The following is a 228,491-nucleotide window of genomic DNA, read 5'->3' as shown; positions in this document are numbered from 1 at the left end:
CGGCTGAGCATCCCGCTGGGGACGGCGAAGACGCGCATCAGGGACGGCCTGCTGGCCCTGCGGCGGATCATGAGCACGGAGCACACGAGGGAGGAGGAGAGATGAGCGAGACCGGCGCAGCACCGCGCGCGGGCGGACACGAGGAGCTCGAGTCGCTCGTGGCCTCCTACGCGCTCGACGCCCTCGACCCCTCCCGGAGCGCGGAGGTCGAGGCCCACCTGGCCACGTGCCCGCAGTGCCGTGAGCTCGCGGACTCGCTGCGCGAGACGACTGTCGGCCTCTCCGAGGGGCTCGAGACGCCTCCTCCCGCCGCGCTGCGCGACCGGATCCTGGAGGCCGTGAGCGCCGAGTCGGATGCGGCGCCCACGACGCCCACGACCCTCGAGGAGCCCACCGCGCCCGAGGAGTCCGAGGAGCACCGGCTCCCGCGCCGGCCGAGGCGCCGCGCCGTCCTCGCCGGAGGGTTCGCCCTCGCCGCGAGCGCGCTGGTCGCGACCGGCCTCGTCGTCGCACGCCCCTGGCGCTCGCAGGAGGAGAAGGATATCGACGAGGTGCTCGCGGCGGACGATGCCCGTGAGTACACGACGACGTGGCGCTCGGCGCGGATCACGGCGGTGCGCTCGCCCTCCCTGGGCTCCGCGGTGCTGGAGGTCCAGGACCTCCCCGCCGCTCCGTCGGGCAAGGACTACCAGGCATGGACCATGGAGTCCGAGGGCCCCGTGAGCGCCGGACTGGTCCGTCCCGACGACGACGGCGACTCCCGCACGCTGCTGTCTGCGGGGTCGGCCGAGGGAGCCGCCATCAGCCTCGAGCCCGCCGGGGGTTCGGAGCAGCCGACGAACGTCCTGGCTGAGCTCGACTACTCCTGAGACGGACTGCCCGTGAGGTGCGGGGCGAGGGTCATCCCTCGTCGACGAGCCTCGCGAAGACGATCACGTTGTCCGCATGACGCCCTGCCGCGTCGACCGTGCCGCCGCAGGTGATCATGCGCAGCTCGGCGCTCGACGTGTTCTCGTACACGGCCCAGGTGGGGAAGGAGTCCTTGGGGAAGCGGCCGACGTCGTAGACCTCGAAGGTCGCGGTGCTCCCGTCCGCACGCTCCACGTCGACGCGGTCGCCCTTGCGCACCGCGCCGAGCTCGAAGAACACCGAGGGCTTCCCGCTGTAGGTCACGTGGCCCTCGATCACCGCGGGGCCCTGCTCACCGGGGGTCGGTGAGCCGTCGAACCAGGCGGCGTCGTCCTTGCGGGCCCCGCTGGGGGCCGGGAGCGTGCCGTCATCGGCGAGCGGGATCCCGAACACCGCGCCGTCGATGTCGCGGTCCGGCACCCGGACGCGGACCGGCTTCGATGCCGGCAGCGCCGCGGGCGTGCTGGGGGCCGCGGAGGTCGAAGGGGTCTGCTCCGCGTCGCTCGACGGCGGCGTCGTCGCGCCGGAGCTGCTGGAGCTGCTGGAGCTGCTGGAGGCGGTCTGCGCCGCAGGGGCCTGGGGCGGGGGCGGCTCCTGGTCGACCAGGAAGACGATCAGGAGCACGAGCCCCGCCACGCACAGCGCACCGCTCGCGGCGGCCGCCCAGAGGCGGCCGCCGCGGCGGTGCTGCGTCGTCGTGCTGCTCATCGAGGGACGACGATCCTCACTTCTCCGTGCGAGCACTGCGACGGCGGCTCACGACGGCTCCGACGACGCCCGCGGTGACGAGCGCGCCGCCGGCTGCGAGCAGCCCGGCGTCCTCGATGCCGGCGGTGGTGCCGTCACCGGTCTCGACGCCGCCCTGCGGCATGTCGGACATCTGGCTCACGGTGACCGCACCGCAGGCCGCTGGATCCGTGGCCTCGCTGGGCAGCGACGGGTCGAGATCGGACTTGGTGTCCCCGTCGTACTTGCCGCTGCCGTTGTGGTCCACACCGTGCACGACCACGACCGCCTTGCCGTCCTTGAGGGACGAGGCGACGTCGTCGCTCACCGTGATGGTGCGCTCGTAGTGGCCGTCACCCGTGGGGAAGTTCGCGACATCCAGACCGTTGTCGGGACCGGTCCCGCCCTTCGTGGTGAGCGAGGTGCCGATCATGCCGTAGTCGTCCATGGCATCGCTGACCTGGATGGCTCCGTTCTCGCCCGAGCCCTCCATGTTCGGGTCGGGGCACTTGCCCTTGCCCCCGATGTGGATGTGCTGGGCGTGCGGCGAGCCCTCGAGCAGCCCCTTGGTATCCATCTTCACGGTGAGCTGGTCGCCGTCGAGGGTGAGCCAGGCCGTGCCCGAGGCGCCGGAATCGTTGAGCTCGCTGAGGTCTGCCTGGTAGCTGTGCGCGTCACTGCCCTCCGCGAGAGCCGGTGCGGTCGCGCCGAAGCCGACCGCCGCCATCGTGGCGGCCATGAGGGAGATGGACTTCATCGTCTTGCGCATGATGCCTCCGTTCGGGGTCACCGTGCGGCCGACGGACCGCAGGGGACGGTGACGAAGGGTGTTCGGAGCGTCGGGCGGACCGGATTGGTCGAGTTCCGTTCCGGAATCGGCCGGGATCCGACCGGGCCGGGATGTCACGGGAAGGTCACGGATGGGTCTCGGTGTCCGCCGACGCGCTCCGCGCGCGGTCAGGGCATGGTGTCATGCGTCACGTCGGGGTCCTCTCCTCCGGAGCCCGGCCCGGCGCCGCCGGCCATCCCTCTCCCCTCCCCGAGGCAGCCCATGAGACATCTCCCTGCGCATCGCCGCGCTCTCCTCTCCCCCCGATCCCTCCTCACCGCCGGCGCCGCGGCAGCCCTCGCCGCAGCCATGCTCGGCCCCCTCCCCGCCCGGGCCGACGGCCAGGGCGACGATCTCGGGACGGCCTCCTCCCATGGAGTCGAGGCCCCCGCGAAGGGCTCCCCGTCCCTCGACGACGCGAAGGGGTCCGTGCCCGACCGCTACCTGGTCCAGGTCGAGGGCGCCCCGCAGGCGCAGGGCACCCCCCAGCGCACGCTGAAGACGAAGCAGACCGGCGTCGTGGACGAGGCGGAGAAGGACGGGCTGGACGTCACCGTCGACCAGTCGTACACGCACGCCTGGAACGGCATGGCGGTCTCGATGACGAAGGCCGACGCCGAGGCCCTCCAGGACGTCGACGGCGTCACCGCCGTCTACCCGGTGATGCAGGTGGCGCTGCCGCCGAACGAGGACGACGCCTCCCCCGAGGACGAGTACGCCAACGCCATGACCGGCGTGGACACCGTGCAGAAGGTCGACGGCCTGGACGGCGAGGGCGTCACCGTGGGCGTCATCGACTCGGGCGTGGACTACAACAACCCCGACCTCGGCGGCTCCGGGACGAACGACCAGACGAAGGACTTCCCGGGCTCCCGCGTCACCATGGGCTTCGACTTCGTGGGCGACGACTACAACTCGAAGATCCCGGGCAGCGTCCCGAAGCCCGACGAGCACCCGGACGACTGCGGCGGCCACGGCACCCACGTCGCGGGCATCATCGGGGCCGACGGCGAGGTGACCGGCGTGGCCCCGAAGGCGGACATCGCGTCCTACCGCGTCTTCGGCTGCGAGGGCACGACCTCGACCGACATCATCCTCGCCGCGATGGACCGGGCCTTCGCCGACGGCGTCGACGTCATCAACATGTCGCTCGGCGCGTCGTTCATGACCTGGGACCAGTACCCGACCGCGCAGGCCTCGAACGAGATCACCGCCAAGGGCGTCGTGGTCGTCGCCTCGGGCGGCAACGAGGGCGAGGCCGGAACGTTCTCGGGCGGCGCGCCCGGCGTCGGCAGCGACGTGATCACCGTCGGCTCCGTCGAGAACACCGACGTGCACCTGCCCTACTTCGCCGTCGGCACGCAGAAGGTCGGCTACATCAACGCCCAGGACGGCGGCGCCGCCCCGACCACGGGCAAGGTCTCGCTCGCGACCGCGGGCGAAGACTCGGACGAGGCCGACGCGGCGGTCCTGGCCTGCGACCCGGCCTCCCTCACGAAGCCGACGAAGAAGAAGCAGGCGCTGCTCATCAAGCGCGGCACCTGCTCCTTCCACGACAAGGCCGCGAACGCGCAGAAGGCCGGGTACACCGCCGTCGTGCTCTACAACAACAGCGGCGGGCTCATCAATCCGGACGTGTCGGGGGACCCGGAGATCACGATCCCCGTGGTCTCGATCGCCGAGTCCGACGGCATCGCCCTGCAGAAGACCCTCGCGAGCACGAGCCCGAAGCTCGCCTGGAAGGACGGCACAGCCGTCTTCCCGAACTTCGGCGCCGGCCTCATGTCGTCCTTCTCCTCGTACGGGCTCACGGCAGAGCTGGGCCTGAAGCCCGACCTGTCGGCACCCGGCGGACAGATCTATTCGACCGTGCCGCTCGAGCAGGGCGGGCACGGCACGAAGTCCGGCACCTCGATGGCCTCCCCGCATGTCGCGGGCGCGGCCGCGCTGATGCTGCAGGAGCATTCGGGCTGGACGCCGAAGCAGGTGAAGTCGGCCCTCGTGAACACGGCAGACCCGCTGGACTGGTCGCTCGAGCCCGGCAAGGGCTACCTCGAGCCGGTGCACCGTCAGGGCGCGGGCATGCTCGACATGGTCGAGGCCGCCCACACCTCCACCTCGATCGGCGAGCCGACGATCTCGCTCGGGGACAGCTCGCAGGGCGCCCACTCGGTCACGGTGAACGTGCGCAACGACGGCGACACGGCGAAGACCTACGCGGTCTCGACCCGCACCGGCGTCGCCACCGGCGGCTCGCCGTCGGACCCGGCCTTCCAGGTCGCGGACCCCTCCGTGAGGCTCTCGAGCCGCTCGGTGACCATCCAGCCGCACCGCTCGGCGCTGGTGACCGCGCGGATCAGCGAGGACTTCGGCGAGGACGGCATCATCTATGGCGGCTGGGTCCAGCTGGCCAGCGATGACGAGGACCTCTCGGTGCCCTTCGCGGGCATGTCCGGCGACTACCAGAACGTCGAGGTGCTCGGCGCCCACGACGCCCTGCCGGTCCTCGGCAGGGCGCAAGGCGAGAACATCGTGCCGGTCTCCGGCAAGGACGCGACGTACTCGATGTCCGGGGACGACGTCCCCTACGTCCTCTTCTATCTGGACTACCCGGTCGAGCGCCTGGACGTGGCCGTGTACCACGCGAAGGCCGACGGCTCGAAGGGCAGGCTCGTGAACCCCAAGGTGGGCACGGTCAGCTCCGAGAGCAAGTGGGGCCGCTCCTCCGAGACCGAGGCGCTGCCCTGGGACGGCACCTACCAGACCGCGAAGGGCAAGACGGTCACCGCGAAGGACGGGAAGTACATCATCGAGGTCCGCGTGCTCAAGGCCCTCGGCGATCCCGACACGGCCTCCGACTGGGAGAGCTGGGACTCCGAGGTGCTGACGCTCGCGCACCAGAAGCCCTGAGCTCGGTGAGGGGTGCGTCGTCGCCGCTGAGGCGCTGACGGCCCTGCGCCCTCCCCACCGCCGCCCCCGATCCGCAGCCGCGGGTCGGGGGCGGCGTGCGCTCGACCACCAGTGCGCGAGCACGCGTTCCGTGCGCCCCGGCCGCGTGCTTTGATGGGGCGCACCCGCGCGCGGGAGGCAGCGGCCCGACCCGCCCGTCGGCCCGTCCGCCGGCCCCGCGCGCACCGGAGTCCAGGGGGAGGTCGCGATGGGACGCGAGATCGGCTCGACCCAGTACACCCGCAGCGAGCGCACGCACTACCGCCGGGAGCTGAGGCGCAACCTCGACCTGTTCGAGACGTTCCTGGACACCGCCGAGTTCCGCACCGAGGGCACCATCGGCGTCGAGCTCGAGATGAACCTCGCCGTCGAGTCCGGCGACGGGGACCCGATGGCGCCGGCCCTGCTGGCCGACGAGGTCATCCCCGCGATCGACGACCCCGACTTCGTGCACGAGCTGGGACGCTTCAACGTCGAGGCGAACCTGCCGGTCACCCACCCGCGCGACAGCGGGCTGCGGGACCTCGAGCAGCAGCTGCACGAGCGCATCGAGAAGGCCGACGCCACGGCGCGCCGGCACGGCGCGCGCGTGGTGCCCGTCGGGCACCTGCCCACCCTCACCTCCGAGATGTTCCAAGACGACTCCTGGCGCTCCCCCGGCGCCCGCTACGAGGCGCTCGAGAACACGGTGATGGAGGCGCGCGGCGAGGAGATCCACCTGCGCATCAGCGGCGAGGGCCGCGGGCTGGACGTCGAGTTCGACTCGATCGGGCCCGAGGCCGCATGCACCTCCATGCAGCTGCACCTGCAGGTCTCCCCCGAGCAGTTCGCCGACGTCTGGAACGCCGCGCAGGCGATCGCCGGCCCGCAGGCGGCGCTGGGCGCGAACTCGCCGTTCCTGTTCGGGCGTCGGCTCTGGCACGAGAACCGGATCCCGGCGTTCACGCAGGCCCTGGACACGCGCCCGCCGGAGTACGCGACCCAGGGCGTGCGTCCGCGGGTGTGGTTCGGCGAGCGCTGGATCACCTCGATGTTCGACCTCTTCGAGGAGAACGTGCGGCTGTTCCCCGCGCTCATCCCCGAGTCCCGCACCATGGCCGAGGAGCCGCTGCTCGCCGAGAGTGCGTCCCCGCGCCTGCACGAGCTGATGCTGCACAACGGCACCGTGTGGCGCTGGAACCGGCCGATCTACGATCCCGGCGAGGACATGCCGCACCTGCGCCTGGAGAACCGTCTGCTGCCGGCCGGGCCGTCGGCGATCGACATGGCCGCGAACGCCGCGTTCCTCTACGGGATCCTCGAGTCGCTCGTGAAGGAGCGGCGCCCGCTGTGGTCGCGCATGAGCTTCGAGCAGGCCGCCGAGCACTTCGAGCTGTGCGCGCGGTGGGGCCTGGAGGCCCGCATCACCTGGCCGCGCCTGGGCAAGGTGCGCGTCGCGGACCTGCTGGTGGAGCACCTCATCCCCCAGGCCATGCAGGGCCTGCGGGATCTGGGGACCGATGAGGACGTGATCGAGCGCTACGAGTCGGTGCTGCTGGGGCGCGCCCGCTCGGGCCGCAACGGCGCCCGCTGGCAGATCGACACCGTCACCTCCCTCGAGCTGCGCGGCGCGAGCCGCCAGGACGCCCTCGCCCGGATGACCGCGATGTACATCGAGGGCGTCCACTCCGGGCGCCCCGTGCACGAGTGGCCGATGCCCGCGCGGGGCCAGGCCGACGCCTGAGGGAACCGATCGGCGCCCGATCGGCGCCCGGTCAGCGCCCGGCCGGCGCCGCCCCGCCCCGTCGGCCCGCATACCGAGAGCGCGTCTCAGATCCTGGATGCCCGGTTTAGAGTGAGCGCATGAGCCAGAATCCCTCCTCCCCCGCCTCCGCTCCGCCCACGCCCCCGTCGGACCCCGCCGGATCCACGAGCGAGGACCGCTCCGCACGCGTCGCGGTGACCGTGTTCCCCGTGCTGATCCTCGCCGCCGCCGCGCTCGGCTTCTTCGTGCCGGCCACCGGCCAGGCGATCTCCGGGTACACGAACCTGTTCCTGGGCATCATCATGTTCGCGATGGGGCTGACGCTGACGATCCCCGACTTCACGCTCGTGCTGAAGCGGCCGCTGCCGGTGCTGATCGGCGTGCTCGCGCAGTACGTGGTGATGCCTCTGGTCGGCTTCGCCATCGCCTGGGCGCTGCAGCTGCCGCCGGAGCTCGCGGCGGGCGTGATCCTCGTGGGCTGCGCCCCCGGCGGCACCAGCTCGAACGTCATCAACTACCTCTCGAAGGCGGACACCGCGCTCTCGGTGACGATGACCTCGATCTCCACGCTCATCGCCCCGATCCTCACCCCTGTGCTGACCCTCTGGCTCGCCGGCGCCTACATGCCCCTCGATGCCGGGGAGATGGCCCTGAGCATCGTGAAGATGGTGCTGATCCCCGTGATCGCCGGTCTCGTCATCCGCCTCGTGCTCTCGCGCCTGGTGGACCGCATCCTGCCGGCCCTGCCGTGGGTGAGCGTCGCCGGCATCTCCCTGGTGGTCATCGCGGTGGTCTCCGGCAGCGCCGACCAGATCGTCTCCGCGGGCGCGCTCGTGCTGCTCGCGGTGGTGCTGCACAACGCCTTCGGCTACCTGCTGGGGTACTGGTTCGCGCGCGTGCTGCGCCAGCCGATCCGCACCGCCCGCACCACCTCGATCGAGGTGGGCATGCAGAACTCGGGACTCGCCGCCACGCTCGCCGCCCAGTACTTCAGCCCCGCCGCGGCACTGCCCGGCGCCGTGTTCTCGATCTGGCACAACCTCTCCGGCGCGGTGCTCGCCATGTACTACCGGCGCACCGCGCAGCGTCAGGACGCGGCCTCGCAGGACCGGCGTGCGCAGGCCGCCTCGCGGTGACGCGGATCACCCCCTGTCCGACGGTGCAGGGAACGTGCTCTCGCGACCCAGCCCTCGCGGCGCTGACCTGCGGCGATGCGAGGAGCGCACAGGATCTGCACACCCTGGGGCGCCCTTCCCAGGAAACCCGTAGGGACGCTCCAGCGAATCTTGCAGACAGGCTGGTTATCTGTACTCAACGCGTTACCGGCGGCCGGGCCTTCTGAGGAGGTGGCCCCGCCACAGAAGCCGGAACGCGGGGGAAAGGGATGGCCCCGGCTCGTGGGGACGAGCCGGGGCGCTTTCTTTGTCGGGGGCCTTCCGGGCCTCACTCCACGGCGAGAGGCCTGCGCGCATCGCGGCGCGTGCCGCGCACGCGGACCACCATCCCGGCCCACGCCGCGGCGAGCGCGACCACACCCGCGAAGAAGACCAGGGTCAGCACAGGATCCGAGCGCAGAAGATGCGGGATCAGCCGCCCGGGCGAGAGGATCGCGAAGACGAACGCGATGCAGGTTCCCAGGTAGGAGCCGATCATCCACACCCGGTGCGTCGCGACGCTGCCGCGCCGGATGTTGATGACGCCCATCGTGATGGAGAACAGGGTCCACACCGCGAGCGCGTGCAGCCAGCTGAGCCCCTGCGGGTGGATGAAGAAGCTCGAGACGCACGTGAGGACCATGGCGATCGCCCACGTGCGACCCAGCCAGCGGTGCGCACGGTCGCGGTGGCGCCGGAACATCTGGATCGGCCCCAGCGTGAGGACGATCAGCGCGCCGAGCGCGTGGAGGACGATGACGACGACGGGTGTGCCCATGCGCCGACGGTAATGTGACGGGCGACACGGCGCCATCAAGATAGCTGCTGGTCCTCGCACTATCCGAGTGTCCCGGAGCATCCGCACGGCGGCGCCGGCGAGGTCCGAGGGGGATCCCATGCTGCTGAACGAGCTGGCCCGCGCGAGCGGCACGAGCACGGCGAGCATCAAGTACTACCGGCGCCAGGGGCTGCTCCCGCCCGGCCGTCGGCTCACCGCGACGCGCTTCGACTACGGACGCGAGCACCTCGAGCGCCTCGCGCTGATCCGCGCGCTGCGCGAGCTCGCCCGTGCCCCGATCGAGGACATCCGGGTGCTCACCACCGTGATCGACGAGGGTCGGCCCCTCGTGAAGGCCCTCGAGATCGCGCAGGCCATCGCGACGGGACTGCCCGCCCGTCTGCACGAGGAGCCGCCGCCGGAGGGGGAGGACCCGCGCGTGGCGGCACTGATCGGAGCGATGGGCTGGGCGGACGTCGGCAGCGGTTCCCGGGTCGCCCTCGACCGGCTACTCGGGACGATGGGGGCCGAGGGCGTCGCCTCGGACCTGCCGACCCTGCTGCGCTACGCCCGTCCGCTCGAGGAGATCGCGCGGGAGGACCTGGCGGGGATCCGCAGCGCTCCGCAGGGCCCGCGGGGTGCGTCGTCCAGTGCGTCGAGCGGCCCGAGCACCGATGCGATCGTGCGCCGAGCGCTCATCGGCTCCCTCGCCTTCACCCAGCTGACAGTCGTGCTGCGAGCGCTCGCCCACGCCTCCGTGAGCCTCGAGGTCGGGGCCGACGAGGGGCAGACTGGTCCCCATGGCGCCCACCCCTGATCCCACATCCACACTCCTGCAGTACCTGCGCGAGGCGCGGGAGTCCCTGCTCTGGAAGCTCGACGGCCTGAGCGAGCGGGACCTGCGCCTTCCCCGCACACCCACCGGCACCAACCTGCTGGGCCTGGTCAAGCACGTCGCGAACGTCGAGGCCGGCTACTTCTCCCTCGTCGCCCCCGAGCCCTACCCCCACCCGGAGGACCTGGTGCCGATGGCCGCGGAGGAGACCGACCCGCTGGTCGACATGTACGCCGCGGCCGACGAGAGCGCGCAGCTCGTGGTCGCCCGCTACCGGCGCGTGCAGACCTTCGTCGATGAGGTCGTCGGGGCCCTGCCGCTCGAGACCACGGCCGAGGTCCCCTGGTGGCCGCGCAGTCGCCGCACGATCTCCCTGCACCGGATCCTCGTGCACGTCACGGCCGAGGTCTCCCGGCACGCGGGCCACGCGGACATCCTGCGCGAGGGGATCGACGGCGCCGCCGGCCTGCGCCGCGACAACTCGAACCTGCCGGCCGGCGAGGACTGGCCCGACTACAGGGCGCGGCTGGAGGCCATCGCCGATCGCTTCTGAGCACCCTGGCGCTGCGCGTCCGGCCGCTCGGCGAGCGCCCGCTCGTAGGCGGAGCAGAGGCGGTCCAGCGCGGCCTCGAGCACGGGCGTCGGGGTCGCGATCACGAGCCGGGCGAAGCCCTCCCCCTCGGGACCGAAGACGGCGCCCTCGTCGCAGTAGAGCATCGCCTCGCACGCGTGCAGACGCGTCAGGTCCTCGTGATGGAGCCCGAGCGGGCGCAGGTCGATCCACTGCAGGTACGTGCCCTCGAGATCGCACACGCGCACCGAGGGCAGGCGCTCGGCGAAGATCTCCCGGACCCGGCGGTGGTTGCGGGCGACCAGGTCGTTCACCGCGTCCAGCCACGGCTCGGCGCGCGTGTACGCGGCCTCGCAGGCGACGGCCCCCAGCACGTTGGGATTGTCGAAGCCGAGGTCGTCGCGAGCCTCGGTGAGCCGTGCGCGCAGCCCCGGGTCGGGGATGATCGCGTTGGCGATGCCGAGACCGGCGAGGTTGAAGGACTTGCTGGGCGAGGTGAGGACGAGGGTCCGCTCGGCCAGCCGCGGGTCGAGCGTCGGCGCGACCAGATGCTCGTGGCCCGCCTGCACCAGATCGGCGTGGATCTCGTCGCTGACCAGCAGCAGGTCGTTCTCCAGGACGATCCGGGAGATCTCCTCGAGCTCCCAGCGCTCCCACACGCGGCCGGTCGGGTTGTGCGGGCTGCACAGCAGCAGCATCGTCGTCGTGGGGTCCTTCGCGAGCTGCTCGAGCTCGTCGAGGTCGAGGCGGAAGCGGCCCCCGTGCTCGACGAGCGGGTTGCGCACGATGCGTCGGCCGCTCGAGGTGATCGACCGGTACATCGGGTAGTAGGCGGGGGTCTGCACGATGATGCCGTCCCCGGGTGCGGTGAGCTCGCGGATGGCCCAGGTGAAGGCGGGGATGACGCCCGGTGTCACGCGGATCCAGTCGGGGTCGACGTCCCAGCCGTGGCGTCGGCGCATCCAGCCGGTGACGGCGCCCAGATAGTGGTCGGTGGGGACGGTGTAGCCGAGGACGAGGCCGCGGGCGAGGGCGCCCTGGAGGGCGTCGATGATCTCGGGGGCGTTGGCGAGGTCGAGGTCGGCGACGGAGAACGGCGCGATGGGGGCGCCCGCCGTGTCGCGACATCGCTCGAGGTCGACGTCCGCCGTGCGCGCCGCCTCGCTCATCGCCGTCCACTTGGAGGACCCCATGGACGTGCGGTCGACGAGGGTGTCGAGGTCGTACGCGGTCATGATTCCTCCTGGGTCGTGGGCGGGTGGGGTTGCTGGACGAAGCGGCCGCCGCGGGCCGGTCAGGCGGCGGCGACCACGGTGACCTCGATGAGCGCGCCCTTGGGCAGGGCGGCGACGGCGTAGGCCATCCGCGAGGGGTAGGGCTCGGCGAAGAAGGTCCCGTACTCCTCGTTGACGACCGCGAAGTCATCGATGGAATCGAGCAGCACGGTGACCTGCAGGGCCTTCTCGAGGCCGGAGCCGGCGGCCTCGAGGATCGCGCCGGCGTTGGTGAGCGCGCGGCGCGTCTGCTCACGGATGCCGCCCTCGACGATCGCGCCGGTGGCGGGGTCCAGCGGGATCTGCCCGGAGACGAAGATCGTGTCGCCGTGGCGCACGGCCTGCGAGTAGGGGCCGATCGCGGCGGGGGCCTGATCGGTGCTGATGGGCTGGGTCATGATGCTCTCCTCTGTACGGGTGCGGGGCGGGTGTGTGTGCGTGGCGGGTGCGTGCGGTCGTTCAGTGCCGCAGATCGATGCCGAAGACGCGCCGGATCTGGGCGACGGCGTGTCGGGTGAAGCGGACGTCGGACGGGGTGCTCGCGAAGGGCACGAACAGCCCCGGGTGATCGGGGTGGGCGACCCGGCCGTGGCCGGCGCCGGGGGTGACGACGAACCCGGCCCTCTCCATCCGCGCGAGGAGCTCGCGGCGGGTCGTCGGGTGACGGGTGCCGCGGCCGCCGCGCGCCGACTTCCCGGAGGCCTCGATCGCGACGTCCAACGCGTCCTCGTACTCCTCGGGACGCACGGAGAGGGCGTAGCGGGCGGTGAACAGGCCGATCACGGCGTTCTCGGCGCGATGCACCTGCACCACCAGATCACCGCGCAGGAAGTGGTCGCTGGTGCCGGCGTCGGCGCTCCAGGACTCCTCCGGGTCGGCCACGGCGAGCACGATCTGCTCGGTGGAGACGTCGGCGACGCCGACGCTGCGGATCGCGCCCTCGTCGATCGCGAGCGGCCGCAGGTTCGGCCGAGGGTCCTCGGGGACCAAGGAGTGGACCGCCGCGGCGGGCGGCGCCTGCGCGGGGCGCGGGAGCTCCACGGTGCGGGCGCGCCGGCGCTCGGCGTGGTGGGCGGGGAGACGGTCTCCGGCCGACGGTGGCTGCTGCGGCGAGCGGCCCGGGTCCGTGTCCGGTCGCTGCCCTGTTCTCTGCTCCTGGTCCGACGTGCGGCGCCCGGTGGCGGTCCAGGCGGTCCAGTCCACGCGCCGCACGCGCGCCGCGGGAGAGGGGCGTCCGCGCAGGACGGCCGGCGAGGGCGCGGCCGAGGAGGGGTTCGCCGGCGAGGGCGCGGCGGGCGAGGGGGCGGCGGTCGAAGGGGCGGCTGGGCCCGAAGGCGTCGCGGCCGACCGGGGTGCGCGGGGCTTCTGCCTGCTCATCTCTCCTCCTTCCGCCTGATGCGACCAGCTCGTGCGTGCTGGTCTCGCGCGATGCTCGCGCGCGTCGCCTGAGCCGACCGCGCCAGTCTCTCGCACGACCGGCTCCGACGCTCCCCATGTGTCCTCGTGAGTCGGACACGGCTCCGGTAGCGTGGACTCGGCCGTCGGCCGTCTCGGTCCCTCGGCTCCTCCGATCCCACCCCCGCCGATCCCACCCCCACCGGGCCCACCGGCATCGTCGGCCCGACCGGCCTCGTCGACCCAGCCCGCCTCGAACGCCCCGCCTCGAAGGAGACCGCAGTGCAGCGCTTCCGCCCCCGCCCCGCCGCCGTCCGCCGTCCCCTGTCTCTCGTGTGCGCGCTCGGCGCGACCCTGGTTCTCGCAGCGGGCTGCGGCGGCGGGGATCATGCAGCCGGCGGCGCAGGCTCCGACGGCGCGAGCTCCGGCGCCGCGCCGTCGGATGGCGGCGGCGCATCCGGCGGCGGATCCTCCGCCTCCGACGGCGGGGCCGCCGGCGCGGACTCCCCGTCGTCCGCCGAGCCGATCGCCGTCACGCCGCCGGAGCAGAAGCCCGAGCTCACCGACGCCTGCACCGGCGAGGGTGCCTTCCTCGTCAAGGGCGAGAAGCCCAACGATCCGGCGCTGCCGAAGCGCGATGACCTCACGCTGGAGGTCTCGCTCGAGGACCTCACCGACGACGACGGCGCGGACCTCGTCGCGGACATCGACGGCACGAAGCGGCCGATCGAGACCGCGCACGTGGGCGACACGATCTCCGTGGACCAGTGGACGCTGTCGGTGACGAGCGTGTGCAAGGACTCCGTCGAGTTCGACCTCATCGACTGAGGCCGCGGCTCCGCAGAAGCATGCGACGCGCATCGATGATCCTCCTCCCATGACAGCACCCCGCCCCTTCGACCTCGCTGCGATCGGCGCCGGCCTGCCCGTCGCCGGCGCGCGCGAGGAGCTCGCCGATGCCGCGCGCACCGGGGCGCTCGTGGTCACGGCGCCTCCCGGCACCGGCAAGACCACCTTCATGCCGCCGCTCGTGGCGGACCTCGTGCCCGGCCGCACCCTGATCACCCAGCCGCGACGCGTCGCCGTGCGCGCGGCCGCGCGGCGCATCGCCCAGCTCGACGGCTCGCGCCTCGGCGAGCGTGTGGGCCTCACCGTGCGCGGGGAGAGGCACGTCGGCCCGCAGACGCGTCTTGAGGTCCTCACCCCGGGCGTCCTGCTCCGCCGACTGCTCTCGGACCCCGAGCTCGAGGGCGTGGACGCGGTGATCCTCGACGAGGTGCACGAGCGCTCCCTCGACGGCGACCTGCTGCTGGGCATGCTCACCGAGGTGCGGGCGCTGCGCGATGACCTCTTGGTGGTCGCGATGTCGGCGACGCTCGATGCCGCGCAGGTCGCGGACCTGCTGGGCGGGGCGCGCGTGGTCGACGTCCCCGCTCCCCTGCACCCGCTGCGGATCGAGCACGAGCCCGGCAGCGCCCCGCGGCTCGATGCCCGCGGCGTGACCCGGGACTACCTGGACCATCTCGCGCGCACCACCGTCGACCACCAGGCGCGAGAGCACTGCGACGCGCTCGTGTTCGTCCCCGGCGCCCGCGAGGTCGACGAGCTCGTGCGCAGGATCCGCTCGCGCGCCCCCGACCTGGAGGTGCTGCCCCTGCACGGCCGTCTGCCCGCGCGCGAGCAGGACCGGGCCACGCGCGGCCGCGCCGATGCGGAGGCGGCGCCGGCCCGCGTCGTCGTCTCCACCGCTCTCGCCGAGAGCTCCCTGACGGTGCCGGGCGTGCGCCTGGTGATCGATGCGGGGCTGTCCCGGGAGGTTCGACGGGACCGAGCCCGCGACATGACGGGCCTGGTCACCGTGAGCGCATCACGCGCGAGCGCGGACCAGCGGGCGGGCCGCGCGGCCCGCCAGGGTCCGGGGCTCACGGTGCGCGCATATTCGCCGACGGACGATGCGCGGATGCCTGCGATCTCCCCGCCGGAGATCGCCTCGGCGGACCTCACGGACGCGGCGCTGCTGGTCGCGGCGTGGGGGTCCCCGTGGGCGGCGCCGCACGACGCGCGGGACGGGGCCGGCGGCGATGACTCCGCGCGCATCGGCGCAGCCGACGCTCCCTCACTCCTCCCCGGCCTCCTCCTGCTCACTCCCCCGCCCGCGGCGTCCGCGCGGCGGGCGGTCGAGGTGCTCGCCGGACTGGGGCTCGTCGACGCGGACGGCAGGGCGAACGCCCTGGGCAGGAGAGTCGCTCGGCTGCCCGTCGGGGTGCGCGAGGCACGGGCCCTGCTCGAGGGCGCCGAGCGGCTGCGGGCGCCGGAGGCGGTTGCGGAGGTGATCGCGGCGGTCTCCGACGACCATCGCGCGCCCGAGGCGGACCTGCCCCGTCTGCTGCGCGAGCTGCGCGCTGGCCGTGCGCCCGGAGCGGACCGCTGGCGGCGCGAGACCTCCCGGCTGCGTCGGATCGCCGAGGGGGCGATGAGCAGCCGCGGCTCCGGCGCACATGCCGATGGCGTGGATCTCCCCCACGACCTCCCGGGCCGGGTCCTCGGTCTCGCGCGGCCCGAGCGGATCGCCCGCCTCGCCGCGCCCGGCGGGCGCAGCTACCTGCTCGCAGGCGGCACGCGCGCCGCCCTGCCCGAGGGCTCCGGCCTCACCGGCAGCACCTGGCTCGCGATCGGCGAGGTGCAGCGGGCCGAGGGGCGCGCCGCGGACGGGACGGGGGCCGTCATCCGCACCGCAGCCCCGCTCGAGGAGGACTCGGCCCTCGAGCTCGCCGGGCCGCTGCTGCGGGCGACGCGCAGGGCGCGGCTCGAGGGCGGGAAGGTCACGGTGCGCGAGGAGCGCTCGCTGGGCGCGATCGTGCTGCGCGCGACCCCGGTGGCCGCGACTGCGGAGGACGTCGGCCCCGCCCGCGCCGCGCATCTCCGGGAGCACGGTCTCGATGCGCTGACCTGGAGCGACTCTGCCCGGAGCCTGCGCTCGCGGCTGGCTCTGCTCCATCGCGAGCTCGGTGCTCCGTGGCCCGGGACGGACGATGACTCGCTGCTCGCAGCCCTCGAGGACTGGCTGCTGCCGGACCTGCTGCAGCTGCGTCCCGACGCGCCGCTCTCGCGCCTCGATCTGACCTCCGCGCTGCGGCGCCTGCTGCCCTGGCCCGAGGCCGCGCGGCTGGACCAGCTCGCGCCGGAGCGGCTCGCGGTGCCCTCCGGCTCGAGCGCACGGATCGACTATCCCGACCCGTCGGCCGCGGCGGGATCATCGGAGTCCTCCGCGGCCGACGGATCGGGCAGGCCCGTCGTCGCGGTGAAGCTCCAGGAGCTCTTCGGCCTCGCGGAGACCCCGCTCCTGGTGGACGGCCGCGTGCCCGTGCTCTTCCACCTGCTCTCCCCCGCGCGCAGGCCGCTCGCCGTGACCGACGACCTGCGCTCCTTCTGGGACGGGCCGTACCGGGAGGTCCGCAAGGAGATGCGCGGGCGCTACCCCAAGCACCCGTGGCCCGAGGACCCGTGGACCGCACCCGCGACCGCCCGCACCACGCGCCGCGGGAACGCGAAGCACTGAAGACTGCACGCTGACGACGATCCGATGAGCGCGAAGAGCTCGTGGACCCGGAGAACCGAGCACAGGAGGACACGATGAGCGAAACGGGGCCGAGCACCGAGCGCTGCGTGTTCCACGCGCGCACGTCCCAGAACGCTCAGGCACGTGAACTGATCCCGCTCAGCGCCCTGCGGGAGCGCGACCCTGGCGCCTATGCGCGAGCGATCGCGAAGTACGACGGCACCCCGGAGCGGCGGCGCCTGCCCGGCACACGCATTCCGCACATGGACGTGACCTGGATCGACGTGGTCTTCCTGACTCCGATCCGACCCCACGCCATCTGGCAGGCATGGCTCGAGGAGACCGGCACGGCCTTGGCCACCCAGGAGTTCTGGGCGATCCCCATCCACGACGTCCCCGACCCCTATCTCTTCGACCGCTCGCTCAGCAGCACCGGCGACCCGATCGACGAGCGCGAGGTGTCCCGGGTGCTGGCGGAGCAGTACACGTCCTCACCGATCACCACGGCCGGGAACCGAGCCTGGCTCCACGATCTCGCAGGTTCTGGACGCCGCGGTGCATGGTTCCATCGCACCCCGCACGTGCTGTCCCGCGGGCCCGTGCCGTTGACCCGAGCGCACATCGTGAGCTGGGACGACGACTGACCCCGGAGCGGCCGACTCTAGAACGGCTCCCCTGCGCCGTAGAGGTCCTCGAGGGCGTCGATCTCGATGGTCTCGCCGGTGCGCAGAGTGATCCGGGGGATCTGGGCCAGCGAGAGCGCGAGCGGGAGAGGCACCTCGACGGGGCGGCCGCGGCCGTCGTCCGAGCGCCCGCGACCATGGCAGACGCCGCAGCCCAGCAGGCCGACGGCGAGCGAGCGCCGTGCGTCGAAGGCGAGGCGTGCACGGATGTCCTCATCGCCGTCGGGTCCGCCCTCGGCGCGGCAGGGAGAGAACTCGTCGATGCCGGTGAGCGGACACATCCCCGGCCACACGGAGGTGCGCGCGGGCTGGTCCCGCAGATGCGGGACGCGCGGGTCCAGCCCCGTGGGGATCACGTCGAGGACGCCGTCGTGCACGTGCACGACGGCCACCTGGCCGCGGTCGCGCGCGACCTCGAGGCCGAGCTCGAGCAGGTCGATCTCGGTGCCCGGAGCACGCCCCCGGGTGGCATCGCTCGCCCGCATCACGGCGACGGCCGGCTCCAACCAGGTGCGGTCCTCGCCGATCAGGGCGCCGGACCCGGTGACCACGCCCTCGCGCCAGACGCGATCGAGCACCTGCTGGGAACGCAGCCATTTCCGATCGTCGCGGTGCACGGGAGACGGGACCGGCTCCTCGGGATCCGGCGCCGCGACGTCGGAGGGGTCCGGGAGATCCGGCGAATCGATCGCGAGGATCGACCCGTCCTCGCGCTCCTCGAGAGTCGGCACCACGGGCGTCTCGGTCGGTATCACCGGACCGAGTGCGGGGATCACGATGACCTCTCCGGGCAGCTCGACCGCGTCGCGGGAGCGCTCGTTCGCGATCATGCCGGCCACGTCGGCCCCGATACCCCTGCCCGGCTCCGGCGGGACGGGGACGCCGGAGTCCGCCCCCACGTCCCGGGGCGAGGCCGAGCGGGGATCCGCGGTGACGGAGAAGCGGCCCAGCCCCGCGATCTCGAAGGAGATCCGCTGGGTGCGCCAGGTGCGCGCCACGTCCGGCGCGACGTCCGGCGCGGACTGCGCCCGGCTCTCCTGCATCGATGCCCCCTCTGCATCCGTGATGACGGCGTGGATGATGTTCCGCAACGTAGCAAGGGGGATCCGCGACGGGGGTCCGATCGGAGGGAGCCGACGCCGCGGAGCCGTAGACTTCACACCGTGCAGTGCCACCACTTCGACGCCGGCACCTGCCGCTCCTGCACCCTGATCCCCGTCCCGCACGACGAGCAGATCGCGCGCGCCCGGGCCCGGTATCAGGAGCTGCTGGGACCGTTCGCCGTCGACCCCGCGGACCCCGCAGCGATCTGGCTGCCGCCCGTGCGCAGCGCCGATTCCGGCTTCCGTACGACCGCGAAGATGGTCGCGACCGGCACCGCCGCCGATCCGGTGCTGGGCCTGCTGGCCGCCCCGGGCGGGAGTCCCGGAGGCCCCGGCGTGGACCTCGTGGACTGCCCGCTGTATCCCGAGGGCGTCGAGCAGCTGCTCGAGGACGTCCGCACCCTGGTGCGGCGCGCCCAGATCCCTCCCTACGACGTGCCCCGGCGCCGCGGAGAGCTCAAGAACGTGCTGGTCACCGTCTCGCCCGACGGTGAGTTCATGCTGCGGCTCGTGCTGCGCAGCGAGAAGCCGCTGCCCAGGATCCGCGAGCACCTCCCCCGGCTGCTCGAGAGCCAGCCGCTGCTGCGGGTGGTCAGCGCGAACATCCACCCCGAGCACAAAGCGGTCCTCGACGGCGCCACCGAGATCCACCTCGCCGGCGACGCCGCGCTGCGGATGCGCATGGCGGTGCCGACGAGCGGACCCGCGGCGGCGCCCGAGCCGGGCCGCGAGATCACGCTGCAGGTGCGGCCGCGCTCGTTCGTGCAGACCAACTCCTCGGTCGCCGCGCAGCTCTATGCGCAGGTGGGCGCCTGGATCGACGCGATCGACCCCACGAGCGTGTGGGACCTGTACTGCGGTGTCGGGGGCTTCGCCCTGCACTGCGCGCAGGATGCTGCGGACCCCGCCGCGCGGGAGGTGACCGGTGTGGAGATCTCCTCCGAGGCGATCGACTCCGCCCGGGCGGCCGCCGCCGAGGCGCAGCTTGCCGCGACCTTCCATGCGGACGATGCGACGGCCTGGGCGATCCGGGAGGCAGAGGCCGTCGGGCCCCCGCAGGCGGTCATCGTGAATCCGCCCCGCCGCGGCATCGGTGAGCGCCTCGCCGGCTTCCTCGAGCACTCGGGCGTCCTCGACGTCGTGTACTCCAGCTGCAGCCCGCGCACCCTCGCGACGGACCTCGCGGCCATGCCCTCCTACCGGATCGCCGCCGCGCGGCTGGTGGACATGTTCCCCCACACCGCGCACGACGAGGTGCTCGTGCGGCTGCGCCGGGTCGGCTGAGCGCAGGTCGCACCCGGCGCCTCGGGGAGGGGTGCGCGCGTCCGCGCCGCGTGGAACAGTGGGCGGTGGGCACAGACAGCACCGCGATGCCCGTCGAGGAGGTCGAGCGCCATGGATACAGCAGCCGCATCAGGACCCGAGGACCCGCAGGGACCGGGCGATCCGGTGGAAGCATCGAACCCGCGCACCGTCGCCGGGGTCGAGGCCTCGCCCCCGCCGCAGGACGGCCCGCTCCCCCTGCTCGCAGCACTCTTCGCCGAGCAGATGGCGCGCCAGCGGATCGCCGACGACGGAGGGGTCCACCACGGCGCCATGCCCGACGTCCTCCTCGACCCCGCCCACGTGCAGGGTCCCCTGATGGCCGAGCTGGACCGCGTGTCGATCGAGGTTCCGCGCGTGGAGGCATGGGGGACGTTCCACGGCATCGAGGCGGTCGACGGCGGCTTCGCCGTGCTGCTCGACGACGACAGGGTCGAGATCCCCGCCGACATGCGCCTCCACGTCACCGAGCGCGCCTATCGCCAGGCGGGCGGCGCCGATGTCCACCAGTACCCGCCCGAGGAGATCGAGCGCCGGCGCACCGAGGCGGACCCCATGGTCGTCCTCTTCGAGGCGAGGGACGACGCGGCCCCGGATCGCGACGACTCCGAGGGCCCCGGTGACGAGGCGCCTGCCCCGTAGGATCGCCGGGTGAGCATCCTCGACGGCCTCCCCGCTCCCGACGCCTCCGCGCGCATCCACGTGCTGTCGCTGGGCGGGACGATCTTCATGACCGGCGCGGACGGCGAGGGGGCCGCACCGGGCTCGGGAGGCGAGGATGTCGTCGCGGCGGGTCTGCCCGCAGGCGTCGAGGTCACGCACGAAGAGGTCGCGAACATCGGTTCGCCGTCCGTGCGGCCCGATCATCTGCGCGCCGTGCTCGACCGGGCCCGGTCCGCCGTCGACGCGGGCGCACGCGGGGCGGTCCTCACGCACGGCACCGACACCCTCGAGGAGTCAGCCTTCGTGCTCGACGCCCTCTGGGACCGCGACTCCCCGCTCGTGCTCACCGGTGCCATGCGCCCGTCGGACGCGCCGGGGGCCGACGGCCCCGCGAACGTGCGCGACGCGATCCGTGCGGCGGCCGCGCCCGAGCTGCGCGGCCTCGGTGTGCTCGCGGTCTTCGACGGCGCCGTCCATCTGGGCGCGCGCGTGCGCAAGCTGTCCTCCCGATCCGTGAGCGCCTTCGGCTCCGTGCCGGCCGGCGCGCTCGCGATCGTCGACGACGCGGCGCGACTGCTGCAGCGACCCGCGGCGGGAGAGATGCACGCCGCCGATCGGCCGCTCGTGCGCCTGCTCGGAGAGGCGCCGGCGGGCTCGTCGCCGGATACCGCGCCGGGCGCGTCGGCCGATCCGACCGCCACCTGCCGCCCCGAGCTCCCGGACCCGCTGCCCCGCGTCCCCGTGATCTCCCTGGGCATCGGCGACGAGGGCGAGATCCTCGACGACCTGCCGGGCGGCTCGATCGCCGGCCTCGTCGTGGACGGCGCGGGCATGGGGCACGTGCCCGCGGGCGCGATGCCCCGGCTGCGGAGGCTCGTCGAGCTGGGCGTCCCGGTGGTCGTCGCGACCCGGATCCCCGACGGCGGGACCTCGACCCATCACTACTCCTACCCGGGCAGCGAGGTCGATCTGCTCGCGAGCGGCTGCCTGATGGCGGGCGTGCTCCCGGCCCACAAGGCGCGCCTGCTGCTGCAGCTGGCGCTCGCCCGCGGTCTGTCCGCAGGCGGCATCGGCGGGGCGTTCGCTCTGTTCGCCTCCTGACGCCTCCGCGCTCCGGGGCGCCACCGTCGGCGTCCACCTGCGGAGCCGTGTCCCGCGTGTCTCGTCCGCCGTTCCCCGGCTCACCCCGCCCTGCCGCTCGTCGCGCGAGGGTGGGAGACTGGCTCCATACGCCACACCTGGGTGGGCCATTCGATGCGGTATCGGCCCGACGCCGCCCCGCCCGGGACGCGATCTGGAGGAGGCACCCCATGGCACTGCCCGCCGACCCGGCACCGGAGCTGCAGGAGTACGCGCATCCCGAGAAGCTCGTGACCACCTCGTGGCTCGCCGATCACCTGGGCGAGGACGGCCTGGTGGTCGTCGAGTCCGATGAGGACGTCCTGCTGTACGACACCGGGCACATCCCCGGCGCCGTGAAGATCGACTGGCACCTGGACCTCAACGACCCGGTGACCCGCGACTACGTGGACGGCGAGGGGTTCGCCGCGCTCATGAGCCGCGCCGGCATCACCCCGGACACGACCGTGGTCGTCTACGGCGACAAGTCGAACTGGTGGGCCGCCTACGCGCTGTGGGTCTTCGAGCTGTTCGGCCACGCCGATGTGCGCCTGCTCGACGGCGGCCGCGCCCTCTGGCAGTCCGAGGGCCGCGAGATCACCCGCGAGGTCCCGCAGCCCGCGGCGACCGAGTACCCGGTGCTCGAGCGCCGCGACGAGGCCTCCCGCGCCTTTCGCGACGACGTGCTCGCCTTCCTGGGCGGCCAGCTCGTGGACGTGCGCTCCCCGCAGGAGTACACGGGCGAGCGCCTGCACATGCCCGATTTCCCCCAGGAGGGCGCCGTGCGCGGCGGCCACATCCCCGGCGCGAGCTCCGTGCCGTGGTCGAAGGCCGCCCGCGAGGACGGCCGCTTCAGGCCGCGCGCCGAGCTCGAGTCCGTCTATCTGCAGGAGCAGGGCCTGGATCCTGCCGCGCCCGTCATCGCCTACTGTCGCATCGGCGAGCGCGCGAGCCACTCGTGGTTCGCGCTGAAGTACCTGCTGGGCTTCTCCGACGTGAAGAACTACGACGGCTCGTGGACCGAGTGGGGCAACAGCGTGCGCGTCCCGATCGCCACCGGCTCCGAGGCGGGCGAGGTGCCCGCCCGATGACGGCCGCCTCCGGCGGCATGCCCGCAGCCGACAGCCCCGCCGACCGGGGCGCGAGCGCGCCCCTCCCGGAGGCGTTCGCGGAGATCGTCGACGACTTCCACGCGGTCTCCGGCAATGATCGTGTGCAGATGCTGCTCGAGTTCGCCGACGGCCTCCCCGAGCTGCCCGAGCGCTACCGCGACCATCCCGAGCTGCTCGAGCCGGTGCCCGAGTGCCAGTCACCGATCTTCGTCATCACGGAGGTCGACGGACAGGGCGAGGATGCCCCGGCGCGCCTGTTCTTCTCGGCCCCGCCCGAGGCCCCGACGACGCGCGGCTTCGCGGGCATCCTCGCCGCGGGCCTCGAGGGGCTCACCGTGGGCCAGATCAGGGCGGTCCCGGCCGACGTCACCGAGAACCTGGGGCTCGCCGAGGTCGTGAGCCCGCTGCGCCTGCGCGGCATGGCCGGGATGCTGGGCCGCATCAAGCGCCAGCTCGGCGAGAAGGCCGGCCTGCAGTAGGCGCTTCTTGTCCGGACACAGCGAGCGGCCCGCGTCGATGTCAGTCGACGCGGGCCGCTGCACAACGACACCTCGGACCCCCACCCGAGGCGCCTGGTACCAGGCCGTGCCTGTACAACTGGGAACTATAGGTTTCCGGACAGTCATTTCCCAGTGGCACGGACCACCCTGCGGGCGATGCCGCAGGTCACCCCACGTTCATAACTTTTGAGTACGGGCCGCGGGAGGTCCGACGGGGCGCGTCCGGGCGTTCGCCGGTGCGTGCGTCCGCGTTCCTCCTGGTCGTCCCGGCGACTCGCGAGGACCGCCGGCGCCGCTCGCGGTCCAGCCCGCGACGACCCTGCCCCCGTCGGCCGAGACCCTGCCAGACTCGCACCATGTCCGATCACCTCTCCCCCGCCCGCCGATCCGCGCCGGAGCCCGCTGGAGCGTCGCGGCCCGTGCCGTCGTCCGCACCGGCGCCCGCGGGCCCGTGGTCCCGTGCGGTGAGCGCCGCAGGCCTGCTGCGCGACGGCGAGGTGCGGCCGACGATCTTCGCGCACATGTCGGCCCTCGCCGCGGCGCACGGCGCGATGAACCTGGGCCAGGGCTTCCCCGACACCGATCCCCCGGAGGTCGTCGCCGAGTCCGCGGTGGCGGCGATCCGGGAGGGGCGCAACCAGTACCCGCCGGGCGCCGGGGTTCCCGCCCTGCGGGAGGCGATCGCCGCGCACCAGGAGCGCTTCTACGGGCTGCGCTGGGACCCGGAGAGCGAGGTGCTCGTGACGGCCGGCGCGACCGAGGCGCTCGCGGCGTCGCTCCTGGCGCTCGTGCGGCCGGGCGACGAGGTGCTCACGCTCGCGCCGTTCTACGACGCCTATGCGGCGGTGATCGCCCTGGCCGGCGGCGTGCACCGGACGGTGCCGATCCGCCGCGAGAGCGTCGGGGCCGGAGGGACGGGCGGCCAGGAGGCTGATCGCGGCGCGCGGGCGCGCCTGCGCGTGGACCCGGACGAGCTGCGCGCGGCGATCACCGAGCGCACGCGCGTGGTGCTCGTGAACTCCCCGCACAATCCCACGGGCCTGGTCCTGGACGTGGAGACGCTGCAGGTCATCGTCGATGCGGCCGCCGAGCACGACGCGTTCGTGCTCACCGACGAGGTCTACGAGCACCTCGTCTTCGAGGGCGAGCACGTGCCCGTCGCGACCCTGCCCGGAGCGCGCGAGCGCACGATCTCCGTGGGCTCGGCCGGCAAGACGCTCTCGGTGACGGGCTGGAAGATCGGCTGGGTGACGGCGCCCGCGCCGATCCTCGTGGCGGTCACCGGGGTCAAGCAGTGGCTCACGTACGCCTCGGGCACGCCCTTCCAGGGTGCCGTGGCACGCGGTCTCGCCATGGCCGACGAGGACTTCACGGCGATCGCCGACGACCTGCGCGAGCGCCGCGACCTGCTGGTCGGGGCGCTCGACGACATCGGGCTGCCGCTGATCGTCGCGGAGTCCGGCTACTTCGTCCTCGCCGACCTCGCTCCCCTGGGCACCGAGGACGCGGCGGAGCTCTGCGACCGCCTGCCCGCGGAGGCCGGCGTCGCCGCGATCCCCGTCAGCGCATTCCTGCCCGAGGGCGAGGCCGGGAGCTGGAGGAGCTGGGCGCGCCTGGCGTTCTGCAAGGACCGCGCCACCCTCGAGGAGGCCGGGCGGCGCCTGGCCGCTTGGGCCGAGGGCGTCCGCGCGGGCTGAGCAGGCACCGCGCGGACCACCCCGCGCCCCGACGTCACTTGCCGGCGACGAACGCCGGATCGGTGTCGAAGTCGACGAGTCCGGACACCTTGAAGGCGCCGTCGCCCTTGTCGGAATCGGGGACCAGGAACGGCATGTCGTACGTGACCGAGGCGCCGTCGTAGATCTGCTCGGCGTCGAGGTAGTCGTGCTCGGTCATGGCGTACGTGTACTCGTAGCCCTTGCCGTCCGCGCTCACGTAGGAGACGGCGGCGTCGAAGTTCGCGGCCGCGCTGCCGTCGCCGTGGTACGTGATCGTCACGGGGACCAGGATGTACTTCTGGCCGTTCGGCGCCTTCTCGTTGTACTGGTCGGCCTTCGCGATGGCCTCGTCGGCGTCGAAGTTCGCCTTCCCGAGCTTCACGTCGACCTGCCCGCCGTCGATCGCCTCCACCGTGACCGTGCTGCCCGCGGGCAGGGGGTCGGTGCGGGTGCCGCGCTCGGAGGAGGAGCCGCCGCCGGCCCCGTCGGACGCGGTCGCGTCCTCGCTGGACTCGTCGGACTCGCTGGGCTCCTCGGAGGCGGTGGTCTCCTCGGGCTCGGTCGTCTGCTCCTGCGTGGCGGGGCCCGACGTCGGCTCCGGATCGTCGCCGCCCGCCAGGGCGAACACCGCGATGATCGCGATGACGGCGAGCAGCGCGAGGATCGCGCAGCCGCCGCACCCGATGAACCACCACTTCTTCGAGCCGCTTCCGCTTCCCTGCTGCTGGATGCTCGAGAAGCCGTCGCCGCCCCCGCCGTATGCGGGCGCGCTCGAGGCGCCCGTGGCCGCGCCGTAGGGATTCGCGGAGGCCGATGAGCCGGGGCTCGTGGGCGGCGCCGGATATCCTCCGCCTGCCGCGCCGTAGTCGGGGTTCGCCGAGCCGTAACCGCCAAAGCCGGAGTTCTGGGCGCCGTAGCCGGAGTTCGCATCGCCATAGTTCGAGCCCTGGCCGGCGTAGCCCGAGTTCTGAGCGTCGTAGCCGGAGTTCGGTTCGCCATAGCCCGTGCCCTGGCCGCCGTAGCCGGTATTCGCCGAGCCGTACGCGCCATCGGCCGGACCATAGGCACCGTCGGCCGAGCCGAAGTCCTGTCCATAGCCCTGATGCCCGTCGGGCGGGCCCGCGGCGCCGTCGGCCGAGCCGTCGCCCTGCGGGGCGGAGCCCCATCCGTTCTGACCGGGATTCTGCGGTGGTTGCGTCATCGTGTCGCGCGGCGCCGTACGGCCCCGCCCCTCCTCTCAGCACCTGTGCCGACGAGGTCCACGGCACTCTGAGAGGCCATTGTGCCCCAGCGCACACAGGGGCGGGAGCCCGATACGCCGCTCGGCGCCGCCCCGTGCGGAGCGGCGCCGAGCGACATCGGCTCCCGGGACCGCCAGCTCCCGGAACGGCCGCCGGCGGCCGGGTGCCCTCAGCGGGTGAAGCGGTCCCCGTGGAAGGGCTGGCCGACCACCTCGCGGCTCACGCCGGCCTGGTCGAGGTACGGGGTGAGCCCGCCGCGGTGACGCGGATAGCCTGCACCGAGGATCAGCGCCAGATCGATCTGCTCGGGATGCTCGACGACGCCCTCCTCGAGCATCAGCCCGGTCTCCTCGGCGAGCCCGCGCAGGACCCGGTCCAGGAGAGCATCGCCGACGGGGGCGGAGTCGCCCGCCGCGGTCCCGTCGGAGAAGGCGGCGCGCAGCGCGTCGGAGACCTGCGGGTGGACCTGGGAGCGGTCGCGCACGGTGCCCGCCTCGCCGGAATCCAGGAGACGCGTGAGTCCGGTGGAGATCGGGAAGCGCTCGGTGCCCAGCTGCTCGCCGAGGACCTTGCCGACGTGGTCCGCGACGCCGATGCCCACGAGGTCGAGCAGCTCGAAGGGCCGCATCGGCAGGCCGAAGGGGTCGAGCGAGGCGTCGACGGCGGCGAGGTCCGCACCCTGGTCCGCGGAGCGCAGCACCTCGCTGAGCACCCGGAACAGCAGACGGTTGACGATGAACCCGGGGGCGTCGGCGCTCTCGACGGCGAACTTGCCGCAGCGTCGCACGACCTCGTGGCCGGTCGCGAGGACCTCCGGAGCGGTGCGCTCGGTGCGCACGACCTCCACGAGCGGCATCTTCGCGACGGGGTTGAAGAAGTGCAGGCCGACGACGCGCTCGGGGTGGTCGAGATCCTCGCTCATGGCGGTCACCGAGAGCGAGGAGGTGTTCGTGACCAGCAGGGCCGAGGGGTCGAGGACGCCCTCGAGCTCCCCGAGCACGCTCTTCTTGATCGCGAGGACCTCGGGGACGGCCTCGAGGACGAGGTCGCAGTCGGCGAGGTCGGCGACATCGGCCGTCGCGCTCAGCAGCTCGGAGACGGAGCGGGCGGACTGCTCGTCGAGCTTCCCGCGCGAGGCGGCCTGGGCGATCACCTCGCGGGCGTGCGCGAGGCCCGTGGCGGCGATGTCCTCGTCGAGGTCGCGCAGGGTGACGGGGACCTGCAGACCGAGGGCGAGCTGCGCGGCGATCTGGGAGGCCATGAGGCCTGCCCCGGCCACGCCCACGCGGCGGATCTCTCGGGCGCCCTCGACCGGGCGGCGGCCGGGCTTGCCGCGGCGCAGCAGCTCCGCCGAGTACAGCGACCCGGCGGCGGCATCGGAGGCGGCGAGGCCGACGATGGCCCCGCGTTCCGCCGCCAGGGAGTCCTCGAGGCTCGAGCCGGGGAGGGCCTCGAGGATGCCGAGCGTGCGCGTGAGCGACGGGGCGCCCGCAGCCTCCATCCGATCGGCCCACTCGCGGCGGGTCTCGGCGGGGCTGTGCGGGGCATCGAGCGCGGCGAGCAGCGTCCGGGCGCGCTCGGAGCCGGCTGCGGGGATCGGGTCCGGGCGGGCCGACGGGTCGATGCCGCCGTCGGCGATGCGGCCGGCGAGGTGGTCGATCGCCGCGTCGAGGTCCTCGACCAGCGCCTCGACGATGCCGAGCTCGTGGGCGGCCGCGGCGGTGAGCTGCTTGTCGCGGGCGGGGTCCTCGAGGATCACGCGGACGGCGTCCGCCGGGTCGATGACGGACTGCAGGAGGGTGGTGCCGCCCCAGCCGGGCAGGATCCCCAGGCTGGTCTCGGGCAGTCCGATGCCGCGGACCGTGGGGCCGGCGGTGCGGATGTCGGCCATCAGCGCGACCTCGAGGCCGCCGCCGAGGGCCGCGCCGTTGAGGTGGGCGAGCACCGGGACCGCGGCGCGGCGCATGCGGACCTGCAGGTCGTGGGCGCGACGGGTCATGGGGTCGATGGCCTCGCGGCCGGCGGGATCGGCGAACATCGAGAGGTCGGCGCCGGCGAGGAAGACGCGGCCCGTACCGGTGAGCGCGATCGCCTGGATCTCCCCGGCCTCGGCGCGGTCGAGGGCGCGGGTGAGTGCGGCATCGACGTTCTCGAGGGACTGCGGCCCGAGCGTCGCGGGGCGGGTCTCCCCCTCCGGCGGGGCGAAGGTGAGCACGGTGATCGTGCCGATCCCCTCGTGCTCGCGGTCCTCGGCGAGGACGCGGGTGACGTGCTCGGTGTACGCGGGAACGCTGCCGGGGTGCGCGGTGGTGGGGGCCATGGCCAGCCTTTCGGGGTCTTCTCGTCGTCGAGGCGCCGGTCGTCATCGAGGCGCTGATTCCTGATACCGACGGTTTCAGGTACAGCATGCCGCAGGCGGGGCGCGGGTGTCCAACGGGTGCAGGCGATGGGCCGTGGGCCCGCACGTCCGACGAACCGCGGGGCCGACGATCCCGAGCGGACGCCTCGCGACGACGACGGGGAGCGCCGCATGTGCGGCGCTCCCCGTCGGACCGGCAGGCGGGCGTTCACGCCGTGACGGTGACCTCCAGGTCCCCGCGCAGGGAGAACGACCCGGCGCTGATCGTCACGTCGCCCGTGACCGCGCCCGCCGCGGCGTCGGCCGGAGCGGTGACGCGCAGGCGGACCGTGCGGCTGCGGCCCGGAGGGATGGCCGGGACGTGCACGCTCTCGGCGCTCCACCCGTCGGGCAGGTCCGCCGAGACGCGGGAGGAGGGCAGAGCGCGCTTCTCGTCGTTGCGCAGCCGCACCGCGACCCGGGCGTCCTCGCCCGGGGCGACCTCGGCGGAGGTGTCCGGCACGTGCAGGCGGAAGGGGTTCAGCCAGTCGCAGTCGAAGCGTCCGAAGACGATGGTGTCGGCATCCTCGCCCTCGAAGAGCACCCCGAAGGTCCCGTCCTCGAGCGCGGCGAGCTGCGAGTAGGCGTGGTCACCCGCCTGGTAGGTCTTCTTGACCGGCCAGGTCTCGCCGTCGTCGTAGGAATAGCGCACGGTGCCGTTGACGCGGTCGGTCGCGCTGTCCGAGTTCGAGAACAGCAGCTCCTTCGCGGCGGCGGACCCTGTCTTCGCGCCCGGGTTCATCGCGATGATCGAGGCGTTGTTGCGCGGGTCGGTGAGGGTCGCGTCGAGAACGGGCTCGGACCAGGTCTCGCCGCCGTCATGGGAGAGGGCGACGTAGCGCGCAGCGGCACCGCTGTGGACGCGGGAATTGAGCATGAGCGTGCCGTCGCCGAGCTCGACGACCTTGTTCTCGTCCATGTTCACGCCCGTCGGCTCGCCCATGCGCCAGGTCTCGCCGTGGTCGTCCGAGAACACCGAGTACGCGCGGAAGGATTCGTCGCGCCACTGCCCGATGTACTGCTGGACGAGGCGCCCGCGGTGCTTCCCGCGGGTGATCTGGATGCCTGCGCCGCTGGTGGCGAACATGCCGCGGACGTCCTCGGGCTTGGTGACCTCCGTCAGCCGCCGTGAGGTCCAGGTGCGCCCGTCGTCCTCCGAGACCGAGACGGTGGCGCTGAGCACCGCGCGGTCGGCGTCGTCGTTGCCATAGGCGCTGCCGAAGAACCCCTGGTCCTTGGAGAACACATGGAAGTTGAACAGCGTGCCGGTGATGCGGTCGCAGACGTAGCTGGGGTCGGAGAACCCGATCTTGTCGTCGCCGTCGCGGCCCTGCTCGATGACCGTCTGCTCCTCCCACGTGCGACCCCCGTCGCGCGATCGGCGCTGGAGGATCGAGTTCGGGCCAGGGGCGTCGATGCCGGTGGGGCGGCCGTCGTAGGCGGCGAGGACGTCACCGTTCTCGAGCTGCACGAGCGCGGTGATCCGGTAGTTCGGGAACTCGCCGTCGCCGCCGGTCGCGAGGGTCGCCGTGAGGAACCGCCCGCCGGTGCTGCCATCTCGCCCGTGGCCATGCCCGTGGCCGTGCCCTCGTCCGCCCGTGTTCCCGCCGTCGCGGCCGTGGCCTGCGGGTGCCGCGTGGGCTGCCGCGGGCACGGCGAGGAGGGCGGCGAGAGCGCCGGTGCCCGCACCGAGGACGGTGCGGCGATGGGGCGCGGCTTTGCGGGGAGAAGACGTCACGGGAGCTCCTTCGTTCCTGTCCACCGGCGGCGGGGGCGGTCGCCTCGCGGGGACTCGCCGGGGGACGTCTGATGTCTGACCTTAGGGGAGCGAGCGAGTCGCCACAAGGGTGGGAGCACCCGGCGGAACACCCTCCGACGCTGCCGGATCGCGCGCTCGCGCCGCGCGTACGCTGGCAGGAGGACCTCGCGCAGGAGGTGCGCCATGTCTTCCGGCTACAGCCCCGTCGTCCCCCATCCGCGCCCCGTGCCCTGGGGGTGGACTCTCGCGGAGGCGGTGCTCGGCGGCGCCGCCGCGGCGACCATGCTCGGCCTGGTTCCGCTGGACCTGCTCGCCCGCACCATCGTGTGCGGTGGGCTCGTCGTCGCGCTCGTGCTCATCGACGGCTTCGCGCGGATGCTCTGCGCCGGGTCCGGCCTCGAGCGCTCGATGCGCCAGCTCGTGGTCGGCGGTCTGACCCTGCTGGCCATCGTGCTCGTCGTGATGGGGGCGTCGTCCGCCGCCCCGGAGCCCGCGCGCTGGCTGCTCGTCGTCGCGATCGGCGTCGGCCTGTTCATCGAGCTGCGCTGGGACAAGCGCGTGCAGGTGGGACGGGCGCAGGAGATCGCCGAACGCCAGGAGTGAGCGCAGGGGAGGTCGGACCGGAGGGGAGGAGCAGGGTGCGTGGAGCGGGAGGCGAGGAGCAGCCCCTCAGTCAGACTCCTCCGAGGCGCTCTCCGTCTCGCCGCGGAACTCGTGGCGGCAGATCACGGTCGTGCACTCCGCATGGTGGACCACGGCGTGCGCGGTCGACCCGAAGAGCCGACCGTGGCGGCCCCGGTATCCCAGCACGAGCATGCCGACCTCGGTCGAGGCCTGCAGGAGACCGTCGGGCACGCTGCTCCCCTCCGTCGCCTGCGCAGTGACGGCCAGATCGGGGGCCGACGCGTGCGCGCGGGCGGTCGCCTCGTCGAGGATGCGCTCGGCGCCGTCGCCCTCGACGACGTGCCCGTCGACCGTGCCGCGCACGTGCAGGAGGGCGAGGCCCTCGCCGAGAGCGCGAGAGAGGCGCACGCCGGCGTCGACCGCCTCGAGGCTCGCCTCCGAGCCGTCGACGCCGACGAGGACGGGCCCGTGCGGTGCCTCGTCCTCGCGCACCACGATCACGGGGCAGCCGGGGTGGGTGATCAGGCCCAGGCTCACCGAGCCCAGCAGCATGCCGAGGAAGCCGCCGAGGCCGCGACTGCCGACGGCCATCAGCAGCGCGGTGCGCGAGGCCGTCTCGAGGACAGCGCGCGGGTTGCCGGTGATCAGCTCGGTGCGCACCTCCACCCCCGGTGCCGCCTCCTCGGCGATGCCCGCGGCCTCCCTCAGCAGCTGCTCGGCGACGTTGCGGTGGCCGGAGCCGGAGACGCCCTTCACCGGTCCCAGGTCCTTGGTGACCAGCGGGAAGATCCAGGCGTGGATGATCGCGAGCGGCTTCTTCCCGGACCTCGCCAGCCGCGCCGCCCAGCGCAGGGCCATCGCCGACTGATCCGAGCCGTCGTACCCGACGATGATGGTGTCGCTGAAGTCCATGGCGTCCCTCCTGAGGGGTGCGATCGGCGATCCCGGTCGGCGGTGATCCGGGCGTGCATCGAGCCTAGCGGCGGGGATCCCGGGACGGGAGGGGTGCAGGGGCAGGCCCGGTGGGGAGCGCGGTGGCCGAGGGCCGCACGGGCCGCGGGCGGGCCGGCAGCGCGACGCTGCGGAGCCCGCCCCTGCCGCGGGCTGCTCGCCGCATGTGTTCTCCCTTCGTCACACCCGCGCTCCGCGCCTGTCGCCGCCGACCCTCGTGGATCTACCGTGAAGGCCCGTCCCGCCTGCTTCTGGAGATCGTCCGACCATGGTCACGCTCGCCGACACCGCCTCCGCTCCCACGGACGAGTCCGTGCTGGATGCCCCCGCCTGGTCCGCGCTCACGGGCGCCCACGCGCACTTCGCGATCGGCAACGACCTGGTGCTGCGCTACCCGGAGGACGTCTCGCCGTTCGTCGGCGTGAAGGACTGGGAGGACCCGGGCGTGTGGGACGCGATCGTGGACGTGTTCGGCCACGACGCCGTCGTCAGCGTCTCCCACGCCGACCCGACGCTGCCCGACGGCTGGAGCTGGGAGCACAGGATCGACGGCGTGCAGCTCACGCAGACCCCGGCCCTGCACACCCGGCCCGACGAGGAGGCCGTCGTCCTCGGCGCCGACGACGCCTCCGAGATGCTCGCCCTGGTCGAGCGCAACAAGCCGGGCCCGTTCCTCCCCCGCACCCATGAGCTGGGCCGCTATGTCGGCATCCGCCGCGAGGGCCGCCTGGTCGCGATGGCCGGTGAGCGTCTCCACCCCGACGGCTGGACCGAGATCAGCGCCGTGGCGGTCGACCCCGATCAGCGCCGGCAGGGTCTGGCCTCGCGCCTCGTGCTCGACGTCGCCCACGGCATCCAGCAGCGCGGCGACCGCGCCCTGCTGCACACGGGAGCCGAGAACACCGGGGCGATCGCGGCCTACGAGAAGCTCGGCTTCGCCCTGCGCCGCACGCTGATCTTCGGCGCCGTGCGCACGCCCTGAGTCGGCGCGACCGGGGGTCTCCTCGTCGGCCACGGACTCGCTCCCGTTGGCACTGATCTCTCGACCAGCACCTCACCGAAGCCCGTTCACCCGGTCAGCGGGCACCAAGAGAAATCCGAGGCAACGTTAAAAACTGTCACGAGAATATCCCGATGACCCGAATGCGACGCTGGCCGTACACGTTCGCCGTGGCGCTCTCTCTGCTCATCGGAGCAGCCGCCGTGGTCTCGTCCCTCTACCTCGGTCTCCCCCTGCGGGACCCCGACGGTTTCCTCGGACCCTCGTACATCCGCCTGCCTCTGCTGGCTCTCGGGTTCATCGGCGGCGGGCTCATCGTAGAGGCAGTGAGACGGAACGGGGTGCGGCGCCTTCCCACCGCGGTCATCGACGTCGCCAAGAAGGAATGGACCGCCCACCGCCTGCTGTGCATCGGCACGGGCCTGCTGAGCTTCTACGTCTGCTACGTCGCCTACCGCAACCTCAAGAGCATGCTGCCGGTGTACCGTCGCGGCACTCTCTTCGACCGGCAGCTGCTCCACATCGACTCCTCGCTCACCGAGGGCCACAACCCGGCAGTGATGCTGCACCATCTGCTCGGGACCGACATCGCTGCGACCCTTCTCTCGGTCGCCTACCTGGCCTATCTTCCGCTGGTCCCGATCAGCCTCGGCGCGTTCCTCGTGCTCAGTCGCACGCCTTCCATCGGCGCCTGGTATGCCACGACCCTGTGCCTCAATTGGGCTCTCGGCACCGTCAGCTATTACATCCTGCCGTCGGTCGGCCCGGCGTTCAGCGATCCCGAGGCCTACCGGACACTGCCCGACACCGGAGTCAGCCGACTCCAGGACTCCCTCCTCACCACGCGCCTCGACTTTCTCAGCAACCCTGTCGGCAGCGACTCCATCCAGGGTGTCGCCGCGTTCGCGTCGCTCCACGTCTCCGTCACCTTCGCCGCAGCGCTGTTCATGAGGCGCACCCATCAGAAGGCAGCCCTCCGGGTGACCGCCTGGATCTTCTTCGGCGTGACGACGGTCGCCACCATCTACTTCGGCTGGCACTACATCCTCGACGACATCTTCGGCATGGGCATCGGCTGGGCCTCCGTGGCGCTTGCCGGGTGGGCCACCGGTCAGCACCGGGCACGACGGCGCCCGGTCGGCCTCCCCGCCGACGCCGACCTCGGCGCCGGCGGCTCTGCCCCCGGTGGCTCACGTCCAGGTCTCGGCACCGTGCACCCGCGCTCGTCCGAGCAGCAGCTCCGCCATCGACCCGTTCGACGTCGGCCGTCCGAACGGCCCGACACCACCCGCCCCTCACGACGACCGGCCTCGGCCTTCGAGGCCGTGCGCACGCCCTGAGCACCCGGACGGTTGTCTCGTCCGCGACGGTTCCGTACGGTCGAGGAGCGGTCCTGTTCCGCGGCGCAGGGCCCGCACGACGGGGAACATGGCGCGGCGATCGAGGGGGAGCACGATGCCGGCGACGCCGACGACACCGACACCCGAAGGCGTCCGGACAGCGCGCACGGCGCAGGATCTCACGGGCGCATCGGCCGAGCGGAGCACGCCTCGGCCCATCCCGCTGGCGCTCACGCAGCTCCAGGCCGTGATGCTCTGCGGCGCCCTCGCGGTGATGATGGTGCTCACCACTGTGACCACGAGCTGGTGGCCGTGGCTGGTCTATGCGGTCCTCATGTACGGAGGGCTCCTCCTCGGAGGACTCGTCCGACGCCGTCATCTCGGAGGGCGCGTGACCCGCAGCGGCAGGGTCGTCGCGGTGAGTGCGATCGCGGCGGTCCCGCTGGTGGTGCTCGTGCTCCTCGCGGAGAGCCTCGGATTCACCGCATGGGGGATCCTCGCCATGCTCGTCGTCTTCCTCGGCTTCACCGCGCTGCTGCGCTTCGACGACGTCGCGTCGCTGCAGCGCGCCCGGGAGGGGCACTTCGTCCAGCCCACCGCGTCGGGTCCGCAGGACGTCGTCGGCCCCTCACCCGCCTCCCCGCGCTGAGCGGTTCGCCGCGCCGAGCGGGCACGTCCGTTGCGGATCGGATCGGTCCGACGGATCTCATCGGCCCTGATCAGAGCAGCGCGCGGATCTCGTCGGCCGTGGGATTGCGCAGCACCTGGTCGCCGATGATCACCGTAGGCGTGAGTTCGTCGCCGCCGTTCAGCTCGCGCACACGTGCGTTCGCCTGCTCGTCCTGCCACACGTTCACCCAGGTCACGCACGGGTCGCGCCCCAGACTCAGCAGCAGACGCTCGCAGTAGACGCAGCCGGGCTTCCACAGCACCAGGGCGCGGCCCGGGGCGATCTTCGCCGACGCCTCGGCCCACGCGATGTGGCGTCCGCGCCGGCCCGACCACCAGCCGATCGAGAGCACCACGAGGCAGCCGAGCACGCCGACGATAGCGCCCGCCGTGAGACTCTCGACCCCGATCACGATCGCGAGGACGAGCACGGCGAGGAACCCCAGGAGGATGCTCAGCCGCGTGCGCTGGTCCATGGCGCTCTCCCCTCTCGTCGTCGTACCTGCGGAGGCAGCGGCAGCGGCGATCGCAGCGGCCTCATGGTCGCAGCTCCTGCCAGCCCTCCGGAAACGTCACGAGTCCCGCGTCGGCCGGAGGGACGAAGGCGCCCCAGTCGGCGCCGACCAGACCCTCGCGGCGCTCGAAGATCCCCCGCACCGTCGCTCCCACCTCGGTGATGCGCTCGGCGATCTCGCGGGTCGCGGTGCCGTTGTCCACGAACCATGCCAGCTCGTCCTCGTCCTTCATCGCGACGCGCCAGTCGTCGGTCGCGGGATCGCCCTCGGCGACCACGTCGAGCGCCCAGTCCTGCATGTCGTAGCCGAGCGGGGTGCGCCGCCACGGCGCCTCGAGGTTCCCGTACCAGCGGGGCGTCCAGTCCGTGCCGTCGTGCCAGCGCCAGATCGACCAGGGCTCGCCCGGTCGGTGCGCGCGCACCACCGTGCTGCCGCGCCACGCGGACAGCTCGTAGGAGCCGTCCCAGTCCCCCGGTGCGACGAGCCGGCCGTTCGGGCCCGAGCGGGGGCCGCCGCGCCCCGCCATCTCCGAGCCGGGGACGGTCATCATCACGATGAGGTCCTCGGAGTCGTGCAGGACCGTGCCGGCGACGGCGAAGCCCACGGCCGGGCCCGTCTCGGGGAAGTCGCGGACGCTGCGCTGGACGACGTCCGTGCCGGGGGCGTGCGGCGGCACGGGCGGGTCGTAGGGCGCGGTGGGGAGGTCGCCGAAGGGGCCGGTGGTCAGTGTCGCCATGGCCTCACCGTACGCAGGGGTCCGACGGCCGGTCCCATCGGCCGCATAGAGTCGGACGGGACCCGGCCGCAGCAGGAAGAAGGAACCGCGTGAGCGCACCCACGATCGCCGACGTGCGCGAGGCCGCGTGCCTCCTGGACGGCGTCGCCCATCGCACGCCCGTGCTCACCTCCCGCACGCTCGACGCTCTGACCGGCTGCGAGATGCTGCTGAAGGCGGAGAACCTGCAGCGCGTGGGGGCGTTCAAGTTCCGCGGCGCCTTCACGGCGCTGAGCGCCCTCGCCCCCGGGACGCCCGTGGTCGCGTTCTCCTCCGGCAACCATGCGCAGGCGGTCGCGCTCGCGGCGCGCGAGCAGGGGCGCCGCGCCACCATCGTCATGCCGGAGGACTCCCCGGCGGCGAAGCTCGCCGCGACCCGCGGCTACGGCGCCGAAGTGGTCCTCTACGACCGCTACCGCGAGGACCGCACCGCGATCGCGCGCAGCATCGCCCACGAGCAGGGCGCGGAGGTCATCCCGCCCTTCGACCATCCGGCGATCATCGCCGGCCAGGGCACCGCGGCCCTCGAGCTCCTCGAGGACGTGGGCGATCTCGACCTGCTGTTCGTGCCCTGCGGAGGCGGGGGCCTGCTCTCGGGCAGTCTGCTCGCCGCGGGAACCCTCTCCCCCGCCTGTCGCGTGTTCGGCGTGGAGCCGGAGGCCGGGGACGACGTGTGCCGCTCCCTCGAGGCGGGCGAGCCGGTGTCCATCGACGTGCCGCGCACCATCGCCGACGGCGCGCAGACCACGCGCGTCGGCGACACGACCTTCGCGATCATCCGAGAGCGCGCGAGCGGCATCCTCACTGCGAGCGACGACGAGCTCGTCGCCCAGATGCGGTTCCTCGCAGCGCGGATGAAGACCGTGGTGGAGCCGACGGGCTGCCTGGGCCTCGCCGCCGCCGTCGCACAGGCGCGGGAGCTGGCCGGCGACCTCGGCAGACGGCCCCGCGTGGGCGTGATCCTCTCGGGCGGGAACGTGGACCTCGCCCGGTTCGCCGAGCTCGTGGGCGGCGCCGAGGATGCGGAGGACCGGGCATGAGCGCGGACCGTGGACGGGTCGCATCCGGCCGACCGCTCTGGCCCGGGCAGGCGCTGTCCTCGCTGCTGATGGCGGGCGGCGTGCTCATGCCCTACGCCCCGTGGCTGATTTCGAACGGGCTGGCGCGGCTGCTGGTGATGCTCGCGCTGCTGGTGGCGGGTGTGCTGCTCTACGGGATTGCGATCAGGCGATCCGATCTGCCGCGCACGGGCGCGCCGACCACGCCCGTCGCCTCGCGGATGATCTTCCTGGGCGTCATCGGGCTGACGCTGCTGTCCTCGCTCGTCATCGAGAGCATCCACGCGCCCCTGTGGGTCCCGCTGCTGGTCGTCGTGGCGGCGCTGCTGTTCCTGGCCTTCCACCTCGACGCGAGGTCGCGGACGCAGCGATAGGAGCGGGTGCAGAGGAGGCGCTTCCAGGGGTGGGCGCTGACGTCTGGCGCTGGGCGCTGAGCACGCCTCACCGCTCCCGCAGCACCTGCTCCACCGCCGCGGCCGCGGCCTCGAGGGTCTGCGCATCCGCGCTGCGGGGGAAGCTGAAGCGCACGGCCGTCTGCGCGACCTCGCGCGGGACGCCCAAGGCCGTGAGCACGTGCGAGGGCTCGTCGCTTCCGGCCGCGCAGGCCGAGCCGCTCGAGGCGATGATGCCGTGCTCCTCGAGATCCAGCAGGACCGATTCGCCGCTGGTGCCGGGGAAGCAGAAGGAGGCGTGGCCCAGCAGGCGGCGGACCGGCGGAGCGGCGGTCGTGACCGGGTCCGCGTCTGCGCCCGCGCCCGCGCCCGCGCCCGCCGAACGATCCTCACCCGCAGAAGCGACCGTCGGCCCCGTGATCAGCGCACCCTCGAAGGAGGCGAGGACGCGGGCGATGAAGGCATCGCGCAGAGCCGTGAGCCGGGCGGTCGTCTCCTCGCGCTCGGACTCGGCGAGCTCGAGCGCGGTCGCGAGCGCGACCGCGAAGGCGACGTTCTCGGTGCCCGAGCGTCGGCCGGCCTCCTGCCCGCCGCCGTGGACGAGCGGTTCGAGGGGCAGACGGCCGCGGATGATCGCGGCACCGATCCCCTTGGGCGCACCGAGCTTGTGCCCCGAGATCGTCAGCGCGTCCGCGCCGAGGTCGCGCAGGTCGAGCCAGCCCGCCGCCTGGACGGCGTCGGTGTGCAGGAGCGCGCCGACGCGGTGGGCCTCCGCGGCGAGCGCGGGCACGTCGGAGATCGCTCCCACCTCGTTGTTCGCGTACGCGAGGGACACCAGGGTCGTGTCCTCCCTCAGCACCTCGCGCAGGGCCTCCGGTGCGATCGTCCCGTCGGCCGAGGGGGTCACGAAGGAGACCTCGAAGCCGTGCAGGCGGCGCAGGTGATCGATGCTGCCGAGCACCGCCTCGTGCTCGATCGGCGAGGTGACCAGGTGCTTTCCGCGCGGGGTCGCGAGCGCGAGGCCCTTGATCGCGAGGTTCGCGGCCTCGCTGCCGCCGCTGGTGAAGGTGACGTCGCTGCGGCGAACACCCAGCACGGCCGCGACCCGGGAGCGGGCGTCGGCGAGTCCCGCGGCGGCGGCCTCTCCCGCGCTGTGGTGGCTCGAGGGATTGCCGAACACGCCGGTCAGATAGGGCCACGCGGCCTCGAGGGCCTCGCGCCGCACCGCGTCGGTCGCGGCGGCGTCGAGATACAGCATCACCGGGCGGCGCTCACCGTCGCGTCGAGCCCCAGGTCGAGGCTGCGCACCGAATGGGTGAGGGCGCCGGAGGAGATCACGTCGACCCCGGTGTGGGCGATGTCCCCGACGGTCTCGAGGGTGACGTTGCCGCTGGCCTCGACGATCGCGCGGCCGCCGACGATCTCCACGCCGCGCGCGAGGTCGGCAAGCGAGAAGTTGTCGAGCATGATGACGTCGACGCCGCCGTCGAGCACGGGCTCGATCTGGTCGATGCGATCCACCTCGACCTCCAGGCGCGTCATGTGCCCGAGGCGCTCGCGGGCGGCGCGGATCGCCTCGGTGAGGTCGAGGCCCTGGCTGCGCAGCACCGCGAGGTGGTTGTCCTTGGCCATCACGCCGTCGGAGAGGGAGAAGCGGTGGTTCACGCCGCCGCCGCAGCGCACCGCATGGCGCTCGAGGGCGCGCAGTCCGGGCGTGGTCTTCCGGGTGTCGGTGATGCGCGCGCCGGTCCCCTCGACCGCGTCGACGAAGGCGCGGGTGAGGGTCGCGATGCCGGACATGCGCTGGGCGAAGTTCAGGGCGATCCGCTCGGCCTGGAGCACGGCGCGCGCGGGCCCCTCGATCTCGGCGAGGACCTGGCCTGCCGCGAAGGAGTCGCCGTCGGCGGCATGCGCCGTGACCTGGACCGACGTGTCCGTGAGCCGGAAGGCGGCGCTCACCACGTCGATGCCGGCGAGCACCCCGGCCTCCCGGGCGGTGAGGGCGGCCTCGGCGCGGGCGTCCGCGGGCAGGAAGGCCTCGCAGGTGGCGTCGCCCCAGGGCGCGTCCTCGGCGAGCGCAGCGGCGACGACGCGGTCGATGTGGGCGGTGGTCAGCATGCGTGGACCTCCTGGAGGGCGGGGGCGGGAAGGGGTGGGGCCGGCGGGGCGGGGATCGGCGAATTCTGGGCCATCGCCTCTGCGGCCGACGGGTCGTCGAGCCGGTGGTGGGCGCCCGCGGAGGCGGTGCGGGCACGGGCCGCGGCGACCGTGAGGCGGGCGAGATGCAGGAGGTTGCGATCCTCGACCGCGGCCACGGTGCGGGGCGTCGGGGCGGACCAGCCGTCCAGGACATGGGCGGCGTGCGCGAGCTGGTCGCCCGTGCGCAGCAGCCCCACGTGCTCCCACATGAGCTCCTGCAGGTCGCGGCGCGTCCATGCGGGCGGGGCGGTGGGCGCCGCGGAGGCTGCGGCGGGTGCTGCGCGGGAGTCAGCGCCCGACCCAGCAGTCGACCCAGCGGCCTCGACAGCCGCGATCTCTCCGGCGCGTGCGCCGTAGACGGCGCCTTCGAGCAGCGAGTTCGAGGCCAGGCGGTTCGCGCCGTGCACGCCGGTGCAGGCGCACTCCCCCGCGGCGAACAGCCCGGGAAGGCTCGTCCGGCCCTCGAGGTCGGTGCGGATCCCGCCCATCGCGTAGTGGGCGGCCGGGGTCACCGGGATCGGCGCGGACGCCCAGTCGAGCCCCGCGGCGCGCACGGCGGCGTCGATCGTCGGGAAACGTCGTGCGAGCTCGGCGCGACCGATGCCCGTGGCGTCCAGCAGCACCGGTCGCCCCTGCTGGGCGGCCATGACGCGGGCGATGGCCCGGGCGACCACGTCGCGGGGCGCGAGCTCGGCGCGCGGGTCGATATCGGGCATGAAGCGCCGGCCCTCCGCATCGCGCAGGACGGCGCCCTCTCCGCGCACGGCCTCGGAGACGAGGAAGGCGCTGCCGGTGAGGGCCGTCGGGTGGAACTGCACGAACTCGAGGTCGTCGACGCGCGCCCCCGCGCGCCGGGCGGCGGCGACGCCGTCGCCCGTGGCGACCTCGGGGTTCGTGGTGTGGGCGTAGAGCTGCCCGGCGCCGCCGGTCGCGAGGACCACCGCGCCGGCCCGGACCTCGCACGCCGACCCGTCGGCCGCGAGGAGGGCCGCACCGACGACCCGTCGGGCCACCGGATCCTGCTGTGCGCCCGGAGCCACGAGCAGATCGACGAGGGCGACATGCTCGATGATCTCGATCCCGGCACGCCGGACGGCGCTGACCAGGGCATCCTCGATCGCGCGGCCGGTGGCGTCGCCGCCGGCGTGCAGGATCCGGGGTCGCGAATGCGCGCCCTCGAGGCCCATCGCATAGGGCCGGTCCTCGGACCCGGCCGGCCCGTCCTCGCGGTCGAAGGCGACCCCGAGGTCGATGAGCTCGCGGATCCGGTCCGGCCCCTCCTCGCAGAGCACGCGCACGGCGTCCTCGAGGCACAGCCCGGCGCCCGCGACGTGCGTGTCGGCGGCGTGCTGGGCGGGCGAGTCCGCGGGGTCGAGGGCACCTGCGATCCCGCCCTGGGCGCGGGCCGTGGCGGAGGCGTCGATCTCGCCCTTGGTCACGAGCAGCACGCGGCAGGTGCGGCCGGCGCGCAGGGCGGCGGTGAGACCGGCGATGCCGGAGCCGACCACGAGCACGTCGGTGCGCAGGGTGCGGGTCATGCGCGCGCCGCGCCGGCCACGCTCCCGACAGCCGCGTCCGTCGCGCTCCCCGTGCCCGCCGTCGGTCCGTCGGCCGATCCGCCGCCGACCGCCCCGGGCTTCGCGGCGAGCATGCGCTCGAGGGCGAGGCGGGCGGGATCGGCGACGTCGGGGCCGACGGTGATGCGGTTGATGACCTCGCCCTCGAGCAGCGACTCGAGCGCCCAGGCGAGGTAGCCGGGGTGGATGCGGTACATCGTCGAGCAGGGGCAGACCACGGGGTCAAGGCAGAAGATCGTGTGCTGCGGGTGCTGCGCGGCGAGGCGCTGGACGAGGTTGATCTCGGTGCCGATCGCGAAGGTCGTGGGCTCGTCGGCCGCCTCGATGGCCTTGCGGATGTAGTCGGTGGAGCCGGACTCGTCGGCCGCGTCGACCACGGGCATGGGGCACTCGGGGTGGACGATCACGCGCACGCCGGGGTGCTCGGCGCGGGCCTTGTCGATCTGCGCGGTCGTGAAGCGCTTGTGGACCGAGCAGAAACCGTGCCAGAGCACCACCTTCGCCTCGCGCAGGGTCTGCTGGTCGTTCCCGCCGAGCGGGCTGCGCGGGTTCCACATCGGCATCTGCTCGAGCGGGATGCCCATGGCCTTCGCGGTGTTGCGGCCCAGGTGCTGGTCGGGGAAGAAGAGCACCCGCCGGCCGCGGGCGAAGGCCCACTCGAGCACGGTCGCGGCGTTCGAGGAGGTGCACACGATCCCGCCGTGGCGGCCCACGAAGCCCTTGATCGCCGCGGAGGAGTTCATGTACGTCACGGGGATGACCGGGGCGAGGGCGTCGTCCCCGTCGGCCGCACTCGCTCCATCGGCATCGCCCCGCGCGTCGGCCGCGCCGAGCTCGTCGGCATAGACCTCCATGAGCTGCTCCCAGCACTCCTCGACCTGGTCGATGTCGGCCATGTCGGCCATCGAGCAGCCCGCGGCGAGGTTCGGCAGGATGACCGCCTGCTCGGGGCCGGAGAGGAGATCGGCGGTCTCGGCCATGAAGTGCACGCCGCAGAAGATGATCGCCTCGGCCTCGCGACGGGCCTTCGCTGCGGTCGCGAGCTGGAAGGAATCGCCCACGTAGTCGGCGTACTGCACGACCTCGTCGCGCTGGTAGAAGTGGCCGAGGACCACGACCCTGTCCCCCAGCTCGGCCTTCGCGGCGCGGATGCGCCGGTCGAGCTCCTCGCGGCTGGCCTGCCGGTAGCCCTCGGGGATGCCGCCCTGGCGGGGCGCGGCGCCCGGGATCAGGTCGGCCTGGGAGGCGCCGGGGCCGTACGTGGAGGGCCCGGCGTCCACGTCCCACGGCGCGTCCAGCAGCGCGGTCGAGCAGGTGCTGCCGCGGGCGGCGCCCGTCGAGATGTCGCGGATGGTGAGGTCGACCGAGGCGGTGGTGGTCATCGGGTTCTCCAGGGTGTGGGGCGGGGCGATGGGGCTGCGGGACCGGTCAGAGGCCGGTGAGCGGGCCGTTGTCGGCCAGGTGGATGGACTCGTCGTGGCGGAAGAGCTGGGCGGGGCGGTGCCTGCCGCCGGCGCGGTACTCGCCCGTGGGGACGAGGCGTCCGCTCGCCTCGATCTGGCGGCGGAAGTTCGCGGGGTCCAGGCGCTTCTGCAGGACCGCCTCGTGGACGGCGCGCAGTTCGGCGAGGGTGAAGGTCTCCCCGAGGAAGGCGGCGGCGATGCGGGAGTACTCGACCTTGTTGCGCAGGCGCCAGAGCGCGTACTCGACGATGAGCGAGTGGTCGAACGCGAGCTCGGGCAGCTCGTCCGCGACGAACCAGCGCACGTTGACCGACTCGACGCTCGCGTCGGCCTCCTCGGAGCGCACGAGCGCCCAGTAGACCACCGAGACCGTGCGCTCCGCGGCCGAGGGCGCACGGTCCAGGCTCCCGAAGGCGTAGAGCTGCTCGAGGTAGCGCGGAGTGAGCCTCGTGGTCTCGCGCAGGGTCCGACCGGCCGCTGCCGCGAGCCCCTCGCCGGCTCCGAGCGGACCGCCGGGAAGGGCCCATTTCCCCTGGTGAGGGGCTCGGATACGGCGCACGAGCGGAACCCACAGCACTGGCAGTCGGGTGCTGGGATGCGGACGCAGCGCGAAGATCACCGTCGAGACGGCAAGGGAGACGGGATCGGCCACAGCGGTCACCTCCAGTTAAAGTCACGCAGACCTTTACGGTTGCGGAGACCTTATGGTCGCCATGACCCGAACAGGGGCGCTGTGACGCGGAGCTGTGACCGCCGTCACTGACGGGGTGACTCTAAGTCGAGGCCGACGGAGGCGCTGGACACGGCACCGCGCCGGGCCGGACTCGCGCCGCCCCTGGGCGTTCGGTCAGAAAATGTGCCGGGTCCGCGCCAGGATGGCACGGACCCTGACCAGACCCGGCTCGGCCGCATCCCCTTGCCGCCCGCGCGTCCCCGGCGTTCGATGGCGCCGTGACGAGCTATGTCTCCCACACGTCCATCGACTGCGCGCACGCCTTCGAGCTCTCGGAGTTCTGGAAGAGGGCGCTCGGATACGTCGACGATCCCGAGGGCAACGAGTTCTGCATCCTGCACTCGGAAGCGGAGATCACCGCGATGCGGTGACCGGGCGGCGCGGCACCGCGACCGGGGCCCTCGGCAGTGAGCTGCATTCCCCAGTCCGCGTCGACCGCGGCGAGGCCGGTGCCCACGAGGACGGCGGCCGCACCCTCGATCCGCTCGCGGGAGGGGACGTCGGTCTGCAGCATGTCCCACCCGGAGAGCAGGTACCGGGTGACGCGCGTCGGGCGCTTCTCGTCCAGCAGCGTCATCAGGGTGGCGGTGTCGTCGACATCGAGATCCATGGCGGCAGTATCCCTGGGAGCAGCGCCGACCCTGCATGGAGGCCGACCTCGCAGCGAGAACCTCAGCCCGCGTCGAGGGCGGAGCAGTCGCCGCCCACATCCACCGTGACCGCGAGCTCCGCGTATCCCTTCGAGCGGAAGCTGAGGGTGGTGCCCTCGGCGGCGCTCGAGGTGGTGAGCCAGCCGCCCTTCCCGCCCGTCGGAGCCGGGGCGGCGGGGAGCCCATGGGCGGTGAGCGCCGTGGTCAGGGCGTCGGCGATGCGCTGGTGATGCTCGGGGTCCTCGCCGAGGTAGGCGTCGCAGCGTCGCGTGGGGGACGTCCATCGGCATCCCCCGTCGCGCGGCTCGGTGCCGGCAGGCGACGCGTCGCTCCAGTCGTGACCTCCGAAGGCATCGTCGAGCGCCTTCTGCGCGTCCTCGAGCAGGGTGCGTCCCGCGTCGACCGCGTCCTGAGGTTCCTCGGTGCTCGTGGGCATGGTGCTCTCCTCCTGCGCGGGATCGGTTCCCCGGCACGCTGCCATCACCGTGGAGACCATGGTCGCGCCGAGGATCAGCGCCGCTCGCCGTCCGGGCGTCCTGCGCAGGTGCTCTGCCATCGCGCCTCCTGATCTGCGGCCCGGCCGGGCCGCTCGGACAAGTCTCATCGGGCCGACCCTCCCCCGCAAGCGCGCGCGATGGGGAGAAGTGCCCATCGACCGCCGACGACGTCGTCCGTAGTGCTCCGCCAGAGGCCGCATCCGACAGGGGGACCCGATGACCTCCCTCGGTGCCGACACCGAAGCGCTCGCGGCGTGGTCCGCGGACGCGGAGCGGGCTCGCACTCGCCTCGCGGAACTCCTGGCCGCCCTGGACAGCGCGGTCGTCGGCGCCGAATGGACCGGTCCCGATGCACGTGCGTTCCGCGCCGACTACGAGGGCCGCCCCTCGCCTCGGCCGCGGCGGTCGCGCAGACGAATCCCGATTTCATCGAGAAGAACGTCTGGTTCAGCGACGGGAAGTACCACGTCCGGTTCTACGAGAAGGGATTCTGGGGCAACACCGAGGAGAAGGTCGTCGCCGTGGATCCCCAGGTCGCGGAGCGCGGCGCGCGACGCTCCGACGGCAGCATCTCGACGATGTCCGTCTACGAGACCGCCTACGCGCAGCAGCAGGGTGGGTACGACCGGATCGAGGACGGCGGCCACGCGCAGGACGCGCTGTTCACGATCACCGGCAAGGAGCCGACGACCACGGACGTGGAGCCCTCGGTCGACGAACTGCGCCGGAACCTGAAGGACGGCAAGGTGGTCGTCGCCGACACGGGCCCCCGCGACGGCGAGGGCGGCCTCTTCGACACCGAGTCGTGGGACGACAAGGACGGCCCGGTCCCCCGCGACACCGTCTCCACGCACCAGTACGTGGTGACGGGCGTGACGAAGGACGGTCACGTCGAGCTGCAGAACCCGTGGGGCCCCGACGGCGGCTACCAGGAGGGGGACAGCGTGAAGAAGCCCGGCACCCTGGTCCTCACCGAGGACGAGTACCGCGAGCGGTTCCAGAACGTGACAGTCGCCGAGGACCCGGATCCCGAGCGCTGACGCCCCTCGCACGGTGACCAGGAGAGCCGTCTCCCGTCGGCGCGGCGCGCCGCGTGCGGGTCCGCCGAGCCTGCATGCGGACCCGCCCGCGTCTCACACGAACGCGCTGACCCCGGTCACCTTCCGGCCCACGATGAGGGACTGCATGGTGTCGGTGCCCTCGTAGGTGTGGAGGGCCTCGATGTCGCTGCGGTGGCGCACCACGCGGTTCTCGAGCAGGATCCCGGAGCCGCCCAGCAGGTCGCGGGCGTTCGAGGCGATCTCACGCGCGGCGCGGGTGTTGTGCACCTTGGCGAGCGACGCCTGCTCGGGGCTGATCGTCCCCGCGGTCTCGAGCTCGGCGAGGCGCGTGCAGTACAGCTGCATGGACGTGAGGGTCTGCAGCATGTCGGCGAGGCGCACCTGCACGTTCTGCGCCTTGGCGAGGGGCCGGCCGAACTGGATGCGGGTGCGCGCGTGCTCGAGAGCCGCCTCGTAGCAGGCGGTGGCGTGCCCGAGGGCGCCCCAGGCGACGCCCGCGCGGGTCGCGAACAGGACCTTCGAGGTGTCCTTGAAGGAGCGCGCACCGGGCAGGCGCGCGTCCAGCCCCACGCGCACGTCGTCCAGGCGGATGTGGGCCTGGTGGATGGCGCGCAGGGCGACCTTGCCGGTGATGACCTCGGCCTCGTAGCCGGGAAGGTCCTGGGGGACGAGGAAGCCGGAGACCTGGCCGTGCAGGGTCTCGTCGCTCGGGTCGTCGACACGTGCCCAGACCACGGACACATGGCCGTTCACGCCGTTGCCGATCCAGCGCTTCTGGCCGCTCAGGACCCACTCGTCGCCCTCGCGCCGGGCGGTGGTCTCCAGGGACACGGAGTCGGAGCCGTGGTCGGGCTCGGTGAGGGCGAAGGCGCCGAACTCGCGGCCGGCGACCAGAGGCTCGACCCAGCGCTCCTTCTGGGCGTCGGACCCGAGCAGCACGATCGAGCGCAGGGCGAGGCCGCCCTGGACGCCCACCATCGTGCCGAGCGACCCGTCGATCCGGGAGAGCTCCATGTTCACCAGGCCCGCCGCGAGCGGGCTCAGCGCACGGTGCCCGGGGACGTCGAGGCCGTCGGTGAGCAGGTCGAGGTCGCCGAGCTTCGCGATCAGCTCCGTCGGGTACTCGGCGCGGTCCCATGCCTCGCTCAGGCGCTCGAGGTCCTCCGCGAGGCGGCGGGCGTCGACCCAGGCCTGCAGGTCCTCTCCGGCGACGTCCTGGAAGAGGGCGAAGTGGTCGGCCTCGATCGGCAGCAGCTCGGCGGGGGTCGCGGCGGTCGGGTCGGGGGCCGAGACGACGGGGCCGGGGCCGATGCCGGTCGCGGCGTCGCCGGCGCTCTCGGAGCGGGCGGCGCCCGCGTCGGTGCTCGGGGCCGGAGGGGTCTGGGGCTGGCCGGGGTGGTCGGTCGTGGTCATCAGGACATCCTCTCGAGGATCAGGGCCATGCCCTGGCCGCCGCCGACGCACAGCGTGGCCAGGCCCAGCGCGCCGTCGCGCTCCTGCAGGCCGTGGATGAGGGTGGTGGTCATGCGGGCGCCGGTCTGGCCCCAGGGGTGGCCCAGCGCGATCGCGCCGCCGTGGACGTTGAGCTTGTCATGGTCGATGCCGAGGTCGTCGGCCGACGGGATGACCTGGGCGGCGAAGGCCTCATTGAGCTCGACGAGGTCGATGTCGCCGATGCTCATGCCGGCGATGTCGAGGGCGCGGCGGGTGGCCTCCACCGGGCCCAGGCCCATGATCTCGGGGCTGAGGCCGGAGACGCCGGTGGCGACGACGCGCGCGAGCGGGGTGAGGCCGAGCTCCCGAGCGCGCTCGTCGGACATGACGACGAGCGCCGCGGCGCCGTCGTTCAGCGGGCAGCAGTTGCCCGCCGTGATCGTCCCGTCCGGGCGGAAGACGGGGTCGAGCTGGGAGACGGACTCGTAGGTGACGCCCGCGCGCGGGGAATCGTCGGCGGAGACGACGGTGCCGTCGGGCAGGGTGACCGGGGTGATGTCGCGGTCGAAGAAGCCCGAGGAGATCGCGGCCTCGGCGCGGTTCTGCGAGCGCACCGCGTACTCGTCCTGCGCCTCGCGGGTGATGCCGCGCAGCTCGGCGACGTTCTCCGCGGTCTGGCCCATGAGGATGTACGGGTCCGGCAGATCGCCGTCCTCGCGGGGATCGTGCCAGGGGGCGGGGATCTCGCGGCTCGCACGCCTGTCGGTGCGCTCCCAGGCGTCGCGGAAGAGCGGGTCGCGGTCGTCCTCCTCCATGAGCTTGCCGCTGGACATGGAGATCGACTCGACCCCGGCGGAGATCACCGTGTGCGCCTCGCCCGCGCGGATCGCGTGGAAGGCGGCGCGCGTGGTCTGGATGCTCGAGGCGCAGAAACGGGTGACGGTCGCGCCGGGCACGGTGTCCAGGCCCAGGCGGATGGCGACGGTGCGGGCAAGGTTGCCGCCCTGGTACCCCTCGGGGATCGCGCAGCCCAGCTGCAGGTCGTCGATGGTGGCGGGATCCAGGCCCGGCACCTGCTCGAGGGCCGCGCCGATCATCTGACCGGCGAGGTCGTCGGGGCGGATCGAGATGAGCGAGCCCTTGCGGGCGCGGCCGATGGGCGAACGGGCAGCGGCGACGATGACGGCCTCGGGCACGGTGTCTCCTTCGACGGGTGTGGGGGCGCCGGTCCCGGGTCCGCCGGAGGTGCCGCGCGCAGGCGCACCGCAGGACGGATACCGATACCGGCCGTTCCTGATACTAACGGTTTCAGGTACCCGTGCCAATCAGTGCGAGGCGGGGCGGGGCCGGCGGACCGGGGCGACGTGCGGACCGGTCATCCGGTCGACGAACTCGGCCCCGCGCCGACGGACCCCCTCCGTCGCGCGGGGCCGATCGTCCGCTCCCCACCGGGCATCAGCCCGATCCCCCGTGGGGGCACCTCGAACACTAGGTCCGTCCACCGACATCCGACCATGGGGAGAAGTCCCCATCGACGCTGGTCATGGAGTGGCAACAGAAAGCGTCGGCGCACCCGCGCGGCACGACACATGGGGAATCGTCCCGGGCGGGCGATCGATGCACCGCATCGTCACGCAACGGCTCATGCGCGACACTCATGCAATATCCGGCACGAGTGTCGCGCATAGGCCCTGCGGCGACTGAGCCACCCCGTCTGCGCCCGGCTCGGGGCACCGGCGCCAGGGCGGCGCCCCGATCCGGGCACCGGGCGCAGGGCACCGGGCGCAGGGCACCGGGCACCGGGCACCGGGCACCGGGCACCGGGCACCGGGCACCGGGCACCGACCCTCACCCCTGCGCGGCCCCGAACTCCTGCGCGAAGGCGAGGCGGCGGCGCTCCTGCTCGATCGGGTCGGGCACGGGCAGCGAAGCGATGAGGCGCCGGGTGTAGGGATCCTGCGGGTTCTGCAGCACGTCCGGTCCATGCCCCTGCTCCACGAGGCGGCCGTGGTGGAGCACGCCGATGCGGTGGGCGAGGGAGTCGACGACCGCGAGGTCGTGGCTGATGAACAGCGCCGCGAAGCCCAGGCGCTCCTGCAGCTCCCGGAACAGCTCGAGCACCGTGGCCTGCACGGACACGTCCAGCGCGCTCGTCGGCTCATCGGCGATCAGCAGCTCGGGATCCAGCACCAGCGCACGCGCGAGCGACACGCGCTGGCGCTGCCCGCCCGAGAGCTCGTGCGGGTAGCGGCGGCGGTGCCCGGCGGGCAGCTCGACGGCCTCGAGCAGCTCCCCCACCTTCTGCGAGCGCGCCTGCGCGGACATGCCCCGCTCGTGCACGGCGAGCGGCTCGGCAATGCACTCCTCGATGGTCAGGTGCGGGTTGAAGGAGGTCGCAGGGTCCTGGAAGACGAAGCCGATGCGGCGCCGCACGGGCTTGAAGGCGCGCTCGCGCAGACCCAGCATCTCGTGGCCCAGCACGGTGAGGCTGCCGTCGGTCGCCCTCTCGAGGCCAGCGACGGTGCGGCCGATGGTGGTCTTCCCGGAGCCGGACTCCCCCACCAGCCCGAAGACCTCGCCGCGGCGGATCGTGAGGTCGACCCCATCGACGGCGCGGAAGGCGGGCCGCCCCAACCGGCCCGGGTACTCGATGACCAGGTCCTTCGCGGTCACCAGCGGCTGGGCGGCCTCGATCTCCTCCCGCTGCGCGCGGGAGAGGGAGCTCCAGGCGCTGCGCCGCCCCAGGTGCGGGACGGCCTCGAGCAGCGTGCGCGTGTACTCCTCGCGGGGCTCGGCGAACAGCTCGCGCACGCCGGCCTGCTCGATCACGCGGCCGTGGTGCATGACGGCCACGCGGTCGGCGAGGTCGGCGACGACGCCCATGTTGTGGGTGATGACGATGATCGAGGTGCCGAAGCGGTCCCGCACGTCGCGCAGCAGGTCCAGGATCTCGGCCTGGACGGTGACGTCGAGGGCGGTCGTGGGCTCGTCGGCCACGATGAGCTCGGCATCGAGGGCGAGCGCCATCGCGATCATGATGCGCTGCTTCTGACCGCCGGAGAACTCGTGCGGGTAGCGGTCGATGCGCTCGGCGGGGTCGGGGATGCCGACGGCCGTGAGCGCCTCGATCGCCTTCGCGCGGATCTGCTTGCGCGTGAGCTTCGGCTGGTGGGCGCGCAGGCCCTCGCCCATCTGCCACCAGATCGGGAACACCGGGTTCAGGGCGCTCGAGGGCTCCTGGAAGACCATCGAGACGTCCTCGCCTCGCAGCGAGCGCAGGCGCGCGCCGCTGAGGCCGACGACGTCGGTCCCGGAGACCAGCACCGCGCCGGACTCCTCGGCGGTCTCCGGCAGCAGGCCCAGGATGCTGCGGGCCGTCACCGACTTGCCCGAGCCGGACTCGCCGACGACGGCGAGGATCTCGCCGGGCGCGACCTCGAGGCTGACGCCGTCGACCGCGTGGACCTCCCCGGCGTCGGTCGCGAAGGTGACGTCGAGGTCGCGGATCGCGAGGCGCGCACCCGCACCTCCCGATCCGCTCCCGCTCGCCGATCCGCTCCCGCCCATCGGCCCGGTCCCGCCCATCGACCCGCTCCCGCCCGTCGGCCCGCTCAGGGTCCCGCTCATGCCGTCGCCTCCTGCGAAGTGGCCTCGGCCCGCGAGGACCGGCGCCGGCGCCGCACGCGCAGGCGCGGGTCGTTGAGGTCGTTGATGGACTCGCCCACGAGGGTCACGCCGAGCACGGCGGCGACGATCGCGAGGCCCGGGAACAGGCCGGTCCACCAGATGCCGGAGGTCGCGTCGGCCATGGCCCGGTTGAGGTCGTAGCCCCATTCGGAGGCGCTCGTCGGCTCGATGCCGAAGCCCAGGAAGCCCAGCGCGGCGAGGGTCAGGATCGCCTCGGAGCTGTTGAGGGTGAAGATCAGCGGCAGGGTGCGGGTGGCGTTGCGCAGCAGGTGGGTGCCCATGATGCGCCGGTGCCCGGTGCCGATGACCTTCGCGGCCTCGACGAAGGGCTCGGCCTTCAGCCGCACCACCTCGGCGCGGATGACCCGGAAGTACTGGGGCACGAACACCACGGTGATCGAGATGGCCGCGGCGAGGATGCCGCCGCCCGCGCTCGACTGGCCGCCGGAGATCACGATCGACATGACGATCGCGAGCAGCAGGGAGGGGAACGCGTAGATCGCGTCGGCCAGCATCACCAGGATCCGGTCGAGCCACCCGCCCACGTATCCGGAGACCAGCCCCAGCGCGACCCCGATGAACAGGGACAGCACCACGGCGCACGCCATCACGGCCACGGCCGTCCGCGTGCCCCAGATGACGCGCGAGAGCACGTCGTAGCCGGCGACGGTCGTGCCCAGCGGATGCGCGCCCGACGGCGGCTGCTGGGTGCCGAAGGAGGCGCCGTCTGCCGAGGTCTCGGCGAAGCCGTAGGGCGCGAGCAGCGGCGCGAACAGCGCCGTCACCAGCAGGCCGAGCACGAGCACGAGGCCCGCGACGAGCATGCCCCGCTGCAGGCCGACGCTGCGGCGCAGATGGCTGATGATCGGCAGTCGCAGGTACCAGCGCTCGCGCACCGTGGCGGCGACGACGGCTGCCTCGGCGGCGAGCTCGGTGCCCTCCTGCGCGGCGGCGGACTCGCCGGGCGGCTGGGGCGGGGGGATCGTCATCTCAGTACCTCACTCGGGGGTCGATGAGGGCGGCGATCACGTCGACCAGGAAGTTCGAGATCGCGACGATGACCGCGAGCATCATGACGATGCCCTGCACGGCCACGTAGTCGCGGGCGGTCATGTACTCGGCGAGCATGTAGCCCAGGCCCTTCCACTCGAAGGTGGTCTCGGTGAGCACGGCGCCGCCCAGCATCATCGCGATCTGCATGCCCATCACGGTGATGATCGGGATCAGGGCGGGGCGCAGGGCGTGGCGGGTGGTCAGTCGCGACTCGCGCACGCCGCGGGAGCGGGCGGAGTCGACGTAGGGCATCTCGAGGGTGCCGATCATGTTGGTCCGCACCAGGCGCAGGAAGATCCCGCCGGTGAGCAGGCCCAGCGCGATCGCGGGCAGGATCGCGTGGCTGATGACGTCCCAGAGCAGCGAGGCGTCGCCCAGGCGGATCGCGTCCAGCAGGTAGAACGGGGTGGGGTTCAGGATCTTCCCCATCGTCAGCTCGCCCCGGCTGGAGATGCGCCCGGCGACCGGGAGCCAGCCCAGCCCCACGGAGAACACGAGCTTGAGCAGCAGGCCCACGAAGAACACGGGGGTCGCGTACCCGAGGATCGCGAGCACGCGCAGGGCGAGGTCGCCCCAGCGATCCCGAGCGCGGGCCGCGAGCATGCCGAGCGGCACCCCGATCACGAGCGCCACCACCACCGCGTAGACGACGAGCTCCGCGGTCGCCCCGCCGTACTCGGTGAGGATCTTCGCCACCGGCGTGCGATCCGTGTACGTGGTGCCGAAGTCGCCGCGGACCACGCCCCACAGGTAGTCGAGGTACTGGATGATCAGCGGCCGGTCGTAGCCGGCCTCCGCGCGGCGCTGGGCGAGCTGATCCGGTGTCAGGCGCCCGCCGAGGGCCGCGGTGATCGGGTCGCCGGTGATCCGCATGAGGAAGAAGACGACCGTCATCAGGATCAGCACGGTGGGGATGATCAGCAGGAAGCGCGTGAGGATGTAGCGGCCCAGTCCCCCGCCGCTGCGCCGGCCGCGGCCGGCGGTCGCGGAGGGGGCCGACGGGCCGGCTCCCCCCGCGCCGGCCGGTTCGTCGGTGGCGCTGCGCGTGAGGTCCGCGGTCACGGGGCGAGCGGCGCGAGGCGGAGCTTGAAGGACGAGTCGAGGGTGACGCCCTGCAGGTCCTTCGTGGACACGGCGATCTGGGCGCCCTGCAGGAGCGGCAGGGTCGAGACGGCCGTGGCGACCTTGTCCTGGATCTCGACGAAGAGCTTCTCGCGCTCGTCGGCGTCCTGGGTGCCGCGCTGCTGCTCGATGAGCTTCTGCACCTCGGCGTCGTCGTAGTGGTTGGCCAGGAAGTTGTCCTTGATGAAGAACGGCGAGAGGTAGTTGTCGGCGTCCGAGTAGTCGGGGAACCAGCCCAGCTGGTACGCCGGGTAGACGTCGGCCGTGCGGTCCTTGGAGTACTGGACCCACTCGGTGGACTGCAGGTCCACGGCGAACAGGCCGTCGGCCTCGAGCTGGGACTTCACGGCCGCGTACTCGTCGCCCGAGGAGCTGCCGTAGTGGTCGGGGTTGTACTGCAGGCTGAGCTTCACGGGGGTCTCGACGCCGGCGTCGGACAGGCGCTTCTTCGCCGTGGCCGCGTCGGGCTTGCCCGAGCCGTCGCCGTACATGGTCTTGAACTGGTCGCCCGCTCCCGGCAGGCCCTCGGGGATGTACGAGTACAGCGGGGTGTACGTGTCCTTGTAGACCGAGGTCGCGATGGCCTGGCGGTCGATGAGGTCCGCGGCGGCCTGCCGCACGGCCTGGGCCTTCTTCGCGTCGGCGTCCTTCGTCTTCGCGCCGTAGGGCATGGTGTCGAAGTTGAAGACGATGTACCGGATCTCGCCGCCGGGGCCGTCGTGCACCGCGACCTTCGAGTCCTTCGTGAGGTCCTCGATGTCGGTCGCCGAGAGCGAGCGGAACACGCAGTCGACGTTGCCCTGCTGGATGTCGAGCTTCATGTTGTTCTGGTCGGCGTAGTACTTCAGCGACACGTCCGAGGTCTTCGGCTTCCCGTAGATCCCCTTGTAGTCGTCGAAGGCCTGGAAGGCGACCAGCTCGTTGAGCTTCCAGCTGGCGATCTGGTAGGCGCCGCTGAACGCCTTGGCCTTCACGATCTCGTCGTCCGCGAGGACCTTGTCGGCCGGGAAGACGTCCTTGTCGACGATCGGGCCGGCGGGGCTGGTGAGCACGTAGGGGAAGGTCTGGTCGTCGGGCTCCTTGAGGTGGAACTCGACGGTGAGGTCGTCGGTGGCCTCCACCGCATCGAGGTTCGCGAGCAGGCTCGAGGGGCCGTTGGGGTCGGCGATCGCGAGCTGCCGGTCGAAGGTGTGCTTCACGTCCTCGCTGGTCAGCTCGTTGCCGTTGGCGAAGGTGAGGCCCTCCTGGAGCTTCACGGTGAACACGCTGTCCGAGGTGAACTCGGCGGACTCGGCGAGGTCCGGCTCGGGCTTGCCGTCCTTCGAGCCGATCTTCGTGTTCAGCAGGTAGCCGTAGACCTGGGTCCACACCGTCGAGGAGCCGTTGTCGTACGCCGCGGCCGGATCCAGCGCGGTCACCTTGTCGGTGGTGCCGACGGTGAGCGACCCCGACGAGTCCCCGCCACCGCCCTCGCCGCCGTCGTCGCTGGTCTGGGCGCAGGCGGTCAGCAGCACCGGGACGCCGGCGAGACCGAGCAGCACGGTGCGGCGGTGAGGAGTGAGAGCTGCGTCGAACATGGAGATCCTCCGATGGGGGTGACGGGGGCAGGGCGTGCGCTGGGCGCGAATGTGACCTGAGCCCCACGGCGCATGGTGGACGGAAACCTAGCACCCGGTGCGCGCGAGGGCCGCGCCCTGGACGCACTGGCCCCATCCCGTGGCCGAATCGTGACGTGAGGACGGGCGTCCGGAGCGCGCGTGAGAGGGGCGTGCGGGACGGGCGTACGGGTCGGGAGTCCGGGACGGCGGTCCCTGCCCTGCACGCCGTGCGCGGACCGTGTTGCGCCCGGCCTCGCGCGGGCGTACTCATGGGGCATGAGCGACTCGCATCCCGCGCCGGACCTCGCGGCCGACCGCAACGACTACCTCGCCGGTTCCCTGGCCGACGCCGCCCCCGCGGATCCCATGGCGCTCTTCGACGCGTGGATGCAGGAGGCCTTCACACGCCGCGAGGAGCACGGAGACCTGCCGGATCCCACGGCGCTCGTGCTCTCGACCGTCGACCGCTCCGAGGACGGCGACCCCCGCCCGCGCTCGCGCACCGTGCTGCTGAAGGCGCACGACGCCGCAGGCTTCGTGGTCTATACGAACAAGGATTCCGCGAAGGGCGAGCAGATCGCCGCCGACCCGTGGGCGAGCATGCTGTTCCCCTGGTACCCGCTGCAGCGGCAGGTGCGGGTCGACGGCCGCATCGAGGACGTGGCCGACGCCGAGTCCGACGACTACTGGGCACGTCGGCCGCGCGCCTCGCAGCTGGGCGCGCGGGCCTCCCACCAGTCCCGCGAGATCGGCACCCGCGAGGAGCTGGACGCGCAGTACGCCGAGGTCGAGGCGCGCTTCGCCGACGAGGACCAGATCCCCCGGCCTCCGCACTGGGGCGGGTACCGCCTCGCGCCCGACCGCATCGAGTTCTGGCAGGGCCGCGGCGGCCGCATGCACGACCGCATCGTCTACCGGCGGGTCGACGGGGCCGCAGCGACGGGCGGCTCTGGCGCCGCCGGTGCGGCCGCGGGCACCTGGGAGCGCGTGCGCCTGCAGCCGTGACCTCCGGGCATCGATCCCGCAGGACCGGTTCCGCGGGACCGGTCCCGCGGGGACGCCGCAGTGCGGGCACCCGGCGCTCACTCCCCGGTAGGGCGCGCACCGCCCCGGGATCCACCCGCGGTCCCAGCCGCAGGCGACCGCGGAGCGATGCGAGGGGCGCCCGCACGGCGCGAGCCTTGAGGCATGTTCTTCGACGACCTGCTCCGCCGCTTCCGCCACGACTCCGCTCCGTTCCGCGACGGCCCCGCTCCCCGCCCTGCGACCAGCGGGACCTCACGCACCGGTCGCACGGATCGCACCGGCACCCGGCGCCGCGTCCCGTCCACAGCGACGGCACAGCCCGATCACGGGGAGGACGAGGGCCGGGCGCGGGAGGGCCGGGGCATGAGCACGCACCTGATCACCTACCGTCCGCTCGACGCCGCCCTCGGCGATCCCGGCGCCCTCGAGGAGCTGCAGCGGATCCGCGCCGAGCGCCGCACCGAGGAGCGGCGCCGACAGCGCCTCGCGGAGTCCGCCCTGCGCCATGAGAGGGCTCAGCGGGACCACCAACGCCGTGCCGCGGGTCGCCACCGGGCGCGACCGCAACATCACCGGCTTCAGCCGGCCTGAGACGCTCTCCGCTGCCGCGCCACGACCATCGGCGTGCCGCTCTGCGGATCGGTGGCCACCTGGGCGTCGAGGTCGAAGACGTCGGCGAGCAGCTGCTCGCCGAGCACGTCGGCCGGGGCGCCCTGGACGACGAGCCGGCCCTCGTGGAGGACCACGAGCTCGTCGGCGTAGCGGGCGGCCTGGTTCAGGTCGTGGAGGACGGCGAGGACGGTGCGGCCGCTCGCGCGCATGTCCTGGCACAGGTGGAGGACCTCGATCTGGTGGGCCACGTCGAGGAAGCTCGTGGGCTCGTCGAGCAGCACGTGCGCCGTCTGCTGGGCGAGCACGAGCGCGATCCACACGCGCTGACGCTGCCCGCCGGAGAGATCCGTGACCTGCACGTCCGCGAGCTCGGTCACGCCGGTGGCGGCCATCGCGGCGTCCACGGCCTCGGCGTCGCCCGGGAGCCGCCGGCGCAGCGCGGAGCGGTACGGGTGGCGCCCGCGGTCCACGAGGCCGCGCACGGTGATGCCGTCGGGCACCACGGGCTCCTGCGGGAGCATCGCCAGACGCCGGGCGACCGCCCGGGAGCGCTGGGCGTCCAGCGGCTCGCCGTCGAGGAGGATCCGTCCGGAGCGCACGGGCAGTGTCCGCGCCATGGCCTTGAGCATCGTGGACTTGCCGCAGCCGTTCGGGCCGATCACCGCGGTGAAGCGGCCCGCGGGCACCTCGAGGTCGAGGTCGGCGAGGACGGTCTTCTCCCCGTAGCCGACGCTCACGCCCTCGAGGGAGAGGGCCGGGGCCGCGGCGGACTCGGGTCCTGTGCTCATGCGCTGTTCCTCCTCCAGGTGCCGATCAGCAGGACGCCCAGGTAGACGCCGCCGAACCCGGCGGTGATCACGCCCACGGGAAGCCCGTCGAGCAGGGGCACGGCCTGCACGGCGAGGTCGGAGACCAGCAGGATCACGGTTCCCACGAGCGCGGAGACCAGCAGGTGGGGGCCGGGCAGGCGCAGGATGCTGCGGGCGATGTGCGGCGCGGCGAGCGCGACGAAGGCGACGGGCCCGGCGACCGCGACGGCTCCCGCGCACAGCAGCACCGACAGGATGATCGCGCTCGTGCGGGTGCGCACGGCCCCGCCGCCGAGGGCGTCGGCCATCTCGTCGCCCATGTCCATGACGGTCAGGTCGTGGCGCAGCAGACCGGCGAGCGGCGCGCACACCAGCAGGACGATGCCGATCATCGCCGCGTGCTGCATGCTGCGCGAGTTCAGGGAGCCCACGAGCTGCCCGGCGAGCTGGGAGCCGGCATCGCGCAGCACCACGGCCACCACGTACTGGGTGAGGGCGAGCGCCATCGCGGCCACACCGATCCCGGCGATGATCAGCCGCGAGGGCGAGGCGAAGCCGCGGCCGGTCGCCGCGTGCACGAGTCCGATCGCGATCGCCGAGCCGGCGAGCGCACCCATCCACGTGGGGGCGGGCCCGTCGGAGACGAGGGAGACCAGGGCGATGCCGGCGCCCGCGCCCGCGCCCAGCCCGATGACGTCGGGGCTCCCCAGCGGATTGCGGGTCACGGTCTGGAAGAGGGTGCCGGCGAGGCCCAGCGCGGCTCCGGCGCCGGCACCGACCAGCACGCGCGGGCCGCGCATGCGGGTCAGGATGATCTCGGCGCGGCGGTCTCCCCCGCCCTCGAGCACCTTCAGGACGTCCGACGGTCCCACCCCGAGGTCGCCGCGAGCGAGGGTGACGACCCCGGCCGCGACGGCGATCGCGGCCAGGACGAGGGCGAGCAGCGCGGTGCGCAGCCCGGGCGGGAGCGGAGCCCGGGACGGGCCGGACTCGGGGCGGCGCGCGGCGTGCTCGGCGGGAGGCGCGGAGATGGTGCTCATCGGTCGGTCACCGCCCCGCGGCGCACGGCCAGCAGCAGGAACGGGGCGCCCACGAAGGCGGTGACGACCCCGACCATGAGCTCCTCGGGCCGGATGAGGACGCGCGCGAGGACGTCGGAGGCAACCAGCAGCGCGGCACCGAGCAGCAGGTTGAGCGGGAGCTGCCAGCGGTGGTCGGCGCCGACGAGGCCGCGCACGAGGTGCGGGACGGCGAGGCCGACGAAGGCGATCGGGCCCGCGGCGGCGGTCGCGCCCGCGGCCAGCAGCCCGGCGGCGACGATCCCGGCGCCCCGCACGAGGCGCACCGGGGAGCCCAGCGAGATCGCGACGTCGTCGCCGAGCGCGAGGGTGTTCAGGGCGGGGCTCACGAGGATCGCGACGACCAGACCGACCAGCAGCACGGGGGCGACCGTCGCGAGGGTGGCGAGGTCCGCGCCGGTCAGGGAGCCGACGACCCAGTAGCGATAGGAGTCGAAGACGCCGGGCATGCGCAGGATGATCCCCTGCACGACGGCGCCCAGCACGGCGCTGACCACGGCGCCGGCGAGCACGAGCGGGACCACGGAGGAGGTGCCCGCCGGGCGGGAGACGAGGTGGACGACGAGCACGGCGAGCAGAGCCCCGGGGATTGCGGCGAGCGCCGCGACCTGCGTGCTCACCGACCCGAGGACCGCGGTGACCAGCACGATCGCGAAGGATGCGCCGGAGGTGACGCCCAGCAGCCCCGGCTCGCCGAGGGGGTTGCGGGTGAGGGCCTGGATGAGCTGGCCGGAGAGCGCGAGCGCCGCGCCGACGGCGAGGCCCACGAGGGTGCGCACGGCGCGGCCGTGGACGATGAGCTCCATCCGCTCCTCGCCCCGTCCCAGCAGGGCGGCGCGCAGTTGGCCGGGGTCGTCGGCCCGGACGCCGAGGCACACGCTGGCCAGGCACACCGCGAGCACGAGCAGCACCGCGAGCGCGGTCGCGGCGAGCGGCGGGATCCGGCGCCTGCCGCCGAGGAGCACCCGCCCCGCGCCGGCGGCGGGGCGGGTGCTCGGGTCGGACGTGACCGCGGTGCTCACGATCAGACCTTCGCGACGGCCTTCTCGATCAGCGGGACGTAGCGCTCGAGCGCCCACGGGACGGTGAGCGGGTTGATCATCGATGAGCCCGTGACGAAGGCCTGGTCGGTCGGGGCGACGATCGCGCCGGCCTTGATCGCGGGGATGTCCGCGTACAGCGGCTGCGCCTCGACCTCCTTGCGGTTCTTCTCGTCGGAGTAGAACGTGAAGATGAGGTCCGAGTCGTCGAGCATGTCGGCGTTCTCGAGGCCGATCATGGCCGAGTCCGTGCCCTCGACCTCGTACTTCGAGATCTCGTCCTTGATGGGATCCACGGTGAGGCCCAGCGCGCTGACCATGGCGACGCGCTGCTCGTCGGGGTAGAAGACGCCCAGCGTGCCCTTGCCGGAGTTGTAGATGAAGGAGAACGTGAGGTCCTCCCACTCCTTCTGCCGGCGGGAGGCGAACTCGTCCTTGATGCCCGCGATGAGCTCGTCGGCCTTCGAGGGCAGGCCGAGGGCCGTGGAGATCGTGGTGATCTGCTGCTCCCAGGTGATCACCCACGCCTCCTTCTCGTAGGCGACGGTGGGGGCGATGTCCTTGAGGACGTCGTACTGCTCCTTGGTGATCCCGGACCAGGGGGCGAGGATCAGGTCGGGGGTGAGCGCGAGGATCGCCTCGGTGTCGAGCTCGGTGGAGCCGGTGATCAGCTCCGGCAGCTCGCCCTTCTTCTCGTCGATGGCCTCGTGCACCCACGGCAGCTGGCCGGAGTCGTCGGCGCCCCAGGCGTAGTCCTCGACGCCCACGGGGATGGTGCCCAGCGCGATGCAGGTCTCGGTGGATCCCTGGCCCAGGGTGACGATGCGCTGGGGCTTCTCGGTGATCTCGGCGGTGCCGAGCGCGTGCTCGATGGTGACGGGGAAGGCGCCGTCCTCGGCGTCGCCGCCGGCGTCGGAGGCGGTCTCGTCGGCCGAGGAGGCTCCGCCGCAGGCGGCGAGCGCGAGGCCGATGGGGGCCGCGGCCGCTCCGGCGAGGAGCGAGCGGCGGCGGGGCCGACGGGCGGGCTCGGACCGACGGGCCCCGTCGGCGGACAGGGGGCGGGGCGCGAGGGGGCTCCGAGAGAGGGATCGGCGGGTCATGGCGGTGCGGTCTCCGTTCCTGGTGACTGGGGATGGAGCCGGGCCGCGCATCCGGTGGGGCGTCCGCATGCGGGAGGGTCGACGGCGCCTTCGGCGATGCCCGCCGAGGGCAGGTGAGGGTCGACTTCTCCGAGGCTTCGGCGACCCTCACCCTAGAGGGTGGGCGAGGGCCGCCACCACGTCCCACGTGGGGATGCGTGAGGGGTCACACGCGCCGCTGCGCGGCGTCGCCCGCTCTTCTCGACCAGGTCAACTGGGGGTCAGAGACGGTCTGCCGCTCAGGCGTCGTCGTTCATCGAGGAGGACGCGCGGAGCACCTCGGTGCGCAGCACGTCGATGTCGACGTCGCCCTTCACGCCCGCGACCGAGCCGTCGAAGCGCGTCTGCCACAGCGCCCAGTCGCCCTGGACGGGCCGGGAGCCGTCGTTGTACAGCCAGTCGGGCCGGTCCTCGGTCGCATCGAGTCCGTAGTGGTCGCGCCATTCGCGCGAGGAGTAGAGCACCATGCGGCGCCCCCAGGCCTTCTCGACGGCGTCGATGAAGGCGGCGACCTCCTCCTTCGCCTGCTTCGCCTCGGGGCGCTTCTCGCAGGCGCCGTCGAACTCGAGGTCGAGGGCAGGCGGCAGGGCGTCGTCGCTCGGCGGCACGGCCTCCAGGAACGCCTTGGCCTGGTCGGCGCCGGGCGAGCACAGCGTGAAGTAGTGGTAGGCGCCGGGGGTCACGCCGGCATCGCGCGCGCCGCGCCAGTTCGCGTTCAGCTGCGGGTCGGTGAAGCCTGTGCCCTCGGTGGCCTTGATGTACGCGAAGGAGATGCCGTCGCCCCGGACCTTCGTCCACTCGATCTCGCCCTGATGGGCGGAGACATCGATGCCGAGGGCCTCCTCGCCGCCGAGGCTCGCATCCTTCGGCAGCTGGGAGAGCGCCGGGGCGTCGGCAGGGGTGGCGGGGACGCTCATCGCCGAGTCGTCGGCCCCGCCGCCGAGGGCTCCCCCTCCCCCGCCGCCGTGGCGCCCCAGGATCGCGCTGCACGAGATCACGACCAGCAGGATCACGAGCGCGAGGCATCCTCCCGCGACGATCTGGCGGCGTCGCACCTGCTCACGGGTGAACTTCCGGCGGGGCCGGGGGCGCGAGCGCACGGGATCACCGGGTCGTGGGGAGTGGCCTGGGGGCGGGGAGGGCGTCATCGGTCTCGGGGCCTCCGGTGGGGGCGGGTGGCGCGGTGCGGCGGGCGTCCTCCGGCGCGGGGATCCGCGCGGGCGGACGGTCGGATGCTCCGGCCGACGGGGTCAGCGGGCGTGCAGCTCGACGAAGGCGCGCAGCAGCTTCGCGGCGTGGTGGACGTCGACGGGGCGCACGCGCTCGATCAGCTCCTCCTCCTCTGCCGGGTCGAAGTAGCCGTTGTCGCGGTAGGCGCGGATGCGGAAGACGAGGCCGTCGTTGTCCAGCTCGGGGTGGAACTGGGTGGCGTACTGCGAGGTGCCCACGCGGAACATCTGCACGGGGCAGCCCTGGCCCGTGGCCAGCAGCACGGCGTGCTCGGGCAGCACATGGACGGCCTCCTTGTGGCCCACGAAGGCGAGGAAGCTGTCGGGCACGCCGGAGGCCCTGATCAGCGGGTCCTCGCGACCGGCGTCGGTGAGCTCGACGTCGATGCCGCTCACGGGCTCGCCGTAGGTGCGGTCGACGATCGCGCCCTGGTGGACGCCCAGGGTCCCGACCCCGTAGCAGGCGCCGAAGAAGGGGAAGTCGGCCTCGACGACGCGGTCCAGCAGCTCCCCCAGCTCGCGCTCGGCGCGCAGCTGGTCGGCGGACTTCGAGGCGGCGTCGTCCGAGGTGTTGTACGGGCTGCCGCCGACGATGATCCCCGAGATCTCCTCGAGGTCGACGGGCGGCATCGGCGTGCGGTCGAGCTGGATGTGCTGCAGCTGCTCGGCCCCGAGGCCCGTCAGGCGCAGCACGGCCTCGTACTCGGACTGCGCGACCGCATCCTCGGGACGCGTCGCGATGAGAAGAAACGGTTTCACCCGGTCATTGTCACCCAGGGGCACCGCCGGGAACGGACAGACGGCACATCTCGGCGCGGCGCGGCGTCCGGTGTATTCGCTCGCCACGCCCGGTCGCGCCCCGCTAGCGTCGCCGGGGTGAGCACGCTCCCCGACGATCGGCCCGATCCCAGCCCCGAGCCCGCGCCCGGACCCGGGCCCGCACCGACGCAGGAACCACGGCCGTCGGACGCTCAGATCCTGGCCGCCCGGGGCGCCTGGGCCGAGCGCCTGGGCCTGACGCTGGGCGGCGCCTTCCCCGAGGGCTCGACCGGCTGGGTGGGCGCGGCGACGGGTGCCCGCGGCGAGGACCTGGTGCTCAAGGTCGCGTGGGCGCACGAGGAGGCCCGGGACGAGGCGCTCGGGATGAGCATCTGGTCCCGCGGTCCGGATTCCGGGCGGGAGGAGCCTGGACCGATCGTGCCGCGCGTGCTCGAGGCCCGCCGCGAGGGTGCGCTCAGCGTGCTGCTCATGGAGCGCGTGCGCCCCGGCACGACCCTCGCGGTCAGCGGCCTGGCGCCGGAGCAGGAGGACGAGGTGGTCGCGGGGCTGCTGCGCCGCCTGTGGATCCCGGCCGACGACCTGCCCGACGCTCCCGAGCACGGCTTCCGCCCGCTCGCGCACATGTGCGCCTGGTGGGCCGACGAGGCAGCCGAGCGCCTCGCCCGCGACTCCCGCGGCCTGCCGGAGGAGCTGGTGCGACGGGGCCTGGACCTCTTCCGCGCGCTCCCTCGCGAGCACGGAGTGCCCCAGGTGCTGCTCGCGACCGATCTGCACCACCACAACGTGCTCGCAGCGGGCGGCGAAGGGCCGGATCGCGGCGGGTCCTGGCTGGTCATCGACCCGAAGCCGTACGTCGGCGATCCGCACTACGACCTGCTGCAGCACATGTTCAACGCCGAGGACCGCCTGGTCGAGGACCCGTCGGACTTCAGCGCCCGGATGGCGCGCCTGACGGGCCTCGACCCGGAGCGGACGGCGCGCTGGCTGCTCGCGCGCTGCGTCCAGGAGACACCGGGATCCGACGCCGCCGCCCGGGCCGCGCTGCGCCTCGCGGCGGACGGGGTCTGAGGGAGCACGCGGGCCCGCCGCTTCGGTGCCGACGCGGCCCCAGCGCAGCTCCAGCGCAGCTACCGGCTGCGCTCCCACGGGGCGGGCTCGTACCGGGCGAGACCCGGTGCGGCCTGCTCCACCTGCGCGCGCAGGAACGGCTGGAGCGTCGGCCCCCATCGTGCGTTCAGCCGATCGAGCTCGTCGAACATCGCGCCGACGGGCCAGCGCGGCGGCAGCAGCTCGACGGGAAGATGGGGGTCGGCGAGCACGACGCGCATGACCTGCTGGTAGAGCGCGTTCCATCGTCCGAACACGTCCCAGAGGCGCGCCTCGTCGGCGGACGGATCGTCGCGGCGGAACTCTCGGCCCTCGCACCCCTCGCGCCCCTCGGCGCCGGGGCGGTGTTCGAGCTCCACGCTCCCCCGCAGCTCGCGGATCCGTGAGGTGAGGTCCTCGGCGCGGCGGGCGACCTCGGCGAGATCCCACGTCGCCCCCGCCATCCCCCGTGCCTCCTCGACGCTCCCGGGGGTGATCAGCACCCGATGCAGGACGGCGCCCTCGGGCGCCTCGCCCAGCTGGCCGAGCACGGTGTCCGCCTCGGCCCGGACGCTGATCAGCACACCGGGACGCAGGGTCCCGAATCCGTGGAAGTCGGCGTAGTAGGTGAGACGGTCGCGGAACCAGCGCGCGCTCTCGGGAACCTGATGGACGATCCCGTGGAAGTCGCCGGACCACGCGGGGAGCGTCGCGGTGCCCTCGATCTGCCGGTATCGGCGCGCGAGCGGAGCACCCAGGGAGTAGACGCCCACGCGTCCGTGCCGCTCGACGTCGAGGCGACCCATCCTCACCATCTTCGCGAGCGTGCTGCGGGCGGCGGACTCGGTCATGTGGAGGCGGCCGAGCAGGCGCAGCAGACCCGGGCCGGGCAGGCTCGCGGCCGTGAGCGCACCGAAGACGAACCCGACGTCCTGCGCGCGGTCGGTGCGCCGATAGCGTTCGAGATCCGTCACCGTTCTCCTCACGTTCCGTGCAGAAGTAGCCCTGGCTCGTGGCCGACCCTACCGTGAGAACACGTCTGGTCTGCGACGATGCCGCGCTCCTGCGGCATCCGGACGGGTCGGCACTGCAGCACAGGGACTCGCAACGGAGGTTCCCATGAGCTCGAACCAGATCTATGCCCGGTCGGCGCTGAACGGCGCCGTCGCCGGGGTGATCGCCCTGGCCGCCGCGATCATCGGATTCGGCGTGCTGGGCGGCGCGTCGGTGGGCAGCGCGCTCCTGATCGGCATCGCCTTCGGCGTGGTCGTCTTCGCCCTGGTGGGCGCGATCAACTACTTCGTCCTGCGGGCGAAGCACCCGCGCGAGCGCCCGCCGGAGCGCACGGCCTGAGAACCCCGCGGGGCCGCGACCCCGGGACACAGACCCTCGCTGGTGGTGGGGCGGGTCGCGGAGCAGCGTCGCTCCGCGACCCGGAGGACGACGTGCTCAGGTGGCCGCGGCGCCTGCAGACGGCGCCCCGAGCAGCGCGCGCAGCTCCGGGGTGAGCCCCTCGACCTCGACGGTCTGGGACCCGCGCCGGAAGGTCTCCGGGGTGACGACGAACCGCTGGTGCTCCACGGCTCGGCCGTTCTGCTCGATGACCTCGCTGCCGTTGTCGACGTAGCCGCAGGAGCGGGAGACGCCGTAGGAGCGCTCATTGCCGACGACCGCCGCGGACTCCGCCCGCACCGCGCCCAGGTGGTCGAAGGCGAGCACGAGCACGGCGCGGCGCATGAGACCGCCGTAGCCGCGTCCCTGCATGTCCCGCGCGAGCCAGGACCCCGAGGTCACGGTGCGGCGCACGGCGAACTGCTTCCCGTTGACGTCCTGGCAGCCGATCAGCCGGCCGTCGGCCCAGATGCCCAGGGTCAGCGACCAGTTCTCCGGGGCCAGCTCGCTGCGCAGGCGCCACTGGAAGCGCAGCGCCTCGCGGATCCGCTCCTGCTCCGGGCGGGCATACCAGGGGAAGACGTGCGGGGCATCGGGGTCGGCGAAGATCGGCCGGCGCAGCAGCTCGGCGTACTCCGGCAGGTCACGATCGGCGAGGACCCGCAGGGTGAGCGGGCCGGAGCGCACCCGCAGGGCGAACGGCGGGTGCAGGGCGTCGAGGTCCGGCGGGAGTCCGAGGGACAAGGACGGGTCGGGCGTCGGCGAGGCGGGCATGTGCCCAGAGTAGAGGCGCATACCCTGCCCCCATGAGCATCGACGTGCTGCTGAGCGGATTCGAGCCCTTCGCGGGCGCCCCGACGAACGAGTCGTGGGAGGCGGTGCGGCGGGCCGCGCCGCTGCTGGAGGAGCGGGGCGTGAGTGTCGCGACGGTGCGGCTGCCGGTCGTCTTCTCCCGCGGGGCCGACGTGCTGCTCGAGCAGGTCGGGGCCCGCTCGCCGCGCCTCGTGATCGCGACCGGACTCGCCGCGGGTCGGCGCGCGATCACTCCCGAGCGGGTCGCGGTCAACGTGCAGGACGCGCGCATCGCCGACAACGACGGCAGCTCCCCCCTCGACGCCCCCTGCCTGGACGGCGGGCCCGTCGGATACTTCTCGACCCTGCCGATCAAGGCGATGGTCGAGGCGGCGCGGGAGCTCGACGTGCCGGCCGCGGTCTCGCAGACCGCCGGCACGTACGTGTGCAACGACGTCTTCTACCGGTTGTGCCATGCGCTGCAGGCGGAGGCGAGCGCGGGCGATGACGATGCGGTCGGCGGTGGCGCCGTCACCATCCGCGGCGGTTTCGTCCATGTCCCCTCGGCCGACGTGGTGGGCGCCGACGACGCCGCGCGCGCCCTGGTGGCGATGGTCGAGGCCGCTCTGGGGACGGATCAGGACGTCCGGATCACCGGTGGTGTGGAGTCCTGAGTAGGTTTTCCACAGAGAACTCCACACCTGGGGACGAATGACAGGTTTGTGATTCCGCACCAAGGAGCGCTTCGTACCGCAGGTCATGGGGGCTGTCGCATGGTCTCGACACCCGCTGGACACCTCAGGTCCACAGGTTCCGGGGCTCTGTCCCCCGCGATTCCACACACGATCCGCAGTTGTCCCCAAAGTTATCCACAGCTGGGGATAATCACAGGCGTGTGATTCCGCAGTGCGGGGTCACCTCCCGTCGGCTCTTCGGCCCGGCGGGGCCTCGGGCCGGGGTCCGCTCGACCGGCGGCGACTCGGTCCGGCGGCTCGGGCCCCTCGGCTGCTCGACTCACCGGCCCCGCCGCCCCGACTCCGGCCCCGCCGCCCCGCCGTCCTGCCGCCTCAGAGCAGCGGCAGATACCCGGCGGGGACGATCGCGATCTTCACCGCGATGAGCACGAGGCACAGCACGAGCCCGGCGGCGAGCACCCCGCCGTGGACGAGTGCGGAGCGACGCGCGAGGGCCGCGCGATCCGCACCGGGACGCGCCTTCGGACGCAGCGCGAACATCACCGCGGTCAGCGCCGTGCCCATCACCAGACCCCCCAGGTGCCCCTGCCAGGAGATGTTGGGGATCGTGAAGGTGATGACGAGGTTCAGCCCGATCAGCACGAGGATCTGCGTGGTCTCCGCACCCATCCGCCGGTTCACGATCAGCAGCGTGCCGAACAGGCCGAAGATGCCGCCGCTCGCGCCGAGCGTCGCCCCGACCCATGAGGAGGGGTCCGCCGGGTCTGCGAACAGGAGCACGGCCACCTGCCCCGCGAACAGGGAGAGCATGAAGATCGCGCCGAAGCGCCAGTGTCCGAGCGTGCGCTCGAGGTGCGTGCCCACCAGGTACATCGCGTACATGTTCAGCAGCAGGTGGAACACGCCGCCGTGGAGGAATCCGGTGGTGATCAGCGTCCACGGCATGGCGAGCGTGCGCACGGGGGCGTAGATCAGGGCCTGCTCGACGGCGCCCCCGGGGATCAGGGTCTGGCCGAGGAACAGCACCACGCACAGGCCGATCACGCCATAGGTGAGGAACGGTGCGGAGCTGCCCATGCGGCCGCCGGCCATGTTGCGCGGGCTCGCCGAGCGCTGCTGCGCCGCGAGCTCCTTCTCGCAGTCCACGCAGAGCATCCCCACGGGTGCGGGGCGCTGGCACTCGCCGCACGCGGGCCGACCGCAGCGCTTGCAGCGCACGTAGCTCACGCGGTCGGGGTGGCGTGGGCACACGGGCGCTCCCGCCTGCCCGCCTCCCGGGATCTGGTGCGCAGGCAGCGAGGCATCGTCCGCGGCGCCTGTGGAGCCGCCCGCCCCGGCCGCGTCGCCGTCGGCCGCTCCGGCCCGTTCGGCGTCGCCGGCCGAGTAGCCGTAGCTGGGTCGCGGGCGCTGGGCCGGATCCGGGTCGTCGGCGCCGTAGCCGTAGGTGGGTCGGTTCTCCATGCCCCCATTCCTACATGAGGCACCGGGGAGCACGCCGAGGCGCGGCGGCGCTCCGGGTCACAGGTCGAATACATCGAACGGTTGATTCCGGCCGACGGGGTCGTTCCTAGCGTGGAACACGTACCGCGGCGCTGCGCGCCGCGGACCCGAAACCCCTGTGCGACCAGGAAGAACGATGACAACCTCGAACACGTCCCCGACATCCTCCCCGACCGACGACACGCTCGCGACGTCGGCCCCGCCGCGCTCGCCCGCCGGCCGCGCGCTCGCGAAGGCCGCCTCGATCCTCACCGGCCGCCGCTCGGCATGGGTGGTGCTCGTGATCGCGGCCGTCCTCGCACTGGGCCTGATGGGCCTGCGCGGCTCGGGCCCCGCGGCCGGCATGGACGCCCTGCCGGAGAGCGCCGAGTCCTCGCGCGCCGCGGCGGTCGCCGACCAGCTCCCCGACGCCGACCAGCAGACCGTGATGGCCGTGGTCACCCGCACCGACGGCGGGAAGCTGACGTCGGCCGACCAGGAGCAGATCGCGCAGCTGCGCAGCGACCTCGCCTCCGCGACCGACGGCCACGAGCTGCCGCCGATGCCCTCCGAGGACGGCCGCGCCGACCTCGTCCTCGCCCCGATCGACGTGAGTGCGGGCGATGACGCCGTGGACGCGAAGATCGACCAGCTGCGGGACGTCGCCCATGAGGCCGTCGAGGGCGGCGCCGCTGCCGACCTGCAGGTGCAGGTCACGGGCGGGCCGGCCGTGGGTTCGGACATCCGCGGCGCCTTCGCGGGCGCCGACTTCAAGCTGCTGATCGTGACGATCGCGGTGGTCGGCCTGCTCCTCCTGCTCACCTACCGCTCTCCCGTGCTGTGGCTGCTGCCGCTCGCGGTGGTCGGATCGGCCGACGGAGTCGCCGGCGCGGTCACCTCCCGCATGGGCGAGTCGTTCTCCCTGGCCTTCGACGCAGGTGTGATCAGCGTGCTCGTCTTCGGCGCCGGCGCGAACTATGCGCTGCTGCTGATCTCCCGCTACCGCGAGGAGCTGCATCGGCACGCGGATCATCGCGAGGCCCTGCGCATGGCGTGGCGCGAGACCGCGCCGGCGGTGCTCGCCTCGAACGTGACCGTGGTGCTCGCCCTGCTCACCCTGGTCCTCGCGGTGATGCCCGCGACCCGCGGTCTGGGCATCGCCGCCGCCGTGGGGCTCGTCATCGCCCTGCTCGCGGTCCTGTTCCCGCTCACCGCGCTGCTCGCGATCACCGGTCGCCGCGTCTTCTGGCCCTTCGTGCCCCGTCCCGCGCAGGCCGCGGACGACGCGGAGCCGGGCTCCGACCCGGAATCCGCGGTCGAGGCCACGGCAGGGTCCGCAGCGACCGATGACGCCGAGCGCGGCGTGTTCGCCGCCGTCGCGCGCCGGGTCACCGCCCACCCGGTGATCTCGGTGATCGGGACCCTCGCCGTGCTCGCCATCTGTGCGACGGGCCTGCTGGGCACGCGCGTCGGCCTCTCCCAGAGCGAGCAGTTCGCCTCCGCGAACGAGTCGCAGACCGGCTTCACGGCGATCGCCGAGCACTACGGCGCGGGCCGGTCCGGCCCCCACCTGATCACCGTCCCGACCTCCGAGGCGAAGGCCGTGACGGCCGCCTCGGAGGACGTGCCCGGCATCGAGTCCGTCTCCGAGACCGGCACGACGCCCGGCGGGCAGACGGTCCTCTCGGCCACCGGCACCGCGCAGCCCGAGTCGCCCGCGGCCGACGCCGAGGTCACCGACCTGCGCGCCGCCGTCCACGACGTCACCCCGGACGCACTGGTGGGAGGCACCTCCGCCCAGGCGCTCGACGTCCAGGACGACTCGAAGCGCGACCTGCTGCTGATCGCGCCGATCATCCTCGCCGTGATCCTCGTGGTGCTCGTGGTGCTGCTGCGCGCCGCCGTCGCCCCCGTGGTGCTGCTCGCCGCGAACCTCGTCAGCACGCTCGCCTCGATCGGGCTCGGGCTCTGGGTGGGCCGCACCCTGTTCGACATCCCGGCGCTCGACGTGACCGTGCCGCTGCTGGCGTTCCTGTTCCTCGCGGCGCTCGGCGTGGACTACACGATCTTCCTGACCCACCGGATCCGTCGCGAGGCCGAGCGCTTCGGCACCGTGCACGGGACCGTCCGGGCCGTCGGCTCGACGGGCGTGGTGATCACCAGCGCCGGCATCGTGCTGGCCGCCGTGTTCGCCGCCCTCGGAGTGCTGCCTCTCGTGGTCCTCGGCCAGCTGGGGCTGATCGTCGGCCTCGGCGTCCTCGTCGACACGGTGCTGGTGCGCACGATCCTCGTGCCCGCACTGTTCGCCGTGCTCGGCGACCGCATGTGGTGGCCGGGACGCCTCGGCGGCCACGCAGCGCACCGGGCCCACTGATCGGCGGGCCCGCCCGTCGGACCCCATCCGTCGGCCCCCTTCGGGCGCATCCGTCGGCCCTTCGCACCATCCTCAGACCGCTCCACCCCATGGAAGGACATCCCATGCGCGCCATGAACCGCCTGTTCACCGCCATCTGCATCTACCTCGGGCTCGGGCTCGCCTCGGGCCTCGCGTTCCGCGAGATCACCAAGCACTCCGACTGGCCCGCGACGGACCACACGCAGCTGAGCGTCGTGCACACGCACCTGCTCACCCTCGGCGTCGTCACCCTGCTCGCCGTCCTCGCCCTCGAGGCCGTGCTGCGACTGTCCGACTCCCCGCGCCTGTTCGGCTGGTTCCAGGGCATCTACCACGCGGGCGTGCTGATCAGCACGATCATGATGTTCGTGCGGGGCCTGCTCACGGTGCAGGGCGCCGACCTGGGCGGCATGGACCCGATGATCGCCGGCATCGCCGGGATCGGCCACATCCTGCTCACCGTCGGATTCGTGCTGCTGATGGTCCTGATCCGCCGGGCGATCGTCCGCCGCGGGGCGCAGGAGGCCGGCTCGGCGCGCGGCTGAGCACGCAGGCCGAGGCCGCCCCAGGGCCCAGAGAACGGCCGCCCGGGCCGCCTATCGGCCACGGACGCCGTCGAGAAGCGCGGAACGGTTGCCATGAGAGCTCATGGCAACCGTCCCGCGCTTCTCGAGGGGCGGCGGACCGTTCGGGGCCGCCGCGCCCGGGGATCACTTCTCGATGTCGACGGACTCGATGACGACGTCCTCCACGGGACGGTCGCGCATGTCGGTCTGGGTTGTGGCGATCGCGTCGACGACCTTCTTCGACTCGTCGTCGGCCACCTCGCCGAACACGGTGTGCTTGCCGTGCAGGTACTGGGTGGGGGCGACGGTGATGAAGAACTGCGAGCCGTTGGTGCCCGAGGGCTTGCCGGTGATCGCGTTCATGCGCTTGCCGGCGTTGGCCATCGCGAGCTTGTAGGGCTCGTCGAAGTTCTTCTCGGAGATCTCGTCGTCGAACATGTACCCGGGGCCGCCCGTGCCGGTGCCCAGCGGGTCGCCGCCCTGGACCATGAAGCCGTCGATCACGCGGTGGAAGATGACGCCGTCGTAGAACGGGCGGGTGACCTTCTCGCCGGAGTCGGGGTCGGTGAACTCGCGGGTCCCCTCGGCGAGGCCGACGAAGTTGGCGACGGTCTTGGGGGCGTCGTTCTCGAACAGCTCGAGGCGGATATCGCCCTGGTTCGTGTGCAGTGTTGCGAACATGCGGCCAGTGTCGCACAGGCGCGTGGGCGCGGAGTGGGCGCGCACGAGCGGGCCACGTGTCGTCCACGGGCGTTCGAGGGACGGTCCGCAGTCGATCGAGGGACGGTCCCGGGGCGGGCTCGTCGCGTCGGCCCGCGCGGATCAGGACTCGGACCAGGCATCGCTGCGCACGCCGAGCGGCGCGTCCGGGCCGGTGGTGGCCGTCGGCCGGTCGAAGCGCGCCCCGTCCGGGTTCTCCTTCGAGGCGAGCAGCCAGATCAGCAGCAGCCAGCCGACGATCGGGACCAGGATCAGGAAGAACCAGCCGCCGCCGTGGCCGGCGTCGTGCAGGCGGCGCCAGATCACCGCGATGCTCGGGATGAGGGTGCCCAGCGCCCAGATCGTCGCGAGGATGCCGATCAGCGTCGCTCCGCTGGTTCCCATCGGCCAGCGGCTGCCGACGATCACGAGCGTGCCGTTCCACTCCCAACCATCGACGCTCACCCTGCCGGCGATCTGCAGAGCGGCCGTCACCACCAGGTTCACGAGCACCCACCACCAGTACTCGCTGCGGCTCGCGCGGCCGCTGGAGACGCCGTACAGGCGGAAGAACCGGCCGATCGCCTGCGGGGGCGTCGCTCGACGCAGCGGCGGGAGGGAGGGCTTGCGGGGCATCGGGAGATCACCTGCTCGTGGTGCGCTCGTGCGGGGATGGGCGCGGGTCCGTTCGATCACGATATCGCCCGCGGTGCCGCACGACCGCGGATCTCCATCCCCGCCTGTCAGCACTCTGGATCCGCGTGCCGGGCGTCACGGTAGGGTGGAACCACTCGAGACGTGTCGTCGCGTTCGATCGACGCGACCCTCGTCCGCACGCACTCCCCCGTCGGGACAGCCCGGCGGACATGACCGAAAGGGGACTCGCATGGCGCTGAGCACGAAACGTGCCAAGAAGGCAGCGAAGAAGAGCCGGAAGGACGCGGCCAAGACCGCGTCCAAGGTCCAGGACCAGGCGCAGAAGACCGCTGCGGACCTCGGCAGCACTGCGGAGGACAAGGCCGGCAAGGCCGTCGAGGAGCTGAAGTCCCTCGCCGGCAACGCGGGCGACCGGGCCACGCAGTTCGTCGACCAGGTCCGCCCGCAGGTCGAGGAGGGGCTTCGCACCCAGGGCGAGAAGATCTCCGCCTTCGGCGAGAAGATCGGCCCGCAGGCCGAGAAGTTCCGCACCGACCTGCAGGACGACTACCTCCCGCGCGCCCGCCGCACGGCCGAGGCGACCGGCTCCGTGGTGAGCTCGGCCGTCGCCGCCGCGGTCGATGCCGCTCGCAGCGAGTTCGACAAGGGCCAGGGCGACATCAAGAAGGCCGCCGTGGCCGCGCCCGAGAAGAAGAGCGGCCGCGCCGGCAAGGTGCTGCTGATCCTGGGTCTCGCGGCCGCCGGTGCTGCCGCCGGCTACCTGGTGTGGAAGAAGACCCGCCCGGTCGAGGACCCCTGGGCCCCGCCGGCCGACTTCGCCCGCGCCCACTACCCGGCCTCGGGCTCGAGCGAGTCCGACTCCACCCAGGTCTCGGACGCCGTCGCCGGTGCCGAGGCGGGGGACGTCGCCTCCTCGCTCAAGGGCGGCTCGCACGCCGCCTCGACCCCGAACACCGCCGACCGCTCCTCGGACACCGCTCCGTCGGAGGTCAAGGTGGATTCGGCCGAGGCCAAGAAGGCTGACGCGAAGGGTGCCGAGGCCAAGGGGTCCGACGCCAAGGGCGCGACCGGCAAAGGATCCGAGGCCACGGCCGCCGGCGCGAAGGGCGGCGCCGCCAAGGGCACCGAGTCCGCGAACAGCCCGGCCAAGGGCTCGGCCGACGGCGAGGTCGAGCAGGGTCGCGTGATCGACCCCGCCGTCGACCCGGCGGACAACCCGGCAGATCCGGAGAAGCGCGGCAACCACCGCGGCGACGCCTGATCCTCGCCCGACGCGATCGGAGCCGGTTCCACCGGCCCTGACCACCTCCGATGAGCCGCTCCGGCGGCCCGGCCCCTCGGAGCGACGCGGCCCCCGGTGCTGATGCACCGGGGGCCGCGTCGCGTCCTGGGCCCTCCGCGCCTCACACATCGAGCCGCTCGTCGGTCATCATGGCGGGACGCCCGGGCCCCCAGTCCCCCAGGACACCCGGGCTCCAGAACGGAGCACATGCGATGACCAGGATGAAGCTGTTCGAGACCCACCCCGAGGGGTACAAGGCCGTGCTGGGCCTCGAGTCCTACTGCAGTCGACGGCTCCCGCGCGAGCTGTACGAGATCGTGAAGCTGCGCGCCTCGATCCTCAACGGCTGCTCGTTCTGCACGGACATGCACTCGCGCGACGGCATCGAGGCCGGCATCCCCGCCCCGAAGCTGTTCGGCGTCGCCGCATGGCACGAGTCCCCGCACTTCGACGACCGCGAGCGCGCCGCACTGCGCCTCACCGACGCGGTGACGAAGCTGGGGCCCGACGGCGTCCCCGACGACATCTGGGACGAGGCCGCCGCGCAGTTCGACGAGCCCCTGCTGGGGGATCTGCTGTTCGCGATCGCGACGATCAACGTGTGGAACCGTCTGGCGATCCCCACGCGGCTCGAGCCGCAGGCCTGAGCCCGCTGCCGACGCCGGCGCCGGTCACGCGACCGGCGCCGGGACCGGCATCCGCTCTCAGCGCCTCCGCTCCGCCCGCACCCGGCGCCGCACCAGCCAGCGCCCCACCAGGGCGACGAGGCAGCCGGCCAGGCCGAGCACGCCCACCATCCCACCGAAGATGATCAGGAGGCCTGCGGCGATGTTCGCCCCCTCGCCGTCGTCGGCCGTGGCGAGGTTCCAGACCTGCCCGCCGACCACGAGGACGATCCCCAGCGCGAGGATCGCCGCGCATACCCACAGCGCGATCCGCAGGGCCACCGCCGTCTCACCACCCGCGGGCCGAGTGGTTCGGACGGCGGGCTGACCGGGCCGCTCGGGGTGTTCGCGTGCGTCGGGGTATTGGCGTTCTTCGGGATGTTCGGATCGCCCGGGGTGCTCGGGTCGATCGAACTGCCCGGGTGTCGGTGCGGCGGACATGGTTCCCCCTTCCGCCGACGCTCACGCGCCGGCCGACCCTTCACGATGCCAGACTGGGATCATGCCCGTCGCCGATTCCGCCGCCCTCGATCCGTCCCTGTCGGGCGCGGCCGCGGCACAGGCACCGGACTCGGGCTCGGGCGGGCTGCCGCCGGCCGGTCGCTACGCTCCCTCCCCGAGCGGCGACCTGCACCTGGGGAACCTCCGCACGGCGATCCTGGCGTGGGTGCTCGCCCGCCGCAGCGGACGATTGTTCCGCCTGCGCGTGGAGGACCTGGACCGAGTGCGCGAGGGCGCCGAGGCGCGCCAGCTCGAGGACCTCGCGGCGATCGGCCTGGACTGGGACGGGGAGGTCATGCACCAGTCCCAGCGCGCCCACGCCTACGAGGTCGCGATCGATCGGCTCGCTGGTGCGGGACTGGTCTACGAGTGCTACTGCACGCGACGGGAGATCCTCGAGGCGCCCTCGGCGCCGCACGCCCCGCCCGGCGCCTACCCGGGCACATGCCGCGACCTGGACGACGCCGCGCGCGAGGGCGGCCGCGCGCGGATGCGCGAGCTGCGACGCGAGCCGGCTCTGCGACTGCGCGCGGGGGTCGCCGAGTGGTCGGTCCACGACATGTTCGCGGGCGAGGTCATCGGCTCGGTCGATGACCTCGTGCTGCGTCGCGGTGACGGCGTGGTGGCCTACAACCTCGCGGTCGTCGTGGACGACGCCGCGCAGGGCGTGGACCAGGTGGTGCGGGCCGATGACCTGCTGAGCTCCGCCCCCCGTCAGGCGTATCTGGCCCGCCTGCTGGACGGCCTCGACGAGGCTGCCGGCACCGATCAGGCGACGCGCATCGATCAGGCGACGCGCATCGATCAGGCGACGCGCGCTCCGATGGAGAAGGCCCCGATGGAGAAGGCTCCGATGGAGTACGCGCACGTCCCGCTCGCTGTCTCCCCGAGCGGGGCCCGGCTGGCGAAGCGCGACGGCGCCGTCACCCTGCGTGATCGACTCGAGCGCGGCGAGGATGCCGGAGACGTGGTGGAGCGGATCGGTGCCTCCCTCGGGCTCGAGGGATGCCGCAGCGCACCGGACGTGCTCGAACGCTGGGATCCCGCGACGCTGCCGCGCGAGCCGTGGGTCGTGGACCTGCCGGCCTGAGACGGCGAGCAGCCACCGCCCGCTCGGGAGCGGGCTGCGCTCAGCCCTGCTGCTGGTCGTCCCCGGTGCCGGAGCCGACCTCCTCGGGCTCACCCTGGGGGGCCAAGAGCAGGGAGGCGACGGTCGCGATGACCATGGCCCCGATGATCACTCCGAGCGAGGCCGCAGTGCCGATCTCCGGGAGCTTCTCGAGGACCTCGAAGCCGGGGATGAACTCGAGCGGCGCCTCGTGGATGGCGTGGATCAGCAGCTTCACGCCGATGAACGCGAGGATCGCGGCGATGCCGTAGTGCAGGTACGCGAGGCGATCGACCAGGCCGCCCAGCAGGAAGTACAGCTGGCGCAGCCCCATGAGCGCGAACAGGTTCGCGGTGAACACGATGAACGGGTTCTGGGTGATGCCGAAGATCGCGGGGATCGAGTCGATCGCGAACATGACGTCCGTGAGCCCGATGACCACGAACACCATGAGCATCGGCGTGAAGACCCTCTTGCCGTCCAGGACGGTGCGGATCTTGTTGCCGTCGTACTCGTCGTGGACGTGGATGAAGCGGCCGACGAACTTCTGGACCGCGCTCTCCTCGCCGTCATCCTCGTCGTCATCGCCCTTGACCTGCTTGATCGCGGTGTACAGCAGGAAGATGCCGAAGATGTAGAAGATCCAGGACAGGTGGGAGATCGCGACCGAGCCCACCAGGATGAAGATCGCCCGGGCGATCAGCGCGATGATGATCCCCACCATCAGCACTTCCTGCTGGTACTTCTTGGGCACCGCGAACTTGCCCATGATCAGGATGAACACGAAGAGGTTGTCGACGCTCAACGAGTACTCCGTGAGCCAGCCGGTGAGGAACTCGACCGCGACGTGATGCGTGTCGCCCACGAAGTACAGGATCAGCGCGAAGACCAGCGCGAGTGCCACGTAGAAGCCCACCCATGCCAAGCACTCCTTCATGGAGGGCACGTGCGGACGGCGCGAGACCAGGATCAGGTCGCCCACGATGATGGCGATGAGGACCACCAGGGAGGTGATCTCGAAGGTCATGGACAGCTCACCCATGCGAGGGGACCCTCTCGGAAGCGGTGCGGGGACGGTGCGACCCGGGCCGGCGGCGCGAGGCCTCTCGCGCGGATCCGCCGCGCTCCGGCATCCTGCGCGGCGCGTCTCATGCATCTGATGCTTCGCGCGGGAGGACGGGCGGCACGACGCACGGGCCGGGTCTGGTCCCTCAGAGTACCGTCGGCGCGGGCCGCGGCCGCTGTGAGAATCCCGGCGTCGTGAGCGGTCTCCGGGCGATCGTGACGAATCGCCGCGGCCGCCCGACGTCGGTCCCGTCTCATCGCGCGAGGGGCACCGGGAGACCCGGCGTAGCCTGGGAGCGCCCCCTCGGCAAGGACGCCGGCCTCCCCACGCAGAATCCCCATGCAGAACAGGTGCTCCCCCATGTCCGGCCCGGCCCCGTCCACCGCCACCGACTCGCAGAGCGCGCGGACGTCCCCGAGCGCCCGCACCCCCGAGTCCGCCTCCTCGCTCGAATGCTGCTCACCCGAGCGGACCGCGCGCGAGCGCGCCCGCTCCGCACGCGTCCGCCGCGCCGCGATCGACCCCCGTGTCCAGGCCGCCCGACGCGGCCGGCGTGCCCTGTTCCTGTGGGGCATCGCGATGTTCGCCTACATCGTCACCGTCGCCGGCCGCACGAGCTTCGGCGTCGCCAGCGTCCAGGCCGCCGACCGCTTCTCCGTCGGCTCGGCCGCCCTGTCCCTGTTCGGCATGGTGCAGCTGGGCACGTACGCGGCCGCGCAGTTCCCCGCCGGTCTGCTGCTGGACCGCTTCGGGGCACGACGGATGCTGGTCGCGGGCAGCGTGCTCATGTTCATCGGTCAGATCGGGATGGCGTTCTGCGCCGTCTTCGGCCTCGCCGTCGCCGCACGCGTCCTGATCGGCGCGGGCGACGCCGCCGTCTTCATCTCCGTGATCCGCCTGGCCGCCGCCTGGTTCCCCGCGCGCCGCGTGCCGCTGATCACGCAGCTCACGGGTGTGCTCGGCCAGTCGGGCCAGGTGATCTCGGCGATCCCGTTCTTCGCGATCCTCGCCCACGCGGGCTGGGCCCCGGCCTTCTCGCTGCTCGCCGCCCTCGTGTTCGTCGCGGGTCTGGGGTGCCTGCTGCTGGTGCGCGACGAGCCCCGGGACGGGCTCCCCACCGGCGCGATCCCCGTGCTCGCCTCGTCGCCGATGCAGGTGCTGAGGGACGTGCTCGCCTCGCCCGGTGCCTGGGCCGGGCTCGCCGCGCACTGGATCACCCTGTTCGCCGTGAACACGTACGTGGTCATGTGGGGCGTGCCCTTCCTGTCCTCGGGGCACCATCTGCCGATGGGCCAGGTCTCCACGCTGCTGACCATCCAGGTCCTCATCGGCATGACGCTCGGGCCCGTGATCGGGACGCTCTCGGGACGGTTCCCCCTGCGCCGCGGGCGCGTGCTGGCGGTGGGCGTGACCCTCATGGCCGCCCTGTGGGCGGTGACCCTCGCCGTGCCCGGTGAGCACTCCGTGCTGGCCCTGGTGCCGCTCGCCTGCGCCCTCGCGCTCGGCGCGGCGCTCAGCGGCCTCGGCTTCGACATCGCCCGCACCGGCGTGCAGCCGATGTCGGTGGGCACGGCGGTGGGCTTCGTGAACATCGGTGGCTTCGGCGCGGGGCTGGTCTCCGTGTTCCTCGTGGGCCTCGTGCTCGATCTGCTCGCCCCTGCGGGCAGTCCGGGCCTGGACGACTACCGGCTCGCCTTCGCCTCGATGGGCGTCCTCTTCGTGCTCGGCGTGATCGTGCTGCTGGTCGCCGCGGCGCGCGGCGGCCTGCGCCCCATCCCGCGTGAGCGCCGTCCGCTGACCCCCGCGGAGGAGATCGGCGAGGAGCAGGCCGAGGCCCGCGCCGGGTCCGGGCCCGCCGCCTGAGACCTCTCCGGTGCGGACCGGGCTGCGACGCGGCGGTCCGCTCCGCGCTCCCCCGCGCTCGACCCCGTCCACGCGCCGCGTCGGCCGCTCCCTCGCCCTCGCGCCGCGCCTCTATTCGCTCCGCCACACCTCGACTCGATACATCGACGTATTGAGTTCGCGGAAGTATCGTCGTGCCCGTGCCTCAGACCAGTGCCCCCGCGCGACTCCTCAGCTCCCTGCGCAGCGTGCTGCCCGATGAGTGGGCGAAGCCCATCGCCGCCCTGTTCATCACCGGGCTCTCGCTCGTGCCGATCATCTACTCCGGCAACCTCACCTGGTCCTTCGCCGACCCCAACAACCACCTGGACCGCATCACCGCGGCCGTGGTGAACGAGGACTCCGGCGCCGACCTGACCACGCCGTCGGGCGAGAAGAAGCACCTCGACGCGGGCGAGGAGTTCGCCGACACCCTCACCGATCTGGACAAGCCCACCGTCTACCGCTTCGTCGAGGTCGACGCCGAGACGGCTCAGAAGGGCCTGGCCGACGGCACCTACGGGGCGAGCGTCGTGATCCCCGAGGACTTCTCCTCCAACGTCTCGAAGCTCTCGGACGACCCCGAGAAGGCCGCGCAGACGCTCATCGACGTGCGCACGAACGACACCATCAACTACGTGAGCGGGAACTTCACGAAGTCGATCGGCACCGCGCTCACCGACTCGCTGCGCAGCTCCCTGTCCAGCGAGTACCTCGACCAGATCTACGTGGGCTTCTCCTCGATCCACGACGGGCTGGGCGACGCGGTCGACGGCTCGGGCGACCTGAAGAACGGCGCGAGCGACCTCGAGGACGGCATCTCCGACCTCTCCGACGGGGCGGACGACCTCGAGGACGGCACCGGGCAGCTCGCGGACGGCACCGGGCAGCTCGTCGACGGCACCTCGCAGCTGACCGATGGCACCGGCCAGCTCGTCGACGGCAGCGGCACCCTCGCCGTCGGCCTCACCCAGCTGCGCAGCGGCGCGGTCGAGCTGCACGACGGCACCGTCACCCTCAGCAGCGGCGCGAACACCCTGGACCAGGGCCTCACCACGCTCGACGGCAGCAGCTCGACCCTGCGCGACGGCTCCTCGAAGCTCGCCGACGGCACCTCTCGGCTCGACGGCGGCGCCTCGGATCTGGCCGACGGGGCCCATCAGGTCGCCGACGGCACGGCCGCTCTCGACAAGGCCGTGAGCGATGCGCAGAAGAAGGCCGATGACCTGGGCATCGACTCGGACTCCGTCGACAAGGCGTCCACGGACGCGAACAAGGCCGTCGACGACCTCTCCACCGCTGCCGACGACCTCGTCGACGCGCTCGACGACCCCTCCCACGACGTCGGCTCCCTGCGCAAGAAGGCCGACGACCTCGCGGAGAAGGCGAAGAGCGCGGACACGGCGGTGACCGACCTCGGCGACGACGTCTCGGCCGCGAGCGAGGACCTCACCACCGTGCGCGACGCCCTGGACGGCGTGCAGGGCGCATCGGGCCTGAAGGACGACACGGCCGACGCCGACGACGCCGCGCAGACCTCGAAGACCTCTTCGAGCAATGTCGCCTCCTCGGTCGACGACTACACGAAGCGGCTCGACGCGATCGCCGAGGCGTGCACCGCCTCCGGCGACGGCGCGGGCGACGGCTCCGACGGCGCCTCGGACGGCGGCGGGGACGCGAAAGCCGGTGCCGACGCGCAGATCTGCGAGCAGCTTGACGCTCTCTCCGCTGACTCGAAGGGCCTGCGTGACTCGGCGAGCACCGCCTCCGGCGACGCCGCGACCGCCGCGAAGGCCACGGCCGATGCGAAGGACGCCGCGGCGAACCTCGACTCCCTCGGGGACGACGTCACCACGGCCGCCGACGACCTCGCGACCCGCCTGGACAGCATCCAGACCCGGGCCGCGACGGCGAGCGACGCCATGGACGCCCTGCGCACGCCGGCCGAGGAGCAGGCGCAGGACATCGCGGACATCGCCGATGCGATCGACGATGCACGCACGGCCGCCCAGGGCACCGATGCGGAGGATGCGAAGAGGCGCATCGACGCCCTCGCCGACCAGGCCCGGCAGGCTGCTGACGCGCTCCCCGGCGCCTACGACGAGCTGCAGTCCGGCGCGGCCGACGTGCACCGCCTGAACGACGGCGCCCAGGAGGTCGCGGACGGCGCCGACCAGCTCGCGGGCTCCACCGGCACCCTGAACTCCGGCGCGCAGTCGCTCGACTCGGGGCTCGGCCGCTACACCGATGGCGTCTCCAGCGCCCGCTCCGGTGCTGATCAGCTCGCCGCCGGGAGCTCGAAGCTCACCAGCGGGTCCTCGCAGCTCGCCGACGCCTCCGGCTCCGCGGCGCAGGGCGCCTCCGACCTGCACGACGGCGCGACCCGCGTCGACGACGGCGCGGACCAGCTGGCCTCCTCCTCCGTGCAGCTGGACGACGGGGCGCAGCAGGCGGCCGACGGCTCCTCGCAGCTGGCCGACGGCGCCCACCGGCTGGACGGCGGCGCCGTGCAGCTCGTGGACGGCGCGGACGAGCTGCACAGCGGCCTCGTCGACGCCCAGGACGAGGTGCCGAACTACTCCGATTCCGAGCGCGAGAACCTCGACGACGTCGCGAGCGACCCCGTGGGCATGAACTTCGAGCGCTCGAACGACGTGGGCCGCTTCGGCGAGGGCCTCACCCCGCTGTTCCTGTGCATCGGCCTGTGGGTCGGCGGCATGTCGATGTTCCTCATGATGCCGCCCTTCTCGGCGCGCGCCGCCCGCCGCGGCGTCGGGGCCGTCAAGCTGCTGGTGGGCGGGCTGCTGCCGGCGTTCGTGCTGGGCGTCGTCGAGTCGGCGATGGCCGTGGCGGTCCTCCACCTGGCCGTGGGCATCGACGTCATGCATCTGGGGTGGATGTACCTGCTGGCCGCCTTCACCTCCCTGGTGTTCGTCGCCCTGAACCACGGCTTCGGCGCCGTGTTCGGGCCGATCGGCAAGTTCGTCGGACTGATCCTCGTGGCCCTCCAGATCGCCGCCGGCGGAGGCACCTACCCGGTGCAGACGATCCCCGCCTTCCTGCGGTTCTTCCACCCGTACCTGCCGATGACCCATGCGATCGACGCCTTCCGCGGCGTGATCGGCGGCGGCTGGGTCAACCCGGTCCAGGACCTGTCGGTGCTGGGGATCTGGCTGCTGATCGGCGTGGCGATGGGCCTCGCGGGAGCGCTCAGGGCGCGGCATGCCGCGTCGGCCGGCGACGCCGCCTGAGAGGCATCGACCGACGCGCAGGCTCGCGCCCCGCGGGTCACGTCAAGACATGAGGCTGGCGAGCCACCTGAGGTCTCCGGCGGCTCGCCAGCCTCATCTCCTCGCCTCGAGCACCCGCATGCTCGGCCCCTGCGGATCGACCTCCAGGCGCCGCAGGTGCATGAACCGTCCGGTGCGCTCGGGGTCCCAGCCATGGAAGGCGATGATGTCCTCGCCATCGGGCCCGGTGGTGAAGGAGTTGTGGCCCGGTCCGATCAGGCCGACGGCCTCGTCGGTCGCCAGCAGGATGTCCTCGCCGTCGGCCGGCCGGCGCCAGGGCCCCGTGGGATGGTGCGCCCATGCCCACGCGGTCCGGTAGCCGGCCCCCTGGTAGGAGCCGCCCGAGTAGCTGAGGAACAGCACGCCGCCCCGCTCGAGCACGTGGGCGCCCTCGAGCGTGTGCCAGTCGTGGACGCCGCCGTGCATCGGCCGCTCGCGCGCGAAGATCTGCCAGTCGGCGTCCGGGGCGAGCACCGGCGTGATCTCCCCGATCCGCGCCGGCCCGGGCAGCGGCGCGACGGCGAGATGGGTGCCCACGCGCTCCGCATTCAGCACGTCGCGCGCGAAGAACAGCCACCAGGATCCGTCGGAGAGGCGGAACGGGGAGGCATCGATCGCGAACAGCTCGTCCGGGGTGAGGTCGACCCCCTCGTCGCGGAACGGCCCGCGCGGAGACTCCGCCCGAGCCACACGCAGGTGGTGCCCGCGATCGCCGTGGCCCACCGAGTAGTACATCCACCAGGCGCCGTCGCGCGCGCAGACCTCGGGCGCCCAGTACGACTCCCCCGCCTCCTCGGGCAGCGCCTCGAGCACCTCGCCGATCGGCTCCCAGGAGAGCAGGTCCGCGGAGACCGCCGCGGGGACCGCGCGGCCCTGCTCGGTGCGCGGCCCCGTGCCGTAGGCGATCCACCCGTCGTCGGTCCGCACCACGTCGGGATCCGGCAGCGGATGATCGAATGCAGGGACGGCCTGCCCCGTCGACCGGGGTCCGTGCCCCGTCGGCCCGACGTGCTCCGCCCCGCGACGCTGCGCGCTCATCCCTTCAGTCCCGTCGCCGCGATGCCCGCCACCAGGTAGCGCTGGAGGAAGAAGAAGATCGCGAGCACGGGGATCAGGCTGAGCGCCGCCGCCATGAACAGTCCCCCGTAGTCGAAGGTCTGGGCGGTGAGGAACGAGGAAAGGTAGATCTGCACCGTGTTCGCGCTCTGCCCCGATCCGGCGACCACCAGCGGCCACAGGAACGCGTTCCACGAGCCGATGAGCCCCAGCACCGTCAGCGCCGAGGCGAAGGGCAGCGTGTTGGGGAAGATGACCTGGAAGAACGTGCGGAAGTAGCCCGCGCCGTCGATATGCGCGGCCTCCTCCACCTCCTTCGGGAAGTTCACGTAGAACTGCCGGAAGAGGAACACGTTGAACGCGCCGAACAGGCCCGGGATGATCAGGCCGCGCAGCGTTCCGATCCACCCCAGCGAGGCCACGATGATGAAGTTCGGGACGAACGCCGTGGTGCCCGGGATCAGCAGCACGATCACGACCATCATGAACATGGGCCGCGCGAACCGGTTGGGGATCCGCGCGAGGGCGTAGCCGGCGAGCGCGGCGATGAGGATCGACAGGCTCGTGGAGACCACGGCCATGATCGCCGAGTTCTTCAGCGCGTCCAGGAACCGCGGATCCCCCAGCACCTCGGGGATCCTCCCCCACTGCGGGTCGGAGGGCCAGAACGTGAAGGTGGTCGAGTAGATCTCCTCGTTCGTGGACAGCGCCGTCTTCACCATCGCGTAGAAGGGCACGAGGAACACGAGCGCGAGCAGGGACGCGATCACGTAGCGCACGATCAGTCCGCCGCGGCGGCGCCGGTATCCGGCCATCGTCAGGGTGCTCATGAGCGGTCTCCTCCGTCGGGTCGGATGATCTCGGGCGCGGCTGGATCGGCCGGGCCGGCAGTGTCGGCAGGGTCGCCGGGACCGTCGGCCCCGCCGCTCACGGGCTCACCGCCCGCCGACGCGCCGCTCCCGGCCAGGTCCGACGAGAGGGCCGCGCCGACCCCGGGCGTCGCGGGCCGCCGGCGCCAGGGCAGGCGACGCCGACGGGCGTCGTCGTTGTTGTCGAAGCCGATGATCCAGGTCTGCAGGAGACCGGCGACGACCATGATCGCGGTGAGCACGAGGGCGCCCGCGCTGCCGTGGCCGAAGTCCTGCTCGGGCCCGAGCGCGATGTTGTACAGGTACACGAGCGGCGGGCGGGTCTCCGGGTTGTTGCCGGTGAGGTTGTAGAACTCGTCGAACGCCTGGAAGGCCGCGATGAGCAGCAGGAGCAGCACCGCGGTCGAGGTGGTGCGCAGCTGGGGCAGCGTGATCATGCGGAACATGCGCCAGCCGCCCGGGTTCAGTCCGTCGACCGCCGCCGCCTCGTAGAGCTGGGACGGGATCGCCTGCAGGCCCGCGAGGAACAGCAGCATGTAGAAGCCGACCTGCATCCACAGGCGCACGGAGATGAGCACGACCCACCAGTACGGGGAGGCCGAGAGCCAGTCCGCGATCGGGTCGAGCCCGATGCCCGACAGCATCGTGTTGACGACGCCGGAGTCCAGGCCGTTGAACAGACCCAGCCGCCACACCACCGACGCGACGACGTAGCTGCAAGCCGTCGGCAGGAAGAACACGGAGCGGTAGAAGGCCTGGAACCGCGGGATGCCGTTGACCAGCACCGCGAGGAACAGGGAGGTGGCCATGGTCACCGGCACGATGAAGATCGCGAAGATCGTGAAGGTGCGCAGCGAGTACAGGAACGCCGTGTCGGTGAGGAAGTCCTTGAAGTTCCCCAGGCCCACGAACTGCGTGGGCAGCACCGTGCCCTTGGCCTCGAAGAAGCTCAGCGCCCCTCCCCACAGCAGCGGGAAGATCGTGAAGACCAGGAGGCCGACGGCGAACGGGGTGAAGAACAGCCAGAACGCCATCCCGTTCCCGCGGATGCGGGTGGGCCGCGAGCTGTCGCGCGAGCGGGCGCGGGCGGAGCGCGAGGGCCTGCGCGCGGTCGCGGTGCTCACTTCGCGACTGCCTTGTTGCTGGCCTCCTCCGCCTTGGACAGCTCCGACTCCGGGTCCGCCCCCTTCTTGAGGATGTTGCTGATGGCGTCGGTGAAGGGTGTGCCCACGGCGCCCGTCCACTCCGGGGGACCCGAGACGCCCATCTCCTTGGCCATGGTCGCGATCTCGAGTCCGTTGCCGGACTTCAGGGCCTCGGCCTTGTCGGCGACGGCGGTGATCGGCGGGATGTGGAAGCCGTAGCTCAGGGCCCAGTCGGTCTGGTCGTCCGACTGGTCGATCCACAGCCACTTCACGAACTCGGTGGCGGCGTCGATGTTCTTGGAGGCGCCCGCGACCTGCTCGTTCCACGAGCCGACCATCGCGACCTGCTTCCCGTCGGACCCGACGGCCGGGTGGGGGAAGACGCCGATGTCGTCGAGCGCGTCCTCGAGCTGCGGGAGCGCCCAGCATCCGCCCCAGGTGATGGCCGAGAGGCCGGTCGAGAAGGCCGCGGGGTCGGTCCAGTCCGAGGGTGCGCCGGTGAGCAGCGACTTGTCGGACTTCATCTGCTGGATCTGCTCCAGGCCCTCGACCATGCCCGGCGTGTTGTAGCCGACGGCGTCCCTCGCCTCGTTCATCGGGCTGCCGCCCGCGGCCCAGATCATCGTCCAGCAGGTCGCGTCGAAGTTGTTCCCCAGGAACAGGCCCTTCTGCTTGCCCGTGGTGAGCTCCTTGGCCGCATCCACGAGGTCGTCCATGGTCTTGGGGACGTCGATGCCGGCCTTCTCGAACAGCGACTTGCGGTAGTAGAAGTGCTGGGGGTCCAGGATCATCGGGACGCCCCAGATCTTGCCGTCGATCGTCACCGTGTTCAGCGACGCCGGGTTGAACTGGTCCTTGACCGGCTCCATGATCGAGGAGAGGTCGGCGTAGCGCCCCTGCTTCGCCTGGTCGACGGCGATCGCGTTGTTCTCGAAGACGTCGACCCCGTTGCCCGAGAGCAGGCTCGTGGAGAGCTTCGCGGCGTAGTCGCCCATCACCCAGTTCACGGTGACGTCGTTCTTGTCGTAGGCGGCGGCGTACTTCTTCGCGGCGTCCTGCGTGCCGTCCTCCCCGTACTGGTGGTACCACTGGCTGATCCCGCCGCCACCGCCGTCGCTGCCGCCGCCCTGGGTCAGCCCGCCGGTGTTGCCTCCGCAGGCGGCGAGGCCCACGCCCATCGCGGTCGCCCCGGCGAGGCCGAGGGCGCTGCGCCGGCTGAGCGGTGCCCGTGAGATCCCGCCGTCCCCGACGGCGCCTCTCGGCAGCCGCCCTGCGTCCCGCATCGAGTGATCGTCGCTGTTCCGTGCGCTCCGTCGCGTCATGGTGACCTCCCTGGGCCTCCACCGGGCAGGACGTCGTCGTCCTCCTCCATCCGGTGGTGTCGCGGTGATTCTAACGTTGCACATGGTGTGCATCACAAGGGGTGGGAGGTCTCGGATTGGTCTCGCCGCGCGGGTGACGGCGGCGAGCAGCGCGCGCGTTCCGCCCCACCCCTCACGCCCACCCGCTCGCCCGCTCGCCCGTTCACCCGCTCACCCGCTCGCCCGCTCGCCCGCTCGCCACGACATCCGTGCCGGCCTGCGCAGCCATCTGTGCGGGTCTGCGGACCTTTCGCGTCGACGAATGGTCCGCACACCCGCACGAACACAGGCACGGCCACGGCCACGGCCACGGCCACGACCGCAGCCGCGGCCACCGCTGCACACCTCGAGCACGGGCTCGGTCACGCCGGCCCGCACCGAGCCGCACACCTTGACGCCGTGGACGCAAACCGGTTTGATAGCGCCTGTTCGTTCCGATGCGCGTCGCCGACGCACACCATCGCCGAGCACGCCGTTCCACGAGGAGGTGCCTGATGCCGCGAGCAACCATCGGCGACGTCGCGCGCGTCGCCGGGGTGTCCAAGGGGACCGTCTCCCTCGCGTACTCGGGGAACCGGCCGGTCGCGGAGGAGACGCGCCGACGCATCTTCGCCGCGGCCGAGGAGCTGCGCTGGACCCCCAGCCAGAGCGCCCGGGCCCTGGCGACCTCCCGCACCGGGAGCATCGGACTGGTGCTCAACAGGCGCCCCGACGTCATCGCCACGGACACCTTCTTCTCCCGCTTCATCGCCGGCTGCGAGGCCGTGCTGGCCGAGGCGGGGATGGGCCTCATGCTCCATGTCGTCGAGGACCCCGATGCCGAGGCCGCGGTCTACGAGCGCTATGCAGCCGGACGGGTCGACGGGGTGATCCTGCTGGATGTCGAGCAGGACGACACCCGACCCGAGCTCGTGCGCGACCTCGGACTGAGCGCGGTCCTGCTCACCGGCGAGAAGCCCCAGGCAGGGGCGGGTTGGGATCTCCCCGCGGTCTGGACCGACGACGCCTCGGCCATCCATGAGCTCGTCGACCTCCTGGTCGCATCCGGCCACGAACGCATCGCCCACGTCGCCGGCCCTCAGCGCTACATCCACGCGGCGTCTCGACGCCGCGCATTCGAGGCAGCGATGCATCGGCACGGTCTGGGAGGGGCCCGCATCGTCGAGGGCGACTTCACTGCGGCCTCGGGACGCTCGGCCGCCGAGCAGCTGCTCGGGTCCGCGACGCACCACCCCTCTCCCGACGGCACCGCGCCGATCGCACACACCGATCACCCGACGGCGATCGTCTTCGCCAACGACGTGATGGCCATCGCCGGACTCTCCTACGCCCGCAGCATCGGACTGCGGGTTCCCGAGGATCTCTCGATCACCGGCTTCGACGACTCCGAGCTCTCCGCGCACCTCTCCCCCGGACTCACCTCGGTATCGACCGGGGCGGAGGCCCGCGGGGAGGCCGCGGCACGCACCCTTCTGTCCGTCCTCACCGGCGCGGCCCCGCAGTGCGTGGAAGTCGAAGGCAATCGCGTCGTGCGCCGAGGAAGCCTCGCTCCCCCGCCCACCGTCTGACCCACCGCGCGCACCCGAGCAATGCGCGCCCGCCCCTCGGCCCATGAGGCCGTCCGTCCCTGAGGAGATCGATGAGGACCCTCACCCGCCGCACTCTCGGCACCGCAGCACTCGCTCTCCCGCTCGCCCTCTCGGCGTGCGGCCGCAGCGCCGTGGACGCCCACGAGGCCGCGACCTCGCGCGGCCCGATCAGCATCTGGGTCTCCACCAATGAACAGGAGCTCGCCTGGGGCAAGGCCGTCAGCGAGGCATGGAACGCCGAGCACGAGCACGAGCACGAGCAGGTCACGCTCCAGGAGATCCCGGCAGGATCGAGCTCCGAGGAGGCGATCACCGCGGCGATCGTCGCGGGAACCACCCCGGACCTCATCTTCAACATCTCCCCCGCAGCCCTTCCGGACTGGGTGCGCGCGGGCGGTCTCGTCGACCTGACGACCTTCGAGGGCGGCCGCCGCCACATCGAGGAGCGCGGTGGCACGCGCGCCCGCGACTATGCCGAGGACGAGGGGAAGGGCGGCTACTACCAGCTGCCGTGGAAGTCCAACCCCGTCATGCTCATGTACAACCGGAAGATCTTCGCCGACGCCGGCCTCGACGCGGAGGAGCCGGGCCTCGACACCTTCGACAAGCTCCTGGACGCCTCCCGGCAGATCGTCTCCTCCGGGGCGTCCGGGGCCGCGATCTGGCCCTCGCCGACCAGCGACTTCTACCAGCCCTGGTCCGACTTCTACCCGCTCTACCTCGCCCAGACCGGCGGGACCCGGCTCATCGAGGACGGCTCGACGACCTTCGACTCGCCCGACGGCCTGGCCGTCGCCCGCATGTGGAGAACCATGTACGACGAGGAGCTGGCTCCGCGCGAGCAGTCGACCGACGACGCCATGACCACGGGCGCGACCGCGATGCAGCTGGCGGGTCCCTACGCGATCGCGACCTACAAGGACGCGATCGACTACGGCTTCATGCCTGTGCCCACGGTGGAGGGGATGCCCGCCGAGAAGACCATCACCTTCGCCGACTCCAAGAACGTCTCGCTGTGCTCGACGAGCAGGAACCGCCTCACGGCCTGGGAGTTCCTGGCCTTCGCGACCGACGAGACGTGGGACGGGAAGCTCCTCGAGCTGACGGGGCAGATGCCTCTGCGCCAGGATCTCGCCTCCGTGTACCCGGAGTACTTCGAGAAGAACCCCGACTACACGAGCTTCGCCGACCAGGCGGACCGCGTGGCCGACGTCCCGTACGTCTCCGGAGGGATCGAAATCTGGCAGAGATTCCGCGACGCGTACTCCGGGGCGGTGATCTTCGGGACCGACTCCGTGGAGCAGGGGCTCGAGGACGTCGCCCACCAGATCGACGCCCTGATCAAGGAGTGATGACGATGACGACTCCCTCCGCTCTCGCGGCGCCTCGCGCCCGCACCTCCGCCCGCGACCCGTGGTGGCGACGCCTTCTCGGCACACAGCCGCTGGGGCTCGGCATGTCCCTCCCCTACATCGTCTTCCTGGCGGTGGTGATGGCGTACCCGCTGGGCTATGCCGTCTACATCTCGTTCTTCGACTACGTGTTCACAGCGCCCGGCGTCCACGCCGACCACCCGTTCGTGGGGCTCGCGAACTACCGCGCCGTGCTCAGCGATCCGCGAGTCCTCGGCTCCTTCGCGAACATCGCAGTCTTCCTCATCATCAATGTCCCGCTGACGGTGATCCTCTCGATGGTGCTCGCCTCGGCGCTGAACTCGCTGACGCGCTGGACGGCGGCCTTCCGTGTCGCCTTCTACGTCCCCTACGTGACCGCGAGCGTGTCGCTGATCGGCGTCTGGATGCTCATGTTCTCGCAGGACGGGCTGGTGAACTCGATCCTCGGTCCGCTGGCCCCTGATCCGTCATGGCTCGTGAACTCGCACTTGGCGATGCCCTCCATCGCCCTGTTCGTGACCTGGAAGCAGCTCGGGTTCTACGTCCTGCTGTATCTGGCCGCCCTGCAGAACGTCCCCAAGGAGCTCTACGAATCCGCGCAGGTCGACGGCGCCGGGGCGGCGAAGCGCTTCCTGCACATCACCGTCCCCGGGGTCCGCTCCACGACGCTGCTCGTGCTGATCCTCGCCATCATCACCGGCTCGAACCTGTTCACCGAGCCCTACCTGCTCACCAACGGCGGCGGGCCCGACGGCGCCTCGGCCTCACCCGTCCTGCTCATCTACCAGAAGGGCATCCAGCAGGGGAACCCTGATCTCGCCTCGGCGATCGGCGTGATCCTCGTGATCCTCGTCGGCCTGCTGTCCCTGCTCTCGACCCGCCTGACGAAGGAGGACTGAGATGTCCGTCGATCGGTCGACCCCCGTGTCCGCCCCGGATCGTGCAGGCCGCAAGCGCAGGTCGCGAGGGCCTGTGTACGCGGTCCTCGCCATCATCGCGCTGGTCTTCATCTTCCCCTTCTACTTCATGGCGATCGGTGCGTTCCAGGAGGACCCGACGACGAGCCTGTCGGCACTGGCTCCCAGGGGCGGATGGACGCTCGAGAACTTCACGACGATCAACGAGCGGCTCGGCCTGCTGCGGGCGCTCGTGAACTCACTCGTCTTCACCGCCGGCGTCCTCGCGGGAACCCTCGTGTTCGGACTCGCCGCCGGGTACGCCCTCGCCAGACTGCGATGGCGGGGCCGCGGCGCACTGTTCGTGGTCATGCTGGGCGTCCAGATGATCCCCTTCCAGCTGCTGATGATCCCCCTGTACGTCCAGATCGCCGGGAACTACGGGCTCGGCGACACCTACGCAGGGATGATCCTGCCCTCGCTCATCAACACGACGGCGGTGTTCATCTTCCGCCAGTTCTTCCGGAGCCTGCCGGAGTCGATCTTCGAGGCCGCTCGCATCGACGGCGCCAGCGAGCTGCGCGTGCTGTGGTCCATCGCGATCCCCATGGTCCGCCCCGCCATCGCGACGGTCGTGCTGATCACCTTCATCGGCCCATGGAACGAGTTCCTCTGGCCCTTCCTCATCACCAAGGAGTCCTCGATGCAGCCGCTCGCCGTGGCGCTCGCCAACTACATCAACAACGTCGCCGGGACGGTCGCGAACCCCAACGGCGCGATCCTCGCCGGCGCCTGCACGCTCGCCTTCCCCGTGGTGATCCTGTTCTGCCTGTTCCAGCGCTACTTCACGGCCTCCGACATCGGAGCCGGCATCAAGGGGTGATCTCCTCACCGCTCGATGCGCACATGCGACCCGGCAGCGGGACCGCCCGATCCGCCCCGTCCTCCGTGAGGTCCGACGGAGTCGAACCGCACCCCGCACCCCACCCCCGAACCGCGAAGGAACTCCATGACCACCGTCAGCCTCTTCGGCGATGCACGCTTCCCCCTGGGGCCGTTCACCCCCTACGAGCACAACCCGATCCTGCGCCCCAAGGGCGACTCCTGGGAATCGGCGAACCTCTACAACCCCGCAGCGCTCGTCGTCGACGACCAGGTCGTCCTCCTCTACCGCGCCCACGCCGAAGACATCGTCTCCCACATCGGCATCGCCTTCAGCGACGACGGCTACCACTTCGAGCGCGAGGACGCCCCGATCCTGTCCCCCGAGCACGACTACGAGCGGTACGGCTGCGAGGACCCCCGCATCGCCTGCATCGAGGGCACCTACTACCTGACCTACACGGGCTGGGACCGTGAGACCGCCCAGCTGTGCCTGGCGACCTCACCGGACCTGCGCACCTGGACCAAGCACGGACCACTGTTCGAGGACTTCAACACCTTCGCCGCGGTGAGCGACAACGGCAAGCGGAACTGGTCGAAGGCCGGCGTGATCGTCCCCCAGCAGATCGACGGGCAGTGGTGGATGTACTTCGGCGAAGGAGCGATCTACTGGGCCACGAGCGAGGACCTCATCCACTGGACGCCCGGCACTCCCGACAGCGAGCCGATGTACTCCCCGACCCCGGGGAGCTTCGACGAGGCACTCGTGGAGATCGGCACCTCTCCCGTCCTCACCGACTCCGGACTGCTGCTCATGCTCACCAACGGCGCCACCCGCATCGTGCGCGAGGACGGATCCACCGGGGTCGACTACCGCTGCGGGCAGATCGTCATCGACCCGGCCCAGCCCACCAAGGTGCTGGCCCGTCTCCAGGACCCGTGGCTGCGCCCGCAGACCTACGAGGACACCCACGGCCTGGTCTCCAACGTCACCTTCGTCGAGGGGCTCGTGAAGTTCCACGACCGCTGGTTCGCCTACTACGGGCAGTCCGACACGACCCTCGCGGTCGCGGTCGCCGGCCCTGAACAGGAATACGGCACGGGGCTCCGCGCCGACGCGTGACCCGATCAGCGCAAGCGGCTCCGAGGCCTCGCGGCCCTCACGAAGTGCCACGGCCCCACACGAGCCACGGCCCCACACGATAGGAGGCCGGCGATCCAGGAGAAGCCCCTTCTGGATCGCCCGCCTCATATCTTCGGGTCGGGCGCGCCGCGTCGGGCGCGGTCGGGTCAGGCGCGGTCGGGTCGGGCGCGCCGCGTCGCGTCGCGCGCGCCGGACCGGTCGCGGGGCTCACTCCCCCGCGATCGCGCGGTCCAGGAGTCCCGAGATCTGCTCGAGCACCTCGTCGACGGGGCGCTCGGCGAGCTCCTTCATGAACGGCTCGATCTTCACGGGGCCCGAGTAGTCGGCCGCGCGCACGGCGCCCATGAAGCCGGGAACGTCGATGACTCCGGTCGCGAAGGGCAGACGGCGATCGAGGTCCTGCTGCTCGTCGCGCTCGCGGTCGTCGCGGGCGTCGTTGATGTCGACCGAGACGATGTCGGCGTCGGTGAGGCCCTCGAGGTCCGAGACGTCCTCGCCGGCGGTGTACCAGTGGTAGCTGTCGAGGATGAGCCCCACGTTGTCCGCGCCCGAATCGGCGATCAGCTCGCGGGCCTCGCGCAGCGAGTGGATGAAGGGGAAGCGCTCGGTGGACCAGAACGTCTTCGGGCCGATGTACTCGAGGCCGATGCGCAGGCCAGCGTCGGCCAGCAGGTCCGCGACCAGGGCGAGGCGCCCGGCGTGCAGGCGCCAGTTGCGGCGGTGGTCGAGCTCGTCGTGCATCGGCCGCATCCAGGTGCCCACGCGGGTGACGCCCGCGGCGGTCAGCAGCTCGAGGCTCTGCGGGAGGTCGACGAGCGCCTGGCGGAACTCCCCGGCCGGGGCGTCGAGCGGGACGGGCAGCCCCGTCATGCCCCATTCCAGCCCGCGCTCGCGCACGGAGTCGGCGAACTCGCGGACAGCGGCGGTGCTGCCCAGCGAGCGGAAGTGCCCGAGATCGGGGTCGACGCCGCCGAAGCCGTGCTTCGCGGCGAGGTCGACGGCGGTGGGCAGGTCGAGGTCCAGGCCGAGCGCGCCGGCGGAGAGGTTCGAGAACATTCCCCGAGCCTAGGCGGGTTCTCTTCCCACGTGGGGAATTCGCAGGCGATGTCCACCAGCTGGGACTCCGGGCGCTGGGCCGGCGCAGGTCACCGGACGCTGGGCCGGCGCAGGTCAGGAGGATTCGTCCCCAGGGGCGAGAGATCCGTAGGCGTCGACGAACCGCTCCAGGAGCTCCAGCAGCTGCGAGGAGTCGGCCTCCCCCAGCGTGCGCAGGGCGGCCTCGTACCCCTGGAGCGAGATGGCGACGTCGTTCTCGAAGGCGTCCCTGCCGGCCTGCGTGCTCACGACATGGAAGGCGGACCCCGCCGCGGGGCGCGACTTCTCGAGGAGCCCGTCGGCCACAGCCGCGTTCACCTGGCGGTTGACCGTCGACTGCTCGAGACCGAGCTCGCGAGCGATCTCCTTGAGCGTGCGCGGCGACCCGTCCGTGAACAGCCAGAGGATCCGCAGGTCCGCGGTCCCCAGGCGCATGTTCTGCTGATGGGTGCGACGGAAGCGCTCGAGCCTCGCGTACTGGCCGGCCAGGCGCCTGCCGCCCTCGACGTCCATCGTCGGGTCGTCGCCCTCGTGCGCGGTCATCTCGTTCCTCTCGTCACCTGGGATGGGCTTCCCGTCGCGTGGTGTGTAGTCTACATAGCACACCTTGTGTAACTTACACATCGCTCCGTGCACCACTCCGGAAGGCCCTGATGACACCGACACCCGACGTCGCCCCGCGCCGCGCCGCCACCCGGCGCCCGGCGCTGATCCTCGCTGTGGCGGGCTTCTCGAGCCTCAGCGCCTCGCTGATGCAGTCGCTCGTGATCCCCATCCAGCCCGAGCTGCCCACCATGCTGGACACCTCGGCCCCCAACGCGGCGTGGGTCGTCACCGCGACGCTGCTGGCCGGGGGCGTCGCCATGCCCGTCTCGGGGCGGCTCGCCGATCTCAAGGGCCGCAAGCCCGTGCTCCTGGCCTCCGCCGCCCTCCTGCTGATCGGCTCACTGGTCTGCGCCCTCGGCGACTCGCTCGCCCCCGTCCTCGCGGGGCGCGTGCTGCAGGGCCTCGCGATGGGGTACATCCCCGTCGCCATCAGCTTCGTCCGCGAGGTGATGCCCGCCCATCTGCGCAACGCGGCCGTGGCCGGCATCAGCGCGACGCTCGGCGTCGGGGGCGCCCTGGGGCTTCCGATCTCGGCATGGATCGCCCAGTCCTACGACTGGCACGCCCTCTTCTGGGTGGCCAGCGGCCTCGCCGCCATCATGGTGATCGCCACCGCAGCCGCCCTCCCCCATCGGCCCGCCGCGGCCTCCGGTCGCCTCGACGTGCTCGGCGCGCTCGGCATGGCGGTCGGCGTCGTCGGAGTGCTGGTGGGCGTGTCCAAGGGCAGCAGCTGGGGATGGACGAGCCCGGCGACCCTCGGCACCATCCTCGGCGGGCTGCTGGTCCTGCTCCTCTGGGGCCGCTTCGAGCTGCGCCGCCCCAGCCCGCTGGTGGACCTGCGCACCACCGCCCGTCGGCCGATCCTGCTCACGAACATCGCGGCGGTGCTCGCCGGATTCGGGATGATGGCTCAGTCCATCGTGATGCCCCAGCTGCTCCAGGCGCCGGACGCGACCGGCTACGGCCTGCACCAGACGATGCTGCAGGCGGGACTCTGGATGGCCCCGGCGGGCCTGATGATGCTCGCCTTCACCCCGATCTCGAGCCGCATGCTGGACCGCCTGGGCGGGCGCATCACGCTCGCGATCGGCATGATCGTGCTCGCCTCCGGCTACGTGCTCGCGTTCTTCCTCACCGGTGCGCCCTGGCAGCTCATGCTCGCCTCCTGCGTGTCCTCCGCCGGCGTGGGCATCGCCTACGCGGCCATGCCCACGCTGATCATGGAGAACGCCCCCGAGGCGGAGGCCGGGGCGGGGGTCGGGCTGAACTCGCTCATGCGCTCGATGGGCACCACGAGCGCCGGGGCGGTGATGGCGATCGTGCTCACCTCGGTCACCATGCCGCTCGGCAGCGCGGCGATCCCCACGCTGGACGCCTTCCGCCTGTGTTTCGCGCTCGGCGCGGTCGCGGGGCTCGCAGCCGCCGGCGTCACACTGTGCATCTCGCGCCGCCCCTCGTCGCCCACCCCCGCCCCGCAGTCAGCTCCCGAGGCCGAGCCGGCCCTGTCCTGAGCCCGCCGGCGGCGCCCAGCGCGGATCGCGGCCGAGGAAGGCGAAGAGCCGCTCCTGCTCGCTCGCGCCCTCCGGGACGGGCTGCTGCTCGCCGAACTGGCCCGTCGGCCGCAGGTACTCCTCCATGGCGCTCATGCCGGTGAGCGCCGCGTGGACCATGTCGGGATCGAGGCGGTCGTCCTGGCCGCTCGAGCGCGCGAGGTCCCAGGTGTGGAAGAAGACGTCGCCGGTGAAGATCTCGTCGATCACGGCGCCGACCGGGCGGTCCTGCCCCGTGTGGCGATTCGCGTGAGGGCGCGAGGAGGTCTCCGGGTCGGAGAGGATCTCGCGGATCTGCCGGTCCAGGGCATGCCACGCGCCGACGGGGTCCTCGTCGGTCGACAGGCCCCGCGCGAAGCGCACGTCGGAGCCGTCCTCGATGACGGCGGGCAGCCAGGTCACCAGATGGTCGACGACGTCGCGCGCCCGCCATTCGACGACCGGCGTGGGTGCATCCCAGTCGGCCGTGCCGCGCACGGTCGCGGCGAAGCGGTCGGCGATGGCGCGGTACTTCTCGGCGGGCGGGAGCTGGGGCAGGGACGCGGTCATCGCTGCTCGCCTCGCTCGGCCAGGAGCGCGTCGAGCGCCTCGTACCCCTGCTGCACGCCCGTCTCCATGTCGCTCGCGAGCATCTGCTCGCGGGAGGCGAAGGAGTCGTACAGGGAGCGCCCGTGCAGGCGGGTGAGGCCGTCGCCGAGGTCCTCGACGCGGACGGTCTCCAGGTTCACGGCCTCGGGCCAGGCGTCGTAGGTGAACGTCTGGACGATGCGGTCGGGGAGCACGTCGTGGAAGCTGCCGTGGAAGGAGTACGACTCGCCCTCGGGGTCGTCGGTGCGGAAGGCCGTGTAGGCCCAGGCGCCGCCGGTGGTGGCGTCCCAGCGGGTGATGCGGGTGGTGAGGTCGTGCGGGCCGATCCAGCGGGCGAAGAGCTCGGGGTCGGTGTGGGCGCGCAGCACCTGCTGGGGCGATGCGTGGAAGTCGCGCTCGATGTGCACGACGGGCAGGTCGGGGTCGGCGCTGATGCGCGCGGTGGTCAGGGGTGCGTCGGTGCTCATGGCTGGTCCTCCTCGGAGGGTGCATGCGTCGGGGTGGCGGGCGGGGCGGTCCCGGGATCGGCAAGGACGTCCTCGAGGCGGGACATGCGCGCTTCGGCCGCGCACCGGTGCCGCTCGATCCATCCGGTCAGCTCGCCCAGGGCCTCGGCGTCGAGGCGGACGGGGCGGCGCTGCGCGTCGCGGCTGCGGGTCACCAGGCCCGCCCTCTCGAGGACCGCGATGTGCTTGCTGACGGCCTGCAGGGACATGTCGTAGGGGGCGGCGAGGTCGCCGACGGCGGCGTCGCCGAGGGCGAGCCGGGAGACCAGGTCGCGCCGGGTGGGGTCGGCAAGGGCGGCGAAGGCCCTCGTCAGTTCATCGTCGTCCATCACGTCCTTCGTCAACCGGTGGGTTGAGGACGACGGTAGACCCGTCGGCGGCCGTGATCAACCCCTCGGTTGAGCACAGGGCTCGGGACCCGCAGAGGACACGGAGTGCGCGAACCGCTGCCGCGCCTGCAGCCGGTCCGCCGACGAGGACTGAAGGTGCCGAGGATGGAGAGCGCCGCGGACTGGAGGAGCCGCTCGCTCAGCCCCGGTGCAGCCGCACGACGCTCCACGAGATCGCGGGCAGCGTGCCGACCAGGCGCCCGTCCTCGATCCGGATTGAGTCGTTGGCCTGCGGCGTCACCGTGTCCGGTGCATCCTGCGTGTTCGCGGCGTAGGGGTCCTCGTGGTGGAGGGTGAGCGCCTCGACGAACGAGAGGCCGCCGAAGTCCGCGAGGTCCGCGCCGAGGTCGAGCTCGCGCACGGGATCGCGGTTCACGACGAAGACCGTGAGGTCCCCGGAGGCCTCGTCCCAGGTGGCGACGGCGTCGGCCGCTCGCGACTGCCCGAAGCGCTCGTTGGCGAAGGTCGGGGCGTCGATGCGCACGTCGAGCACCTCGCCCGCGGCGTGGCGGGCGGTGAGGGCGAAGGGATGGAAGGTGGTCTGGCGCCACGCCTTCCCGCCGGGGGCGGTCATGATCGGCGCGATCACGTTCACCAGCTGCGCGAGGGAGGCCGAGGCGACGCGGTCGCTGTGGCGCAGCAGGGAGATCAGCAGGCTGCCCACGACCACGGCGTCCATCGCGCTGTAGGTGTCCTCGAGCAGCACGGGCGCGACCGGCCAGTCGTCGCCCTCCGGCGGGCGGGACTCGGCGCGGTGCTGGTACCAGACGTTCCACTCGTCGAAGCTGACCATGATGCGCTTCTCGGCCTTGAGCTCGGCCCGGACGTGGTCGGCGGTGGCGACGACGGAGTCGATGAAGTGGTCCATGTCGTCGGCCGAGGCGAGGAACGAGGCCTGGTCGCCGTCCTTCTCCGCGTAGTAGGCGTGGGCGGAGACCATGTCGACGAGGTCGTAGGTCTCGGCGAGGACCGTCGCCTCCCAGGCGCCGAAGGTGGGCATCTGCGAGCTCGAGGATCCGCAGACGACGAGCTCGAGGCCCGGGTCCTCCTGGCGCATGGCGCGCGCGGTCTCGGCGGCGGTGCGCGCGTACTCCTCGGCGGTCTTGTGGCCGGTCTGCCAGGGGNCCTCGGCGGTCTTGTGGCCGGTCTGCCAGGGGCCGTCCATCTCGTTGCCCAGGCACCACATGCGGATCCCGTAGGGCTCGGGGTGGCCGTTGGCCGCGCGCGCGTCGGACAGCGCGATGCCCTGCGGCGCGTTCGCGTACTGCAGCACGTCGAGCGCCTCGGCGACGCCGCGGGTCCCCAGGTTCACCGCGTACATCGGCTCGACGCCGGCGCGCTCCGCCCACGCCATGAACTCGTCGAGGCCGACGGTGTTCGGGTCGGTCGAGTGCCAGGCGAGGTCGTGGCGCGCGGGCCGCTGCTCGACGGGGCCGACGCCGTCCTCCCAGCGGTAGCCGGAGACGAAGTTGCCGCCCGGGTAGCGGACGCTGGTGACGCCGAGCTCGCGGGTGAGCTCGAGGACGTCGGTGCGGAAGCCGTCCGCATCGGCCGCGGGGTGGCCGGGCTCGAAGATGCCGCCGTAGACGCAGCGGCCGAGGTGCTCGACGAAGGCCCCGAAGGTGCGGGGACGCACGGGCGCGACCCGGAAGGCGGGGTGCAGGGAGAGGGTGACGGTGCGGGACATCGCGGCGGGCCTTTCATCGTCTACAACGTTGCAGACGATCTCACCACGGGCCCCGTCGGCCGTCAAGAAGATCTCCCCGGCCGCCGCCGACCGGGTGGCGCCCCCCGCGGCGACCCCGCGACCACCTCGGGCAACCGGCATCTCGTGCCTGCCCGCGGTGGCACAATCAGCCGCATGCCACCGTCCACCCGCCGCGCGCGGCGCCGACCGCCCACGCTGCGGGACGTCGCCGAGATCGCGGACGTCTCGATCAAGACGGTGTCCAACGTCGTCCACGACTACCCGCACGTGCGCGAGAGCACCCGCACCCGGGTGCAGGAGGCGATCGCCGCGACCGGCTACCGCCCGCAGCTCGCCGCCCAGCAGCTGCGCACCGGCGCGAGCGGCATCGTCACCCTCGCGGTCCCCTCGCTGAACTTCAGCTACTTCTCGAACCTCGCGCAGACCTTCATCGACGAGGCGCAGGGCAGGGGCCGCACCGTCGTCCTGCACACCACCTCCTCGGGCCGCGACGAGGAGATCGAGGTGCTGCGCGGCTTCCGGCGGCGCCTCGGGGACGGCGTCATCTTCAACCCCATGCAGGTGGGCGAGGACTACCTCGCGCAGATGGAGCACGTGGACCAGCCCACCGTGTTCATCGGCGAGCATCTCTCCGATGCGCACCTGCCGCCCGGATCCGACTACGTGCGCATCGACAACACGCGCGCGACGGCCGACGCCACCGCCCACCTGCTCGAGCGCGGACGGCGGCGCCTCGCGTTCGTCGGCGCCATGGAGACCACCGATCCCGCTCCGCACAGCTCCTCCGGCCTGCGCATCGAGGGCTTCCGCCAGGCGCTGTGGCGCCACGACCTCGACCCCTCCCGGGCGCCGATCGAGGAGGTCTCCGACTGGCATCGGGCCGACGGGCGCGACGCCGTGCACCACCTGCTCGACGAGCACCCGGAGCTCGACGGGCTCGTGTGCGGCAGCGACGAGATCGCCCTCGGCGCGCTCGCGGGCCTGCGGGACCGCGGCCGCACGGTCCCGGACGACGTGGCCGTGGTCGGCTACGACGACAGCCCCGAGGCCCTCTTCGCCCATCCGCCGCTCACGACCATCCGGCCCGACAAGGAGTTCCTGGTCAAGGCCGCCCTGGACATGCTGATCGAGCGGATCAACGGCTACGAGGGCGCTCCGCGCACGATCACCGCGCCGCATGAGCTGATGGTCCGCGGGAGCACGCCGGCGGGTTGAGGGGCGCACGGCCGCTAACCCCCGCCGCTCTCCCACTCCTCGCCGGCGCTCCGCCGCCACGTGTTGCACCCCATAGGCGCGCGTGTATTCTCAACGTTGCAAAGATGCCCTGGATCACGTTCATGACGCGATCCCGTACCACGACGGAGTGATGCCCATGCGCCCACGCACATCTCCGAAGCACCCCACCGGTGGGTCCCGGATGCGCGCGACGCCCGTGAGCCGCCGAGCGCTCCTCGGTGCCGGCGGGGCGCTCGCACTCACCGCGCCGCTGGCCGCCTGCTCCTCGCCGGTCGCCTCGGGATTCTTCGGCAGCCAGCTCGACCCCTCCACGCTCGTGTACTGGAACCTGTTCGCGGGCGGCGACGGTGGTCGCATGCAGGACATGGAGAAGGTCTACGAGAAGGCGCACGGCGGCCCGTCATCGCTCCAGGCCACGACGTTCTCCTGGGGGAACCCCTACTACTCGAAGGTCACGCTCGCGACCGAGGGCAACCAGCCGCCCGACGTCGCCGCCGCCCACCTGACCCGGGCCAAGCCGCTGTTCGACGGCGGGATCCTGGAGCCGGTCACCACCGAGGACCTGGCGAGCGTCGGCCTGACCGCCGAGGACTTCAACCAGAAGGCCTGGAAGGCCCAGGTCACGGACGGCAGGGCGATCGCGATCCCCCTGGACACGCACCCCTTCGTCATGTTCTTCAACCAGGACGTCCTGGAGCAGGCGGACCTCCTCGAGAAGGACGGCACCATCACCGAGCTCACCGGGGTCGACACGTTCGAGTCGGCCCTCCAGGAGATCAGCGGTGTCACCGGCGGAGCGGCCCTGGCCGTCGCGAACGTGAGCGAGACGGCGACGCCCTGGCGCCTGTTCTGGTCCCTCTACAACCAGTACGAGGACGCGACGCCGTTCCTCTCGGATGGCGGCGCCTCGATCACCGTGGACGAGGGGATCTTCGAGGACATCACCTCGCGGATCCAGAGGTGGGTCGACAAGGGATGGCTCACGCGCGGGATCGACTACCCGGGATCCCAGACCTCGATGTACACGGGGAAGGTCGGCATCTACCTGCAGGGCGAGTGGGAGATCAGCACCGCCCAGGACGTCGAGGGGCTGAAGTTCGGCATGGCGCCGATCCCCCGGCTCTTCGACCGCAAGGCCGCCCACGCCGACTCGCACTGCTTCGTGCTCCCCCGGAAGGACCGCAGCCCGGAGCAGCGCAAGCAGGCCATGACCTTCATCAAGACCATGCTCGAGGAGTCGATGACGTGGGCGCAGGGCGGCCACGTCCCGGCCTATATGCCGACCTTCGAGAGCGGCGAGTACAAGAAGCTCACTCCCCAGTCGGACTACGCCCCGGCCGCCGAGTACGCCGTCTACGACGATCCCGCCTGGTACGGCGGCTCGGGTTCGACGTTCGAGGAGACCGTCGGCGCGCAGCTCGCGCAGATCCAGCTGGGGGCCATCACCCCGAAGCAGGGGCTCGACGCCATCCGGGGCCAGCTCCAGGTCTACCTCGACACCCCCAGCCCCCTGTGAGCCGAAGGGATCACCACTGATGAGCACAGCTTCTATCGACAGCCCCGGCCGCACGGCCTCGGGCGCGTCCGCCACGACGGGCTCGGCGCCCGCTCGCGCTCGACGCTCCTCGGGCAACGCCTCCGACCGCCGCTCCGGGGGCGCCTGGCTCTTCCTCGCCCCATTCGGTCTGTTCTACCTGGCGTTCCTGCTGGGGCCGACGATCTGGATGTTCGTCGCGAGCTTCTTCAACACCTCGCTCGTGCACAAGGGCCTCGGCGACTTCGCCGGCCTGGACAACTACATCGAGATGTTCTCCCGCGCCGACTTCTGGTCCTCGCTGTGGCACACCCTGCAATTCACGCTGTACACCGTGCCGCCGCTGGTGATCCTGGCGTTCGTCTTCGCGGTCCTCACCAACCGTCTCCGACGGGGCCAGTGGTTCTTCCGTCTGGCGTTCTTCCTGCCGTTCATCCTCCCGTCGGCGACGATCTCCATGGTCTGGATGTTCATCTTCACGCCGGAGACCGGGCTCTTCGCGAGCATCCAGTCCCTGCTGGGGATCGACCCGGGCGCCGGGATCCTCGCGAGCCCGCGCACGGCCATGATCGGCGTGGCGATCGCGACCGTGTGGTGGACGATCGGCTTCAACTTCATCCTGTACATGGCGGGTCTCCAGGACATCCCGCGCGAGCTGTACGAGGCCGCCGCGGTGGACGGGGCGACGACGTGGCAGCAGATCCGCCACGTCACGCTCCCGCTGCTGCGCCGCACCACCACGCTGGTGATCCTGCTGCAGATCATCGCGAGCCTGAAGGTCTTCGACCAGGTCTATCTGATGACAGGCGGCGGACCGGGCATCTCCACGCAGGTCACCCTAGGGCTCGTCACCGGCACGGCCTTCACCGACAACAGGATCGGCGCCGCGTCGGCCGCCTCGGTGCTGCTGTTCGTCATCATCATCGTCATCGCCGTGATCCGCGAGCTCGTCGAGCGCGCGGCGGCCCGTCGCGATCAGGAGGCCTGAGCCATGAGCGCCACGACCACGAGCCCCCGCCGCTCGCCCCGCGCCCGCAACGGGATCAGCGCCGCCGCTCCCCCGGCCCGGCCGACGGGCGCCGGTGCGGGCATCAGCGGCCGCACCTTCACGATCGTCACCTGGGTCATCCTCACGCTCTTCGCCCTGATGTGGCTGGCGCCGAGCTTGTTCGCGCTGAAGACCTCGCTGTCCGAGAACGGGACGGCCGCGCTCGGTGCGGGAGAGATCCTCTCGAACTGGTACCCGACGCTGCACTCCTACGCGACGCTGTTCCGGGCCGGTGACATCTGGAACTGGTACATCGCCAGCGCGATCACCGGGATCATCACGACGGCGCTGACGGTGCTCTTCTCCGCCATGGCCGCGTTCGCGCTCTCGCGGCTGCGCTTCCGGGGCCGGTCCACGGTGATGCTGATGATCCTGCTGGGCATCATGATCCCCAGCCAGGTGCTCATCGTGCCGATCTTCGAGATGCTGGGTGCCGCGAACCTGCTGAACACCTACTGGGCGGTGATCTTCCCGCAGGTGCCCGCGGTGATCTCGGTGTTCATCTTCAAGCAGTTCTTCGACGGCATCCCCCGCGAGCTCGAGGAGGCCGCGCGCATCGACGGCGCCGGGCTCTGGAAGATCTTCTGGTCGGTGATCATGCCGCTCTCGCGCCCCGTGATCGCCGCGGTCGCGATCCTCACCTTCGTGGGCGTGTGGAACAACCTGCTGCTGCCGCTGTTCGTGCTCACCAACCCGAACCTGATGACCATCCCCGTGGGCCTCGCGACGGTGCAGGGCAGCTTCGGCCAGCGCTACGCGGACATCCAGGCCGGCGCGATCCTCGCCGCCCTGCCCCTGGTGCTGCTCTACCTGGTCTTCCAGCGCCAGATCGTCGAAGGCGTGGCGGGGACCGGCCTGAAGGGGTAGCGGGCGACGGACGAACGCGGCCTCCGGCCGACGAGCACGAAGATAGGAGGATGGTGAGCCACCGGAGCGCTCCGGTGGCTCACCATCCTCCTATCTCTGACCTGTTCCCTGCCCTGCTCTCCGCCCTGCGCATCGCGCCGCCGCGCCGGAGCGCGGGCGCGCTGGCGCGCCGACGCGCGCCCGCCAGGCAACGAGAGGTGCGAAACTGCTGCCAAAAGCACTCTTGGCAGCGGTTTCGCACCTCTCGCGCTCCGCGGGCGGCCGACGAGCCGGGCCGCCGGGCCTGGCGGGCCGCCGGCCCGCCCGCTCACCCCTCGGCGCCGGCGCGCTTCTTGTTGTAGACGTCGAAGGCGACGGCGAGGATCAGCACCACGCCGCGCACGATCGACTGGGTGGACTGGCCGATGCCCATGATCTGCATGCCGTTGGACATGACCGCCATGATCAGGCCGCCGATGATGGCGCCCTGCACCTTGCCCACACCACCGCTGACGGCGGCGCCGCCGATGAACGCCGCAGCGATCGCGTCGAGCTCGAACATGTTGCCCGCGCCCGGCTGCGCCGAGTTCGAGCGGGCCGAGTAGACGATGCCGGCGATCGCGGAGAGCAGGCCCATGTTCACGAACAGCATCATGTTCACCAGGCGCGTCTTCACGCCGGAGAGCCTCGCGGCCTGCAGGTTCCCGCCCATGGCGTAGACGTGCCGACCGAAGACGGTCTGCTGGCTGACGAAGGAGTAGATGAGGATCAGCGCGGCGAGCAGGATCAGCACCACGGGGAGGCCGCGGGCATTGGCGATCTGCCAGGCGAAGGCCATCACGATGACGGCGACGACGGCGACCTTGACCGCGAAGATCCACAGCGCCTCGACGCTCTGGTCGTAGCGCAGCTTCGCGAGGCGCGCCCGCCACTGCTGGAGCGCGAAAACGATCACCACGGCGGCCGCGACGACCAGGGTGAACACGTCGTACCCGGGCCCGCCGAAGAGGCCGTTGAGGAATCCGCCGGCGATCTTCTGGTACGCCTCGGGGAACGGCGAGAGCGACACGTTGCCCAGGGTCTGCATGGTCATGCCGCGGAAGATGAGCATGCCGGCGAGGGTCACGATGAAGGCGGGGATGCCCACGATCGCGACCCAGAAGCCCTGCCACAGCCCCACCAGGATGCCGACGCCCAGGGCCGCGAGGATCCCCAGCCACCACGGCAGCCCGTGCTGGATGACGACCACGGCGGCGACCGAGCCGGTGAACGCGACGACCGAGCCGACCGAGAGGTCGATGTGCCCGGCGACGATGATGAGCACCATCCCGATCGCGAGGATCAGGATGTAGGAGTACTGCAGGATCAGGTTCGTGAGGTTGCCCGGGCTCAGCAGCGCGCCGCGGGTGAGCACCGTGAACAGCAGCACGATGAACACGAACGCGATGTAGATGCCGCTCTGGCGGACGTTCCTGGTGAGCAGGTCCTTGATATCGGAGGTTCCGGCCATCGGTGGTCCCTCACTCCCTCTCCATGGTCATGAGCTCCATCAGGTGCTCCTGCGTGGCGTCCGCGGCGCTCACCTCACCGGTGATGCGGCCGGCGGACAGTGTGTAGATGCGATCGGCGAGCCCCATCACCTCGGGCAGCTCGGAGGAGATCACGACGATCGCCTTCCCCTGCTCGGCGAGCTCGTTGATCAGCGTGTAGATCTCGTACTTCGCGCCGACGTCGACGCCGCGGGTGGGCTCGTCGAGGATCAGCACGTCGGGCTCGGTGAACAGCCATTTGCTCAGCGCGACCTTCTGCTGGTTGCCGCCGGAGAGCTGGCCGACGCGCGAGAGGACCGTCGGTGTCTTGATGTTCAGCGACTTCCGGTAGCGCTCGGCGACGGAGATCTCCTGGTTGCCGTCGATCCAGCCGGTGCGGGAGACCTTGTCCAGTGCCGCGGCGCTGATGTTGCGCCGCACGTCCTGGATGAGGTTCAGCCCGTAGCGCTTGCGGTCCTCGCTGACGTACGCGATGCCGCTGCCGATCGCGTCGGCCACGCCGCGCACGTTCGCGGGGCGCCCGTGCATGAACACCCTCCCGCTGATCTCACGCCCATAGGAGCGGCCGAACACGCTCATCGCGAGCTCGGTGCGGCCGGCGCCCATGAGGCCGGCGATGCCGACGACCTCACCTGCGCGCGCGGTGATCGAGACGCCGTCCACGAGGGTGCGGTCGGGCTGGGTCGGATGGGTGACGTGCCAGTCCTCGATGCGCAGCACCTCCTCGCCGATCTCGACGCTGCGCTCGGGGAACATGCTGTCCATGTCGCGCCCGACCATCCCCTTGATGATCCGGGGGATGAGGGCGCGTCCCGTCGGGCCGACGGGGGCTCCGTCGGCCGACGTGCCGCCGCCCGCTCCCCCGCCGTGCATGTCGATGGTCTCGATGGTCGAGCCGTCGCGGATGACGGTGGTGGTGTCGGCGATCTCGGCGATCTCCCCGAGCTTGTGGGAGATGATGATCGAGGTGACGCCCTGCTCGTCGCGCAGGCCGCGGATGAGGCCGAGCAGGTGCTCGGAGTCGTCGTCGTTCAGGGCGGCGGTGGGCTCGTCGAGGATCAGCAGGCTCACGTTCTTCGAGAGCGCCTTGGCGATCTCGACGAGCTGCTGCTTGCCGACCCCGAGGTGGCCGACGGGCGTCACCGGGTTCTCGTCGAGCCCCACCCGGCGCAGCAGGCGCAGCGCCTCGGCGTTCGTCTCGCCCCAGCTGATGACGCCCCCGCGGGAGCGCTCGTTGCCCAGGAAGATGTTCTCGGCGATGGTCAGGTGAGGCACCAGGGCGAGCTCCTGGTGGATGATCACGATCCCCTCGGCCTCGGAGTCGTTGACCGAGTGGAAGCTCATGGGGCGGCCGCGGAAATGGATCTCGCCGTCGTAGGTGCCGGCGGGCTCGACACCCGAGAGCACCTTCATGAGCGTGGACTTCCCGGCCCCGTTCTCCCCGCAGATCCCGTGGATCTCGCCCTCGCGGACGCTCAGGGAGACGTCCTTCAGGGCGGTGACGCCGGGGAAGCGCTTGGTGATGGAGCGCATCTCGAGGATGCTGTCGTTCATCGGGCCCTCCTTCGGGCTGGGGCACAGGTGCATGCGCCGCGGGCACGGGTGGGGGCGTCGGCCGCGGCGAGCATCCGCCGGTCCCGCGGCCGACGCCGATTCGTCCCGAGCACGCTCAGGCCTGGCCCTTCTCGACCTGCTCCTCCGTGTAGTAGCCGGAGTCGACGAGGATCTTCTCGTAGTTGGACTCGAGCACCATCTCGACCGGCAGCAGGTAGGAGGGGACGACCTTCGAGCCGTTGTCGTACGTCTTGGTGTCGTTCGCCTCCGGCTCCTCGCCCTCGAGGTACGCCTTCGCGGCGACCACGGCCTGGTCGGCGAGCTTGCGGGTGTCCTTGAAGATCGTCGAGAACTGCACGCCGTCGGCGATGAGCTTGATCGAGGCGATCTCGGCGTCCTGGCCGGTGATGATCGGCAGGCCGTCATCGATGGTGTCGCCGCGGCCGGCGTTCTGCAGGGCGTTGATGATGCCGCGCGAGAGCGGGTCGGCCGGGGCGAGGACGCCGTCGAGCTTCTTGTCGCCCTTGTAGTGCGTGGTCAGCAGGTTCTCCATGCGCTTCTGCGCGGTCTCCTGCTCCCAGCGCTGGATGGCGCACTGGTCGATGTCGGTCTGCTTGGAGGGCACTTCGAGCACGCCGTCGTCCATGTACGGCTGCAGGGTGTCGATCGCGCCCTTCCAGAACAGGTGGGCGTTGTTGTCGTCGAGCGAGCCGGCGAACAGCTCGATGTTCAGCGGGCCCTTCGGGGCGTCGGAGGCCTTCTTGAACTTCTCGTCGAGCAGGCCCAGCCCGAAGAGCAGGGAGTTCGCCTGGGTGACGCCCACCTTGTAGTTGTCGAAGGTGACGTAGAAGTCGACGTTCTCGCTGTTGGTGAGCAGGCGGTCGTAGGAGATGACGGGGATCCCGGCGGCCTTCGCGGCGTCGAGCTGGCTGGTCAGGGCCGAGCCGTCGATCGAGGCGATGATCAATGCGGCGACGCCCTGGGTGACCATCTGGTCGATCTGCTGGGACTGGGTGGGGATGTCGTCGTCGGCGTACTGGAGGGTGACCTTGTAGCCCTCCTTCTCGAGGGACTTCTTGATGTTCGCGCCGTCCTGGACCCAGCGCTCGTAGGTCTGGGTGGGCATGGCCACGCCGATGGTCTGGTCCTTGGGGTCGGCCTCGGTGTCGGGGCCCGAGGATCCGGCGCCGCCGCCGGAGCAGGCCGCGAGGGCGGCGATGGCGCCGAGGGAGCCGGCGCCGGCGAGGAACGTGCGCCTGCTGGGCACGGGATGGCTGCTGGTCATGGTGTCTCCTCTTCGAAACGGTGTCCGCGTCCGGGGCTCGCGCGCGCTGCGCGGGCGACGAGATGGGGCGGCGGGCGGATGGGCCGGCAGCGGTGCCGGCGGCATCGGATCCACGCTCTGTGGCGTGGAGCACCATGGATGATAACGTTCACATCCTCTCCGGGCGCAACTCTTTGCGCGCCCCACGAGGTCACGGAATCGCAACGTTCACATCGGCGTGCGCGACGGGGGTGCCCGCAGCCGTGCCGCCGTATCCTTCGAAAGGCCCCGCGCACTCCCCCACGCATGCCGCACGCACCTCCTCCCCCGCCGACATCCACGGAGCTCCCATGCCGACGACCTCGCGCCGACCCTCGATGCTCGATGTGGCGGCGCGCGCCGGGGTCTCCTACCAGACGGTCTCCCGAGTGCTGAACGAGCCCGCGATCGTGCGCCCGGAGACCCGCGACCGCGTGCTCGAGGCGATCGACGAGCTCGGGTACGCGCGCAACCGCGCGGCCCGGGCGCTGAAGACCACCCGCTCGGCGCTCGTCGGCGTGCTGTCGGACGGCTCCTCGCTGTTCGGCCCCGCGGAGACCACCGCAGCGATCGAACGGGCCGCGCGCGAGGCCGGCTACTCGACCCTTCTCGCGACCGTCGCCCCTGGTGAGCCGCACGAGCAGGTCGCCTCGGACCTCGTCGGGTCCGGGGTCGACGGGATCATCGTGGTCGCCGGGCACGACGGGATGACGCCCGTGGCCGAGGCCGCGGCCCGCACCACCCCCGTGCTCTCGGTGTCCTCCGGGCCCTTGGACGCGACGGGCGTGGAGGTCGTCGGCGTGGACCAGGCGAGCGGCGCCCGCGCGGTCATCGCGCACCTGACCGAGCAGGGCATGCGTCGGATCGTGCACGTGCCGGGCCCCGTCGACTGGTTCGACGCGCGCGCCCGCCGCCGCGGCACGGAGGAGGCGCTCGCGCGGATCGGGGCCGACGGCGAGTGCACGGAACCCGGCGACTGGTCGGCGCGCTCGGGCCATCGGATCGGCACGGAGCTCGCCGCGCGAGCACTCCCGGACGCGATCTTCGCCGCGAACGACCTGATGGCGATCGGGATCCTGCGCGCCCTGCGCGAGCGCGGCATCGAGGTGCCCCGCGACGTCGCCCTCGTCGGCTTCGACGACATCGAGGGCGCCACCTACTCCACGCCCTCTCTCACCTCCGTCGCCCAGCCCTTCGCGCAGCTCGGTCGGGCGGCGATGCACCGGCTGCTCGCGCGGCTCGGGCACGGTGCCGACGAGTCGGAGGGGTCCGACGCGGCCGACGGCAGCAGCGGCCCGTCGCACTCCCCCGCCGCGCTCGCCCCGGAGCTCGTCGTCCGCGAGTCGAGCATCCGACCTCGCTGAGACGCACCTCCGCGCCCTCGGCCGCTCGCGCCGATGCTCCCGGGCGGCCGGAATCCCGCGCCGCGCCCGATCCGCACGTTGCCGACCCCGGGTGCGCCTGATCGAATAGGGCCATGACTCACGACGATGTGACCGCCCCCCGCCCCGATGCCGCCGACCTCATCTCCCGGGGGCGCGCGCACCTGGGGATCGAGCTGGGCTCGACCCGGATCAAGGCGGCCCTCATCGACGATGCCGGGGCCGTGCTCGCGACCGGCTCGTTCGCCTGGGAGAACACCCTGGCCGACGACAGCTGGACGTACCCGATGGACGAGGTCTGGGAGGGCCTGGCCGCGTGCTTCGCGGACCTCGCCGACGCCGTGCGCACGCGCTTCGACGTGCCGCTCGCCCGCCTCGCGTCCCTGGGCATCTCCGCGATGATGCACGGCTACATCGCCCTGGACGCGGACGGCGAGCTGCTCGCCCCGTTCCGCACCTGGCGCAACACCTATACGTCCGACGCAGCGTCCCTGCTCTCGGAGACCTTCGGCCAGAACATCCCCCTGCGCTGGTCCGTCTCCCATCTCCTGCACGCCGTGCTCGGCAGCGAGGAGCATGTGGGGAGGATCGCCGCGATCACCACGCTCTCCGGCCTCGTCCACCGCCGCCTCACCGGACGCTCCGTGCTGGGCGTGGGCGATGCCAGCGGCATGTTCCCGATCTCCTCCGCGGGCGGCGCGCCGGACTACGACCGCGATCTCCTCGAGCGCTTCGCCGCCCTCGATGCGGTCGCGGGCGTCCCGTGGGACCTCGCCGATCTGCTCCCGGAGGTGCTCGTGGCCGGGCAGGACGCCGGGACGCTCACCGAGGAGGGCGCGCGGCTGCTCGACCCGTCGGGTGCCCTCGAGGCCGGCGCCCTCACCGCACCGCCGGAGGGCGACGCCGGCACGGGCATGGTCGCGACCCAGGCGATCGCCCCGCGCACGGGCAATGTGAGCGCCGGGACCAGCGCCTTCGCGATGGTCGTGCTCGAGCGCCCCCTCGCGACCCCCCGCGAGGAGATCGACATGGTCACGACCCCCTCGGGCGACCCGGTCGCGATGATCCACACGAACAACTGCACGGGCGATCTCGACCAGTGGCTCGGGGTGTTCGCGCAGTTCGCGCAGCTGCTCGGGCAGGACGTCGACACCGAGGAGCTCTACGCGCGTCTCTTCGAGGCCGGTGCCGCGGGCGACGCCGACGCGGGCGGTGTGCTGTCCTTCAACTACCTCTCGGGCGAGCACCAGACGGGCGTCGACTCCGGCCGGCCGCTGCTCGTGCGCACCCAGCAGGCGAGCTTCACGCTCGAGAACCTCATGCGCGCCCAGCTGCACGGCGCCTTCGGCGCGCTGGCCGTGGGCATGGAGGTGCTCCTCGAGGAGGAGAAGGTGGGGCTCGACGTCATGTACGCCCACGGCGGCATCTTCCGCACGAAGGGCGTGGCCCAGCAGGTCCTCGCCGATGCCCTGCGCACCCCCGTCGCCCTCGGCGAGTCCGCCGGGGAGGGCGGCGCCTGGGGCATGGCGCTGCTCGCCGCGCACACGGCGCAGCTGGCCCGCGACGGCGCCGAGGACGTTCAGGACGGTCAGGACGGTCAGGACGGCGGACGGACCGGAGGGGAGCAGGCGGCCACCGCCGACGCGCTGCGCCGCTTCCTGGCCGATGAGGTCTTCGCCTCCCAGCAGGTCACGACGCTCGAGCCGACCGAAGAGGGCGCGGCCGGGTACGCCCGGTGGCTGCGCTCCTACCGTGCCGCACTCCCCGCGGAGCGCCTGGCCGGCGAGTCCATCGACTGACGGCGGGGCGCCGTACACGGCCTGGCGCCGAGCCGCGTGACAGCCTCGACGCTCCCGTTTCGGGCCGGTCTGCGGACCTTTCAGCGAACGGAAAGGTCCGCAGACCCGCCCAAGACCAGCGATTCGGCGAGCGCACACTCCGACGCCGGTCTTGCACGCGCTGTCGCCAGAACCGTAATGTGAACGTTGCCATGATGATGGGGCCGCACTTCGAAGGAGACCCATGACCGTCGTCCTCACCGAGCTCCCCGAGACCGTCCAAGCGGCGGTCGCGGGGACCCGCGAGCGTGTCGCCGCACTGCACGCCGAGCTCCCGCGCAACGGCCTCGTCGTCTGGACCGCCGGGAACGTGTCCGAACGCGTGCCCCGCCCGCCGGAGGGCCCCAGCGCGCCGGCCGGACCTGCCGCGTCGGATGCCCCCACCCCGTCGGCCGGACCTGCCGCGCCGGATGCCCCCACCCCGTCGGCCGGCCACGACGACATCCCGGAGCTGTTCGTCATCAAGCCCTCGGGGGTCTCCTACGACGACCTCTCCCCCGAGACGATGGTCGTGTGCACGCTGGACGGGCAGAAGATCCAGGACGGCACCCCCGATGCCCTGCGCCCCTCCTCGGACACGGCGGCCCACGCCTACGTCTACCGTCACCTGGACCACGTGGGCGGGGTCGTGCACACCCACTCCACGTACGCGACGGCATGGGCGGCGCGCGGCGAGGAGATCCCCTGCGTGCTCACGATGATGGCCGACGAGTTCGGCGGCCCGATCCCCGTGGGGCCGCTCGCCGTGATCGGCGACGACTCGATCGGACAGGGCATCGTGGAGACCCTGCGCGACTCGCGCTCGCGCGCCGTGCTCATGCGGAACCACGGCCCGTTCACCATCGGGCACGACGCGCGCGACGCGGTGAAGGCCGCCGTCATGTGCGAGGAGGTCGCGCGCACCGTGCACGTCTCCCGGCAGCTCGGCGAGCCGCTGGAGATCCCGGAGCACCTCGTCGACTCCCTGTTCGAGCGGTATCAGAACGTCTACGGACAGGGCGACGGCCCCCGCGCGTGATCCCCGTCCGCCCCGGAGCCCGCGGCCGATTCCCCGCTGCGCAGCCCGAGGCGCGGACGTCCCCACAGGCTGACGTCATATGTCTCACCCCGCATGAGCCGCGACGTGTCCGCTCGATTGTGAAAGCATCGGTGGCGAATGCCCGTTGAACCACCCCTCGCCGGTGCGCGGCGACAGGCGCGGCGCGAGGGCGCCCGGTGATGCGGGCACGCCCTCCCTGCCGCGACCCGCCTCCTCCTCGGGGCTCGGCCCACACCGACTCCGCTCCCGCGCGGCCGGCAGTCTCGTCCCCTAACGGAAGGATCCGCGCATGAGTTCCCCAGGCAGCACCGCTCCGCCCGAGGGGGAGACCCCCCAGGGTGCGAGCCCGCCCCACTCCTCGACCCCGGTCGCGTGGCCCGAGGAGCTCCCCACCACCGTCCACCTCCCCCGGTCCCTGCAGATCGCCGACGAGGACAACGACGACGAGATCACCCAGAAGCTGCGCCGCCAGGGCGCGCGCATCGGACGGGGGACCGTCGCCCCGGCGGTCTTCATCCCCGCGCTCGTGATCATCCTCGGCGCCGCGCTGTTCACCGTGTTCTTCCCCGGTGCCTCGAGCACCGTCTTCCAGGGCGCACAGGGCTGGGTCGTGGCGAACCTCGGCTGGTTCTACATGGTCTCGATCGGCGTCTTCGTGGTCTTCGCGATCGTTCTCGCACTGTCCCCGTACGGCGCGATCCGACTGGGCCGTGACGACGACCGTCCCGAGTTCGGGCTGATCTCCTGGTTCGCGATGCTCTTCGCGGCCGGCATGGGAATCGGCCTGGTGTTCTACGGCGTCGCTGAGCCGCTCGGCTTCACGACGAATAACGTCAAGCCCGGCTGGACCGGCGACGGGGCGGAACTCTCAGGGCTCGCTATGGCCCAGACCTTCATCCACTGGGGCCTGCACCCGTGGGCGGCCTACGCCGTGATCGGGCTGGCGATCGCCTACGCGATCCACCGCCGGGGCCGCCCGGTCTCCATCCGCTGGGCGCTCGAGCCGATCTTCGGCGAGCGCGTCAAGGGATGGATCGGCGACGTCATCGACGTCCTCGCCATCGTCGGCACCGTGTTCGGCATCGCCACCTCGCTGGGCCTGGGCGTCCAGCAGATCACCGCCGGCCTGATCGCCATCGGCCTGGTCGGCCAGGCGACGAACTGGTTCATGATCGTGCTCATCGTGTGCATCACGTTCCTGGCCACCCTCTCGGTGGTCAGCGGCGTCGGCGTGGGCATCAAGTGGCTCTCGAACGCGAACCTCTCGCTGGCGGGCCTGCTGATGATCGCAGCGCTGCTGTTCGGGCCCACCGTCTTCATCTTCCAGAACTTCGTGGAGTCGCTCGGCATCTACCTGGCGAACTTCTTCAGCATGACGCTCGACGTGGGCGCCTATCAGCGCTCGGAGGAGGCGCAGACCTGGTTCGCCGGCAACACCCTGTTCTACTGGGGCTGGTGGATCGCCTGGTCGCCGTTCGTGGGCGTGTTCATCGCCCGCATCTCCCGCGGCCGCACCGTGCGCCAGTTCATCGCCGGCGTCCTGCTCGTGCCCTCGCTGGTGGGCATGATCTGGTTCTCCGTCTGGGGCGGCAACGGCCTCTTCCGCCAGTGGTTCGGCGCCGGCGACCTCGGCGACATCACCGCGGAGGAGTCGATGTTCCGCATCTTCGACGGATTCCCCGCCACGGGGCTGCTGTCCGTGCTGGGTATCATCCTGGTGGCGATCTTCTTCATCACCTCGTCGGACTCCGGATCGCTCGTGGTCGACATGCTGGCCTCGGGCGGCCACCCGAATCCGCCGATCTGGTCCCGCGTGGTCTGGGCAGTCCTCGAGGGCTTCCTGGCGATCGCGCTGCTGCTCTCCGGCGGTCTCGAGTCCCTGCAGGCGGGGTCCCTGGTCACAGCGCTGCCGTTCTGCATCATCCTGCTGCTGATGTGCGTCGCCCTCGTGAAGGCCCTGGGCCTGGACCACGCGGTGCTGCGCCAGCACGAGCAGATGGAGCGCCTGGAGCGCGTCACCCGGCACATCTCCTCCGAGTTCACCTCGACGCTCCCGGAGAACGAGAGGTTCGAGAGCTACGTCGATGATCGCATCGACTATCGCCTCAGCCGCACGCGCGGCGCGTTCTCAGGTCGCGGCAGGGCCGAGAAGGGCGCTCCCGGGGGAGGCAAGGGCTCGGGCTCTGCGCCCACCACCTCGGAGTGACCGTCTCCTGAGTCTCCTCGCCACGGGCGTCTGCCCTGCGCGAGGATACGGGACACCGCACAGTCGCAGGAGGCCGACCCGGATGGGTCGGCCTCCTGTGCTGTGCGCTCATCCCCGGCCCCATCGCCCGCGACCCGGAGCCGTCGCCGCCCCGGTCCGCGACCCGGCCGCGCCGCTGGTCGAGGAGTGATTGACTCCCGCGATGTCAACGTTCACACTTGGTTCTCCGGAGAACGCCGCCGTGACGCCGGGGCGCTCGAGCACATCCCGACGACAGGAGAATCCGTGGACAACCCGTTCGCAGCACGTGAGATCTGGTTCCTCACCGGCAGTCAGGGCCTGTACGGCCAGGAGACCCTCGATCAGGTCGCCGAGCAGTCGCGCACCATCGCCCGGACTCTCGATGCCGCGAGCGACGTGCCCGTGAAGATCGTCTGGAAGCCCGTGCTCACCAGCCGCGACGCGATCCGCGAGACCGCTCTCGCGGCGAACTCCGACCCTGCCTGCGTGGGCGTCATCGCCTGGATGCACACCTTCTCCCCGGCGAAGATGTGGATCCTGGGGCTGGACGCCCTGACGACCCCGCTGCTGCACCTGCACACGCAGGCCAACGAGAAGCTGCCCTGGTCGAGCATCGACATGGACTTCATGAACCTCAACCAGGCCGCCCACGGCGACCGCGAGTTCGGGTACATCGCCTCGCGGCTCGGCGTCGAGCGCAAGACGGTCGTCGGCCATGCCTCGCATGCCGACGTCCAGCAGCGCATCGGCCGCTGGGCGCGCGCGGCGACGGGCTGGGCGGAGCTGCACTCGCTGCGCCTCGCGCGCTTCGGCGACAACATGCGCGACGTCGCCGTCACCGAGGGCGACAAGACCGAGGCCGAGCTGCGCCTGGGCGTCTCGGTGAACACGTGGGGCGTGAACGACCTCGTCGAGGTCGTCGACGGCATCGAGGACTCCGCGATCGACGAGCTCGTCGCGGTCTACGACGCCGAGTACGACGTCGTGCCCGAGCTGCAGGAGGGTGGCGAGCGCCGCGAGTCCCTGCGCTACGGCGCGCGGCTCGAGCTGGGCCTGCGCTCCTTCCTCGAGGAGGGCGGCTTCGGCGCCTTCACCACCAACTTCGAGGACCTCGGCGGGCTGCGCCAGCTGCCCGGCCTGCCGGTGCAGCGCCTCATGGCAGACGGCTACGGCTTCGGCGCCGAGGGCGACTGGAAGACCGCGATCCTGGTGCGCGTCGCGAACGTCATGGGATACGGCCGCGACGGCGGCGCCTCGCTCATGGAGGACTACACCTACGAGCTCACGCCCGGCGAGCAGAAGATCCTCGGCGCCCACATGCTCGAGGTCTCCCCGTCGCTGACCACGGCGCGGCCCCGTCTCGAGATCCACCCCCTGGGGATCGGCGACCGCGAGGACCCGGTGCGGCTGACGTTCACGGCCGACGCCGGCCCCGGTCTCGTGATCGCCATGAGCGACATGCGCGAGCGGTTCCGCCTGGTCGCCAACACGGTGGAGATCGTCGCGCCCGACGCGCCCCTGCCGCACCTGCCCGTGGCCTGCGCGGTGTGGGAGCCCGCGCCGAGCCTCGGGACCTCGGCAGAGTGCTGGCTGACCGCCGGCGCCGCCCACCACACGGTGATGACCACGGCGACCGACCTCGAGACCTGGCAGGACCTCGCGGAGATCTCCGGGCTCGAGCTCGCTGTCATCGACGAGTCGACCACCGTGCGCTCCTTCGCGCAGGATCTGCGCGTCAACCAGGTCTTCCACCGCCTCGCGCAGGGGTTCTGAGCGATGAGCGCGGGCGCCCGTCCGGGCCTCAGCTGGTCGGGCACGATCGACCTCGGCCCGGGGCCGCTGCATCGGCCGACGGGCGTCGACGAGCTGCGCGCCCTCGTCGGCCGCTCGGCGCGGATCCGCGCGCTCGGCACGCGCCACTCGTTCTCGCAGGTCGCAGCCTCGGACGCAGACCTGGTGACCCTTGACGCCCTGCCGGAGCGCATCGAGATCGACACCGCGCGCCGCACGGTCCGGGTCGGCGCCGGCGTGCGCTACGGGACGCTCGTGCTCGCCCTCTGGGAACAGGGCCTCGCGCTGCCGAGCATGGGCTCCCTGCCGCACATCTCGGTGGGCGGCGCGAGCGCGACCGGCACCCACGGGTCCGGCGACGCCCAACGGTCGCTCGCGTCCTCGGTGCGGGCGATCGAACTGGTGACGGCGGACGGCGACCTCGTCGGCTTCTCCCGCGAGGCCGACCCCGAGGTGTTCGACGGGATGGTGCTCGCCCTGGGCGCGCTGGGCGTCGTCACGCGCCTCGAGCTCGACCTGGTGCCCGCCTTCCGGATGCGGCAGGCCGTCTACCTGGATCTGCCTCCCGAGCGGATGAGCGACGAGGGCCTGGGCGCCGTGCTCGCGAGCGCCTACAGCGTGAGCATGTTCCACCATTGGGACGGGAAGACCGCGCAGGTGTGGGTGAAGCAGGAGGCCGAGGGCGACGCGGAGCCGATGCCGGACGCATGGCACGGCGCGCGGCGCGCCCCGGGCCCGGTCCACCCGGCCCCGGGCATGTCGCCCACGTTCTGCACCGATCAGAGCGGGCGGCCCGGCCCCGCGTTCGAGGTCCTCCCCCACTTCCGGATGGAGTTCACGCCGAGCAGCGGCGCGGAGATCCAGTCGGAGTACTTCGTGCCGCGCGAGCAGGTGGGCCGGGCCGTCGCCGCCGTGAGCGAACGGGCCGAGCGGATCCGCCCGCTGCTGATCGTCTCGGAGATCCGCTCCACCGCGGCCGACGACCTCTGGCTGAGCCCCGCCCACGAGCGCGCGAGCGCGTGCATCCACTTCACCTGGCAGAGCAGGCCGGACGAGGTCCGTGCCCTGCTGCCCGAGGTCGAAGCCGCGCTCGCCCCGTTCTCGCCGCGCCCCCACTGGGGGAAGGTGTTCACGATGGCGCCGGAGGCCGTGCGCGCCCAGTACCCGCGGCTCGCTGACTTCCAGGCGCTGCGGGATCGACTGGACCCCCGCCGCGTGTTCAGGAACGAGTACGTGGACGCCCTGCTGGGCGAGTAGGCGACCGCCGGGCCAGTCGGCGAGGTGACGGACAGCCGGGATCTCGCGAGCGCGGTCGGTGCGCGCCTGCTCGCGCACGTATCCTTCCCAGCAACCGTCCGTGCGGCACCGAGCCCCGGTCCTCGGGCCCACCGTGCCGCGCGGACGCCGTCCCGATCTGCAGGAGGCCGCATGCCCGCCGTCCGGCTCACCGACGTCGCGCGAGACGCCGGCGTCTCGCTCGCCACCGCCTCGAGGGTTCTCAACGGCTCGGACAGGGTGCCCGGCAAGGACGTCGCAGAGCGCGTGCAGCGCTCGGCGGCGAAGCTCGGGTACGTGACGAACGCGCAGGCCCAGGCCCTCGCGCGCTCCCGATCCGGGCTCATCGGACTCGTCGTCCACGACATCTCCGACCCGTATTTCGGGGAGATCGCCCGGCAGATCCAGATGCGGGTCTTCGCCTCGGGCACGCAGGTGCTGCTCACCCAGACCGACCGCGATGCGGAGACCGAGTCGCGCGCGATCCGGGCGCTGATCGCCCAGCGCGTGGACGCCCTGGTGATCGTCGGCTCCTCGTCCTACGGCGCCAGCTCCGACGAGACCCTGACGGCGATGCTCGAGGGGTTCGCGCGCAACGGCGGCCTGGTGGTCGGGATCGGCCAGTCACCGGGCGTGGGCCGCACGATCGACGTCGGGGACGCCGACGGCGCCCGGGCGCTCGCGACCGCGCTGGTCGTGGAGGGACATCGTCGCTTCGCCGTGGTCGGCGCGCACGGTCCCGTGCCCGCGGCCGCCCACCGCACAGGCGGATTCCTCGCGGGCCTCGCGGAGGCGGGCCTCGAGGCCGAGCTGAGCGTCGAGGCGACGCTCGACCGCCAGGGCGGGCACGAGCTCGCCCGGCGCGTCGCCGAGCACCTGCGCGAGGGCGACGAGGCCGCGGGAGCCGGGACGCGCGACAGGGCGGACACCGGAGCGGGCACCGGGACCGACAGCCCGGCGGCAGCAGTTCCGCTGTGCGTGTTCGCCCCGGCGGACGTCATGGCGCTCGGTGCCATCGGCGAACTGCGCCGCCAGGGACTGCGGGTCCCGCAGGACGTGGCCGTCGCCGGGTTCGGCGGGGTCCCGGCCGGTCTCGACGCGAGCCCCACCCTGAGCACCCTCGCCCTCCCCCTCGAGCAGATCGCCGACACGGCCGTGAGCTGGGTGCTCGGAGAGGACGGCGAGGAACCTCCGGCGACGCAGACCGTCTGGACGGCGCCCGGGGAGATCGCACTGCGCGAGAGCACGGCGACCGCGTCGCGGTAGGCCACGACGATCGCATCGCGGTAGGCCACGACGATCGCGTCGCGGCAGGTCACGGCGATCGCGCCACAGGGAGGCACAGCAGGGGACGGTCGCGTCACCGCGGTGACCGGCGATCCCGCGTCCGGGGCTGAGGGGCTTCCCGATCGTCCAGCGGTGGGTGGTCTCCGCGCGAGGCGCGCACGGACGCAGGAGGCTTCTCGACATCCGGGCCACGCGCGGACGACGCACGGAATCTGGAGAGCCGTCCCGCGTCCGCCCGTGCAGTCCTACCCTCACTCCGCACCTCAGGAGGCCCCGTACCCATGTCCTATCTCCGCGCACTCCCTGCGCTGCTCATGCTGATCCTCTACCCGGTCCTCGTGATCGCGCTGGTGGTGATCGTGGTGGCACTGCTCGTCCTCACCATCGTCGAGCTCCGCTCGGTCCTCGCGCACGAGCTCGGCCACTACGCGGCCGGGTGCTGCGCACTGGGCTCGTTCCTGCTGCACGCCCAGCGGGCCCTGGTCGCGATCGGCCGCAACTCCTCGGGCCCGTGGGGTCTTCTGTTCCGCGGCTACGCGCGACTGTACGTCTGGGCGGCGCAGCTGAGCTCCCGTGAGATGGAGCGCGCGGCCGACGGCTTCTCGCTGCGGCTGGCCGGGTCCGATGCCAGGACCTGCTGAACATCCGCCGCAGGATCAACGGCTTCGCGATGCTCGCGGGCGGCAGCCGCGAGGACCGCCAGGCCGAGCGGATCACCCGACGCCTCGAGCGGAAGGGCCTGCAGGCCCTGCGCGCGGAGAAGGGGGCGATCTGGATCCCGGCCGAGAGCATCGAGGAGGTCAACATGCGCGGCGGCGGTGTGCGGATCCGCGTCTCCGGGCGCGACAAGGAACTGAAGGTCAAGCCCGCCCAGTACTCGGCCACGCTCGACGACATCGGGGAAGCGCTGCAGCACGTGTGCCCCGGCAGGCTGACCACCGGACGCGGGCGCACCCCGTCGGCGGCGCCTGACCCCGACCGGTGACCCGGGTCGGGCTCCCGCGTCAGGCACTCGCATCGGGTACCCGCGTCAGGCGCTGGGCAGGACCAGCTCCTCGAAGCGCTCGCGGATGGTGCGCACGGCCTGCTCGACGGGCGTCGCCCAGACGTCCTCGTGGAAGATTTCGACCTCGATCGGACCGCTGTAGCCGGTCTCCGCGATCATGCGGGTGATCGCGGGGAAGTCGATGAAACCGTCCCCCATGTACCCGCGGGAGTTCAGGGTCTCGGCGGCGAGCGGCAGGATCCAGTCGCACACCTGGTAGCCCAGCAGGCGGCCGCTCGCGCCCGCGCGGGCGATGGATGCGGCCAGGCCCGGGTCCCACCACACGTGATAGGTGTCCACGATGGCGCCGACGGCGTCGCTGCCCACCTGCTCGGCGATGTCGAGGGCCTGGGCGGTGGTGGAGACGACGCCGCGGTCGGCCGCGAAGATCGGATGCATGGCCTCGATCGCGAGGCGCACCCCGGCCTGTTCGGCGTGCGGGGCGAGCTGCGCGATGTTCTCCGCGACCCGCTCGCGGGCGGCCGCGAGGTCCTTGTCCTCATGGCTCAGGCCGCCGACGACCAGCACGAGCACGTCGGTCCCGAGTCCCACGGCCTCGTCGATCGCGCGGCGGTTGTCCTCGAGCGCGGCGCGGCGATCGGCAGGATCGGCGGCCGTGAAGAACCCGCCGCGGCACAGGCTCGTGACCTGCAGCCCGGCGTCGTCGACCCGGCGCCGCAGCTCGGTCAGCCCCGTGGTCTCGACGTCCTGGCGCCACAGGCCGATCCCTCCGATGCCGCCGTCGACGCAGGCCGCGAGCACCTGGCCGATGGGGGTGGTGCGCACGCTCCAGCGGTTCAGGGACAGGCGCGGGACGGATGCGGGGCGAGATGCGGGCGCGGGGCGCGGGACGCTCATGCGAGGGCCTCCTGGGGGTCGAAGCCGTGCAGGCGCAGCATCGCGTGCCAGCGCTCGGCGGCCAGGGCCGGGTCCTCGAGGTTCCCGGTGGCCGCGGCGAGCTCGACGATGCGCGAGAGGTGCGGGAGGCTGCGCGCGCTGTGCAGTCCGCCGACCATCTGGAAGGCGCGCTGGTGGCCGTTGAGCCAGGACAGGAACGCGACGCCGGCCTTGTAGTGGTAGGTGGGGGCGGCGAACACCTGCCGCGCCAGACGCTCGGCGTCGTCGAGGATCGCACGGGCACGGGCGGCATCGCCCGCATCCAGCGCCTGGATCGCGGCCGATGCGGCCGGGGCGGTCGCGGCGAAGGCGCCGAGCAGCGCGTGGGAGAAGCCCCCGTCGGCCGGGGTGCTCCGCTGCGCGGAACCGCTCTCGCCCTCGTCGCCCACGATGAGGTGGGAGAAGTGGAAGTCGTCGCCGGTGAGCATGAGGACGCCCGCGGGCAGGCGGTCGCGCACGGCGACCTCCGCGGCGTCGTCGAGCAGGCTCATCTTCACGCCGCGGATCCGCGTGGGATCGGCGGCGATGATGCGCAGCAGGGTGTCCGCGGCCTCGGCGGTGTCGGACGAGCCGAAGTAGCCCTCGAGCTGCGGATCGAAGGCGGTGCCGAGCCAGTGCAGCACCACGGGACGACGGGCGTGCTCGAGGACGCGGACGTAGACCTCCTCGAAATCGGCGGCCGAGCGCGCGGCACGGGCCAGGTGACGGCTCGCCATCAGCACGGCGCCGGCGCCGGACTCCTCGGTCGCCGCGAGCTGCTCGCGGTAGGCGTCCACGATCTCGTCGAGCGAGAGCTCCGCCTCCTCCCGGTGGTCGGTCGAGACCCCGGCGACGACGAGGTCGCTGACCTGGGCGTCCGGACCGAACAGTGGGGCGATCGCGGGATCGGCGAGCGCCTCGCGGGCGGCGTCGGCGCTGCGGGTGATGAGCTCCCGGGTCGCCGCGGGATCCAGCCCCATGTTCCGCTGCGCGGTGTCCATGGCGTCGGCGACGCCGAGCCCCCAGGACCAGATCGTGCGGCGGAAGCCGAGCGTCGCCTCCCAGTCGATCGCCGCGGGGGCGCCGGGGGTGTTGTCGGCGTGGGCGAGCGGGACCACGTGCGAGGCCGCGTAGACCACACGCGAGCGCAGCGGTGCGGTGGGACGGGCGAAGGCGGCCGACGGGGGCAGCGGCGCCGTCCGGAGAGCACCGTCCTCGTCGAGGAGGGCGAGGCGCGGGGCCGTCAGGGTCGTCGGGGTCGTCGGGGTCGTCGTGCCGGTGGCCTGCTCGGTCATGTCGCTCACGCCTCCGTCAGCGGATCGAGGGCGATGCGTCGGCCCTGCGCGGAGCTCTCGAGGCCCGCCTCGGCGAGGCGCACGCCGCGGGCGCCGGCGAGCAGGTCGTAGGGGTAGTCGCGGCCCTCGGCCCAGTGGGCGAGGAAGTCCTCCCACTGCGCCTTGAAGCCGTTGTCGAAGCCGTCGGGCCCGGCGTTGTCGGGGATCTCGTGCCAGTCGGCCCGGTAGTCGTGGGCGTCCGGCACATCGGGGTTCCAGGTGGGGCGCGGGGTCGCCGCTCGGGGCTGGATCTTCGCGCCCCAGAGGCCGACGACGGCGCTGCCGTGCGTCCCGTCGACCTGGAACTGCACGAGCTCGTCGCGGTCCACGCGCACGTCCCAGCTCGAGTTCATCTGCACGATCGTCCCGCCCTCGAGGCGGAAGACGCCGTAGGCGGCGTCGTCGGCCGTGGCCTCGTAGCGCTCGCCCTTCTCGTCCCAGCGCTCAGGGATGTGGGTGCTGACCTGCGCGTAGACGTCCTCGATACGGCCGAAGAGGTTCTCGATGACGTAGTTCCAGTGGGGGAACATATCGGCGACGATGCCTCCGCCGTCCTCGGCGCGGTAGTTCCAGGAGGGGCGCTGGGGGCTCTGGTGATCGCCCTCGAACACCCAGTAGCCGAACTCGCCGCGCACCGAGAGGATGCGCCCGAAGAACCCCTCGTCGATGAGGCGGCGCAGCTTGAGCAGGCCGGGCAGGTAGAGCTTGTCGTGGACGACGCCGGTGACGACGCCGGCGGCCTTCGCCTCGCGGGCGAGCGCGAGGGCGTCGTCGAGGGATTCGGCCGTGGGCTTCTCCGTGTAGATGGCCTTGCCGGCGGTGATCGCCTTGCGGATGTTCGCGACCCGCAGGTTCGTGACCAGGGCGTCGAAGTAGATCTCGAAGCGATCGTCGGCGAGCGCGGCGTCGAGGTCGGTGGTCCACTCGGTCAGGCCGTGGCGCTCGGCGATCGCGCGCAGCTTCTCCTCGTTGCGGCCCACCAGCAGCAGGTCGGGCACGAGGCGGGTGCCGTCGGCGAGCTCGACGCCGCCCTGCTCGCGGATCGCCAGCAGGGAGCGCACGAGGTGCTGGCGGTAGCCCATGCGGCCGCTCGCGCCGTTGACGATGATGCCGATGCGTCGCTGGGTCATGGGGGTCTCCTGGTGTCCGGCGGCGGTGCCGGGTCGGGTGCGTCGGGGCGGCCCCCGTCGAGTCATCGCGAGCACGATGTGGGTAACCGCTTTCCCGCATCGTAGACCATGAACGGCACGGGCTGTCGAGGATGAGGGTGCGGCGGGCGGCGAGCGGCGGGGCGCGGCGACCGACCCCTCACGGCCGAACCGTCGATGCCGACTGGACGGGGAGCTTCAGACGGTCGAGCCGCGCACCTCGAGGCGGGGCGGCACGACCACGCGGCGCTCGGCGACCTCGCGCCCCTCGATGAGATCCAGGAGCATGCGGCCGGCACTGCGTCCGACGTCCCACAGGCACAGATCGATCGTGGTCAGGGGCGGCCGGGCGGCGAGCGCCATCACATCCCAGTTGTCGAACCCGGTGACGGCGACCTCGCCCGGGACGCTCGTGCCGTGATCCCGCAGCCGGTCCAGCACCCCGCGCGCCACCTGGTCGGAGCCGCAGCAGACGGCATCGAAGGAGAGTCCCGACGCGAGGGCGAGGTCGACGGCGCGCCGACCCCACTCCTCGCTCCACTCGCCGAACATCGCCTGGCCGACCAGGGCCTCGCCGAGGACACCCGCGACGACCTCCGCCCGGACGGTCGCCGAGTGATGGCGGCGCGGTCCCGTCACGTGCAGGACCCGGGTGCGGCCGATCGCCAGCAGGTGCTCGGCGACCATGCGCGCGCCGGTGCTCTCGTCGCTCAGCACGGCGGGCCGGTCCCGGTCCGACGAGGGGGCGAAGGCGTGCACGACGGGGATGTCGATGTCCACCGGGGGGCGCTCGTCCGTGGTGCGGCCCGTGACGACGAGGCCGTCCACGCGTCGACCGCGCAGTGAGCGCAGAAGGTGCTCCTCGCGGGCGGGGTCGTCTCGGGTGTCGGCGAGGATCACCGCCATGCGCCCGACGGCGAGCGCGTCCTCGGCACCCATGAGGATCGGCAGGGTGAATCGGCCGAAGGTGTCCGTGGTCAGGAAGCCGACGGTGAAGGTGCGACCGCTCGAGAGCCCTCGCCCGCGAGAATCGGCGACGAACCCGAGACGGTCCGCGACCTCCTGGACGTGTCGGCGCGTCTCGGCCCGCAGGCTGCCGGTCCCGTTCAGGGCCTTGGAGACGGTTCCCACGGAAACTCCCGCAGCGCGCGCGACATCGCCGATCTTCACGACGGGAGGGACGGAGGAATGCGCAGACATGCAGGAACTGTACGTCAGGGGGCTTGCGTCCGCGGCGAAGGACCTCGCATACTGTGACGTGAGGCAAACGTTTGCCTAGTTTCCCACTGCTCGAAGGAGAGCACCCATGACGCAGCCGTCCGGCTCCGCCGCCCCCAGCCGCCCCGAGCCCGCCGCCGCTCAGACGGCGCGCCCGGCACCCGCCCTCGCCGCCCCGGTGCGGCCCACCCCGTCTGCCCGCGTCCGGCTGCATCCCCTCGCACCGGGCGCCGCCCGCATCGACGGCGGGTTCTGGGGCCTCCGTCAGGAGCGCAACCGGCGCGATGCCCTGCGCGCGGGGCACGCACAGCTCGAGGCCTCCGGCACGCTGCAGAACTTCCGGATCGCCGCCGGGAGCGCCGAGGGCGAGGCGCACGGCATGATCTTCCAGGACTCGGACGTCTACAAGTGGCTCGAGGCCGTGGCCTTCGAGCTGGGACGCGAGGACGACGCCGAGCTGCGGCGACTCATGGAGGAGGTCACCGCGACCGTCGCCTCCGCCCAGCAGGAGGACGGGTACCTCAACAGCGTCCATCAGCTGCGCCACTCGCGCGAGGAGCGCTATACGAACCTCGCGTGGAACCACGAGCTCTACTGCTACGGCCACCTCATGCAGGCCGCCGTCGCCCAGTCCCGCAGCGCCGGCGACGACGCGCTGCTGCAGGTGGCGCTGCGGATTCTCGACCACTTGACGACGGTCTTCGGCCCCGGCAGGAACCCTGGCGTCCCCGGGCACCCGGAGATCGAGATGGCCCTCGTCGAGCTGTACCGCGAGACCGGCCGGACCGACGCCCTGGACCTCGCGCGGGGCTTCCTCGAGCGCCGCGGCCATGCCACCACCTCGAAGGACCCGGGCCCGGGCTACTTCTCGGACCGTGTGCCGGTGCGGGAGACGACCACGGTCGAGGGCCACGCCGTGCGCGCCCTGTACCTCGCCGCGGGGGCGACGGACCTCGCGATCGAGGACGACGACGCCGAGCTGCTCGCCCACGAGCAGCGCCTGTTCGCGACGACCCTGGCCACCAAGACCTATGTGACCGGCGGGATGGGATCGCGCTGGGACTGGGAGGCCTTCGGCGACCCCTTCGAGCTGGGCACCGACCGCGGCTATGCGGAGACCTGCGCGGGCATCGCCGCCGTGCAGTGGGCCTGGCGCCTTCTGCTCGCCACGGGCGACGAGACCTTCGCCGACGCGATCGACCGCCTCCTGCACAACGCCGTGCTGCCGGGCGTCTCGCTCGCGGGCACGGAGTTCTTCTATGTGAACTCGCTGCAGCTGCGCGAGGGTGCGATCGCCGACGAGGGCCGCTCCATCGCCCACGGTCGCCGCGGCTGGTTCGACTGCGCATGCTGCCCGCCGAACGTCATGCGCACCCTGGCGAGCCTCGACCAGTACGTCGCGACGTCCGACGGGGCCGGGCTGCAGCTGCACCTCTTCGCGAGCGGCCGCTTCGGGACGCAGGTGGGCGGCGAGGACTTCACGATCGAGGTCGAGACCGATTACCCGCACCACGGTCGCGTGCACATCCGCGTCCTCAGGGCCCCGAGCACCGAGGCGGAGCTGACACTGCGCGTGCCGACCTGGGCCGATGGGGCGCGTCTCGTCGACGCCGCGGGAGCGGGCGGCGCGGACGACTCGGCCGACGGGGACGGCTCGACGCGCCTCTCCCCCGGCACCCGCACGGTGCGGCGCATCTTCGCCCCCGGTGACGAGCTGCTGCTGGACCTGCCGATGAGCGCCCGCTTCGTCACCGCTCCCCATCGGGTCGACGCTTCCCGCCGCGCGGTCGCCCTGGAGCGCGGCCCGCTCGTGTATGCGCTCGAGCAGGCCGACCAGGAAAGCCAGCGCACCGTGGACGACGCGCTCGTCGACCCCTCGGCGCCCGTTCGCGAGCACCGCATCGATGCGCTCGACGGCGTGGTCGCCCTCGACGTCGCGGGCTGGGCCGCGCCCCCGCCCCCGACCGTGACCGGAGAGGGCGAGGTGCCCGCGGCGGACCAGGCATGGCCGTATCGCGCCTGGTCGGGTTCAGCGTCATCTGCCACCCCGGAGCCGACCCCGCACACCTGGCGCGCGATCCCCTACTTCGCCTGGGCGAACCGCGAGATCGGCCCGATGCGCGTGTGGATGCCGCTGCGGGAGACGTCGTGATCAGCCGACGGACGCTCCTTCGAGGCGGCGCTCTGGCCGGGGTGTCCGCGGGCGCGGCCGCGCTGGCGGGGTGCTCGGGCACCTTGCCGGCGACCGATACGAGCGTACGCGGCTTCGGCGAGGGCGCGAAGGGCACGGTGCGCGTGTGGTGCAGAGCGGGAACACAGGACGCGATCACCGCGGCGGCGAAGGCCTTCTCCCAGGCACAGGACCGGCTGACCGTCGACGTCACGCCGATCCCCGACGCCCAGTACGTCACCAAGCTCGCGACCTCGATCCGCGGCGGCACCGTCCCGGACCTCGTGGACTTCGACCTCATCAACTGCCCGATGTTCATCGTCCGCGACGCCTTCGCCGACCTCACCGAGCAGGTCGAGGCGCTCGGCATCACCGACGTCCTCTCCCCCGGCCACCTCGGCGAGGTCACCTACCGCAAGCGGTACTACGGCATCCCGTTCCTGGGCGACTACTCGACCCTCTGGTACAACACGCAGATCCTCGAGGACGCGGGAGTCGACCCCGAGAAGGCCACCGCCGACCTCCCGTCCGTGCTGGACGCCTGCCGCACCCTCCAGGAGAAGACCCCCGACGTCACGCCGTGGAGCTTCCCCGGCAACGCGTCCGGGACGCTCGGATTCACCGTGCAGCCGATGATCTGGGCGGCGGGGACGGACCTCGTGACCGAGGATCCCGCCGACCAGCGCGGGAACGTCGAGGGCAACGACGCTCTGCAGTCCGTGCTGGAATTCCACCGGGACCTGTGGAAGGGCGAGCTGGTGACTCGTCGGACCTACTCCGACGACGGCACCCAGTGGGGAGCGGACTTCCGGACCGGCGGGGTCGCGATGATCCCCGGCAGCTACGGCATGGCCGTGCCCGATGCGACCGAGGACATGCGCGGTCGCTTCGCGAACGTGCTGATCCCCGGCCCTGAGGGCGGGCGCTCCACGTTCTCCGGCGGCGACGACCTGTGCATCCCCAACGGCTGCGCGAACGCATCCGGAGCCTGGGAGTTCTGCCGCTTCCTCCTGGCGGTCGAGCAGCAGGAGCGCCTGCCGGAGGCCGGCTACCTGCCGATACGCTCCGATGCGGCGACCGACAGGTTCCGCGAGGACTTCCCGCTCGCGGTCCCGCCCATCGACGGGATCGCCGACGGGTACGTGCCCTTCACCCTCGGCTACAACCTGCTGTACAACCAGCCCGCCGGTCCCTGGCTCGCGATGTTCCGCGAAGCCGTGTTCGCCGGCGACGTAGAGGGCGCGATGCAGTCCGCGCAGTCCGAGTACGACCGCATCCTCGAGCAGACGAGGCCGTGAACGTCATGACGACACGATCCAGCTCAGAAGCTCTCCCCGCGCTGCCGGGTGCGGCGCGCTCGCGGCGCCGACGGCGCGGCTCCCTCACGCACCCGGCCCGCACCGGCATCCTCCTGGTGGCCCCGGCCGTACTGCTGGTGGCACTGTTCGCCCTGGTCCCGCTCGTCTTCGCGGTGTACATCTCGCTGACGAACTGGCCGCTGATCGGCGAGTACCGGTTCGTGGGCCTGGACAACTACCGCCTCGCCCTCCAGGACCCGGGCATGTTCAAGGCCGTGCGGTACACGCTGGTCTACACGCTCATCGTGACCGTGCCGATCCTCGTGCTCGGGTACGGGCTCGCGGTGCTCGTGCGGCGGCGCCGTCGTGGCTCGACCCTGCTGCGCACGATCTTCTTCGTGCCCTACGTCGTCGGCCTCACGACCTTGAGCTACATGCTCGTGCTCGAGGCGCAGCCGGATTCCGGCGTGATCAACCGGCTGCTGAAGGCTCTCGGGATCACCGACGGCACCACCGCCTGGCTGGTCGACGGGCCGCTCGCGACGATCCTCCTGTGCCTCCTCGTGATCTGGACCGTGCCGGGGCTGACCATGATCCTGCTGATGTCCGCCATGCAGGGCGTCCCCTCGGAGGTCTACGAGGCCGCCGAGATCGACGGCGCCACCTGGTGGCAGCGCGAATGGCGGATCACCATCCCGATCATCAGGCCCTCCATCGCGATCGCCCTGATCATCTCGGTGATCGGCTCGCTGCTCGCCTTCAACCAGTTCTACATCCTCACCCGCGGCGGCCCGGGCACGGACACCATGACGATGGTCGGCTACATCTACAACCGCGCCTTCGTCGAGCTCCAGCTGGGCTCTGCCACCGCCATGTCCCTGCTGCTGGTGATCGTGGTCGCCGCGGTCACCGGTGCCCAGTTCCTGCTGCTGCGAGAGAAGGACTGACGATGAGCGCGACCCACGCGACCCACGCGACCGACCGCGAGCCTCGCGGGAAGGTGACGCTGTACGCCGCCTTCGGCGTCACCCTCGCCCTGGTGTTCACCCTGCCGCTGGTGTGGGCGGTGCTGCGGGCCTTCCAACCCAACGACACCATCGTCACCGCCGCCTCCCTCTCGCAGATGTTCGACCTCACCTGGAAGAACTTCGCGCAGATCCTGTCTCCGAGCGGCTCGCTGTGGTCGGCCCTGATCAACTCGGTGATCGTCTCCCTGGGCACAGCGGTGCTCACGGCCGTGATCGCCACACTCGCCGGATACGGGCTCTCACGCTTCCGCTTCCCAGGGGCCCGGGTGGCGTTCTCCGTGATCCTGCTGTCGATGATGGTGCCGTTCCAGGCGATCCTCACCCCGCTCTACCTCGAGATGAACGCCCTGCACCTCACCGACTCCCTGCTGGGGCTCGTGCTCTTCTACACGACGGTGAACCTTCCCTTCGGGGTGTTCGTCATGAAGGCGGCCTGCGATGCGGTGCCCTCCTCCCTCGAGGACTCCGCGATCGTCGACGGTGCGGGCACGCTGCGGATGCTCACGGGCGTGCTGCGTCCGCTGCTGCTGCCGGGGATGGCGAGCGCCGGGCTCTACGCGTTCCTCGCCTCGTGGACGGAGTTCCTGGGAGCGCTCACCTTCATCACCCGGGAGAACCTCTACACGCTGCCGATCGCGCTGCTGAACCTGCAGTCCGGCACCTTCGGCGAGCTCGACTACGGGCTCCTCGTCGCCGGGGCCGTCGTCGCGATGGTCCCGTGCATCATCCTCTACGTGGCACTGCAGAGGTTCTACGTGCAGGGGCTGGTCGCGGGAGCGGTGAAGGGCTGACCGGCCCCCGATCACCGGCGCCAGCACCGGCACCGGCACTGGCACTGGCACTGGCACTGGCACTGGCACTGAGCCAGCGTGCCGACTCTCCGTCCCGTCGCACTCCGCCCACGGCTCGCCCCTCCCGTCGCCCGACGAGTGGCACGAAATCGACGCCAAGATCGATCTTGGCGTCGATTTCGTGCCACTCGAGGGCCGGGGTCGGCAGCGACCCGGCGGACTGAACCGCGGCACGGCGGGGCGGCCCTCCCGTCGTCGGCGTCCCAGGGACGGCCGCCCGCCCCGACTCCGCGGACGCCCGAGCGTGGGCGCATCCCTGCCCCTACGCTGGTCACGTGGCATCCATCGGCATCATCGGCACCAGCCCGAGCTTCTACTCCGACCTCGACTACGACAACGACTCCGCACCTCTCGTGGCCGCGCTCGAGGCGCGCGGGCATCGTTCCGCGCGCCTGGACTGGCACGAGGACCTGGACTGGGGCGCCTGGGACCTGCTCGTGCTGCGCAGTCCGTGGGACTACGCGACCCAGCCCCGGGCGTTCGACGCCTGGCTGGAGCACGCGGGCACGGCCTCGCACGTGCTGAACGACCCGGCCCTGGTGCGCTGGAACATGGACAAGCACTATCTCGCCGACCTCGAGCGTGAGGGCGTGGCCGTCGTCCCCACGGACTACCTCGAGGACGGGGCGGAGCTCGCCACGGCGCTCGTGGGGCACGGCACCGAGCATGTCGTCCTCAAGCCCGCCGTCGGCGCCGGATCCCGCCTGACCGGCCTGTTCAGCGCCGGCGATCCCTCCGCGCAGGCGCTCGGCCTGGAGATCCTCGCCGAGGGCGGCACCGTGATGCTGCAGCCCGAGGTGCCCGAGCTCTCGGCCGGCGCGGAGAAGGCGCTCTACCTCATCGACGGGCACTTCACCCACGCGATCGCCAAGGGTGCGCTGCTCGCCCGCGGCGGCGGCCTCATCGGCGGCGTGTACGAGGAGAACCCCGTGGTCGTGGAGACTACGGCGGAGGAGCGCGCCTTCGCCAAACAGGTGCTCTCCGCGGTGGTCCGGGCGACGGGCCAGCAGATGCCGCTGTACGCGCGGATCGATACCGTGGACTCCGCGCACCACGGACTCGTGCTGCTCGAGGCCGAGCTGTTCGAGCCGACCTTCAACCTCCACCTCGCGCCCGAGATCGTCGAGGTGTTCGCCGAGGCGATCCTCGCACGGCTCCCCCAGGGGGCTTGAGCCTCCGCCCGGCCGACGCGGAACCCCGGCCTTCAACGCCACCAGGAAGGATCCCGCAGATGACTCCCGAGCAGGACATCCCCGACCGGCGACACGAAGCGCCCGCCGAGCGGCACGATGCCGCCCGCCCCGTGCACGTCATGAGCTTCAATGCGCTCTTCCAGACCGACTCCACCGCCCCGGGCGAGCCCGCCCACTGGGCGCATCGCGCACCCGCGATCCGCGATCTGATGGCGGAGGTGACGCCGGACCTGCTGGGCCTGCAGGAGATGCAGATGCACACCTTCGGGCCCGTCGAGGAGGGGCTCGGGAGCACGTATCGGGCCGTCGGCACGATGGGCGTCAAGGGCGGCAGCCAGGGCCTCATCAACCCGATCCTGTTCAACACCGAGCGCTTCGAGCTGGTCGCCTGGGACCAGTTCTGGCTCTCGGACACCCCGCGCGTGATCGGCTCGACGACCTGGGGGAACACTGGTCCGCGCGGTGCCACCTGGGCGCGCCTGCGCGATCGCGAGAGCGGGAGCGACCTCGTGCACCTCAACACTCACCTGGACCACGTGATCACGCAGGCGAAGGCCAAGGGCGCGCAGCTGATCTCCGACCGTCTGAGGCAGTTCTCCCTGTGGGGCCTGCCGACGATCACCACCGGTGACTTCAACTCCGTCGCCGGGGACTCCCCCGCTTACGAGATCCTCGTCGAGCGGGGCGGACTGCAGGACTCGTGGGTCGCGGCCGAGCAGCGCCTGAGCCCGCAGCTGTCGACCTTCCCCTTCTTCGGCGAGGTCGAGGAGTCCGACTTCCGCATCGACTGGATCCTGCTCAGCCCCGGCGTGCGGGTCCTGGACGCGACGATCGACGCGCGTCGGCCCGGCGGAGTCTTCCCGAGCGACCACCTGCCGGTGCAGGCGCACGTGGTGCTGCCGTAGTAGGCGCGGGGGCGCTCATGCCCCTCGCGTGCGGCCTTCGATGTCGCCGGGTGAGGTCTCGACCCCATATACGCGTCGAGACCTCACCCAGCGACATCGGCCGCCCGATCAGCCGGGCCCACGCTCCCCACTCACCCCGCGAACCCCAGCAGATGCCGCATGGCCAGCTGCTGCAGGCGCACGAATCCGAAGTTCCGGGCCCCCGCGGCGTCGACGTCGAAGTCCTCGTAGGCGCTGCGGTCGGCCAGGAGGTCCTCGAGCGACTCGCCCGCGCCGAGGGTGGGCTTGCCCAGATCCTCGATCCCCGAGTAGGCCAGGGCCTCCTGGACCTCCGGATCGGCGCGGAAGGCCAGCGCGCGCTCCTTGAGCATCAGGTACATCTCCATGTTCGCCGCGGCCGCGTCGTACTGGCCCTTCTCGTGCTCGGTGCGCGAGGGCTTGAAGTCGAAGTGGCGAGCGCCCTCGAAGGCGCCGGGCTTCGAGGGGAAGCCGTTCTCGAGCAGGTCCACGGTGAAGAACGCGCTGATCAGGTCGCCGTGGCCGAACACGAGGTCCTGGTCGTACATCGGGCCGTGCTGGCCGTTGAGATCGATGTGGAAGAGCTTGCCGGCCCACAGCGCCTGGGCGAGGCCGTGGGTGTAGTTCAGGGTCGCCATCTGCTCGTGGCCGGTCTCGGGGTTGATGCCGATGATGTCGCGGTGCTCGAGCTGCTCGATGAAGGCGAGGGCGTGGCCGACGGTGGGCAGGAAGATGTTGCCGCGGGGCTCGTTGGGCTTGGGCTCGAGGGCGACCCGCAGGTCGTACCCCTTGTCCTTGATGTATCCGGCGACGGTGTCGATGCCCTCGGCGTAGCGCTGATGCGCGGCGAGCAGGTCCTTGGAGCCGTCGTACTCGGCGCCCTCGCGCCCGCCCCACATGACGAAGGTCTTCGCGCCGAGCTCGGCGGCGAGGTCGACGTTCGTGAGCACCTTGCGCAGGCCGTAGCGGCGCACGGCGCGGTCGTTGCTCGTGAAGGCGCCGTCCTTGAAGACCGGGTGGGCGAAGGTGTCGGTCGTGATCATCTCGATCACCAGGCCCGTCTCCTCCGTGACCCTCTTCAGCTGCTCGATGATGCGCGAGCGCTCCTCGGGACTCGCCCCGAAGGGGACCACGTCGTTGTCGTGGAAGGTGAAGCCCCAGGCACCGATCTCGGCGAGCCGGCGGATGTGCGCGGTGAGCTCGAGCGGCGGACGCGTCGGGTCGCCGAACTGGTCCTTCGCGGTCCAGCCGGTGGTCCACAGGCCGAAGGAGAAGCGGTCCTCGCGGGTGGGGGTGGGTGCGGTCATCGTTGATCTCCTCTGTTTAGTAAGATGCGGCAACTAACCTACCGGGCGCCGTCCGACGGCACAAGTGCACCGGACAGGACTCGACCCGCCCGGGTCCCGGACACGGCTCGACCCGTCGGCCCACCGGATACGCTCAGCGGGCCGACGACGATCCCGACCGCGCCCGGCCCCGGCCGCGAGCCCAACCGGGCGAGCACCGCGGCGAACGACGAGAGGAGCACCCCGTGCAGTCCACCCACCTGCGGGAGCACAACCTCTCCCTCTGCCTGCGCACCCTCTCCTCAGCGCCCGAGCCGCTCTCCCGCGCGGGCCTCGCCGCCAGCACCGGGCTCACCAAGCCCACCGTCTCCAAGCTCGTCGAGGAGCTCATCGGGGCGGGCCTCGTCGCGCAGGACGCCCCGCTGATCCACGGCACCGGTCGGCCGATGGTCCCGCTGCGCCCTGCGAGCGGCACGCTGCTCGCGATCGGCCTCGAGGTCACGGCCGACGGCGTCTCCTGCGCGGCCACGGACCTGACCGGAGACGTGCTCGCAGCGGTCGATGAACCCCTGGAGGTCATCCGCGCACGGCCGGAGCATGTCATCGAGACCTGCGGACGGCTCGTCGCGCGGACGCGCGAGGCGGCGAGTGCCGACGTTCCGGCACCGCTGCCCGTGGTCGGGGTGTGCGCGGCCCTGCCGGGACGGATCGATCCGGCCGATGGGTCCGTGCTCTCGGCGCCCGGGCTCGGCTGGACCGACGTCCCCTTCGTCGCCCGGCTGGGCGAGCGGCCCGAGCTCGCCGGTCTCCCCGTGCTCGCGCAGAACGACAACCGCCTCTCGGTGCTCACCGAGCTCGATCAACGACCTGGCCAGTCCTTCCTCTACCTGCGCGGACACACCGGCGTGGGCGGCGCGGTCGTTCTGGGCGGACGCGTGCTGGAGGGCGAGCACGGCTGGGCCGGCGAGTTCGGGCACATGGTCGTCGAGCCCGGCGGTGCGCTCTGCCGCTGCGGGCGACGCGGCTGCCTCGAGGCGTACGTGTCCGCGCACGCCCTGCGCGAGCGCGCGGGACTCGGCGCGGATGCGTCACTGGAGGAGCTGGTCGACGCGCTCGCCCGCGAGGGCGGTGACGGCGGGACCGGGGGCCGCAGCGAGGTGATCGGCACGATCGGCCGTGCTATCGGCATCGCGCTCGCCAATGCCCTGAACGTCCTCGACCTCTCGACCGTGGTCCTCTCGGGTCACCTCGCCCCGATCGGCGAGGAGATCGGGCCCGTGATCAGCGAGACCGTCGCCGAGCATGCGCTCGCGACCGAGGCAGGCCCGCTCACGATCGAGCGCTCGGACGCCCCCGCCGACCTCGCCCTGCGCGGCGCCGCGCGGTGGGCGCTCGAGCCGGTCTTCGCCGCCCCCGGCGAGTGGATCGCCCGCGCGGCCTGATCGCTCGCGCCGCCCGCGTCGAAAGGCCCGATGGCGCGGCTCGACCCCGCGGCCCGGCCAGACTCGACGACGCGGACCGACCAGGCGACGCCACCCGCTCAGACGTGCTCGTCGGTGTCGGGGTTCGGGACCTCCCGAGCGGGTCCGGGCCCGGTGGACTCGCGTTCCACCAGGCGCGTCTCGAGCTGGAAGGGGTGGGCGAACAGCTCGGGGTCCTCGGCGAGCGCGAGCAGGCGCTCAACGGCGACCTGCCCCATCGCGTACAGCGGCTGGCGGATGGTGGTGAGGCGGGGCCACGTCCAGCGGCACACGATGGTGTCGTCGAAGCCGATCACGCTGAGGTCGCCGGGCACATCGAGCCCGCGCCGGCGCGCCTCGCGCAGGGCGCCGACCGCGAGCCCGTCGGAGGCGGCGAAGACCGCCGTGGGCGGGTCCTCGAGATCGAGGAGCTGCGCGGCTCCCCTCTCCCCGTCGGCGTCGTCGAAGCGGCCGTGCCGCACGAGCGCCGGGTCGAAGGCGATGCCCTGCTGCTCGAGCCCGCTGCGATACCCCTGCAGGCGCTGCCTGCCGGGGATCGATTCCTCCGGGCCGGCGAGGGTGGCGATCCGGCGGTGGCCGAGTTCGGCGAGGTGGCGGACAGCCGAGACCGCCCCCTCCCAGTTCGTCGCCGCGATCGTCACCAGGCCCGGAACGGGCGCGCCGACGGCCGCGTCCGGCACCGAGATGGGGTCGATGACGATGAGCGGCAGGTCGAGCTCGCGGCTCCAGTGCGCATGCTCGGGGCCGACGGGAGTGGTGACGGCGATGATCCCCGCGGCGCCGCGTCCCGCAGCCTCCTCCATCCGGTCCCGGGTGAGCGGCTCCTGGGTTCCGATGTCGCCTCCACCGGTCTCGACGAGGAGCTGGGCCCCCGCGCGCTGCGCGGCGTGCTCGGCCCCGGCGAGGATGTCGATGACGTAGGGACTGTCCAGGCGCGGGAAGCGGATGAGGGCGAGGGGGCCGGGTCGCGGCGCGCGGGTCCGCGGCGCGTACCCGAGCTCCCGCGCGATGCGGGACACGCGCTCGCGGGTCTCCTCGCGCACGTCGGCGCGCGCGTTCATCACCTTCGAGGCCGTCGCGAGCGAGACGCCGGCCCGGCGGGCGACCTCCCCGAGGGTCACCTTCCGCTGCTGCGCTCCGCCACCCCGGCTGCTCCCGTCACCCGTCGCGCTCCCGCGCGCACGTTTCCTGTGCGCGCCACCTGCATCGCCCCTCATGTCCACCGCACCTCGCATCCCCATTGACTCCTCGCCCGCCACTCCGCCGGAGCATCCGACACGCTCCGTTTCGAAACTTTTCGTCCCGGGCAGCAATGGAGTCACCGTACTCGCCGCACCTCTTCTCCCGCGCCCCGCCGGCGGGCACCGCGCCCTGTGCCGGGAACCGCGCAGCAGGGAGGACACACCTCTCTCACCCCGCCGCGACCGACCACCGCATCGGGGGTCAGGACAGGAGCCGGCACGGCTCCATGCAGACCGCCGCTGCGGGAGGAGAAATGCCCAGACACCATCGCCACCACCACGCACCCGCCCTGCGCCCCGCCTCATACATGCGATTGACCTGCGGATTCGAACGACAATGCACTCCCGATCCCCAACGTCGCCGACCCCTTGACCAATCCCGCACGGCTTTGTAAATTAGCCTCACTTATCGCGCGGCGATGGCCGTCGGCCCGCAGCGCACCCGCTTCCCACCGCACTTCTCGTCACCGTCGACAGCAGGAGCAGGTCATGCACACACCCCTCATCTCGCGCCGCACCGCGCTCGGCGCCGCCGCGGGCGCCTCCGCCCTCGCCCTCGCCGCCTGCGGCACGTCGGGCCCCGGCGGATCCGGCTCCTCGGGCGGCGTCGACTCCGCAACTTTCTGGCAGCTTTCGGGACAGCCGAACGAAGGCATCTACAAGGACTCCGTCGACGCCTTCAACGAGCTCGACAAGGGCACCATCGACCTCACGTTCTTCCAGAACGACGCCTACAAGCAGAAGATCCGCACCGCCATCGGCGCGGGCGAGGCGCCCACGATCATCTACGGCTGGGGCGGCGGCGGACTGCGCACCTACGCCGAGGAGAAGCAGGTCGACGACCTCACCTCGTGGCTCGAGGAGAACGCCGACTTCAAGGACCGCTTCATCGAGTCGGTGTGGGGCGCCGCGACCGTCGATGACAAGATCTATGCGCTCCCGATCGGCGCGACCCAGCCGATCATCATGTTCCACAACAAGACGGTGCTCCAGAAGATCGGTGCGAAGGCCCCCACCACCTGGGACGACCTTCTGGACGTCATCGAGAAGGCCCACTCGGGCGGCGTCGCCCCGATCTCCCTCGCCGGCCAGTCCCGCTGGACCTCGATGATGTGGCTCGAGTACCTGCTGGACCGCATCGGCGGGCCGAAGGTGTTCGAGAGGATCGCCGCCGGGGAGAAGGACGCCTGGCTCGACGACGCCGTCGTCGAGATGGGGGACAGGGTCAAGGAGCTGCTGGAGGTCAAGGCCTTCGCCGACGGCTTCGAGTCCATGGCCGCCGACTCCAACACCGACCAGGCGCTGCTGTGGTCCGACAAGGCCGCCCTCATGCTGCACGGCGGCTGGACCTTCGGCGGCATGAAGGCCAGCGGCGGCGACTTCGTCTCCGGCGGGCACCTGGGCTACGGCCCCTTCCCCACCATCGAGGGCGGCAAGGGCGAGCTCGGCGACCTCGTGGGCAACCCCTGCAACTACGTCTCGCTGTCCTCTGCCGCCTCCGACGCCGAGAAGACCGTCGCCAAGGACTTCTTCCTCGACGGCATGATGACCGACGACGTGGCCGCGGCCTTCGTCGACTCCGGCTCCGCCCCCGTCATCACCGGGCAGGAGGACGCGCTGAAGGCGAGCGACGACGCCGACTACCTCCAGTGGGTCTACCAGTCCCTCCAGGACGCGTCGGCCTTCACCCAGTCCTGGGACCAGGCGCTGCAGCCCACCGACGCCGAGACGCTGCTGGTGAACACCGAGCAGCTGTTCCTGGGCAAGCTCGAGCCCGAGCAGTTCGCCGAGAACATGAACAGCGGCAAGGGGGCCTGAGCATGACCAGCCCATCGGCCCGCCTCGATCACGGCGAGCGGCTCGAGAGCGGCGAGCGCGTGGAGCGCCTCCCGGACGCCGCGGTGCACCGCACCGCAGGGGGCGCCGAGCGCACGGCCCGCGGCGCCCCCGGCCGAGAGCCCCTCCAGCTCTCCCACGTGCTGTTCGCCCTGCCCGCGCTCGCCTTCTTCGCGATCTTCGCGCTGCTGCCGCTGGTGGGCGTGCTCGTCCTGTCCTTCACCTCGTGGAACGGCATCGGCGCCATCACGTTCACCGGGCTCACCAGCTGGGGCGAGGTGCTCACCCGCTCCACCACCTGGCACGGGCTCGCGCTCGTGGTGCTCATGATCGTGGCGACCTGGGTGCTGCAGACGCCGCTGAGCATCCTGCTGGGCACGTTCCTCGCCGGCCGCCAGCGCTACCGCAACGTGCTCGCGGTGCTCTACTTCCTGCCGCTGCTGCTGTCCTCGGCGGCGATCGCGATCACCTTCAAGTCGCTGCTGGACCCGAACTTCGGGCTCGCGAGCGGGCTGAACATGCCCTTCCTCAAGCAGAACTGGCTGGGCGACTCGACCCTCGTGTGGATCGTCCTGCTGGTGATCATCGCCTGGCAGTTCATCCCCTTCCACACCCTCATCTACCAGGGCGCGGTGCGGCAGATCCCGCAGACGATGTACGAGGCGGCGCAGATCGACGGCGCCGGCCGCGTGCGCCAGTTCTTCTCGATCACCCTGCCGCAGCTGAAGTACACGCTGATCACGAGCTCGACCCTGATGGTCGTCGGCGCTCTGACCTACTTCGACATCATCTTCGTGCTCACCCAGGGCGGTCCCGGCACGTCCACGCGGATCCTGCCGCTGGACATGTACCTCACCGGATTCCGCGGCAACGAGATGGGGGTCGCGAGCGCCCTCGCCGTGATCCTCGTGGTCCTGGGCCTCGGCCTCGCGCTCGGCGTGCAGCGCCTGGGCGGCAAGGACGCCTCTGCCAGCCAGACGGAAGGAGCCTGAGCCATGCGCAGGAACTGGATCGGAGGAGCCTTCGGCTGGCTCTGGCTGCTGCTCGTGCTGCTGCCCATCTACTTCGTGGGGATCACCAGCCTGAAGTCGATCTCCACGTACTTCGGCTCGAACCCCGTGCTGCCCTCGGCGACGCTCGCGTTCGAGAACTTCACCGCGGTCCTCGAGGCCGACTTCGGGATGTACCTGGTCAACAGCGTGCTCGTCGCGCTCGGCACGGTGGTCCCGCTGGTGCTCATGGCCTTCATGGCCTCGTACTCGATCGTCCGCGCGACCGGCCGCTTCTCGAGGCCCCTGCGCAGTGTGTTCCTGCTGGGGCTGGCGATCCCCGTGCAGGCGACGATCGTGCCGATCTACCTGCTGATCATCCGCCTGCACATGTACGACTCGCTCGGGGCGCTGATGCTCCCCGGCATCGCCTTCGGCCTGCCGCTGAGCATCCTGATCATCTCCAACTCGATGCGCGACGTGCCCGGCGAGCTGTTCGAGGCGATGGACATCGACGGCTGCAGCGAGTGGCAGAAGATGTGGCGCCTCGCCTTCCCGATGACCCGCCCCGCGCTGGTCACCGTGGGCGTGTACCAGGCGCTGATGTCGTGGAACGGGTTCCTGTTCCCGCTGATCCTCACCCAGAGCCCCGACAAGCGCACGCTGCCGCTCGCGCTGTGGTCCTTCCAGGGCGAGTACGCGACGAACGTGCCCGTGGTGATGGCCGCCGTGGTCCTCTCCTCGATCCCGATCATCGTCCTGTATGCCCTGGGCCGGAGGTACCTGGTGGGCGGTATGACCGCGGGGGCAGGCAAGTGAGTCGGTGCCGACGGCGCATCGCCGCCCGGGATCCGAGAGGCGGGGTCAACACCCGCCCGCACGGTGGACGTGCCGGTCACGAGGGTGTCACGACCGGTGACCGGACGGCAGCTCCGGTCCGCCTTCCCGGGAGGCTGGGGGTCCCCGACGGAATCCCTCCGTCCCTGCGAAAGGACCCACCATGGACCTCGTCACCGGCCTCCTCGATTCGATCCTCGGCGTCGTCGGCGGTCTCCTCGGCGGCATCCTCTGACCCCACCCGACCCCGTGGGACGGGGAGGGCCGCTGCGGCGGTCCTCCCCGTCCTTCTGCGCGCTGACCTGCGCGGCCATGCCGGTTGTCCACCGGCGGCGGCCCGGATAGGTTCGAGAGGGCCGCCGGTTCTCGACGTCCTGCCCGCCGAGCTTCCGCCCCACCGCCACCGTCCGCTCACCGAGGAGCCGTGACCCCTGCCGTGACCACCCCGTCCTCCCGCCCGCTGCGCGTCGGCCTCATCGGCCACGGCTTCATGGGCGCCGCCCACTCCCACGCCTGGCGCACCGCGCACCGCTTCTTCGACCTGCCGCTGACCCCCGAGCTGCGCACCCTCGCCGGCCGGCGCCCCGAGACCCTCGCCGAGTCCGCGCAGCGGTACGGCTTCGCGGCCACCACCACGCGCTGGCAGGACGTCGTCGAGGACCCCGAGATCGACCTCGTGGACATCTGCACCCCGGGCGACACCCACCGGGAGATCGCCCTCGCCGCACTCTCCGCCGGCAAGCACGTGCTGTGCGAGAAGCCGCTCGCGAACTCCGTGGCGGAGGCCGAGGAGATGGCCGACGCCGCCCGCGCCGCCTCGGCCCGCGGCGTGCGCTCGCTGTGCGGGTTCTCCTACCGCCGCACGCCCGCACTCGCCTATGCCCGACAGCTCGTCGAGGAGGGCTTCGTGGGCGACCTGCGGCAGGTCCGCGCCCAGTACCTGCAGGACTGGCTGGCCGACGCCGACGCCCCCATGACCTGGCGGCTGGAGAAGGAGAAGGCTGGGTCCGGTGCGCTCGGCGACATCGGCGCGCACGTCATCGACCTCGTCCAGTGGATCACCGCAGAGGACGTCGAGGCCGTCTCCGGGACCCTCGCGACCGTGGTCCCCACCCGTCCGGCGGCGGGAGCGATGCAGGGCCTCGGCGGCACGGGTGACGCCTCCGGAGAGCGCGGCCGGGTCACCGTCGACGACACCGCCCTGTTCTCGGTGCGACTCGCGAGCGGCGTCCTCGGCTCCTTCGAGGCCACCCGCATGGCGCAGGGGCGCAAGAACGCGATGCGCATCGAGCTCCACGGCTCGCGCGGCGCGATCGCCTTCGACTTCGAGCGCATGAACGAGCTGGAGATCTACGACGCCACCGCCCCCGCGGGGCGCCAGGGCTTCACCCGCGTGCTCACCACCGAGCCCGAGCACCCCTACGCCGCCGCCTGGTGGCCCACCGGGCACGGCCTGGGCTACGAGCACACCTTCACGCACGAGGTCGCGGACCTGGTGCGCGCCATCGGCGAGGGCACCGACCCCTCGCCCTCCTTCGACGAGGCCGTGCGCGTGCAGCGCGTGCTGGCCGCCGTCGAGGCCAGCCACGCCGACGGCTCCCGCTGGACGGACGTCGGCACCAGCCCATCCGACCCGTCCGCCCCCGTTTCCGCATCGCCCACCACCGAGGAGACCGCCCGATGACCACCACCCGCACTGCCCTCGTCGTCCGCGGCGGCTGGGACGGGCACCAGCCCGTCGAGGCGACCGAGCTGTTCATCCCCCACCTGCGCGAGCACGGCTTCGAGGTGCGCATCGAGGAGAGCCCCGCGATCTACGCGGACGCCGAGTACATGGCAGGCGTCGACCTCATCGTGCAGTGCATGACGATGTCCGCGATCGAGCGCCCCCAGTTCGAGGGCCTGCGCGCCGCGGTCGAGGCGGGCACGGGTCTGGCCGGATGGCACGGCGGCATCGCCGACAGCTACCGCGCCGAATCGGACTACCTCACCCTCATCGGCGGCCAGTTCGGCTGCCACCCGGGCAAGCACCCCGACGAGCGCCGCGGCGAGCAGGCCGACAACTACGTCCCGTACACGGTGAACATGCTGCCGGCTGCGGCCGAGCACCCCATCACCCGCGGCGTGGAGGACTTCGACCTGGTCACCGAGCAGTACTGGGTGCTCTCCGACGACTACATCGACGTGCTCGCGACCACCACCCAGAAGGTGCGGGAGTGGGACCCGTGGAGCCGCCCGATCACCTCGCCCGCGGTCTGGACCCGCCAGTGGGGGAAGGGCCGCATCTTCGTGGCGACCCCCGGCCACCACGTCGACGTGCTCGAGGATCCCAGCGTGCGCACGATCGTCGAGCGCGGGCTGCTGTGGGCCGCGCGCGGCTCCGAGGATCCGTACGCCGCCCCGTCAGCCGGCCGCGCGCACCGGACGGAGGAGGCCCGATGAGCGCCGCGACCAGGCCCCTGCGGATCGGCATGATCGGCTGCGGGAACATCTCCGCGCAGTACCTCGCCTCCTTCCCCGCCCTCCCGGACGTGGAGCTCGTCGCGGTCGCGGACCTCGACGCCGCCCGCGCCGAGGCCGTCGCCTCCGCGCACCAGGGCGTGCGCGCCCTCTCGGTCGACGACCTGATCGCCGATCCGGAGGTGGACACGGTCCTGAACCTCACGATCCCCGCGTCCCACGCCGAGGTGGACCAGCGGGCGATCGCCGCCGGGAAGAACGTGTACGCCGAGAAGCCCTTCGCCGTCGAGACGGCCGACGGCGCCGCCGTGCTCGAGGCGGCCGGCGCGGCCGGAGTGCTCGTCGGCTCCGCCCCCGACACCGTGCTGGGCACGGGCACGCAGACGGCGCGGGCCGCGATCGACGAGGGCCTCATCGGCGCCCCGATCGCGGCGACCGCCACCATGCTCACCCCCGGCCATGAGCGCTGGCACCCCAACCCCGACTTCTACTACGTGCCCGGCGGCGGACCACTGCTGGACATGGGCCCGTACTACATCCATGCGCTGGTCACGCTGCTGGGCCCGGTCGACGCGGTGATCGGCGCGGCCTCCCGCACCCGCTCCGAGCGCACCATCGGCTCCGGCCCGCGGGCGGGCGAGGTCATCCCGGTCAGCACGGACACGCACGTCAGCGGGATCCTCGTGCACTCCTCCGGAGTGCTCTCCACGCTCGTCATGAGCTTCGACGCGGTGGCCACCTCGATCCACCCGATCGAGATCCACGGCAGCGCGGGCAGCCTCGCGGTGCCCGACCCCAACCGCTTCGACGGCGATGTCGAGCTGCACCGCCTGGGCGGCGAAGGGTGGGAGACCCTGCCCGTGAGCGCCGGCTATGTGGACGCCTCGCGCGGGATCGGACTGCAGGACATGGCGCTGCGCGGCGCGGATCTGCGGGCGAGCGGCGCGCTCGGCCAGCACGCCCTCGAGGTCATGAACGCCGTGCTCGCCTCCTCCCGCAGCGGCTCCCGCGTCGAGGTCGCGAGCAGCTGCGGGCGCCCCGAGGCGGTGCCGCTGACCGACGTGCGGGGCTGAGCGGCGGCGCGGGGCCGACGAGCCGGGCCGCGCAGCGTCTCCGGCCCGTCGGTCCGTCCGTCAGTCCACCCTTCGGTCCGCTTATCGGCCCGCCCGTCGGCCCCCGCCCGTCGATCCGCTTGTCGGCCCATCCGTCGGCACGCCCGGCGGCCCGTCGCCCGTGGCATCCGGCGGCAACCCGTGGCATCCATCTGCGACGATCGAGGTGACGCGGGACACTGACGGGTGCGTGATCACCGCCCGCGGCACCCGACGACGACCCCGCGGGCTCCTCCGCCCACCTCCGGAAGGCACATCCCCGACATGTTCTCCGTCGGCATCATCGGCACCGGCGCCATCTCCGACGCCCACATCAGCGCTTACCAGGAGCTCGCCGCCGAGTTCCCCGACCTGCGCATCGTCGCCCTGGCGGACCTGGATCTCGCGGGGCCGACGGCCAAGCGCGAGGCCTTCGGGCTCGAGGACGCTCGCGTCTACGACGACGTCGCAGCGATGCTCGAGGCCGAGGACCTGGACCTGGTCTCCGTCACCACGCCCCCGTCGGCCCATGCGCCGCTGGCGATCCAGGCGCTCGAGGCCGGCGTGAACGTCGTGGTCGAGAAGCCGATGGCGACCTCCCTCGAGGAGTGCGACGCGATGCTCGCCGCCCAGCGCGCGAGCGGGAAGGTCCTCTCGACGATCGCCCAGAACCGCTTCCGCGACGAGATGGCGCGACTGAAGGCCGTGCTGGACTCCGGGAAGATCGGCCCGCTCTCCTCCGCGCGGATCGCCTCCGAGTGGTGGCGCGGGCACTCCTACTACGACCTGTGGTGGCGCGGCACGTGGGCCTCCGAGGGCGGCGGTCCGACGCTGAACCACGCCATCCACCACATCGACATCGCCCTGTGGCTGCTGGGCCGTCCGCTCGCCGTGAGCGCGATGATGACGAACGCCCAGCACGACAACGCCGAGGTCGAGGACCTGTCGATCGCGATCCTCCAGTACGAGCGCAGCCTCGCCGAGCTCACCAGCTCCGTGGTCCATCACGGGCAGAACCAGGGGATCGAGATCCAGGGCGCGCGCGCCCGCGTCTCCCAGCCCTGGGAGCCCGCGGCCGAGGTCGCCCGCCCCAACGGCTTCCCCGAGCAGGGCGGCGACGCCGAGACCGTCGCCGAGCTCGAGGAGTTCGCGGCCTCGCTCCCACCGCTGCCCCGGACCGGGCATCCGGCGCAGCTGGCCGACGTCGTGGCCGCCGTGCGCGAGGGCCGCGAGCCGCTCGTCACCGGGCACGACGGTCGCAACGCCGTCGAGCTCGTGACCGCGGTCTACGAGTCCGCGATCGAGCGGCGCGTCATCGACCTGCCGATCAGCCCGGAGGATCCGTACTACCGCTCGGGCACCCTTGTGGAGCGCGCCCCGCACTTCCACGAGAAGACCGGATCGGTCGCCAGCCAGGACGGGTACATGCCCGTCGGCCTCCCCGACGCCGCACAGGCCTGACCCTCCGCCCCGTCCCATCCGCTTCCGCGAAAGGAACCCTCCGCATCATGGCCGTCTCCGAAGGCGCGAACTACGCCCCCGCTCCGATGCCGAAGCCCGTCGTCTCCCCCGGTGAGTTCACCTTCGCCGCGATGCACCTGGACCACGGCCACATCACCGCCATGTGCGAGGGCCTCATCGGCGCCGGCGGCACCCTGAAGTGGGTCTACGACACCCAGCCCGAGCGCGCCGCCGCCTTCGCCGAGCACTTCGAGGGCGTCCAGCTCGCCGAGTCCGAGGAGCAGATCCTCACCGACCCCGAGGTGCTCCTCGTCGCCGCCGCGGCGGTCCCCGCCGATCGCGCCGACCTCGGCATCCGCGTCATGGACGCCGGCAAGGACTACTTCACCGACAAGACGCCGCTGACCAGCTTCGACCAGCTCGAGCGCGCACGCGCCGCCGCCCGGCGCACCGGGAAGAAGTACGCCTGCTACTTCTCCGAGCGCATCCACGTCGAGGCCGCCGTCCTCGCCGGGCAGCTCATCGACCGCGGAGCCATCGGCACCGTGATCCAGGTCCTCGGCATGGGGCCGCACCGCCTCGGCGATCCCGACTCCCGCCCCGACTGGTTCTACGAGCGCGCACGCTACGGCGGCATCCTCACCGACATCGGCTCGCACAACTTCGAGCAGATGCTCACTTTCACCGGGTCCGACAGCGCCGAGATCCTCTCGTCCTCGATCGGCAACTTCGACCACGCCGACCACCCCGAGCTCGACGACTTCGGCGACGCCCACGTGGCCCTGTCCTCGGGCGCCTCCGGGTACGTGCGCGTGGACTGGTTCACCCCCGACGGTCTGCGCACCTGGGGCGACGGCCGCACCTTCATCCTCGGCACCGAGGGCTACATCGAGCTGCGCAAGTACATCGACGTCACCACCGAGAACGGCCCCGGCCAGGTCCTCCTGGTCGACGGCGAGGGCGAGCACCGCATCGACGCCACCGGCAAGGTCGGCTACCCCTTCTTCGGCGACCTCATCCTCGACGTCCTGCACCGCACCGAGAACGCGATGACCCAGGAGCACGTCTTCACCGCCGTCGAGCTCGCCCTGAAGGCACAGGACCAGGCCCGCGTGCTGAAGGAAGCGCCCGGCGCCTGAGCTCGCGCGGGGCTTCGCGACCCCTGGTCTGCCCCCAGAACCCGGACCTCGCGCGCTCCACGCCCTCGGGGTCTACCGCCGCCCCGTGCACTACGCGTAGTGGGAGGTCGGGTCACGTGCACTATTCGCCGTGACCCGACCTCCTGCTACGCGTCGTGCACACCCGCCTGGAAGACTCCGTGCGGAGGACGTCGGGGACGCGTCCGGGACGCACCGCACCACGGTCGTCTCGCCCCACCTTGTTCCGCTCCAAACATCCGATGTCTGGGGTAGCCTGCGAGGGCATCACCGCCCACGCGAAGGGGAGTCCCCGTGAAGTTCTATGCCCAGGGCCCTGCCGGGGCCGAGCGCCCGGCCGTCCTGCACGACGGCACGTCCTATGACCTGACGCCTCTCACGGGCGAGGTCACCGCGATCTCGAGGGGATTCCTCGAGGACGGCGGCATCGAGCGCACCCGCCACGCGATCGCGGACGGCGCCCTGCCCGCGCTGGATCCCGCCGCGCTGCCGACCCTGGACGGCGTGTCGTCCGGGGCCGCGGACCTGGCCGGTGCGACCGGCACGAGCGGCACCGTCGGCACGGGCGGCAGCGTCGGCACGGCCGGCAGCGTCGGCACGGCCGGCGCCTCCGCGTCCCCGGCCGGTCACGCCCGCTTCGGCGCCCCGCTCGCACCGGGCAAGATCCTGTGCATCGGCCTGAACTACCGCGACCACGCGGCGGAGACGAACGCCGAGATCCCCGCCGAGCCGATCCTGTTCATGAAGGCGCCGGACACCGCCGTCGGCCCCCATGACGATGTGCTCCTCCCCCGCGACTCGGCGAAGACCGACTGGGAGGTCGAGCTGGGGGTCGTCATCGGCCGCACGCTGCGCTACGCCGCTTCTCCCGAGGAGGCGCTCGCGGCGGTCGCCGGGTACACCATCAGCAACGATGTCTCCGAGCGCGAGTTCCAGATCGAGCGCGGCGGCACCTGGGACAAGGGCAAGAACTGCGAGACCTTCAACCCCATGGGCCCGTTCCTCGTCACGGCCGACGAGATCGCCGACGTCCAGGACCTCTCCCTCACCCTCTCGGTGAACGGCGAGAGCCGCCAGGACGGCACCACGGCCGACCAGATCTTCGGCGTCGGCGAGGTCCTCGCCTACCTCTCGCGCTTCATGACCCTCTACCCGGGCGACCTCGTGAACACCGGAACGCCCGCGGGCGTCGCGATGGGCCTGCCCGGCCAGCCCTACCTGCGCGACGGCGACGTCGTCGAGCTCGCCATCGAGGGCCTGGGCAACCAGCGCCAGACCTTCCGCGATGCCCCGTCCGCCGAGGCGACCACCTCCACCGCGAAGGAGGACGTCCGATGAGCCCCGCGAACCCCTACGACGGCCTCCGAGTCCTGGTCACGGGCGGCTGCTCGGGCATCGGCCGGGCGACCACGGCCCGGTTCCTGGAGCTCGGCGCGCGCGTCGCCGTCCTCGACCTCTCGGCCACCGGCGCCCCCGAGGGCGCGGTCGTCCACCAGGTCGACCTGGGCGAGCGCGCGGCCACGACCAGCGCCGTCGACGCCGCTGCCGAGTCCCTGGGCGGGCTCGACGTGGTCGTGAACAACGCGGGCGTCAGCGCCGTGGGCGATGTGAGCGCGAACGACGACGAGGAGTGGGCGCGCGTGCTCAGCGTGAACGTCACCGCCATGGCGCGCGTGACCGCGGCGGCGCTCCCCCACCTGCGCCGCTCGGCGCATCCGGCAGTGGTGAACATGTCCTCGATCGCGGCGACCGCAGGGCTGCAGGAGCGGGTGCTCTACTCGGCGACCAAGGGCGCCGTGCAGGCGATGACCTTCGCGATGGCCACCGACCACGTGCGCGAGGGCGTCCGCGTCAACTGCGTGAACCCCGGGACGGTCGCGACCGAGTTCGTCGACCGCATGGTCCAGCGCTTCCCCGATCCGGTCGCCGAGCGGGCGGCGCTCGACGCCCGCCAGCCCACGGGCCGCATGGTCACCCCGCAGGAGGTCGCCGACTCCGTGGCCTTCCTCGCGAGCCCCCTGAACTCCTCGACCACGGGCACCTCGCTCGCGGTCGACGGCGGCATGAGCGGCCTGCGCACGAGGCCGGTGGGTTGAGATGGCCTCGGCAGTCAGCGACAAGGCGATCTCCGCCATCAAGCAGATGGTGGTCGACGGGCGGCTGAAGCCCGGCGACCGCCTCCCCACCGAGAAGGAACTCGCCGAGACGATCGGCGTCTCCCGCAACTCCCTGCGCGAGGCCGTGAAGGCGCTCTCTGTGATCCGCGTGCTCGACGTGCGCCAGGGCGACGGGACCTACGTCACGGCGCTGGAGCCCGAGCAGCTGCTCGAGTCGCTCTCCTTCGTGCTGGACCTGCACCAGGACTCCTCGCACCTGGAGATCCTCGAGCTGCGCCGCCTCATGGAGCCGATCGCCGTGGAGCAGGCCACCCCGCATCTGACCGACGAGGACTTCGCGCGGCTCGACGAGATGCTCGCCCAGCTGAACGCGGACTCGGGCGTCGAGGCCCTCGTGGCCTCCGACATCGCCTTCCACCGGCTCATCAACCACCGCTGCCCCAACGCCTACCTGAGCACTCTGCTGGACTCCCTCGCGAGCTCGACCTCGCGGGCGCGCGTCTGGCGCGGCCTCACCGACTCCGAGGCCGTCGAGCGCACGCTCTCCGAGCACTCGCGGATCCTCGAGGCGCTGCGCGAGGGCCGCGCCGACCTCGCCCGGGCGTACGCGACCTCGCACGTCGCGGGCGTCGAGTCCTGGCTGATCCGCCAGGGCATGCCCGAGGAGGATGCGGGCGAGGCGGGGAACGACGGAGCAGGCTCGACCGGCCACGCGGTACCGACACAGGCAGACGCCACGGCTGCACAGGAATGATGGGCAGGCGGGGAACCGCGCGTCCGGAAGCGGCCGGCCCTGGGACACGAAGGACGGCCCGTCCGCAGTCGTCCACAAACCCCTGAGGTCTAGTATCATCATCGATACTATTCACCGATGACCAGCGTCAGAGGCTCGTGCAGCGGATGAGGCGAAGCGCGACCGATGTCCGGTTCGACGACCTCGCGAAGGTCTGCGAGCACTACTTCGGTCCGCCCCGCCACCGTAGCGGTTCCCACCACGTGTACCGCACGCCGTGGCAGGGCGACCCCCGCGTCAACATCCAGAACGACCACGGGAAGGCCAAGCCCAACCAGGTGAAACAGGTCCTCGTCGCGATCGAGACATGGGAGAGGGAGGGGCGCGCGTGAGCAGCCGCGATCACTTCACATACAGGGTCCAGTGGTCCCCGGAGGATCAGGGCTTCGTCGGCACTGTCGCGGAGTTCCCCTCGCTGTCGTGGATCTCCGAGGATCCGCGCGCCGCCTTCGACGGCATCCGCGATGCGCTGGACGAGGTCCTGGCGGACATGGCGGAGACGGGCGAGACGCCTCCCACTCCGTTCACCGAGAGATCCTTCTCGGGGAAGTTCCTCGTCCGCATCCCTCCGGAGGCGCATCGCAGTCTCGCCATCGAGGCTGCCGAGCAGAACATCTCGCTGAACAGGCTCGCCGCTCACCGGCTCGCCGGGGCATGAGCGTCTACTCGTCCTCCTCTGCGAGCCCCCTGCCCTCCGTCACTCCGGCGTAGACCCGCTCCGCCGTCCCCCGGAGCACCGCGTCGAGCGCCTCGTCGTCGCCGGCGAGCTGCTCGCGCACGTGGGCGAGCAGCGGGGAGAAGCCGTCGAGGGTGAAGGCCGACGGGGCGATCGGCCAGTCGGATCCGACCATCAGGCGCGCGGGGCCGAACAGTTCGAGCGCCGCGTCGATCGCGGGGGCGAACTCTCCGTTCCCGCTGGTCGCGAGCCCGGAGAGCTTCGCGCGGGCACCGGGTGCCGCGGCGATCCGCGCGAGCGCCGCGTGCCAGTGCGCCATCTGCGCGCGGTCGCCGAGCGGCGGCTTGCCGAGGTGGTCGAGCACGAGGGTGAGCCCCGGATGCGCTGCGGCCAGACGCGCGACCTGCTCCATGTGGCGGGGGAAGGCGTCGGGCACGTCGAGCGGGAGCCCGGCCGCGGCGAGCAGCTCGAGGGAGCGGCCGACGGCAGGGCGCTCGAGGAAGCCCGGATCGGGCTCGTCGTGGACGAGGTGCCGGACGCCGACGAGATGGTCGGTGCATTCGGGGTCGGCGAGCGCCCGCTCGACCTCCGCGGGGTCCTCGAGCGGCAGCCAGCCGACGACGTCGGCCCTGATGCCCGCGCCCTCCGCCTCGATGGCGCGCGCGGTGCGCTGCAGATGAGCGGTGTCCTCCGGGGTGTCGTCGGCCTGGACCAGGATCACGCGGGAGGCGCCGAGTCCCACGAGCCCGTCGCGCACCATCGACCACTCCCCCGTGCGGCGCAGGGGCGCGGGCGCCGTCGCGAGCCAGGCATACGGGCTGCGCCGCAGGTCCCAGAGGTGCAGGTGGGTGTCGGTGACGGCAGGTGCTGGGGTCGGGGTCGGGGTCGAGGTCGAGGTCGAGGTCGAGGTCGAGGTCGAGGCGAGGGTGTCAGCCATGCCGCGGCTCCGGCTCGGGGTGCCCGGGTTCAGCCCGATCGGCGGCCCGGTCGTCGGCCGTCCACTGCGCCTCGAGCGCCGCGATGGCCTGCCAGGCCTCTTCGGGCACTGCACGCCCCATCCGCTCGACGTTCGAGTCCACCTGCGCACCGGTGCGCATCCCCAGGACGACCGAGGCGATCGCGGGATGGCGCAGCGGGTACTGGACGGCGAGGTCGGGCAGGGTGACGCCGAAGCGCTCGGCGAGCGCGGCGAGTGCGCGGGCGCGTGTGATGATCTCGGGCGGGGCGGCGGCGTACTCGTAGGTGGCGTCGTCGGGCACGGTGGGCCGCGAGAGCAGCCCGGAGTTGAAGACGCTGACGGCGACGATCCGCACGCCGTGCTCGAGGCAGGCCTCGAGCAGCTCGCGCGCGGCGCCCTGCTCGAGGAGGGTGAACCGGCCCGAGAGCATGACGAGGTCGATGAGGCCCGTGCGCACGGCCCGGGTGCAGACGTCGGCGTCCTTGGAGCCGACGCCGATCGCGCCCACCAACCCCTCCTCGCGCATGCGGGCCAGCGCCGGCAGGCCCTCGGCGAAGGCCTGCTCCGTCGGCCCCTCCTCGGGATCATGGGCATAGAGGATGTCCACGCGGTCCAGACCGAGCCGCTCGAGGGATGCCTGGTGGGAGGCGCGCACGCCCTCCTCGGAGAAGTCCCAGCGGCGCACGTGGTCGTCGGGAACCCAGAAGGCGTTGCCGTGGTCGTCGCCCGTGCCCGGTCCGGGGTCCAGGAGCCGGCCCGCCTTCGTGGAGACCAGGTACTCCTCGCGCGGGAGACCGCGCAGCCGCTCGCCGAGGCGGCGCTCGCTGGTGCCGATCCCGTAGTGCGGGGCGGTGTCGAAGTACCGGATCCCGCGGTCCCAGGCGGCGGCGACCGCGGAGTCGACCTCCTCGTCGGTGGTGACGCGGTAGAGGTTCCCGAGCTGCGCGGCCCCGAAGCCGAGCGGCGGCACCGGGAGGCGCAGATCCGCGATGTCCGTGCCGGGCCCGCCCGCGCTCATGCGCTCTCCCCCGCCCACACGGCGCCGCTCGGGAACTCGTGCTCCTCGACGGATGCGGCGAGCATGCGCGCTCCGCCGCCGGGCTCCTCGGGCGCGCGGTAGGCGCCGCCCTCGACGCGCACCGGCACCTCGAAGTGCTCGTGCAGGTGGTCGACGAACTCGATGCGGCGCCGGGGGTCCTCGCCCCCGATCGCGACAGCGTCGAAGAACGCGAGGTGCTGCACCATCTCGCACAGCCCCACGCCGCCCGCGTGCGGGCACACGGGCACGCCGAATTTCGCCGCGAGCAGCAGGTTCGCGACGTTCTCCCCGACCCCCGCAACCCGGGTCGCGTCGAGCTGGAGCACGTCGATGGCGCCGGCCTGCAGCAGCTGCTTGAACACGATCCGGTTCGCGCCCTGCTCGCCGGTCGCGACCTTGAGCGGGGCGACGGCCCGACGGATCGCGGCGTGGGCGAGGACGTCCCCGGGGAACGTCGGCTCCTCGATCCAGTACGGGTCGTAGGGGGCGAGGCGGCTCAGCCACTCGATCGCCTCGGCGACGTCCCAGCGCTGGTTCGCGTCCGCCGCGATCGGGAAGCCCTCCCCCATCTCGGCGCGGGCGAGCGCGAAGCGGCGCACGTCATCCTCGACGTCGGCCCCGACCTTGAGCTTCACCATCTCGAAGCCCTCGTCGCGGGCCTCGCCCAGCAGGCGGCGCAGCTTCTCGTCGCTGTAGCCGAGCCAGCCCGGGGTCGTCGTGTAGGCGGGGACGCCGTGCGCGCGCAGCGCAGCGATCCGCTCCTCGCGGCCCTCGGTCCCGCGCCGCAGGATCTCGAGGGCCTCGGCGCGGGTGAGGGCGTCGCTGAGGTAGCGGAAGTCGACGAGGTCGAGGATCTCCTCGGGCGAGAGCATGGCGAGGGTGAGCCAGAGCGGCCGCCCCTCGCGGCGCGCGCGCAGGTCCCACAGGGCGTTGACGACGGCGCCGATCGCCATCGCCATCACGCCCGTCTCCGGACCGAGCCACCGCAGCTGCGAGTCGCCGTCGAGCTCCTTCTGCATGCCGCCGAGGTCGGCGAGCACCTCCTCGACGTCCCTCCCGATCACGTGCGGCTCGAGCGCGCGGATCGCCGCGCTCTGCACGTCGTTGCCCCTGCCGATGGTGAACACCAGGCTCGTGCCGGCGTCGGCCGGGTCCCCGGCGTCCGTGCGGATCGTGAGGTAGGCAGCGGAGTAGTCGGGGTCGGGGTTCATCGCGTCCGAGCCGTCGAGGTCGCGGCTCGTGGGGAAGCGGACGTCGCGGACGTCGAAGGAGACGAAGGTGCTCACCGGTGGTTGTCCTCGGTTCGGTCGGTCGGTCGGTTGGTGGGGCGGGATCAGGCGGCGGGCGCGCTGATCGCCACGGGCGGTGCGCCCTCGCCGGCGAGGCGCACGCGCACGCCGCCCTCGGCCCAGCCGGCCGCGGGCAGCGCGTCCGCGGGGATCTCGACCTCTTCCGCCGGTCCACTGAGGAAGACGTGCACGGTGCCGTCCTTCTCGACGGCGCGCGCCCAGGTCACCCCGGGGATCTCGAGCGCGCCGAGGCCCGTGGATCCGGCCAGGTGCGTCTTGTGCTCGGCCATGAACTCCCCGAGTCCCTCGAGGACCGCGACCTGGGGAGCGGGAAGGGTGCCGTCGGCCTTCGGGCCGACGTTCAGCAGCACGCGCCCGCCCCGGGAGACGGCGTCGACGACGTGGCGGATCGCCTGTGCGACGCCGAGGTACTGCTCGGGGCCCTCCACCTGGTTGTACCCGAAGGACAGGCCGATGCCGCGGCAGTTCTCCCAGGCCTCGCCCTCGGGGATCTCCCCGGCCTGGTACTCGGTGGTCACGAAGTCGTGGTGGGCATCGGAGAAGCGGTCGTTGATCAGGCCCTCCGGGCGCTGCGCGTAGAAGTGCTCGAGCAGCTCCCCGAGGCCGCCGGGCCCGAAGTGGTGGTTCTCGTCGGGCCAGCCGATGTCGTTCCAGAAGACGTCGGGGGCGTAGCGGTCGATGAGGTCTCGCACGTGGGCGGAGCAGTACCGGCCGTACTCGTCGTCGAGCGGGCGGGGCATGCGCTCGGCCGCCCCTTCGAGACCGATCGGGTCCGTCGGCCGTACGTGCCAGTCGAGCCCCCCGGAGTAGTAGACGCCGAAGCGCAGCCCGGCGCTCGTCGTCGCCTCGGCGAGCTCGCCGACGATGTCGCGGTGCGGTCCGCGGGCCACCGTGTTGCGGTCCCCCGTGTCGGGGGCGTCCCAGAGGGTGATGCCGTCGTGGTGCTTGGTGGTGGGCACGACGTAGTCGGCGCCCGCCCGGCGGAACAGGTCGACCCAGGCGCGCGCGTCGAAGGCGCTCGCGTCCCAGGCGTCGAGGAAGTCGTCGTAGGGGGCGCCGCCGAAGACCTCCTGCTGATGCCGCTGCGCAGGCGACCCGTCGAGCCGGATCGTGTTGAAGTACCACTCGGCGTAGGGGTTGTGGGAGAACCACTCGTGGTCGTTGTCGAAGGTGCCGAGCTCCCCGATCGGCTCCGCCCAGGCCGGGACCGCGTAGGCGCCCCAGTGGATGAAGATGCCCAGCGGGGCGTCGCGGAACCAGTCGGGGTGCCGGGTGGGCAGGGAGGCCCAGCGCCGGGAATCGTCGGTCACCGCGGCGCGGTCGGCATCGGGAGCGGTCATCTCGGCTGGGGTGTCCGTGCTGGTGTCGGGATCAGCGGCCATGGGTTCATCGTCTCCTCTGGAGCGTCGGTGCGGGGTCGGTCGGGAAGATCGGCGAAGAGTCAGCGGCCTCCGAAGCCGCCCATGCTCACCCCCTGCTGCAGCTGCTTCTGGAGCAGGACGACGATCAGCAGGCTGGGCAGGACGACCAGGCTGACGGCCGCCATCAGCGGCCCCCAGTCGGTGCCACGCTCACCGGAGAACATCTGCAGGCCGATGGGCACCGTCGCCATCCAGGTGTCGTTGACGATGATCAGCGGCCACAGGAAGCTCGCCCAGTACTCGATGAACGCGAAGACGAAGACCACGGAGATCGGAGCGCGCAGCAGCGGGACGATGATGCTGACCAGGGTGCGCAGCCGCCCTGCCCCGTCGATCGTCGCGGCCTCCTCGTAGTCGGCGGGCAGGCTGAGCAGGAACTGGCGGATCAGGAAGGTGCCGAAGGCCCCGAAGGCGAAGGGCAGGATCAGCGCGGGATAGGAGTTCACCAGCCCCAGCTCCTGCATCATCAGGTACAACGGGATGATCAGCACCTCCTGCGGCAGCACCATCGTCGCCAGGAACGCGCCGAACAGGGCCGCGCGCCCCCGGAAGGCGAAGCGCGTGAACGCGTAGGCGCTGAGCACGGAGACCGTTACCGTGATCGCGGCTCCCACGAGGGCGATGAGGAAGCTGTTGACGAGGATCCGTGCGAAGGGGATGGCCGTCCACGCGGTCAGATAGTTCGACCACTCGAGGCGGGAGCCCAGCGGACTGGTGCCGGTCGCGAAGACCTCGTCGGTCGGCTTCAGCGACGTCGCGAGCATCCACAGGAACGGGAAGGCGAAGGCCAGTCCCACCATGCAGATGAGGACCCGGGAGATCAGCCGCCCCGGGCGGAAGCCGCTGCGGCGCGGGATGGGAGCGGCGCGCTGGGCTGTCATCTCAGCTGTCATAGGAGACCCACCTCTTCTGCTGGCTGAACTGGACGGCGGTGATGAGCATGACGATCACGAAGAGCGCCCAGGCGAGCGCGGAGGCGTAGCCGAGGCGATCGAAGGAGAAGCCGTTGCGGTAGAGGTGGAGCACGAGCGTGTTGGTCGCGTTCCCCGGCCCGCCCTCGGTGAGGGCGTAGGGCTGGGCGAAGACCTTGAACGCACCGATCACGGTCATGATCGTGCAGAAGAAGATCGTGGGCGAGAGCATCGGGAAGACCACCCGGACGAAGCGGTCCACGGGCCCTGCGCCGTCGATCCGGGAGGCCTCGAGGACGGTGGGGCTGATGCCGGAGATCCCCGCGCCGAGGACGATGATGTTGTAGCCCATCCCCTGCCACAGCGACATCATGACCAGCGAGACCATCGCCCATCCCGGCGTGTTGAGCCACTGCGGGCCGGTGATCCCGAGGTGGGCGAGCAGGGCGTTGACCACGCCGTCGTCGTCGAGCAGGAGGCGGAAGACCAGCGCGTTGCCGATCATCGGCGTCACCACGGGGACGAAGAAGAGGACCCGGAAGAACGCGGCCCAGCGGCCGCCGAGGTTCATCAGCCAGTAGCTGAGCCCCAGGGCGACGGCGAGGTTCACGGCCGTGTAGAGCACCGCGAAGATCAGGGTGTTCAGCATGCTCCGCCAGAACGCCGGGTCGCCCGCGAGCATGTACCGGTAGTTCTCGAGGCCGACGAACTTCGGCGACCCCAGCAGCGGCCAGTCGAACACGCTGATGACCAGCGAGGCCGCGAGGGGCACGACGATGAAGACGGCGAACCCGAGCATGCCCGGACCGAGGTAGAGGACGGCGGGCCAGCGCGCCGGGCGGCCCCGGCCCGCGCGCTGCGGGCGGCGCGCCGGCGCGGCGGGGGCCGACGCGGGCGCCTGGTCGAGAGCTGCGGTCATCGTGCGGTCGCCTCCTGGATCTCGCCGAGGATCTGCTGCGCCGTGCGGCGCCCCCGGAAGCCGTCGGTCGCGTACTGGGCGAAGACCGAGACGATCTCGTTCCAGTTCGAGGTCGTCACCAGCGGCTGCCCGGAGTCCGCGAGAGCTGTCACGGCGCGGACGCTGTCCTCGGGCTTCCCCTCCGCCCAGCGGTCCCGCTCCTGCGCGAGCGAGGGGAACGTGCCGCGCGCGTGGGCCACACTGCCGATGACGTCCGGGGTCGTGATGGCCGCGAGCGTCCGGAACGCCGCGGCGGGGTCCTCCGCCTCGGCCGCGATCCCGAAACCCGAGCCCTGGATCAGCCCGCGGGCATCGCCGCTGCGCGAGGGGATCACGCCGACGCCGAGGTCGTCGCCGAGGGCGTCGGCGTACACCTGGTACATCCACGGCCCGTCGACGTACATCGCGGCGGCACTGCTCATGAGGTCCTGCTGGGCGGCCGGCTCGGAGTCCACGGCCGGCGGGGCCGTCGCGACGCCGTGCTCGGTGACGAGGTCGAACCCGAACTGCATGCCCTCGACGATCGCGGGGTCGGTGAGCGTGAGGCCCCCGTCGGCGACGGGGGCTCCGCCGTCGGCGAAGCCGATCGCCATGCCCAGGTGCACGAGGCCCGCGGAGATCGCGAGGCCGTGGACGTCCCCCGAGGTCAGCGCCTTCGCATCCTCGAGGAAATGGTCGGTGGTGTAGTCGAGGCCGGGCATCTGGAGGCCGGCGTCCTCGAACAGGGAGCGGTTGAAGTAGAGGACCATCGGCTCGGCGTCGTACGGGACGGCGCGGATGGTGCCGTCGACCGTCATGGCGGTCATCATCGCCTCGTTGAAGGCGCCCAGATCGACGCCCGCGTCCTGCGCGAGATCCTCGAGCGGAGCGAGCAGGGGGCCGATCTCCTGCGTCCTGGCCGCCTGCGTGGTCAGCAGCGCAGGGGCGTCCTTCGCCGTCATCCGGGTCTTCGCCTTGGTCCAGAAGTCCTCGAAGCTGGGGCCCTCGAGAGTGAGGGAGAATCCGGGGTCCTCCTGCTGCGCGGCGTCGATGAACGCCTGCCACTGCTCGCGATCGCTCGCGCTCGAGATCCAGGTGAAGAGTCGCGTGCTGGGGTCGCCGCCCTGTCCTCCGCAGGCCGTCAGCGCGCCGGAGGCACCGAGCAGTCCCATGCCCGCGCCTGCGAGCAGCGCGCGGCGCGAGAGCGGTGCGGCTCTCTTCGTCATCGGCATGTACCACCCCTGGTCCCGAAGGTCGTCGTCGTCCTTCTCGAGCGCCGCGGACGCCCGAGCCGCAGAGGCCCGAGCCGCGCGTCATGTGCCGTCGCGTCCTGCGCCGTCGAGGCCCGCCCCTCAAGACATCGGATGTCTTCGCGGCACGACCACTCTTGAGGAAAACATGGGATGAGTCAAGAGGTGTCCGAGGGATTGCCGCGTCCATCCGCGTTTCCGCCCCTGCGTGCTCGCATGTCAGCGGCCCACCCCGACTCCGCGCTCCTCTGAATCCCGGATGCCCGTCGGGCGGTCCTCGGATGTATGGCGCGTCCGGACGCGCATCGACCGCTCCCCCACGCCATGGATCGCGATAGCGTGCCCGTATGGCAGCACGGCGGCTGCTCTCAGTCCGGTCGCCGATCGACGACCCACGAGGAGCCCCATGTCCAGCCCCGGCCATGCGTCGTCCGCAGCGCGCGGCGTCCCGTCATCCCCCGCCCGCCCCAACATCGTCTTCGTGATGTCCGACGACCACGCGGCGCACGCGATCTCCGCGTACGGCAGCCGCGTGAACTCCACCCCGCACATGGACCGTCTCGCAGAGGAGGGCGCGCGGCTCGACGCCATGTACTGCACGAACTCGATCTGCACACCGTCGCGCGCCTCGATCCTCACGGGCACCTACAGCCACATCAACGGCGCCGCGACGCTCTACACCGAGTTCGACCACCGCGTGCCCACGGTCTCCGAGGCGCTGCAGGACGCCGGGTACGCGACCGCGCTGTTCGGGAAGTGGCACCTGGGCCATTCGCCGTCGGCCCTGCCGCGCGGCTTCGACTCCTGGCGGATCCTCCCCGGCCAGGGCGAGTACTGGGATCCGCGGTTCCTCACGCCGGACGGCGAGGAGCAGCACGAGGGGTATGTGACAGATCTGCTCACGGAGATGGCGCTCGACTGGATCGACGAGGAGCGCGCGCAGCGCCCGTCGGACCCCTTCTGCCTGATGCTCCACCACAAGGCGCCGCACCGGCCGTGGATCCCGCACCCCCGGCACGCCGAGCGCTACCCCGTGGGCAGCATCCCCGAGCCCGAGACCCTCCTCGAGGACCTCTCGACCCGCTCGAAGGCGGTGCAGGGCGCGCGCATGTCGATCGCCGACGACCTCACCCGCACCGACGTCAAGGAGGACATGCCCGAGGAGCTGCGCGCCGAGGACCGCCGCGAGGACCGCGCCCGCTGGAACTACCAGCGCTACCTGCGCGACTACCTGCAGACCGTCCAGGCGGTCGACGACAGCGTGGGCCGCGTGCTCGACCACCTCGATCAGCTCGGCATCGCCGAGGACACGCTCGTGGTCTACACCTCGGACCAGGGGTTCTTCCTGGGTGACCACGGGCTGTTCGACAAGCGCCTGATGTACGACGAGTCGCTGCAGATGCCCATGCTCGTGCGCTGGCCCGCCGAGGTCCCGGCGGGATCGCGCGTGACCTCGATGCTGCGCAACGTCGACATCGCCGCGACCCTGCTGGACGTCGCCGGTCTCGACGCGGACGCGGCGATGCCCGGCCAGCAGGGCCGCAGCTTCCGCCCGCTGCTGCGCGGCGAGGAGATCGAGGACTGGCCGCGCGCCGTCTACTACCGCTACTGGGAGCACGACGACCCCGAGCACCATGCTCCCGCGCACTACGGGATCCGCACAGAGGAGTTCGCCTTCATCGACTACTACGGCGCGGGCCTCGGAGCGCCCGGCGCCTCGGACCGCGTCTTCGAGCGCGAGTACGAGCTCTACGACCTGCGCACGGACCCCGAGGAACTCCGCAACGTCGCCGCGGACCCCGACTACGCCGGGATCCGCGAAGACCTGGCCGCGCAGCTCGCGCAGATGCAGGCCGACGTCGGCGACCACCCGTACACGGGGCCCGGCAGCTGGCATCCGGACTGGAACCACGGCGCCGCCTCGCGCCGGGGCGCGGACGACGAAGACCGGCCGACGGGCGACTGAGCGAGGCATCCACCCACCCACAGACCGCCGCCCGCCGTCCCGTGCGCCACAGCATGTTGCAGTAGTTCGCATTCCTAACTACATTGGGGTGACGTGCCCACCCAAGATTTCCCCCAGGACCTGACGCTCGCCTGCAGCCGCTTCGTGCGGCTCGCCGCGCGCCGCGCGGACGTCGGCGTCTCCTCCGTCTCCTGGCGGGTCGTGAGCACGATCGAGCAGCGGGGACCGCTGCGGCTCAGCGAGATCGCCGAGCGCGAGAGGGTCACCCGCCCCACGGCGACCACCGTGGCGAAGCGACTGGAGGAGGAGGGCCTGGTCTTCCGGGCCCCCGATCCCGCCGACTCGCGCTCCGTCCTCGTCGACATCACCCCGGCCGGCCGCGAGAAGCTCGCCGACTGGCGCAGCCGCATGAACCACGGCGTCGGCCCCATCCTCGACGACCTCGGGGACGACGACCGCCGCACCCTCGCGCAGGCCGCCGAGATCCTGGCGCGGATCGTGGAGACCCACGACTCCGCCCCTCCCGCGACCGGCTCCGCACCTCCCGCGACCTGACTCGTCGGCGTCGCCGCGCCCCGACCCGGCGGCCTCGCCCGCTCCCCCGAACCCGTCCTCCGACGTCCCGCCCCACCGATCATGAGAAGGTCACCGATCGCATGACAGCCCCTTCCGACACGAATCCGCACACGGCGGGCTCAGCGCCCGCCCCCGCGTCGAACACCGCTCCCACCCTGCGCGACGCCTTCCACCAGCCCAAGGCCGTGTGGGCGATCGCCTTCGCCGCGACCGTGTCCTTCATGGGCATCGGCCTGGTGGACCCGATCCTCCCCGCGATCAGCTCCCAGCTGGACGCCTCGCCCACGCAGGCGATGCTGCTGTTCACCAGCTACCTGTTCATCACCGCGATCGCCATGTTCTTCACGAGCTGGTTCAGCTCGAAGGTCGGCGTGCGCACCACCCTGCTGATCGGCCTCGCGCTCGTCGTCGTCTTCGCGGCGCTCGCCGGGGCGTCCGGCTCGGTCAGCGAGATCATCGGCCTGCGCGCCGGCTGGGGCCTGGGCAACGCCCTGTTCATCTCCACCGCGCTCGCCGCGATCGTGGGCGCCACCGCCGGCCCGTCGGGCGGCGCGATCATCCTCTACGAGACCGCGCTGGGCATCGGCATGGCGCTCGGCCCGCTGCTGGGCGGCCTGCTGGGCAGCGTCTCCTGGCGCGCCCCGTTCTTCGGCACCGCCGTGCTCATGGCCATCGGCTTCATCGCCATCACCGCCCTGCTGAAGAAGGAGGCCAAGCCGGTCCACGTCTCCCCGCTCGCCTCCCTGCGGGCGCTGGGCAACCCGGCTCTGCGCACCCTCGCGCTGGTCGCGATCTTCTACAACTTCACCTTCTTCGTGATGCTCGCCTACTCCCCGTTCCCGCTCGAGGCCGCTGCCGCGGCCCAGGGCAAGGAGTTCGGCGCCATGCAGATCGGCGGCGTGTTCTTCGGCTGGGGCGTGTGCCTCGCGATCACCTCGGTGTTCGTCGCCCCGATCCTCACCCGCAAGCTGGGCCTGATCCCCACGCTGCTCACCATCGAGGGCCTGCTCGCCGTGCTCATGCTGGGCCTCGCCCTCGCGCACGGATCGATGGTCGGCATCATCGTGCTGATCATCATCGGCGGCCTGCTGCTGGGCGTCATGAACACCGCGCTGACCGAGACCGTCATGGAGGCCACCGACCTGCCGCGCGGCGTCGCCAGCTCCGCCTACTCGGGCGTGCGCTTCCTGGGCGGCGCGATCGCCCCGGCCGTCGCGGGCCCGCTCTCCGAATCCGCCGCCGGACCCGCCTCGCCGTACATCCTGGGCGCCGTCACCGTGGTGCTGAGCATGCTGATGCTCGTCATCGGCCGACGCCACCTCTCCCACGTCGGCCAGCAGCACCACCTGTCCAGCCAGGAGGAGGCCGAGGCCATCACCGCCGGCGACGAGGTGTGAGGCTGCGCTGAAGGGCTGCGGGACCGGCCCAGCGAGGTGTCCCCCTCCCACGGCCATCGAGTGGTGCGAAACCGCCCCCAAGATCGATCTTGGGGGCGGTTTCGCACCGTTCGTGGTCTCCTCGGGGCCCGGGATCGCTGGGGAGGGTGGCGGGAGAGGTGATGGAGGCCCGTGGAGGGCGCCGGGTCTGCGGGGCGCGAGGGCGCGTCCTCAGCGTCTCCGTCCGTCCCATCCGTGGCGCCGGAGCGCGGCGGACACCCGTCTCACCGCTCGGGCGCCCTGCTCGCGGAGGTCTGCGGCGACCGTCCGCACTTCGATCCAGCCGTGACGGACCCTCGCCTCGGTCCGCGCGATGTCCCGCTCCTGCTGTTCACGGGTCAGATGCGTCGGCCCCTCATGCTCGGCGCAGACGCGGTACTCCGGCCAGGACAGATCCGGCTGCCCCAGATCGATCCCGCGCTCGGAGATCGTGACGTTGAGGCGCGGCTCCGGGAGGCCGGCGCGGGCCAGGTGCAGTCGCAGCATGGTCTCGGCAGGTGAGTCGCTCCCCACGCGAGCCTGCTCGAGCGCTGCGCGCAGCCTCGCGTTGCCCCGTCGTCCCGAACCGCCCTCCACGGACGAGTCGAGCTCATCGAGGGTCGCGTAGGGACGTCGGCGTCCCTCGAACCGGAACCTGGGCCAGCGGATGAGATGGTCGGTGACGGAGACCAGCTCGTCGACCGTCAGGACCGCCGCGAGGTCCTCCCAGGTGCGCACGCGCGACGTCAACCGTATTCCCTGGGCCTCGAGCACGTCCGCTGCGGTGAGCCCGCCGAGCCGATGCCACCGCACATACGGCACGTCACGCCGCCGAGCCTGAGCGGAGACGTCGAGAACCCCTGTCTCGCGCACCGTGCGACGGAACGGGAGCGGCATCTTCAGCAGTTCGGCGGCAGTGGCGCCGCACACGACGATGTCGGGGGCGTCGCTGCAGTGTGCTCGGGCGAGATCGGCGATCGTGACGGCGACGCCCGCTCGCGCGTACACACCGCGGGAGAGTCGACGGACATCCGGGGCATCCAGTCGCCGTGGGCTCACGCCCGCATCGCGCGCTTCGGCCATCGTGAACACGGTGGCGAGGCTCTGGGGCAAGGTCGACCGGCGCGAGGGCATGGCGATCAGAATGCCCAAGCCCGCGCCGCACACCAGGAGTTATCCACACCGCCGGTCCTCCACAGCGCCTGGAGCGCCGGGCAGCGATGCCCCCGCAGAAGGCCTCCTTCACGCGCGCCCCGGAGCCACCGAGTCCCGCAGAATTGCCCACGAGTGGTGCGAAACCGACGCCAAAAGCGCTGATGGCGGGAGTTTCGCACCGCTCGTTCCGGGTGTCCGCGGTGCGTGGCGCGCTCGAGCGTCGGACGACTCACGGCCCCGCGTCGCGCAGCTCACCCTTGCACATTCTCGAGTGAGCGATATATCGTGATGCTGTCACGACATGAACGACCGTAAGGAGATCACTCATGCGACGCCATCACGATCATCACGACCAGCATCAGGAACTCGACCCGCGCGCCCTGCGCCGGGCACTCATGCGACGCGGAGGCCAGCGCCGACGCGCCGAGGAAGGAGGGGCCATGTACCCCGATGACTTGGGCTTCGGCCCTCGCGAGCGGCGCGGCGGACCCCGTGCGGGCCGTGGTCCGGGCGCTCACCCGGACCACGCCGGACACCCGGAGCGTCCCGAGCGCCCTGAGCGCCCTGAGCGTTCGGAGCGCCCTGAGCATCCCGAGCATCACGGACACCCGGAGCACCACGCCCACCCCGAGCATCACGGTTTCGAGGGCCGCGGCCCCGCGTTCGAGGACGGCTCGTTCGAGGACGGCTCGTTCGAGGACGGCGACGTCGATCGCCGCGGCTTCGACGGACCCGATGGACGCGGTCGCGGTCGTGGTCGCGGCCGAGGCCACGGCTTCGGTGGCCCCGAGGACGCCGGATTCGGCGGACCCGGCGGCCACGGGTTCGGCGGCCCCGGCTTCGACGGACGTGGCCCCGGTGTCGGCGGGCGCGGCCCCGGCGGCCGCGGTCCCGGCGGTCCCGGCGGTCCGGGCTTCGAGGACGCCGACGACCCCGAGCGCGGCTTCGGTCCGCGCGGTCCTCGCGGCGGCCGAGGTCGCGGCCGGGGACGCGGGCGTCGGCCCCGTGGCGACGTCCGCACGGCCGTCCTGCTGTTGCTGAGCGAGGAGCCGATGCACGGTTACCAGCTCATGCAGACCATCGACGAGCGCACGGGCGGGACCTGGTCGGTCAGCCCCGGCGCGATCTACCCGACGCTCTCCCAGCTGGAGGACGAGGGCTTCGTCGAGATGTCGAAGGAGGGCGGGCGCAAGCTCGCCACGCTCACCGACACCGGCACGGCGCACGTGGAGGAGAACAGGGCCTCCTGGTCCGACCCCTTCGCGGGCGAGGACGATTCCTTCGCGCAGGGCGCGCACGATCTGCGCAGCTCGCTGCGGGACCTCACGGGCGCCGTCCGCGAGGCCACCCGCTCGGGCGAGGCCCAGCAGATGAGCCAGGTCGCCGAGGTCCTCACCGAGGCCAAGCGCTCGATCTACCGGATCCTCGCCGGCGATGTCCCGGCCGCCGCGAGCAGCGCGGACGACAGCGGAGCGCAGGGAAATGGGTCGGGCCCATCCTCCCCGTCCTCCCCGTCGTCCCCGTCGAACCCGTCCGCCACGTCGTCCCCGTCGGAGCAGTCCGGCGAGCCGACCGCCTGACGTCCTGACGCGCCCCGCGCGCACGGAAGCGCCCGCATCCCCACCCGGGGTGCGGGCGCTTCGTCATGTCCAGGGGCTCGTGCACGGATCCGCCCGTCGGCCGATCCCTCCCCTCAGAGCCCCAGCACCACGGTCGCGATGGAGAAGTAGACGACCAGACCGGTCGCATCGCAGAAGGTGGAGATGAAGGGGTTGGAGAACACGGCCGGGTCGGCGCCGATGCGCTTGGCGATCAGGGGCATCAGCCCGCCGACGACCGCGGCCATCATGCAGATCGCCAGCAGCGTCAGGCCCATCACGATGCCGATCGGCAGGCCGTAGAAGATCCCGGCGATGACCAGGCCGAGCGTGCCGAGCACCGATCCGAGGGTCGCGCCGATCCGCAGCTCGCGCCACACCACGCGCGGCAGGTCGCGCACGCGCACCTCCCCCACGGCGAGCGCGCGCGTCACCGTGGTCGCGGCCTGGTTGCCGGTGTTCCCGCCCGTGCCGGTGAGCAGCGGGATGAACAGGGCGAGCACCACGACCTGGTCGAGGCTCGCCTCGAAGAACTCGAGCACCTGGACAGTGAGGATCGCGGAGACCGCGAGCACCACGAGCCAGACGATGCGGCTGCGCACGATCTGCAGGATCGGGGTCGCGAGGTAGGCGCGGGAGAGCGGTTCCGCGCCGCCGTGGCGGGCGGAGTCCTCGGCGTCCTCCTCCTCGATGATCGCCATCGCGTCGTCGATGGTGAGGATGCCGACGAGCCGGTCCTCGCCGTCGACGATGGGCATGGCCAGCAGCTTCTCCGCGAGGAAGCGCCGCGCGACCTGCTCGCGCTCCTCGCTCGCGCGGGCCATGACCGCGGTGTGCGCGAGGTCGCCGACGCGGGTCGTCCCGTCCTCCGCGAGCAGCCGGCGCAGGCCCACGACGCCGAGGACCTTCCGCGCGCCGTCGACGACGGGCAGCAGGTAGATCGTCTCGGGCTCGTCGATGTGGGCGCGCAGGTGGGCGAGGGCCCGAGCGACGCTCTGCTCGGGGTGCAGCGCGATGACCTCGGGCGACATGAACCGACCGATGGCATCGCGCGGATACCCCAGGACCGTCGTCGTCATCGCGCGCTCGTCGGCGTCGAGCCCGTGCAGGAGCTTCTCGGCGACGGAGGCGGGCAGCTCGTCGAAGAGCGAGGCGCGGTCGTCGGGGTCGAGGTCCTCGATGATCTGGGCGACCTGCGGGTCGCGCAGGGCGGAGATCAGCTCGGCCTGCTGATGGGGCGCGAGCTCCTCGAAGACCCGCAGCGCCTGGCTCTTGTCCAGCACGCGGAAGAGCAGGGCCGACTGCTCCGCGTCGCTCGTGCGCACGAGGTAGACGAGGTCCGCGACCGGCAGGGCGTGCGCCTCGCGGGCGAGGCGCTCGAGGCCGGCCTCGCCGGTCGGGTCCTCCCTCAGCAGCGCGAGCACGGAGTCCAGGGTCGCGATCGGGGAGGTCATGGACCCATTGTGGCCGGGATCCGGGCGCAGCGGCTCGCGTGGGGCCGGGGCCGACGGGTCAGCGGGCGACGGGGTCCGCCGCGCCCGCGGCGAGGCGGCCGAGGCCCTCGCGGTGGACGGCGCCCTCCCAGTCCCCCGGGCTCGTGCACATCAGGGCACCGCACTCGTTGCCGCGAGCGAGTCGGCCGGCGACGTCGAGCCCCTCGAGGTGCGCGCTGAGGTATCCGGCGACGAACGCGTCGCCCGCGCCGACGGTGTCCACGACGTCCACGCGGAGCCCGGGCACCTCGGCCGTCTCAGGGCCGGTGCGGGGGCCGGCACCGGCAGTGTCCTCACCGGACTCTCCCGCATCGGCTCCGGCACCGGCTCCGGCTCCGACGAGCGCGCGGGCGCCGTAGGCGCCGCGCTTCTCGACCACCTCGGGGATCCCGTGGGCGTGCAGGGCGCGCAGCAGGGAGGTGTCGGCACGCTCGCCCGCACCTGCCCCCGCACCCGTGCTCTGCCTCGCCGAACCCAGCGCGTCGGCAACGAGCTCGAGCTCCTCGGTGCCGCCGAAGACGATGTCCGCGGCGGCCGCGAGGCGGGCCAGCAGCGGGGCGGCGACCTCGCGCGGAGCCAGGGCGGAGCGCAGGTTCACGTCGAAGCTGATCAGCGTGCCGGCGGCGCGGGCGCGCTCGAGGAGCGCCACGGCCGCATCCCGCGCCTGCGGCGACAGCAGCGGCGTGATGCCCGTGAGGTGGAGGATGTCGGCGCCCGCCAGCAGCTCGTCCGGGACATCCTCGGCGAGCTCCTGCGCGTTGAGGGCGGAGGCGGCCGAGCCGCTGCGGTAGTAGCGGACCGTGGTCGCCCCGCCGCTGGGATGGGACTTGAGCATCAGGCCCGTCGGCCGCTCGGGGTCGATGCGGGCGCGCACGTCGACCTGCTCAGCGAGCAGCTCGCGCAGCACCCGGGTGCCCAGTTCGTCGGCCCCGACCCTGCTCGCCCAGGCGACCGGGACGCCGAGGCGGCGCAGGCCGATCGCGAGGTTGCTCTCGGCGCCGCCGATGCCGACGGTCATGCCGCGCGCGTGGGCGAGGGAGCCGATGCCCTCGCTGTGCAGCAGCGCCATGGTCTCGCCGACGGTGACGACGCGCGGCGCATCGTCCGCCCGCTCGGCCCGCCGGCCGTGGGCGTCGCCCGCCCGCTCGGCCCGTCGGCCGTGCGCGTCGGTCACCTGCCCGCCTCCGCGCACACGGCGACGAACTCGCGGGCGCGGTCGGCGAGCGCGGAGAGGTCGCCGCCGCGGAAGGCGTCGCCGAGCAGCGGACCGCCCACGGAGACCGCGTCGGCCCCCGCCTCGAGCCAGGCCCGGGCGGCGGAGAGGTCGACCCCGCCGGAGGGGATCACGCGCAGGTCGGGGAAGGGACCGTGCAGGTCCTTGACGTATCCGGGACCCACGGTGCCCGCGGGGAACACCTTGACGGCGCTCGCGCCGGCCCGCCACGAGGTGAACAGCTCCGTGGGGGTGAGGCCGCCGGGGACGATCGGCGTGCCCGCGGCGATCGACGCCTCGATGACGGCGGGGTCGGTGACCGGGGTGACGAGGTAGGCGGCGCCGCCCTCGGCGGCCCGGCGGGCCTCCTCGGGCGTGGTGATGGTGCCGACGCCCAGGTCGGCCTCGCCGCCGAAGCGCTCGACGAGGTCCGGGAGCGCGTCGAGCGTGCCAGGGGTGGTCAGGGTGAGCTCGAAGCTGCGCACCCCGGCCCCGGCGAGCGTCTCGATGACCTGCGGGTACTGGGATGCCTCGCGGCCGCGCATGACGACGACGAGGCGCGAGGCGAGGGAGCGCTCGGGCAGCGGAAGGCGGTCGGCGGGAAACGTGTCGGAGGTGCGGGGGTCGGTCATGGGGTGCTCCTCGGGTCGGAGGGGTCGGACGGCGTGGGTGCGATGGAAGGCGACGCGGCACGATGCGCCGCGAGCGGGCCGACGGACGGCCCGCCGTCGCTCACCAGTCGTGCACGGTGCCGTCGCGCAGGCGGTTCACGGGCAGGTAGGCGGGCTCGTACGGGTGCGCGGCGGCGGCCTCGCGGTCCAGCTCGACGCCCAGGCCGGGGGTCTCCCCCGGGTGGAGCATGCCGCTCGTGAACGTGTAGGAGGTGCGGAAGACCTCGAGGGTGCGCGCGGAGTGCGGCATGTACTCCTGGATGCCGAAGTTGTGAATCGCCAGGCCCAGGTGCAGGTGCGCGGCCATGCCCACCGGGGAGACGTCCGTCGGCCCGTGGAAGCCGGAGCGGATGCCGTAGATCCCGGCGAAGGTCATCAGCTGGCGCAGGCCGGTCACGCCGCCGGCGTGGGTGGCGGAGGAGCGCACGTAGTCGATGAGCCGCTCGGTGATGAGCGTCTGGTAGTCGAAGACGGAGTTGAAGACCTCGCCGATCGCGAGCGGCGTGGTGGAGTGCTCGCGCACCAGGCGCAGTGCGCTCTGGTCCTCGCCGGGGGTGCAGTCCTCGAGCCAGAACGGGCGGTAGGGCTCGAGGTCGCGCGCCAGGCGGGCGGCCTCGATGGGGCGCATGCGGTGGTGGCCGTCGTGCAGCAGGTGCAGCTCGGGGCCGAACTCGCTGCGCACGTGCTCGAAGACCGTCGGCAGGTGCCGCAGGTAGGCGGCGGTGTCCCAGGTCTCCTCGTCGGGGCGGCGCGGGGCGTCGGCCGCGAGACGGCCTGCGGGCTCGTACTCGTAGGCACCGCCGGGCGCGGAGTCGTGCACCCCGTAGATCTGGCCCAGGCCCGGCACGCCGGTCTGGATGCGCACGGCCTGGAAGCCCTGCTCGACGTAGCCGCGGATCGCGTCGTCCAGGTGGGCGAGGTCGGTGCCGGAGGCGTGGGCGTAGGTCATCAGCCCGGTGCGGCTCGCGCCGCCCAGCAGCCGGTACAGCGGCACGCCCGCGCGCTTGGCGGCGATGTCCCACAGGGCCATGTCGATCGCGGCGACCGCGGCCATCGTCACCGGTCCGCGCCGCCAGTAGGGGCTGCGGTAGAGGTACTGCCAGGTCGACTCGATCTGCGTCTCGTCGCGGCCGATGAGCGTGGGCGCGACGTGATCGCGCAGGTAGGAGGCGACGGCGAGCTCGCGGCCGTTGAGGGTGCCGTCGCCCAGACCCGTCACGCCGTCGTCCGTGGTGACGATCGCGGTGACGAAGTTGCGTCCCGGGCTGGTGACGTCGACGTCGATGCTGCGGATGCTCATGAGAGTCCTCTCGGGTGGTCGGTGGCGGAGTCGGGGCGGGAGACGGTCACATCGCCGGCTCGGGATCGGTGAGGTCGCGACCGGCGACCTCCTTCATCCAGATCGCGGCGAACAGCGCGCAGGCGCTGAAGAACGCGATGATCACGGCGACCGGGATCCAGGAGCCGGAGGCGGCGGTGACCCAGGCGGCGGCGACCACGGGTGCCACGCCGGTGGCGATGATGGCGGCGATCTCGCGGACGACGGCCGTGGCCTGGTAGCGGTTCTTCGCCCCGAAGATCTCGGGCAGGGTGAGGTTCTCCATCGAGGACATCGACATCACGGAGACGTTGTGGATGACCACGTAGCCGACGATCACCTTCCAGGTGGTGCCGCTCGAGATCGCGAGCATGCAGGGCACCGCGAGCACGAGCGCGGCGGCGCTGGTCACCCCGTACATCGTGCGGCGGCCGAAGCGGTCGCCGAGCGCGCCGACGATCGGCACGGTCGCGAAGGCGACCAGCGAGGAGATGATGACGACCTCGGTCGAGAGCTGCTTGTTCAGCATCAGCACGACGGTGATGAAGGAGATCAGGTAGGTCTGGATCATGCCGGAGTTGCCGGCCTGCCCGAAGCGCAGCAGGAAGGCGACGGCCACGGACTTGAAGGTCAGGGACTTCGCCTCGACCGCCCGGACGGCCTCGGCGGGGGCGTCCCCGGTCTGGACGTCGGCGGCGGTGACGGCCTCTCCCTCGACGACGTCATCGCGCGCCTCGAAGACGGGGCTCTCCTTGAGGCTGAGGCGCACCCACACGGCGAAGACCATGACCAGGGCGCTCGCGACGAACGGGATGCGCCACGCCCAGTCCATGAGCTGCTGATCGGTGACGGCGACCAGCAGGATCGCCCAGATGCCGGAGGCGAACAGGGTGCCGCAGTTGGTGCCGAGGGCGACCAGCGAGGCGATCACGCCGCGTCGGCGGGCGGGCGCGTACTCGGAGAGCATGACCCCGGCGCCGGAGATCTCGGCGCCCGCGCCGAAGCCCTGCAGGAGCCGCAGGACCACCAGCAGCGCCGGCGCGAGCATCCCGACCTGTGAGTACACGGGCAGGACGCCGATCAGGGCGGTCGCGAGCCCCATGATGACGATCGTGTAGAACAGCACCTTGCGACGCCCGATGCGGTCGCCCATGCGGCCGAAGAACCAGGCGCCGACGGGCCGGGCGATGTAGCCGACGCCGTAGGTCGCCATGGCGCCGACCACGGCCATGCCGGGGTCGTCGTTCGCGAAGAAGAGCTCGCTGAACACGAGCGCCGCGGCCAGCGAGTAGAGCTGGAAGTCCATGAACTCCAGCGCCGTGCCCAGCCAGCCGGAGACGGCCGCGCGCACGAGATCGCCGACGCTGCGCTCGGGCTGGGCGGTGCCGGTGGGGGTCGACGGGGAGTCGTCGGTGGTGGGGGCGTGCGTCATCGTGCTCCTTCGCGCGGTGCCCGGAGGCGGGGGTGGGGTGTTCTCGACGTGTGGGGTCGGATCCGAGGGGGCCACGTCCGACGGACCCGTCTCCGACGGACGCTCGGCCCGGGGGCGCCCGGACCTCGTCGGCTCGAGCGCTGTCGGTTCAGAGGGCGAGCAGGACCTTCGCGGACCGGGAGGCGTCGCGGGCGGTCGCGAAGGCTTCGGTCGCGTCGGCCGCGGGGATCACCTGGGTGACGACCTCGCCGATCGCCGGGTCCTGGACGAGCAGCGTGATCGCGTCGTCGATCTCGGTGGAGAAGCGGAAGGTGCCGCGCAGCTCCGCCTCCTTCGCCAGCAGCGGGGCGAGGTTCACCGAGATCTCGGCGTCCGGGAGGATCCCGACCTGCACGACGATGCCGCCGGGGGCGACCGCCTTCACCGCGGAGCCCAGGGAGACGGGGGCTGCGGAGCACTCGAGGACGACGGGGAACGTGCCGGGGTCGACCTGCTCCTCGGTGACGAGGAAGGTGCGGGTCGCGCCGAGCGCCCGGGCGCGCTCGAGGGGCTCGGGCCGCACGTCGCCGACGACGATCTCGGAGGCGCCCGCGTGGTGCAGGGCGGAGACGGCGAGCAGGCCGATGGGGCCGGCGCCGAGGACCAGGACGGGGCGAGCGGCGACGTCGCCGGCGATGTTCACGGCGTGGATGGACACGGCCAGCGGCTCGGCGAGCGCGGCGGTCTCCAGGGAGAGGCCCTCGGGGAGCACGCGCACCATGTCGCGCTCGACGAGGAGGAGCTCCGCGGCGGCGCCCTGGCGGTGCGGGAACACGCCGGCGCTGCCGAGGTAGTCGCCTCCGGGCCACAGGTGCGGGCGCTCCTCGAGGCCCTCGACGGGGGCGCCGTAGCGGGCGGGGTGCACGGTCACCGGGGTGCCGGGAGCGAGCTCGCCGGAGGGGTCGAGGTCGACGGTCGCCGACAGCTCGTGGCCGGGGACGAAGGGCTCCCGCACGAGGTTCTCGCCGTTGCGCCCCAGGTAGTAGTAGTGCAGGTCGGAACCGCAGATGCCCACGAACTTCACGCGCAGGCGCACCTGGCCGTCGGCGGGCTCGGGAACGGGCTGATCCTCGAAGCGGATGTCCTCCGCACCATGGATGACCAGGGACTTCATCGTCGCTCCTCCTCGCGCGGCTGCGCGGGCCGACATCGGCGGCTTCTTCGGGTTCGGTAGCGGAATCGCGTTTCGTTTTGTAGTCTGAAACGGCAGTTCCGTAATGCGTGATCACTATAGGTCGAGCCCAGGTGTCCGGCAAGATCGCGCCCGCACCCCGGTCATCGCCGACCCGCGCCTCGCGGGGCACGGCGCGCCACCGACCCGAGAGGCCACCATGCCGACAGCCCCCGGCTCCGTCCCCGGCCCCGACCCGGCCCCCTCGCCCGCCTCCCCCGTCGGCAGCGTCGACAAGGCGCTCGTGCTGCTCGAGGTGCTCGCCGAGGCGGGGCCCGACGGGCTCATGCTGCGCGAGATCGCGGAGGCGAGCGGCTTCCACAAGGCCTCCTCGCATCGCATCCTGCAGGCCCTCGCGCATCGGGGGTTCGCATCCCAGGACCCCTCCGACCAGCGCTACCGCCTGGGCAGTGCGCCCATGGTGCTCGCCGAGCGCTATGCACGCGGGGACCACCTGGCGGCGCTCTTCTCCCCCGTCCTGGCGAGCGTCAGCCGCGGTGCGCAGGAGCTCGTGCACCTGGGCACGATGGACGGCACGAACGTGCTCTACCTCGACAAGGTCGAGCCCGAGCGGACGCTGCGGGTGTGGTCGCGCGTGGGAAACCGGGCGCCTGCGGCGCGCACGGCCCTGGGCCGCGCGATGCTCGCTGCACAGGGCGTCTCCGGGTCCGCTCTCGCCCCGTACGCCGAGGCCACGACGGCCGACGACGGGCTCGACGTCCCCCTCGCCCGCCTGCAGGAGGTGGTCGACGAGTCGCGCAAGCGCGGCTTCTCGTCCGAGGTGCAGGAGAACGAGCAGGGCATCGCGTGCGTGGGCGTCGCCGCGCTCCGCTTCGACGGCCGCGCCGCGGCCGTGAGCATCACCGGTCCCGCCGAGCGCATGGACGAGGAGTGCCGCGCCGAGCTCGGCGCCCTGCTGCGCACGGAGCTGGAGCGGCTCGGGCCGAGCGGGTTCACGGTGATGGGCAGGGGCTGAACCCCGGGGCCCCTCAGCCCACCGCGTCCTTCATCGCCGCCTCGATGCCATGGCGGGCGATCACCTCGAGCAGCTCGCCGACGCGGTCGGTGAACGCCTCCTCGCGGGGCAGGTCGAGGCCCAGGAAGCCGGCGTCGAGCACCTTCCGGACGATCTCGCGGGGCGCGGTCGCGGAGCCGACGGCCTGCAGGATCCTCTCGCGGGCGGGCTCGTCGACCGCCTCCATCTCGCGGGTGACCGTGACGCCCTCGGGCTGGACGATCGTCGCGATCCACCCGGCCACGAGCAGGGCGAACACGTGCGGCATGCGGCCCTCGCGCAGGTGCTGGAGGGCGGCGACGGGGATGCGCTGGGGCAGGCGGATCGAGCCGAGGGAGGCGATGCGCGAGGTCGAGTCCGCGAGCGGCGCGTTCTCCCAGCGCAGCACGAGCGAGGCGATGTACTCCTCGGGGTCCAGGCCGTTCGGCAGCGGGATCGTGGGCAGGGCGTCGCGTCGGATCTGCGCGAGCACGGTGTCCTGCACGGCAGGGCGCTGCCAGGTGCCGGGGATGGTGGGGGTGCCCTGCAGCACGCCGAGGTAGGCGAGCAGGGACTGCGAGGCGTTGACCAGGCGCAGCTTCACGAGCTCGTAGCGATCCACCTGGTCGCTGATGACGGCCCCGGCCGCCTCCCAGCCGGGACGGCCGCCGGGGTGGTCCTCCTGCATGACCCACATGGTGAACTCCTCGGTGCGCACCGGGGCGTCGTCGCGCACGCCGAGCAGGCGCTCGACGCTGCGCCGGGTGTCGTCGGTGGTCGAGGGCACGATGCGGTCGACCATCGAGTTCGGGAAGCCCACGCGGGTGCGGGCGAAGCGCAGCACGTCCTCGTCGGCCCCGGCCTCCTGCAGGAACTGCGTGACCACGGCGCGCGCGACGTCGCCGTTGCCCTGGAGGTTGTCGCAGGACTGGATCGTGATCGGCTCGCCGCTCGCGGCGCGGCGCTCGATGCCCCGGGCGATGGTGCCGATGACGGTGCGCGGGGCCTCGCCGGATCCTGCCCCTGCACCCTTCCCGGCGGCGAGGTCGGCGCGGATCGCCGGGTCCTCGAGGTCCAGTCCCTGCGCGTTGGGCGACCAGCCGTACCCGCCCTCGGAGACGGTGAGGGTGAGGATCCGGCGCGCGGGGTCGGCGATCTCGGCGACGACGGCCGCGGGGTCCTCGGTGAGGACCCCGAAGCGGCGGTGCACGTCGACGACCTGCGCGCTCTCCCCCTGCGGGGACAGCTGCAGCACCGAGTACAGGCCGTCCTGGGTGGTCATCGCGTCGACGACGCCGCGGCTGCGGTGCCCGTAGGCGCTGATGCCCCAGTCCCCGCCCGCGGCCTCCATCGCCCGCGCCGTGTACACCGCGGTATGGGCGCGGTGGAAGTTGCCGAGCCCCAGATGGATCATCCCGGGGGTCGGCGGCGCGGAGACGCCGATCTGCGCGAGCGAGGGGAAGGTCGACCGGTTCAGGGGTTCCATGGCCCCATAGGTATCAGAACTCGTCCTCGTTGCCGTCGCTGAGCCACGCCCCGATCACCGGGAACTCCATGACGCGCAGGCGCGCGGTGCCGTAGGGGACGAGGCGCAGACCATGCACGGGTCCGTGCTCGAGGACGGGGCTCGCCGGTGGCGGGGTCGCCGAGGCGCCGTCGGCGACCCACTGGGACAGCCTGCTGCCCCGCGCCTCGAGGGTGAGGGCCCCGCCGGGGGCGAAGGGCTGTGCGGGGATCTCGCCGTGGCCGATCCGCCAGGTCCCGGCCTGCTCGACGTCGGCGAGCGCCCAGCTCCAGTTCCCGCGCGGGCGCACCTCCCATTCCCCCAGCCCGGGGGCGCCGGGCACCTCGATCCAGGTCTCTCCCGGGGTCGCGACCATGACCAGCGGGCCGACGTGCACCGCGGCCGCCTGCCGCTCGCGACGCTCGACGCGGGCGCGCATCGGCAGCGTGAGCTCGATCGCGGTCTCGCCGCTCCAGTCGCGCCGCAGCTCCACGTGCCCGTCGGCCGACGGCGAGACCGGGACCTCCTCGCCGTCCACGACGAGGCGCGGCTCGGTGCTCCAGGTGGGGATGCGCAGGCGCAGCGGCACGGCGGCGCCCTCTCCCCCGCGCACCTGGATCCGCACGGTCTCGCGGAACGGGTAGTCGGTGACCACCTCGAGGTGCAGGGGCATGCCGGCCGCGTCGACGTCGATCGTGCAGGGGGCGTAGGCGACGGCGCGCAGCCCGCCGTCGGGGTCGCGCACCCAGAGGTTCGCCGCGAACTTCGGCCAGCCCTGGTGGAGGTTCGCGGTGCAGCAGCCGAAGTGCGGCTCGAGCCCGAACATGTTCGCGTCGTCGCTGGAGAACGACCAGTCGCGATGGGCCACGGAGACCTCGATCTGCGTGCCCTGCTGGTGGTACTGGTGGGCGAGCGTCCGCGGATCGCACGATGCGGGCAGCAGGTTGAGGGCCAGGGATTCGAGGCGGTCGCCCTGCACGGCGTCCCCGAAGACCCTGGAGAGCACCTCTGCCGTCCACATCATCTCGACGACCAGGCAGGTCTCCACGCCCGCGGTCGCCTCGCGGCCGCCCAGCCACTCGTCGCCCGAGAACCAGCCGTGGGCCTGGCCGTGCCAGCGCTGGAGGTGCGCGAGGGCCTCCTCGGTGCGCGCGCGATGGCCCGGATCGCCGTCGACGAGCTGAGCGGCGGCGCCGGTCTTCAAGCCCATCGCGACATTCACGCCATGGGCGGAGTGGGCGGAGACCTGGGCCTGACCGGTGATGACGTGCTCGATGAGATGAGTGTCCCAGTCGAAGGTCTGGGAGAGGACGAGGCGGGCGAGGTCCTCGAGCCAGGCGCCCTCGTCCTCCTGCCCGGCGGGCAGGTGCGCGCGGGTCCAGGCGATCGTGAGCACGTCCTCGGCGCCGCGGGCCTTCGCCCACTGGGCGAGAGGGCGCTCGGCCAGGTGCTCGAGCTGGAAGCGGTGCCAACGCAGCAGGAAGGGGACGACGCGCGGATCGCCGGTCGCCTCGGCGTGCTGGATCAGCACCTTGGCGGCGACCATGCGCGGCCACCAGTCCTCGTCGACGCCCGGCCCGAAGAAGCCGTCCTCGCGCTGGGAGCCGAGCATCCAGTCGATCCAGGGCTGCGCCTTTGCGATCAGCTTCTCGTCGCCGAGCACGTGGGCCAGCGGCACGAGCCCGTCGAGGTAGTAGGGGCCGCGCTCCCAGCTCTCGCCGTCCCCGCCCAGCCAGCCGCTGTCGGGGCCGACGTCGGGCCAGACCTCGGGCAGGCGCCCGGTGAGGCCGTCGGCCTGCAGGCGCAGCTGCCGCTCCAGCCAGCCGCGCGGCCTGACCGCCCCGAGCGGCAGCGGGTTCGCGACTCCGGCCAGGGGGTTCCAGGTGCCGTCGGGAGCGGGAGGGGACGCGGCAGCGGGGGCGGACGCGGCAACGGAGTCCGTGGCGGCAGCGGGATCCGACGCGGCAGCGGGATCCGACGCGGGGGCGGCATTCATGCGGGCACCTCCCCGGTGACGAAGGCGCGGATCGCGGCCGGGTCGAGCTTCGGCCGGCGCTCGGCCGTGGCGAGCCCGTTGGCCTCCTGCTGGGTGTCGGTGAGCTGCGTGTAGCAGAAGCCGGCGAGGACGGGGCTCGCGGTGACGGCCTCGAACAGGCCGCCGACGCGCTCTGAGAACTCCTCCTCACTGCCGACGACCGCGTATCCCCAGGTCTCGGCCGTGGCGTAGGCGATGCCGCCGAACTCGGTGAGCATCACGGGGGCGTCCGTGCCGAGCTCGGTCGCGCCGTCGAGCACGGGGCGTCGCCCTTGCGGGCCCATGCCGGTGAGGGTGCGCTCGAGGGCCGCGGTATCCGCGTAATGAGCGCGCAGCGCCGGCGGGTCCGTGCAGTAGTCGTGGAGGGTGAGCAGATCGCCGCCGGTGTGCTCGTAGCCGTCGTTGGAGACGACGGGCCGGCTGGGGTCGAGCGCCCGGGTCAGGGCGATCATGGCAAGGGCGAGCTGGCGCTGGCCGGGGTGGTCGGCGAGGTCCCGCACGCCCCAGCTCTCGTTGATCGGCACCCAGGTGACGATGCTGGGGTGGGCGCGGTACTGGGCGACGATCTCGGCCCATTCGGCGCTGAGCGCGGTGACCGCGCGCGGCGAGTAGGTATAGGCGTTCGCGGTCTCGCCCCAGATCATCAGGCCCAGGCGATCGGCCTGGAACAGGAGGCGCGGGTCCTCGGTCTTCTGGTGGATGCGGGCGGCGTTGAAGCCGAGATCCAGGATCAGCTCGACCTCCTCGCGGCAGGCGTCGGCCGAGGGCGGCGTGAGGTGCGTGTCGGGCCAGAAGCCCTGCTCGAGGACGGAGCGCACGTAGCAGGGCTCGCCGTTGAGGAGGAACCAGCCGCGATCGACGCCGACGGTGCGAAGACCCAGGTAGCTGAAGGATTCGTCGCGGACGACGGCGGTCCTGCGGCCCGCGTGCTCGGCCGGATCCTCGGCCTCGCCCTCGGTCTCGAGCACGAGGATGCGGGCGTCCACGAGGTGCGGGTGGCCGGGCCGCCACAGCAGGCGGTCCCGGGCCTGTGTGTTGCGCAGGGCGGAGATCTCCACGGCGCCGGCGACGCGCGGCTCCACGGCGTCGAGCTCGATCGCGCCGAGCTGCTCGGTCCCGCGATCGGTCGTGCTGCTGAGCTCGATGCGCACACGGGTGCCGGGGCGGGGCCGACGGGCCAGGTCGACGACGACCTCGACGCGGCAGCGCGCGAGGTCCGTCTCGGCGGTGAAGGAGTCGACATGCTGATCGGCGACGACCTCGATCCACACGCTGCGCCAGATGCCCGTGGTGCGGTCGTACCAGATGCCGTGGGGCTGCTCCTGCCAGTCCTGCTTGCCGTGCGGGAGGTCCACGTCGTGGGGATCGTCGGCGGCGCGGACCACGATCTCGGCGCTGCCATCGCCCGCGAGGTGGTCGGTGATGTCGACGGTGAAGGCGGTCTGGCCGCCGGTGTGCTGCCCGGCGAGGTGCCCATTGACCCAGACCATGGCCTCGTGGTCGACGGCGCCGAAGTGCAGCAGCGCGCGGTGCCCTGCGGGCGTGCTGACCTGGGCGGTGCGGCGGTACCAGACGACGGGGTGGAAACCGCGGTCGCCGATCCCGGAGGCCTCGCACTCGGGGACGAAGGGCACCTGGATCTGTCGGTCGAGCGGGTCGGGACGGGTGGCGTCGGACGCGCTTCCACCCGCCGATCCGCCGATGAACCAGTGCTCGGCGAGGCCGCGGTCCTCGTCGTCATGGGCGAAGTCCCAGGTGCCGTCGAGGCTGGTCCAGCTCTCACGGATCAGGGTGGGGCGGGGATGGGTGCCGTCCTGGGCGGAGGCGCCCAGAGGCGTGCCGGCGGTCGCGCGAGCAGTCATCGTCGAATGCCTTTCGAAGGTGCGAGGCTCCGACGCTACCGGTCCGTGAAGCCCGAGGCCAGAGGTTCTCTCCACGTGGGAATGGTCGTGCCCGTCGAGGGCGGACTGCCGCACAGCGGATCCACAGCCGGGCGACAGCAGAGGCTCGACAGACGCTCGCTACGTTCGCCCGATGCACCGACCCGCACCGCACTCCCCTACCCGGGACACCCCTTCCCAGGACACCGACGCCCGACTCGCCCACCGCGCGCCCAGTCGTCGCTCCGTCCTGCTCGGCGCGGGGGCGGGCGCCGCAGGCCTCGCACTGGCCGGCTGCGAGGTCTGGGGCGGGTCATCGGGCGGGTCATCGGGCGGTGCGGCGAGGGCGCCCGAGGTGACGATCTCGGAGTTCGAGAACGCGCGCGGAGACTGGACGATCTGGCAGGTCTCCTACGACCTCGACGACGGGGAGTCGAATCCCGAGCTGTACACGGAGGCGACGCAGATGGCGCGGCACGAGGCGCTCGAGGCGAAGAAGGCCGAGGGCGGCTGGACCTCCGAGAACCCCCTGCTGGTGCTCGACCCGTACGGCACCACCCGCACCGGGCTCTACGTGCACTTCGCGGACGACTCCGCGGGCGAGCTCTCGTTCGTCGACGCGGTCGCCGATGCCGAGGACTTCGCGAAGACGGCCGCGAACCATGCCGAGACCGGCTTCGACGGCCTGCTCGTCGGCCTGGTCCCCGGGGCGACGAGCACCCTCGCGCTCACCTGGAAGCCGACGAGCGGTCAGGCCGTGCGCGGGTCGTTGAGCATCCGCACACCCACCACCGCCTCGGGCTACTCCTCGAGCATCGCGGCCGACGTGAAGAACGCGAAGTCGCTGACCGAGGGCCTGTTCGCCATGTCCGGCATCTCCGGGCCGGGGAACAACTCCTTCCTCATGGACAACACGGGCCTGATGCGCGCCGAGCTCGCCTCGACCACCTCCGCCCAGCACCACCTGGTGGTCGAGGACGGCCGGATCGTCACCACCACGGGCAGCGCGCAGGTCTCGGTGCTGGACCACCTGGGCCATGCCGGCACGATCATCGACCTGGGGAAGCAGTCCGTGCACCACGACCTGGACGTGGTGGGCGACGCCGCCTTCGTGCTGACGTCGGTCACCAGCAGCGGGCGCTCCGAGGACCGGGTGAGCAGAGTGGATCTGCGCACCGGTGACGTGGATCAGGTGGTCGACCTCCAGAAGGTGTTCCCCGAGTACGAGAAGCTCGCGCACGCCCGCACCGGCGACGGGCTCGGGGACCCCGTCGCGACCGGCGAGGACTGGATCCACATCAACACCCTGCAGATCATCGACGACGTCATGTACCTGTCCTCGCGCGAGACCTCCACGATCTTCGCGCTCGAGAACGCGCTCGAGCCCGGCTCCACGCCGAGCGTGCGGTGGATGCTCGGGGCCGAGGGTCTCTGGGAGGGCACCGGCTACGAGGGGAAGTTCCTCGAGCCCTCCGGGTCGATGATCGGCAACGCGGGCCAGCACTCGGTGCACCGCATCGACGACGACTCCCTGCCCGACGGGCAGTTCTACCTGGAGATGTTCAACAACAACTACTGGTACGTGGGCACACGCAATGAGGTGGACTGGAAGGACGAGGGGCCGGACAACGCCTCGACGGACGAGCTCGAGGGAACCAGCCACATGCTGCGCTACCTCGTGGACGAGAACACCTGGAGCTATACGCAGGATCTGGCAGTCGAGGTGCCCTACTCCTCCGTCGTCTCCAACGTGTTCCGTCTGGGCAGCGGGGGCATCGACGAGAACGCCGTGGTGAACTCCGGGAAGTCCGGCGTGTTCTCCGAGCGCGGCGCGGACGGCGAGATCCTGGCCTCCTACCGCTATGACACCTCCAACCTGGGCTACAGGGGCTACAAGGACACCTTCGAGGGCTTCTGGTACGCCGAGTCCTGATCTCCTGGTCGTCCGATGCGAACACGTGCCGCTCACGTGTCGCGAGCGCTCCGGCACCAGCTCCTCACGCATCGGCCCCCATCACAGGAAAGTCCCCCGCGCCTCCCGTCGGGCGTCCTCCTCCTGCTGACGACGCAGCGCGAGGAGGGCGACCGCTGTGCGCACGGGTCGCGGCGCCCGGAACACGATGCCTGACCGCCCGGGCTCGGAGACCCCGAGGATCCCGTAGGCCTGGAGCAGGAAGAGATCCCTCTGCGCGTCACCGAGGTCGTCGACCGCCTGCAGATCCACCTCGCCTCGGCGGTCGTCGATCGGGTCCCACGTGATCGACGTGTTCGCGCCGATGCCTCGGAAGAGCCGAGCGATCGCGGCCTCGTCGAGGCACCCGTCGGCGGGGAGCTCCGGCAGCGTGACACCGTGCTCGCAGGTCGCAGCGAGCAGACTCTCGAGCAGGAGGCCGGTGTTCCGGAATCCGCCGTGATCGGGGCAGTAGCGGCTGATGACGTGCAGCAGCTCGGCGATCGCCAGGACGCCGTCGACCTCGCCGTCCATCTCCCCCAGCGGCTCGTCGCCCTCGTCAAAAGCCCCTCGCGCGCCGGGATGCTCCGCGCTGCAGCGGCGCACCCTGTGGTTCTCGTCGTCGCCGACGAGCACTCCGAGGTTCAGCAGCACGATCCACGGCCCGAGCAGCTCGGGGATCTCGCGCAGCCGGCCGCCGGGGCGGACGATCCCGGCCCGCTGCTTGAGCTCGCGGACCGCGGCATTGGGCAGCACTCCGCTCTCGGTGAGCGGCCGGCCGTCGCCGACGAAGTCGCGCAGCAGTCGGCAGCGCTGCACGAAGGGGATCGCGGCTGCCTGCCGCACCCACTCGAGGTCGTCGATCTCCTCCTCCTCGAGCAGGGAGGACGGCGGGGGCAGGAACCACGGCACCGCGGCACGGTCCTCGAGGGGCCATGCCTCGCCGCCCTCCCGCCAGGTATGACCACAGGGAGGGCCCTCCCTGACGTCCACCTCCTCGGCGTCGGGCGTGCGGTCGGCGTCCTGGCCGTCGTCGGGGCCGATGGGTGCGTGCGTCATGTGCGTCATGGCCCGAGCTTCCCGGTCGTCGCGGGCGACCGCGAGGGGTCGGCGAGGAATGTGGACGGCGGAGCTCTGGGGAGGAACGGACGCACCCGGCCCGCGACGCGTCGCGGCGAGACAGGGCGAGACAGGGCGCGACAGGGCGCGACAGGGCACGACAGGGCACGACGAAACGCCGTCTCCTCGGGGAACGAGCGGACGACACGCGGGCGACGAGTGAGCGAAATCGGTTGATTCCGGAACCCCGACGCGCAACGATGCAAGCGTGCCCCGCGGGAACCCACTCGCGCGGGCGCACCGCCGCACGGCGGCAGGAGGTGGCAGCGATGTCCGTGGTGAAGGTCTTCAACAAGGGGTACGACCCGGCGACCGGGATCGGCGAGCTGCTGCACACGACCTCGGTCCGGCACGCGTTCGGGATGATCCGGCGCGGCGTCGCGGACCCCGTCGAGCTGACCCTGGCCGGGGACGACATCGTCCCCACGGCCCTGGAGCTGACGCGCGAGCTGAGCGGCGCATGGGTCGAGGGCGAGGGCCGCCGCTCCGTCGGCTTCTCCTTCCGCGCCGTCCACGAGCGCGACCACTGGACCTGCGCCTACTGCGGGCGCAGCGTCTCCAAGACACCGCCGTGCTCCGCGCTGCTGGCGACCGTTGACCACATCATGCCGGTCTCCCGCGGCGGCGCCTCGAGCTGGACGAACCTGGTCTCCGCCTGCCGCGAATGCAACGGCCGCAAGGCCGACAGCACCCCCGAGGAGGCGGGGATGCCCCTGCGCTTCGCGCCCTACGATCCCGCCGTCGCCTATCGCGTGGGCGGGCACGTCGAGGTGATCCCGGGGATCGGCGAGGCGCTCGCAGCCTGAGCTCACGGGCACCGCGGCCCTGCACCTGCCCGGGCCGGCGCACGCCCCCGAACTCAGACCCCGCGGTCGGCCCCCGCCGGCAGGAAGTCCAGGGGCTCCTCGCGGATGCGGGAGAGGGCAAGCTCGATCGCGCCGCGCACGATCACGTCCCGGCCGAGCGTGCTCGCGACGAGCTCGGGGAAGGGCGGGAAAAAATCTGCCTCGAGGACCGAGCGCGCATGCCCGAGCATCGGGCCGGCCGACGGGGCGACGCCCCCGGCGACGACGACCCTCTCCACGTCCAGCAGGCTCTCCAGCACCACGGCGACGTGCGCGAGGCGATCGCCGAGCCGGCGCACGATGCCCGAGGCCAGGGCGTCGCCGTCGGCCGCCGCAGCCATCACCTGCTCGGCGTCGAGGTCGTCCGGGTCGCGCGCACGCAGCGTCGACGGCGCGTCGCTGCGATCGAGCTCGCCGACGGCCCAGCGGCGGGCGAGGGCGCCGAGCCCGTCGACCGCCCCGGCGTCGGGGTCGTCGCCCGCGATGAGGGTCAGGAAGCGCATCTCGCCGGCGCCGCCGCGGCTGCCGCGCAGCAGGCGGCCGTCGACGATCAGGCCCGTGCCGAAGCGCTCTCCCGCGAGCAGGGCGGCCATGTGCGGACCGGGGCTGTGCGCGTGCTCGGCGAGCGCGGCGAGGTTCGCATCGTTCTCGATGAGGACGCCTCCCGCGAGATGGTCCTGGAAGCCGGCGTTCATGACGCCCCAGAAGGCGCCCTCGTCGTCCGGGGAGCGTCCATCGGCATCGACCGGGGCGGGGATGCCGACGACGGTGAGCAGCAGCGCGTCCTCGCCGCGCCCCGCCTGCTCGAGCACCTCGGCCACGAGTCCCCGCACGAGGGCGACGCGCCCGTCGCGATCGACCTCGGAGGGATCCACGCGTCGACGGGCGGTGCCCAGGACCGCACCGCGCAGGTCCGCGGCGATCGCCGCGAAGCTCCGCTCGCCGGCGTCCACGCCGACCACCACGCCGGCGTCCTCGCGCAGGCGGTAGCGGCGCGCGGGGCGCCCCCGGCTGGACAGCCCGGCAGCGCGCGAATCCGCGATCTCCTCGAGCCATCCGGCGGCCACGAGATCCCCGCACACGCCGAGCACCGTGGCCCGCGTCAGACCGCTCGCGGACATCGCCTCCGCCGCGGTGAACTCGCCGCTGGCCAGGGCGAACCGGAGCAGCTCACCGCTGTTGATGCGCCGCAGGAGACGCGGTGATCGAGCGGGGCCGTCGGACATGCCTTGACAGTACCGGAGCGCCTCCACATACTTCATGCAGACTGTAAATCTACGTTCTATATTTTCTTGCCCGTCGCGTGGAGGACCCGTCGGACGCGCTCGTCGGACCCGTCGTCGCCCCGCCGCCGGACCCGCCGCGAGATCCGCCGTCGAGCCCCTGTGGCGTCCGCCCGGCGATCCGCCTTCCCGCCCCTCTCGACCCCGCATAGCCTGGCACCCTTCCACCACCCTCGAAGGAGACGATGATGTCCCCCTCCTCCCCACTCCGATCGCCGCTGAGCCGTCGCGGCCTGCTGGCCGCCGGAGGCCTGCTCGCCGCGGCGGGCCTCGCCGGCTGCGGCGGCACCGGCGGATCCGGCGGGTCCGGCGGATCCGTGATCTTCTACCAGTCCAAGCGCGAGGCCATCCAGTACTTCGACGACCTCCTGGTGACGTTCCGCAAGGAGCACCAGGACATCAGCGTGGTCCACGACATCGCCACGAACCTCTCGGCGAGCTTCGTGCGCAAGAACCCGCCGGACATCGCCTGCCAGAACTACAACCTGGAGATGGCGCGGTTCATGGAGCGAGGCGCCCTCTCCGACCTCGCGGACATGCCCGAGGCCGGCCTGATCAGGGACGACGTCCAGGAGCTCGTGAACTGGTATCCCGGCTACGAGGGACGCACCTCGGTGATCCCGTTCTCCGTCGCGGGCGCCGCGGTGATCTACAACCGTCGCATCTTCGAGGAGCAGCACCTCGAGATCCCCACCACCTGGGACGAGTTCACAGAGGTCTGCGAGAAGCTCCAGAAGGCCGACATCACCCCGATCTACGGCACCTTCGGGGACCCGTGGACCGTCAGCCAGGGGCTGTTCGACTACACCATCGGCGGGATGATGGACGTGCGCGGCTTCTTCGAGCGCATGAACGAGCTGGGCGAGGACGTCGGCCCGGACTCGGACACGTCCTTCCAGAAGGACATGCTGAAGCCCATCGAGCGGATGCTCGAGCTGAAGAAGTACCACCAGGACGACGCCGCCTCGCGCTTCTACGGCGACGGCAACACGGCCATGGGCAGCGGCAAGGCCGCGATGCTCCTGCAGGGCCCGTGGGCGCTCGCCGAGATCGAGAAGGCGGGCAGCAAGGAGGATCTCTCCTGCTTCCCGCTTCCGGTGACCGATGATCCCGCCGACCTCAAGATCCGCGTGAACATCGACCTCTCGCTGTGGATCCCCGAGGGCGCGAACCGCAAGGACGAGGCCCGCGAGCTCCTCTCGTTCCTGATGACCCCCGAGGTCATGGACCCGTACAACAAGGCGCTGCTGGCGATGGGCACCACCAAGGACGCCCCGCCGGCGAAGGACCCGCGGATCGCGCCGATGCAGAAGTACTACGACGACGCCGCCTTCTACCAGGGCGCCTCGCAGTTCATCCCCACCACGATCCCCTTCACGAACTATCTGCAGTCGATCCTGTTCGGCGCGGACCCCAAGACGATCCTCGCGAAGGTCGACAACGACTTCTCGAGCCTCGCCTACCGCTCCTGATCCCCTCTCTCGACACGCAAGGACAGCCCACCATGTCAACGACGACATCCACCGTCGCCGATCCCTCCACGGGATCCGCCGGCACCGCGCGCAAGCGCGGGGCCCGCAGCGGTCGTCGGGGCGGGAGCACCCGCCGCGTCGACCCCGTCTACTACCTGTTCCTCTTCCCGGCACTCGCGATCTTCACCCTCGCGATCACCCTGCCGGCCGTACTGGGCTTCGCCTACTCGTTCACGAACTCGATCGGCTTCGGCGACTGGGAGTTCATCGGGCTGCGCAACTACGTGGCGATGTTCCGCGACCAGGGCATCGTCTCGGCGTACCTCTTCACTCTCGGCTTCGCGCTGGTCACCGTGATCGTCGTGAACGTCCTCGCGTTCGCGCTCGCCCTGGGGCTGACCTCGCGGATCCGCCTGCAGGCGGCGCTGCGCACGGTGTTCGTGCTGCCGATGGTGATCTCCGGGATCATCATCGCCTTCGTCTTCAAGTTCCTGTTCTCCACGTCGCTGCCCGCCATCGGCTCGGCGCTGGGCATCGAGTCCCTGTCCACCTCGATCCTCGCGAACGAGTCGCTGGCCTGGATCGCGATCGTGATCGTCACCGCCTGGTCGACGATCCCCTCCACGATGCTCATCTACATCGCGGGCCTGGTGACGATCCCCGACGAGGTCTACGAGGCCGCGTCGATCGACGGCGCCGGCCCCGCGAAGCGGCTGTGGAACATCACCCTGCCGCTGGTCTCCGGCTACATCGTCATCAACACGATCCTGGGCTTCAAGAACTACCTCAACGCCTACGACATCGTCGTGGGCCTGACCGACGGCGGCCCCGGCACCGCGACCCGCACGGTCGCCATGTCGATCTTCAAGGGCTTCGAGGGCGGCGACTACGGCTACCAGATGGCCAACGCCTTCGTCTTCTTCATCATCAGCATCGTCATCGCGGTCATCCAGCTGAGCATCACCCGCGGGAAAGCGAGCTTCGGAGCATGAGCACCATCGCCACCACCTCCGCCTCCACGCCCTCGGGCACCGCATCCGGCCCGTCCGGCGGAAGGCGGCCGATGTCCCGCTCGCGCGAACGGGCCAACTGGCCCGCGACCATCATCCTCATCGTGTGCTCGCTCGCGGTCCTGGTGCCGCTGCTGGTCACGATCAACATGTCCCTGAAGTCCGACGCCCAGGCGGTGGAGGGCGAGGCCTTCGCCCTCCCCTCCCCGCTGACCTTCCAGGCCTTCGCGGACGCCTGGGAGCTGACGGACTTCCCGCGCGCCCTCGCCGTCTCCGGCTTCGTCACCCTGCTCGCGGTGGCCGGGGAGATCGTGATCTCCTCCCTCGCCGCCTACGCGATCGTGCGCAACTGGGACCGGCGCCTGTTCCGCTGGTCGTTCTTCTACCTGCTCGCGGCGATGTTCATCCCGTTCCCCGTGGTCGCCCTCCCGCAGGTGCAGCTCACCGGCATCATCCACCTGGACACGCCGCTGGGCGTCGCGATCCTGCACGTCGTCTTCGCCCTCGCCTTCAACACCATGCTGTTCACGGCGTTCCTGCGGGCGATCCCGATGTCGCTCGAGGAGTCGATGCGCGTGGACGGGGCGACGACCTGGCAGGTCTACTGGCGGCTGATCTTCCCGCTGCTGGGCCCGATGGCCGCGACCGTGGGCATCTTCGCGTTCCTGGGCTCGTGGAACGACTTCATGATGCCGAGCCTGATCATCTCGGACCCGACCCTGCAGACGCTGCCGGTGCTGCAGAACATGTTCCAGACCCAGTTCAACAACAGCTACAACATCGCCTTCGCCAGCTACCTGATGGCCATGGCCCCGGCGATCATCGTCTATCTGCTGGCGCAGCGCTGGGTGATCTCCGGACTCACCCAGGGCGCCGTGAAGTGACCACCCGCTACCCCTCGAAGGACCCCATGACCTCCCAGTCCACCGCCCAGATCCGCCCCCTCGACGATTCCGCCGCGCTGCTCGTCGACGACCCGACCTGGTGGCGGCAGGCCGCCGTCTACCAGATCTACCCGCGCTCCTTCGCGGACGCGAACGGCGACGGCATCGGCGACCTGCGGGGCATCACCTCGCGCGTGCCCTACCTGCAGGGGCTCGGGGTGGACGCCGTGTGGCTCAGCCCGTTCTACCCCTCTGCCCTGGCCGACGGCGGCTACGACGTCGACGACTACCGCGACGTCGACCCGAGGATCGGCACCCTCGAGGACTTCGACGAGCTCTCGTCCGCCCTGCATACGGCCGGCCTGCGGCTGATCGTGGACCTCGTCCCCAACCACACCGGCAGCGGCCACTCCTGGTTCCAGGAGGCCCTCGCCGCGGGCCGCGGCTCCCGTGCGCGCGAGCGGTACATCTTCCGGGAGGGACGGGGCGAGCACGGCGAGCTGCCCCCGGCCGACTGGGAATCGATCTTCGGCGGGCCCGCCTGGACCCGTGTCGAGGACGGCCAGTGGTACCTGCACCTGTTCGCGACCGAGCAGCCCGACCTGAACTGGGCGGACCGCGAGGTGCGCGAGGACTTCCTGACCACGCTGCGCTTCTGGTCCGACCGCGGGGTCGACGGCTTCCGGGTCGACGTCGCCCACGCGCTCGCCAAGGACCTCCGCGAGGACCTTCCGAGCGCCGCCGAGCTCGAGGCGATGCCCCACGACGGCCGGCACCCGCTGTGGGACCGCGACGAGGTCCACGAGATCTACGCCGAGTGGCGGCGCGTGTTCGAGGAGTACTCCCCGCCGCGCACCGCGGTCGCGGAGGCCTGGGTGGGCTCCGCCGAGCGCCGCGCCCGCTACGCGAGCCCGCAGGGCCTCGGCCAGGCGTTCAACTTCGACCTGCTCGAGGCCGATTTCGACGCGGCGGACTACCGCCGCATCGTCACCGAGAACCTCGCCCAGTCCGCGCGCACGGGTTCGTCGAGCACCTGGGTGTTCTCCAACCATGACGTGGTGCGCCACGCGACCCGCTACGGCCTGCCGCCGCGCGCCGGTCGGCCCGGCAAGCAGGGCGCCGACTGGATCACCGCGGGCGGGCCCGACGACGGCATCGACCGCGAGCTGGGTCTGCGGCGCGCCCGCGCGGCGACGCTGTTCGAACTGGCCCTGCCCGGCAGCGCCTACCTGTACCAGGGCGAGGAGCTGGGGCTGCACGAGGTCGCCGAGATCCCCGACGGCCAGCGACAGGACCCCGCGTTCCTGCGCACCACGCCCGAGACCCGCAGCGACGACGGACTGGGGCGCGACGGCTGCCGCGTTCCCCTGCCCTGGGCCCGCGGCGGTGCGTCGTTCGGCTTCGGCGAGGGCGGCGCGCACCTCCCCCAGCCGTCGTGGTTCGCGGACTTCTCCGTCGAGGCGGAGTCCGAGGATCCGACGTCGACCCTCGAGATGTACCGACGGGCGCTGCACCTGCGCCGCGAGCTGCAGGGCGCGGAGACGCTCACCTGGGACGACGTGCTCGCAGGTGGCGAGGTGCCCGCAGGCGGCGACGTGCTCGTCTTCGAGCGCGAGGGCGGCTGGGTCTGCGCGACGAACTTCGGCGACACCGAGGTCCCGCTGCCCTCGGGCGAGGTGCTCGTGGCGAGCGGGGAGCTCGGGGGCGCCGATGATGCGGCCGACGGGACGCGCACGCTGCCGGGCGCGACCACGGTGTGGCTGCGACGGTGAGCTGAGCGCGGCGCGGGCCACCGGTGCGCGGCCCGCGATCTCCGGCAGTGGGCCGACCGGCGGCGCGGGACCTCACGGGGTCCCGCGCCGGCGGCCCGCCTCCCCCAGGATCCGTTCGGCCTCGTCGAGCGCGACATGGAGGATCGGAGGGCCGACGAAGCGCTCCCCCTCACGGCGGAGCAGGCCGACGGCGGTGAGCTCCTCGAGGTCGGCGCGGACGTCGGCCCCGCCTGGCCCCGTGGTCACCTCTGCTCCGTCGTGTCCGCACGCCGCACGCAGCGCGGAGAGCGTCTCGGGCAGTCCGCGCAGACCGCCCTCCTCGGGGCTGCGCATGCCGAGGCCGGCGAGAAGGCTGACGATCACGGCGCGCGCGAAGCGGAGGAACTCCTCGGGCTCCGACGCCGACGGGCGCAATCGCGGGGAGTCCGCCCCGTCCGCCGTGCCGGCTCCGCCGTCGGCCGACGCGTCGGGAACGACCCGTCGGTGCTCGCGGATCAGCCACCCGCCGTCGAGCAGCGCGATCCATGGGCCCACGATCTCGGGCGTCTCCCACATCGACCGCACCTCGGGCTCGATCCCCAGGCGGGCGAGGACCTCGCTGGTCGCGGAGCGATCGAGCCCCGCCGTGGACGTCACGGCGATGCCGCTGCCGACGGTCTCGAGCAGCGCGACGGCGGCGCGCACGAACGGCACCCTCGCGGCCATCTCCGCGCGCAGCGCCATGTCCTGCGCGTCCGCCTCGTCGCGGTCCTGTGCGGTCTCGGGCGTCGGCTCGCTCACGCGGTGAGGGGCCGGCGGCCACACCGGCCAGGGTTCCTCCGGAGCGTCGCCGTGGTGGCCTCGCGTGCGGCTGTCGCGTGGCTGTCGTCGGCCGGTGGCGCGCGGTCCTCGATGGGCGTCGGATGAAGGCCCTCGCTCGAGCCGGTCGATGTCCGCGATCCCGTCGTGATCCCCCGGCCGGGCGCGCATCGTCGCGGGGTCGTAGGGCACGGCGGGGTCGGGGAGGCGGCCGGTCCGACTGAGCTGGGTGCGCTCGTCATCGGGCAGCGAGTCGTACCAGTCGATGTACCCCATGAGCGCTCCCTCATCGCGCGGGTCCAGCCCGTGCTCGAGCCCGTAGCCGATGAGGTTCGTGGAGAAGGAGCGTCGAGAGGGGTCATCGGCCGCCTCGAGCACCGCGAACTCGAGGTCGGCGAGCGTGCGTGCGGCGGCTTCCGGGCGCATGGACCGGGGCGACCATCGGCCGGTCTCCTGGAGGAACACAAAGAATCGCGTGAGGGCGGGGACCAGGTCCATGGATGCCTCGCGGACCTGAATCACCGTGCGGGGGACGAGCTGCGTGAGCAGCTGCTCGATCATCGGCCCCGTCCATTCGCCCGCATCCGGACTCCCCAGACGCGAAGCCTTCAGGCGCAGCAGCTCGTCCACGAGCTGGGTCTCCGAGGCGACGTCGACACCGCGCGTCGTGGCCGGATCCGCGCCCGCACCCGGCGCTTCAAGCCAGACCGAGTACTCGGCGAGTGCCTGCGCGCGGTCGCGGTCGCCCGGGTACGGGTCCTGCCGCTTCTTCCTGGGCATGCCACCAGAGTGCCGCACGCGCGGGGAGAGGGCCAGAGGCGGAGGCTCATGCCGCCCCCTGGTGCGCCGACGGAGCGGCACGGACCGTGCTCAGCCGCTGGGCACTGAGGTCCCGCCTCTATCATGTGGCTCTCCCGCCCCTGCTGCCGATCCGCTCCACCCGAGCGCCGAGGGGCGCCACGACGACCGTTCCACGAGGGGGATGCACCCATGCCGCGGAATCCCACTCGCCCCACCGTCGCGACCATCGCTCGCGACCTCGGTGTCTCCGCCGCCACGGTCAGCTATGCCCTGAACGACAAGCCGGGGGTCTCCCCCGCGATGCGCCGGCGCGTCGTCGAGCACGCGCACGCCGTGGGATGGGTCCCGAACTTCGGAGCGCGCGCCCTGCGCCGGGGCCGTACCGGCAATGTCGGTCTGGTCCTCGTGCGCGACCCGAAGGAGGTCTCCCGGGAGCCCTTCTACGCGTCGGTCACCGCAGGCATCGAGTCCGCCGCGAGCGCGCAGGGCTCGGAGCTGCTCCTGCGCTTCGTCGAGGGCGGGGTCGAGGAGGAGCTCTCGGTGTTCCGCACCTGGGCGGACCAGCGCCGTGTGGACGGTGTCGTGCTCCTGGATCTCGTGCTCGAGGATCCCCGGCCGCATGCGCTCTCCGAGCTCGGCCTGCCCTTCTCGGTCCTCGGCGAGTACTCGGGGCCCGAGAGCTTCGTGAAGGTCTCGAGCTCCGAGGCCGGCGATGCCGAGATGATCGCGCGGCATCTGGACGACTGCGGGTACGAGGCGTGCCTGCAGATCTCCGGCCCGCTCTTCTACGGGCACGAGGTGCGACGCCGGGACCTCCTGGCGGATCTCTGCGGCCGACGGGGCATCCGGCACGCGCATGCGGAGGGTGCGTACACCGTCGAGGGCGGCAGCGAGGCTCTGCGGTCCCTCGCCGACGAGATGTCGGGGCGCTGGGCCGTCGTCGCCTCGAGCGACCTGATCGCCGCGGGAGCCGTCCGGGAGATCCGGTCCCGGGGGTTCTCGGTGCCCTCGCAGACGGGGGTCGTCAGCTGGGACGATTCGCTCATCGCGGAGCTGATGACGCCCTCGGTCACCGCGCTCTCCCGCAATCCCTACGAGAAGGGACGCGCAGCGGGCCGACTGCTCGCCGGCCTCATCGACGGGGCCGTCCCGGCCGGCACGGTGCAGACGGCGGAGGAGTCCCGTCTGGTGCAGCGTTCCTCGACCGCGCCGCGCTGAGCCCAGAGCGGCCCGCCCCCTGCCCGGCCCGTCCCCTGCTCGGCCCGTCCCCTGGACCGAAGTCATGTGGCCCTTCGCCGGCCCCGGCGCATCGTGACCTCCCCGTGACGCACATCCGTTGACACGGCCCCGGCCCGGTGCCACACTCGACGAATCGATTAAGTTCGAATCGATTAAGCCTGGGACGAACCCACCGATGGGTTCCCGATCGGTCCTCTCCGGGCTCTCCCCCGCAACCCCTCCCCTACTTCGCACCGACGTCGGTGCCCAAGGAGATCTCGATGCGACGACGCACCCTTCTCGCCTCTGCCCCGTTCGCCGCTGCTGCCGCTGCCGGCCTCGCCGCCTGCGGCTCCGGATCGAGCGGGTCGAACGACCAGCCCGACTCGCTCACCTACTGGGCCTCGAACCAGGGCCAGAGCCTCGAGGACGACAAGAAGATCCTGACCCCGGTGCTCGAGAAGTTCACGAAGGACTCCGGCATCGAGGTCTCCCTCGAGGTCATCGGCTGGAACGACCTGCAGACCCGCATCCAGACGGCCATCACCTCCGGCCAGGGCCCCGACGTCATCAACATCGGCAACACCTGGGGTGTGAGCCTGCAGGCCACCGGTGGGCTCCTCGAGCTGGGCGACGAGGAGATGAAGTCCCTGGGCGGCAAGGACCGCTACGTCGAGGCGGCTCTTGCCACCGGCGGCGAAGCCGGCTCCGACCCCTCCTCGGTGCCGCTGTACGGATTGGCCTACGGCCTGTACTACAACACCAAGATGTTCGAGAAGGCCGGCATCGAGCCGCCGGAGACCTGGGAGGACATGGTCGCCGCCGCGAAGGAGCTCACCGACGAGAAGAAGGGCGTCTGGGGCATGTCCTTGGCCGCCGGCTCCTACACGGAGAACGTCCACTTCGCCTTCATCAACGCCACGCAGAACGGCGTCGCCCTGAACACCGAGGACGGCAAGCCGGACTTCACCTCCGACGGCGTCGTCGACGGCGTGCTGCGCTACCTCGATCTGATGCAGTCCGACAAGGTCGTCAACCCCTCGAACGCCCAGTTCGACAACGGCACGAAGTCGGTCACCGCCTTCGCCAACGGCAAGGCCGCGATGATCATCAACCAGAACAACGCCAACGCGACCATCGAGGCCAACGGCATGAAGGCCGAGGACTTCGCCGCCGTGCCCTTCCCCGCCCCCAAGGACTCCACGAGCGACTGCGCCTCGCACCTGGCCGGCATCAACATCGCCATCATGGACTCCACGAAGAACCGCGACGGTGCCCTGAAGTTCGTCAAGTACATGACCTCGGCGGACGCCCAGAAGGAGCTCGACAAGCCCTTCGCGGCGCTGCCCGTGCTCAAGGACGGCGAGCCGACCTTCACCGACGACGCCCAGCAGGCCGACATGTTCATGGAGGTCTACTCCGAGCGCGCCGAGCCGCTGCCGCTCGTGGCCTGGGAGGACCAGTTCGAGACGTCCGTCGGCCAGGCGATGAACGACATGTTCGCCAAGATCGCCACCGGCGGGAAGGTCACCGCGGACGACGTCCGGACCGCCCTCAAGACCGCACAGGACTCGATCCGCGCCTGAGACCGCTCCGCCGCGACGGCACGCACGGCGTGCCGTCGCGGCCGTCCGCCCCACTGACCGAGATGAGACCCATGACTAGCACCACCACGCGCGTGCACGAGGAAGCGGAGGTCGCCGGCGACTCCTCGGGACCCTCGTCACCGCACCGACCTCGTCGGACCTGGTTCCCGTACCTGATCCTCCTGCCCGCGCTCGTCCTCGAGCTGCTGATCCACATCGTCCCGATGGTGACGGGCTTCTGGATGAGCTTCGTCGAGCTGACCAAGTTCTTCATCCGCCGATGGACGGAGGCGCCGTTCGTCGGCCTCGAGAACTACTCGATAGCAGTCGACGTCAACACGCCCGTCGGACAGGGGCTGCTCAACTCGTTCCTGGTCACGGTGGCGTTCACGATCCTCGTCGTCGGCTTCAGCTGGGGCCTGGGCATGGCGGCCGCGGTCGCCCTGCAGCGCTCCTTCCGCGGTCGAGCGCTGTTCCGGACACTCTTCCTCATCCCCTACGCCCTTCCTCTCTATGCCGCGGTCATCACCTGGAACTTCATGTTCCAGCGGGACACGGGCGCGGTGAACCACCTTCTGGTCGACCAGCTGCACGTGCTCGACTCGGCGCCGTTCTGGCTCATCGGCGACAACGCCTTCGTCTCCGTCGTCGTGGTCGCCGTCTGGAGGATGTGGCCCTTCGCATTCCTCATGTTCATGGCCGGTCTGCAGTCGATTCCCGAGGAGCTCTACGAGGCGTCCGCCCTCGACGGGGCCTCGCCGCTGCGGCAATGGCGCAGCGTGACCCTGCCGATGCTCTCCCCGGTGAACCGCACCCTGCTGCTGGTCATGTTCCTGTGGGTCTTCAACGACTTCAACACCCCGTACGTCCTGTTCGGCACTGCGCAGCCGGCAGCCGGCGACCTCATCAGCTTCCACATCTACAACGCCTCGTTCCTCACCTGGGACTTCGGCACCGGAAGCGCCATGAGCGTCCTGCTCCTCGTGTTCCTGCTGCTCGTCACGCTCGTCTACCTGTTCATCACCCAGAGGAAGGAGAAGCGCGATGCGTGAGACCACCGGAGAGAAGGTCTTCCGTGTGATCGTCGTGGTCGTGCTCAGCATCTTCGTGCTGGCACCGCTCTACGTGATGGCGACGACGTCGCTCAAGCCGCTCGGCGACGTGCAATCCGCGTTCAGCTGGATCCCCAGCAGGCTGACCATCCAGCCGTTCATCGAGATGTGGTCGACGGTCCCGCTGGCGCGGTACTTCATGAACTCGCTCGTGGTCACGGGCGTCGCCACGGCGTTCAGCGTCCTGGTGGCGATCCTCGCCGCCTACGCGGTCTCCCGTTGGAGGTTCCGCGGCAGGGGCCCGTTCATGACCACCGTGCTCTCCACCCAGATGTTCCCGGGCGTGCTGTTCCTGCTGCCGCTCTACATCATCTTCGTCAACATCGACACCAGCTTCGGAGTTCCCCTGGTGGGCACGCGCCTGGGTCTGATCATCACCTATCTGACGTTCTCGCTGCCGTTCTCCATCTGGATGCTCGCCGGGTACTTCGACGGCATCCCCCGCGAGCTCGACGACGCGGGCAAGGTCGACGGCGCCTCGAACCTGGGCATCCTGCTGCGGATCATCCTTCCTGCGGCGCGGCCCGGGATCGTCGCCGTGGCGATCTACGCGTTCATGACCGCCTGGGGCGAGGTGCTCTTCGCCTCGGTGATGACGACGGAGACGAGTAGGACGCTCGCCGTCGGCCTGCGCCAGTACGCCACGCAGACGAACGTCTACTGGAACCAGATCCTCGCGGCCTCGCTGGTCGTGAGCATCCCGGTCGTCGTCGGGTTCCTGCTGCTCCAGAAGAACTTCGTCGCCGGCCTCACCGCCGGCGCCGTGAAGTGACACCCGCTCTCCCACCGCTGCGTCGTTCTCTCAGCACAGACCCGACCGCTTCCTCCACCACCCCAGGAGTCCACATGGCCACGTCCTCGTCCCCCGCGTCCGGCCCCGTCGGCATCGGCATCATCGGTGCGGGAACCATCGCTGCCGAGTACCTCACCAACCTCCGGTCGTTCCCCGACATCACGGTCCACGCGGTCGGGGACCTGTTCCCGGACGCGGCCGCCCGGCGTGCCGAGGAGTTCTCGGTTCCCGTCGCCGGAGCTCCTGAGGTCATCCTCTCCCACCCCGACGTCGAGATCGTCGTCAATCTGACGATCCCGACGGCGCACTTCGAGGTGTCCCGGGCCATCATCGATGCGGGCAAGCACGTCTGGACGGAGAAGCCGATCACGACCGCTCCCGCCGACTCGATCTCCCTCTTGTCCTTGGCCGCGGAGAAGGGTCTCCGCGTGGGCGGGGCGCCGGACACCGTGCTGGGTGCCGGTGTCCAATCCGCGCTGCGCTCCCTTCGTGACGGTGGTGCCGGAGCGCTGCATTCCGCGCTCACGCTCTTCCAGTCCCCCGGACCTGAGGATTGGCACCCCAATCCCGCCTTCCTGTTCCAGGAGGGAGCCGGGCCCCTGTACGACATCGCGCCCTATTACCTGACCACCCTGGTGCTCTCTCTGGGGCCGGTCACGAGCGTCTCCGCTGCAGGAAGTCGGGCGCGTGACCGGCGCACGATCGGTTCCGGCCCCAAGGCCGGCGAAGCCTTCGACGTCACGGTGCCCACCCAGGTCACCTCGATTCTGCGATTCGCATCGGGCCAGAACGCCACCACGCTGCTGAGCTTCGACTCGCCGCACAAGCGAGCGGGCTTCGTGGAGGTCTACGGCACCGATGCGACGCTGTCGTTCCCCGACCCGAACGTCTTCGACGGCGATTCCCAGCTCACGCCCTACCGCTCCGACAGCTCGCAAGTGGTCCCCGCCCGCGGTGCGACCACGGGGAGAGGACTCGGAGTCCTGGAAATGGCCCGTGCTCTCCGTGCGGGAGTGCCACATCGCGCCCAGGGCGAGATCGCCGCGCATGTCCTGGACATCATGGTGGCCATCGAGTCTTCGCTCGGAAGCGGAGAGACGGAACGGGTGGAGTCCTCGTTCACGCCGGTCGAGCCGATGGAAGAGGAGTTCGATCCGTTCGCCTCAACGCTGTGACTCGGCGGCCCGACGAGTCTCGCCGGAGACCCCGTGATCGGATTCCCGCCGAAACCGATCGCCCCGCACAGCGTGAAACCGATCGCCTCGCAGAGCGCTTTCCGCATACTCTTGCGCGGGTGAGCTTCACCGTGGAACCCCCGATCGCCGATGCCGTGCGCTCGGCCGCCGACCGTGTGCGCAGCGAGCTCGGCGAGGAGGCCGGATCGTTCGTCGAGGCGGCGCTGCTGCGCACCCTGACCGACACCATCACCCTGGACGAGGACAGCACAGCGTTCGTGATCACGGGCGACATCCCAGCGATGTGGCTGCGCGACTCGACCACGCAGATGCTCCCCTACCTGCGCCTCGCCGGCGAGTGCGAGCCGCTCGCGGACGTGCTCGCCGCGGTGGTGCGCCGCCAGCTGCGGATGATCGCGCACGATCCGTACGCGAACTCCGCGAACCTGGGCCCCACGGGCGCGCACCACGATGCGAACGACCTGTGCCAGGACCCGATGATCTGGGAGCAGAAGTACGAGGTCGACTCGCTCGCGTTCCCGATTATCTTCGGGCACCGTCTGCTGCGGATCACCGGTCGCGACGACCTGTTCGACGATCTCGCACACGGCGTGCTGCGCACGATCGTGGACCAATGGCGCCTCGAGACCGAGCACGAGGAGCGCTCGCAGTACCGGTTCGTGCGCGACATCGGCATCCCGACGGAGACCCTGGACCGCGACGGACTGGGATCGCCCCTCGGCGTCACCGGCATGACCTGGAGCGCTTTCCGGCCCTCGGACGACGCCTGCACCTTCGGGTACAACGTTCCGGCGAACCTGCAGGCCGCGCAGGCCCTGATAGCGATCGCGGACGTGGCGCTGTCGGTGTACGACGACGAGACGCTCGCGGCGGATGCGGACGCGCTGCGCGTCTCGATCCTCGAGGGCGTCGCGGCGCACGGCGTGGTCGAGCACGAGGGCTCCCGGATCTACGCCTACGAGGTCGACGGGCTGGGCGGGCAGCTGCTGATGGACGACGCGAACATGCCGTCGCTGCTGTCCCTGCCGCTGGATGCGCCCGATGTGCTGGATCCCCAGCTCACGGCCGCGACACGGGCGTTCTGCCTGGGGATGGCGAACCCGTATCGCTTCTCGGGGGCGGTGGCGACGGGCATCGGCAGCCCGCACACGCCCCAGCAGTACGTGTGGCCCATCGCGTTCGCCGTCGAGGGGCTGACGGGCACCTCGGAGCGGGGACGGGAGATCATCCGTCTGCTACTCGCGACCGACGGCGGAACGGACCGCATGCACGAGTCCTTCCACGTGGACGACCCCGAGCGCTTCACCCGACCCTGGTTCTCCTGGGCCGATGCCATGTTCTGCGAGCTCGCACTGCACCTGACCGATGCTCCTGCGCCCGCGAGGTCGTTCGCGGAGCGGGTGGAGGTGTCCGGCCAGGAGGGATGATCGGGGCCGACGGACGACCGACGATCAGCAGCCTTCCTCCGCTCAGATCTCCTTGGTGGTGGCGTTCGGGTCGCGGGGGCCTTCGGTGTCCTTCGAGCGCTTCGGTAAGAAGGGATCTTTCTCCTCATCATGAGGACGGTCGGGATTGACCAGGCGGGACTCCAGCGACTTCGAGTAGACCTCCTGGGGATCCGAAGCGATCTCCAACGTGCCGTCGATGTCCTGCCACTCCCCGCCCTCCACAGAGAACTGCCCCTCGTACGTGGTCGTCAGCGTGACGTCGTACCAGCCCTCATAGGCGAAGGTCGCGCTCACATCCTTCGACGGCCACGGCTCCCCGGGGTCATCCGTGACGAGCACGTTGCCATCGCCCAGGTCCCACCGGTACTCCACAGGAGTGGCCCGGATCCCGACCGGAGTATCCAGCAGCTCCGTCTCCAGCACCTGCGGCTCCGAATCCGCATAGAGCACCAGATCCATATTCGCCGGCAACCACCCCTGGTCCGGGCCGGCGTGGGCCGTCGCCGCCTTCACCGGAAGCTTCGCGAAGTCCTTCTGCGTGACGGTGATGACGACCGGTTTCTCCCCAGGGGAACTATCCGGAGCGGCGCGTTCCCCTTGAGGAGCATCCTGAGCACAGGTCATGCCGAGGTCCATGCCCGTCGACGCCGCGGGCGCACCCCTCAAGCGCCGTGTACCGCGATAGGTCGTTCCATCAGCGGGTTCTGCGCCTGCGGTCGCGTCGGCTCTCCCCACCGTGTGCGCACCCTCAGCATCGAACCTTGTTCGCGGTATCGACCCCTCCTCACAGGACCCCGCGACTGGTATGCAGTCCAGAGCTCCCGGCGCTTCCTCACAACTCAGTCCAGAAGACTTCTCCCAACTATCTACATACAGGCCCCGGATGAGCGCCTCGATGGGATTCCACGAAACCGAACTCGCCGCAGACTTCCGGCCCTTTTTGGAAACTCCTGAACCAGGCTTACTGCCCGAGACAGGCTGGTCGACAGACTGGGCGTTGGAGGCGGCATCCGCCGCACTTTTTTCGGACAGCTCCTCAGCGTAACCGTCGAACTCACTGCTGTCCGAGTCGCTCCTAAAACTAGACCCAGGGGGCGGAGGGGATGGGGACGGCGGCGGAGTTTCTTCCGCGCCCGCGCCGCGATCTCCATCCGCTGAGGCGACGTTAGCTGTCACGACCAACGATCCCGCGACACAGATGACCACGACCGCAAGGGCCCCGACCAGTCTCTTGAGAAACGAATCAGTCCTGGACATCGGTTTTAACCCCGCGCACAATCCAGGCATCGTCGCGCCAATCGAGCCCCCCTATTGCGAGAACCGTCGAGTCCGAAACAGTGTTTTGTTTCGAATTTCCCGCAACCGGCTCGTTGTGGGACTTGATCACGAAAGAGTAAGAGACGACAACATCGTACTTTTTGTTATCAGAGTCCGAATAAAGCTGATTGTCTCCAATGCCACCCTCCGACCACTGGGTAGAATTCTTGTCGATTCGCTCTATATCGCCCGCGAACCTGGCGCAAACGTCGCACTCCTCGCTGAAATGCTCTTGCATCGCCGACGAGTCCCCTGTCTCATGCCCCCACACCACCAGCGCCCAGAAGTACCGAAATGCCTGCTCCGCCCCCTCATCCGTGCGCTCATCCATCCCCGGATAATCCTTCGGGTCAGGCTTCGGCACGTCCGACTTCGTGGGCTTCGCGCTCTCCCCTCCCCCGTCGGACTGCTCCTCGGGGGCAGACGCGGTGGCTTCGCTGCCAGCGCTGGGAGAGGGTTCGTCCTTGTCACCGCAACCGGTCATCAGACCGGCGGCGAGAGCGAGGACGGCGAGGGAGGAGAGGGTGCGTCGAGTCGTCGTCATGGCGGCTTCCGGGTGGGGGCGGGATGCCTGCACAGTATCCAGGCGACGTCCAGCCCGCCACCGTTCGCGTTTGCTTGTGGATAACCGGAGCCGACCTTTCGGTCCTCACGCGCTGGCGGTCACTCCACCGCTATACGCGCCCCACCTGGGGTTGCGCCGCGCCCGTTCGCACCGTCAGCGACGAATCATCCCAGCGCGTCGAGCTGCGCCCACTCCTCATCGCTCAGCTGCACGTCGCCCGCGGCGACGTTCTCCTCGAGATGCGCGCGCTGGGACGTGCCGGAGATCAGCACGGTGTTCGGAGCGCTGTGCAGAAGCCATGCCTGGCCCACCTGCGAGGACGTGATCCCGTGCGCGGCGGCGATGCGCTGCACGGTCTCCTCGTCGGTGACCTTCGGACCCTGGTGGAAGCCGCCGCCCAGCGGGAAGTAGGGGATCCACGCGGCACCCCTCTCCTCCGTGAGGTCGGCGAGTGCCTGGTCGTGGCGGTCCACGGCGTTGAAGATGTTCTGCACGGCCTGCACCTCGACACCCAGGTCGAGGGCCTGCTGCACCTGCTCGAGCCGTACGTGGCTGAGGCCGATGCCCAGGATCTTGCCTTCGTCCCGCAGCGCGAGCAGTTCGCCGAGCTGATCTTCGAGCGGCACCTGCTGATCCCCTTCGACGACGAGGCCGGGGAGGAAGTCCATGCGGCGAAGGTAGAGGAGGTCCAACCGGTCGGTGCCGAGGGTCTGCAGGTTGATCTCGACGCTGTCGCGCAGCTCGGAGGGCTTCTGCGCCGCGGTCATCGGGAACGGGCCCTCGGGCGTCGACCGCGCTCCGGCCTTGGTGGCGAGGAAGAGGTCGTCGCGGTGCGTGCCCAGCGCCTCGCGGATCAGCGAGTTCGCGAGGCCGTCACCGTAGAAGTGGGCGGTGTCGAGCATGCGGATGCCCAGGCCGTAGACGTCGTGCAGCAGGGAGACGGCGGCATCGTGGCCGCCGGGCTGCTCGGCCGAGCGGTGCAGGCTGCCCAGGCCGTAGCCGATGCGGGGCACGCCGCGCACTCCGATGGGATACGTGCCGGCGAGGCTCGGGGTGCTCATGGGATCTCCTCATCTGCGGGTCCGACGGCCTCACGATTGACGCTGCGGGCAGGGAGCCCGCTGGGCGGCGACCAGGACTCGGCACGCTGTCGCGACCGCCCGGGAAGGCTGCGCCCACGGGGCCGCCGAGGATCAGGACTCCGGCGGCCCCGTGCACTTCGCGTAGTCATACGTCGGGTCACGGCATAAATGACCGGTCACCCGACCTCTGACTACGTGTAGCGCTCGCCTCGAGCGGAGACTCCGCCGACGTTCCGCCTGGATCCCGCTGACGACCCCCTGAGACCGCTCACGCCCCCACGATCAGCGCGGCCGCGGAGACCACGGTGAGCACCAGGATGGCCTTCTCGAAGACGCTCTGCGGGACGCGCTGGGCGATGCGTCGGCCGATCAGCGCGCTGAGGATGACCAGCGGTGCGAGCAGCACGTCCATGAGCGCGTACTGCAGGCTGAAGAGGCCCAGGCTCGCGGAGAACGGCAGCTTCAGCAGGTTCACGATCGCGAAGAACCAGGCGGAGGTCCCCAGGAACGTCAGCACGGGCATGCGCATCGCGTAGAAGTACATGGACATCGGCGGTCCGCCGGCGTTCGCGACCATCGTGGTGAAGCCGCCGAGCGATCCGTAGCCGATGCGTCCGATCCTCCCGACGGTCGGCTCCTCCTCCCCGGCCGCGTTCCCGTCGCCCTGAATATCGTCGCGGCGGCGAGCGCGCAGGGTCGCGCGGCGGCGGCGCCACAGGGTGAGCGCGACCAGCAGCAGGAGGATCACGCCGATGCCGCCGCGCACGGCCGAGGCGTCGGCGTACTTGAGGAACAGCGCGCCCACCACGAGACCGACGAGCACGCTCGGGATCAGCCGGATCAGCGTGCGCCAGTCGGGCTCGCGCCGGTACATCCACAGCGCGGTCGCATCGCCCAGGATCAGCAGGATCAGCAGCGCGGCGGTCGACTCCTTGGGCGGCAGGGCGAGGGCGAACAGGCCCACGGCGATCGTCCCGGCGCCCGGCAGGGCGGACTTCGAGAAGCCGACCACGAGCGCCCCGGCGATGACGAGCAGCCAGCCTGCAGCGCCGAGCTGGGGCAGGTGGGACAGGAGCTCGCTGATGATTCCTCCTCGGTGCGCTGCTCGCGGCTTCGCGCGAGATCGATGGGGACGCTACATCCGCCGTGGCCGACGAGGCGCTCGCGTCCGCCGCTGCCGATGCGGTCCCGCCCCGTGACAGGCTCATGTCAGTCTCCCCACGTCCCGACGTCGACCCCACCCCACCCACCCCGAGAGGACCCCATGAAGACCATCGTCCTGGACGACGACCCCACGGGCACGCAGTCCGCGACCGGCGTGACCGTGCTGCTGGACCTCTCCGAGGAGACGCTCGAGCGGGACCTCGAGGAGGCCCTGACCGGGGCGGACTCGGTGTACGTGCAGACCAACAGCCGGGCACTGCCCCCGGACGAGGCCGTCGCCCTGGCGCGACGCGTGCAGGCGGCGGGGCTCGCCGTCGGCGGGCGCTTCGGCGAGCCGGTGCGGTTCGTGCTGCGCGGTGATTCGACGCTGCGCGGGCACGTGTTCGCCGAGACCGAGGTGTTCCTCGAGGACGCCGTCATGCTGTTCGTCCCGGCCTTCCCCGACGGCGGCCGCACCACCCGCGACGGCGTGCACCTGGTGCGCATCGACGGCCAAGACGTGCCGGCCCACGAGACGGAGTACGCGGAGGATCCGGTGTTCGGCTTCACCACCGGTTACCTGCCCGACTACGTGGGGCAAGCCTCGGGCCGTCACGGCGTCCCCGTGCCCCTCGCCGACGTCCGCGCGGGAGCTCTCGAGCGTGCGCTGACCGCAGCCGAGCCGGGCGAGGTGGTCCTGCCCGACGCGGTGACGGACGAGGACATCGCGCTGATCGCCCGCGCGGTCGACGCGGCGGCGGAGCACGGCACGCGGATCGTGGTGCGCTCGGCCTCGCCGCTCGCGGCCCACCTCGCGGGGGTCGCGAGCGAGGGTCGGCTGCCGCGGCCCCTGGAGCGGCCGACGGGCGAGACCCTGCTCGTGTGCGGTTCGCACACGGCGGGTGCGACGGCGCAGCTCGCGCAGGTCACGCAGCGATTCGGCGAGCCGACGCTCGTCGGCACCGAGGCGGCCCTCGCGGATCCCACCACGGCGGGGCACGCGGCGGCGGACGCTTTTGCCCCGGTCGGCACTGCCACCCGCGCCGCCACTGCCGCCCCAGCCGCCCAGACCGACGACGCCCCGCCGCTCCTCCTGCTCTCGACCGAGCGGCAGCGCTCCGCGAGCCACGGCACGCTCGACCACGGCGAGCGCGTGATGGTAGCGCTCACCACCGCCGTCGCGGGCCTCCTGCCCCGCGTGGGCACCGTGATCTCCAAGGGCGGGATCACCTCGGCGGAGGTCGCGCGCGCGGGCCTCGGTGCGCGCACGGCGCACGTGCTCGGGCAGATCCTGCCCGGGATCTCGGCGTGGCGCCTGAGCGCCCGGGACGGCCGCGAGCTGCTGTACATCGTGGTCCCCGGGAACGTGGGCGACCAGGACACGCTCGTGCGGGTGCTCGAGGCCGTCGGCATCGCCGCCTGAGCCCGGTGGGCCGACGGTCCTACCCGTCGGCCGCGCCCTCAGTCCTTCTCGAGCCGTTCGACGAGCGCGGCGATGCGGGTGCGGCGGGTCGCCTCGCGGGTCGCGCTCAGGATCGGGTGCAGGGCGGAGTAGCGGGCGCTGCCCGTGAGCAGGTCGAACGCTGCGCGGGCCCGGGGTGAAGCGGCGAGCGCCTCCGCGAGCGCGGGCGGCACCTGCGCGCTGGCCGCCCCGGCGTAGGCGCTGTCCCAGCGCCCGTCGGCCTTCGCCCGCTCGACCTCCGCCCGTCCGCGCTCGCGCATCCGTGAGGCGGCCTCCAGCCGGCCGATGATGTCGACGTTGCGCTGCGACCAGATCGAGCGCGGACGGCGCGGGGTATAGCGCTGGCGGAAGGAGTGCGCGTCGAGCGCGCGGCGCTGCCCGTCGATCCATCCGCTGCACAGGGCCTCCTCGAGCGCCTGCTGATAGGTGAGGGTCGTCGGCCCGCTGCCGCCCTTCTTCGCGAGCAGCAGCCAGACGCCCTCGGAGGTGTCCTCATGGGCGTCGAGCCATGCGCGCCAGGCCGCGGCGTCGGCGACGACGAGCGGGGGCGGGAGCTCAGCAGGGGTCATGGCGAGAGCCTCCCACGTCCTCGATCGCACCGGCCAGGCGTTCGTGCACCTCGCGCGCCGCGGAGGAGAGCTCGGCCGGACCGATCACCCGGAACGGTGCGCCCAGACGGATGACCTGGGCGAGCAGGCCCGACCAGGACCAGGAGCCGAGCACGGCGCGGCACCGGCCGTCCCCGATCTCCTCGACGTCCGCATCGGGCAGCCAGGAGGCGAGCTCGGACAGCGTCAGGTCGATCTCGACGGTCCCCTCGCAGGGCCAGCGGTCGGTCTCGCGCTCCCCTTTGAGGTGGGCGGAGAGGAAGCTCGCCGCGTGGCCCGTGGGCAGCTCGCGCGGCGTGAAGCGCGGGCCCGACGGTGTGCGCGGCGCCATCCGGTCCAGGCGGAAGGTGCGCCAGTCCTCGCGCTCGAGATCCCAGGCCACGAGGTACCAGAGCCCTCGGCGGGCGACGAGGCCGTGGGGCTCCGTGCGACGAGGCCAGGTCGAGCCGCGGTAGTCGAAGCGGAGGATCTCGTGGCGCGCTGCAGCGGCGCTCACCGCCTCGAGGACCGCCGGGTCGGCGCGCGCCGCCGCGGGCGCGACATCGAGGTCGAGAGCGGATGCCCGGTTCCTGACCGCAGCGGGCATGACCTGCAGGATCGTGGCGAGCGCACGGGCCGACGCCTCCTCGATGGCGACCCCGCTCGCAGGCGCCGTGCGCAGGGCCACCGCGGTCGCGAGCGCCTGCTCGTCGTCCAGGAGCAGGGGCGGCATCCGCTCTCCGGCGTCCAGCCGGTACCCGCCCACGGGACCCTTCGTCGAGCGGATCGCATACCCCAGCTCGCGCAGCCGGTCCACGTCCCGGCGCACCGTGCGCGGGGTGACGCCCAGGCGGTCGGCGAGCGCGGGCCCGGTCCATGCGCGCGGCACCTGCAGGAGAGACAGCAGCGAGAGCGTCCGGGACGAGGTGGTGGGCATGCTCCCGATCCTCCCCCATGAAGAGGACCCGTCCTGTCCTCTTCGCCCGGCATCGTCGTCCTCGACGGCACCACCGCCGTCGCCCGCACCGACCGCGGCTCGTCCGCGGACTCCGAGAGGATCGATCATGAGCATCTCCACCACCCCTCACCTGAACCTGCCCGGCACCGCGCGCGCCGCGCTCGACGTCTACCGCGGCGTGTTCGGCGGCGAGGTCTCCACGACCACCTACGGGGAGCTCGGCATGCCCGATGGATCGCCCGACGCGGACAAGGTCGTGTTCGGGAGCCTGAGCTCCGAGGACGGCGTGCGGCTGATGGCGTACGACATCCCCGGGCGCGAGAACGCCTTCCCCTCCGACACCCGCCGCGAGAACGGCGCCACCCTCACCGACCAGCCGTTCTTCCTCTCGGCGAGCGCCGCCTCCCTCGAGGAGCTGCAGCCGATCTGGGACGGCCTGGCCGAGGGCGCGCGGGTGATCGAGCCGCTCGCCGCCTCGGCCTGGAGCGCTGGCTTCGGCATGCTCACCGACCGCTTCGGGGTCACCTGGTCGCTGGACGTGCGCACCGCGGCGTGAGCATCGGCCCCGGCTCGCCCGCGCGCGGCGGACGGGCCGGGGCTCGGGGCCCGGCCGACACCCTTCCGCGCTACTGTCGAACGCGAAGCGACCATGGGAGGACTGCCCGGAGCAGCCACCCGCGCGGCCCGTCCAGGAGGCACCGATGCCAGCGACCGACTCGTCTGCGACTGGTGCGCGGGCACCGGGCTCCCCCTCGCCCGCTCCCTCGCGCCGTGCCAGGCGCGAAGCAGACCGCGCCCCCACCACCGATCCTGCACTGATCCGCGCGCGCGTCGACGGCGCGCGCCGGGCGTTCGCACGCGGAGCGAGCCGCTCCCCCGTCTTCCGACGCGCCCAGCTGCAGGGCCTTCGCGCCCTGCTCAGGGCGCACCACGCCGAGCTCGAGGCGGCGGTCGATGCCGACCTCGGCAAGAGCGCGACCGAGTTCCGCCTCACCGAGGTCTACCCGGTCATGTCCGAGATCCAGGACGCCCTGCGCAGCCTCGAGAGCTGGTCGAGACCGCGCCGTGCGCCTCTGCCGCTCATGCTCCGGCCGGCCGCCGCCCATCTGCTGCCCGAGCCGCTGGGCACGATCCTCGTGATCTCCCCCTGGAACTATCCGGTGCAGCTGCTGCTGGCGCCCCTGGTGGGGATCATCGCCGCCGGCAGCACGGCCGTGGTCAAGCCCAGCGAGGTCACGCCGACCGTCTCCGCGGTGCTCGCGCGCCTGCTCCCCCGCTACCTCGACGCCGAGGCGTTCCCCGTGGTCGAGGGCGGCGCCCCGGAGACCACGATGCTGCTCGAGGAGCGCTTCGACCACATCGTGTACACCGGGAACGGGAGCGTCGGCCGGATCGTGATGGCGGCCGCCGCGAAGCACCTGACCCCGGTGACGCTCGAACTGGGCGGCAAGTGCCCCGTATGGGTCGACGACGCCGCGCATCTCGAGCAGGTCGCGCAGCAGCTGGCGTGGGCGAAGTTCGTCAACGCCGGTCAGACCTGCGTCGCGCCCGACCACGTGCTCACCACCCCGGAGCTCATCGAGCCCCTGGTCGCGGCACTGCGGCGCGCGATCGCCGCGCTGTGGGGCCAGGACCCCTCGCGCAGTCCCGACTTCGGGCGCATCGTCGCCCCGCGGCACCTCGACCGGCTCGCCGGATACATCGAGGCGGCCGACGGGAAGGGCGCCGGTCGCGTCGCGCTCGGCGGGAGCGTGGACCGCGAGGACCTGTACATCGAGCCGACGGTGCTGGTCATGGGCGAGCCCGACTCCCCCGGTGCCTCCCGCACCGAGGCGAACACGCCGGCGGTGATGCGCGAGGAGATCTTCGGACCGATCCTCCCGATCGTGCCCGTCGGCGGCCCCGAGGAGGCGATCGCCTTCGTGAACGCGGGCGAGAAGCCGCTCGCTCTCTACCTCTTCACGGCATCGCGCCGGATCGCGGACGAGTTCGCGCGCAGGAGCTCGTCCGGAGCCGTCGTCGAGGGCGCGGGCCTGATCCAGGTCGCGACGCCCACGCTGCCGTTCGGCGGGGTGGGCGAGAGCGGCATCGGCGCCTATCACGGGCGCTTCTCGTTCGAGACGTTCAGCCGCTCCAAGCCCGTGCTGCGCAAGCCTCTGCGACCGGACTCGCTCGCGCTCATGCGCCCGCCGTTCTCGCAGCTCGGCACGGCGCTCATGCGCAGGCTCTCCGGCCTGCGCTGATCAGCACGGCGTACTGACCCTGCCGTCGGCCCGCCCGGCTCCCGGACCTCAGGCGTTGGCGACGACGAGCGCGAGGAGGAACGGGAGCGGCACGCAGAACAGCGCGGCGACCACGATGTGCAGGATCTTGTGCCTGCTCACGAGCGCGACGACCTCGCGCAGGAACGCGCTCGGCCAGAAGTAGCCGGCGGTGCGCGCGGGGGCGACCTGCGCGTCCAGGCCCACGCGCCGGGCGAGGGCGGCCGTGCGCAGCACGTGATAGCTGCTGGTGACCGTGAGGCCGGGCCCGTCGGCCGGGAGCACGGTGCCGACGAGCCCGCGGGTGTTGCGCAGGTTCTCCTCGGTGGTGCGGGAGCGGTCCTCGAGCACGATCGCCTCCTGCGGGACGCCCTGCTCGCGCGCGTGCTCGGCCATCGCCGAGGCCTCCGAGCGGGGCTCGTCGGGCCCCTGGCCCCCGGAGAGGACGAGCAGCGCGTCCGGGTGCTCCTCGCGGATCCGCCTCCAGTGCGCGATGCCCGCGTCGACCCTGTTGGCCAGCAGCTTGGGCACCCTGCCGCGGATGAGGCCCGAGCCGTGCACCATCACGTAGCGGGCGCGGGTGCGCGAGGCGATCCAGGCGTAGACCACGTCGTAGACGAGGTATGAGGTGAGCACGTACCCGGCCCATGTGCCCAGCAGGGCCACGAACGTGAGGACGGCGAAGAGCCACGGGTGCTCCGCGGCGAAGCGGAGCGAGATCACGGCGCCGACGATGACGGTCAGCAGTCCGAGACCTGCCAGCAGGGACAGCAGGTTCCCCAGGCTCCGACCCTCCTTGCGCATCATGAACACGCCGTTGGCGATCAGGAAGCCGATGAGCACGAGCGTGAGCAGTGGGGAGAGCACGACGAGCAGCACCACCAGGCCGCCCACGAGCGCGCCGGCGGCGCTGTCGGATCCCGCGGCCAGCGCGAAGAGGACCGTGAGCGCCGTCAGGGACAGCAGGAAGGCGTTGCCCGTCCAGCGCGCGTCCCTGCGCAGGGACAGGATCAGGAGGACGACCAGCAGGATCGGCACCGGGGAGAGGAGGAGGGACATGCGTCAAGCGTCCCATCCCGCGCTCCCGGGGTCATCCCCCCAGCGGTGGGAGGGCGCGGGGCCGGCCTCTGCCCGTGGTCGGACACGGGGAGGCCGGCCCCGGGCCTGGGCGAGGCCGGTCCCTGGCTCAGACCAACTCGACGACCGCGTCGGCGTCGTTGAGGACGACGATCGGGGTGATCGTCGGGTGGCCGTCGGCCCGCACTGCGGCCAGGTCGACGCGCAGCAGCGGCATGCCCGCGACCACGCGATCGCCGGTCGCCACGAGGGCCTCGAAGCCGCGGCCCTTCATGGCGACGGTGTCCAGGCCCACGTGGATGAGCACCTCGGTGCCGTCGTCGAGGGTGAGGGCGAGGGCGTGCCCGGTGTCGAAGACGTGCTGCACGGTGCCTGCGGCCGGGGCGATGACCACGGCGTCGGCGAGGTCCTCGGCGGGCTGCACGGCGATGCCGGGGCCCATGATCTCCTGCGCGAAGGTCGGGTCCGGGACGTCCGCGAGCGGCACTGCGGTGCCCTCGAGCGCCTGGCGCAGGCGCACCAGGTGGGTGGTGCGAGCGGCGGTCGCGACGCCGCCCTGAGAGCTCCCGCCGCTGCTCGCGGAGCCGGCGGCGATCGCCTCGGCCTCCGCGGCATCGAGCGTCTGCGCGCGTCCGCTCATCACGTCGTCCATCGCGTCCTTCACGAACTGGACGTTGGTCCCGTAGATGACCTGCACGGAGCCGCGCCCGGGCTTCATGGTGCCCGCGGCGCCCGCCCTCTTCAGCGCGGCCTCGTCGACGACGGAGGCGTCGGCCACCTGCATGCGCAGGCGGGTCGCGCAGTTCTCGAGATCCAGGATGTTCTCGCGACCGCCGAGGGCGGCGAGGAACGCCGTGGCGACGGCGAGGTACTTCGCATCGCCGGTGACCGCGCCGGCCGCGTCCTCGGACTCCTCGTCCTCCGGGTCGCCGTCCTCGCGGCCGATGGTCTTGAGGTCGAAGCGGCGGATGATGAAGCGGAAGGACAGGAAGTAGACGACGAACCAGAACACGCCCATCACCGGCAGCGCCCAGGGGTTCTGGGCCATCGGGTTCACCCAGCCCAGCGCGAGGTCGATGAACCCGCCGGAGAAGCCGAAGCCCATGCGGACCGGAAGCGCGGCCGTGATCGCCATCGAGATGCCGGTGAACAGGGCGTGCACCACGTACAGGCCCGGCGCCAGGAACATGAAGGAGAACTCGAGCGGCTCGGTGACGCCGACGAAGAACGCGGCGATCGCGCTCGAGAGCAGCACGCCCGCGGCGATCTTGCGGCGGCTGGTCTTCGCGGTCGTGTACATCGCGAGGGCGGCGCCGGGAAGGCCGAACATCATGATCGGGAAGAACCCGGCCATGTACTGGCCGGTCTCGCCGTAGGTGCCCGTGCCGCTCAGGAAGTTGTTGAGGTCGTTGATGCCCGCGACGTCGAACCAGAACACCGAGTTCAGGGCGTGGTGCAGGCCGAACGGGATGAGCAGTCGGTTGAGGAAGCCGTAGATGCCCACGCCCACGGGGCCGAGGGTCAGGGTGAACTCGCCGAAGGCGACGAGGCCGCTGAACACGAGCGGCCACAGGAAGAACAGCACCAGGGCGAGCACGAGCGAGATGCCGGCGGAGACGATGGCGACCGAGCGCTTGCCGGAGAAGAACGACAGCGCGTCGGGCAGCTTCGTGTCCTTGAAGTGGTCGTACGTCCAGGCGCCGATGAGACCGCAGAGGATCCCCACGAACACGTTCTCGATCTGGTCGAAGGCGGGATTCACCTGGGAGACGTCGATGCTCTTGAACAGTGCGACGTTGTCGGGCGAGAGCAAGGTCGTCACCGTCAGCCAGGAGACCAGTCCCGAGAGGGCCGACGTCCCGTCGGGCTTGGTCGCCATGCCGATCGAGACGCCGATGGCGAAGAGGAGCGGGAGGTGGTCCAGCAGCGCGCTGCCGGCGGTCTTCAGGAAGACGCCCGCGATGTTGGTGTCGTTGCCGGTCGCGGTGAGGATCCAGTAGCCGAGGCCGCTGAGGATCGCGGCCACGGGCAGAACCGCCACCGGCAGCATGAGGGACCTGCCGAGTCGTTGGAAGAACTTCATCGTTGCCTTCGGGGAGAGCGGCCCCGACGCTCGATTGTGGGCGTAACGGCGACCGAACGGTCAGGATCGCGTCCCATGGTGCATGCTCGCGCGCACTGCTCGCGGCGCCCCGTTCTGCGACGACCCCAGCATGAGGCTCTGACGTGGGCATCCTCCGCGCGGGCCGGAACGCCCCGTGTGCAGGCTCACCCCGATCGCCGACCGTCGGTCGTCAGCGGACCGCCCACGGCCGCCGCCGCTTCACTGTCACGCGGTCTCGACGACCCCGCCGCGCACATGCGCCCCCGCTCACGCGGCGAGCGCGAGCGCGACGACGAGTCCCGCCGTGAGCGCCGCGAGGGAGACGAGCGCGGCGCTGAGCACGGGCGCCACGGCCCGGCGGGCCTCGGCGGGATCCGGGCAGAGCTGCGCGGCGAGCTCGATCTTCGCGGGCGAGGGCATGAGGAAGATGCCCGCGGCGGCGTTCTGCACCGCGATCGCCCAGAGCGTCGGGATGCCGACGAGCGGGGCGATCTGCGCCTGCGGGGCGGCGAACATGGCGTTCGCGGAGCTGTTCGACCCGGTGAGATAGCCGCCGAGCGCGCCGACGGGGGCCACGACCAGCGCATAGGCCGGCCCCAGGTGGGAGGCGGCGAGCGCGAGCGCCCCGGCCATGCCGCTGGTGGCCATGACGATGCCGAGCGCCATCAGCAGCCCGTTCGCGGGGCCCACCTGCAGCCAGCGCCGCGCGGCGGCGGCGAGGGCGGGGACGAGCAGTCCGCCCCGGGTGGTGGCGAGCACAGCGAGGATCAGCCAGAGCGCGGGCGAGGCGAGCAGGTGCCAGCCCTCGCCGTCGGCCCCCACCGCGGCGAGGAGGGCGGTCGCACCGAGCACGCCGCCCAGCAGCACCGCGTAAGGGGCCAAGGCCCGCAGGAGGGCGGCGTCCCCGCGCAGCCGCGCTCCGCGCAGCCGGTGCACGAGCAGATGCGCGCCGAGAGTGAGGAGCGCCCCGAGCGCTCCGGCGGGAGCCGTGCCGACGAGCAGGTTCGTGAGCAGCACAGCCGCCCACAGCATCAGGCCGGAGCCGACGGCCGCGATCACCGCGAGGGCCCGCTCGCGTGCGCTCCGCGGCGCGGTGAGCAGGGCGACGACCACGCCGACGGCGAGGAACACAGGGCCGTTGGCGATCGCGGTCGCCACTCCGAGCTGCTGGTCGCCGAGCCCGCCGAGGTGCGCGGCGATGAGCACGCCGGGCCCCATCGACCCCCAGGGCACGGCGCACAGACCGAGGAGCCCGACGGCCGCCGAGGTCCGGCTCGAGAAGCCGCACCCCAGCAGCAGCGGGATCGCGAGGGTCACGCCGATCCCGAAACCGGTCACGGACTCCGCGAAGGGCGCGACGCCGTGCACCACGGCGAGCGCCGCGCCCGGGCCGCTCCCGAGGGCTCCGCCGACCCAGCGGGCGATGCGCTCCTGCCTGCCGGTGCGGGTCATCGCCTCGGCGAGCAGGAGCCCGCCGAAGATGATGACGAGCACCTCGGCGAGCACAGGAACCCAGGCGCCCGCCGCCTCGGACCAGCGGCCGGCGTCGGCGCGGAAGACCCCAGCCGTGAGCACGATCGCCGTGGCCAGTCCGAGCACGGCGGCGGCGAGGGTCGAGCGCCGCGCGAGGATCGCGCCGATCGTCACGAGCACCGGCAACAGGGCGAGCAGAGCCATGTTGCGCATCATGCCCATTTCGTTTCGCTCCCGCAATCCGTGTCGGTATCCTGGTCCCATGACTTCGAGCCCGGCCCGCCGACTGGGCCCTGCCATCCGTGCGCGCCGTGCAGAGCTCGGCATCACCCTGGATCAGCTCGCAACCACCTCCGGGGTCTCCCGAGGCACGCTCTCGCGGATCGAGAACAATGCGCTGTCCACGAGCCTCGCGAACGCGCTCGCGATCTCCTCGGCCCTCTCCGTGGATCTCGGCGAGCTGCTCGAGGAGCCCGAGTCGCTGCTGATCAGCGCCGAGGAGGCCACCCAGTACACCGACGGCTCCGGCATCGTGCGCACCACGCTCGCCCAGCCCGCCCCCGGCATCCAGATGCTGCGCTACGAGGTGCCTGCCCATGCGGCGTCGACCGGGCTCGCCGCTCACCGCGGGCGCACCCAGGAGGTGCTGCACATCCTCGAAGGATCGCTGGTGTACGAGGTCGAGGGCGTGGAGCACGAGCTGCACGAGGGCGACACGCTCACGGTGCGCGCGGACCGGCCGCACCGCCTGCGCAATCCCGGCGCGACCCCCTGCGTACTGCACATGCTGACCGTCACGCCCCGCTGAGTACACGGGCGGCCCCTCGGAGCGATCGAGCGACGCGACTGAGCGTCCAGGCGGCCCCACTGAGTAGCCGGCAGACCCAGCGGCGGCTCACACGACAGGGGTGCGGCGTCCGGGCCACGCACGCGTAGTCTCGGAATCGGACCCGCCGAACCCTCCGCCGACGCCCTCTCCTCTCCACCCTTCCCGCGAGGTGCCCATGTCCTCTCCGTCCGCGTCCCCCTCCCCGATCGCCGACCTGCTCCCGGCCGGCGCGGTCCGCCTCGACGTCCGCGCCGAGGACTGGCGCACGGCGATCCGCGCCGCGGGCGCCCTGCTCACGGAGTCCGGCACCGCCGGCGCCCCGTACACCGACGCGATGATCCGCACCGTCGAGGAGCACGGCCCGTACATCGTCATCACGCCCGGCTTCGCCCTCGCCCATGCCCGGCCCGACGACTCCGTCGCCCGCACGGGCATGTCCTTCGTGCGTCTGGCGGAGCCGGTCGCCTTCGGGCACGAGAGCAACGACCCGGTGACGATCGTGATGGGGCTCGCCGCGGCCGACGCCTCCGCCCACCAGCAGGCGCTCGCCGCCCTCGCCGGGGCGCTCGCCGATCCGCAGCGCCGGTCGGCCCTCGACACCGCGACCACCCCGGAGGGCATCCTCGATGCCCTGGCCGGGTCGTCCGCCGCGTCGTCGCCGCAGGCCGCCGAGGCAGCCCGGCCCGCTGCCGCGGGAGCCGCCGCTGTGAGCACCGCTCCGGGAACCGCCGCCCCGGAGACCGGTGCCCTCGCCGGCTCCCCGTCGGCCGGCTCCTCCGCCCCGCGCCCCGCCGAGGCGGACACCGCGGAGGTCTCCGACGCCGTCCCGTCGAAGAACCTGATCCTCACGGTGTGCGGGAACGGCCTGGGCACGAGCCTGTTCCTCAAGAACACGGCCGAGCAGGTGCTGGACCGCTGGGGTTGGTCCCCGTACCTCACGGTCGAGGCGACCGACACGATCTCGGCCAAGGGCCGCGCGAAGGAGGCCGACTTCCTGCTGACCTCCGGCGCGATCGCCCAGACCCTCGGCGACGTGGGCGTGCCCGTCGAGGTGATCGAGAACTTCACCTCGCAGGCCGAGATCGACGCCGCCCTGCGCCGCCTCTACGCCGTCTGACCCGACCTTCCCTCCCCGCCTGTTCCCCGTCCCCTCGTCACCCGCACGGAGCCCGTCATGCACGTCCTCGTCGCGATCGCCCAGTTCCTGGTCAACGAGATCCTGAGCGTTCCCGCCTTCCTCATCGGCATCATCACCGCGATCGGCCTGGTCGCCCTGCGCAAGAGCGCCGGCCAGATCGCGGGCGGCGCGATCAAGGCCGTCCTCGGCTTCCTGCTCATCGGGGCCGGGGCGACGCTCGTGACCGCCTCCCTCACGCCGCTCGGCGAGATGATCCAGGGCGCGCTCGGCGCGCAGGGCGTCGTCCCCACGAACGAGGCGATCGCCGGGATCGCCCAGGAGGAGTTCGGCGCCCAGGTGTCGTGGCTGATGATCCTGGGCTTCGTCGTCGCGATCCTGCTCGCGCGGTTCACGCCGCTGCGCTACGTGTTCCTCACCGGCCACCACCTGCTGTTCATGGCCACGCTGATCACGATCGTGATGGCCTCGGCGGGCATGCCCTCGCCGGTCGTGGTGATCCTCGGGGCGGCGCTGCTGGGCGTGCTGATGGTGTCCCTGCCCGCGCTCGCCCAGCCGTGGACGCGGCGCATCACGGGCGACGACTCGATCGCCATCGGCCATTTCGGCTCCGCCGGGTACATCGCCTCGGGGGCGGTCGGCCGACTGGTCGACCCGAAGGGCAGGAGCCGCTCGACGGAGGACCTCAAGGTGCCCGAGTCGCTGCGCTTCCTGCGCGACTCGATGGTCGCGACCGCCCTGTCCATGGTGCTGATGTACGTGATCGTCGCGGTCGTCTACCTCGTGCGCGCCGGCTCGACCACCGCGTTCACCGCCTTCGAGGGTGGGGCCACGAACGTGGGCAACTACCTCATGCAGTCGGTGACGCAGGGCCTGCAGTTCGGCATCGCGGTCGCGGTGATCCTGTTCGGCGTGCGCACGATTCTCGGCGAGCTCGTGCCCGCCTTCCAGGGCATCGCCGCCCGCGTGGTGCCCGGCGCGGTGCCCGCGCTGGACGCCCCGATCGTCTTCCCCTACGCCCAGAACGCCGTGCTCATCGGCTTCCTCTCGAGCTTCGTGGGCGGCCTCGTGGGTCTGCTGCTGCTCGGCACCGTGTTCGGTCCGCTGTTCGGGCTCGCGCTGATCCTTCCCGGGCTCGTCCCGCACTTCTTCACGGGCGGTGCCGCGGGCGTCTACGGCAACGCGACCGGCGGGCGCCGCGGCGCCGTCGCGGGAGCGTTCGTCAACGGCCTGCTGGTCACCTTCCTGCCGGCGCTGCTGCTGAAGGTGCTGGGCACCTTCGGCTCGGCGAACACGACCTTCGGCGACACCGACTTCGGCTGGTTCGGCATCCTCATCGGCTACGGCGCGCGCCCGGGCGTGCTGCTGGGCTCGGTCATCCTCGCGGTGATCGGCCTGGCCATCCTGGTCGCGGCGATCACGGTGCAGAAGCGCGTCGTGGACCGCGGCTGGGACCCGGCTCCCGCACGGGCGGGCGCGGGCGGCGCGGATGAGGGCGGCGCGGCGACGGCGGCCGACGGCGGCAGCGGGGCCGAGGTGGCCGCCGGCGGCACTGCGGGACGCTATCCACGGGTCGCTCCGCCGGTGGGAGCTCCGACCCCTCCCCCACCTCCGGAGAGCTGACACCGCGGGACACCGCGGACACTGCGCGGCCCCGCCCGGCGAACATCGACCGTCCGCTGCGAGCTGCCCTGGCCCCGTGCCGCACGCGCAGGCGCGGCGTCGGCCACCCCGGACGTCTTCCCGCTCACACTGCCTGGCGGTATCTCATAGATGAGATACGCTCCCGAGCATGACGCAGACCGATGAGTTCACCTCGCAGGCCCGGCCCGCGGACGGCTCCTCCCAGCCCTCCTCGCCCTCCGCACGGCTCGCCGCGGCGTCCGCCGCAGCCGGCGCCCGTGCGGGCGACCAGGACTACCGCCGCCAGATCGGCGCCCTGATCCGCGACGCCCGCCTGCACTCGGGTCTCACCCAGTCCCAGCTCGCCGCCGAGCTCTCCACCTCGCAGAGCACGATCAACCGGATCGAGAAGGGCCAGCAGAACCTGACCCTCGACACCCTCGCGAAGATCGGCGCAGCGCTGGACTCGGGGCTCGTGGGCATCGGATCGTCGGCCCCCTCGCACCTGCGGGTGCAGGGCGGCACCACGCTGAGCGGCGCGATCGACGTGAAGACCTCGAAGAACGCCGGGGTCGCGCTGCTGTGCGCCTCGCTGCTGAACCGCGGCACCACCGTGCTGCGCCGGGTCGCGCGCATCGAGGAGGTCAACCGCCTGCTCGAGGTGCTCACCTCGATCGGCGTGCGCGCCCGCTGGCTGAACGAGAACAACGACCTCGAGATCAGCGTCCCCGAGCACCTGGACCTGGCCTCGATCGACGCCGGCGCGGCCCGTCGGACCCGCTCGATCATCATGTTCCTGGGCCCGCTCATGCACCGTGAGCACGACTTCCAGCTCCCCTATGCGGGCGGCTGCGACCTGGGCACCCGCACCGTCGAGCCCCACATGACCGCGCTGCGGCCCTTCGGCCTCGAGGTCGTCGCGACCGAAGGCCACTACCAGGCCACCGCGACCCCGGGCGCGGGCCCCCGTCGGCCCATCGTCCTCACCGAGCGCGGCGACACCGTCACCGAGAACGCGCTGATGGCGGCCGCCCGCTACGAGGGCGAGACGATCATCCGCAATGCGAGCCCGAACTACATGGTCCAGGACCTCTGCTTCTTCCTCGAGAAGCTCGGCGTGCGGATCGACGGGATCGGCACCACCACCCTGCGCGTGCAGGGGAAGTCCGAGATCCGGGCCGACGTCGACTACGCCCCCAGCGAGGACCCGATCGAGGCGATGAGCCTGATCGCCGCCGCGATCGTCACGAAGTCCTCGATCACCGTGCGCCGCGTGCCCATCGAGTTCATGGAGATCGAGCTCGCCGTGCTCGAGGACATGGGCTTCACCTACGACCGCACCGAGGAGTACCTCGCGGCGAACGGCAAGACGCGCCTGGTGGACATCACCACGCACGTCTCGGACCTGCGGGCGCCGATCGACAAGATCCACCCGATGCCCTTCCCCGGCCTGAACATCGACAACCTGCCGTTCTTCGCGGTCATCGCCGCGACCGCCGAGGGCCAGACCCAGCTGCACGACTGGGTGTACGAGAACCGCGCGATCTACCTGACCGACCTCAACAAGCTCGGGGCGCGTGTGCAGCTCATGGATCCCCACCGGGTGCTCATCGACGGCTCGACCCACTGGAGCGGCGCGGAGCTCGTGTGCCCGCCGGCGCTGCGCCCGGCCGTCGTCATCCTGCTGGCGATGCTCGCCGCGAAGGGCACCTCGGTGCTGCGCAACGTCTACGTCATCAACCGGGGCTACGAGGACCTCGCCCAGCGCCTGAACGCCCTGGGGGCTCGGATCGAGACGTTCCGGGACATCTGAGGTGTGGGCGGTCTGGGCAGTCAAGGCCGACGGGGTCTGAGGGCACCCGTCGGGCCTTCGTCGATCTACGGGACCATCCAGGCGAGCACCGGGGTGGACTGCAGGAACACGATCAGGCACATGAGCGCGAGGAAGACGATCGACCAGGGCAGCACGCGCCGCAGGATCTCGCCCTCCTTGCCCGCGAGCCCCACCGCCGCGGCGGCGATCGCGAGGTTCTGCGGGGAGATCATCTTGCCCAGCACGCCGCCGGAGGAGTTCGCCGAGGCCGTCAGCAGGGGCTCGAGCCCGGCCTGCTGGGCGGCTGAGGCCTGCAGGGCGCCGAACAGCGAGTTCGAGGAGGTGTCCGAGCCGGTGACGGCCACGCCGATCCAGCCGAGAACCGGTGAGACCAGCGCGAACAGGCCGCCGGAGGCCGCGAGCCAGGTGCCCAGCGTCGAGGTCTGACCGGAGGCGTTCATGACGTATGCGAGCGAGAGCACCGCCATCACGGTGATGATCGCGGCGGCCAGCTGCTTGTAGGTGCCGGTGTATGCCCTCCAGGCGCGGGCCGGGGAGATGCCGATGACGGGGATCGAGATCAGGCCCGCGATCACCAGCCAGGTACCGGCGGACGCCGGGATGTCGAGCTTGAAGGTCGGGATGGTCGACGGCTCGCCCGCGGCGCTCAGCAGATGCAGACCGGGCCACTGGAACGAGGGGTTCAGCGCCTCGTGGGCGATGAGGTCCTTGATGCCCGGCAGCTGGGTGAGCACGAACAGCGCCACGATGATGCCGTAGGGGGCGTAGGCGCGGACCACGTCGGCCGTGGTGTCGTGGGCGTCGCGATCGGCCTCGGCCATCTCCTCGGGGGTCCGGACGCCGGCGCCGGAGGCGCGGGAGCGTCCGGCGGCCTCGTCGGCGTCGGCCGCGGGGACGAACGCCTCGCGCGGCTGCCAGACGCGCAGCAGGAGCACCACGGCGAGGGCCGCGACGAGGGCGGCGACGATGTCGGTGAGCTGCGTGGAGATGAAGTTCGAGGTGACGAACTGGGCCAGCGAGAAGACGATGCCGCAGGTGAGCGTGGCCGGGAGGGTCTGCACGAGTCCTCTGCGGCGGTCGATGATGAGCACCAGGATCATCGGCACGATCACGGCCAGCAGCGGGGTCTGGCGCCCGACCATCGAGGAGAGCAGGTGCTCGTCCTGGCCGCTGACCTTGGCGAGCGTGGTGATCGGGACGGCGAGCGCACCGAAGGCGACCGGCGCGGTGTTGGCGACGAGCGCGACCACGGCGGCCTTCAGCGGCTTGATGCCGATGGCCAGGAGCATGACGCTCGTGATCGCCACTGGCGTGCCGAAGCCGGCGAGCGCCTCGAGCAGCGCGCCGAAGCAGAAGGCGATGATGACCGCTTGGATCCGCTGGTCGTCGCTGACCTTGGCGAAGGAACGCCGCAGCACATCGAAGTGCCCGGTCACCACGGTCATGTTGTAGACCCAGATCGCGTTGATGACGACCCACAGGATCGGGAAGAACCCGAACGCGGCGCCCTCGGTGGCCGAGAGCAGCGCCTGGCCCACGGGCATGGAGTAGGCGAGCACGGCGACCAGGAGCGAGAGGACCAGGGCGATCAGCCCCGCCTTCCAGGCCGTCAGCCGCACGACGCCGATCAGGACGAACAGGACGACCAGGGGCAGCATCGCCACCAGGGCCGTGAGCAGGAGCGATCCACCCAGGGCGTCGAGAATCGGCTGGTACATGGGGACCTCGCTCGTGGGAGTCGGGACGGGGACGTCCGCCGCGTCCGACGCCGGGCCTGCGCGAAGCGCGCGCGAAGGGCTCTCCGTCGACGGTGACGGTGATTGCAGGGGCGGGCCGGACCGATCAGTGGTCTGACCACACAGCGGCACGCTAGGGTGGCGCGCAGCACATGTCAATGACGCGAAGGGAGCTGTGTCGTGACCCCGACGACCTCACACCACGGGTCGCAGCTCCCCCGCGATGGGGAGGCCGACGCCTGGCGGCCCGTGAACCGCAGCCGCGCCTACGAGCTCGTCGTCGAGCGCATCGAGGAGCAGATCACCAACGGCGCCCTGCACGTGGGAGACACCCTCCCCGCCGAACGCGACCTCGCCGAGAGGCTGCAGGTCAGCCGCGCGGCGGTGCGAGAGGCGATCCGCACGCTCGAGGCCCAGGGGGCCGTCCGCTCCGCCGTCGGGTCGCGTCCGGTCGCGGGCACGCAGGTGGTGGCGGAGACCAGCGACGCCCTCACCCGGCTGCTGCGCCTGCACGTGGCCCTCTCGAGCTTCCCGATGGCCGACGTCATCGAGGCGCGCATCATGCTCGAGCGCTCGAGCGCAAGCCTCGCGGCGGGCAACGCCTCCGCGCAGGACCTGTCAGGACTGCGCGAGATCCTCCGGGACATGGACGCGCCCGGCATCGACCGCGCAGCGTTCAACGAGCTCGACACCGCCTTCCACGTGGCCCTCGCCGAGGCGGGCCACAACCGTCTGGTCACCGACATGACGATCGCGATCCGCGAGTCCATGAAGCTGCCGATCCTGCAGGCCTACGGCACCCTGGAGGACTCCGACGCGCTGATCGCGCGCCTGCGCGCGGAGCACCACGGCATCCTGGAGGCGATCGAGGAGGGGTCCGCGCAGCTGGCCTCCGAGCGCATCGAGGCCCATATCCGCGCCGCCTACGCGAGCCTGTGGGGATGAGCGGGTCCCACGGGGACGGCTCCGAGCTCGGGGACGCGGTGCGGGTGCCGCAGCCCGAGGGCTCCCTGCGGGTGATCACGCGCGGCGAGCACGGTCCGCCCGTGCTGCTGCTCAGCGGCGCGGGCAACGACAGCGCCTCCCTGAGCTGGAGGCGACTGATCCCCGTCCTCGCCGAGACCCATCGCGTGCTCGCCCTGGACTGGCCGAAGCAGGGCGGCTCCGTGCCCTGGGACGGGACCGCCGACCATCCGCGGATGCTGCGGTGCATCGATGCCGTCCTCGAGCACTTCGACCTGGACGCCGTCGACCTCGTCGGCCTCTCGCAGGGCGGTGCGCTCGCACTCTCCTACGCGATCGAGCATCCCGAGCGGGTCTCGCGCCTCGTCGCACTCGCCCCCGCGGGGGTCCTCTCGTTCCCGCCGATCGTCCACCAGCTGCTGTGGCTGACGGCCCGCTGCCGCCTGCTGCACCGGACCCTGCCCTCGCTGATCTTCCGCAGCCGCGCGGCGTGCGCGTGGTTCGCCCGCACCAGCCTGTTCGCGGGCCCCGTCGATGATCTCGAGGAGATCGTGGACGAGTTCCACGCCGACGTCCTCGCCCACGGGTCGGGGTCCTCGGACTGGCAGAACGCCTCGATCGGGCTCCGGCGCATGGCCATCGACCTGCGCCCGGACCTGCACCGCATCCAGTGCCCGACCCTGATCATCCAGGGCAGCGAGGACGCGGCCGTGGCGCCGGAGCGCTCGCGCGCCGCAGCGGAGGCGATCCCCGGTGCGGCCTTCGAGCTGGTCGACGGCGCCGGCCACTGGTCGAACCGGCAGTGCCCGGAGCGGGTGAACGCGCTGATCACGGGGTTCCTCGCGGACTGACCAGCACTCTGCGGCGGACCGCTCAGTCGCGCAGCGTCCTCATCTGCTCCATGAGCCGCAGCACGGCGGCGCGCTTCTCGATGTCGCTGCCGTTGTCGTTCAGAACCATCAGCACCTCGTTCCAGGGCATCGGATACGTCGAATGCGGGAACATGAGCGGTCCGCCGTTGCGGGAGTCATCCACGTCCGCCGGGTCCGACGCCGGATAGCTCTGCACCCAGAGCTCGGCGAAGAGCGTGATGACGTCCGGCCGCAGCCGCGAATAGGCGCCGATCACCTCTCCCGCCACGGCATCGATCGCGAACTCGATATCTTCCGTGCACAGGAGCGGACCGTCTCCGGGCCGCTCCCGGGCAGCGGGGGCGCCGCCGGCCCCATGCTGGGCCGGCCCGTCCTCCGGCGGGACGGTCCGGTCGCCGACCGACGGACCGTCGGGGTCGACCCTCTCGGCCTCCGCCTGCAGCTGCGCCACGGTCATGAGGTCGTGCTCGGCCATCCAGACCGCCATGTCTGCCGCGGCGAGGGCGTACGGCCCCTCGAGGATCGCGGGCGGCTCCGGCTCGTCGTCCGTCCCGTCGTAGGTCGCAGCGAACAGGGCGAGCGCCGCCAGGCGGATCCGCGCGTCGGCCCCCTCGATACCCTCCGACGGGATCTCGACGGGCACCTCGCCGACCACGGCGAGCGTGGACCACGCGTGGACCAGCCAACGCACGTCCCCGCCGCTCGGGAGGCCCTGCGTGTACTGGGCGCACAGGGCGTCGAGCACAGGGGTGTCGCCGGACGGCGGTCCGCCCCTGCTCTCCCCCGGCCCCTCGGCCGGATCGCCGATCCGCCTCATGTGCGCATTGTGCTCCAGCGGACCGACGAACCGACTGCGGCGGGAGGACGCGGCGCGGCGGAGCGCGGCGACACGGCGCAGCGCGGCGGCACGGCGTGACCCGGCGGGGCGCCGCGGGCCGCGCGGGGCGGGTCGGGATGACACGGCCCGACGAGACAGTGCGGCAGGGAGTCAGCGCTCCATGGTTCCGAGCAGCGCATCGGTCTCCGCCGCGTCCGGAGCCGTGGCGGGACCCCGGCGGGTGACCGCGAGCGCGGCGGCGGCATTGGCGCGCCGGACGGCATCGGGGAGCTGCTCGCCGGCGGCGAGGCGGGCGCAGAGGACTCCCGTGTGCGCATCGCCCGCGCCGTTGGTGTCGATGGCCTCGACTACCGGCGCGGCGACGTGCAGCACGCCTGCGCCGGGCTGCGCGACGTACGCCCCGTCGGCGCCTGCGCGCAGCACGACGGCCGTCCGGGAGAGCTGACAGAGCGCCGTCGCGAGCCCGCGTGCGGAGTCCCCGGGCTCGTCGGCCGCTTCCCCACCGCCTCCGAGGCGCTCGAGGAGGATCCGCGCCTCGCGCTCGTTCGTGGTCCACACGTCGGCCCGCTCCATGACGGCACGGACGGAGTCGAGTTCGACGTCGCCGATCACGGGAGCGGGGTCGACGACCACCAGGGAGTCGGGGAGGCTCGGCAACCAGTCCAGGAGGGCTCCGCGATTGACCTCGTGGACCAGCGAATACCCCGACACGCAGACGACGTCACCGGGTCCCGGGTCTGCGGCGCGCAGCTGATCGACGCTCGTGCGCGCCTCCGCACCCGCCGTGGAGACGAACGTCCGCTCGGCATCGGCGTCGACGAGCGCGATGCTGAAGCCGGTGTCGAGCGACGGATCCGGCGCGGACACGAGGTCCACGCCCTCGCCCTCGAGCGTCGCGCGCACGAGGTCGCCGAAGGGTCCGGTGCCGTGGCTGCCGGCGTACACCACACGAGCTCCGTCACGGGCGGCGGCCGCCATCGTGTTCACTCCGCCCCCTGCGGCGAGCAGATGCTCGGCCGAGAAGACGTCGCCTCCCGGCTCCGGCAGGACGGGGATCCGGAGCACGACGTCCACCACGGCCTGGCCCGTATGGATCACGCGCGGGCCCGTCCCCGCACTCGCGGCGCGCGCCGCGGCGTCGCCGCTCATGCCTCGCGCTCCACACTGCGCAGGCCGACGAGGGCGTACAGGGCCCCGCCGATGGCCGCCGCGAGCACCCATGCCATGCCGTTGACACCGATCCACGTGTCGTACAGCGGGCCGGTGTACCAGGGCGTCGTCCCCGGGCTGATCTGCATGAACAGTGCGGCCACGGCGATGGCCACGACCCACGGCACGACGGCCGCCCAGCGCACACCGCCGGTATAGGAGTACCGGCTGCCCGGGGAGAGGTCCAGCAGAGCCTCGGGGTCGTAGCGCCGCCTCTTCACGAGGTCGACCAGGAAGATCCCGACCCAGGCGGAGATCGGCACGGCCAGCAGCGAGATGAAGCTGATGAACGGGCCGTAGAAGCCGTCGGCCACGAGCAGGAACAGCAGCGATCCGGTGGTCGTGACGACGACGTCGACGACCACGGCGTACACCCGCCTCACCCGCAGTCCCAGCGTCAGGGTGGTGAGGCCGGCCGAGTAGACGGAGAGATGGTTGGACAGCAGCAGGCCGACGAACGAGACCAGCAGGTAGACCACCGCGATGGAGTGCGGCAGCGTGCTGCGGATGGCGTCGAGGGGATTGGCGGAGGTCGCGATCGCCGCGTCGGACGCGCCGAGCATCGACCCCATCGAGATCATCACCACCAGCGGGATGCCCGCACCGGCCGACGCGGACACCACGAGCGACAGCGCCCGGACGGAGGGCGCCTGGTAGCGGGCCATGTCCGCCCCCGAGTTCGCCCAGCCGATGCCGGTCCCCGCGGCGATCGTCCCGATCCCCGTGAGCACTGCGGCGGTGGTGCCGTTCGGCGCCTGGGCCACCTGCGCCCAGTCGATCCGGAACACGAGGAAGGCGAGGATCACCAGGTTCACCGCGCCGAAGATCCAGGTGGACCACTTCTGGACGACCAGGATGATCGCGTGCCCCATGCCGGAGACGGACACGGTGAACCCGACGAACAGGACGACGCCGAGGACGGCGATCAGGGGTGCGGACTTCGCATCGCCGCCGGTGCCCAGGACCAGCGAGGCGATGGTGACCACGGCGAGGGCGGCGGTCGACGTGTTGACGGTCTCCCAGCCCAGCCGGGAGAGCAGGGCGACCAGGGTGGGGCCCGCGTTCCCGCGCGTTCCGAAGATCGCGCGGGACAGGGTGAGGCTGGGCGCTCCGCCGCGGCGCCCCGCGATGGAGATCAGGCCGACGATCGCGAAGGAGCCGAACGCGCCGATCACGGCGACGAGGATCGACTGCCACACGGAGAGCCCGAGAGCGACGAGGCTGACGCCCAGCGGCAGTCCCATCACGGAGATGTTGGCGGCGAACCACACCCAGAACAGCTCCAGGGGGTTGCCGTGCCGCTCCTCCTCGGGGACCGGCTCGATCCCCCGCTGCTCGAGGGAGCCGAGGGCCCCGTCCTGCACTGGGGGCGCGTCGGCGTGCGCGGCGTCCGCGGGATACGTCGGCGGGGCGGTCACGGGGTCGGGAATCTCGGTGGGCATCTTCGGCACCTTAGGGACGAGGGGTCTGGGGGACGAGGGGTCAGGAGCGCAGGGCGAGGAGCCGCCGCGCGATGGGCTCGAGGTCGAGCTCGTTGACCTGCTGGACGATCCGGAGGGCTTCGGCGGGGAACGCCGCGGTGCCGTGCACGGCGCCGAGCACCGCGCCCGCCATGGCGGCCACGGTGTCGGTGTCGCCGCCGAGGGAGGCCGCGGCGCAGAGCGCGTCGAAGGGATCTGCGCTACCCCGCTCGATGAGCAGGAGCGCGGCCACGACCGACTCCTGCGACTGCACGGAGGTGCCGACGACGTCGTAGATGAAGTCCTCGGCGTCCTCCCGCTCCATCCCTCGGACGGGGCCGCGGAAGACGGAGAAGCGCTGCGCGATCGAGCCGCCCGCGATCCAGTTCCCGCGCACGGCGCCGTCGGCCGCGGCCGACGTCGCGGCGTCGAGCGCCTGGTCGATGTCAGCGCCGTCCACGCCGGCCGACACCGCGGCGGCGATGGCCGCGGCGCCGGAGATCCCCAGTCCCGTGTTGTGGGTGACCCTGCTGGCCTGGACGACGGCCTCCAGCAGGTGCGGGCCCGGCGCGTGGGCGATGCCGACGGGCGCGATGCGCATCGCTGCACCGTTCGTGGTGCCGTAGCGGCCGGTCTCCTCGACGGGCTCTCCGGCCTGCAGCTTCGCGAGCGCAGAGCGTGTGGAGGGCCCGAGCAGGTCGAGGGAGCCGCGAGAGATCATGTCCTGCTCCCAGGAGATCAGCGCGTCGGCGAAGGCGTGCTCGTCCACGCGGCCGCCGCCGTCGACCACGAGCCCCGCGAGGATCAGCGCCTGCTCCGTGTCGTCGGTGATGGAGCCCGCCCGCATCCCGGGGGCGATGGGCTGATCGGGCGGCCCGGCGACGAAGCCGTCGATCCGGCCGCAGCGGGCCCGGATCTGCTCGCGCGGCAGCGACTGGGTGGGCATTCCCAGGGCGTCGCCGATCGCGAGGCCGAGCAGCGCGCCGTGGGCGCGGTCGAGTGCCGTCGTCGAGTGTCCGGCGGCGCTCATCGCTCGCCTCCGAAGGTCAGCGCGAGGGAGAAGTGCTGGGGGTCGAGGAGGGAGACCACGTGCTCGACGAATCGACCGTCGGAGTCGAAGGAGGTGCGCGACGTGCGCAGGAAGGCCTCCCCGGCGTCGCGGCGCAGGATCCCGGCCTCGCGCGCGTCGAGGAGGCGGATGTCGGCCCGCTGGGTGCCCTGCACGGGGACGAGCCCCGCCGCCCGGAGGGTGGAGGCGAGGGAGTCCTCGACGAGACCTGCGGCGGGGAGATCCGCGAGCAGGCCGATGGCGGGGACGGTGGCGCACTCGAAGGAGACCGGGACCTCGTCTCCGTCGGCGGTGCGCAGGCGGCGCACGCGACGCACGGCGACGGCCCTGGTCAGGTCGACGTCCGCGGGAAGGAGAGGCACCTCGTCGCGACCCACGGGCTCGATGCCGAGGATCTCGGCGGTCACGTCGCTGCCGGCGGAGGCCATCGACTGCGCCCATCCGCGGTCCTGATCCAGCTGGTGGCCGTCGAAGATGACGAAGGACCCGCGTCCGGTCTCCGTGGCGATCAGCCGCTGGTGCTGCAGCTCGCTCAGCGCCTGGCGGATGGTGCTGCGGGACACCCCGAACTCCTCGGCGAGGCGGTGCTCGCCCTCGAGCTTCGTCCCGGGCTCGTACTCCCCCGCGCGAATGCGACCGGCGAGCGTGTCGACGATCGACTGACGCTTGCTCCGCGCAACCTGTGTGTACATGTAGCTACATGTACACCATGTGAGGCGCGGGGCGCCAGGAGCGTCCACCCCGGCGCCCCGCCGACCGCTCAGTCGTGCAGGTGCTTGATGGCGTAGTCCGCCTGCTCGTCCGTGAACTGCTCGCCGTACTCGGAGGTGAGCTGCTCATGGATGTCGTCGTCGGACATGCCCCCGGACTCCTCGTAGAGCTTCGCCTTCTCCAGAGCGTTCTTGTTCCAGTCCGCATCCACGTGGTCGGCCGCGTAGGTGGCGGTCTCCTCGCTGTAGCCCTCGAAGACGAGCGTGTCGTGGATGCCCTGCTTCGAGGAGTAGAGCATGTCGGACTGGATCTTCGCGTCGGCGAGCGCGCCGTCCTTGTCGTCGGGGTCGACGTCCGTGCCGGTGTCAGCGGAATCATCCGAGTCCGCGTCGGCAGAGGAATCGTCGTCGGGGGTCGCGTCGACGGTGCGATCGGACGGGGTGGCGGAGTCGGTGGGCTCATCCGACGTGTCGTCGGATGAGGAGGCCGAGACCGTGGTGGGCGCCGGCTCATCGCTGCCGGCGCTGTTCACGAGCACCACGACCACGATGACGACGGCCGCGATCGCGAGCAGCGCGAGGCAGCCGCAGCCGCCCAGCACCCACCACAGCGTCTTGGACTTCTTCGGCGGCTCCTGGCCCTGTCCCGGCTGCGGCGCGGCGCCGAACTGCGCGGCCTGAGTGGTGCCGTCGAACGACGCCCCCTGCGCGGGGCCCCCGTACTGCGGGGCCTGCGAGGGGCTGCCGTACGACGACGCGGGGTCCGACGCGCCGAACCCGCCGTTCGCGGATGCGGGGCCGGGGATCCCTGAATTCGCGGAGCCCGACGTGCCGGGAGTGGGAGGAGTGCTGGTCATCTGGGGATTCCGTTCGGGATCGGGGTGCGTGCGCGGTATCAGACGAGAAGCCGACCGGACACGCGAGGAGGACATGGAGCACTGAGACGAGGAGGCGGCTCCGCGCCGGCGCAAGCGCCCGGGAGGGCGCTGCTGCCGGGGCGCAGTCTACGGACCCGCGGCGGCGTCGGATGGTGGGACCCGCGCACATCCGCGTTCATCGCCGGAACCGCAGCGTCCGCGCCCGCAGCGGACCGTCGGCCCCTCTCCCGCCCCGTGCTACGGTCGTCGCCGATCCCTCGGGTGCCCGTCGCAACGGGCTGAGATCGGACTGATGCCGTCCGAGTACCGACCGAACCTGCTCCGGGTCATGCCGGCGAAGGAAGAAGGAGAGCGACTGCATGTCTGCACGCCCCGAGAACTACCCCACCCACAGCCTCGGCCACCTCGAGGACCCCGCGCACGGCATCCGCGTGCCGGTCACGAGGATCGCCCAGGACGACTCCCCCACCGGCGCGACGAACCCGCCGCTCGAGGTCTACCGCACCGCCGGCCCCGGCAGCGAGCCGGAGGTGGGCCTGCCGCCCCTGCGCGAGGCCTGGATCCGGGGCCGCGGCGACGTCGAGTCCTACGAGGGCCGCGCCCGGGACCTGGCGGACGACGGCCGTGGGGCCGTCCGCCGCGGTGGGGCGAGCGCCGAATGGCGCGGGGCGCGCCGCTCCCCCGTGCGCTCGGCCGATGGCCGCACCGTCACCCAGATGTACTACGCCCGACGCGGCGAGATCACCCCGGAGATGCGCTTCGTGGCACTGCGGGAGGGCTGCGACGTCGAGCTCGTGCGCGAGGAGGTCGCCGCGGGTCGCGCGATCATCCCCGCGAACGTGAACCACCCCGAGGCCGAGCCCATGATCATCGGCCGGCGCTTCCTGGTGAAGATCAACGCGAACATCGGGAACTCGGCGGTCACCTCGTCGATCGCCGAGGAGGTCTCCAAGCTCGAGTGGGCCACCCGCTGGGGCGCGGACACCGTCATGGACCTGTCCACGGGCGATGACATCCACACCACGCGCGAGTGGATCCTGCGCAACGCGCCCGTGCCCATCGGCACCGTGCCGATCTACCAGGCGCTCGAGAAGGTGAACGGCGACGCGAACGCCCTGACCTGGGAGATCTTCCGGGACACGGTGATCGAGCAGGCCGAGCAGGGCGTGGACTACATGACGATCCACGCGGGCGTGCTGCTGCGGTACGTGCCGCTGACGGCGAACCGGGTGACGGGCATCGTCTCGCGCGGCGGCTCGATCCTGGCCGGCTGGTGCCTCGCGCGCCACCGCGAGAACTTCCTCTACGAGCACTTCGACGAGCTCTGCGAGATCTTCGCCCGGTACGACGTCGCCTTCTCGCTCGGCGACGGCCTGCGGCCCGGATCCCTCGCGGACGCCAACGACGCCGCCCAGTTCGCCGAGCTCGACACCCTCGCCGAGCTCACCGAGCGCGCCTGGGAGCACGACGTGCAGGTCATGGTCGAGGGCCCCGGCCACGTGCCGCTGCACCTGGTGCGCGAGAACGTCGAGCGCCAGCAGGAGCTGTGCCACGGCGCGCCGTTCTACACGCTGGGCCCGCTGGTCACGGACGTGGCGCCCGCGTACGACCACATCACCTCAGCGATCGGGGCGACGGAGATCGCCCGCTACGGCACCGCGATGCTCTGCTACGTCACCCCGCAGGAGCACCTGGGGCTGCCGGCCCGCAACGACGTGAAGACGGGCGTGATCACGTACAAGATCGCCGCCCACGCGGCGGACATCGCCAAGGGACACCCCGCCGCCCGGGAGCGGGACGACGCTCTGTCGAAGGCCCGCTTCGAGTTCCGCTGGCGCGACCAGTTCGGGCTCTCCCTGGACCCGCAGCTGGCCGAGGAGTACCACGACGAGACCCTGCCGGCCGAGCCCGCGAAGACCGCGCACTTCTGCTCGATGTGCGGGCCGAAGTTCTGCTCGATGAAGATCTCGCAGGACATCCGCGACGAGTTCGGCGGCGAGGCCGCCCAGCAGGAGATCGCCGCCGCCGGCATGGCCGAGAAGTCCCGCGAGTTCCGCGAGCGCGGCGGGACCGTGTACCTGCCCGAGCCGGGGGTCGGGGTGCCGGTGGGTGAGTGAGGGCGGATGGTGCGTGTGTGCTGTGGCGGTCGTCGGCTCGACGGGCCGACGGGCCGACGGGCCGACGATCAAGCGCATGCGCACCGCACCCCTCACCCCCGCCGTGGGGCACCGTACTCTGAGGTCACACCGCCCCACACATCCGAGGAGCGCTAGGACCATGCCCGACTCCGCCATTGCCGTCGTTGGCGCCATCATCGTGCGGGACGGTCTCGTGTTCGCGGCTCGGAGGTCACCCGAGCGCAGCGCCGGCGGGCTCTGGGAATTCCCGGGCGGCAAGGTGGAGCCAGGCGAGACGCCGCAGGAAGCACTCGTGCGCGAGCTGCGCGAGGAACTCGGGGTGCGGGTGGAGGTCGGTGCACGCGCTGCCCGTTGCGGGCGTGTCAGATGGTCTGTGTAAGTCCTGACTG

General features: G+C 71.9%; 197 protein-coding genes, 1 pseudogene and 1 riboswitch (1 of these 199 running past the window's edge). Of the genes and pseudogenes, 102 read left to right on the top strand and 96 right to left on the bottom strand.

Features of this window, described 5'->3' with window-relative positions; all coding sequences use genetic code 11:
* Positions 1–105, top strand: the 3' end of a protein-coding gene (sigK, locus tag FHG10_RS15230) for an ECF RNA polymerase sigma factor SigK (protein ID WP_152354199.1). The gene continues 504 nt to the left of window position 1, outside the view; only the last 105 of its 609 coding nucleotides appear in the window; the start codon falls outside the window, past its left edge; it ends in the stop codon at positions 103–105.
* On the top strand, positions 102–869 hold the full coding sequence (locus tag FHG10_RS15225) for an anti-sigma factor (RefSeq protein ID WP_152354198.1): 768 nt from the start codon (positions 102–104) through the stop codon (positions 867–869). The genes sigK and FHG10_RS15225 overlap by 4 nt, the downstream gene beginning before the upstream one ends.
* Positions 870–900: 31 nt before the next feature.
* On the opposite strand, the gene FHG10_RS15220 is transcribed toward FHG10_RS15225, so the two are convergent.
* Positions 901–1,617: a class F sortase gene (locus tag FHG10_RS15220; protein WP_152354197.1), complete on the bottom strand. Its 717-nt coding sequence runs from the start codon at positions 1,615–1,617 to the stop codon at positions 901–903.
* Positions 1,618–1,633: 16 nt separating this feature from the next.
* On the bottom strand, positions 1,634–2,404 hold the full coding sequence (locus FHG10_RS15215; protein WP_152354196.1) for a CHRD domain-containing protein: 771 nt from the start codon (positions 2,402–2,404) through the stop codon (positions 1,634–1,636).
* 282 nt (positions 2,405–2,686) lie between these two features.
* Between FHG10_RS15215 and FHG10_RS18475 the strand changes: the two genes are divergently transcribed.
* From FHG10_RS18475 to FHG10_RS15200, 3 genes are all read left to right on the top strand, one after another.
* Positions 2,687–5,374 (top strand): S8 family serine peptidase, encoded by a 2,688-nt coding sequence (locus FHG10_RS18475; RefSeq protein WP_193636347.1) that lies wholly within the window; start codon positions 2,687–2,689, stop codon positions 5,372–5,374.
* Between the two features lie 247 nt (positions 5,375–5,621).
* Complete coding sequence (locus FHG10_RS15205) at positions 5,622–7,136, top strand: glutamate--cysteine ligase (RefSeq protein WP_152354194.1); 1,515 nt, start codon at positions 5,622–5,624, stop codon at positions 7,134–7,136.
* A gap of 119 nt (positions 7,137–7,255) precedes the next feature.
* Positions 7,256–8,293 carry a bile acid:sodium symporter family protein gene (locus FHG10_RS15200; protein WP_152354193.1) on the top strand — a complete coding sequence of 346 codons (1,038 nt, stop codon included), beginning with the start codon at positions 7,256–7,258 and terminating at the stop codon, positions 8,291–8,293.
* Between the two features lie 307 nt (positions 8,294–8,600).
* Here FHG10_RS15200 and FHG10_RS15195 read toward each other — a convergent pair whose 3' ends face one another.
* Entirely contained in the window at positions 8,601–9,089 is a 489-nt protein-coding gene (locus FHG10_RS15195; protein ID WP_193636346.1) for a DUF2306 domain-containing protein, read from the bottom strand.
* A gap of 118 nt (positions 9,090–9,207) precedes the next feature.
* Between FHG10_RS15195 and FHG10_RS15190 the strand changes: the two genes are divergently transcribed.
* Both FHG10_RS15190 and FHG10_RS15185 read left to right on the top strand, forming a co-directional pair.
* Positions 9,208–9,906: a MerR family transcriptional regulator gene (locus FHG10_RS15190; RefSeq protein WP_152354191.1), complete on the top strand. Its 699-nt coding sequence runs from the start codon at positions 9,208–9,210 to the stop codon at positions 9,904–9,906.
* Positions 9,890–10,477 (top strand): DinB family protein, encoded by a 588-nt coding sequence (locus FHG10_RS15185; RefSeq protein ID WP_152354190.1) that lies wholly within the window; start codon positions 9,890–9,892, stop codon positions 10,475–10,477. Before FHG10_RS15190 ends, FHG10_RS15185 begins: the two co-directional genes overlap by 17 nt.
* Here the strand turns inward: FHG10_RS15185 and FHG10_RS15180 are convergent.
* From FHG10_RS15180 to FHG10_RS15170, 3 genes are all read right to left on the bottom strand, one after another.
* The gene (locus FHG10_RS15180; RefSeq protein ID WP_152354189.1) at positions 10,438–11,730 is read right to left on the bottom strand and encodes a MalY/PatB family protein; all 1,293 of its coding nucleotides are present in this window, start codon (positions 11,728–11,730) and stop codon (positions 10,438–10,440) included. The genes FHG10_RS15185 and FHG10_RS15180 overlap by 40 nt on opposite strands.
* Positions 11,731–11,789: 59 nt before the next feature.
* Positions 11,790–12,167, bottom strand: coding sequence for a RidA family protein (locus tag FHG10_RS15175; protein ID WP_152354188.1), 378 nt, complete (start codon positions 12,165–12,167; stop codon positions 11,790–11,792).
* A 61-nt stretch (positions 12,168–12,228) separates the two neighbouring features.
* A complete protein-coding gene (locus FHG10_RS15170) occupies positions 12,229–13,146 on the bottom strand; it encodes a hypothetical protein (RefSeq protein WP_227488300.1) in 918 nt (305 codons plus the stop codon).
* A gap of 300 nt (positions 13,147–13,446) precedes the next feature.
* Between FHG10_RS15170 and FHG10_RS15165 the strand changes: the two genes are divergently transcribed.
* From FHG10_RS15165 to FHG10_RS15155, 3 genes are all read left to right on the top strand, one after another.
* A complete protein-coding gene (locus FHG10_RS15165) occupies positions 13,447–13,992 on the top strand; it encodes a hypothetical protein (RefSeq protein WP_152354187.1) in 546 nt (181 codons plus the stop codon).
* A gap of 49 nt (positions 13,993–14,041) precedes the next feature.
* Entirely contained in the window at positions 14,042–16,723 is a 2,682-nt protein-coding gene (locus FHG10_RS15160) for an ATP-dependent RNA helicase (protein ID WP_152354186.1), read from the top strand.
* A gap of 74 nt (positions 16,724–16,797) precedes the next feature.
* The gene (locus FHG10_RS15155; RefSeq protein ID WP_227488299.1) at positions 16,798–17,367 is read left to right on the top strand and encodes a hypothetical protein; all 570 of its coding nucleotides are present in this window, start codon (positions 16,798–16,800) and stop codon (positions 17,365–17,367) included.
* A gap of 17 nt (positions 17,368–17,384) precedes the next feature.
* Here the strand turns inward: FHG10_RS15155 and FHG10_RS18055 are convergent, their stop codons facing one another.
* Positions 17,385–18,449 carry a hypothetical protein gene (locus FHG10_RS18055; RefSeq protein ID WP_193636345.1) on the bottom strand — a complete coding sequence of 355 codons (1,065 nt, stop codon included), beginning with the start codon at positions 18,447–18,449 and terminating at the stop codon, positions 17,385–17,387.
* Positions 18,450–18,569: 120 nt separating this feature from the next.
* On the opposite strand from FHG10_RS18055, the gene FHG10_RS15145 reads away from it, so the two are divergent.
* The 6 genes from FHG10_RS15145 (at position 18,570) to FHG10_RS15120 (ending at position 24,923) form a co-directional block, all read left to right on the top strand.
* Entirely contained in the window at positions 18,570–19,793 is a 1,224-nt protein-coding gene (locus tag FHG10_RS15145; protein WP_152354185.1) for a methyltransferase domain-containing protein, read from the top strand.
* Between the two features lie 111 nt (positions 19,794–19,904).
* The gene (locus tag FHG10_RS15140) at positions 19,905–20,474 is read left to right on the top strand and encodes a hypothetical protein (RefSeq protein ID WP_152354184.1); all 570 of its coding nucleotides are present in this window, start codon (positions 19,905–19,907) and stop codon (positions 20,472–20,474) included.
* A gap of 9 nt (positions 20,475–20,483) precedes the next feature.
* The gene (locus FHG10_RS15135) at positions 20,484–21,596 is read left to right on the top strand and encodes an asparaginase (RefSeq protein ID WP_227488298.1); all 1,113 of its coding nucleotides are present in this window, start codon (positions 20,484–20,486) and stop codon (positions 21,594–21,596) included.
* Positions 21,597–21,805: 209 nt separating this feature from the next.
* On the top strand, positions 21,806–22,705 hold the full coding sequence (locus FHG10_RS15130) for a sulfurtransferase (RefSeq protein ID WP_152354183.1): 900 nt from the start codon (positions 21,806–21,808) through the stop codon (positions 22,703–22,705).
* The gene (locus FHG10_RS15125; protein ID WP_227488297.1) at positions 22,702–23,205 is read left to right on the top strand and encodes a SufE family protein; all 504 of its coding nucleotides are present in this window, start codon (positions 22,702–22,704) and stop codon (positions 23,203–23,205) included. Before FHG10_RS15130 ends, FHG10_RS15125 begins: the two co-directional genes overlap by 4 nt.
* Positions 23,206–23,690: 485 nt before the next feature.
* Complete coding sequence (locus tag FHG10_RS15120) at positions 23,691–24,923, top strand: aminotransferase class I/II-fold pyridoxal phosphate-dependent enzyme (RefSeq protein WP_227488296.1); 1,233 nt, start codon at positions 23,691–23,693, stop codon at positions 24,921–24,923.
* A gap of 34 nt (positions 24,924–24,957) precedes the next feature.
* Here the strand turns inward: FHG10_RS15120 and FHG10_RS15115 are convergent, their stop codons facing one another.
* The 3 genes from FHG10_RS15115 to FHG10_RS15105 all read right to left on the bottom strand — a co-directional run bounded on the left by FHG10_RS15115 (position 24,958) and on the right by FHG10_RS15105 (position 30,321).
* Entirely contained in the window at positions 24,958–26,145 is a 1,188-nt protein-coding gene (locus FHG10_RS15115; protein WP_152354181.1) for a hypothetical protein, read from the bottom strand.
* Between the two features lie 209 nt (positions 26,146–26,354).
* Complete coding sequence (locus tag FHG10_RS15110; RefSeq protein WP_152354180.1) at positions 26,355–28,505, bottom strand: 3-hydroxyacyl-CoA dehydrogenase NAD-binding domain-containing protein; 2,151 nt, start codon at positions 28,503–28,505, stop codon at positions 26,355–26,357.
* Positions 28,506–28,752: 247 nt separating this feature from the next.
* Positions 28,753–30,321: an exo-alpha-sialidase gene (locus FHG10_RS15105; protein WP_152354179.1), complete on the bottom strand. Its 1,569-nt coding sequence runs from the start codon at positions 30,319–30,321 to the stop codon at positions 28,753–28,755.
* A 204-nt stretch (positions 30,322–30,525) separates the two neighbouring features.
* Between FHG10_RS15105 and FHG10_RS15100 the strand changes: the two genes are divergently transcribed.
* Positions 30,526–30,945 (top strand): hypothetical protein, encoded by a 420-nt coding sequence (locus FHG10_RS15100; protein ID WP_152354178.1) that lies wholly within the window; start codon positions 30,526–30,528, stop codon positions 30,943–30,945.
* Between the two features lie 66 nt (positions 30,946–31,011).
* Here FHG10_RS15100 and FHG10_RS15095 read toward each other — a convergent pair whose 3' ends face one another.
* Complete coding sequence (locus FHG10_RS15095; protein WP_152354177.1) at positions 31,012–31,878, bottom strand: universal stress protein; 867 nt, start codon at positions 31,876–31,878, stop codon at positions 31,012–31,014.
* Positions 31,879–32,185: 307 nt separating this feature from the next.
* Here FHG10_RS15095 and FHG10_RS15090 point away from each other — a divergent pair, with 307 nt between their 5' ends.
* From FHG10_RS15090 to FHG10_RS15080, 3 genes are all read left to right on the top strand, one after another.
* A complete protein-coding gene (locus FHG10_RS15090) occupies positions 32,186–32,899 on the top strand; it encodes a GNAT family N-acetyltransferase (protein ID WP_152354176.1) in 714 nt (237 codons plus the stop codon).
* Positions 32,900–33,051: 152 nt separating this feature from the next.
* A complete protein-coding gene (locus tag FHG10_RS15085; RefSeq protein ID WP_152354175.1) occupies positions 33,052–34,257 on the top strand; it encodes a phosphatase PAP2 family protein in 1,206 nt (401 codons plus the stop codon).
* A 115-nt stretch (positions 34,258–34,372) separates the two neighbouring features.
* Positions 34,373–34,906 carry a hypothetical protein gene (locus tag FHG10_RS15080; protein ID WP_152354174.1) on the top strand — a complete coding sequence of 178 codons (534 nt, stop codon included), beginning with the start codon at positions 34,373–34,375 and terminating at the stop codon, positions 34,904–34,906.
* A 70-nt stretch (positions 34,907–34,976) separates the two neighbouring features.
* Here the strand turns inward: FHG10_RS15080 and FHG10_RS15075 are convergent, their stop codons facing one another.
* Positions 34,977–35,402 carry a glutaredoxin family protein gene (locus tag FHG10_RS15075; protein WP_152354173.1) on the bottom strand — a complete coding sequence of 142 codons (426 nt, stop codon included), beginning with the start codon at positions 35,400–35,402 and terminating at the stop codon, positions 34,977–34,979.
* 61 nt (positions 35,403–35,463) lie between these two features.
* On the bottom strand, positions 35,464–36,177 hold the full coding sequence (locus FHG10_RS15070; protein WP_152354172.1) for a DUF402 domain-containing protein: 714 nt from the start codon (positions 36,175–36,177) through the stop codon (positions 35,464–35,466).
* Between the two features lie 89 nt (positions 36,178–36,266).
* On the opposite strand from FHG10_RS15070, the gene FHG10_RS15065 reads away from it, so the two are divergent.
* Together FHG10_RS15065 and FHG10_RS15060 are read left to right on the top strand one after the other, a co-directional pair.
* The gene (locus FHG10_RS15065) at positions 36,267–37,256 is read left to right on the top strand and encodes a threo-3-hydroxy-L-aspartate ammonia-lyase (protein WP_152354171.1); all 990 of its coding nucleotides are present in this window, start codon (positions 36,267–36,269) and stop codon (positions 37,254–37,256) included.
* Positions 37,253–37,648 (top strand): hypothetical protein, encoded by a 396-nt coding sequence (locus FHG10_RS15060; protein WP_152354170.1) that lies wholly within the window; start codon positions 37,253–37,255, stop codon positions 37,646–37,648. The genes FHG10_RS15065 and FHG10_RS15060 overlap by 4 nt, the downstream gene beginning before the upstream one ends.
* A gap of 67 nt (positions 37,649–37,715) precedes the next feature.
* Here the strand turns inward: FHG10_RS15060 and FHG10_RS15055 are convergent, their stop codons facing one another.
* The 7 genes from FHG10_RS15055 to FHG10_RS15025 form a co-directional block, all read right to left on the bottom strand.
* Positions 37,716–38,924, bottom strand: coding sequence for a cysteine desulfurase family protein (locus tag FHG10_RS15055; RefSeq protein WP_152354169.1), 1,209 nt, complete (start codon positions 38,922–38,924; stop codon positions 37,716–37,718).
* Positions 38,924–39,784 (bottom strand): carboxylating nicotinate-nucleotide diphosphorylase, encoded by an 861-nt coding sequence (nadC, locus tag FHG10_RS15050; protein WP_152354168.1) that lies wholly within the window; start codon positions 39,782–39,784, stop codon positions 38,924–38,926. Before nadC ends, FHG10_RS15055 begins: the two co-directional genes overlap by 1 nt.
* A complete protein-coding gene (nadB, locus tag FHG10_RS15045) occupies positions 39,778–41,403 on the bottom strand; it encodes an L-aspartate oxidase (RefSeq protein ID WP_152354167.1) in 1,626 nt (541 codons plus the stop codon). Before nadB ends, nadC begins: the two co-directional genes overlap by 7 nt.
* Positions 41,400–42,824 carry a quinolinate synthase NadA gene (gene nadA, locus FHG10_RS15040; RefSeq protein ID WP_152354166.1) on the bottom strand — a complete coding sequence of 475 codons (1,425 nt, stop codon included), beginning with the start codon at positions 42,822–42,824 and terminating at the stop codon, positions 41,400–41,402. The genes nadB and nadA overlap by 4 nt, the downstream gene beginning before the upstream one ends.
* Positions 42,825–42,870: 46 nt before the next feature.
* Positions 42,871–43,557: an NUDIX hydrolase gene (locus FHG10_RS15035; protein WP_152354165.1), complete on the bottom strand. Its 687-nt coding sequence runs from the start codon at positions 43,555–43,557 to the stop codon at positions 42,871–42,873.
* 307 nt (positions 43,558–43,864) lie between these two features.
* Positions 43,865–44,248, bottom strand: coding sequence for a hypothetical protein (locus FHG10_RS15030; protein ID WP_152354164.1), 384 nt, complete (start codon positions 44,246–44,248; stop codon positions 43,865–43,867).
* A 62-nt stretch (positions 44,249–44,310) separates the two neighbouring features.
* Complete coding sequence (locus tag FHG10_RS15025) at positions 44,311–44,844, bottom strand: hypothetical protein (RefSeq protein WP_152354163.1); 534 nt, start codon at positions 44,842–44,844, stop codon at positions 44,311–44,313.
* A 276-nt stretch (positions 44,845–45,120) separates the two neighbouring features.
* Here FHG10_RS15025 and FHG10_RS15020 point away from each other — a divergent pair, with 276 nt between their 5' ends.
* The gene (locus FHG10_RS15020) at positions 45,121–45,825 is read left to right on the top strand and encodes a C2 family cysteine protease (protein ID WP_193636344.1); all 705 of its coding nucleotides are present in this window, start codon (positions 45,121–45,123) and stop codon (positions 45,823–45,825) included.
* Positions 45,826–45,918: 93 nt separating this feature from the next.
* Here the strand turns inward: FHG10_RS15020 and FHG10_RS15015 are convergent, their stop codons facing one another.
* The 6 genes from FHG10_RS15015 to FHG10_RS14990 all read right to left on the bottom strand — a co-directional run bounded on the left by FHG10_RS15015 (position 45,919) and on the right by FHG10_RS14990 (position 54,719).
* Positions 45,919–47,259: an acyl-CoA dehydrogenase family protein gene (locus FHG10_RS15015; protein ID WP_193636343.1), complete on the bottom strand. Its 1,341-nt coding sequence runs from the start codon at positions 47,257–47,259 to the stop codon at positions 45,919–45,921.
* Positions 47,259–48,476 (bottom strand): acetyl-CoA C-acetyltransferase, encoded by a 1,218-nt coding sequence (locus FHG10_RS15010; RefSeq protein WP_152354161.1) that lies wholly within the window; start codon positions 48,474–48,476, stop codon positions 47,259–47,261. The genes FHG10_RS15015 and FHG10_RS15010 overlap by 1 nt, the downstream gene beginning before the upstream one ends.
* Before the next feature lie 652 nt (positions 48,477–49,128).
* Positions 49,129–50,847, bottom strand: a complete 1,719-nt coding sequence (locus FHG10_RS15005; protein WP_152354302.1) for an ABC transporter ATP-binding protein — start codon at positions 50,845–50,847, stop codon at positions 49,129–49,131.
* A gap of 56 nt (positions 50,848–50,903) precedes the next feature.
* Positions 50,904–51,956 carry an ABC transporter permease gene (locus tag FHG10_RS15000; RefSeq protein ID WP_152354160.1) on the bottom strand — a complete coding sequence of 351 codons (1,053 nt, stop codon included), beginning with the start codon at positions 51,954–51,956 and terminating at the stop codon, positions 50,904–50,906.
* A gap of 1 nt (position 51,957) precedes the next feature.
* On the bottom strand, positions 51,958–53,082 hold the full coding sequence (locus FHG10_RS14995) for an ABC transporter permease (protein ID WP_406565170.1): 1,125 nt from the start codon (positions 53,080–53,082) through the stop codon (positions 51,958–51,960).
* Positions 53,079–54,719, bottom strand: a complete 1,641-nt coding sequence (locus FHG10_RS14990; protein WP_152354159.1) for an ABC transporter substrate-binding protein — start codon at positions 54,717–54,719, stop codon at positions 53,079–53,081. Before FHG10_RS14990 ends, FHG10_RS14995 begins: the two co-directional genes overlap by 4 nt.
* Before the next feature lie 297 nt (positions 54,720–55,016).
* Between FHG10_RS14990 and pdxH the strand changes: the two genes are divergently transcribed.
* The gene (pdxH, locus tag FHG10_RS14985; protein ID WP_152354158.1) at positions 55,017–55,745 is read left to right on the top strand and encodes a pyridoxamine 5'-phosphate oxidase; all 729 of its coding nucleotides are present in this window, start codon (positions 55,017–55,019) and stop codon (positions 55,743–55,745) included.
* 183 nt (positions 55,746–55,928) lie between these two features.
* On the top strand, positions 55,929–56,357 hold the full coding sequence (locus FHG10_RS14980; protein ID WP_152354157.1) for a hypothetical protein: 429 nt from the start codon (positions 55,929–55,931) through the stop codon (positions 56,355–56,357).
* Here the strand turns inward: FHG10_RS14980 and FHG10_RS14975 are convergent.
* The 6 genes from FHG10_RS14975 to FHG10_RS14950 form a co-directional block, all read right to left on the bottom strand.
* A complete protein-coding gene (locus FHG10_RS14975; protein WP_152354156.1) occupies positions 56,345–57,166 on the bottom strand; it encodes an ABC transporter ATP-binding protein in 822 nt (273 codons plus the stop codon). The two genes, FHG10_RS14980 and FHG10_RS14975, sit on opposite strands and share 13 nt — an antisense overlap.
* On the bottom strand, positions 57,163–58,227 hold the full coding sequence (locus FHG10_RS14970; RefSeq protein WP_152354155.1) for a FecCD family ABC transporter permease: 1,065 nt from the start codon (positions 58,225–58,227) through the stop codon (positions 57,163–57,165). The genes FHG10_RS14975 and FHG10_RS14970 overlap by 4 nt, the downstream gene beginning before the upstream one ends.
* On the bottom strand, positions 58,224–59,288 hold the full coding sequence (locus tag FHG10_RS14965) for a FecCD family ABC transporter permease (RefSeq protein ID WP_227488295.1): 1,065 nt from the start codon (positions 59,286–59,288) through the stop codon (positions 58,224–58,226). Before FHG10_RS14965 ends, FHG10_RS14970 begins: the two co-directional genes overlap by 4 nt.
* A 2-nt stretch (positions 59,289–59,290) precedes the next feature.
* Positions 59,291–60,406: an iron-siderophore ABC transporter substrate-binding protein gene (locus tag FHG10_RS14960; protein WP_152354154.1), complete on the bottom strand. Its 1,116-nt coding sequence runs from the start codon at positions 60,404–60,406 to the stop codon at positions 59,291–59,293.
* A 278-nt stretch (positions 60,407–60,684) separates the two neighbouring features.
* Positions 60,685–61,545, bottom strand: a complete 861-nt coding sequence (locus FHG10_RS14955) for a GH25 family lysozyme (RefSeq protein WP_227488294.1) — start codon at positions 61,543–61,545, stop codon at positions 60,685–60,687.
* A 150-nt stretch (positions 61,546–61,695) separates the two neighbouring features.
* The gene (locus FHG10_RS14950) at positions 61,696–62,433 is read right to left on the bottom strand and encodes a glutamine amidotransferase (RefSeq protein ID WP_152354152.1); all 738 of its coding nucleotides are present in this window, start codon (positions 62,431–62,433) and stop codon (positions 61,696–61,698) included.
* Between the two features lie 117 nt (positions 62,434–62,550).
* Here FHG10_RS14950 and FHG10_RS14945 point away from each other — a divergent pair, with 117 nt between their 5' ends.
* On the top strand, positions 62,551–63,522 hold the full coding sequence (locus FHG10_RS14945) for an aminoglycoside phosphotransferase family protein (RefSeq protein WP_152354151.1): 972 nt from the start codon (positions 62,551–62,553) through the stop codon (positions 63,520–63,522).
* 59 nt (positions 63,523–63,581) lie between these two features.
* Here the strand turns inward: FHG10_RS14945 and FHG10_RS14940 are convergent, their stop codons facing one another.
* Positions 63,582–64,514, bottom strand: coding sequence for a hypothetical protein (locus FHG10_RS14940; RefSeq protein ID WP_152354150.1), 933 nt, complete (start codon positions 64,512–64,514; stop codon positions 63,582–63,584).
* 145 nt (positions 64,515–64,659) lie between these two features.
* Here FHG10_RS14940 and FHG10_RS14935 point away from each other — a divergent pair, with 145 nt between their 5' ends.
* Complete coding sequence (locus FHG10_RS14935) at positions 64,660–64,893, top strand: hypothetical protein (RefSeq protein ID WP_152354149.1); 234 nt, start codon at positions 64,660–64,662, stop codon at positions 64,891–64,893.
* A 96-nt stretch (positions 64,894–64,989) separates the two neighbouring features.
* Here FHG10_RS14935 and FHG10_RS14930 read toward each other — a convergent pair whose 3' ends face one another.
* Positions 64,990–65,706 carry a GNAT family N-acetyltransferase gene (locus tag FHG10_RS14930; RefSeq protein ID WP_152354148.1) on the bottom strand — a complete coding sequence of 239 codons (717 nt, stop codon included), beginning with the start codon at positions 65,704–65,706 and terminating at the stop codon, positions 64,990–64,992.
* 32 nt (positions 65,707–65,738) lie between these two features.
* Here FHG10_RS14930 and FHG10_RS14925 point away from each other — a divergent pair, with 32 nt between their 5' ends.
* Complete coding sequence (locus FHG10_RS14925; protein ID WP_152354147.1) at positions 65,739–66,398, top strand: pyroglutamyl-peptidase I family protein; 660 nt, start codon at positions 65,739–65,741, stop codon at positions 66,396–66,398.
* 393 nt (positions 66,399–66,791) lie between these two features.
* Here the strand turns inward: FHG10_RS14925 and FHG10_RS14920 are convergent, their stop codons facing one another.
* Positions 66,792–67,880: a rhomboid family intramembrane serine protease gene (locus FHG10_RS14920; protein WP_152354146.1), complete on the bottom strand. Its 1,089-nt coding sequence runs from the start codon at positions 67,878–67,880 to the stop codon at positions 66,792–66,794.
* Between the two features lie 175 nt (positions 67,881–68,055).
* Between FHG10_RS14920 and FHG10_RS14915 the strand changes: the two genes are divergently transcribed.
* Complete coding sequence (locus tag FHG10_RS14915; RefSeq protein WP_152354145.1) at positions 68,056–70,272, top strand: MMPL family transporter; 2,217 nt, start codon at positions 68,056–68,058, stop codon at positions 70,270–70,272.
* Between the two features lie 104 nt (positions 70,273–70,376).
* Positions 70,377–70,838, top strand: coding sequence for a DUF2871 domain-containing protein (locus tag FHG10_RS14910; RefSeq protein WP_319803216.1), 462 nt, complete (start codon positions 70,377–70,379; stop codon positions 70,836–70,838).
* Positions 70,839–71,003: 165 nt separating this feature from the next.
* Here the strand turns inward: FHG10_RS14910 and FHG10_RS14905 are convergent, their stop codons facing one another.
* Positions 71,004–71,540, bottom strand: a complete 537-nt coding sequence (locus FHG10_RS14905) for a peptidylprolyl isomerase (protein WP_152354144.1) — start codon at positions 71,538–71,540, stop codon at positions 71,004–71,006.
* Positions 71,541–71,681: 141 nt separating this feature from the next.
* A complete protein-coding gene (locus FHG10_RS14900; protein WP_152354143.1) occupies positions 71,682–72,194 on the bottom strand; it encodes a DUF805 domain-containing protein in 513 nt (170 codons plus the stop codon).
* 250 nt (positions 72,195–72,444) lie between these two features.
* Between FHG10_RS14900 and FHG10_RS14895 the strand changes: the two genes are divergently transcribed.
* Positions 72,445–73,476: a hypothetical protein gene (locus tag FHG10_RS14895; protein ID WP_193636341.1), complete on the top strand. Its 1,032-nt coding sequence runs from the start codon at positions 72,445–72,447 to the stop codon at positions 73,474–73,476.
* 233 nt (positions 73,477–73,709) lie between these two features.
* A complete protein-coding gene (locus FHG10_RS14890; RefSeq protein WP_152354142.1) occupies positions 73,710–74,144 on the top strand; it encodes a carboxymuconolactone decarboxylase family protein in 435 nt (144 codons plus the stop codon).
* A gap of 57 nt (positions 74,145–74,201) precedes the next feature.
* On the opposite strand, the gene FHG10_RS14885 is transcribed toward FHG10_RS14890, so the two are convergent.
* Positions 74,202–74,444: a hypothetical protein gene (locus FHG10_RS14885; protein WP_152354141.1), complete on the bottom strand. Its 243-nt coding sequence runs from the start codon at positions 74,442–74,444 to the stop codon at positions 74,202–74,204.
* 220 nt (positions 74,445–74,664) lie between these two features.
* Here FHG10_RS14885 and FHG10_RS14880 point away from each other — a divergent pair, with 220 nt between their 5' ends.
* Complete coding sequence (locus FHG10_RS14880) at positions 74,665–75,753, top strand: glutamyl-Q tRNA(Asp) synthetase (protein ID WP_152354140.1); 1,089 nt, start codon at positions 74,665–74,667, stop codon at positions 75,751–75,753.
* A 40-nt stretch (positions 75,754–75,793) separates the two neighbouring features.
* Here FHG10_RS14880 and FHG10_RS14875 read toward each other — a convergent pair whose 3' ends face one another.
* Complete coding sequence (locus FHG10_RS14875; protein ID WP_152354139.1) at positions 75,794–76,813, bottom strand: TerC/Alx family metal homeostasis membrane protein; 1,020 nt, start codon at positions 76,811–76,813, stop codon at positions 75,794–75,796.
* Between the two features lie 384 nt (positions 76,814–77,197).
* On the opposite strand from FHG10_RS14875, the gene FHG10_RS14870 reads away from it, so the two are divergent.
* The gene (locus FHG10_RS14870; RefSeq protein ID WP_193636340.1) at positions 77,198–78,700 is read left to right on the top strand and encodes an MFS transporter; all 1,503 of its coding nucleotides are present in this window, start codon (positions 77,198–77,200) and stop codon (positions 78,698–78,700) included.
* A 179-nt stretch (positions 78,701–78,879) separates the two neighbouring features.
* A complete protein-coding gene (locus FHG10_RS14865) occupies positions 78,880–81,969 on the top strand; it encodes a YhgE/Pip domain-containing protein (RefSeq protein WP_152354137.1) in 3,090 nt (1,029 codons plus the stop codon).
* A 93-nt stretch (positions 81,970–82,062) separates the two neighbouring features.
* Here FHG10_RS14865 and FHG10_RS14860 read toward each other — a convergent pair whose 3' ends face one another.
* Genes FHG10_RS14860 through FHG10_RS14840 form a run of 4 tightly spaced genes read right to left on the bottom strand, consistent with a single transcriptional unit; the run spans position 82,063 to position 86,400 of the window.
* On the bottom strand, positions 82,063–83,046 hold the full coding sequence (locus FHG10_RS14860) for a glycoside hydrolase family 43 protein (RefSeq protein ID WP_152354136.1): 984 nt from the start codon (positions 83,044–83,046) through the stop codon (positions 82,063–82,065).
* Positions 83,043–83,894: a carbohydrate ABC transporter permease gene (locus FHG10_RS14855; RefSeq protein ID WP_227488293.1), complete on the bottom strand. Its 852-nt coding sequence runs from the start codon at positions 83,892–83,894 to the stop codon at positions 83,043–83,045. Before FHG10_RS14855 ends, FHG10_RS14860 begins: the two co-directional genes overlap by 4 nt.
* On the bottom strand, positions 83,891–85,057 hold the full coding sequence (locus FHG10_RS14845; RefSeq protein WP_227488292.1) for a carbohydrate ABC transporter permease: 1,167 nt from the start codon (positions 85,055–85,057) through the stop codon (positions 83,891–83,893). The genes FHG10_RS14855 and FHG10_RS14845 overlap by 4 nt, the downstream gene beginning before the upstream one ends.
* Positions 85,054–86,400, bottom strand: a complete 1,347-nt coding sequence (locus FHG10_RS14840; RefSeq protein ID WP_193636339.1) for an ABC transporter substrate-binding protein — start codon at positions 86,398–86,400, stop codon at positions 85,054–85,056. The genes FHG10_RS14845 and FHG10_RS14840 overlap by 4 nt, the downstream gene beginning before the upstream one ends.
* Positions 86,401–86,933: 533 nt before the next feature.
* Between FHG10_RS14840 and FHG10_RS14830 the strand changes: the two genes are divergently transcribed.
* The 5 genes from FHG10_RS14830 to FHG10_RS14810 all read left to right on the top strand — a co-directional run bounded on the left by FHG10_RS14830 (position 86,934) and on the right by FHG10_RS14810 (position 92,323).
* Positions 86,934–88,007, top strand: coding sequence for a LacI family DNA-binding transcriptional regulator (locus tag FHG10_RS14830; RefSeq protein WP_152354134.1), 1,074 nt, complete (start codon positions 86,934–86,936; stop codon positions 88,005–88,007).
* A gap of 71 nt (positions 88,008–88,078) precedes the next feature.
* Entirely contained in the window at positions 88,079–89,380 is a 1,302-nt protein-coding gene (locus tag FHG10_RS14825) for an extracellular solute-binding protein (protein WP_152354133.1), read from the top strand.
* A gap of 5 nt (positions 89,381–89,385) precedes the next feature.
* A complete protein-coding gene (locus tag FHG10_RS14820; RefSeq protein WP_152354132.1) occupies positions 89,386–90,321 on the top strand; it encodes a carbohydrate ABC transporter permease in 936 nt (311 codons plus the stop codon).
* 1 nt (position 90,322) lies between these two features.
* Positions 90,323–91,201 carry a carbohydrate ABC transporter permease gene (locus tag FHG10_RS14815; protein WP_152354131.1) on the top strand — a complete coding sequence of 293 codons (879 nt, stop codon included), beginning with the start codon at positions 90,323–90,325 and terminating at the stop codon, positions 91,199–91,201.
* A gap of 126 nt (positions 91,202–91,327) precedes the next feature.
* Positions 91,328–92,323, top strand: coding sequence for a glycoside hydrolase family 130 protein (locus tag FHG10_RS14810; RefSeq protein WP_152354130.1), 996 nt, complete (start codon positions 91,328–91,330; stop codon positions 92,321–92,323).
* 228 nt (positions 92,324–92,551) lie between these two features.
* Here the strand turns inward: FHG10_RS14810 and FHG10_RS14805 are convergent, their stop codons facing one another.
* Positions 92,552–93,400 carry a sugar phosphate isomerase/epimerase family protein gene (locus FHG10_RS14805; RefSeq protein ID WP_152354129.1) on the bottom strand — a complete coding sequence of 283 codons (849 nt, stop codon included), beginning with the start codon at positions 93,398–93,400 and terminating at the stop codon, positions 92,552–92,554.
* A gap of 114 nt (positions 93,401–93,514) precedes the next feature.
* On the bottom strand, positions 93,515–93,982 hold the full coding sequence (locus tag FHG10_RS14800) for a MarR family winged helix-turn-helix transcriptional regulator (protein WP_227488291.1): 468 nt from the start codon (positions 93,980–93,982) through the stop codon (positions 93,515–93,517).
* Positions 93,983–94,092: 110 nt separating this feature from the next.
* Here FHG10_RS14800 and FHG10_RS14795 point away from each other — a divergent pair, with 110 nt between their 5' ends.
* Positions 94,093–95,556, top strand: a complete 1,464-nt coding sequence (locus tag FHG10_RS14795; protein WP_152354128.1) for an MFS transporter — start codon at positions 94,093–94,095, stop codon at positions 95,554–95,556.
* Here the strand turns inward: FHG10_RS14795 and FHG10_RS14790 are convergent.
* The 4 genes from FHG10_RS14790 to FHG10_RS14775 form a co-directional block, all read right to left on the bottom strand.
* Entirely contained in the window at positions 95,524–96,144 is a 621-nt protein-coding gene (locus FHG10_RS14790; protein WP_152354127.1) for a TIGR03086 family metal-binding protein, read from the bottom strand. The genes FHG10_RS14795 and FHG10_RS14790 overlap by 33 nt on opposite strands.
* Entirely contained in the window at positions 96,141–96,650 is a 510-nt protein-coding gene (locus FHG10_RS14785) for an SRPBCC domain-containing protein (protein WP_152354126.1), read from the bottom strand. The genes FHG10_RS14790 and FHG10_RS14785 overlap by 4 nt, the downstream gene beginning before the upstream one ends.
* On the bottom strand, positions 96,647–97,018 hold the full coding sequence (locus FHG10_RS14780; RefSeq protein WP_152354125.1) for an ArsR/SmtB family transcription factor: 372 nt from the start codon (positions 97,016–97,018) through the stop codon (positions 96,647–96,649). The genes FHG10_RS14785 and FHG10_RS14780 overlap by 4 nt, the downstream gene beginning before the upstream one ends.
* 199 nt (positions 97,019–97,217) lie before the next feature.
* Positions 97,218–98,765 carry an alpha-N-arabinofuranosidase gene (locus tag FHG10_RS14775; RefSeq protein ID WP_152354124.1) on the bottom strand — a complete coding sequence of 516 codons (1,548 nt, stop codon included), beginning with the start codon at positions 98,763–98,765 and terminating at the stop codon, positions 97,218–97,220.
* Between the two features lie 174 nt (positions 98,766–98,939).
* Here FHG10_RS14775 and FHG10_RS14770 point away from each other — a divergent pair, with 174 nt between their 5' ends.
* The 4 genes from FHG10_RS14770 (at position 98,940) to FHG10_RS14755 (ending at position 103,471) form a co-directional block, all read left to right on the top strand.
* Positions 98,940–100,001 (top strand): LacI family DNA-binding transcriptional regulator, encoded by a 1,062-nt coding sequence (locus tag FHG10_RS14770; RefSeq protein WP_152354123.1) that lies wholly within the window; start codon positions 98,940–98,942, stop codon positions 99,999–100,001.
* A gap of 217 nt (positions 100,002–100,218) precedes the next feature.
* Positions 100,219–101,538, top strand: coding sequence for an extracellular solute-binding protein (locus tag FHG10_RS14765; protein ID WP_227488290.1), 1,320 nt, complete (start codon positions 100,219–100,221; stop codon positions 101,536–101,538).
* A gap of 19 nt (positions 101,539–101,557) precedes the next feature.
* Positions 101,558–102,544, top strand: a complete 987-nt coding sequence (locus tag FHG10_RS14760; protein WP_152354121.1) for a carbohydrate ABC transporter permease — start codon at positions 101,558–101,560, stop codon at positions 102,542–102,544.
* A 3-nt stretch (positions 102,545–102,547) separates the two neighbouring features.
* Entirely contained in the window at positions 102,548–103,471 is a 924-nt protein-coding gene (locus FHG10_RS14755) for a carbohydrate ABC transporter permease (protein WP_152354120.1), read from the top strand.
* A gap of 307 nt (positions 103,472–103,778) precedes the next feature.
* Here FHG10_RS14755 and mmsB read toward each other — a convergent pair whose 3' ends face one another.
* From mmsB to chvE, 4 genes and pseudogenes are all read right to left on the bottom strand, one after another.
* Positions 103,779–104,960, bottom strand: a complete 1,182-nt coding sequence (gene mmsB / locus FHG10_RS14750; RefSeq protein WP_152354119.1) for a multiple monosaccharide ABC transporter permease — start codon at positions 104,958–104,960, stop codon at positions 103,779–103,781.
* A 10-nt stretch (positions 104,961–104,970) separates the two neighbouring features.
* Entirely contained in the window at positions 104,971–106,071 is a 1,101-nt protein-coding gene (locus FHG10_RS14745) for an ATP-binding cassette domain-containing protein (protein WP_454614419.1), read from the bottom strand.
* Positions 106,072–106,098: 27 nt separating this feature from the next.
* A pseudogene (locus tag FHG10_RS18500) lies at positions 106,099–106,482 on the bottom strand (ATP-binding cassette domain-containing protein); the annotation flags it as partial.
* 187 nt (positions 106,483–106,669) lie between these two features.
* A complete protein-coding gene (chvE, locus tag FHG10_RS14740; RefSeq protein ID WP_152354117.1) occupies positions 106,670–107,839 on the bottom strand; it encodes a multiple monosaccharide ABC transporter substrate-binding protein in 1,170 nt (389 codons plus the stop codon).
* A 329-nt stretch (positions 107,840–108,168) separates the two neighbouring features.
* Here chvE and FHG10_RS14735 point away from each other — a divergent pair, with 329 nt between their 5' ends.
* The 9 genes from FHG10_RS14735 to FHG10_RS14695 all read left to right on the top strand — a co-directional run bounded on the left by FHG10_RS14735 (position 108,169) and on the right by FHG10_RS14695 (position 119,681).
* Positions 108,169–109,221: a LacI family DNA-binding transcriptional regulator gene (locus tag FHG10_RS14735; RefSeq protein WP_152354116.1), complete on the top strand. Its 1,053-nt coding sequence runs from the start codon at positions 108,169–108,171 to the stop codon at positions 109,219–109,221.
* A 113-nt stretch (positions 109,222–109,334) separates the two neighbouring features.
* Positions 109,335–111,038: a xylulokinase gene (locus FHG10_RS14730; protein ID WP_152354115.1), complete on the top strand. Its 1,704-nt coding sequence runs from the start codon at positions 109,335–109,337 to the stop codon at positions 111,036–111,038.
* Between the two features lie 223 nt (positions 111,039–111,261).
* Positions 111,262–112,095, top strand: a complete 834-nt coding sequence (locus FHG10_RS14725; RefSeq protein ID WP_152354114.1) for an L-ribulose-5-phosphate 4-epimerase — start codon at positions 111,262–111,264, stop codon at positions 112,093–112,095.
* 310 nt (positions 112,096–112,405) lie between these two features.
* Positions 112,406–114,322 carry a BCCT family transporter gene (locus FHG10_RS14720; protein ID WP_152354113.1) on the top strand — a complete coding sequence of 639 codons (1,917 nt, stop codon included), beginning with the start codon at positions 112,406–112,408 and terminating at the stop codon, positions 114,320–114,322.
* A 285-nt stretch (positions 114,323–114,607) separates the two neighbouring features.
* A complete protein-coding gene (gene araA / locus FHG10_RS14715) occupies positions 114,608–116,116 on the top strand; it encodes an L-arabinose isomerase (protein ID WP_152354112.1) in 1,509 nt (502 codons plus the stop codon).
* 3 nt (positions 116,117–116,119) lie between these two features.
* A complete protein-coding gene (locus tag FHG10_RS14710) occupies positions 116,120–117,391 on the top strand; it encodes a D-arabinono-1,4-lactone oxidase (RefSeq protein WP_152354111.1) in 1,272 nt (423 codons plus the stop codon).
* A 171-nt stretch (positions 117,392–117,562) separates the two neighbouring features.
* Entirely contained in the window at positions 117,563–118,675 is a 1,113-nt protein-coding gene (locus tag FHG10_RS14705; protein WP_152354110.1) for a LacI family DNA-binding transcriptional regulator, read from the top strand.
* 302 nt (positions 118,676–118,977) lie between these two features.
* Positions 118,978–119,337, top strand: coding sequence for a M48 family metalloprotease (locus tag FHG10_RS14700; protein WP_152354109.1), 360 nt, complete (start codon positions 118,978–118,980; stop codon positions 119,335–119,337).
* Positions 119,338–119,366: 29 nt separating this feature from the next.
* Positions 119,367–119,681, top strand: a complete 315-nt coding sequence (locus tag FHG10_RS14695; RefSeq protein WP_152354108.1) for a hypothetical protein — start codon at positions 119,367–119,369, stop codon at positions 119,679–119,681.
* 45 nt (positions 119,682–119,726) lie between these two features.
* Here the strand turns inward: FHG10_RS14695 and FHG10_RS14690 are convergent, their stop codons facing one another.
* The 4 genes from FHG10_RS14690 to FHG10_RS14675 form a co-directional block, all read right to left on the bottom strand.
* Entirely contained in the window at positions 119,727–120,599 is an 873-nt protein-coding gene (locus FHG10_RS14690) for a sugar phosphate isomerase/epimerase family protein (RefSeq protein WP_152354107.1), read from the bottom strand.
* Positions 120,596–121,912, bottom strand: coding sequence for a DUF993 family protein (locus FHG10_RS14685; RefSeq protein ID WP_152354295.1), 1,317 nt, complete (start codon positions 121,910–121,912; stop codon positions 120,596–120,598). The genes FHG10_RS14690 and FHG10_RS14685 overlap by 4 nt, the downstream gene beginning before the upstream one ends.
* A gap of 5 nt (positions 121,913–121,917) precedes the next feature.
* Positions 121,918–123,081: a Gfo/Idh/MocA family protein gene (locus FHG10_RS14680; protein ID WP_152354106.1), complete on the bottom strand. Its 1,164-nt coding sequence runs from the start codon at positions 123,079–123,081 to the stop codon at positions 121,918–121,920.
* Positions 123,082–123,297: 216 nt separating this feature from the next.
* Positions 123,298–124,299 (bottom strand): LacI family DNA-binding transcriptional regulator, encoded by a 1,002-nt coding sequence (locus FHG10_RS14675; protein ID WP_152354105.1) that lies wholly within the window; start codon positions 124,297–124,299, stop codon positions 123,298–123,300.
* 106 nt (positions 124,300–124,405) lie between these two features.
* On the opposite strand from FHG10_RS14675, the gene FHG10_RS14670 reads away from it, so the two are divergent.
* The 6 genes from FHG10_RS14670 to FHG10_RS14645 all read left to right on the top strand — a co-directional run bounded on the left by FHG10_RS14670 (position 124,406) and on the right by FHG10_RS14645 (position 131,762).
* Positions 124,406–126,469: a glycoside hydrolase family 127 protein gene (locus tag FHG10_RS14670; RefSeq protein WP_152354104.1), complete on the top strand. Its 2,064-nt coding sequence runs from the start codon at positions 124,406–124,408 to the stop codon at positions 126,467–126,469.
* An 83-nt stretch (positions 126,470–126,552) separates the two neighbouring features.
* Complete coding sequence (locus FHG10_RS14665; RefSeq protein ID WP_227488289.1) at positions 126,553–127,785, top strand: ABC transporter substrate-binding protein; 1,233 nt, start codon at positions 126,553–126,555, stop codon at positions 127,783–127,785.
* Positions 127,786–127,790: 5 nt separating this feature from the next.
* Positions 127,791–128,732, top strand: coding sequence for a carbohydrate ABC transporter permease (locus tag FHG10_RS14660; RefSeq protein ID WP_152354102.1), 942 nt, complete (start codon positions 127,791–127,793; stop codon positions 128,730–128,732).
* 2 nt (positions 128,733–128,734) lie between these two features.
* Complete coding sequence (locus FHG10_RS14655; RefSeq protein WP_152354101.1) at positions 128,735–129,604, top strand: carbohydrate ABC transporter permease; 870 nt, start codon at positions 128,735–128,737, stop codon at positions 129,602–129,604.
* A gap of 335 nt (positions 129,605–129,939) precedes the next feature.
* Positions 129,940–130,836: an ATP-grasp domain-containing protein gene (locus tag FHG10_RS14650; protein ID WP_152354100.1), complete on the top strand. Its 897-nt coding sequence runs from the start codon at positions 129,940–129,942 to the stop codon at positions 130,834–130,836.
* 59 nt (positions 130,837–130,895) lie between these two features.
* Complete coding sequence (locus FHG10_RS14645; RefSeq protein WP_152354099.1) at positions 130,896–131,762, top strand: endonuclease/exonuclease/phosphatase family protein; 867 nt, start codon at positions 130,896–130,898, stop codon at positions 131,760–131,762.
* A gap of 131 nt (positions 131,763–131,893) precedes the next feature.
* On the opposite strand, the gene xylA is transcribed toward FHG10_RS14645, so the two are convergent.
* Positions 131,894–133,087, bottom strand: a complete 1,194-nt coding sequence (gene xylA, locus FHG10_RS14640; RefSeq protein WP_152354098.1) for a xylose isomerase — start codon at positions 133,085–133,087, stop codon at positions 131,894–131,896.
* A 224-nt stretch (positions 133,088–133,311) separates the two neighbouring features.
* On the opposite strand from xylA, the gene FHG10_RS14635 reads away from it, so the two are divergent.
* On the top strand, positions 133,312–134,508 hold the full coding sequence (locus tag FHG10_RS14635; RefSeq protein WP_152354097.1) for an ROK family transcriptional regulator: 1,197 nt from the start codon (positions 133,312–133,314) through the stop codon (positions 134,506–134,508).
* Between the two features lie 98 nt (positions 134,509–134,606).
* On the opposite strand, the gene FHG10_RS14630 is transcribed toward FHG10_RS14635, so the two are convergent.
* The gene (locus tag FHG10_RS14630; protein ID WP_227488288.1) at positions 134,607–135,668 is read right to left on the bottom strand and encodes a LacI family DNA-binding transcriptional regulator; all 1,062 of its coding nucleotides are present in this window, start codon (positions 135,666–135,668) and stop codon (positions 134,607–134,609) included.
* Between the two features lie 609 nt (positions 135,669–136,277).
* On the opposite strand from FHG10_RS14630, the gene FHG10_RS14625 reads away from it, so the two are divergent.
* The 13 genes from FHG10_RS14625 (at position 136,278) to FHG10_RS14565 (ending at position 149,187) form a co-directional block, all read left to right on the top strand.
* Positions 136,278–137,606: an extracellular solute-binding protein gene (locus FHG10_RS14625; protein WP_152354095.1), complete on the top strand. Its 1,329-nt coding sequence runs from the start codon at positions 136,278–136,280 to the stop codon at positions 137,604–137,606.
* A 2-nt stretch (positions 137,607–137,608) separates the two neighbouring features.
* Complete coding sequence (locus FHG10_RS14620; RefSeq protein ID WP_152354094.1) at positions 137,609–138,616, top strand: carbohydrate ABC transporter permease; 1,008 nt, start codon at positions 137,609–137,611, stop codon at positions 138,614–138,616.
* A 3-nt stretch (positions 138,617–138,619) separates the two neighbouring features.
* On the top strand, positions 138,620–139,432 hold the full coding sequence (locus FHG10_RS14615) for a carbohydrate ABC transporter permease (RefSeq protein ID WP_152354093.1): 813 nt from the start codon (positions 138,620–138,622) through the stop codon (positions 139,430–139,432).
* Between the two features lie 508 nt (positions 139,433–139,940).
* Positions 139,941–141,134: a Gfo/Idh/MocA family protein gene (locus tag FHG10_RS14610; RefSeq protein WP_406565171.1), complete on the top strand. Its 1,194-nt coding sequence runs from the start codon at positions 139,941–139,943 to the stop codon at positions 141,132–141,134.
* Positions 141,131–141,892: a ThuA domain-containing protein gene (locus FHG10_RS14605; protein WP_152354092.1), complete on the top strand. Its 762-nt coding sequence runs from the start codon at positions 141,131–141,133 to the stop codon at positions 141,890–141,892. Before FHG10_RS14610 ends, FHG10_RS14605 begins: the two co-directional genes overlap by 4 nt.
* Positions 141,889–142,983, top strand: coding sequence for a Gfo/Idh/MocA family protein (locus tag FHG10_RS14600; protein WP_152354091.1), 1,095 nt, complete (start codon positions 141,889–141,891; stop codon positions 142,981–142,983). Before FHG10_RS14605 ends, FHG10_RS14600 begins: the two co-directional genes overlap by 4 nt.
* A 303-nt stretch (positions 142,984–143,286) precedes the next feature.
* Positions 143,287–144,462 (top strand): Gfo/Idh/MocA family protein, encoded by a 1,176-nt coding sequence (locus FHG10_RS14595; RefSeq protein ID WP_152354090.1) that lies wholly within the window; start codon positions 143,287–143,289, stop codon positions 144,460–144,462.
* 47 nt (positions 144,463–144,509) lie between these two features.
* Positions 144,510–145,601 (top strand): Gfo/Idh/MocA family protein, encoded by a 1,092-nt coding sequence (locus tag FHG10_RS14590; protein WP_152354089.1) that lies wholly within the window; start codon positions 144,510–144,512, stop codon positions 145,599–145,601.
* Between the two features lie 312 nt (positions 145,602–145,913).
* Positions 145,914–146,957, top strand: a complete 1,044-nt coding sequence (locus FHG10_RS14585; protein ID WP_227488286.1) for a fumarylacetoacetate hydrolase family protein — start codon at positions 145,914–145,916, stop codon at positions 146,955–146,957.
* Positions 146,954–147,715, top strand: a complete 762-nt coding sequence (locus tag FHG10_RS14580; RefSeq protein WP_152354088.1) for an SDR family NAD(P)-dependent oxidoreductase — start codon at positions 146,954–146,956, stop codon at positions 147,713–147,715. Before FHG10_RS14585 ends, FHG10_RS14580 begins: the two co-directional genes overlap by 4 nt.
* 1 nt (position 147,716) lies before the next feature.
* The gene (locus FHG10_RS14575; protein ID WP_152354087.1) at positions 147,717–148,490 is read left to right on the top strand and encodes a FadR/GntR family transcriptional regulator; all 774 of its coding nucleotides are present in this window, start codon (positions 147,717–147,719) and stop codon (positions 148,488–148,490) included.
* Positions 148,491–148,636: 146 nt separating this feature from the next.
* Positions 148,637–148,861: a toxin HicA gene (locus FHG10_RS14570; RefSeq protein ID WP_152354086.1), complete on the top strand. Its 225-nt coding sequence runs from the start codon at positions 148,637–148,639 to the stop codon at positions 148,859–148,861.
* A complete protein-coding gene (locus tag FHG10_RS14565) occupies positions 148,858–149,187 on the top strand; it encodes a type II toxin-antitoxin system HicB family antitoxin (protein ID WP_227488285.1) in 330 nt (109 codons plus the stop codon). Before FHG10_RS14570 ends, FHG10_RS14565 begins: the two co-directional genes overlap by 4 nt.
* 4 nt (positions 149,188–149,191) lie before the next feature.
* Here the strand turns inward: FHG10_RS14565 and FHG10_RS14560 are convergent, their stop codons facing one another.
* From FHG10_RS14560 to FHG10_RS14530, 7 genes are read right to left on the bottom strand one after another with little or no spacing between them, the layout of a single operon-like run.
* Positions 149,192–150,142, bottom strand: a complete 951-nt coding sequence (locus tag FHG10_RS14560) for an amidohydrolase family protein (RefSeq protein WP_152354084.1) — start codon at positions 150,140–150,142, stop codon at positions 149,192–149,194.
* Positions 150,135–151,181, bottom strand: coding sequence for an aldo/keto reductase (locus tag FHG10_RS14555; protein ID WP_152354083.1), 1,047 nt, complete (start codon positions 151,179–151,181; stop codon positions 150,135–150,137). The genes FHG10_RS14560 and FHG10_RS14555 overlap by 8 nt, the downstream gene beginning before the upstream one ends.
* The gene (locus FHG10_RS14550; protein ID WP_227488284.1) at positions 151,178–152,488 is read right to left on the bottom strand and encodes an enolase C-terminal domain-like protein; all 1,311 of its coding nucleotides are present in this window, start codon (positions 152,486–152,488) and stop codon (positions 151,178–151,180) included. Before FHG10_RS14550 ends, FHG10_RS14555 begins: the two co-directional genes overlap by 4 nt.
* Before the next feature lie 47 nt (positions 152,489–152,535).
* Positions 152,536–153,894, bottom strand: a complete 1,359-nt coding sequence (locus tag FHG10_RS14545; protein ID WP_227488283.1) for an alpha-L-fucosidase — start codon at positions 153,892–153,894, stop codon at positions 152,536–152,538.
* Positions 153,895–153,953: 59 nt separating this feature from the next.
* Entirely contained in the window at positions 153,954–154,826 is an 873-nt protein-coding gene (locus FHG10_RS14540) for a carbohydrate ABC transporter permease (protein WP_227488282.1), read from the bottom strand.
* A complete protein-coding gene (locus FHG10_RS14535; RefSeq protein WP_227488281.1) occupies positions 154,816–155,763 on the bottom strand; it encodes a carbohydrate ABC transporter permease in 948 nt (315 codons plus the stop codon). Before FHG10_RS14535 ends, FHG10_RS14540 begins: the two co-directional genes overlap by 11 nt.
* The gene (locus FHG10_RS14530) at positions 155,760–157,007 is read right to left on the bottom strand and encodes an ABC transporter substrate-binding protein (RefSeq protein WP_227488280.1); all 1,248 of its coding nucleotides are present in this window, start codon (positions 157,005–157,007) and stop codon (positions 155,760–155,762) included. Before FHG10_RS14530 ends, FHG10_RS14535 begins: the two co-directional genes overlap by 4 nt.
* Before the next feature lie 430 nt (positions 157,008–157,437).
* Here FHG10_RS14530 and FHG10_RS14525 point away from each other — a divergent pair, with 430 nt between their 5' ends.
* The 3 genes from FHG10_RS14525 (at position 157,438) to FHG10_RS14515 (ending at position 160,970) form a co-directional block, all read left to right on the top strand.
* Entirely contained in the window at positions 157,438–158,997 is a 1,560-nt protein-coding gene (locus FHG10_RS14525; RefSeq protein WP_152354081.1) for a sulfatase family protein, read from the top strand.
* 93 nt (positions 158,998–159,090) lie between these two features.
* A complete protein-coding gene (locus FHG10_RS14520; protein WP_152354080.1) occupies positions 159,091–159,552 on the top strand; it encodes a MarR family transcriptional regulator in 462 nt (153 codons plus the stop codon).
* Positions 159,553–159,653: 101 nt separating this feature from the next.
* On the top strand, positions 159,654–160,970 hold the full coding sequence (locus tag FHG10_RS14515) for an MFS transporter (protein WP_152354079.1): 1,317 nt from the start codon (positions 159,654–159,656) through the stop codon (positions 160,968–160,970).
* A gap of 210 nt (positions 160,971–161,180) precedes the next feature.
* Here FHG10_RS14515 and FHG10_RS14510 read toward each other — a convergent pair whose 3' ends face one another.
* A complete protein-coding gene (locus tag FHG10_RS14510; RefSeq protein ID WP_152354078.1) occupies positions 161,181–162,122 on the bottom strand; it encodes a hypothetical protein in 942 nt (313 codons plus the stop codon).
* Positions 162,123–162,463: 341 nt separating this feature from the next.
* On the bottom strand, positions 162,464–162,964 hold the full coding sequence (locus FHG10_RS18305) for a hypothetical protein (RefSeq protein ID WP_227488279.1): 501 nt from the start codon (positions 162,962–162,964) through the stop codon (positions 162,464–162,466).
* Between the two features lie 213 nt (positions 162,965–163,177).
* Between FHG10_RS18305 and FHG10_RS18300 the strand changes: the two genes are divergently transcribed.
* Complete coding sequence (locus FHG10_RS18300; protein ID WP_227488278.1) at positions 163,178–163,723, top strand: PadR family transcriptional regulator; 546 nt, start codon at positions 163,178–163,180, stop codon at positions 163,721–163,723.
* A 113-nt stretch (positions 163,724–163,836) separates the two neighbouring features.
* Here FHG10_RS18300 and mgtE read toward each other — a convergent pair whose 3' ends face one another.
* The 6 genes from mgtE to FHG10_RS14475 all read right to left on the bottom strand — a co-directional run bounded on the left by mgtE (position 163,837) and on the right by FHG10_RS14475 (position 171,021).
* Positions 163,837–165,195: a magnesium transporter gene (mgtE, locus tag FHG10_RS14500; RefSeq protein ID WP_152354076.1), complete on the bottom strand. Its 1,359-nt coding sequence runs from the start codon at positions 165,193–165,195 to the stop codon at positions 163,837–163,839.
* A gap of 58 nt (positions 165,196–165,253) precedes the next feature.
* A complete protein-coding gene (locus FHG10_RS14495) occupies positions 165,254–166,408 on the bottom strand; it encodes a sugar kinase (RefSeq protein WP_227488277.1) in 1,155 nt (384 codons plus the stop codon).
* Entirely contained in the window at positions 166,405–167,079 is a 675-nt protein-coding gene (locus tag FHG10_RS14490) for a bifunctional 4-hydroxy-2-oxoglutarate aldolase/2-dehydro-3-deoxy-phosphogluconate aldolase (RefSeq protein ID WP_152354075.1), read from the bottom strand. The genes FHG10_RS14495 and FHG10_RS14490 overlap by 4 nt, the downstream gene beginning before the upstream one ends.
* 100 nt (positions 167,080–167,179) lie before the next feature.
* Positions 167,180–168,418: a D-mannonate dehydratase ManD gene (gene manD / locus FHG10_RS14485; protein ID WP_152354074.1), complete on the bottom strand. Its 1,239-nt coding sequence runs from the start codon at positions 168,416–168,418 to the stop codon at positions 167,180–167,182.
* Between the two features lie 46 nt (positions 168,419–168,464).
* The gene (locus FHG10_RS14480; protein ID WP_152354073.1) at positions 168,465–169,868 is read right to left on the bottom strand and encodes an MFS transporter; all 1,404 of its coding nucleotides are present in this window, start codon (positions 169,866–169,868) and stop codon (positions 168,465–168,467) included.
* Between the two features lie 148 nt (positions 169,869–170,016).
* Positions 170,017–171,021, bottom strand: a complete 1,005-nt coding sequence (locus FHG10_RS14475; protein WP_152354072.1) for an L-idonate 5-dehydrogenase — start codon at positions 171,019–171,021, stop codon at positions 170,017–170,019.
* A gap of 217 nt (positions 171,022–171,238) precedes the next feature.
* Between FHG10_RS14475 and FHG10_RS14470 the strand changes: the two genes are divergently transcribed.
* Positions 171,239–172,054 (top strand): IclR family transcriptional regulator, encoded by an 816-nt coding sequence (locus FHG10_RS14470; protein WP_152354071.1) that lies wholly within the window; start codon positions 171,239–171,241, stop codon positions 172,052–172,054.
* A 13-nt stretch (positions 172,055–172,067) separates the two neighbouring features.
* Here FHG10_RS14470 and FHG10_RS14465 read toward each other — a convergent pair whose 3' ends face one another.
* From FHG10_RS14465 to FHG10_RS14455, 3 genes are read right to left on the bottom strand one after another with little or no spacing between them, the layout of a single operon-like run.
* Positions 172,068–173,558, bottom strand: coding sequence for a mannitol dehydrogenase family protein (locus tag FHG10_RS14465; protein ID WP_152354070.1), 1,491 nt, complete (start codon positions 173,556–173,558; stop codon positions 172,068–172,070).
* Between the two features lie 13 nt (positions 173,559–173,571).
* Positions 173,572–175,572, bottom strand: a complete 2,001-nt coding sequence (locus FHG10_RS14460) for a beta-L-arabinofuranosidase domain-containing protein (protein ID WP_152354069.1) — start codon at positions 175,570–175,572, stop codon at positions 173,572–173,574.
* A complete protein-coding gene (locus FHG10_RS14455) occupies positions 175,569–177,473 on the bottom strand; it encodes a glycoside hydrolase family 2 protein (protein WP_152354068.1) in 1,905 nt (634 codons plus the stop codon). The genes FHG10_RS14460 and FHG10_RS14455 overlap by 4 nt, the downstream gene beginning before the upstream one ends.
* Positions 177,474–177,645: 172 nt before the next feature.
* Here FHG10_RS14455 and FHG10_RS14450 point away from each other — a divergent pair, with 172 nt between their 5' ends.
* Positions 177,646–179,424, top strand: a complete 1,779-nt coding sequence (locus FHG10_RS14450) for an aryl-sulfate sulfotransferase (protein WP_152354067.1) — start codon at positions 177,646–177,648, stop codon at positions 179,422–179,424.
* Between the two features lie 81 nt (positions 179,425–179,505).
* Here FHG10_RS14450 and FHG10_RS14445 read toward each other — a convergent pair whose 3' ends face one another.
* Positions 179,506–180,501, bottom strand: a complete 996-nt coding sequence (locus FHG10_RS14445; protein ID WP_152354066.1) for a hypothetical protein — start codon at positions 180,499–180,501, stop codon at positions 179,506–179,508.
* Positions 180,502–180,830: 329 nt separating this feature from the next.
* Here FHG10_RS14445 and FHG10_RS14440 point away from each other — a divergent pair, with 329 nt between their 5' ends.
* Positions 180,831–181,367, top strand: coding sequence for an HNH endonuclease (locus FHG10_RS14440; RefSeq protein WP_152354065.1), 537 nt, complete (start codon positions 180,831–180,833; stop codon positions 181,365–181,367).
* Between the two features lie 53 nt (positions 181,368–181,420).
* Here FHG10_RS14440 and FHG10_RS14435 read toward each other — a convergent pair whose 3' ends face one another.
* Positions 181,421–182,632 carry an ROK family protein gene (locus tag FHG10_RS14435; protein WP_152354064.1) on the bottom strand — a complete coding sequence of 404 codons (1,212 nt, stop codon included), beginning with the start codon at positions 182,630–182,632 and terminating at the stop codon, positions 181,421–181,423.
* A gap of 242 nt (positions 182,633–182,874) precedes the next feature.
* On the opposite strand from FHG10_RS14435, the gene FHG10_RS14430 reads away from it, so the two are divergent.
* The 4 genes from FHG10_RS14430 to FHG10_RS14415 are packed head-to-tail and all read left to right on the top strand — an operon-like array spanning position 182,875 to position 187,827.
* On the top strand, positions 182,875–184,161 hold the full coding sequence (locus FHG10_RS14430) for an ABC transporter substrate-binding protein (RefSeq protein WP_406565169.1): 1,287 nt from the start codon (positions 182,875–182,877) through the stop codon (positions 184,159–184,161).
* 32 nt (positions 184,162–184,193) lie between these two features.
* On the top strand, positions 184,194–185,153 hold the full coding sequence (locus FHG10_RS14425; RefSeq protein ID WP_152354062.1) for a carbohydrate ABC transporter permease: 960 nt from the start codon (positions 184,194–184,196) through the stop codon (positions 185,151–185,153).
* Positions 185,150–186,055, top strand: coding sequence for a carbohydrate ABC transporter permease (locus tag FHG10_RS14420; protein WP_152354061.1), 906 nt, complete (start codon positions 185,150–185,152; stop codon positions 186,053–186,055). The genes FHG10_RS14425 and FHG10_RS14420 overlap by 4 nt, the downstream gene beginning before the upstream one ends.
* Before the next feature lie 26 nt (positions 186,056–186,081).
* The gene (locus FHG10_RS14415; RefSeq protein ID WP_152354060.1) at positions 186,082–187,827 is read left to right on the top strand and encodes a glycoside hydrolase family 13 protein; all 1,746 of its coding nucleotides are present in this window, start codon (positions 186,082–186,084) and stop codon (positions 187,825–187,827) included.
* A gap of 72 nt (positions 187,828–187,899) precedes the next feature.
* Here the strand turns inward: FHG10_RS14415 and FHG10_RS18050 are convergent, their stop codons facing one another.
* Complete coding sequence (locus FHG10_RS18050; protein WP_193636338.1) at positions 187,900–189,405, bottom strand: hypothetical protein; 1,506 nt, start codon at positions 189,403–189,405, stop codon at positions 187,900–187,902.
* Positions 189,406–189,615: 210 nt separating this feature from the next.
* Here FHG10_RS18050 and FHG10_RS14405 point away from each other — a divergent pair, with 210 nt between their 5' ends.
* The 6 genes from FHG10_RS14405 to FHG10_RS14380 all read left to right on the top strand — a co-directional run bounded on the left by FHG10_RS14405 (position 189,616) and on the right by FHG10_RS14380 (position 196,758).
* Positions 189,616–190,644: a LacI family DNA-binding transcriptional regulator gene (locus tag FHG10_RS14405; protein WP_193636337.1), complete on the top strand. Its 1,029-nt coding sequence runs from the start codon at positions 189,616–189,618 to the stop codon at positions 190,642–190,644.
* A gap of 281 nt (positions 190,645–190,925) precedes the next feature.
* Positions 190,926–192,230, top strand: a complete 1,305-nt coding sequence (locus tag FHG10_RS14400) for an ABC transporter substrate-binding protein (protein ID WP_152354058.1) — start codon at positions 190,926–190,928, stop codon at positions 192,228–192,230.
* A 71-nt stretch (positions 192,231–192,301) separates the two neighbouring features.
* A complete protein-coding gene (locus FHG10_RS14395; RefSeq protein WP_152354057.1) occupies positions 192,302–193,282 on the top strand; it encodes a carbohydrate ABC transporter permease in 981 nt (326 codons plus the stop codon).
* Positions 193,275–194,114, top strand: a complete 840-nt coding sequence (locus FHG10_RS14390; RefSeq protein ID WP_152354056.1) for a carbohydrate ABC transporter permease — start codon at positions 193,275–193,277, stop codon at positions 194,112–194,114. Before FHG10_RS14395 ends, FHG10_RS14390 begins: the two co-directional genes overlap by 8 nt.
* A 74-nt stretch (positions 194,115–194,188) precedes the next feature.
* A complete protein-coding gene (locus tag FHG10_RS14385; protein ID WP_152354055.1) occupies positions 194,189–195,310 on the top strand; it encodes a Gfo/Idh/MocA family protein in 1,122 nt (373 codons plus the stop codon).
* A 119-nt stretch (positions 195,311–195,429) separates the two neighbouring features.
* Positions 195,430–196,758, top strand: coding sequence for a glycoside hydrolase family 125 protein (locus tag FHG10_RS14380; protein WP_227488276.1), 1,329 nt, complete (start codon positions 195,430–195,432; stop codon positions 196,756–196,758).
* Positions 196,759–196,800: 42 nt separating this feature from the next.
* Here the strand turns inward: FHG10_RS14380 and FHG10_RS14375 are convergent, their stop codons facing one another.
* From FHG10_RS14375 to FHG10_RS14360, 4 genes are all read right to left on the bottom strand, one after another.
* Complete coding sequence (locus tag FHG10_RS14375) at positions 196,801–197,403, bottom strand: PKD domain-containing protein (RefSeq protein ID WP_152354054.1); 603 nt, start codon at positions 197,401–197,403, stop codon at positions 196,801–196,803.
* Positions 197,404–198,022: 619 nt separating this feature from the next.
* On the bottom strand, positions 198,023–198,640 hold the full coding sequence (locus FHG10_RS14370) for a DUF6318 family protein (protein WP_152354053.1): 618 nt from the start codon (positions 198,638–198,640) through the stop codon (positions 198,023–198,025).
* Between the two features lie 185 nt (positions 198,641–198,825).
* Positions 198,826–199,722 carry an aldo/keto reductase gene (locus FHG10_RS14365; protein WP_152354052.1) on the bottom strand — a complete coding sequence of 299 codons (897 nt, stop codon included), beginning with the start codon at positions 199,720–199,722 and terminating at the stop codon, positions 198,826–198,828.
* Between the two features lie 289 nt (positions 199,723–200,011).
* Positions 200,012–200,815, bottom strand: coding sequence for a sulfite exporter TauE/SafE family protein (locus FHG10_RS14360; RefSeq protein ID WP_152354051.1), 804 nt, complete (start codon positions 200,813–200,815; stop codon positions 200,012–200,014).
* Between the two features lie 192 nt (positions 200,816–201,007).
* Between FHG10_RS14360 and FHG10_RS14355 the strand changes: the two genes are divergently transcribed.
* Entirely contained in the window at positions 201,008–202,309 is a 1,302-nt protein-coding gene (locus tag FHG10_RS14355; protein WP_152354050.1) for a four-carbon acid sugar kinase family protein, read from the top strand.
* A gap of 38 nt (positions 202,310–202,347) precedes the next feature.
* On the opposite strand, the gene FHG10_RS14350 is transcribed toward FHG10_RS14355, so the two are convergent.
* A complete protein-coding gene (locus FHG10_RS14350) occupies positions 202,348–202,917 on the bottom strand; it encodes a YdeI/OmpD-associated family protein (protein WP_152354049.1) in 570 nt (189 codons plus the stop codon).
* The gene (locus FHG10_RS14345; RefSeq protein WP_152354048.1) at positions 202,904–203,872 is read right to left on the bottom strand and encodes a helix-turn-helix transcriptional regulator; all 969 of its coding nucleotides are present in this window, start codon (positions 203,870–203,872) and stop codon (positions 202,904–202,906) included. The genes FHG10_RS14350 and FHG10_RS14345 overlap by 14 nt, the downstream gene beginning before the upstream one ends.
* A gap of 127 nt (positions 203,873–203,999) precedes the next feature.
* Between FHG10_RS14345 and FHG10_RS14340 the strand changes: the two genes are divergently transcribed.
* Positions 204,000–204,449 carry a VOC family protein gene (locus FHG10_RS14340; protein ID WP_152354047.1) on the top strand — a complete coding sequence of 150 codons (450 nt, stop codon included), beginning with the start codon at positions 204,000–204,002 and terminating at the stop codon, positions 204,447–204,449.
* Positions 204,450–204,594: 145 nt separating this feature from the next.
* Positions 204,595–206,136, top strand: a complete 1,542-nt coding sequence (locus tag FHG10_RS14335; protein WP_152354046.1) for an aldehyde dehydrogenase family protein — start codon at positions 204,595–204,597, stop codon at positions 206,134–206,136.
* 48 nt (positions 206,137–206,184) lie between these two features.
* Here the strand turns inward: FHG10_RS14335 and FHG10_RS14330 are convergent, their stop codons facing one another.
* From FHG10_RS14330 to FHG10_RS14320, 3 genes are all read right to left on the bottom strand, one after another.
* Positions 206,185–207,213 carry a YdcF family protein gene (locus FHG10_RS14330; RefSeq protein ID WP_152354045.1) on the bottom strand — a complete coding sequence of 343 codons (1,029 nt, stop codon included), beginning with the start codon at positions 207,211–207,213 and terminating at the stop codon, positions 206,185–206,187.
* 127 nt (positions 207,214–207,340) lie between these two features.
* Positions 207,341–209,314, bottom strand: coding sequence for an N-acetylglucosamine-specific PTS transporter subunit IIBC (gene nagE, locus FHG10_RS14325; protein ID WP_152354044.1), 1,974 nt, complete (start codon positions 209,312–209,314; stop codon positions 207,341–207,343).
* A 288-nt stretch (positions 209,315–209,602) separates the two neighbouring features.
* Positions 209,603–211,024, bottom strand: coding sequence for an L-lactate permease (locus FHG10_RS14320; RefSeq protein WP_193636336.1), 1,422 nt, complete (start codon positions 211,022–211,024; stop codon positions 209,603–209,605).
* Positions 211,025–211,070: 46 nt separating this feature from the next.
* Between FHG10_RS14320 and FHG10_RS14315 the strand changes: the two genes are divergently transcribed.
* The 4 genes from FHG10_RS14315 (at position 211,071) to FHG10_RS14300 (ending at position 216,208) form a co-directional block, all read left to right on the top strand.
* Positions 211,071–211,616 carry a helix-turn-helix domain-containing protein gene (locus FHG10_RS14315; RefSeq protein ID WP_193636335.1) on the top strand — a complete coding sequence of 182 codons (546 nt, stop codon included), beginning with the start codon at positions 211,071–211,073 and terminating at the stop codon, positions 211,614–211,616.
* A 196-nt stretch (positions 211,617–211,812) separates the two neighbouring features.
* The gene (locus FHG10_RS14310) at positions 211,813–212,754 is read left to right on the top strand and encodes a PTS sugar transporter subunit IIA (protein ID WP_152354041.1); all 942 of its coding nucleotides are present in this window, start codon (positions 211,813–211,815) and stop codon (positions 212,752–212,754) included.
* A 57-nt stretch (positions 212,755–212,811) separates the two neighbouring features.
* A complete protein-coding gene (locus tag FHG10_RS14305; protein WP_152354040.1) occupies positions 212,812–214,395 on the top strand; it encodes a PTS ascorbate transporter subunit IIC in 1,584 nt (527 codons plus the stop codon).
* Positions 214,396–214,564: 169 nt separating this feature from the next.
* Positions 214,565–216,208, top strand: coding sequence for a helix-turn-helix domain-containing protein (locus FHG10_RS14300; RefSeq protein WP_152354039.1), 1,644 nt, complete (start codon positions 214,565–214,567; stop codon positions 216,206–216,208).
* A gap of 65 nt (positions 216,209–216,273) precedes the next feature.
* On the opposite strand, the gene FHG10_RS14295 is transcribed toward FHG10_RS14300, so the two are convergent.
* Positions 216,274–217,947, bottom strand: a complete 1,674-nt coding sequence (locus FHG10_RS14295) for an L-lactate permease (protein ID WP_152354038.1) — start codon at positions 217,945–217,947, stop codon at positions 216,274–216,276.
* 198 nt (positions 217,948–218,145) lie between these two features.
* On the opposite strand from FHG10_RS14295, the gene FHG10_RS14290 reads away from it, so the two are divergent.
* Both FHG10_RS14290 and FHG10_RS14285 read left to right on the top strand, forming a co-directional pair.
* Entirely contained in the window at positions 218,146–218,910 is a 765-nt protein-coding gene (locus FHG10_RS14290; RefSeq protein WP_152354037.1) for a FadR/GntR family transcriptional regulator, read from the top strand.
* Positions 218,907–219,779 (top strand): alpha/beta fold hydrolase, encoded by an 873-nt coding sequence (locus FHG10_RS14285; protein WP_152354036.1) that lies wholly within the window; start codon positions 218,907–218,909, stop codon positions 219,777–219,779. Before FHG10_RS14290 ends, FHG10_RS14285 begins: the two co-directional genes overlap by 4 nt.
* A gap of 22 nt (positions 219,780–219,801) precedes the next feature.
* On the opposite strand, the gene FHG10_RS14280 is transcribed toward FHG10_RS14285, so the two are convergent.
* The 6 genes from FHG10_RS14280 to FHG10_RS14255 all read right to left on the bottom strand — a co-directional run bounded on the left by FHG10_RS14280 (position 219,802) and on the right by FHG10_RS14255 (position 225,943).
* On the bottom strand, positions 219,802–220,617 hold the full coding sequence (locus FHG10_RS14280; RefSeq protein WP_152354035.1) for a hypothetical protein: 816 nt from the start codon (positions 220,615–220,617) through the stop codon (positions 219,802–219,804).
* Between the two features lie 171 nt (positions 220,618–220,788).
* Positions 220,789–221,787, bottom strand: a complete 999-nt coding sequence (locus tag FHG10_RS14275) for a PfkB family carbohydrate kinase (RefSeq protein ID WP_152354034.1) — start codon at positions 221,785–221,787, stop codon at positions 220,789–220,791.
* Positions 221,784–223,289: a purine-cytosine permease family protein gene (locus FHG10_RS14270; protein ID WP_152354033.1), complete on the bottom strand. Its 1,506-nt coding sequence runs from the start codon at positions 223,287–223,289 to the stop codon at positions 221,784–221,786. Before FHG10_RS14270 ends, FHG10_RS14275 begins: the two co-directional genes overlap by 4 nt.
* A 40-nt stretch (positions 223,290–223,329) precedes the next feature.
* Positions 223,330–224,337, bottom strand: coding sequence for an ADP-ribosylglycohydrolase family protein (locus FHG10_RS14265; RefSeq protein ID WP_152354032.1), 1,008 nt, complete (start codon positions 224,335–224,337; stop codon positions 223,330–223,332).
* Positions 224,334–225,068, bottom strand: coding sequence for a GntR family transcriptional regulator (locus FHG10_RS14260; RefSeq protein WP_152354031.1), 735 nt, complete (start codon positions 225,066–225,068; stop codon positions 224,334–224,336). The genes FHG10_RS14265 and FHG10_RS14260 overlap by 4 nt, the downstream gene beginning before the upstream one ends.
* Positions 225,069–225,136: 68 nt before the next feature.
* Positions 225,137–225,943, bottom strand: coding sequence for an Ltp family lipoprotein (locus FHG10_RS14255; RefSeq protein WP_193636334.1), 807 nt, complete (start codon positions 225,941–225,943; stop codon positions 225,137–225,139).
* A gap of 270 nt (positions 225,944–226,213) precedes the next feature.
* A riboswitch (TPP riboswitch) is annotated at positions 226,214–226,324 on the top strand.
* Between FHG10_RS14255 and thiC the strand changes: the two genes are divergently transcribed.
* Positions 226,324–228,081 (top strand): phosphomethylpyrimidine synthase ThiC, encoded by a 1,758-nt coding sequence (gene thiC, locus FHG10_RS14250; protein WP_152354029.1) that lies wholly within the window; start codon positions 226,324–226,326, stop codon positions 228,079–228,081. (Overlaps the previous riboswitch by 1 nt.)
* A gap of 160 nt (positions 228,082–228,241) precedes the next feature.
* Positions 228,242–228,481: an NUDIX domain-containing protein gene (locus FHG10_RS14245; protein ID WP_152354028.1), complete on the top strand. Its 240-nt coding sequence runs from the start codon at positions 228,242–228,244 to the stop codon at positions 228,479–228,481.
* Positions 228,482–228,491 lie beyond the last annotated feature (10 nt).

It is taken from the genome of Brachybacterium subflavum, from assembly GCF_009299795.1.
Lineage (GTDB): Bacteria > Actinomycetota > Actinomycetes > Actinomycetales > Dermabacteraceae > Brachybacterium > Brachybacterium subflavum.
Note: the sequence above shows the minus strand (reverse complement) of the source record. Positions and strands in the feature narration are given on the sequence as shown.

Coding starts and splice junctions, on each gene's coding strand:
- FHG10_RS14555 (WP_152354083.1), bottom strand. CDS start 151,181: ATGAGCGCGGGCGGGCCCGGCACGGACATCGCGGATCTGCGCCTCCCG.
- FHG10_RS15090 (WP_152354176.1), top strand. CDS start 32,186: ATGGTCACGCTCGCCGACACCGCCTCCGCTCCCACGGACGAGTCCGTG.
- nagE (WP_152354044.1), bottom strand. CDS start 209,314: ATGAAGTTCTTCCAACGACTCGGCAGGTCCCTCATGCTGCCGGTGGCG.
- FHG10_RS14810 (WP_152354130.1), top strand. CDS start 91,328: ATGACCACCGTCAGCCTCTTCGGCGATGCACGCTTCCCCCTGGGGCCG.
- FHG10_RS14515 (WP_152354079.1), top strand. CDS start 159,654: ATGACAGCCCCTTCCGACACGAATCCGCACACGGCGGGCTCAGCGCCC.
- FHG10_RS15015 (WP_193636343.1), bottom strand. CDS start 47,259: ATGACCACGACCGACCACCCCGGCCAGCCCCAGACCCCTCCGGCCCCG.
- FHG10_RS15215 (WP_152354196.1), bottom strand. CDS start 2,404: ATGCGCAAGACGATGAAGTCCATCTCCCTCATGGCCGCCACGATGGCG.
- FHG10_RS15185 (WP_152354190.1), top strand. CDS start 9,890: ATGGCGCCCACCCCTGATCCCACATCCACACTCCTGCAGTACCTGCGC.
- FHG10_RS14330 (WP_152354045.1), bottom strand. CDS start 207,213: ATGTCCCTCCTCCTCTCCCCGGTGCCGATCCTGCTGGTCGTCCTCCTG.
- FHG10_RS14615 (WP_152354093.1), top strand. CDS start 138,620: ATGCGCAGGAACTGGATCGGAGGAGCCTTCGGCTGGCTCTGGCTGCTG.
- FHG10_RS15195 (WP_193636346.1), bottom strand. CDS start 9,089: ATGGGCACACCCGTCGTCGTCATCGTCCTCCACGCGCTCGGCGCGCTG.
- FHG10_RS14285 (WP_152354036.1), top strand. CDS start 218,907: ATGAGCGGGTCCCACGGGGACGGCTCCGAGCTCGGGGACGCGGTGCGG.
- FHG10_RS14880 (WP_152354140.1), top strand. CDS start 74,665: ATGCCCGTCGCCGATTCCGCCGCCCTCGATCCGTCCCTGTCGGGCGCG.
- FHG10_RS18050 (WP_193636338.1), bottom strand. CDS start 189,405: ATGCCCAGGAAGAAGCGGCAGGACCCGTACCCGGGCGACCGCGACCGC.
- FHG10_RS15175 (WP_152354188.1), bottom strand. CDS start 12,167: ATGACCCAGCCCATCAGCACCGATCAGGCCCCCGCCGCGATCGGCCCC.
- FHG10_RS14620 (WP_152354094.1), top strand. CDS start 137,609: ATGACCAGCCCATCGGCCCGCCTCGATCACGGCGAGCGGCTCGAGAGC.
- FHG10_RS14470 (WP_152354071.1), top strand. CDS start 171,239: ATGCCGACAGCCCCCGGCTCCGTCCCCGGCCCCGACCCGGCCCCCTCG.
- FHG10_RS14335 (WP_152354046.1), top strand. CDS start 204,595: ATGCCAGCGACCGACTCGTCTGCGACTGGTGCGCGGGCACCGGGCTCC.
- FHG10_RS14510 (WP_152354078.1), bottom strand. CDS start 162,122: ATGCCCTCGCGCCGGTCGACCTTGCCCCAGAGCCTCGCCACCGTGTTC.
- FHG10_RS15030 (WP_152354164.1), bottom strand. CDS start 44,248: ATGGATCTCGATGTCGACGACACCGCCACCCTGATGACGCTGCTGGAC.
- FHG10_RS14425 (WP_152354062.1), top strand. CDS start 184,194: ATGTCAACGACGACATCCACCGTCGCCGATCCCTCCACGGGATCCGCC.
- chvE (WP_152354117.1), bottom strand. CDS start 107,839: ATGACCAGCAGCCATCCCGTGCCCAGCAGGCGCACGTTCCTCGCCGGC.
- FHG10_RS14895 (WP_193636341.1), top strand. CDS start 72,445: ATGGCGCTGAGCACGAAACGTGCCAAGAAGGCAGCGAAGAAGAGCCGG.
- FHG10_RS14530 (WP_227488280.1), bottom strand. CDS start 157,007: ATGACGAAGAGAGCCGCACCGCTCTCGCGCCGCGCGCTGCTCGCAGGC.
- FHG10_RS14915 (WP_152354145.1), top strand. CDS start 68,056: ATGACAACCTCGAACACGTCCCCGACATCCTCCCCGACCGACGACACG.
- FHG10_RS14925 (WP_152354147.1), top strand. CDS start 65,739: ATGAGCATCGACGTGCTGCTGAGCGGATTCGAGCCCTTCGCGGGCGCC.
- FHG10_RS15000 (WP_152354160.1), bottom strand. CDS start 51,956: ATGACGATCCCCCCGCCCCAGCCGCCCGGCGAGTCCGCCGCCGCGCAG.
- FHG10_RS14295 (WP_152354038.1), bottom strand. CDS start 217,947: ATGTACCAGCCGATTCTCGACGCCCTGGGTGGATCGCTCCTGCTCACG.
- FHG10_RS14795 (WP_152354128.1), top strand. CDS start 94,093: ATGACACCGACACCCGACGTCGCCCCGCGCCGCGCCGCCACCCGGCGC.
- FHG10_RS14465 (WP_152354070.1), bottom strand. CDS start 173,558: ATGGAACCCCTGAACCGGTCGACCTTCCCCTCGCTCGCGCAGATCGGC.
- FHG10_RS14350 (WP_152354049.1), bottom strand. CDS start 202,917: ATGACCCCTGCTGAGCTCCCGCCCCCGCTCGTCGTCGCCGACGCCGCG.
- FHG10_RS14825 (WP_152354133.1), top strand. CDS start 88,079: ATGAGGACCCTCACCCGCCGCACTCTCGGCACCGCAGCACTCGCTCTC.
- FHG10_RS14855 (WP_227488293.1), bottom strand. CDS start 83,894: ATGAGCACCCTGACGATGGCCGGATACCGGCGCCGCCGCGGCGGACTG.
- FHG10_RS14575 (WP_152354087.1), top strand. CDS start 147,717: ATGGCCTCGGCAGTCAGCGACAAGGCGATCTCCGCCATCAAGCAGATG.
- xylA (WP_152354098.1), bottom strand. CDS start 133,087: ATGACCGCACCCACCCCCACCCGCGAGGACCGCTTCTCCTTCGGCCTG.
- nadB (WP_152354167.1), bottom strand. CDS start 41,403: ATGACCCGCACCCTGCGCACCGACGTGCTCGTGGTCGGCTCCGGCATC.
- FHG10_RS14340 (WP_152354047.1), top strand. CDS start 204,000: ATGAGCATCTCCACCACCCCTCACCTGAACCTGCCCGGCACCGCGCGC.
- FHG10_RS14785 (WP_152354126.1), bottom strand. CDS start 96,650: ATGAGCACCGACGCACCCCTGACCACCGCGCGCATCAGCGCCGACCCC.
- FHG10_RS15130 (WP_152354183.1), top strand. CDS start 21,806: ATGGCACTGCCCGCCGACCCGGCACCGGAGCTGCAGGAGTACGCGCAT.
- FHG10_RS14535 (WP_227488281.1), bottom strand. CDS start 155,763: ATGACCGCAGCTCTCGACCAGGCGCCCGCGTCGGCCCCCGCCGCGCCG.
- FHG10_RS14450 (WP_152354067.1), top strand. CDS start 177,646: ATGCACCGACCCGCACCGCACTCCCCTACCCGGGACACCCCTTCCCAG.
- FHG10_RS15125 (WP_227488297.1), top strand. CDS start 22,702: ATGACGGCCGCCTCCGGCGGCATGCCCGCAGCCGACAGCCCCGCCGAC.
- FHG10_RS14400 (WP_152354058.1), top strand. CDS start 190,926: ATGCGACGACGCACCCTTCTCGCCTCTGCCCCGTTCGCCGCTGCTGCC.
- FHG10_RS14430 (WP_406565169.1), top strand. CDS start 182,875: ATGATGTCCCCCTCCTCCCCACTCCGATCGCCGCTGAGCCGTCGCGGC.
- FHG10_RS14420 (WP_152354061.1), top strand. CDS start 185,150: ATGAGCACCATCGCCACCACCTCCGCCTCCACGCCCTCGGGCACCGCA.
- FHG10_RS14590 (WP_152354089.1), top strand. CDS start 144,510: ATGGCCGTCTCCGAAGGCGCGAACTACGCCCCCGCTCCGATGCCGAAG.
- FHG10_RS15025 (WP_152354163.1), bottom strand. CDS start 44,844: ATGGCAGAGCACCTGCGCAGGACGCCCGGACGGCGAGCGGCGCTGATC.
- FHG10_RS18475 (WP_193636347.1), top strand. CDS start 2,687: ATGAGACATCTCCCTGCGCATCGCCGCGCTCTCCTCTCCCCCCGATCC.
- FHG10_RS14980 (WP_152354157.1), top strand. CDS start 55,929: ATGTTCTTCGACGACCTGCTCCGCCGCTTCCGCCACGACTCCGCTCCG.
- FHG10_RS14390 (WP_152354056.1), top strand. CDS start 193,275: ATGCGTGAGACCACCGGAGAGAAGGTCTTCCGTGTGATCGTCGTGGTC.
- FHG10_RS15055 (WP_152354169.1), bottom strand. CDS start 38,924: ATGCTGTATCTCGACGCCGCCGCGACCGACGCGGTGCGGCGCGAGGCC.
- FHG10_RS15110 (WP_152354180.1), bottom strand. CDS start 28,505: ATGGCCCCCACCACCGCGCACCCCGGCAGCGTTCCCGCGTACACCGAG.
- FHG10_RS14670 (WP_152354104.1), top strand. CDS start 124,406: ATGACGCAGCCGTCCGGCTCCGCCGCCCCCAGCCGCCCCGAGCCCGCC.
- FHG10_RS14900 (WP_152354143.1), bottom strand. CDS start 72,194: ATGCCCCGCAAGCCCTCCCTCCCGCCGCTGCGTCGAGCGACGCCCCCG.
- FHG10_RS14815 (WP_152354131.1), top strand. CDS start 90,323: ATGTCCGTCGATCGGTCGACCCCCGTGTCCGCCCCGGATCGTGCAGGC.
- FHG10_RS14405 (WP_193636337.1), top strand. CDS start 189,616: ATGCCGCGGAATCCCACTCGCCCCACCGTCGCGACCATCGCTCGCGAC.
- FHG10_RS14755 (WP_152354120.1), top strand. CDS start 102,548: ATGAGCGCCACGACCACGAGCCCCCGCCGCTCGCCCCGCGCCCGCAAC.
- FHG10_RS14310 (WP_152354041.1), top strand. CDS start 211,813: ATGTCCTCTCCGTCCGCGTCCCCCTCCCCGATCGCCGACCTGCTCCCG.
- FHG10_RS18055 (WP_193636345.1), bottom strand. CDS start 18,449: ATGCAGGAGAGCCGGGCGCAGTCCGCGCCGGACGTCGCGCCGGACGTG.
- FHG10_RS14525 (WP_152354081.1), top strand. CDS start 157,438: ATGTCCAGCCCCGGCCATGCGTCGTCCGCAGCGCGCGGCGTCCCGTCA.
- FHG10_RS15060 (WP_152354170.1), top strand. CDS start 37,253: ATGAGCGCGGACCGTGGACGGGTCGCATCCGGCCGACCGCTCTGGCCC.
- FHG10_RS14545 (WP_227488283.1), bottom strand. CDS start 153,894: ATGGCCGCTGATCCCGACACCAGCACGGACACCCCAGCCGAGATGACC.
- FHG10_RS14675 (WP_152354105.1), bottom strand. CDS start 124,299: ATGTCTGCGCATTCCTCCGTCCCTCCCGTCGTGAAGATCGGCGATGTC.
- FHG10_RS15080 (WP_152354174.1), top strand. CDS start 34,373: ATGCCGGCGACGCCGACGACACCGACACCCGAAGGCGTCCGGACAGCG.
- nadC (WP_152354168.1), bottom strand. CDS start 39,784: ATGCTGACCACCGCCCACATCGACCGCGTCGTCGCCGCTGCGCTCGCC.
- FHG10_RS14700 (WP_152354109.1), top strand. CDS start 118,978: ATGTCCTATCTCCGCGCACTCCCTGCGCTGCTCATGCTGATCCTCTAC.
- FHG10_RS14830 (WP_152354134.1), top strand. CDS start 86,934: ATGCCGCGAGCAACCATCGGCGACGTCGCGCGCGTCGCCGGGGTGTCC.
- FHG10_RS14905 (WP_152354144.1), bottom strand. CDS start 71,540: ATGTTCGCAACACTGCACACGAACCAGGGCGATATCCGCCTCGAGCTG.
- FHG10_RS14890 (WP_152354142.1), top strand. CDS start 73,710: ATGACCAGGATGAAGCTGTTCGAGACCCACCCCGAGGGGTACAAGGCC.
- FHG10_RS14260 (WP_152354031.1), bottom strand. CDS start 225,068: ATGTACACACAGGTTGCGCGGAGCAAGCGTCAGTCGATCGTCGACACG.
- FHG10_RS14300 (WP_152354039.1), top strand. CDS start 214,565: ATGACGCAGACCGATGAGTTCACCTCGCAGGCCCGGCCCGCGGACGGC.
- FHG10_RS14445 (WP_152354066.1), bottom strand. CDS start 180,501: ATGACGCACGCACCCATCGGCCCCGACGACGGCCAGGACGCCGACCGC.
- FHG10_RS14870 (WP_193636340.1), top strand. CDS start 77,198: ATGTCCGGCCCGGCCCCGTCCACCGCCACCGACTCGCAGAGCGCGCGG.
- FHG10_RS14725 (WP_152354114.1), top strand. CDS start 111,262: ATGACCGTCGTCCTCACCGAGCTCCCCGAGACCGTCCAAGCGGCGGTC.
- FHG10_RS15205 (WP_152354194.1), top strand. CDS start 5,622: ATGGGACGCGAGATCGGCTCGACCCAGTACACCCGCAGCGAGCGCACG.
- FHG10_RS14935 (WP_152354149.1), top strand. CDS start 64,660: ATGAGCTCGAACCAGATCTATGCCCGGTCGGCGCTGAACGGCGCCGTC.
- FHG10_RS14455 (WP_152354068.1), bottom strand. CDS start 177,473: ATGACTGCTCGCGCGACCGCCGGCACGCCTCTGGGCGCCTCCGCCCAG.
- FHG10_RS15095 (WP_152354177.1), bottom strand. CDS start 31,878: ATGGACTTCAGCGACACCATCATCGTCGGGTACGACGGCTCGGATCAG.
- FHG10_RS14275 (WP_152354034.1), bottom strand. CDS start 221,787: ATGAGCGGCGACGCCGCGGCGCGCGCCGCGAGTGCGGGGACGGGCCCG.
- pdxH (WP_152354158.1), top strand. CDS start 55,017: ATGAGCGACTCGCATCCCGCGCCGGACCTCGCGGCCGACCGCAACGAC.
- FHG10_RS15200 (WP_152354193.1), top strand. CDS start 7,256: ATGAGCCAGAATCCCTCCTCCCCCGCCTCCGCTCCGCCCACGCCCCCG.
- FHG10_RS14305 (WP_152354040.1), top strand. CDS start 212,812: ATGCACGTCCTCGTCGCGATCGCCCAGTTCCTGGTCAACGAGATCCTG.
- FHG10_RS14255 (WP_193636334.1), bottom strand. CDS start 225,943: ATGACCAGCACTCCTCCCACTCCCGGCACGTCGGGCTCCGCGAATTCA.
- FHG10_RS14490 (WP_152354075.1), bottom strand. CDS start 167,079: ATGACCGACCCCCGCACCTCCGACACGTTTCCCGCCGACCGCCTTCCG.
- mmsB (WP_152354119.1), bottom strand. CDS start 104,960: ATGGCCGGAACCTCCGATATCAAGGACCTGCTCACCAGGAACGTCCGC.
- FHG10_RS14760 (WP_152354121.1), top strand. CDS start 101,558: ATGAGCACAGCTTCTATCGACAGCCCCGGCCGCACGGCCTCGGGCGCG.
- FHG10_RS15190 (WP_152354191.1), top strand. CDS start 9,208: ATGCTGCTGAACGAGCTGGCCCGCGCGAGCGGCACGAGCACGGCGAGC.
- FHG10_RS14660 (WP_152354102.1), top strand. CDS start 127,791: ATGACGACACGATCCAGCTCAGAAGCTCTCCCCGCGCTGCCGGGTGCG.
- FHG10_RS15100 (WP_152354178.1), top strand. CDS start 30,526: ATGTCTTCCGGCTACAGCCCCGTCGTCCCCCATCCGCGCCCCGTGCCC.
- FHG10_RS14480 (WP_152354073.1), bottom strand. CDS start 169,868: ATGACGCACGCCCCCACCACCGACGACTCCCCGTCGACCCCCACCGGC.
- FHG10_RS14960 (WP_152354154.1), bottom strand. CDS start 60,406: ATGACCCGCCGATCCCTCTCTCGGAGCCCCCTCGCGCCCCGCCCCCTG.
- FHG10_RS14770 (WP_152354123.1), top strand. CDS start 98,940: ATGCCACCGTCCACCCGCCGCGCGCGGCGCCGACCGCCCACGCTGCGG.
- FHG10_RS14680 (WP_152354106.1), bottom strand. CDS start 123,081: ATGACCCAGCGACGCATCGGCATCATCGTCAACGGCGCGAGCGGCCGC.
- FHG10_RS14355 (WP_152354050.1), top strand. CDS start 201,008: ATGAAGACCATCGTCCTGGACGACGACCCCACGGGCACGCAGTCCGCG.
- FHG10_RS14540 (WP_227488282.1), bottom strand. CDS start 154,826: ATGACAGCTGAGATGACAGCCCAGCGCGCCGCTCCCATCCCGCGCCGC.
- FHG10_RS14320 (WP_193636336.1), bottom strand. CDS start 211,024: ATGATGCGCAACATGGCTCTGCTCGCCCTGTTGCCGGTGCTCGTGACG.
- FHG10_RS14440 (WP_152354065.1), top strand. CDS start 180,831: ATGTCCGTGGTGAAGGTCTTCAACAAGGGGTACGACCCGGCGACCGGG.
- FHG10_RS14645 (WP_152354099.1), top strand. CDS start 130,896: ATGACTCCCGAGCAGGACATCCCCGACCGGCGACACGAAGCGCCCGCC.
- FHG10_RS15085 (WP_152354175.1), top strand. CDS start 33,052: ATGACCCGAATGCGACGCTGGCCGTACACGTTCGCCGTGGCGCTCTCT.
- FHG10_RS14720 (WP_152354113.1), top strand. CDS start 112,406: ATGAGTTCCCCAGGCAGCACCGCTCCGCCCGAGGGGGAGACCCCCCAG.
- FHG10_RS14625 (WP_152354095.1), top strand. CDS start 136,278: ATGCACACACCCCTCATCTCGCGCCGCACCGCGCTCGGCGCCGCCGCG.
- FHG10_RS15220 (WP_152354197.1), bottom strand. CDS start 1,617: ATGAGCAGCACGACGACGCAGCACCGCCGCGGCGGCCGCCTCTGGGCG.
- FHG10_RS14655 (WP_152354101.1), top strand. CDS start 128,735: ATGAGCGCGACCCACGCGACCCACGCGACCGACCGCGAGCCTCGCGGG.
- FHG10_RS15140 (WP_152354184.1), top strand. CDS start 19,905: ATGGATACAGCAGCCGCATCAGGACCCGAGGACCCGCAGGGACCGGGC.
- FHG10_RS14695 (WP_152354108.1), top strand. CDS start 119,367: ATGCTCGCGGGCGGCAGCCGCGAGGACCGCCAGGCCGAGCGGATCACC.
- FHG10_RS14580 (WP_152354088.1), top strand. CDS start 146,954: ATGAGCCCCGCGAACCCCTACGACGGCCTCCGAGTCCTGGTCACGGGC.
- FHG10_RS14735 (WP_152354116.1), top strand. CDS start 108,169: ATGCCGACGACCTCGCGCCGACCCTCGATGCTCGATGTGGCGGCGCGC.
- FHG10_RS14930 (WP_152354148.1), bottom strand. CDS start 65,706: ATGCCCGCCTCGCCGACGCCCGACCCGTCCTTGTCCCTCGGACTCCCG.
- nadA (WP_152354166.1), bottom strand. CDS start 42,824: ATGACCACCACCGCCTCGGTCGACCTCACCATCCGCGACATCTCGACG.
- FHG10_RS15020 (WP_193636344.1), top strand. CDS start 45,121: ATGGACCGGTCCCGATGCACGTGCGTTCCGCGCCGACTACGAGGGCCG.
- FHG10_RS14435 (WP_152354064.1), bottom strand. CDS start 182,632: ATGTCCGACGGCCCCGCTCGATCACCGCGTCTCCTGCGGCGCATCAAC.
- FHG10_RS14710 (WP_152354111.1), top strand. CDS start 116,120: ATGAGCGCGGGCGCCCGTCCGGGCCTCAGCTGGTCGGGCACGATCGAC.
- FHG10_RS14315 (WP_193636335.1), top strand. CDS start 211,071: ATGACTTCGAGCCCGGCCCGCCGACTGGGCCCTGCCATCCGTGCGCGC.
- FHG10_RS14790 (WP_152354127.1), bottom strand. CDS start 96,144: ATGACCGCGTCCCTGCCCCAGCTCCCGCCCGCCGAGAAGTACCGCGCC.
- FHG10_RS14375 (WP_152354054.1), bottom strand. CDS start 197,403: ATGACCTGTGCTCAGGATGCTCCTCAAGGGGAACGCGCCGCTCCGGAT.
- FHG10_RS14860 (WP_152354136.1), bottom strand. CDS start 83,046: ATGAGCGCGCAGCGTCGCGGGGCGGAGCACGTCGGGCCGACGGGGCAC.
- FHG10_RS14365 (WP_152354052.1), bottom strand. CDS start 199,722: ATGAGCACCCCGAGCCTCGCCGGCACGTATCCCATCGGAGTGCGCGGC.
- FHG10_RS14690 (WP_152354107.1), bottom strand. CDS start 120,599: ATGAGCGTCCCGCGCCCCGCGCCCGCATCTCGCCCCGCATCCGTCCCG.
- FHG10_RS14395 (WP_152354057.1), top strand. CDS start 192,302: ATGACTAGCACCACCACGCGCGTGCACGAGGAAGCGGAGGTCGCCGGC.
- FHG10_RS14970 (WP_152354155.1), bottom strand. CDS start 58,227: ATGAGCACCATCTCCGCGCCTCCCGCCGAGCACGCCGCGCGCCGCCCC.
- FHG10_RS14570 (WP_152354086.1), top strand. CDS start 148,637: ATGAGGCGAAGCGCGACCGATGTCCGGTTCGACGACCTCGCGAAGGTC.
- FHG10_RS14245 (WP_152354028.1), top strand. CDS start 228,242: ATGCCCGACTCCGCCATTGCCGTCGTTGGCGCCATCATCGTGCGGGAC.
- FHG10_RS15070 (WP_152354172.1), bottom strand. CDS start 36,177: ATGGCGACACTGACCACCGGCCCCTTCGGCGACCTCCCCACCGCGCCC.
- FHG10_RS14280 (WP_152354035.1), bottom strand. CDS start 220,617: ATGAGGCGGATCGGCGATCCGGCCGAGGGGCCGGGGGAGAGCAGGGGC.
- FHG10_RS15155 (WP_227488299.1), top strand. CDS start 16,798: ATGAGCGAAACGGGGCCGAGCACCGAGCGCTGCGTGTTCCACGCGCGC.
- FHG10_RS15075 (WP_152354173.1), bottom strand. CDS start 35,402: ATGGACCAGCGCACGCGGCTGAGCATCCTCCTGGGGTTCCTCGCCGTG.
- FHG10_RS14610 (WP_406565171.1), top strand. CDS start 139,941: ATGGGCGCCGCCCACTCCCACGCCTGGCGCACCGCGCACCGCTTCTTC.
- FHG10_RS15160 (WP_152354186.1), top strand. CDS start 14,042: ATGACAGCACCCCGCCCCTTCGACCTCGCTGCGATCGGCGCCGGCCTG.
- FHG10_RS14840 (WP_193636339.1), bottom strand. CDS start 86,400: ATGACGCGACGGAGCGCACGGAACAGCGACGATCACTCGATGCGGGAC.
- FHG10_RS15225 (WP_152354198.1), top strand. CDS start 102: ATGAGCGAGACCGGCGCAGCACCGCGCGCGGGCGGACACGAGGAGCTC.
- mgtE (WP_152354076.1), bottom strand. CDS start 165,195: ATGACCTCCCCGATCGCGACCCTGGACTCCGTGCTCGCGCTGCTGAGG.
- FHG10_RS14600 (WP_152354091.1), top strand. CDS start 141,889: ATGAGCGCCGCGACCAGGCCCCTGCGGATCGGCATGATCGGCTGCGGG.
- FHG10_RS14265 (WP_152354032.1), bottom strand. CDS start 224,337: ATGAGCGCCGCCGGACACTCGACGACGGCACTCGACCGCGCCCACGGC.
- FHG10_RS14910 (WP_319803216.1), top strand. CDS start 70,377: ATGCGCGCCATGAACCGCCTGTTCACCGCCATCTGCATCTACCTCGGG.
- FHG10_RS14820 (WP_152354132.1), top strand. CDS start 89,386: ATGACGACTCCCTCCGCTCTCGCGGCGCCTCGCGCCCGCACCTCCGCC.
- manD (WP_152354074.1), bottom strand. CDS start 168,418: ATGAGCATCCGCAGCATCGACGTCGACGTCACCAGCCCGGGACGCAAC.
- FHG10_RS14705 (WP_152354110.1), top strand. CDS start 117,563: ATGCCCGCCGTCCGGCTCACCGACGTCGCGCGAGACGCCGGCGTCTCG.
- FHG10_RS14270 (WP_152354033.1), bottom strand. CDS start 223,289: ATGCCCACCGAGATTCCCGACCCCGTGACCGCCCCGCCGACGTATCCC.
- FHG10_RS15180 (WP_152354189.1), bottom strand. CDS start 11,730: ATGACCGCGTACGACCTCGACACCCTCGTCGACCGCACGTCCATGGGG.
- FHG10_RS14370 (WP_152354053.1), bottom strand. CDS start 198,640: ATGACGACGACTCGACGCACCCTCTCCTCCCTCGCCGTCCTCGCTCTC.
- FHG10_RS14730 (WP_152354115.1), top strand. CDS start 109,335: ATGACTCACGACGATGTGACCGCCCCCCGCCCCGATGCCGCCGACCTC.
- FHG10_RS14975 (WP_152354156.1), bottom strand. CDS start 57,166: ATGAGCACAGGACCCGAGTCCGCCGCGGCCCCGGCCCTCTCCCTCGAG.
- FHG10_RS14385 (WP_152354055.1), top strand. CDS start 194,189: ATGGCCACGTCCTCGTCCCCCGCGTCCGGCCCCGTCGGCATCGGCATC.
- FHG10_RS14780 (WP_152354125.1), bottom strand. CDS start 97,018: ATGGACGACGATGAACTGACGAGGGCCTTCGCCGCCCTTGCCGACCCC.
- FHG10_RS15005 (WP_152354302.1), bottom strand. CDS start 50,847: ATGGGCGGGAGCGGATCGGCGAGCGGGAGCGGATCGGGAGGTGCGGGT.
- FHG10_RS14595 (WP_152354090.1), top strand. CDS start 143,287: ATGTTCTCCGTCGGCATCATCGGCACCGGCGCCATCTCCGACGCCCAC.
- FHG10_RS14800 (WP_227488291.1), bottom strand. CDS start 93,982: ATGACCGCGCACGAGGGCGACGACCCGACGATGGACGTCGAGGGCGGC.
- FHG10_RS14920 (WP_152354146.1), bottom strand. CDS start 67,880: ATGGAGAACCGACCCACCTACGGCTACGGCGCCGACGACCCGGATCCG.
- FHG10_RS14685 (WP_152354295.1), bottom strand. CDS start 121,912: ATGACCGAGCAGGCCACCGGCACGACGACCCCGACGACCCCGACGACC.
- FHG10_RS14345 (WP_152354048.1), bottom strand. CDS start 203,872: ATGCCCACCACCTCGTCCCGGACGCTCTCGCTGCTGTCTCTCCTGCAG.
- FHG10_RS14475 (WP_152354072.1), bottom strand. CDS start 171,021: ATGAAGTCCCTGGTCATCCATGGTGCGGAGGACATCCGCTTCGAGGAT.
- thiC (WP_152354029.1), top strand. CDS start 226,324: ATGTCTGCACGCCCCGAGAACTACCCCACCCACAGCCTCGGCCACCTC.
- FHG10_RS15115 (WP_152354181.1), bottom strand. CDS start 26,145: ATGACGCAACCACCGCAGAATCCCGGTCAGAACGGATGGGGCTCCGCC.
- FHG10_RS14605 (WP_152354092.1), top strand. CDS start 141,131: ATGACCACCACCCGCACTGCCCTCGTCGTCCGCGGCGGCTGGGACGGG.
- FHG10_RS14460 (WP_152354069.1), bottom strand. CDS start 175,572: ATGAATGCCGCCCCCGCGTCGGATCCCGCTGCCGCGTCGGATCCCGCT.
- FHG10_RS14990 (WP_152354159.1), bottom strand. CDS start 54,719: ATGTTCGACGCAGCTCTCACTCCTCACCGCCGCACCGTGCTGCTCGGT.
- FHG10_RS15170 (WP_227488300.1), bottom strand. CDS start 13,146: ATGAGCAGGCAGAAGCCCCGCGCACCCCGGTCGGCCGCGACGCCTTCG.
- FHG10_RS14805 (WP_152354129.1), bottom strand. CDS start 93,400: ATGTTCTCGAACCTCTCCGCCGGCGCGCTCGGCCTGGACCTCGACCTG.
- FHG10_RS14875 (WP_152354139.1), bottom strand. CDS start 76,813: ATGGGTGAGCTGTCCATGACCTTCGAGATCACCTCCCTGGTGGTCCTC.
- FHG10_RS14560 (WP_152354084.1), bottom strand. CDS start 150,142: ATGGCTGACACCCTCGCCTCGACCTCGACCTCGACCTCGACCTCGACC.
- FHG10_RS14415 (WP_152354060.1), top strand. CDS start 186,082: ATGACCTCCCAGTCCACCGCCCAGATCCGCCCCCTCGACGATTCCGCC.